A 230,686-nucleotide genomic window follows, 5' to 3' on the forward strand; every position below is an offset into this window, starting at 1 on the left:
CCGACACCGGCGCCCGGGGTCAGGGCGTGGGTGACGGTGGCGAAGTTGCCGAGGCCGTGGAAGATCGGCCGTCCTCTGTGGACCTCGATGCCGCGCATGATGTGCGGGTGGTGGGAGAACACCGCGTCGGCGCCGGCGTCGACCGCCGCGCGGGCGACCGGGCTCTCGTACATCGCGACCGCGACAGGGGTGTGGCCGACGCCCTTGTGCAGCGAGACGAGCACGACGTCGGCCTCGGCGCGCAGGCGGCGCACGTCGTCGGCCATCGCGTCCAGGCTGTCCGGGTCGGCGAAGGTGTAGATCTTCGGCGGGCCGCCCGGACTCGCGTGGTCGAGCTCGTAGTGGGTGAGGACGTGCACGTACGCGCAGCCGGGTTTGCGGGAGGTGGCCCAGGATTCGCGCGGGCCGACGCAGTTGTACGACAGGACGCCGATGCGCAGGCCGCCGCGCTCCACCATCGCCGGGCGCCGGGCCTCGGCCAGGTTGGCCCCGGCGCCGGCCGTCGCCATGCCCGCCTCGCGCGAGTAGGCGATGGTGTCGGCCAGACCCCCGTCCCCGGCGTCGAGGACGTGGTTGCCCGCGAGCGTGACGACCTCGAACCCGGCCCCGGCCACCGCTTTCAGCGCCGCGGGGTCCGCCGGTGGCGCGGGGACGTCGGTGCTGTGCTGGACCGCGGTGGTCGAATGCGGGACTTCGACGTGCCCGATCGCCAGGTCCATCGCCCGCAGCACCGGCGCGGCCGGGGCGAGAAAGAACTCCGGGTCGGGCTCGTCCAGGATGAGGTCGCCGACGGCGCCGACAGTGATCACGAGACACCCTCCTTTTCGGACAGATGGCGGGACAGGAAGGCGCGCAGCCGGTCGGTCCGCGGCCGGGTGAACAGCTCGGCCGGCGGGCCCTCCTCGACGATCCGGCCCGCTTCCATGAAAACGCACCGATCGGCCACCTCGCGCGCGAACGCCATCTCGTGGGTGACCACGACCATCGTGGTGCCCGCGGCGGCGAGGCCGCGGAGCACGGCCAGCACCTCGTCGACCAGCTCCGGGTCGAGGGCACTGGTCGGCTCGTCGAACAGCATGATCCGGGGCCGGACCAGGACGGCACGGGCGATGGCGACCCGCTGCTGCTGCCCGCCCGAGAGCTGCCGCGGGTAGTGGTCCTCCCGGCCGGCCAGGCCGATGCGCTCGAGCAGCTCCCGCGCCTCCCGCTCCACTGTGGACCGATCGCGGCCGTGGACGCGGATCGCCGCGTCGGTCACGTTGCGCAGCACGGTGAACTGCGGGAACAGGTTGAACTGCTGGAAGACCATGCTCATCCGGCGCCGCTGGGCGGCGATCCGGCGCTCGGTCAGCGGGCGCAGGCCGGCCGGCGAGCGGCGGTGGCCGAGCAGCTCGCCGTCGAGGTACATCGCGCCGCCGTCGATCGGCTCGAGCTGGTGGGCGCAGCGCACGAGCGTCGACTTGCCCGATCCCGACGGCCCGATCACCACCACCGCCTCCCCCTCGTGCACGTCGAGGCTGACCCCGGCCAGCGCGGTCACCGCGCCGAACTCCTTGCGGACGTCGCTGATCCGCAGCACCGGCGCGCTCATCGGGCGCTCCGGTGGCCGCGCGAGAACCGGCGTTCCAGCCGGCGTTGCCCGGCGGTCAGGAGGGTGACCACGACCAGGTACCAGAAGCAGGCCACCAGCAGCATCGGCACGATCTCGTAGGTGCGGTTGTAGATCACCTGCACCGAGTGCAGCAGGTCCGACATCGCGATCACCGACACGAGCGCGGTGCCCTTGAGCACGTTGATGAACTGGCTGCCCGCGGGCGGGATGATCACCCGCATCGCCTGCGGCAGCACGATCCTCAGCAGCGTCTGGCCCGGCGGGTAGCCCATCGCGCGGGCCGCGTCGCGCTGGCCGGGGTCGACCGACGACACCCCGGCGCGGAAGATTTCCGCCAGGTAGGCCGACTCCACGAGCGACAGGCCGATCACCGCGGCGGTCAGCGGCGTGATCACGGTGTTGGCGTCCCACGTCCCGAAGACCGGGCCGAAGGGGATCCCGACCGACAATTCGGGGAGCAGGTAGGCGAGGTTGAACCAGAAGATCAGCTGCACCAGCGGCGGGATGCCGCGGAAGAGCCCCACCCACAGCGTCGCCACCCACCGGGCGGGCCCGAACCCGCTCAGCTGCATCGCCGCGACCACGCCACCGGCCAGCGACCCGAGCACCATCGCGGCGACCGCGAGCAGCACCGTGGTGCCCAGGCCCGCCATGACGCTCTTCTCGAAGAGGTACTTCGCCACGACGTCCCACTGGAACCGGGAGTTGCCGGCCAGGAAGACGGCCAGCTGCGCGGCCAGCACCGCCAGCACGAGCACGAACAGCCAGCGCAGCGGGCGGAAGCGGCCGCGGGCCCCGGCGACGTCGTCGCGGGCCGGTGCCGTCTCCTCCACAGTGGACACAGCGGTCATTTCGCCGACGCCGCGTCGAACAGCGGCTGCGGGACCGTGACGTCGTCGAGGCCCCACTGCTTCATGATCCGGGCGTAGGTGCCGTTGCGGAACAGCTCCTCGAACGCCTTCTGCAGCACCGGGCCGAGCTTGCCGGACTTCGGCGTGTAGAGCGCGAGGTTGTCCTTCGTGGCGCCCTGCTCCTCGGTCTGGGTCACGTACTCGTACTGCCCCTTCTGCTGGGTGGTCACGTCGATCGCCGCGGCCTGCGTCATGCCGGCGGCTTCGGCGCGGCCGGACTTCGCGGCCAGCAGGGTGGCGTTCGTGTCGTCGAGCCCGACCACCTGCACGGCCGGGCGCCGCTGCTTCTCGCAGTACGCCGACAGCTTGGCGAGCTGGTCCTCCACGACGCTCGCGGTGACCACCGCGACGCGCTTGCCGCAGAGGTCGGCGGTCTGCTTGATGCCCGCGGCGGAGCCTTCGGGGATCACGTAGGAGGTGCGAGTGGTCATCCAGGTGACGGTGTCGAACTGTTTCTCGCGCTCGGCGGTGGCCTTGACCGGTCCGTTGAAGGCCTCGTAGCGGCCGCTGAGCATGCCCTGCAGCGCGGCCGGCAGACCGCTGACGATCGTGGTTTCCGTGCGCACGCCCAAGAGCTGGCCGAGCGCATGCTGGAAGTCGTGGTCGATGCCGGTCACCGTCTTGCCGTCCGGGCCGACGGTGCGGTACGGCGGGTGCGAGTCACCGGCGAAGCGGAGGACGCCGGAGTCCTTGACCGCCGGCGGCAGCTGGTCGTGCAGCGCCTGGTCGGCCGTGAGCGCCGCCGCCGAGGGGGCGGAGGCCGCGCCGTCGTCGACCGTGCACCCGGCCAGCGCGAGTCCCGCGGCGACCGCGGCGAGCGTGCTTCGACGCCATTGACGAAGTGAGAAACCCATGTCGGTTACTTCCTGCGGAAGGCAATAGGTTGCTGATCGGGTGCCGATCGTCGCATGATGTGTCGCGTGATTCAACCCCTCGCTGCACCCGGCCGCACCGCACTGACACCATGGAGTCCATGGACACCCGCAGTGGGCGCGCGATGACAGCGACGTCCTCGGGCCCGCTGCCCCGCGCACAGCAGGGCGCCGAACCCCAGCTGCTGCTGACGTCGCTGCTCGGCGACTTCTGGTACTGGCGCGACGAGCACATCCCCTCGGCGGCACTGGTGGAGCTGCTCGGCGAGTTCGACATCAGCCCGGCGAGCGCGCGGGCGGCGATCCGCCGCCTGGCCGCCCGCGGCCTGCTGACCGTCTCGCGCAGCGGCCGGACGACGGCGTACGGCATCCCCGCCCGCACGTCCGAGGTGATCATCGAGCGCACGCACCGGATGCTGACCTTCGGCACGACCGCGCCCGAGTGGGACGGGCGGTGGACCGTGGTCACCTTCTCCGTGCCGGAGCAGGAGCGCGGGCTGCGCACCGCGCTCCGGTCGCGGCTGCGGGTCCTGCGCTTCGCCGCGCTCTACGACGGGGTGTGGATCAGCCCGCACGACCTCGCCGGCCCGGCGCTGCAGGCCCTGGACGAACTCGGCCTCCGCAGCGCGACGGTCTTCCGCGCCACCGAGGTCCCCGGACCGGCCGCGGCGGTCGCGGCCTTCGACCTCGACCCGCTGGCCCGGGAGTACGGGCAGTTCGTCGAGCGCTACGAACAGGTGCTCACCGGTCTGGACGCCGGCCTGATCAGCCCGGCGCAGGCGTTGCGCACCCGCACCGAGCTGCGCGTGGACTGGCGCCGGTTCCCCGAGTCCGACCCCGACCTGCCCGCCGAACTGCTGCCCGCCGACTGGGCGCGCGACCGGGCGCAGAAGGTGTTCCTCCAGATCTACGACCGGCTCGGCCCGCTGGCCGAGCTCCGGTTCCGCCAGGTGCTGGCCGCCACCGACCCCGCGCTGGCCGAACTCGCGTCCCACCACGACTCGGTCAAGGTGGCCGCGTTGTTCGCCGGCCTCGGCGACCGCCACCCGGCGGGCGACACGCCGTTCGAGCAAGCGGCCGAGGCGCGCCGCCTGGACGACGCGCGGCACCGCTAAGGGCGGCACTTCCGGAGTCGCCCGCACGGGCACCTGGCCCGAAACTCGGCCGAAACTCTTTGCGGACCGGCGATCCGCCGTGTTGTCCTGCTGACGGTAAGCAACATCATCGACGCGTGCCGTGAAGGAGACCACCGATGGCAAGAAGTTCGCCGGGCCCGCGCAGCAGGTGGTGGCGGTCGCCCGCCACCCGGGCACTCGCCGGAGTGGCCACCGTGGCCGCCACGGCCGCCGTCCTGGTGTCGGCGCCGGGCGCCGACGCCGCGGCCGGCACCCTGGGCGCCGCGGCCGCGCAGTCCGGCCGGTACTTCGGCACCGCGATCGCCGCGGGCAAGCTCGGGAACTCGGCGTACACCACGATCGCCGCGCGCGAGTTCACCATGGTGACGCCCGAAAACGAGATGAAGCCCGACGCGACCGAGCCCAACCAGAACCAGTTCAACTTCTCCTCGGGCGACCAGATCTACAACTGGGCGGTGAGCCACGGCGCCCAGGTCCGCGGGCACACCCTGGCCTGGCACGCGCAGCAGCCGGGCTGGATGCAGAACATGGGCGGCAGTTCCCTCCGCAACGCGATGATCAACCACATCCAGAAGGTGATGGCGCACTACCAAGGCAAGCTCGCCTACTGGGACGTGGTCAACGAAGCCTTCAACGAAGACGGCAGCCGCCGTTCGTCGAACCTGCAGAGCACCGGCAACGACTGGATCGAGGTCGCGTTCAAGACCGCGCGCGCGGCCGACCCGTCGACCAAGCTCTGCTACAACGACTACAACATCGACAACTGGAGCTACGGCAAGACCCAGGGCGTGTACAACATGGTGCGGGACTTCAAGTCCCGCGGCGTGCCGATCGACTGCGTCGGCCTGCAGGCCCACTTCACCGGCGGCAGTTCCGTCCCGGGCAACCTCCAGACGACGATCTCCAGCTTCGCGGCGCTCGGCGTCGACGTCGCGCTCACCGAGGTCGACGTCACGAACGCGTCGACGTCGCAGTACGCGGCACTGACGCAGGCGTGCATGAACGTCGCGCGCTGCGTGGGTATCACCGTGTGGGGCGTGCGAGACAGCGATTCCTGGCGCTCCAGCGAAAGTCCCCTGCTGTTCGACGGCAACGGGAACAAGAAGGCCGCCTACAACTCGGTGCTCAACGTCCTGAATTCCGGCGGCGGGACGACCACGACCCCCACCACCACCCCGACCGGCCCCACGACCACCCCGACGGGCCCCACGACGACGCCGACCACACCGGGCGGCGGCAGTTGCACCGCGGCGCTGTCGGCCGGGCAGTCCTGGGGTGACCGGTACAACCTCAACGTCTCGGTGAGCGGGTCGAGTTCGTGGACGGTCACGATGAACGTGCCCAGCCCCGAGCGGATCAGCGCCACCTGGAACGTCAACGCGACGTGGCCCAGCAGCCAGGTCCTCGTCGCGACGCCCAACGGAAGCGGCAACAACTGGGGCGTCACCATCATGGCGAACGGGAACTGGAACTGGCCGAGCGTCAGCTGCAGCGCCTCCTGAGCCACGGCACACCGGTACCGGTCCGCTCGCGAACCGCCGTTCGCGAGCGGGCCGGTCAGGCCGTGGCGGCGTCGAAGAACCGCTCGAGCTCGCCCCGGGTGTCGGGTCCGGTCGGCTGGAACACGATCTCGGTGACGCCCCGGGCGGCGACCTCGGCCAGCCGCTCCCGGACCTCCTCGCGGGTGCCGGTCATCGTCACGTCCCGCAGCATCGCGTGGCCGCCGGCTCGCCAGGCGGCCTGGTCGGCCTCGCCGAGCTCCACGCAGTGCCCGCGGTGGACCGCGAGGTGGCGCTGCTCCGGCGGCGTCCGCTCGACCACCGCGAGCCACTCCGCGCCGCCGGGGAGTTCGCGCACGGCGGCGGGGCCGCCGAACTCGTACGCGCCGTGGTAGGCCAGTGCCCACCCGGGCCCGGCGGCCTGCCGCGCGTGCTCGGTGCCGGTCTGCTCCCCCTCGTCGAGCACGGTGCCCCAGACGAGGTAGGGCACCCACGGGTATTCGGTCGCGAACCCGGGCAGCTGCAGCGTCACGTACAGCCCGTCGCCGAGTTCCTTGGCCACCCGGTGCCCCTTCGGCCCCAGCGCCCCGATCAGGACCGGGACGTCGACGGGCCGGGCGGGAGCGTGGCCGTCGGGGTGCAGCATCCGCATCCGCGCCCCTTCCCACTCGACGACGTCGCCGCGCAGGAGCCCGCGGTACGCCCGGATGTAGGACTCCATGTAGGACCAGGTGATCGCGCGGTACCCCATGGCGCGGCGGCCGGTGAACCCGGTGCCGAAGGAGACCGCGACGCGGCCCGGCGCCAGCGCGGCGAGGGTGGCGGTCGCCGCGGCGTTCACCATCGGGTGCCGGAGGCTGGGCACCAGCACGCCGGGGCCGAGGCCGATCCGGTCGGTCCGCTCGGCGGCCAGCGCGAGGGTCATCCACACATCGGGGCTCTGCTGCGGGGTGTCGTAGACCCACGCCCGCGCGTAGCCCAGTTCTTCGGCCACGGCGATGTGGTCCGGGGAGTCCAGCGCGGTCGGGAAAGCGCAGGAGACGTCCATGCGGGCCCTCCGTTCACTCGTCGGGGTCAGGGCAGGCCCGCGTGCGGGACCTCGACCCGGACCGCGAGCAGCTGCGCTTCGCGGACCGGACGGCGTTCGTGCTCGGCGAAGGACGGCGCCGCGCACAGGAAGAGCGTCCGCCCGTCGTCGCCGCCGAGCATGCAGGCGAAGACCCCGGTGCCGGCGTCGATCTCGTCGAGGATCCGGCCGCCCTCTTCGACCCGCAGGACGCGGTTGTGGACGGCGTCCGCCACCCAGATCGCACCCTCGGCGTCGGCGCAGATGCCGTCGGGTGCCACCTCGAGGCGCTGCACCGCCTCGCCGACGTCCTCGGTCCGCGGGGGCTGCCCGAACTGCGCCCACACGCGCCGCCCGGTCAGCTCGCCGTCTTCGCCGATGTCGAAGGCGGTCAGGCGCCCGGCGAAGGTCTCGGCGACGACCAGCACGCCACCGGGCAGGATCACCATGCCGTTGGGGAAACCGAGGTCCTCGGCGGCGACAGCCACGCTGCCGTCCGGGTCGACGCGCGTGAGCGTGGTGTAGCGCAGCGGCGCGCCGCCCATGAGGTCGAAGCCGAAGTTGCCCACCCAGGCGCGGCCGCGGTCGTCGACGACCATGTCGTTGAGCACCCCGGACACCACGCCGGACAGGTCGGCGTGCTCCGTGAGCTTCCCCGGCTCGTCGCGCACGAGCAGCCGGTGGTCGCGCATGGACACCACGAGCAGGCGGCCGTCGGGCAGGAACCCGAGGCCCGAGGGCTGACCGGGGACCTCGGCGACGTCCTCGGCGCCACCGCGGTCGTCGATCGCCACGACCTTCTCGGTGTAGAAATCCGACACCCACAGCCGGCCGGCGTGCCACCTGGGGCACTCGAGGTAGGAGAAGCCCTCGGCGACGACGGTCGGCTGCTTGGACGCGGTGTGCCCCATCGCGGCTCTCCTCGGTCTCCGTCGACTAACTGAGCGCACAGTTACCATGACTCCGGCGCCGAGAGGTGTCAAGTGCGGAGGGGAGAGCGGGGATGTCAGGGAAAGAACGCCGCCGCGGCGGCGGCCGGCACCCGGCGGCGGCCGGGCTCACGACCAAGCTCGGGCCCGAAGCCGTCCCGGACGGGTTCTGGGGGGCGGACACCGCCCCGGTGGCCCGCGCGTTGCTGTCCTCGGCCGTGCAGTGCTTCGCCCGCACGGGTTTCCACGCCACCACGACCCGCGACATCACCGCCGTCATCGGCTTGAGTCCCGGTTCGCTCTACGTGCACTTCGCTTCCAAAGAGGCCGTGCTGTTCCACATCGCCCGGACCGGGCACGAGCGCGCGCTCGCGGCCCTGACCGCCCAGCCCGGTACCGGCGATCCCCGGGCGCACATCCGGCGGCTGGTGGCCGCGCACGTGTCGTGGCACGCCCGCCACCACACCGTGGCAAGGGTGTGCCAGTACGAACTGGCGGCGCTCGAGCCCGGGCACCTGGCGGAGGTCCTCGACCTCCGGCAGCGGTTCTCCGCGGTCGTGCGGACCACCGTGGAACGCGGCGCCCGCGAAGGCGTCTTCGACGTGCCCGACATCGACCGGGCGGTGCGCGCGATCCTGTCGCTCGGCATCGACCTGGTGCGCTGGTACCGCCTCGACGGCGCGGACTCGCCCGAGGCGCTCGGCGAGTCCTACGCCGAGCTGGCCGCCAGGATGCTGGGCACCCCGTCCTGACCTGCGGCGACGCACTACTCTTCGGGGGTATACACGCAAGGTATACGCCTCGGGTATAGTGATCGTCAGCCCCGGGGGTTCCGGGGTTCGAGGAGGGACGAGAGCATGTCGGTTCCCCACACCCTGCTCGCGTTGCTCGAACCCGGGCCGCGGCACGGCTACGACCTGAAACGGGCGTACGACGAGCAGTTCGGGCAGGATCGCCCGCTCGCCTACGGCCAGGTCTATTCGACGCTGTCCCGGCTGCTGCGCAACGGCATGGTCGAGGTGGCCGGCGTCGAGAGCGGCGAGGGGCCGGAGCGGAAGCGCTACACGATCACCGACGCGGGGGTCACCGACGTCGAGACGTGGCTGCGCACGCCGGAAAACCCGCAGCCGTACCTGCAGAACACCCTCTACACGAAGGTGGTGCTCGCGCTGCTGTCCGGGCGCAGCGCCACCGACGTGCTCGACGTCCAGCGCGCCGAGCACCTGCAGGCGATGCGCGCGCTCACCAAGCGCAAGAACGGGGGCGACCTCGCCGATCAGCTGATCTGCGACCACGCCCTCTTCCACCTCGAGGCGGACCTGCGGTGGCTGGAGCTCACCGCCGCGCGCCTCGGCGAACTCGAGAAGGCGGTGCGCGCATGACCGGGCCGGGAACACCGTTGCTCGTCGGCAACGGGCTGCACAAGTCGTTCGGCCCGACGCGGGCACTCGACGGGGCGGCGCTGTCCGTCTCGGCGGGGGAAGTGCTCGCGATCATGGGCGCGTCCGGTTCGGGCAAGTCGACGCTGCTGCACTGCCTCGCCGGCATCGTCCGGCCGGACGCGGGGACCATCGGCTACGCCGGCGCCGACCTCGTCGGGATGGACGACCGGAGCCGGAGCGCGTTGCGGCGCACCGAGTTCGGCTTCGTGTTCCAGTTCGGGCAGCTCATCCCCGAGCTGTCCTGCCTCGAAAACGTCGCGTTCCCGCTGCGGCTGACCGGGTCCAAGCGGAAGCAGGCCGAGGCCAAGGCGACCGAATGGCTCACCCGGCTGGAAGTCGACGATCTGGCGAAGCGCCGGCCCGGGGACGTGTCCGGCGGGCAGGCGCAGCGCGTGGCGGTGGCGCGGGCGCTGGTGACCGGGCCGAAGGTGGTCTTCGCGGACGAGCCGACCGGCGCGCTCGACTCGCTCAACGGCGAGAAGGTCATGCAGCTGCTCACCGAAGCCGCGCGGGAAACGCACGCCGCCGTGGTGCTGGTGACCCACGAACCGCGGGTCGCGGCCTACTCGGACCGCGAGGTCGTGGTCCGGGACGGGCGCACGGTCGACCGGGAGCTGGTCGCGTGATGCGGGATCTGGCGCTGGGCCTCCGGCTGGCCGTCGGGGGCGGCCGGATGTCCGGCGCGGCGCTGCTGCGCCTGGCGATGACCGCGTTCGGGATCGCGCTCGCGGTCGCCGTGCTGCTGCCCGCGGCCGCGGTGCACCACCTGGCCGACGCGCAAGCCGCCCGCGCGGCGGCGATCAAGCCGGTCACCGAGCCGCGCGCGGGCGTCGCCCCGCTGCTGACCTACAGCTGGTACCCGTCGGTCGGCGAGGACTTCGTCAAGCTCACCGCGGTCGCGGCGACCGGGCCGGGTTCGCCGGTGCCGCCGGGCATCGGCCACCTGCCCGCACCGGGCGAGCTGGTCGTGTCGCCGGAGCTCGCCGCGAAGCTGGCATCGCCCGGCGGCGAGTCGATGCGGGCCCAGCTGCCGGGGCACGTCGTCGGCCAGTTGTCGCGGGACGGCGTGGCCGACGCCGGGGACCTGAGCGCGTACTACGGGGTGCCCGCCGCGCAGATCCGGGCCGAAGGCGACCGGGGCGCCACCGTCTACGCGTTCGGCCGGCCCTACACCGGGCTCGGGGTGCCGGCGGTCATGCTGACCATCATCCTGCCGATCGCCGCGGTGCTGCTGCTGCCGTTGCTGATCTTCGTGACCACCGCGTCGCGGATGGGCGCGGCGCAGCGGGAACGCCGGCTCGCCGCGCTGCGGCTGCTCGGCCTGGACTCACGGCAGGTCAAGCGGGTCGCGGCGGCCGAATCACTGGTCGGAGCGGGGATCGGGCTCGCGGCCGGCGTCGGGTTCTTCGCCGTGCTGCGCACGTTCGTCGCCGACATCCTGCCGTTCGGGCTGCGGATCTTCCCGGAGGACTTCGTCCCGGCCTGGCCGCTGGTCGTGGTGATCGTGCTGCTGGTGCCCGGGCTCGCCGTCGGCTCGGCGATGTTCGGGCTGCGCCGCACGATCGTGGAACCGCTCGGCGTGGTCCGCCAGGGCAAGCCGGCGCGGCGGCGGATGTGGTGGCGCTGGGTGCTCACCGCGCTCGGCGCGCTGTTCCTGGCCGCGAGCCTGGCCTTCGACCGCGGGAACGGCGACACGGCCGGCGCGCTGGCCCTCGCGGTGGGCAGCGTGTTCCTGCTGGTGGGCGTCGCGGTCCTGCTGCCGTGGCTGGTCGAGCGGCTCGTGGAGCGGCTGCACGGCGGACCGCCGTCGTGGCAGCTCGCGATCCGGCGGCTGCAGCTGGACAGCGGAACCGCCAGCCGCGTCGTGTGCGGCCTGGTCGTCGTGCTGGCCGGCACGATCCTGATCCAGGGCGTGGTCACCTCGCTCACCGGCGGCATCCGGCAGCCGACCCCGCCGGCCGGCGCGGCCGCAGCTCCGGTGCGGGTGCAGACGACCGCCGCGCACGAGGCGGAGGTCGTCCGGCTGGCGGCGTCGGCGGCCGGGGTGACCGGGACGCACCCGGCCCGGACCATCCTGGTCGAGTCCGGGCCGGAGCGGACCTACGGCGTGGTCGGCGACTGCGTCGCGCTCGAGGTGGCAGCGGACGTCGGCGGCTGCGCCGACGGCGACGCGTTCTACGTCGTACCCGCGCGGGGCGCCACCGCCCCGGCCGGCAAGGTGCGGTTGCGAAGCTCGTTCCACGACAGCGAAGTGATCGGTCCTGAGTGGACAGTGCCGAGCACCCTCAAGGTCGTGCGGTCGGGCGACACGGCGCGAGCCGCGGAGGGCCAGCTGCTGCTCACCCCGGGCGCGCTCGGCGGGCTCGCGCTGCCGGAGTCGTCGGTCGCGGTCTACGTGTCGGGCACCGGCGACCCGCGGGCGCTGAACGACAACGTCGCGAGGGCGGTCAACTCGCTCGCCTGGAACGCCACGGTGAGCAAGAGCGACTACCTCGACGACTTCGCCGCCCGCGACCAGCGGATGGTGGAGAGCTTCCGCTCGGTGCTGATCACGGCGTCGCTGTTCGTGCTCGCGGTGGCGGCGATGAGCTTGCTGGTGCTGTCGATCGAGCAGATCAGCGAGCGGCGGCGGCCCCTCGCGGCGCTGTCCGCGGCCGGGGTACCGATCGGCGTGCTGGCCCGCGGATCGCTGTGGCAGACGGCGATCCCGGTGGTGATCGGCGTGGTGCTGGCGGTCGCGGCGGGCCTCGGGCTGACGGCGCCGATCCTGCGGCTGGCGGACCGCGAGATGATCATCGACGTCCCGGTGCTGCTCGCGCTGGCAGGCACGACGGTGGCGGCGGTGTTGCTGGTGACCGCGTTGACGTTGCCGTTGCTGCGCCAGGTGACCCGGTTGGACACGCTGCGTTCGGAATGACCACGGCCCCCGGCCACGGCGCAGGCCGGCTCCGCGACGTCAAGCTCCTGGTTCATCCCCTACGGAGAGAGCGGCCACGGCCGGCTTGACCGCTTCCACGGCGAATTCGCGGAACGAAGTGGGCGTGGTGTTCTCGGCGGTGCGCGGCGTGCCGCTGGTGATGCCGCGCTCACCGGCGAGGTCCATGTCCACCATGGACTGCGCCATCGCCTCGGAGACGCCGCGGTCGACGAGGAACCGCTTGACAGCAGCGCGTTCTCCGACCTGGTACCGGACAGGCCTGCCGAGCACGTCGCCGAGGATCTCGGCGATGTCGTGGTACGAAAGGTCTTCACCGCCGAGGACCTCGACGGACTCCTGCCCGGTCCAGGTGTGGTCGGCCAGGTACCGGGCGGCGAGCGCCGCGATGTCCTTCGTCGCGATCCACGGCATCCTGAAATCGGCCGGGAGGGTGCCCGGGATGGTTCCGGTGCCGATCGCCGCCACCTGGCGCAGGACGTTGTCCATGAAGGTCGGCAGCGCCAAGGCGCGCACGTGCGCGCCGGTGCTGCGGAACAGGTCCTCCATCGCGTGCGACGCGGAGATGTGCCCGGCGTAGATCTGCGACCCGCGCCCCAGCGAGGAAACGACCACGACCCGCGGGACCGCGTGGCGCACCACCGCGTCGGCTCCCGGGATCGAGGCGGTCACGTAGGCCTCGTACGGACTGTTCGCGGTCGCGGCCGCCGGCATCAGCCAGAACAACGCATCGGTGCCCGCGAGCGCCTGGTCCAGGACGTCGCGATCGCGGTGCGAGCCGACGACGATCTCGGCTCGCTCTCGCACCGCGGCAGGCAGCTTGCCCGGGTCCCGGACGACGAGGCGGACCGGCTCGCTCCGCCGCAGCAGCGCGTCGACGAGCTTGCTGCCGATCTGCCCGGTGGGGGCGGTGACCACGATCATGGATGATGACTCCGTTCGGCGAGGACCAGAAGTAAACTACACTGTACCGTATATTTTGAGGTGGACGCCATGGCCCGACGCGGCGAAGCGCTGCGCGAGCACATCCTCGACACGGCGAAGCTCGCGTTCCTGGACGACGGCTTCGAGCGGACCTCCATGGACGCGATCGCGGCGCGCGCGGAGACGTCGAAGCGTTCCCTGTACGCGCACTTCCCGACCAAGGACGCGCTGTTCCTCGCGGTCGTCGAACGCATCCGCGCCCTGTTCGGCGACCGGATGGGCACGCCCGCCGACTACGCGGAGCAGCCGGTGGAGGCGGCCGTGCGGTACTGCGGGCGCTTCGTGCAGCTGCTGGGCTGGTCCTCGGTCGGGAAGGTGCTCCGCCTCGGCATCGGCGAGGCGGACCGGCTGCCGGAACTGGCGGCCGGGCTCTTCGACGTCCTCTTCGGCGTCACCACCGGCAACCTGGCGGCACACCTGGTGACCGCGTCGGGACTCGCGGCCGACGAAGCCGAGGCCGTGGCGGACGAGCTGATCGGCCTCGCCGTCCACCCGCTGCTCCCCCGGGTGCTGTTCGGCGTCGATCCGCTCACCGACGAGCTCCCGGACCCGGCCCGGCTGGCGGCCGACGTCGACCTCGCCCGGATCCGGCGGCTCTTCCGGCTCCTCGTGCCACCGCCGGCACCAGGGGCCGCTCGGTAGCCTCGGCACGGCCCTGCACCGGTTTCGAGACAGAACGCTTCGTCCGCCGTACGTTCCGCAGCCGGCAGGACGCGGGCTGGCGGTCCCTGCTCGCGCAGCGGTGAGCACGTCCCGGCCGCCGAGGAAATGGCGTTGCCCGCGGATGACCTCACACCCGGGCGATCCGGCGACGCGGCAGCCGGCTCGAGCACCTCGTGAAGCCGGCCGAGCGCGTCCCTCAGCAGTTCGGCGGGACCCCCGGCCGGACGAGGACGGTCGGGGTCCGCGCCGCCTGGTCGCCCGCCGCCGGGCGGAGCGGGCACACCCGGACCACCGGCGGGCCCGCGTCGGCGCGGTTGCCGCTGTTGTCGAACGTGATCGGTCCGCCGGCCCCCACCACCGCCTGGCCGCTCGAGGAGAACCCGCTGATCGCGGTGTTGACCTGGCTGCGCTGCACCGGTTTCGCCGACGGAAGCGTCCGCAGCGCCGCCGAAACCGTCGTCACGGCGTCGTAGCCGTTGACCGCCCAGCCGTCGTCGAGGTGGGCCGCGTCGAAGCCGGCGCCGGTGAAGGCCGCTTCGAGGTCGCGGAACCCGGGGTTGTCGCCGCGGAAGCGGTCGGCGCCGGACACGAGCGTCGACACCAGCCGGATCCGGCCGTCGGCGAAGCTCGGCGATCGCAGCGCGCGCAGGCGGAGGTCCTCCAGCATCGCGGTGTCTTCCGGGGAGCGGACGCGGAGGCCGTCGGAAGTGCTGACGACGGTGACCGACGTGGCCGCGCACCGCCCGCCGAGGAACGCTTCGTCCAGGCTGAAGAGGAACCGGGCGAGGTCGCTGCCGCGCGCGATGTAAAGCACCTCGACGTCCTTCGCCGTTCCGCAGACCCGCTGGGCGGTCAACGGGACCGTGCTCGCTTCGTCGGCGTCGAACTTGACTTCGGTGATCTTGCCGCCGAAGCGGCGTTGCATCACGGGCAGCGCGGTGCACGGGTACGGGTCGGACCCGCCGGTGGGCACCATGATGAAGTCCGGCCGGCCGGGCAGCACCGCGGCGAGCTGCTCGATCTGCACGGCGTTCCGGTAGGCGACGCGGTAGAAGTAGTCCCGCCCGACGCCACGGGGGTAGGTGATGTCCGGGTCGCACGCGCGGAAGTCGGGCTGGTCGTCGCGGGACCCGTTCTGGTCGAACCCTTCGGCGGTGATCAGGTCGGCCACCATGGGGATCTTCGCCCCGGCCAGCAGGTCCGCCACCTCGGCCGATTTCTGCTGGCTCAGCCCCAGCCCGGCGACCGCCACGACGGCCGGATCGTCGGCCAGCTCCCGGGCCACCTCGACGGCCTCGTTGTCCGGCCCGTACGCGCCGACGTTCGCGACCACCAGCCGCATCGGGTGCAGGCACCCGGTGTCGTTGGCGTGCCGCTGCCCGGCGGCCATCCCTTCGAGCTCGTGCAGCGCGCGGCCGCCGGCGTTGCGGTCGGTCAGCGTCAGCAGGACGCCGACGGTCACCGCGGTGCCCTGGGGGTCGCACTTGTCCGCGGCGGCGCCGTTCTGCTGCTCGATCACGTGCAGCGCGGCGGCGAAGCGGTCGAGCCCGTAGTCGTACGAGCCGTCGCTGAGCCCGACGCACTCGCCGGCCGCCGACCACGCGGAGCCGTCGAACCAGCCGCAGGTGAACGCACGCCGCAGCGGCTGCTGGAAGACGAGGCCACCCGCGACCACGAGGGCGACGACGAGCGCGACGGCCACCCGCCACCAGTCCGTCCGGCGGTGCGGGAAGTCGCGGTCGGGATCGGGGAGCAGAATCCAGCGGTAGCGCGAGGCCACGGTCGGTCCTTTCGGGACAGGGGTCAGTACCAGCTGCCGTCGGCCGAGTAGCGGCCGGCCCGGTCGAGGAACGGCTCTTTGTCCGCCACCCCTTCGGTTTCGGCGAGCTGCAGGAAGCCGTGGGAGGCGAGCTTCCGCAGGGCCGCGATGTCTTCCGGGCGCGTCACGCACGGGTCGCGCTCCAGCGCGGGCACGATGCCGAACAGCGCGTCGGTGTGGCCCGCCGGCGTCGGCGGCCGGCCGAGGCCCTTCAGCTCCGCCAGGTCGGTCACCCGGGGGTCGGGCGTGAGGACGACGGCGTCGAACAGCTCCAGCCACTGCGCGGCCGGCAGTTCGGGCAGCAGAGCGGCCAGCTCCTCGGCGACTTTCGCGCGGCCGCCGAGCATCCGCTCGTGGTGCCACCGCCCCGCCCGGTCGTCGGGGTGGAGTTTTCCCCGCAGGGTCCGGAAGACACCTTCCCAGCCGGTCTGCGGGTCCGGGCGCACCGCCAGCGCCCGCAGGCCGAGGTAGCGGGCCAGCGGGTGGAGCCGGCGTTCGCCGTCGCCGCCGGGAGCAGCCCACAACGTCGGCGAGGTGTAGAGCGGCGAGCCGAGGCCGAAGGGCGGTGGCAGCAGGGGAACAAGTGCCCCGGCCTCCTGCCAGGTCCGGGCGGCCGACAGCGTGATCAGCGCCTCGACCGAGGCCTCGTCCGCCCTCCGCTGCGGATCGAGGCCGCGGACGAAGATCCGCAGCAGGTGCCGGTCGACCCGGACGTCTTCGTCGGGTTCACCGCCGGCCAGGAGCGCGCCGAGGTCATCCGCCAGCCCGGGGTTGTCCCCCAGCAGGCGCAGCACGAACTCGGTGGCGAAAGCGTGGCCGTGGGTGAGCCGGGCGGCCACGGTTCCGGTGCGCTCCGACGTCACCCAGTCGTGGCTGCGAGCCAGCTGCAGCACCTCCGCGGGCGTGAGGTCGGCCACCTCGACCCGCGCTCGCGGCCCGGCCACCGGCCCGGTCCCCGGCCACGGGGTGGCGCCGGCCGCGGCCGGTCCCGCGCTGGTCGTGACCACGGCCAGCGGATCGGGCAGCCGGTTCTGCGGGGTCGGCCGGCTGTCGGCGATCGCCTGGCGCACGCGCAGCAGCGAGCGGACGAACGTCACCGCCGACGGGACGTCGCCGTCGTCCAGCAGCAGGAGCATCTGCGGCACCCGCCCGCGAACGCGGGCGTGGCTGCGGCGCAGGTCCGCGAGGAACGCGGCGACCAGGACGTCGTCCACGCCGCGCCGGACGACCGGGTCCGCGCTCTTCGCCCGGGCACCGAGCTGGATCAGCGTCGCCTCGGCGTCGTTGGTGAAGTCCTGGTCCTGGTGCCCGAACCAGTCCACGGCGTCGCCCCAGGAAAACCGCGTCAGGCCGCGCCAGCGGTGCAGCCGGTTCAGCGCGCTCTCGGCGACTTCGGCCGCCAGCTTCGGAACCAGGTCGGACAAGCCCGGTACCTGGACGTGCACCAGCGCGAAAGAATCGTGCGCCAGCGCTTTCAGGAAACGGTCGAGCGCGGGCTTGCGCTTGTAGTCGTTGAGCCGTTCCCGCAACCGGGTGCGCTGATCGCCCGCGGGCAGCCCGGCGAAATCCGCGCTGAGGGCGAGCTGCGCGACCACAGAGCGCGGGAATGCCACCGGATAACCCGAAACCCCGACGCCCAGCCCGAGCATGACCGACGTCAGCAACGGCCGCAACGAGGTCCGGTCGCCGTCCAGCACCAGCGGCTGGACCAGCACGGACGCGGTGCGTTTCCGCCACGTCCGCGACGTCTCCTCGAGGATCGCGGTCCGCCCGGATCCGCCGCAGCCCGTCAGGACGACGACCGGCCGTGGGCCACCGGAATCGTGTTCGCCCCGCGGTTCGACCAGGCCGCCGATCAGCTCCAGAACCGATGCCCGGCCCACGAACATGTATCCCCCCAGTTGCCCTTCGCCGCTCCCCTGCGAAGACCGGCACCTTATCGTTTCCGATTCGGCGGGAAAACCGCGGAAAGTCACAAAATGCCGAAGGTCAGCCGAACGCCTCGACAATGACCCGAATGCCGCAGCGTGCCGCACGCGGAGTAACCGGTTCTGCCGGATGGACGCACGCGGCTCACGCCCGTCCGGGAGGTCGAAGCTGCTTCGGGTCCAAACAGGACGTGCTCGTCGCGCGCACGGTCGCCGTCCTCGACCGGGACGCCCCTTCCCCCAACCCGCATCCGCGGCTACCATTCCGGATCACTGGGAGCGCTCCCAGTCGTCTCGGGCGCGGCGAGGACGGAACACTTCACGGTCGTTCGAAGGAGAACGTGCATGCGAAGCAAAACCGTGGCCGCCGGTGCGGTCGCCGCCTTGGCGGTGAGCAGCGTCGTCGCCCTGACGACGTGGGCCGGCGCCGAAGCCGCCGGATCGGCCTTCTACGTCGACCCCGGGACCAACGCCGCCAAGTGGGTCGCCGCCAACTCCGGCGACTCGCGCGCCGCCGTGATCCGGGACCGGATCGCCGCCGTGCCCCAGGCGAGGTGGTTCACCACCACCAACACCTCGGCCGTGCGCGGTGAGGTGGACGCCTACACCGGGGCCGCGGCCGCCGCCGGGAAGATCCCCATCCTGGTCGTCTACGACATCCCCAACCGCGACTGCGGCGGCGCGAGCGGTGGCGGCGCGCCGTCCCACGACGCCTACCGGGCGTGGATCGACCAGGTCGCGGCCGGCCTGGCCGGCCGGCCCGCCGCCATCGTGCTCGAACCCGACGTGCTCGCGCTCATGACCAACTGCCAGAGCGGCGACCAGCAGAGCCAGACGACCGCGTCGATCGCGTACGCCGGCAAACGGCTCAAGGCCGGTTCCTCGCAGGCGAAGGTGTACTTCGACATCGGGCACTCCGCCTGGCTGTCCCCCGGTGACGCCGCCACCCGGCTGCGCGCCGCCGACATCTCGAACAGCGCCGACGGCATCGCCACCAACGTGTCCAACTACCGCGCGACCGGTGACGAAGTCGCCTACGACAAGGCGGTCCTCGGCCAGCTCGGCGACTCGCGGCTGAAGGCCGTGGTCGACACGAGCCGCAACGGCAACGGGCCGCAGGGCAGCGAGTGGTGCGACCCCGCCGGGCGCGCGATCGGCACGCCGAGCACCGACCAGACCGGCGACAGCGCCATCGCCGCGTTCCTCTGGGTCAAGCCGCCGGGCGAGGCCGACGGCTGCATCGCCACGGCCGGCCAGTTCGTGCCGCAGCGGGCCTACGACCTCGCCGTCGCGGCCGGCCCGGTCCCGACCACCACCCCCACGACACCCACCGGCACCACCACGCCGACCAGCACGACCCCGCAGCCCTCCGGTGGCTGCAAGGTCACGCACCGCGTGGTCAGCACCTGGTCGACCGGCTACACCGGCGAAGTGGTCGTCGAGAACCGCGGAACGCCGGTCGACCACTGGACGCTCACCTTCGCCGCCCCCGGGGTGACCGTCACCCAGGGCTGGAACGGCACCTGGACCGACACCGGCGACGTCGTGAAGGTCGACAACGCGGCCTGGAACGGCAGTCTCGGCACGGGCGCCACGGTCACGATCGGCTACAACGCGAACTACACCGGCAGCGCACCGCCCTTCCAGTCGGCGACCCTCAACGGGGCCTCCTGCTCCTGAACACCGAGGGCCGGCACGCCGAGCGGCTCCGGAAGCTTCCTTCCGGAGCCGCTCGGTGCGGTCGGTCCGGCCGACCGGCGCGTCACCGGGCGCAGGCGAAGCTCGACGCGTCGGCCGGGTCACCCGCGCGGTAGGCGGGCCAGGCCGGGTACGCGCAGAGGGGCCGGGTGCGGGCGTGGGCGAGGTCGGCCACCACCGGGTTCGCGGGCGGCGCCCCGCTGTCCACCCAGCGCTCGAGCGCGGACAGCGAGTCCCAGCCGGCGGCGAAGGCCGGAGTGCCGAAGTTCGCGTGGTTCGCACCGGGCACGACGTAGTAGCGCAGGAAGGCGTCGGTGGTCCGGGGACCGGCCACGGCCCGCACCCGCTCGTAGTAGTCGCTCGTCGAGTACGGGGAGACCAGCTCGTCCGCGGCGCCGTGCAAGAGGATCAGCTTGCCGCCGGCCCGGGCGAACGGCCGGAGGTCGGCGTCGTTGCGGTCCTGGATCGTGGACAGGGCGCTGATCCGGGCGAGCCACTCGCCGGGGTGCCGGGGGTCCACGTCGAGCGGGCCGGACCGCGGGTCCCGGGTCAGGAAGTACTTCACCCACTGGTCCCAGTACTGCATCCCGTAGCCGCTCGTGACCGGCATGGGGTCGGCGGGCGCGGTCGTGCCGAACCCGAGGAACGGGGTGCGCATGTCCGCGCCCGAGAGGAACGGGAAGCCGGGGTACGCGGTTTCGCCGCTGGCGACCCGGTACGGCCACCTGAACGGGGACGACATCGCGGTCACGGCGCCGATCTGGAGATCCGACAGGCAGGCCGGCCCGCTGTCGGCCCCTCCCGGGCACCGCAGCACGCGCGGGTCGAAGCGGCAGGCGGCCGGGTGCGAGACGATCCCGTCCCGCACGCCGTCCGAACCGTCGCACGCGGCCACGACGCTGGTGTAGAGGAGCGTTTGCTTCTCCGGGCCCGGGAACGCGCCCGGCCGCGCCAGGATCTGCGTCAGGTAACCGAGGTCGAGGACCTCGGCGAGGTTGTTCCAGGCGGGGAAGGCGGAAATCACCCCGTCGAACGCCGCCGGCCACCGCTGCGCGACGACGAGCGCCTCCCGGCCGCCGGTCGAGCCGCCGGCGAACAGGACTTCGGCCGGCTTCGCCGCGTACCCGTGCCGGATGAGGAACAGGCTCGCGTCGAGGGTCTTCTTGAGGGCGTCACCGGCGGCGAAGTTCCGCAACGCCTCGTCGTTGACGCCGAACGACCCGTCCAGCGACGGCGGGGCGGCCGGGTTCTGCTGGTGGCCCGAGTCGCTCGCGAACGTCGCGTAGCCCCGGGCCAGCGGGACCGGCTGGTCCGCGGGACCGAACGGCACGTTCGCCGTCAGGTCCGGGATGGTGCCGTCGTAGCCGCCACCGCCGAACATCAGCGCCTTGCGGTTCCAGCCGTCCGGCAGGTCGGCGCGCATCTTGATGGCGGGCGCGGCCGGGTCGACCGGGAAGAGGTCGGCGTCGACCTGGCAGAACCGGACGGTCCGGCCGCCGGCCACCGCGGTCTTGTCCGCCGCCGCGGTGACCCGGCCGCCGGTGGTCGGCAGGCTCATGGCCGACGCCGGGATCGCCAGCCCCGCCAGTTCCGCGCACGACGGCGTCGTCGATGCGGTCGCGGCGGCCGGGCCGGCCGCCGCGGCCGATGCCAGTACCACCACCAGCGCCGGTACGGTGAGCCGCCGGGTTTTCGTGACCGGTGTTCGCTTCACTCTGTCCTCGTCTCTCAGCGGTAGAGCTGCGCGCCCGGGACGGCGTGGGGGTCGGCCCGGACTTCGGCGGTGTTCGTCTCCGGCAGGAACCACGCGCTGGCGAAGGTGATCAGCCCCATCAGCGTGATGTAGGCGGCGACCGGCACGGTGCTCCCGGTCTTGGCGATCAGCGCGGTCATGAGGAACGGCGTGCCGCCGCTGACGATGATCGCGGAAAGCTGGTAGGCCAGCGACGCGCCCGAGTAGCGCACGTTGGGCGCGAAGAGCTCGCCGAGGAAGCTCGCGATCGGGCCGTAGGTGATGCACTGGAACGCGAAGCCGACGGCCACCGCGACGAAGATCAGCGGCAGCGAAGCGGTGTCGACGAGCCCGAAGTACGGGAACGCCCAGCCGGCGACCCCCAGCCCGCCGATCAGGATCAGCGGGCGCCGCCCCACCTTGTCCGAGAGGTGGCCGGACCAGGGGATGGCCACGAGCATCGCGACGGAGCTGATCAGCACGACCGTGAGCAGCGAGTCGCGCTGGAGCTTGAGCGTGCCGGTGCCGTAGCTCAGCAGCCCGGAAATGCTGACGTAGAACAGGCTGTTGGTGGCGGAGAGCAGCCCGCAGCCGAGCAGGATGGTGCCCCACTTGCTGCGCAGCACCTGGGCCAGCGGGGCCCGGACCACCGCGGCCTCCGGCTTGGCCACCTCCTGCTGCAGCCGGCGGAACTCCGGGGTGTCCTCGACCTTGGCGTGGATGTAGAGCACCACCGAGAACATCACGACGCTGAGCAGGAAGGGGATCCGCCAGCCCCAGCTGAGGAAGGCCGCGTCCGGCATCAGCCCGCTGGCCGCAACGAAGATCAGGTTCGAGAGGATCACGGCGACCGGAACGCTGGTCTGGCCGAAGGTTCCGGCGAAGCCCCGCCGTTTGGGACCGGCGGACTCGGTGAGCAGCAGCACGATGCCGCCCCACTGGCCACCGGTCGCGAGCCCCTGCACGAACCGCAGCACGACCAGCAGGGTCGGCGCCAGCGCGCCGACGGCCGACGCGGTGGGCAGGCAGCCGATCAGGAAGGTCGCGGCCCCCATGACCGCCAGGCAAGCGACGACGACCGGCTTGCGCCCGTACTTGTCCCCGAGGTGCCCGGCGAGCACGCCACCGATCGGCCGCGCCACGAAGCCCGCCCAGAACGTGCTGAAGGCGAGCAGGGTGCCCGTCAGCGCCGAGGAGTGCGGGAAGAACACCTTGGGGAACACCAGCGCGGCCGCGGTGCCGTAGAGGAAGAAGTCGTACCACTCGATCGAGCTGCCGATGAGCCCGGCCGCCAGCAGCTTGCGGAAGGCCCGGCGCCGGGTCGGGGACGAGCCGGTGTCGACCGCGCCGGGCTGTCCTTCGGGCTGGGTGAGCGGAATGGCCATGGACGCCGCCTTCGTTGGTGAGCGAGCCAGGTGATGGCGGTCATGTTAGGTCGCCGATACGCTCAGAATGAGGGGTGGATCATCCACTGCTGTCCCCGGACCAGTGGGTCTTTCGCCCACTCGCCGGCGATGAGGAGGGCACTGTGGCCAGCGAAGCGGAAGCGGGTTCGCTCGTGCGCCGGCAGCGTGAGCTGGCGTCGTTGTACGCCACCGTCAAGTCGCTGACGGCGCTGGGCGAGCTGGACGAGGTCCTCCAGTCGATCGTCCACCACGCGCACGACCTGATCGGCACGGACTTCACCTACCTCTCCCTGGTCGGCGCGGACGGCAGGCTGTCGGCCAAGGCGTCGGAGGGCACGGTCTCCCCCAGCTTCCTCGCCGCGGCCATCCCGGCCGGCGTGGGACTCGGCGGCAAGGTGCTGGCCTCGCGCAGCCCGCACTGGGTCCGCGACTACGCGGGCTCGACGCGCATCGAGCACGACCCGGACTTCGACCACCTCGTCACCGCCGAGAAGCTCGTGGCGCTGCTCGGGGTGCCGCTGGTGATCCGGGGCGAGGCGATCGGGGCGCTGTTCGCGGCCGACCGCTCCGAACGCGCTTTCCAGGCCGACGAAATCGCGCTCCTCAACGCGTTCGCCGACCACGCCGCGGTCGCCATCGACAACGCCCGCCTCTACGAAGCGAGCCGGACCGCGCTGCGGGAGGTGCGGGTCGCCTACCGGAAGATCGAACGGGCGCAGGCGATCCACGAAGCGCTGACCGGCGTGGTCCTGGGCGGCGGCAGCCCGGGCGAGGTCGCGCAGCTCCTCGCCGAGCAGCTGGGCGGGACCGTCACGCTCCTCGACCGGGCGCACGAAGCCGACTCGGCGGGCGCCGTCGAGGAAGCGCGGCGCTCGGGCCGCTGCGCGGTCGTGCCCGGCGCCGGCGGCACGACCTTGAGCGTGGCCGCGATCCAGGCGGGCGACAGCTACCTCGGGGCCCTGGCGTGGCGCCGGACCGCCGCGGACGGCGTCCCGGACGACACCGACCTGCGGACCCTGGAACGGGCCACGCACATCCTGGGGCTGCTCATCCTCAAGGAGCGGGCCGTGGCCGAGGCGAGCGAACGGCTGAGCGGGGAACTGCTGACCGAGCTGCTGGTCGGCGGGCCCGGGATCAGCCCGGCCCAGCGCGCCCGCACCCGCGCCCGCGGCATCGACGCCGACCGGCTGGACCTGGTGCTCGTCGCGGACTCCCCCGCCCTGCCGGCGAGCGATCTTTCGCGCCACCTGCACGACATCGCCCGTGAGCGCGGCGGCCTGGCCGGCGAGCACCTGGGCCGGGCCACGATGATCCTGCCCGGCGCCGACGCCGACCAGGCGGTCTCAGAAGTCCACAGTGGACTGCGCCGCGTGCTCGGCGGCCCCGTCATCGTCGTCGGCGAGCGGGCCGCCGACCACGACTGGGCCCGGGCCTTCTCCCTTGCCGGCCGCTGCGGCGCGGTGGTGCGCGCGATCGGGCACACCGATCTCGGCGCCACCACGCACCGCTTTTCGTTGTACGCCATGCTCTTCGACGCGGACCGGGCCGGCGAGCTCGACCGGTTCCTCGCCGGCTCGATCGGCGCGCTCCTGGAGTACGACCGGCACCGGGGCACCGACCTCGTCGGCACCCTCGGCGCCTTCTACCGCCACCGCGCCAACGTCGCGGCGACCGCCCGGGCGCTGCACCTGCACGTCAACACGCTGCTCAAGCGGCTGGACCGGGCGAGCACCGTCCTCGGCCTCGACTGGCGCACCGGCAACGACCTGGAGCTGCAGCTGGGACTGCGGCTGCACCAGCTCCGGCCGATCGCCACCGCCCCGGCGTGACGCGGCTCAGGCGATCCGCGCCGAATCGCGCAGGGCGAGCTTCGAGAGCTTGCCGGTGCCCGTCTTGGGCAGGGCGGCCAGGAAGACGAACTCGTCGGGCAGCCACCACTTGGCGACCATCGGCGCGATGTGCCGCAGGAGCTCCTCCGCCGTGGCGGTACTGCCGGCGCGCAGCGCGACGTACGCGACCGGGCGTTCCACCCACCGCGGGTCCGGGCGGGCGACCACCGCGACTTCGACGACGTCGGGGTGGGAGGCGATGGCGCCCTCCAGCTCCACCGAGGAGATCCACTCGCCGCCGGACTTGATCAGGTCCTTGATCCGGTCCACGAGCCGCAGGTAGCCGTCGGCGTCGATGGTCGCCAGGTCACCGGTGCGCAGCCAGCCGTCACGGGTGAAGCTTTCCCCGGCGGGCACCCGGAAGTACCCGCCCGCGACCCAGGGCCCGGCCACCTGCAGCTCGCCGACGGCCCGCCCGTCACGCGGCAGCTCCCGGCCGGTCTCGACGTCGACGATCCGCACGTTCACCAGCGGGAGCGGCTGGCCCTGGGCGGCGCGCACGGCGACCCGGTCGGCCTCGGGCGCGTCCCGGTGCTGGGTGCGCGTCCCGCCGATCACCCCGACGGGACTGATCTCCGTCATCCCCCAGGAATGGGTGATGGGCACGCCGACGGCGGCGCGGTAGGTCTCGGACAGCGCCGCGGGCACGGCGGAGCCGCCGCCGAGCAGGAACCGCGTGGCGCTCAGGTCGTGGGCACCCAGTCCGGGGGCCAGGCTCGTCCACACCGTGGGCACGGCGCCGGCGACCGTCACCCGCTCGGTTTCCATCAGCCGCAGCAGGTGCGCGGGCTCCGCCGACGATCCGGGCAGGACCAGGGAGGCGCCCGCCATCATCGCGCCGTAGGGCAGGCCCCAGGCGTTGGCGTGGAACATCGGCACGATCGGGAGCACGACGTCGCTCTCGCACAGGCCGACGAGACCGGCCGCGAGGGTCCCCAGGCAGTGCAGGACCGTGGACCGGTGGCTGTACAGCACGCCTTTGGGCGGCCCGGTCGTGCCCGAGGTGTAGCACAGCCCGGCGGCCAGGTTCTCGTCCGCGAGCGCGAAGGTGTCCTCGAACGAGCCCGTGAACGGCTCGGCCCCGGCGATCAGCTCGTCGTAGTCCAGGACGCGCGGATCCGCCGGGATCGCGGTGCCGGTGCCGTCCGGCAGCACCACCCAGTACCGCACCGAAGGCAGCCGGCCGGCGCTCGGCCAGATCCGCGGGAGCAGCCCGCGGTCGACGAAGACGACGTCGTCCTCGGCGTGGTTCACGATGTACTCGAGGTGCTCCGCGGAGAGCCGGATGTTGATCGAGTGCAGCACCCGCTTGGTGACCGGCGCGCCGAGGTAGACCTCCAGGTGGCGCCGGCTGTTGCCGGCGAACGTGCCGACCCGGGCACCGGCCGGGACACCGAGGGCGGCCAGTGCGGTGGCCAGGCGCCGGGCGTTGCCGCACACGTCGGCGTAGGTCAGCCGCTCGGTGCCGGCCGTGACGACGGTCTTGTGCGCGAAGAGCCGCTCGGCACGCTCCAGGATGTGGGCGATGGTGAGCGGCCGGGGCTGCATCAGCCCGTCCAGGGCACCGCTCGCCACCGGCACCTCGGAGCCTCCCGCGTCGGGAAATCGATCAGGCATGCGAGCCACGATAAGTTCGGCTCCGACCGGGAAGTGAGGTCGGAACCTTCCACTCGTCGGCCCGCTTCGGCGGCGGTTACCCACACCCCGGCGGCCGGGCCGTCGGCCCACACAATTGCCGATGTGTACGACTTATTTTGCCGCGTCCGGCCTCTTGACGGAACCCGGTCTTCCAGCTGTGATTAAACACTGCAGCGACCGCTCGCGAAATGTGTCAGACACATAGGCCAGGTTTGCTGCCTCGTCAGGTGTGACCTGTGGGTGCCACGATGAAGTGGAGTTCCTCATGACAGTTCGGGTGCGCGCCACCGGAGCCGGCCGCTCGTCCGGGCGCCGCGGGCGGTACGCGGGGCTGGCCGCCGGCGTCGCGGCCGTCCTCGCCGCGGTCACGGCGTGCGGGAACGGCGGGAGCGGGGCCCAGGGCGGGTTCGAGCCCGTACCGCAGACCGGCGGGAAGATCACCGTCTGGGTCGACTCGACACGGCTGCCCGCGGCCCAGCTCTACCAGCAGCAGCACCCCGCGGTGCAGCTGGAAATCGTCACTTACGACGGGGACGCCAACGGCTCGAACTACCTGCAGACCAAGGTGAGCCTGTTCAACCGCACCCGCAGCGGCTGGCCGGACGTGGTGTTCAGCTCGCAGAACAACGAGGCCACCTGGGCGGTGCCGGCCGGGTTCACGGCCCCGCTGGACAAGGGCCGGATCCCGGCCGCCACCCTGAGCGGCTGGAGCGCCGGCGCCAACGATCCCTGCACGGTCGACGGCACGCTCTACTGCCTGCGCAACGACCTCGCCCCGACCGTCCTCTGGTACAACGCGCCGCTGATGTCGTCGTGGGGTTACCAGGTGCCCAAGACCTGGGAGGAGTACCAGGCGCTGGGGCAGCGCGTCGCCACCGAGCACCCGGGCTACCTGGTGGGCACCGCGGGCGACAACTTCACCCCGGAGATCTACCTCTGGGCCGGCAAGTGCGGTGCCAACGAGATCACCGGCCCGAAGTCGGTCAAGGTCACCACGACCAGCCCGGCCTGCACCCGGATGGCGGCGCTGCTCGACACGCTCGTCCGGAACCGCACGATGGCCACCAGCAGCGTGTTCAGCTCCGACTTCGCCAAGAACGCCGCGGACAAGATCCTCCTGCTGCCCGGCCCGTCGTGGTTCGGCGGCTCGGTGTTCCAGGAGTCGTTCAAGACCCCGGCGGGGCAGATCGCCGCCGCGCCGCTGCCGCAGTGGGCCGCCGACCCGGCGCCCTCGGTCGGCAACGTCGGCGGTGGCACCTGGCTGCTGTCCGCGCACAGCGCCAACCTCAAGGACGCCACCGACTTCCTCACCTGGGTGACCACTTCGGACGAGTACCAGGGCGAGGTCTCGCCGGGGTACCCCGCCTACGCGCCGGTCGTCAAGACCTGGCTGGCGAAGCAGTCTTCGAGCAAGTACTACGCCGGCGACATCGCGGGCCCGCTGCGCGGGGCCGCGTCGCAGGTGTGGCCGGGCTGGGGCTACGGGCAGTTCAGCCAGGAGGCGATCTGGGCGGCGACCGTGACCCCGGGTCTGACCGCGGGCCGGACGATCGTCTCGATGCTGCCCGACTGGCAGGCCGCGATCACGGACCACGCGCGGTCCACCGGCTACGAGGTCGGCCCGTGACCACGGCTCCCCGGCCGGCCGGCACCCCTTCGCGGCGGCGGGGGTTCTGGCCGGGCCGGGCCGGGCACCTGTTCGTCGCCGCCTACGTCGTCCTGCTGATCGCCTTCGGCGTCATCCCCACCGGGTACGCGGTGTACTTCGCCTTCACCGACGCCGGAGACACCTTCGCCGGTTTCTCGAACTTCGCCGAAGCCGCCACCGACTTCCGGTACTACGGCGCCGTCGGGCACGTGGCGCTCTACCTGGTGTGCTGGCTGGTTTCCCTGGTGGTGTTCGTCGTCGGGCTGGCGTTGCTGCTGCACCGCCTGACCTGGAGCGGGGCCGGCAAAGCCGTGCGGTTCCTCTACTACATCCCGGGCGCGCTGGCCGGGGCCGCGAGCGTGCTGGTGTGGCTGTTCATGCTGGACCCGTCGGTGAGCCCGGTGAGCGCGCTGCTGCGCGTGGCCGGGTTCGGCACCTTCGGCCAGGTCGTCGCGCCGGGCCACCTCCCGGTCCTGTTCACGATCATCGCGTTCTGGACCGGGGCGGGCGGCTGGATCGTGGTGGTGTACGGCGCGCTGAACAACATCTCCCCCGAGCTGCTGGAGGCGGCCCGGATCGACGGCGCGGGCGCGTGGCAGACGGCCTGGCGCATCCAGATCCCGTTGCTGCGCAAGTGGATCGTCTACATGGTCATCCTGGCGTTCGCCGGCGGGACCCAGCTCTTCGTCGAGCCGCAGCTGCTGTCGCAGGCGAGTGTCGGCGTGGCGGGCCGCGACTACTCGCTCAACCAGCTCTCCTACGACTTCGCCTTCCAGAACGACAACGTGAACACCGCCGCGGCGATCTCGGTGGAGCTGCTGGTGGTCGGGCTGGTCGTCGCCGGCGTGTTCGTCGCGCGGTCGGGGTTCTTCGATGCCGATTGACGCCCGCCGCGCCCGGCGGCTGCCGAACCCGCTGCCGGCCCTGGTGCTCGGGCTGTTCCTGGTCTTCTTCGTGCTCCCCGTGGGGTGGCTCGTGCTCGCGGCCACGAAGACCGACGACCAGCTCGTGCACGGCGATCCCCTGTCCTTCGGCTCGTGGCACGCGCTGGCGGGCAACTGGACCGCGCTCACCTCCTTCCAGGACAACGCGATCTTCCGCTGGCTGGGCAACTCCGCGCTGTACTCGTTCGTCGCGCTCGCGATCACGTTGTGCGTGGCGATCCCGGCCGGCTACGCCCTCGCGATGACCGAGTTCCGCGGCCGGCGCACGCTGCTGGTCGCGACGCTGGTCGTGATGCTGATGCCGAACGCGACCCTCGTCGTGCCGTTGTTCCTCGAGGTGAACGCGGTGCGCCTGATCGGGTCGATGTGGTCGGTCGTCCTGCCCTACTCGTTCTACCCGTTCGGCGTGTACCTGACCTACATCTACTTCGGCACCGCGGTCCCCCGGGACCTGATCGCGGCGGCGCAGCTCGACGGCTGCTCGTCGTTCGGCGTGTTCCGCCACGTCGCCCTGCCGCTGGCCACGCCGATCGTCGCGCTCGTCGGCTTCTTCAGCTTCGTGGCCAACTGGACCAACTACTTCCTGCCCTACGTCCTGCTGCCGGAGAGCGACCAGTTCCCGGTCCAGGTGGGCCTGGGCACGCTGCTGAACTCGGTCCCCCAGTTCAACCCGACGGCCGGCACGGCGGCGGTGCACCGGCCGGAACTGGCGCTGGCCACCCTGCTGGCGATCACGCCGGTCCTCGTCGTTTTCCTTTTCTCCCAGCGGTTCCTGGTCGCCGGGATGCTGGCCGGCGCGACCAAGGAGTAGCCGATGCACCCCGCCATCACGGCTTCGGTCCCCCTGCTCGAACCACCGGGCTGGGCGATCGCCGAGCGCGAGCTGTTCGCCCTGCTCGACCGGGCGTGGCGCCGGTTCGCCCGCGACTTCACCGGCCCGGACGGGCGGCTGGCCTACGCCGGCGGGCTCACCACCCGCGACGGCGTCGACGACTTCTACGAAACCTTCTTCAACTGGCCCCAGCTCTACCTGCTCGGCGGCGCCGCCGACCTGCTCGCCGAGTCGGAGCGGCACTGGGCGGGCGTCACCCGGCAGCTGACCGCACTCGGCATGCTGCACGACGGGTACGAACGCGGCTACGACTGGTTCCACCAGGGCGAAAGCCTGCTCCTGCTGTACTTCCTGTGCATGGCCGCGCCCGAGCGGTGGCGGGCGCGCGCGCTGCGGTTCGCCGAGCTCTACGTCGACCCCGCCCACGGCAACTACGACCCCGTGCACCGCATCATCCGCCGGCCCCACAACGGCAGCGACCCGGCGCGGGAAGGCCTCTTCGACGGGGACTCGTACCCGTGGCTGCCCCGGGAAGCGGCGACGTACGGCTTCCCGCTGGAGTGGTTGCTGCCCCCGGACGCCGAGGAGCCGCCGCGGGAGCGCGACCCGCGGCTCGGCGAGCAGCTGCGGCGCCGGACGGGGACCGGCGACACGGCGGTCAACCTGGCCGCCGCCGGGCTCGTCTTCAACGCGTGGCTGCTGTCCGGCGAAGAGCGCTACCGCGACTGGCTCGCCGAATACGTCGGCGCCTGGCGGGACCGCGCGGCGGCCAACAACGGCATCCTGCCCGACAACGTCGCTCCCGACGGCACCGTGGGCGGCCTGCTCGACGGCCGCTGGTACGGCGGGCACTACGGCTGGTCCTGGCCGCACGGCTGGTACAGCGTCGGGCACGCCGCCGTCGTCGCCGCGCTGTCGGCCGCGCTTGCCACCGGCGACGACACCTTCACCGACCTGGTGCGCCCGGCGCTGGACGAACTCCTCGCCCACGCCAAGGTGCTGGCCTTCACCGAGGCGGACTCCAGCCTCGCCACCAAGTGGACCGTGCAGCTGCGGGAGGACGTCGACACCCCGACGCTGCACGTGCCCTACCGCCACGACGACCGGGGCTGGTTCGACTACAACCCGATGCTGATGGGTGTCCCGGTCGCGCTGTGGCACCACACGGCCGCGCCGGACGACCGCGCCCGCCTCGAACGGCTGCGCGCGGCCGGCGGCCACGACTGGCGGACCGTGCGGCCGTTCCGCAGCAAGGAGGAGGCCGGGCACGAAGAGCCGTGGCTCGCCTACCTCGCCGGGGACAACCCGGACTACCCGGAGCGGATCCTGGCCGCCGCCCAGGCCCAGGTGCGGCACCGGCTGGCCCGCATGGAGCGCCACCGCGGCCAGGCCGTGGCCGAAGCCGACATCCACCTGTGGCAGCAGTCCAACCCGGTGGTCACCGAGGCGCTGGTCCAGCTCACTTGGGGCGGTCCGCAGGTGGTCTACAACGGCGGGCTGCAGCAGGCCCGCGTCCGGTACTACGACGCGGAGGCGCGGCGCCCCGGCCTGCCCGGGTCGGTGGCGGCGCTGGTGTCCGGCATCGACCCCGAGGCGACCGTGGTCGAGCTGGTCAACCTCGACCCGGAGCTGCCCCGGTCGGTGCTCGTCCAGGCCGGGGCGTTCGCCGAACACCACATCCGCGCCGTCGCCTACAGCGTGTGCGACGACCCGTCCTGGATCGGCGGCCTCTACGACTACGGCCACCGCGAACCGGTCGTGACGACGGCGTCGCTCGACCTCGACGGTCCGTGGCTCCGGGTGGACCTGCCCCGCTCCACCCGGATCCACCTGACCCTGCGGCTCGTCCTGCGGGCCCGTACGCCGTCGTACGCGACCCCGTTCGACGAGCACGACGCGAGGTGATTCCGCGGGCCGTCAGGCCGCCGGGCCGGTCCACTGCTGGTTCGCCCCGCCGTTGCAGGTCCAGACGATCACGGCGGTTCCGTTGGCGGTCGCCGCGCCGGTCACGTCCAGGCACAGACCCGATTGCCCGTTCGTGATGGTGCCGTTGGCGTTCGACGTCCACTTCTGGCCGCTCCCGCCGGTGCAGTTCGCGATCACCGCGGCGGTGCCCGCGGCCGTGCCGCCGCCGGCGGTGTCCAGGCAGCGCTGCGAATCACCCGGATAGACGGTCAACCCCCCGGCGCCGGTCCGGGTCCACTGCTGGTTGGCCCCGCTGTGGCAGTCCCAGATCTGCAGCGAAGTGCCGGCGGTGGTCGACGAGCCCGGCACGTCCAGGCAGCGGTTCGCGGCCACCGCACGCAGCGCGGCGTCACCTCCGCCGCCACCGCTGTTCAGCACGTCGAGGACCGCGGTGTAGGCCTGCTTCTTGCCGTAGTTGCCGTCGAACAGCAGCGGCGTGTCGCCCGAGCGCCACGAGTACTTGTCCGTGACGCCCCAGACGGTGATGCCGGTGCAGCGGGCCACCGCCTTGCACGCCTGCGTGACCTGCCGGTACACGTTCGCCTGGCCGGACCCCGAACCGCCGACGTCCAGCTCGGTGATCTGCACGTCGACCCCGAGGTCGGCGAAGCGCTGCAGGTTCGCCTGGTAGCTGCTCAGGTTGGCGGTCGAGCCGAGGTGGCTCTGGAAGCCCACGCAATCGATCGGCACGCCACGGCTCTTGAAGTCCCGGACCATGGTGTAGATCCCGGTGCTCTTCGCGTTGACGCCGTCGGTGTTGTAGTCGTTGTAGCAGAGCTTGGCGTTCGGGTCGGCCGTGCGGGCGGCGCGGAACGCCTCCTCGATGTAGCCGTCACCGAGCTTCTGCTGGAACACCGACTGCCGGCGCGTGCCGTTCTCCTCGAACGCCTCGTTGACGACGTCCCACGCGTAGAGCTGGCCCTTCCAGTGGCCGGCCACCTGGCTGATGTGGTTCTGCATCGCCGACCGCAGGTTGCCCGCGTCCAGGCCGCTCACCCACCCGGCGAGCTGCCCGTGCCACACCAGCGTGTGCCCGCGGATCTTCATGCCCTTGCTCCGGCCTTGGCTGACGATCTGCTCGCCCGGGCCGAAGTTGAACTGGTTGCGGTTCGGCTCGACGGTGGCCCACTTCATCTCGTTTTCCGGCGTGACGCCGTTGTGCTCCGCCGCCCAAGTGTTCACGTAGGCCGCTTCGCCGAGGTGGCTCGTGGAGATCGCGGCGCCGAAGTACCGGCCGCTCTGCGCCGCCGCGGCGCCGAGCGTGCTCGCCGCGCCGGCGGTGCCGGGGACCAGCACCAGGGAAACCGCCGTGAGGCCGGCGGCGAGTGCGGCTCGCCACCGGGTCGGACTGGTGATCATCACAACCTCGTTCCTTCGTCGAAGGCGACTACCCGAGCGTCCACTGCTGGTTGCTGCCGCCGTTGCAGGTCCACAGCTCGACCAGCGCGCCGTTGGCCGTCGACGCGCTCGTCACGTCCAGGCACAACCCGGACTGCGCACCGGTGACCGTGCCGTTGGAGTTGACGGTCCACTGCTGGTTGGCCCCGCCGTTGCAGGACCAGGTCACCACCTTCGTGCCGGCGCTCGTCCCGTTGCCCGAGGCGTCCAGGCAGAGCGTCTGCCCGCCGACGGTGGCCGTCAGCTGGTTCGACGACGTGCGGGTCCAGCTCTGGTTCGCCTGGCCGCTGCAGCTGTAGATCTGGAGCTGGGTGCCGGGGGTGGTGGTGGATCCGGGGACGTCGAGGCACTTGCCGGCGCCGACCGCGTGCAGCGGCCCGGTGGTGGTACCGCTGCCGCCGGTGCCGTACCCGGCCGCGGTGATGTTGGCCTGCACGGCGTTTTCGGTGGCGTCGGACGGATAGCCCGAAGTCATCACGCCTTCGTAGAAGGTGCCCGCGGAGCCGATGCTGTTGTCGCCCCCGGTGCCGAGGATGATGGCGCCTTCCTTGCGCATCGGGTTGTACCCGGACACGTTGGGGCGGGGACCGTCGTAGAAGGTCGACAGGCCGCCGGACTGCGCGTTGCCGCCGCGGATGGCCCAGCGGTTGGGCCCGCCCTTGATGATCGCGGTCAGGTAGCGGTGGCTGATGGTGGGGTCGTTGGCGTTGTAGCGCTGGTTGACGCCGGAGAACAGGCCGTTCTCGAGGTCGGCCATGATCCACGGGCCGTTCCCGGCGCCGTAGCCCCAGACCTTGATGTTGCCGAAGTAGATGGCCTCCATCGTGCCGTTGCCGTTGTCCCGGCTGTTGCGCTCGGCGTTGCCGTAGTCGAAGCAGCAGCCGCCGTTGTAGTGCGTGCCGTCGAAGATCGCGTACATACCCTCCGGCTGGTCGCCGGTCGCGGTGCCGGTGGCGTTGTTGTTGCGGTACCCGGTGCCGGGCGCCACGAACACGCCGTACGCCTTCTGCCCGCCGACGGTGATCGGGGCGGCCGCCGCGTTGGCGAGGTTGTCGTACCCGCCGGCGGCCGGCCCCTGGAACCCGCCCGGTGGAGCTTGCGTGAGGTGGTTGCCGCGGCCGGACTGGTCGTAGATGACGGTGATCAGGCAGGTCGTCCCGACGCAGAAAGAATCCTGCGTCGCGGCGTTCGCGACACCGCCCGCGCTCAGCGGGCCGATGTCCCGCGTCGCGTTGTCTGACGCTCGCCGGACCTGGTACAGAGCCCCGCTGTACGCGCCGTACAGCGCCCGGGTGGTGGAATGCGCGGCCACGCACGGCGTGCCGCCGGCGGCGTAGAGGTCACACGGGCCCTGCGTGGCGGCCTGCGCCGGTACCGCCGGGCCGGACAGCGCCCCCGCGGCGAGCACCACCGCGGCTCCCGCGGTCTGAAGTGGTCTTCTCCATCGTGCTTTCATCGAACTCCTTTGTCCGGACGAAACACCGTCAGCTCCGGGCCCACTTCTGGGCGTCGCCGCCCGTGCAGGCCTGCAGGGTCACGGGAGCGCTGTTCCCGGTGCCTCCGCTCGGGGCGAGGCACAGTCCCGACGGGACACCGGTGATCGTGCCGTCGGCGTTCGCGGTCCACTGCTGGTTCGGGCCGCTCGTGCAGTCCCAGATGATCGCCCGGGTACCCGCCGACGTGCTCGCGCCTTCGGCGTCGAGGCACTTGGCTCCGTAAACCAGCAGCTGCTTCCCGGAGGTGAGCGTCCACTGCTGGTTGCCGCCACCGTTGCAGTCCCACAGCGCGACCTGGGTGCCGTTCGTCTGGGAGACGTTGGGGACGTCGAGGCAGCGGCCGGAGCCGGTGTTGCGCAGCACCGACGTCGACCCGCCACCCGAGCCGGTCACGGCCAGGTTGTCGAACTGGGCGGTCTCCCCCGTGCTCGTGCCGATCCCGGCCTGGCCGGCCGGGAAGGTGCCGTCGGTGACCGTGCCGAGCACGGCGCCGTCGAGGGATGCGGTGATGGTGCTGCCGGAGAAACCCAGGGACAGCTTGTGCCAGCGGTTCGTGCCCAGCGCCGTCGTCGTGCCGCTGCGCAGCGTCGTGACCTGCTGGCTGGTGTTGTTGCGCTGGATCGACCACGCACCGGTGTCGCTGATCCGCAGGTAGTACGCGTTCACCGCGCCCTGGTTGCCCGTGTCCTGCGAGCCGACCCGGCCGAGCAGCTGGACCGACCCGGACTTCTCCAGCAGCACGTCCGCGTTGACCGTGTAGGTGCTCCAGGCCACGTTGCCCAGCAGCGCGTAGGGATCGACGAACTTCTTCCAGGGGATCGTCTTCTGCGGCGCGGCCTGGCGCACGCACGTGCCGGAACGCCCGGCGCCGCAGGGCGACGTCTCGAACGCGCCCTCCATGTCCATCAGGTACTTGGCTTCCTTGCCGGTCGCGTACCCGTCGAAGTCGTCGCTGTAGGGCAGGTTCAGCGAACCCTGCGCCGGGCTGGTCGCGGTGCCCTTGCCCTGCCCGGTGGTGGTCGTGATCGTGTAGAGGTAACCGGGCTGCGCGGTGAGGGCGAACGCTCCCCCGGACGGCGTGATGTCGGCCGTGTGCTTGAAGAAGTCCGCGGGGTTGTTCGAGTTGAGGTTCGTGGCCCACACGTGCACCTGGCCGGTCGACAGCCCGCCGGTGACGTTGAGGTTCAGCGTCTGGGCCGAAGTGGCGTCCATCGTCTCGACGACCGTGCTGTAGTCACCGGTGCTCGGGGACCTCAGCGAGACGTAGCTGCCGTTGGCGCGGTTGCCGCCGAGGTACCCGCTGGCGGCGTCGAGGTACTTCCACCCGGGCGCGGTGAACTGCGTGGTGTGCGCCAGCGCCCAGGCGTCCTTGCCGACCGAGTAGTAGCCCGACCAGGGCTGGTTGGCGAGGATCAGCCCCACCGTCGGCCAGGGGATGTTCGGCGTGGTGGCGGCGATGAGGTCCCAGTTGAGGTAAGCGGTCATCTTGCCGTCGAGGTAGACGCGGTTGACGCCGCGGGCCAGCGGTTTGGCGCCGTCGTTGTAGTCCTGGGAGCCGTTCTCACTGGACCACAGCGTCTTCCCGGTGCCGGTGACGCCGGCCGGGACGCTGCACGACGTCTGCGCGCTGAGGTAACCGCACGTGTAGTGGGCGCTGAGCACGTCGGTCGCGTTGCGGTAGGCCGTGTTGGTCGAGATCGCGCTCGCGGGTCCCCAGTCTCCGGGCCACGAGTCGCCGGAGATGAGCTTGACGGCGCTGTACCCGTTGGCGTTGAGCGCGTTGCGGATCGTCACGGTCCAGTCGGCGCTCCACTGCTTCTCGTTCTGGACGGTCGTGAGGTAGTCGATCGTCAGCCCGTGCTGCTTGGCGCACCCGAGCCAGGAAAGGTAGTAGTCGGTCAGGTCGTTGGAGAAGAAGGTGCCGTTGCCGATCCAGCCCGCCGCGCCCCAGGGCAGGCCGACCAGCTTGACGGCGGGGTTGCGCGCCTTGGCCTGCTCCATGAGCCACCACTCGTAGCCGCGGTTGCAGTCCAGATCACCGCGGAAGTGCGCGTGGCTGGGTTCCGCCCCGCTGGTGGAGTTGGTGTCGCCGCCCATCTCCACCTTGAGGATCTGCAGCGCGGCGCCGTAACCCGGCTTGAAGAGGTAGTCGAGGATCTGGCCGCGCTGGGGCTCGGGGTAGTCGATCAGCAGGCGGCTGTTGCCACCCCCGCCGCTGACCGCGCCGACGCCGTCGAACGTGCGCCCGGCCGAGCCGCCGTCGATCGTGATCGAGGTGGCGGCCTCGGCCGGCGCGGCCGCGGCCACCACGCCGCCGGCCAGGACGACGGTGGCGACCACCATCCGCAGCAGGGTTCGGAACATGGCAGCTCTCGCTTCCGACGAAGGGCTCAGACGGCCGTGACGGTCCACTGGTTGTTGGTGCTGCCGTTCGGGGCCCACAGGACCACCGGTGAGCCGGCCGCGGTGCTGCCCGCGCCGTCGAGTGCGGTGCCGGTGCCCCGGTTGACGATCTGGTAGCGCCCGTTGCCGAGCGCGGCCAGCCGCCACTGCTGGTTGTCGCTCCCGGTCCAGGCCGCCTGCACGGCGTTGACGCCGTTGCCGGTCCGGCCGGCGCTGTCGGCGACCATGCCGTTGGTGCGGTTGACGATCCGGTGGTAGCCGGTGCCCAGGTCGGCCAGCTGCCAGTGCAGGTTGGTGGACCCGTCGTAGGACCACTGCTTGAGCACCGACCCGGCCACGACGGTCCCGCCGCTGTCGAGCACCAGACCGGTCGTGACGTTGGCGATCCGCACCCAGCCCGTGGGGACCGGGCCGGAGCCCAACGCCGGGATCTGGCCGGAGAAGGTCAGCTTCACCACGTACGCCGGAGCGCTGAACGGCGTCGACGGCAGCCGGACGTGCAGCCCGGAGCCGTCCTGGGTGCGGTCGGGCAGGTCGGTGTACGACCCCGCCGTGGCACCGAGCAGCTGCACGGACTTCAGCGAGCCGAGGTCGATCCGGCCCGCGCCGAGCGTGGTGATGTCCAGCGTGCCGCCCGGCCAGCCCATGACCGTGGCGTACAGGACGGTGTTGTCCTTGCCGCGGGTGAACCGGATGTCGCGATTGGTGCCCTCGCGGGGCGTCGTGAACGAGCCGCCGCCCATCTGCGTCGGGCCCTCGCCGTAGGCCGACCAGGCGCGGGTGGCGTAGATCGACTCCCCGAAGCGGGCGAGGTAGTCGCCGATGCCGAGCAGGATGCTCCGCTGTCCGGACGGGATGGTGCCGTCCGCCATCGGCGCGATGTTGAGCAGCATGGTGCCGTTCTTGCTGACGCGGTCGATCAGCGAATGCAGCATCGCCTTCATCGAGTAGTAGCCGATACCGGTCGTGTAGCACCAGCTGGAGCTGGAGATGCTGTCGTCGGTCAGCCAGTACGGGTTCTGGATGTCCCCCGGTCCGCCGCGTTCGAAGTCGAAGACCTCGCCCCGGTTGGTGAAGCCGTCCTTGTAGGTCGCGACGACGTCCTTGTTCCACGCGACGGCCTTGTTGTAGTAGTACGCGAGGAAGTCGAGTCTCCAGGACTCATCGACGCGGGAGAGGTTGAAGTCCTGCCAGAGCAGGTCCGGCTGGTAGCCGTCGACGACTTCGGCCAGCTTGTCGTACCAGAGCTGGTTTTCCGCCGCCGAGCCCAACTGGCCGTACAGCTTGCGCAGGCTCGCGTCCGACTGCGCCGGCACGTGGTCGTAGAAGCCGGTGAAGTGGTAGGCGTGGTGCAGCGACACCATGAACTTCAGGCCGCGGGCGCGGATCGCGTCGGCGTGCAGCCGCACGAGGTCCAGCCGCGGCCCCTTGGCGACGGAGTTCCATTCGTTGACGGCGCTGTTCCACATCGAGAAGCCGTCGTGGTGTTCGGCGACCGGCCCGGCGAACTTCGCGCCGGCGTCCGCGAACAGCTGCGCCCACTCCGCCGGGTCGAAGTTCCCGCCCGCGGACTTGAGCTTCGGCGCGAACTGCACCCAGTTGCCGGCCTTGTCGCGGGCCCCGTTGACGAAGTTGTGGTAGGGCCACGCCGACGGATCGCCGAACACGGCCTTGTGGTGGTTGTTCTCGCTCGACCCGCCGACGTACATGTTCCGCGGGTACCACTCGTTGCCGAAGGCGGGGACGCTGAAGGCGCCCCAGTGGAAGTAGATGCCGAACTTGGCGTCCTGGAACCACTCCGCCGCGGGCGGGTGCTGGTCGACCGACGACCACGTGGGCGTGTAGCTGCCCGGCCCGGCGGTGGCCGACGCGATCCCGCCGCGCAGGAGCCCGGCCGTCGCCGCGCCGCTCACGGTGATCAGGCCCAGCATGGCGCGGCGGCTGAACTCGGGCATGGCGGGAAGCCTCCTCGGCGCCGGATTGAGTTAGCGCTAACACGCTCTGTCTAGGCTCGGCCGATGCCGCTGGTCAAGCTTTACCCGGCGCCGAAACCGGGGAATGCGGCGAAATCCCAGCGTGCACCGCACCGGCCGGCGTGAAACTTTCATCCGCTGCGGCGGTTGCTTGTGAGCGTGAACATCGCGTGCCAGACTGCCCCTCGCCTGGCCTGGGGAGCGCGACCGGGCGCCAGTGCCCGACATGGCCGCCTCCACCCTACGGAAAGGGGCGACGATGCCCGTTCGACCGCGCCACCTGCTCACCGCCGCGGCCACCGCACTGGCCGTGGTCACCGTGCCGCCGGCCGTGGCCGCGCCCGGCAGCCCGGCGCTCACCCCGCCGCTGGGCTGGAACAGCTGGAACAGCTTCGGTTGCGGCGTCAGCGAAAGCGCGATCCGCCAAGCGGCCGACGCGATGGTCTCGTCCGGGATGAAGGACGCGGGCTACCAGTACGTCGTCGTCGACGACTGCTGGTTCGACCCGCAACGCGACGCCCAAGGCGCCCTGCGCGGGAGCCCGTCGAAGTTCCCCAGCGGCATGAAGGCCCTGGGCGACTACATCCACGGCCGGGGCCTGAAGTTCGGCATCTACCAGGTGCCGACCGACCGCACCTGCGCCCAGCGCACCGGCACCTACCCCGGTTCCACCGGCAGCGCCGGGCACGAGGTCCAGGACGCCACCACGTTCGCGGCGTGGGGCGTGGACTACCTGAAGTACGACTGGTGCTCCCCCGCCGGCACCCGCGACGAGCAGGTCGCCCGGTTCACGGTGATGCGCGACGCGCTGCGCGCCACCGGCCGCCCGATCGTCTACAGCATCAACCCCAACAGCTACCACGCGATCACCGGCGACAAGTACGACTGGGGCCAGGTCGCGGACCTCTGGCGCACCACCGAGGACCTGCTCGACATCTGGCAGAACGGGAACACGAACAGCTACCCGATGGGCGTGGGCAACGTCCTCGACGTCACCGCCCCGCTGGCCGCCCAGGCCGGCCCGGGCCACTGGAACGACCCGGACATGCTCGTGGTCGGGCGGCCCGGGCTGTCGCTGACCGAGTCCCGCGCCCACTTCGCGCTGTGGGCTCTGATGGCCGCGCCGCTGATGGCGGGCAACGACATCCGCACGATGCCGGCCGACATCAGCGCGGTGCTGCGGAACCCGCGGCTGCTGGCGGTCGACCAGGACCGGCTCGGCGCCGGCGGCCGCCGGGTGCGCGACGACGGCGCCGTCGAGGTGTTCGCCAAGCCCCTGGCCGACGGGTCGGTCGCGGTCGGGCTGCTCAACCGCGGGAGCGCCACCACCACCGTCAGCACGACCGCGGCGCAGGTCGGCCTCTCCGGCACGGCGTTCACCCGGACCGACCTGTGGACCGGCGCGACTTCGACGACCGGCGGGGCGATCACCGCGAGCGTGCCCGCGCACGGCGTCGCGGCGTACCGGGTGACCGGCGGTAGCCCGCTGGCCGCCACGACGTCCCGCCTGCGCGGCACGGGATCCGGCCGCTGCCTCGACGTCGACAACGCCTCGACGGCCGCCGGCGCGGGGACCCTGCTCTGGGACTGCCAGACCGCGGCGAACCAGCTGTGGACCACCTGGCCGACCGGCGAGGTCCGCGTGTACGGCGACAAGTGCCTCAGCGGCACCACCAGCGGGGCGCGGGCGACGAGCGCGCAGTGCACCGGGCAGGACGACCAGCAGTGGACGTTCGCCGCGGACGGCTCGATCCGCAACGTCCATTCCGGACTGTGCCTGGACGCCGAAGGCGCGGCGACCGCGAACGGGACGCACGCGATCCTGTGGTCCTGCAACGGCCAGCCGAACCAGCGCTGGAGCCGCACCTGATCAGGCCGGACGCCCGGGCCGTCCACCACGGCCCGGGCGTCCGGTTTCTCCCCCCGGCAGGCAGCCTCAGCGGTACCCGGCGGCGACGATGTTCGCCTGCACCGCGTTCTCCGTCGCGTCGGACGGGTAACCCGCGACCATCGCCCCTTCGTAGAACGTCCCCGCGCTGAGGTTGGCGCCCCCGCCCGGCTTGCAGCAGTCACCGCCGCTGCCCAGGACGATCGCGCCCTGCTTCTTCATCGGGCTGTACCCGCTCGGGAGGCCACCGTCCCACAGCGTCGTGAGGCCGCCGGACTGGGCGTCGCTGCCCTTGATGGCGAACCGGGACGTCCCGTTGTTCTTCAGCACCGCCGTGACGAACTTGCTGCCGAACGCCCGCTGGTTCGGGTTCCACGTCTGGCTCCCGCCCGGGTAGAGCCCCCACTCGAGGTCGGCCTGCACCCACGGGCCGGTCCCGGAACAGCCGCCGAACCAGCACTGCTTGCCGAAGTTGAGGGCGTCCATGGCACCGGCCGCGTCGGCCTTGCGGGTCGTTTCGCTGTTGCCGTAGTCGAAGCAGCAACCGCTGTTGACGTGGGTCCCGCTGGTCACCAGGTACATGCCCTCGGGCGCGCTGCCGGTGGGCACGCCGGTCAGGTGGCCGTCGCGCCAGTAGCTGTTGCCCGGGTTGATGTACAGCGAATACGCCTTGCTGCCGCCGACCGTCAGCGACTCCGTGGTCGCCTTCGCCGGGCTGCTCTGGCTGGACCCCGGCACCACGCTCGATCCCTGGTACCACAGGTCGTTCCCCCGCCCGGACTGGTCGTAGACCACCGTGATCACGCAGGAAGTGCCGCCGCAGAAGGAATCCTGGGCCGCGGCGTCGGCGGCGCCGCCCGCCGCCAGGGCGGCGACGTCGCGGGTGCCGTTGTCGGACGCGCGCCGGACCTGGTACAGCTTCCCGCCGTAGGACCGGTACAGCGCGCGCACCGTGCTGTGCGCGGCAACGCACGGTGTACCACCCGACGCGTAGATGTCGCACGGTCCCCCGCCGGCGGGCGGGGTGGATCCGGTGGTCCACCGCTGGTTGCTCTGCCCGTGGCACGTCCACAGGATGACCGCGGTGCCGTTGGCCGTCCCGGCGCCGTTCACGTCGACGCAGAGCCCGGACTGGACACCGGTGATCGTCCCGTCGGAGTTCTGCCGCCACTGCTGGTTCGCCCCGCCGGTGCAGGACCAGATGATCACCGCCGTCCCCGGCGCCGTCTGGTTGCCGTACGCGTCCACGCACCGGGTCCCGTTCAGCGCCCGCAGCTCGCCGGCGCCGGTGAACTCGAAGGCCTGGCTCGCCTGGCCGGTGCAGTCCCGGATCTCCAGCGCCGTTCCCGGCGTGTCGGCACCGCCCGTCACGGTCAGGCACCGGCCCGAGGCCGCGCTCGTGAGCGACGTCGATGCCGCGGCCGCCGGTACCGCGCCGGCCAGGGCGGCCGCCACGAGCACGGCCAGGACCAGGGCGGCCCGCACCGGGTTGACTCGAGTGGTCACGAATCCTCCTTCGGGCGCCGCGGCGCCGTTGTTAGCGCTAACACTTCGCGGATCAGCCGGTCATCCCGATATGCGCGCGACGAGCTCGGTGTCGAGCACCGCGCAGCGGGGCCCGCCCGAGCCGCCGAGCACGGCGAGCAGCTCGCCCGTCATCCGGGCGCCCATCTCTTCGATCGGCTGGCGGACGGTGGTGAGCGGCGGGTCCGTGCGCCGGCCGATCGGCAGGTCGTCGAACCCGATGACGGCCACGTCGCCGGGCACCCGGCGGCCCGCGCGGCGCAGGGCCCGCATCGCGCCGACCGCCATCATGTCCGAGGCGGCGAAGATGGCGTCGACGTTCGGACGGCGGTCCAGCAGGCGCGCGGTCGCGTGCTCGCCGGAGGCCTGGCCGAAGTCCCCGAACACCACCAGTCCCCGGTCGCCGTGGCCGGCGCCCGCCACCGCCTGCCGGTAGCCGAGCAGCCGGTCGACGCCGGCGGTCATGTCCTGCGGTCCGGCGATGGTCGCCACGGTGCGCCGGCCCGCGTCGAGGAAGCGCTGGGTGGCCCGCTGGGCGCCGCCGCGGTTGTCCACGTCGACGTAGGAGAAGCGGCCGGGTTCCCGGCCGCAGACCGGGCGGCCGCCGAACACCACCGGGATGCCGAGCCAGCCCAGGTCGAGCGGGCGGCGGCCGTGCATCCCGATGACCAGTGCGCCGTCGACGTGGCCGCCGTCGAGGTACCGGACCACCGGGGCCTGGTAGTTCTCCGTCGCCGGCACGGTGAGCAGCACGAGCTGCAGGCCGACCCCGCCCAGCGCCTTGCCGACCCCGGCCGCGATGCGGGCGAAGTAGGGATCGGCGAACAGCCGCGGGACCTCCTCGCACACCACCAGCGCGACCGAGCCGGTGGGCCCCGCCGCCGCCCGCGCGGCGCGGTGGCGGGCGTAGCCCAGTGCCGACATCGCCGACTCGACCTGCATGCGCGTTTTCGGCCGGACCCGGGAAAACCCGTTGAGCACGCGGGACGCGGTGGCGGTCGACACCCCGGCCGCCCGCGCGACGTCGGCCAGGGTCGGACGGAGTTCGGGTGACTCGACGGACGACACGTTCGCTCTCCCAAGACGTCGTTGTCTTCACGGGCTCGCTCGAGGATAACGCCGGTTCCGGGCCCCTTCAGGCGCGCTGGAGCCGGAACCGCTGGTTGGCGGCACCGGTGTACGTCCACTGGGAGACCCGCGCGCCGTCGGCGCCCGAGGCTTCCCAGACGTCCATCGCCAGGCCGCTCAGCCGGTTGACCAGGCTGACCACGCCGCCGCCCTGGTCGGTGACCCGCCACTGCTGCGCGGGGGCGCCGGAGTCGGCTTGCTGGCTGATGTCCGCGCCGGAGGCGGAACCGGCCACCTGGAGCACCAGGCCGCTGTGCCGGGCCCGGACGCGGTAGTAGCCGTCACCGGAGTCGAGGAAGTCGAACTGCTGGTTCGGCCCGCCGGTGGCCGCCCACTGCTGCAGCGGGGCGCCGGCGGCGGTGGAGACACCGCTGATGTCCAGGAGCTTGCCGCTGTGCCCGGCCGCCAGCGTGTAGTTCACCCCGACCTGCACCGGCGCCCCGGACGGCGGGGTCGACGAGTCGAACTGTGTGAAGAACTTCCACACCTCGCCCGAGGTCCAGGTCTGCCAGCCGCTGCAGGCGCACCCGTCGCGCGGGCCGGGGTCGTGACCGCCGTCGAACGCGGCCCAGACCACCGGGTAGCCGGCCCGGCAACCGGAGTAGGCGGTGACGATGTGCGTCCGGCTGCCGCTCGGTGGCTCCGGCGGGTTCTGCGCGGTGCACCCGTTGTTGCGGACGAACTGGTCGCGCAGGGAGCGCCCGGACGCGATGGGCAGGACGTTGTCCCCGATGCCGTGCATCCCGATGTACGCGACCGCCTGGGAACCGCCGCTGCACCCGCTGAGGTTCGCCCCGGAGTAGACGGCGACCGCGCGGAAGACCGCCGGCCGGGCGCAGGCGAGCGCGTAGCTCATGGCGCCGCCGTAGCTGAACCCGCCGGCGAAGACCTGCGAGGTGTCGACGCACAACGCCGCCTCGAGCTGCCTCAGCAGGTCGTCGACGAAGGTGACGTCCTGGCCGCCGGGGTTGGCCCAGCCGTTCCCGTTGCCCTGCGGCGCCACGAAGATCGTGGTGTTGCCCGCGCTGTCCGCGAGCCGCCGGAGGCCGTAGTAGGACCAGTTGTAGCCGTCGGTCCCGCCCGAGTCGACGTCGTTGGCCGTGCCGCCGCGCCAGTGCAGCCCGACGAACAGCCGGTACGGGTGGGAGTTGTCGTAGTTCGCCGGCACCCGCAGCAGGTAGCTGCGGTTCTGGCCGCCGCTGGAGATCGTGTGGCTGCCGCTCGCCAGCCCGGGGGCCTGACCGCAGCCCGCTGTGCCCGCCGCGGCCACCGGCGACGACGGCGCGGCAGCCTCGGCGGTCCCGGCCGTCGCCAGCAGCGCCCCGATCGCGACGGCCGCGAACAGCCGTCCGAACTTCGCCATCATGCGTTCCCTCCGGTCAGTTCCGAGTCCATTGCTGGGTGGTGGCGTGCGTGCAGGTCCCGAGCCGCACGGCGGTGCCGTTCGCGGTCGCGCCCGCGAGTTCCAGGCAGAGCCCCGACTGCGTCGCGGTGATCGAGCCGTCGGAGCCGATCCGCCACTTCTGGTTGGCCCCGCCGTGGCACGCCCAGATGATCGCGGCGGTGCCGGGCGTGGTCCCGGCGCCCTCGGCGTCCAGGCAGCGCAGCGTGCCGCCGGAATAGACGGTCAGCTCCCCGGCCGCCGTGGCCGTCCACGCCTGGTTCGCGCCGCCGTGGCAGTCCCAGACCTGCATCCGGGTGCCTGGGGTGGTCGACTGCCCCGGCACGTCCAGGCACCGGCCCGCGGCCACCGAACGCACCGGCGCGCCGGTGGCCGGGCTCCCGCCGCCGTCGAGCCCGAGGAAGGAGATGGCGTACGCGAGCATTCCCGCCTGCGGCAGGGTGTGGCCGGTACCCGCGATCGTGATGCCCTCGACGGGCGCCTGGGTGCCCGTGCCGCCGTAGCGGTTCCGGGTCCACGACGACTGAGGGTGGTCGGTGGACGACGGCGTCTGGCCCAGCCCGCGCAGCGCGGTCCACTGCTTGATCTCTTCGCCGAAGTTCGGGTACGCCAACGTGGTGTCCTGGTTGCCGTGCCACAGCTGCATCCGCGGGTAGGTGCCGGGGTAGCCGGGGTACATCGCGTGCGCCTGGTCGGCCCACTGCTGCGCGGACTTGACGACGTTCCCGCCCGCGCACTGGCTGTTCCAGAGCGAGCCGTCGGTGGTCGCGAAGCACCCGGCGGGCACGCCGGAGAACGCGGCACCGGCGGAGAAGACGTCGGGGTACTGCGCGGCGAGGACGTTCGTCATCATCGCGCCCGAGGAGAAGCCGCTGACCACGATCCGGCCCGGGTCCACGTCGTGGTGCTGGCGCGTCCAGGCGACCATCGCCATGATGCCGGTGGTGTCGCTGCCGCCGTCTCGGGTCAGGCCCGCTTTCGTGGACACGTCGAAGCAGTGGCCGTCCCGGGTCGCCTCCGGCACGACGATGAGGTAGCCGTAGCGGTCGGCCGCCGTCGCGTAGTCGTGCCCGTTGCCGGTGAAGATCGCGCTCGCCGACCCGCTGCAGTAGTGCACCAGCACGAGCAGGGCCGGCTTGGGCGCCACGGTGTCCGGCACGTACAGGTACATGCCGAGGTTGGTGGGGTTGGCACCGAACCCGGTGACGCGGGTCAGCGCGGCGGCCGCGGCCGGCGGGGCGACCGCGAACACCACCGCGAGCGGCAAGAGGAGGAGGAAGGCGAGCAGACGTTTCACCGCAGGCTCCATTGCTGGTTGGCCTGGCCCCCGCAGGACCAGAGGATGATCTTCGTGCCGTTGGCCGTGCCTTGGGCGTTCGCGTCGACGCACAGCCCGGACTGGACGCCGGTGATCGTGCCGTTGCCGTTGACGTTCCACTGCTGGTTCACCTGGTTGTGGCAGTCCCAGATGATCACCTGCGTGCCGTTGGCCGTGCCCTGGCCGGACGCATCCAGGCACTTGTTCCCGTAGACCACCAGCTGCTTCGTGCTGGAGTACGTCCACTGCTGGTTGGCGGCCTGGCCGCAGTCCCGCAGCTGCACCTGGGTCCCGTTGGCCGTCGAGGAGTTCGGTACCTCCACGCACCGGCCGGAGGGCGTCCCCACGATCTGCTTGCCCGACGGCGTCGTGCCGGGCTGACCGACGCCGGAGCCGGTGAAGTGGACCCAGTTGACGTTGAACAGGTAGGCGGCCCCGCTCTGGCCCGCGGGGTTGCGGGCCACGAAGTAGAGCTTTCCGGTGCCGGTGGGCGGGTTCGTCAGGCCGACCGCGAAGTCCTGCCAGGTCTGCCAGCCGCCGGTGCCGGTGATCGGCACCGAGGCGACCAGTGCGCCGTCCGGCGCGTTGCGGCGCACCTCGAGCGTTCCCCCGGACCCGCCCGAGGACGCCCGGACGTGGAGGCCGGTGGTGTTGTCCAGGGCCATCGGGTCGACCGACCACCAGTCGCCGTCCTGGACGAACGCCGCGCTGCTGCCGCCGCCCTGCGGGTCGGTGGCCGTTTCCACGGTGACGCCCGCGGTGTCCGTGCCCTTCCCGTCAGCGGTCCGGCCGGTGGCAGTGAAGAACTCGGCCTGCTTCATCTTCGGTTGCAGGACCACCTGCGAGCGGCCGGTGAGCGGACCGGCTCCCCCGGCGCCGCCCTTGTCGGTGTAGGACGCTTCGACGACGTAGAAGATGTTGTCGTTTTCGCTGTGCCCCGAGGAAAGCGTGGTCTGCACCCGGGCGGTGCAGCCGCGGTACTGGTCGAGCGGGTGCCCGTGCTCGTCGTGCCCGAGGTAGGCCTGGACGGTCACCTGCGAGCAGTCGATCGTCCCGTCCTCCGGATCGCTGACCGTGACGGCGAAGTCCACCGAGTCGCCCCAGTCGAACAGCCCGCCGGCCGGCGGGGTGGTGATGGTGACCGCCGGCGCCGTGTTGCCCGCGGTGACGGCGACGCTCGCGGTCCCGGTGACCCCGGCCGAGTTGGTCACGGTCAGCACGGCGGTGTAGGTGCCGGCGGTGTAGGTGTGGCTCGGGTTCGCCGCGGTGGACGTGGTGCCGTCGCCGAAGTTCCAGCTGTACCGCAACGCCGAGCCGCCCGGGTCGGTCGAACCGGCGCTGGAGAAGTTCACGGTGAGCGGGGCGGGCCCGTTGGTGCGGTCCGCGGCCGCCTTCGCGACCGGTGCGGCCGAGCCGCCGCCGAGGTAGTCGACCCGGACGATCGAGGCGTCGCTGTTCCCGCCGCCGTACCCGGTCCCCCACTCGACGACGTAGAGCGCGCCGTCCGGGCCGAACTCGAAGTCCATCGGCCGGTTGAACTTCACCGACGGCAGCAGCGGGTCGATCGAGGTGACGGTGGTGCCGCCGCTGTCGAGCTGGAAGGTGAACATCGAGCTGGTGTTCCACTCGGCGAAGACCGCGCGGCCGTCGAAGTCCACCGGCCACTTGCGGGTCGAGGCGAGGTTCGGGTCGAACCGGTAGACCGGCCCGGCCATCGGCGCGCCGCCGGACAGCTGCGGGAAGTGCGCCGGATCGGCGGTGTAGTGGTAGTACACCTGGGCCGGGATGGCCGGGGGCAGCTTCGTCAGCCCGGTGTTGTTGGGCGAGCTGTTGGTGGGGCCGCCGGCGCAGTCGAACTGCGCGCCCGACGCGCCGGTGGCGAAGTCGTACCGGTTGTAGGCCAGGTTCGGGCCGACGCAGAACGGCCAGCCGGCGTTGCCCGGCTTGCTGACGACGTCCCATTCGACGGTGTTCTGCGGGCCGCGGGCCGAGCTGGCGTTCGGCGCGTCCGGGCCGTAGTTGGCGACCAGGGGGTAGCCGGTCTTCGGGTCGAGGCCCATCCGGAACGGGTTGCGCTCACCCATCGTGTAGATCTCCGGGCGGGTGTTCGCCGTGCCGGGCGCGAACAGGTTGCCCGAGGGGATCGTGTACGTCCCGTTGGCTTCCGGGTGGATCCGCAGGACCTTGCCGGACAGGCTGTTCGTGTTGCCCGCGGTGCGTTCGGCGTCCCAGTACGCGCGCCCGGAGCGCTGGTCCAGCGGGCTGTAGCCGTCCGAGGCGAACGGGTTCGTGTTGTCCCCCAGCGACAACCAGAGGTTCCCGTTCTTCTTGTCGATGACCAGGCCGGCGCCGTGGTGGCAGCATTCGGCGCGCTGCACCGGCACGTCCAGCACGACCTTCTCGGTCGACTGGTCGATGGTGTCGCCGCTGACGGTGAACCGGCTCAGCCGATCGACGTTGCCGGCGTTGTTCGGCGAGTAGTAGACGTACACCCACTGGTTGGTGGCGAACCCCGGGTCGAGCGCGATGTTGAGGCCGCCGGACTCGTTGGCCGTGAAGACGTTCAGGTGCGTCGCGAGAACCGTGGTGCCGGTGGGCTTGACGACTTTCACGTCACCGAGCCGGTCGATGTAGAAGACCCGCCCGTCCGGGGCGACGTCGAGCGCCATCGGGTTGCCGGTCTCGGTGTGCAGCGTGACCTTCTGGAACTTCGAGTCCGGCGGCAGCGCCGCCGCGCCGGCCGGGGCACCGGGGGTCGCGAGCACCGGGGCCAGGGCGGCGGCCACTACCGCGGCCGCCGCCAGTGCGCCGCGGCGCAGCGCGGAAAATCCGGACATGGCTCTCCTCGAGGCGAAGGGGTGGCGAGGACGGTTCAGCGCAGGGACCACTGCTGGTTGGCCTGCCCGCCGCAGGACCACAGGATGATCTTCGTGCCGTTGGTCGTGCCGCGGCCGGACGCGTCCAGGCAGAGGTTCGACGGGACGCCGGTGATCGTGTTCGCGTTAACATTCCACTGCTGATTGGGCTGCCCGGTGCAGTCCCAGATGATCACCGGCGTGCCGTTGGCCGTCCCGCGGCCCGAGGCGTCCAAGCACTTGGACCCGTACACCGTCAGCTGCTTGCCCGCGGTGTAGGTCCACGTCTGGTTCGCCTGGCCCGCCACGCAGTCCCGCAGCTGCACCTGGGTCCCGTTCGCCGTCGAGGCGTTCGGCACCGCCACGCACCGGCCCGACTGCGCGCCCACGACCTGCTTGCCCGACGGCGGCGGCGTGGTGGTGACCGAGCAGTCCGCGGGGACCGCCCCGGCCGCGGTGCGGATGCCGCCCAGCAGCAAGTGCCGGAAGTTCGGTTCGCCGAAGCTTTCGGCGGTGTGGCCCATGCCGGTGTACCAGGACCGGCCGCCGTCGAAGTCGTGGCACCACGTCGTGGGGTGGTCCGCGCCCATCGTGGCGCCCGAGTAGCTGGATTCGTCCACAGTGGTCAGTACGTGGACGGCCGGGCGCGGGTTCGCCCGGAAGTCGTACCACTCGTCGAAATGGGTGTACTGGGCCGGCAGCCCCTGCGTGGACGGGTGGTTCGCGTCCTCGACCTTCACCAGCGCGTTCTGCTGCGCCGGGTGCTGCTTGAAGTAGGCACCGACCAGCTGGCCGTACCAGCCCCAGTCGTACCCGCTGTCGGAGGCAGCGTGGATACCGGCGAACCCGCCGCCGCGCTCGATGTACCGCCGGAAGGCGTCCTTCCCGGCTTGCGTGCCGACCGGGTCGCCGGTCGTGGACAGGAAGACCACGGCGGCGTACGGGGCCAGGCCGGCGTCGGTGAACACCGAGTCGTCCTCGGTGGCGTCGACCGCGAAGTCGTTCTGCTGCCCCAGTTGCCGGATCGCGGCGATCCCGGCCGGGATGGAGTCGTGCCGGAAGCCGGTGGTCTTCGAGAACACCAGGACCGTGAAACCCGCCGCGGGGGCGGCGGACACGGGCGGTACGACCCCCAGGAGCAACGCGGCGAGCAGGAAGGCCGCGCGCAGAGTACGAGACAGCGTCGTCACGGGTACTCCTCTTCAGGAGCGCAAGGAGCGCGCGGGGTGCGCGCTGCGAAGCCGTCCAGTTACCGACCGAACGGGCAAGAGCCAAGATAGGAGCCGCCGGCGGCAAAGGTCAATCCACCGTGAAAATTACTCACCTGCAACGGATCCCGTTCACCGCCGGACCCCGGGAGTCCACACCGGAATGAACTCATCGTGGACTTCCCCGGAGCCGCGCTCGGGGAATCCACGGTGAGTTCATCGGCCGAAGAGGCGGCGCTGGATTTCGCGGCGGTAGTCCTCCAGGGTGTTGTCGAGGTGGACGGCGACCGCGTCGGCCGCCGCGTCCGGGTCGCCGTCGCGGATCGCCCGGAAGATCGCGGCGTGCTCGTCGACCGCGCCCGCCGCGTGGCCGCCGACCGCGCCGGACATCCCGATGATGTTCGACTGGCGTTGCAGGCGGCGGGCTTCGCGCACGGCCGCCACGAGGAACTGGTTGTGCGACGCGGTGGCGATCCCGAGGTGGAAGTCGTCGTCGCCGCGGTCGAACAGCGCGGTCTGGCCGGTCAGGTGACCGTGGCGGCAGGTCTCGGCGGCGGCCTCGATCGCGCGCAGCTGCACCGGGGTGGCGTTGACCGCCGCCAGCCGGCCGGCGGCGGTCTCCTGGACCCGGCGGAACTCGAAGAGCATGTAGACGTGGTCGAGGTCGGCGGGCAGGAAGAACCCGCCCCAGCGGGAAGCGCCGAGCATGCCCTCGTCGTCGGAGACATACAGCCCACGTCCCTTGTGCGCGCGTACCCGGCCGATCGCCGAGAGGATCTTGACGGCCTCCCGCACCACGGTCCGGCTGGTTCCCATCCGCGCCGCCAGCTCGACCTCGGTCGGCATCCGGTCACCGGGCCGCAGCTCCAGCTCGGCGATGAGCCGCAGGATCTGCTCGGCCACCAGTTCGTAGCCGGGCCGGTACGGGGCCGGCGGCGCGGTTTCCTCATCACTGGTCACCCGATGAGTATGACTCACTGGGCGCCGGCCAGTGACTGTACCTCGCGACCCGGTTGCCGAGTCAACAACGGCGGAGCCGGGATGAAACTTACATGCGTTCTCGCAGGTGGAAAGTCGAGCGCCGCGACGCCCGTGCGCATCTTCCGGCGGGCCGGGGACCATGGCCCGACATGAGTCACACACATCCCCGTCCCCCGGGAGGTAGCCGCCATGCCGCCGCGCACCGGATCCGTGGCCGCCGCGCTCGCCGCCGCCCTCGTGGTGACCGCGCTCGCGGCGGCGCCCGCCCACGCCGCGACCGTCACCATCGCCGTGGCGCCGAGCGGTGACGACGCCAACCCCGGCACCCCCGCGCAGCCGGTCGCCACCCCGGCCAGGGCGCAGCAGCTGGCCCGCGCCCGGTCGGCGGACGACGACGTGGTCGTGCAGCTGGCCGGCGGCACGTACCGGCTCGCCGCCCCGCTGACGTTCACCAGCGCCGACTCCGGCCAGAACGGCCACACCGTCACCTGGCAGCCCGCGTCCGGCGAGCCGCCGATCCTCTCCGGCGGCTCGCCGGTCACCGGCTGGACGGTGCAGGACACGAGCCAGAACATCTGGGTGGCGGCCGTGCCGCCGGGCGCCGACTCGCGCCAGCTGTTCGTGGACGGCGCGCTGGCACCGCGTGCGTCGATCCCGATCTCGCGCGGCGACGTGCAGATCACGACGTCCGGCCTGACCATCGTCAACCCCGCGCTGAACTACCTCGCCACGCTGCCGGGGCAGAACCGGATCGAGGTGGAGAGCCAGAACTCCTTCACCGACCGGTACTCCCCCGTCGACCACGTCAGCGGCACGTCGATCGTCATGCAGCAACCGGCGTGGAACAACAACAACTGGGGCTACGACACCCTCGCCAAGCCCTTCGGCGGCGGCCAGCTGTACCTGGAGAACTCGTACTCGTTCCTCAAGACCACCGGCCAGTGGTACCTGGACCCGCAGGCTGGGCGGCTCTACTACAAAGCACCGGGCGGGTGGGTGCCCGGCGCCCACGACGTCGAGCTGCCGCGGCTGACGTCGCTGCTGCGGATCAGCGGCAGCTACGACAACCCGGTGCGGGGCCTCGCTTTCAAGGGACTGCACTTCGAGCACACGACGTGGCTCACACCGGGCACACCGGTCGGCTACGCCAACCAGCAGAGCGGCACGTTCCTGCCGGCCGCGGCGCCGATGCCGGGTGACTTCCTGAGCTCCTGCCAGTCGGGCTGCCCGCTGTTCGAGGGCGCCCGCAACGGCTGGGCGCAGGCCCCGGCCGCGGTCCAGGTCTCGGCCGCCACCGGGATCACGTTCAGCGGCAACACCTTCACCCACCTCGGGCAGGTGGCACTCGGCATCGGCAACGACGCGAACGCGCACGCGACCGGGGTCGGCCTCGGGGCGTCGTCGATCACCGTGGACCACAACACCTTCACCGAGGACTCCGGCGCGGGCATCGTCGTCGGCGGCGTGCGGCCGGACGCCCACCACCCGGCGAACCCGGCGATGACCAACCGCGACATCACGCTGTCGGGCAACACGGTGAGCCGGGTCGCGCTGGACTACCGGGAAATGGCCGGCATCCTGTCGACCTACGTCACGCACGCCGTGATCACGCACAACGACGTGGCGAACCTGACCTACGACGGGATCGACGTCGGCTGGGGCTGGGGCGCGAACGACCCGGGCGGCAGCCAGGACTACCGCAACCGGGGCCTGTACAGCTACCAGCCGGTGTACTCCACGCCGACGACCCTGCGCGACACCGTCGTCAGCTACAACCGGGTGCACGGCACGAAGAAGCTCATGCACGACGGCGGCAGCATCTACAACCTCTCGGCCGACCCGGGCAGCTCCATCGACCACAACCACGTCTACGACAACAACCACACGGTCGGCCTGTACCTGGACGAGGGTTCCCGCTACGTTTCCCTGTCGGCCAACGTGATCCAGGATTCCGGGGTCTGGGCCTTCACCAACGCCAGTGGCAGCAACAACACCAGCGACAGCACGTTCGGCGGCAATTGGTACAACGGCGGCGCGACCAACGTCGCCACCGGGCCGCCGCACAACAACGTGCTGAGCGGCAACGTCCAGGTGAGCGGCACCAACTGGCCGTCGGGCGCGCAGCAGGTCATCGCCGCCGCGGGCCCGGCCGGGACCGGACCGGCCGCGAGCCCCGTGCGCTCGGCCGGATCGGGCAAGTGCCTGGACGTCAACGGCGTGAGCACCACCCCCGGCGCCCAGGTGCAGATCTGGGACTGCCACGGCGGCACCAACCAGTCCTGGACCCGGACCACCGCGGGGGAACTGACCGTCTACGGCGGCGACAGCACCCGGTGCCTGGACGCCTCCGGGCAGGGCACCACCCCGGGCACCAAGGTCGTGGTCTGGACCTGCAACGGCGGCGCCAACCAGCGCTGGCAGGTCACGTCGGCGGGTGCCGTCACCGGTGTCCAATCCGGACTGTGCCTGGACGTGACCGACGGCGGTACCGCCAACGGCACCGCCGTCCGGCTCTGGACCTGCACCGGGCAGGCCGACCAGAAGTGGACCTTCGGCTGAACGAGCGAGGAGAACCATGAGAATCCGGCTCATCACGGCGGCGACGGCCCTGTTCCTGACCGCCTTGCTCCCGGGCACCCCGGCGGCCGCCGATTCCAACGGCGGGGTCCGGGTCATGCCGCTGGGCGACTCCATCACCGAAGGCACGCAAGTCCCCGGTGGCTACCGGATCGGGCTGTGGCAACGCCTGAGCGCGAGCGGCTACCGGGTCGACTTCACCGGCTCGCAGTACAACGGCCCGGCCGCACTCGGCGACCACGACCACGAGGGCCACCCGGGCTGGCGCATCGACCAGATCGACGCGAACGTCGTCACCTGGCTGCGGAACACCGGCTCGCACACGGTCCTGCTGCACATCGGCACCAACGACGTCCTGCAGAACTACGACGTCGGCCACGCGCCGGACCGGCTGTCCGGGCTGATCGACCACATCACCGCGACCGCACCGGACGCGGAGGTCTTCGTCGCGACGATCATCCCGCTCGCCAACTCCGGCCAGGAGTCCGCCGTCCGCGCGTTCAACTCCGCCATCCCCGGGATCGTGCAGCGCAACCGGAACGCGGGAAAGCACGTGCACCTGGTGGACCAGCACTCGGCGGTGACCACCGGCGACCTGATCGACGGCATCCACCCCACGGCCACCGGCTACGGCAAGATGGCCGCCACCTGGTTCGGCGCGCTGCAGTCCGTCCCCGGGAGCATCGGCACCCCGTCGGCACAGCGGATCGTCGGCGCGCAGTCGGGCCGGTGCGTCGACGCCGCGAGCGCGGCCGACGGCACCCAGGTCCGGCTGCAGGACTGCGGCGGGCAGGCCGGCCAGGCGTGGACCCGAGCGGGTCAGCAGCTGACCGTCGGCGGGACCAAGTGCCTCGACGCCTCCGGCCACGGGACGGCCAACGGCACCCCGGTGATCGTCTGGGACTGCCACGGCCAGGCCAACCAGCAGTGGACCGTCGCCGCGAACGGCACGATCACCGGGGTCCAGTCGGGTCTCTGCCTCGACGCGTACGGGCAGGGCACCGCCAACGGCACCCAGCTGGTCCTGTGGGCGTGCAGCGGGCAGCCGAACCAGCAGTGGACGCTGCGCTGAGGAGGGGAACGACATGGCCCGGGTGCTGGTCCTGACCGGCGACGCCGCCGAAGAGCTCGACTCGATGTACCCGATCTTCCGCCTGCGCGAAGGCGGCCACGAGGCGGTCGTGGCCGCCCCGACGACGCGCCCGGTGCACCTGGTGGTCCACGACTTCGAACCCGGGTGGGACGCCTACACCGAGAAACCGGGGCACCTGCTCCCGGTCGACCTGGCGTTCGCCGACGTGGACCCCGGCGACTTCGACGCGCTCGTGATCCCCGGCGGGCGGGCCCCGGAGTACCTGCGGACCGACCCGGAGGTGGCCCGGATCGTCCCGCACTTCTTCGAGCGCGAGCTCCCGGTCGGGACGATCTGCCACGGCGCGCAGGTCCCGGCGGCACTGGGCCTCCTGCGCGGCCGCACGACGGCCGCCTTCCCGCCGCTGCGGGTGGACGTCGAGCAGGCGGGCGCCACGTTCGCCGACGGCCCCGGCGTCGTCGACGGCGCGATGGTGTCCTGCCGCGGCTGGCCGGACCTGCCCGAGTGGTCCCGCGCCTTCCTCCGGGTGCTGGAAAACCGCCCGGCCCGGTGACCGTGGCCGGGCGCGCAGAAAATCTATGGTGACGGGAGTAGACATTCGGCGGCGGGCGCGTGTAATGTTCTCCACGTAGCAAGGGAAACAACGTCAAGCAGGCGCGGGAGAGAACGCAACTACCCGCGAAGATCAGCAGTTGTGCAGTGGCAAGACCGGTCAGGTGGCCGGAGCCGATCGGTGAACGGGGCTCCGGGCAGTGACCAGCGGCGTCAGCGTGCTGGGACCGATCAGTGAGAGGGTTCCCCGGCAGTGACGTCCGCAGCAGGTGAAGTGGCAGTACCCAGCAAGAAGAAGATCCAGGAAAGAAGGGAACGGAACCATCATTGGATCGCCCGCAGCGGCTTGGTAGCGCCGCGCGGGTGCCGCAGTCCCATCGAGTTCGGAGGTGGTGCTCGGTCACGAGTAAGCGATCCCCGCGCGATCCGGTGTTCCGCCGGACGCGGGTGCAGGAAGCCGGCCTTCACGGCGGTTGACAATGGTGAAACCCAACCCTTGAGGACCCCGGGTGCCGTTCGCGGCATCCGGGGTCCTTTGTGACGTGGAGGTGGAATGATTCCTGACCAAGAAGGGCCGGCTACGCCCAGCGGAGCCGACAAGTTCGATGATGAGCACTACCCCGCTTACACGATGGGCCGGGCCGCCGACATGCTCGGCACCACCCAAGGCTTCCTGCGCAGCCTCGATGAAGCCGGCCTGATCACCCCGCAACGCTCGGCCGGCGGGCATCGCCGCTACTCCCGGCACCAGCTGCGCCTGGCCGCCCGGGTGCGCGAGCTGGTCGACCAGGGCACCGCCATCGACGCCGCGTGCCGCATCGTCACCCTCGAAGACCAGCTCCACGAGGCCCGCGAGCTCAACCGGGCCCAGCGCGCCAACCCGGAAACCACCCCCGCCGACTGACGGCGCGCAACCACGGACCGAGGAGACCGCGACGGCGCGGTCTCCACCCGTGAGGGCCCGACCGTGCGATCGAGGGGCGGCCTGGGATTGCACGGTTGGCGGCACCTCACCGCGGTGAAGTGCTCGGGCGAGCACGGTCAGCACGACCAGCCCGGCAGCCACCAGCGCGCCGCGCTCACCAAGCCGCCGCACCCCCACCACCGCGAGCCGTCCCGGCACCTCGCCGCGGCAAGCTGCTCGGGGGCAAGCACGATCAGCCCAGCAACCACCAGCGCATCCCGGCTCACCCAGCCGCCGCACCCCCACCGCTGCGAGCTCGCCCGGCACCAGCACGGTCACCCCGGCAACCACCAGCGCCCCGCCGCCGGGAGCTGCCCCGAAACCATCAGCCCGGCAGCTCGACGACCACCAGCGCGCCCCGGCCATCCGGTGGATCCTCGAACCGCGCACCCCCGCCGTGGGCGGCCGCGGTGGCCGCGACGATCGCCAGGCCCAGCCCCGATCCCGGCAGTGCGCGGGCCGCCGGGGCGCGCCAGAAGCGGTCGAACGCCGGTTCGCGGTGTTCCGGAGCGACTCCAGGGCCTTCGTCGGCGACGGAGATCCGGCCCGGCGCCGAGCGGACCGTGACCACGGAGCCCGCGGGCGCGAACTTGATCGCGTTGTCCAGCAGGTTGAGGACCATCCGCTCCAGCGCGCCCGCGTCGCCGCGGACGGACCACTCGGCACTCTCGACGTCGAACGTGTGGTCCCGGGTGCGGCTCGACGCCCGGCGGACCGCCTGCCGGACGACGGTGGCCACGGCGACGTCGGCGCGCTCCAGTTCGCGCTCGTCGCGGGCGAGCACGACGAGTTCCGTGACGAGGTCGCCGAGCTCTTCCGCCTGCACCTGCAGCCGATCCACCGTCCGGGCGCGGTGGCCGTCCGCGAGCGGGCGGCCGGTGTGCTCGCTGCGGGCCAGCAGGTCGATGTTGGTGCGCAAGCTGGTCAACGGCGTGCGCAGCTCGTGCGCCGCGTCCGCCACCAGCGCCCGTTGACGGCGGCGGGACTCGGCGAGCGCGCCGGTCATCGCGGCGAACGCGCGGCCCAGCCTGCCGACCTCGTCGCGGCCGGACACCGCGACCGGGAGCTCGAGGTCGTGGGTCCGCGCGATCTCTTCGGCGGCGCCGGTCAGCCGGGCCATCGGCTCGAGGGTCCGGCGGGTGAGCAGCAGGCCCGCCGCGGCCGCGAGCGCCGCACCCAGCACCGACACCACGACCAGGACGGTGCGCAGCCCGGTCAAGGTGCTCTCGACCTCGGCCAGGCTGCGCGAGATGGCCACGACGTTCCCATCGCCGACCGGGCCGAGCAGCACCCGGACCGGCGCCCCGGACTGCGTGTAGCCGTCCCGCAGCGTCACCGTCCGCGTCGTCCGGTCCGCCGCGTCGAGGACGACCGAGTCCACGCCGGCGGGCGAGCACGTCGTCCCGTCCGCCTTGAGCAGCTGGACGCCTTCGAGGAACCGCTGCAGCGGGCGGCCCCGGTTCACCGCGCGGCACAGGTCGGCCCAGTCCGGCTTCGGCAGGCCGGGGTCCTGCGCGCCCGGCGGCGGCCAGCCGCCGAGCAGCGTCTCGTCCAGCTGCGCCCGCAGGTTGTGCTGCGTGGCCACGTACGTCACGGTGCTGATCGACGCGATCGCCAGTGCGACGATCGCCGCGGTGATCAGCGCGACGCGGTTGCGCAGCAGCATCCGGCGCTCGGCCCGGCGCTTCACGGCGCCCGCAGCACGAACCCGACACCGCGGACGGTGTGCAGCAGCCGGCTCGCCCCGCCCGCCTCGGTCTTGCGCCGCAGGTACCCGACGTAGACGTCGAGGTTGTTGGTGCGGCTCGGTTCCCGCCCCCACACCGCCTGGCGCAGCTGGTGCTTGGTCAGCACCCGGCCCGGGGCGTCCAGGAAGGCCGCCAGGAGGTCGAATTCGGTCGGCGTCAGCTCCAGCCGCTGCCCGCCGCGGGTCACCTCGCGGGTGTGCGGGTCGAGCTCCAGGTCCGCGAACCGGCGGGCCGCGGGCACCGACCGGCGGCCGCGGTTCTGCTTCAGCAGCGCCCGGACGCGGGCGAGCAGCTCCTCCAGGGCGAACGGCTTGACGAGGTAGTCGTCGGCCCCGGAGTCGAGACCGGTGACCCGGTCGCCGAGCGCGTCGCGCGCGGTGAGCATCAGCACCGGCAGCCGCTCGCCGGCCGCGCGGATGCGCCGGCACGTCTCGAGGCCGTCGACGCCGGGCATCATCACGTCGAGGATCACCAGGTCGGGCTTCCGGTCACCGGCGACCGCTTCGAGCGCCGTCGCCCCGCAGGTCGCCGTGCCGACGTCGTAGCCCTCGAACTCGAGGCTGCGCTGCAGGCTTTCCCGTACGTCGGGATCGTCGTCCACCACCAGTAGTCGCACCCGGCGGAGGCTACGCGGCCCGGCTGTGCGGGAGCTGTAGATCCACTTCTCATGATCTTCTCAGGGGAATTCCAGGCGCTTCTCACGATCGGTAGCCCACCGTATGGGCTACGTAACCGGTCACACAGCGTCGTGCTCGGCCGAGAACCAGCGAGAACGGAGGGCGCATGTCGGTCGGCGCGACCGGGGGTCTCCGGACCTCCCCCGAACACCGTGCCGCGACGGCGACGGTGGACATCGTCGTCCCGGTGTACAACGAGGAACGCGCACTGCCCGGTTGCGTGCGCGTGCTGCGCGAGTTCCTCCGCGACCACTTCCCGTTCGGCTGGACCATCGTGGTCGCCGACAACGCCAGCACGGATCGGACGCTCGAGGTCGCCGAGGCCCTCGCCCGCGAGCACGACTCCGTCCGCGTGCGCCACCTCGACCGCAAGGGCCGCGGCCTGGCCCTGCGCGAGACCTGGCGGGCCAGCACCGCCGACGTCGTCGTGTACATGGACGTCGACCTCTCCACCGGGCTCGACGCGCTGCTGCCGCTGGTGGCTCCCCTGGTCAACGGGCACTCCGACCTGGCCATCGGCTCGCGGCTGGCCCCCGGGGCGCGCACGGTGCGCGGGCCGAAGCGGGAGTTCGTCTCCCGCTGCTACAACGGGCTGATCCGGCTGAGCCACCGCGCCCGCTTCTCCGACGCGCAGTGCGGGTTCAAAGCCGCGCGCACCGACGTCGTCCGGCCGCTGCTGGACCACGTCGAGGACGACGCCTGGTTCTTCGACACCGAACTGCTGCTCCTGGCCGAGCACAACGGGGTGCGCGTGCACGAGGTCCCGGTCGACTGGGTCGAGGACACCGACAGCCGCGTCGACGTCGCCAAGACGGCGCTCGACGACATCCGCGGGCTGGTCCGCGTCGCCCGCGCGAAAGCGGCCGGCACCGCGCGGGTGCCGGACCTGCCCCGCCGGCCGGCCCCGCGCGCCGCGCACCCCGACGCGGTGCTGGGCGAGCCGGACGGCGGCCGGCTGTGGGAAGTCCTGTCGTTCGCGGTGATCGGCGTGCTCTCCACCGTCGCGTACCTCGCGCTGTACGGGCTCCTCCGGCTGTGGTGGCCGCTCCTGGCGGCGAACCTGGCCGCACTGGTGCTCACCACACTGTTCAACACCGAAGCCAACCGCCGCTTCACCTTCGCCGGCGCGGGCGTTCCCCGGCGCAAGGCGCACCTGCAGGGGCTCGTGGTGTTCGGGCTCTACTACGCGTTCACCTCGGCCGCGCTGCTCGCGCTGCACGGGTTCGACCCGTGGCCCGGACGCGCGCTGGAGCTGGTGGTGCTGTCCGGGGCCTCGGTGCTGGGAACCGCGGGCCGGTTCGTGCTCCTGCGCGGCTGGGTCTTCCGCAAGGACAACCGAAAGGAAGCAGCATGACAGTCGCCGCCGACCACGCGGCACCCGCCGGCCGCGTCGCGGTTCCCCGCCGGACGAGGTGGCGGGCCTGGGCGCTCGCCGGGATCTGCGTCGCCGCGGGTGCGCTCTACGCGTGGCGGATCGGCGCGGGCCAGCTGGGCAACACCTACTACTCGGCCGCCGTGAAGTCCATGACGGGCAGCGTCACGAACTTCCTGTTCGGCTCGTTCGACCCCTACGGCGTGTTCACTGTGGACAAACCGCCGATGTCGCTGTGGCCGCAAGCGCTTTCGGTGCTGGTGTTCGGCTTCCACGGCTGGGCCCTGCTGCTGCCCCAGGTGCTCGAGGGCGTCGCGGCGGTCTTCCTGCTGCACCGCGCGGTACGGCTCTGGGCGGGCGAGAACGTCGCGCTGCTGGCCGCGCTGATCCTGACGCTGACCCCGATCACCGTCGCGATCAACCGGGACAACAACCCGGACACGCTCCTCGTGCTGCTGCTCGTCGCGGCGGCCTACGCGTTCACGCGCTCGGTGCGGGCGGAGGCGAGCCGTACCCGGACGAAGTGGCTGCTGTGGTGCGCCTTCTTCATCGGCTGCGGGTTCGTCACCAAGATGATGCAGGCGTGGATCGTCGTCCCCGGTTTCGCGCTGGCGTACCTGGCCGGGACGACCGCGCCGGTCAAGCGGCGGATCCTCGACCTGCTCGGGGCGGGCGTCGTCCTGTTCGCGTCGTCGTTCTGGTGGGCGGCGCTGCACGACTGGTGGCCCGGGGCCAAGCCGTACATGGGCGGCAGCACCGACGGCACCGCCTGGAACCTGATCTTCGGCTACAACGGCTTCGGCCGGGTCTTCGGCAACGAAGGCAACCCCGGGGGCGGCGGACCGCGCCCGGACCTGCCCGAGGGGATCACCCCGCCGTCCGGGATGGGCGGCGCCGGCGGGATGTTCGGCGGCGACACCGGGCTCGGCCGCATGTTCGGCGCGTCGGTCGGCGGGCAGATCTCGTGGCTGCTGCCGCTGGCGCTGGTCGTCCTGGTGGTCGTCGGCGCTCAGGGTGTCTCGCGGCGGGCGGCGAAGCGGCCGGGCGACCCGGCGCTGCGGGCCGGCTGGTTCGCGTGGGGTGGGTGGCTGCTGGTGACCGCGCTGGTGTTCAGCTACGCGCAGGGCATCTGGCACCCGTACTACACGACGATGCTCGCCCCGGCGATCGCGGCGATCTCCGCGGCCGGGCTGGCGCGGTTCTGGCGTGCCTACCGGCGCGACGGGGCCGCGGAGTGGCTGCTGCTCCCCGCCGTGGTGGCGCTGACCGCGGCGTGGGCCTTCGTGCTGGCGAGCCGCGATCCTTCGTGGCAGGGCTGGACGCGCTGGGCGGTCCTGGTGGCCGGCGTGGTGGCGGTGGCCGGGCTGCTCGCGGCCCGGCTCGCCGAAGCCCGCCGCGCGGCGCTCTCGCGCGTGTCGCTCGTGCTCGGACTGGTCACCCTGCTGCTGGTCCCGGCCGTGTGGTCCACGGCGACCGCGGCGACCGGCGAGAACCTCGGCGTGATGCCCGCCGCGGGCCCGGGCGGCGGCTTCGGCGGGATGCGCCCGGGCGGCACCAGCGGCTTCCCGGGCGACCTGCCGCAGCTGCCCGGCGGGTTCCCGGGTGGCACCGGCGGTGACCGCGCGGAGCTGCCGGGCGGCGGCGGGTTCGGCGCCATGATGGGCGCACTGGACGGCAAGCTCACCGACGAGCAGCGCCGCGTCCTGGACTACGCGAAGCAGCACAGCGGCGGCGCGGAGATCGCCCTGGCCGTCGACGGCTCGGCGAGCACGGTGGCGGGCTTCATCATCGGCTCCGGCGAAACGGTCATCGGCATGGGCGGTTTCATGGGCAGCGACGACTCGCCCTCGGTCGGCCAGCTCCGGCAGTGGACGGCCGAGGGCAAGCTGAAGTTCGTCCTCGACGGATCCGGCGGTAGGCTGCCGGGCGTGAACGGCGGCGCCGGACAGCGGCGGCGGCAGTGGATCGAGCAGCAGTGCACCGCCGTCGACCCGGCGGCCTACGGCGGGCAGGCCGCCCGGCCGGACGACCAGGCCGGGCCGATGGGACTGGCGCAGACCCTCTACGAGTGCCACGCGTGAGCCACCCCACCGTGAAAGTTTCACGGTGGGGCGCCCCGGCGCCGGCCGGGACGGCCGCGGGTAACTCCCTGCCGCACAACGAAGTTCGCGCGCCACGTCGTGCCACGGCGGGTCGCCGGCGGCTTGACCCCGCTCCCCCGCCCGTCGACCATGCGGTCGGCACCGGGAAATCTCCCGGTGCCGGATCCCGTGGAGGCGTCCGTGCCGACTGTCCGGCGATGGCGGAAGCGACGAGCGGTCCTGGCGGCCGGCCTGGGTGCGTCCCTCGTGGCGGCGCTGCTCACGGACCGGGCGGCCGCGGCGGCCACCGGGCCGGCGCTGTCGGTCGACGCGTCCGCCGCCCGGCACGCGATCAGCCCCGACATCTACGGCCTGAACGGCGGTGATCCGGCGTTCAGCGCCGAAATCGGCCAGCCGGTGGCGCGCTGGGGCGGCAACGCGGCCAGCCGGTACAACTTCAAGAACCACACCTACAACACCGGCAGCGACTGGTACTTCGAGAACATCGTCGCCGACGAGGAACACTCCGTCGAGGGAATGGTGGGAGCCGCCCTCGGCCGCGGCCTCAAGCCGGTCGTCACGGTGCCCCTGAACGGGTGGGTGGCCAAGGATTCGCCGGCGGCCCACCCGTTCGCCTGCGGGTTCCCGGCCACCCGGTTCCCGCGCCAGGACGGCTTCGACCAGTGGGACGCCAACTGCGGCAACGGCAAGCTCGACGGGCAGAACCTCACCGCGGTGCCCACCGACAGCTCGATCGAAGCGGACGCGGCGTTCGACGGCGAGATGGTGTCGCACCTGGTGGACCGGTTCGGCCCGGCGGCCCGCGGTGGCGTGCCGATCTACGAGCTCGACAACGAGCCGGTGCTGTGGTCCAGCACCCATCGCGACGTGCACCCCGCGCCGGTCACCGACGACGAACTGGGCGGCAAGGGCACCGCGGCCGCCGCGGCGATCAAGGCCGCCGATCCCGGCGCGGCGGTCCTCGGCCCGTCCGGCTGGGGGTACTGCGAGTGGGTCGCCTCCGGCGTGGACGGCTGCGGGCCGGGTCCCGATTCGGCCGCGCACGGCGGGCTCAACCTGTCCCAGTGGTACCTGAAGACCATGAAGGACTACAGCGACGCCCACGGGGGCAAGCGCTTCCTCGACTACTTCGACCAGCACTTCTACCCGCAGATCAGCGGGGACGAGGATCCCGCGGCCAACGCGTTGCGGCTGCGGTCCACCCGGTCGCTGTGGGACCCGGCCTACGTCGAGGAGTCCTGGATCGGGCCCAGCGGGGTCAACGCGCCGCCGCTGCAGTTCATCCGCACGATGAAGTCGTGGATCGCGCGGTACAACCCCGGCACCAAGACCGCCATCACCGAGTACAACTGGGGTGCGCTCGACACCATCAACGGTGCCTTGGCGCAGGCCGACGTCCTGGGCATCTTCGGGCGTGAGGGCCTCGACCTCGCCACGATGTGGGGCGAGCCCGAGCCGACCGATCCGGCGGCGTTCGCGTTCCGGGTGTACCGCGACTACGACGGCGCGGGCGGCCGCTTCGGCGACGTCAGCGTGTCGGCGACCGCCGCCGATCAGGACCGGCTGGCGGTGTACGCGGCGCAGCGCTCCGCCGACCAGGCGCTGACCGTCGTGGTCGTCAACAAGACCGGCGACGACCTGACCTCCCCGCTCTCGGTGGCCGGGTTCGACGGCGCCGGTGCGGCGCAGCGGTTCACCTACGGCCCGGCCGATCCGGGGGCCATCGTGCGCGGCACCGATCTCCCGGTGGGCGATGGCCACGTGGACGCGACGTACCCGGCGAACTCCATCACCTTGCTGGTGCTGCCGGCGGCCGGCTGCTCGGCGAGCCTGCAGGTCAACGGCGACTGGGGCACCGGCCACGTCGCGACGGTGACGGTCACCGACGACCGCCGCACGGCGCTGACCGGGTGGCGGGTCGGCTGGACGTGGCCCGGCGGCCAGCGGGTCACCGGTTCGTGGAACACCACCCTGAAGCAGAGCGGCGCCTCCGTGGTCGCCGCGGACGCCGGGTGGAACGGCAGGCTCGGTGCGGGCGGCAGCACCACCTTCGGGTTCCAGGCGACCGGCGGGGCGGCGCTGCCGGTACTGACCTGCACCCCCGCCTGAGCGCACCGGCAGCCGTGTAACTTTCACGCCCCGGCGGACCCGGGACGGTGGCCGTGAGGTGGCAAAGCCGCCCGCCGGGGCCCGGGTGGGCCGGGGCGTGGATTGACAAACCTTCTCCGCCGCGACCACCCTGGCGCGGCGCATGTTAGCGATAACAATCGGTTCGCTCACGGGACTGCCGGTCGGGAGAACGTCATGATGAACAGAAGAAGGATCAGCCGCAGGATTCGCTTCCTCAGCGCGGTGCTCACCGCCGCGGCGACCGTGGTGGTGACGGTGACGCTGGGGGCGGGCGCGGCCGCGGCCGACGTCACCGGCGCGCTGCGCGGCGCCGGTTCGGGCCGCTGCCTGGATGTCGTGAACTCCAGCCAGGCGGACGGCGCCGCCCTGCAGATCTACGACTGCTCGGGCGGCGCGAACCAGCAGTGGACGTCGACGTCGAGCGGCCTGCTGACGGTGTACGGCGGCAAGTGCCTGGACGTGCCCGGCAGCGCGACGACCGCGGGTACCCGGGTGCAGATCTGGACCTGCCACGGCGGGGCCAACCAGCAGTGGCGGGTGAACTCCGACGGCACGATCGTCGGCGTGCAGTCCGGGCTCTGCCTGGACGTCACCGGCGCCGGCACGGCCAACGCCACCGCGGTGGCGATCTGGACGTGCAACGGCGGCAGCAACCAGAAGTGGACCGGCCTGTCGAGCACGCCCACGACGACGACCACCACCACGACCGGCGGCGGCAGCGGTTGCGCGCTTCCCTCGACGTACCGCTGGTCGTCGACGGGTGTGCTGGCCACGCCCAAGAACGGCTGGGTCTCGCTCAAGGACTTCACCAACGTCGTGTACAACGGCAAGCACCTCGTCTACGCGTCCAACGTCTCGGGTTCGTCGTACGGCTCGATGGCCTTCAGTCCCTTCACGAACTGGTCCGACATGGCCTCGGCCGGGCAGAACGGGATGAGCCAGGCCGCGGTGGCGCCCACGCTGTTCTACTTCGCGCCGAAGAACATCTGGGTGCTGGCCTACCAGTGGGGCGCCTGGCCCTTCATCTACCGCACGTCGAGCGACCCGACCAACCCCAACGGTTGGTCGTCACCGCAGCCGCTGTTCACGGGCAGCATCTCCGGCTCCGGCACCGGCCCGATCGACCAGACGCTGATCGCCGACGGCTCGAACATGTACCTGTTCTTCGCCGGTGACAACGGCAAGATCTACCGGGCGAGCATGCCGATCGGGAACTTCCCGGGCAGCTTCGGCGCTTCGTACACGACGGTGTTGAGCGACTCGACCAACAACCTGTTCGAGGCGGTCCAGGTCTACAAGGTCCAGGGCCAGAACCAGTACCTCATGATCGTCGAGGCGATCGGCGCGAACGGGCGCTACTTCCGCTCGTTCACGGCGAGCAGCCTGAGCGGTTCGTGGACACCGCAGGCCACCAGCGAGAGCAACCCGTTCGCGGGCAAGGCCAACAGCGGCGCGAGCTGGACCAACGACATCAGCCACGGCGACCTGGTCCGCACCAACCCGGACCAGACCATGACGGTCGACCCCTGCAACCTGCAGCTGCTCTACCAAGGCAAGTCCCCCACCGCCGGCGGCCCCTACGACCAGCTGCCGTGGCGGCCGGGAGTCCTGACGCTGCAGCGGTGATCGCCTCCGCCTGACCGGCCACCTGTGCCGGGAGGAACCCCAGCCACGCAACCGGCTGGGGTTCCTTCCTTCGGGCCACTGCGCGGCGAACGGGGTACTCTGGCGGTGCCCGGTACACCGGGCCGAGGGGAGCACAGCAATGGAAAAGAGCAAGAAAGTCGCGCGCAAGCAAGCGCTTTCCGCACCCGGATGGGTGCGGCGGTCCGGAACGGCACTCTCGTTGGCGGCCTTGGCCGGCTCGTGCGCGGTCGCCGTGGCAACGCCGGCCGTGGCCGCACCGATGCGTCCCACCGGCCAGTCGAGCGTCCAGACGACCTGCAGCACGTGCAACGGAACCCGCTACCAGAGCCTCCTGGACCCGGCCGTGTACCTGGTGATCGACGGCTTGCGGCACCACGTTCCCGACAGGGCACCTACTTGAACCTGTGGCGGACCTGGGACGGGCTGAACCGCTACGGTGACGGGATCGACGTCGGCGAACCGCTGTTGAGCGGCGCCTACCTCGCACGCGAGATCGAAACGGGCCGGGTGTACCTCGTGGGCCGCAGCAAGCGCTGGATCCCGGACATGGCGGTCTTCAACCTGTACCAGTTCGATCCGCAGAAGATCGTGGACAAGTACCGCAGTCAGCTTCCGGGCCAGGGTCCGGACATCCCGACCGCGAGGTAGCCGACCGGCCGGCTCGGGAATGCCGGGCTACGCTCGAATCGACAGTCACGGTCAGCGCGGATCCGAGGGAGCCACCGACGTGGTCGAGACGCCCGACATCGCCCGCCCGCCCGCCGAGCTCAGTGCGGCCCTCGCGGCCATCGGCAGTGCGACCGCCAGCGGTGAGCTCAGCCGCATGGGCATTCGCAGCGCCTTCATCCGGGGCCCGGTTTCGGTGACCCCCGGGGTGCGCGTGGCCGGTCCGGCGCTCACGCTGCAGTTCCTGCCGAAGCGCGAGGACCTCTACCCCGTCGACGAGTACGAAGAACCGGAAAAACAGCTGCACCGTCACGTCATGTACCACGCCCGGCCCGGCGACATGATCGTCGTCGACGCGCGCGGGGACATGAGCAGCGGGGTGTTCGGCGAGATGATGCTGACCTACTTCAAGGGCCGCGGCGGCGCCGGGGTCGTGGTCGATGGGTGCCTGCGCGACACCGGCGAGGCCAAGCAGCTCGGCCTCGGGTTGTGGATCCGGGGCGCCACCCCGAACTTCCACGCGCAGACCGGCATCGTCCCGGCCGCCGTCAACGTCCCGGTGGCGTGCGGTGGCACGCTCGTCGAGCCGGGCGACATCGTGGTCGCCGACGACGACGGGGCCGTCGTGGTGCCGGTCAAGCTCGCCCCGGCCCTGGTGGCCCACGCCCGGGAACACGCGGAATGGGAGGAGTTCTCCCGGATCCGGCTGGCCGAGGGCGGCGACCTGCGGCGCTACTACCCGCTGTCGGACGAGGCCCGGCCCGAGTACGAGAAGTGGCGGGCCGAGCGGGACCGCGCCTAGCTCCACAGCCGGTCGTGGCTCGACTCGGCGTCCCAGTGCGTCGTCTCGGCGAAGAACACCGGATCGCGCGGGTCGAGGTGGCGGCGCAGCAGTTCCTCGTTGAGGTCGCCGAACCCCAGGCCCGGCGTGTCCGGCACCGCGATGTGGCCGTCCCGGATGAGCGGCCCGGTGACGAGGTCGCTCCAGAACTCGACGTCGGCCGCGTGGTGTTCGAGGGCGAGGAAGTTCTCCGTGGCGGCGGCCAGGTGCACGCACGCCATCGTCGCGATCGGCGACGCCGCCAGGTGCAGCGCCATCGCGATCCCGCGTTCCTGCGCGTAGTCACCGAGCCGTTTGGTCTCCGCGATCCCGCCCGCCGTCGCCGGGTCCGGGTGCACGACGCGGATGGCGCCGGCGTCCAGCAGCGGCCGGAACCCGTCGACCAGGTAGATGTCCTCCCCCGTGCACGTCGGGACGGCGACGGCCGCGGTCAGCCGGCGCCACTGGTCGGTCAGCTGCCACGGGATCAGGTCCTCGATCCACGCCAGGGTGAACGGTTCCAGCGCACGGCCGATCCGGATGCACGAGTCGAGGGCGATGTGGCCGAAGTGGTCGGCGGCGAGCGCGACGTCGTAGCCGACGACCGAGCGCACGACGTCCACATAGGACGCCAGGTGGTCGGCGCCCTTCGCGGTGACCTGGATACCGGTGAACGGGTGCATCGTCGTGGCGTCCGCGCGGGCTCCCGGCGGCGCGATCAGCGCGCCCGGCACGTCCCACAGCAGGTCGGTGCCGACGTCCATCTTCAGCATCGTGAACCCGCGCCGCTTGCGCTCCAGCAGCCGGGCGCCCATCGCGTGCGGGTCCGGCAGCGACGGCGTGTCCGCGTAGCAGCGGATCTCGTCCCGGAACCGGCCGCCGAGCAACGCGTACGCGGGCACGCCGTACGCCTTGCCGGCCAGGTCCGTCAGCGCCATCTCCACGCCGGAGACCCCGCCGCCCTGGCGGCCGTGGAACCCGAACTGCTTGATCTTGCGGAAGATCTTGCCGACGTTGCACGGGTTTTCGCCGACGAGCCGGCTCTTCAGCATGAGCGCGTAGGTGGCGCTGGCCTGGTCGCGCACCTCCCCGTAGCCGGCCAGTCCCTGGTTGGTGTCGATCCGGACGATCGACGAGCGGAACGGCACGCCGGTCAGGGTGGCCACGCGCAGGTCGGTGATGCGCAGGTCGCTCGGCCGGGACGCCGTCGCGACGTGCTCCTCCGTGATGGCGCTCATCCCTTCACGGCCCCCGCGGTGAGGCCTTCGGTCAGGAACCGCTGCCCGAACCCGTACATGAGCACGACCGGGATGCTGACCAGCAGCGAGGCCGCGGCCAGCTGCCCCTGCGGCACGACGTCGCCGAAGATCATCGACTGCATCCCGACCGGGAGTGTCTTGTAGTCGTCCTTGGTAATGAACACGAAGGCGAACAGGAACTCGTTCCACGCGTTGGTGAGCGTGAACAGCGCGACCGCGAGCAGGCCCGGTTTGGCCAGCGGCAGCACGATCCGGCGGAACGCCCCGAACCGCGTGCAGCCGTCGACCAGGGCGGCCTCCTCGAGGTCGGCCGGGATCGACTTGAAGTAGCCGACGAGCAGCCACGTCGCGAACGGCAGGGTGAACGTGGGGTAGGCGAGCACGAGCGACCACAGCGAGTCGTTGAGCCCGATCCCGCTCATCAGCTGGTAGAGCGGGATGAACAGCAGCGCGCCCGGCATCACGTAGGTGAGCAGGATCGTCACCGTGAAGCTCTCCGAACCCCGGAACTTCAGGCGCGCCAGCGCGTAGCCGGCCAGCGCCGCGCAGACCAGTGCGATCGCGGTGGACGCCACCGACACCAGGATCGTGTTGACGTACCAGGTCCCGAACGCCCGGCCGGTGAACAGGTTGGTGAACTGCTCGGTGCTCCACGGCGTCGGCCAGAGGTCGTCGGTGCGCGCGACGATCTGGTCGTCGGACTTGAAGGCCGTGATCGTCATCCAGTACAGCGGGGCGAGCACGAAGCCCAGCAGCCCCACGAGCGCGATCCCGGAGCCGGCGCCGCCGGCCAGGCGCGCGGCGAGCCGGTTGCCCCGCGTCGCGAGCACGGAGACGACCCGGCCGACGGCGGCCGCGAGCACCACGAACACGCCCAGCACGAGCGCGGCCTTCCAGACGATGTGCGGCGACGCCCAGACCAGCAGGAGCACCGCGGCCGCGACGATCACCCACGGCAGCACCCGGCGCTGGGCGGGGCTCAGCCGCCGCTGCCCCAGGTCCGCGGCGCCCGGCTGGTCGCTGCGGCGCATCATCCGCACGAGGATCACCACCAGGACGGCGATGATCGGCAGCATCACCAGCGTGACCGCGGCGCCCGCGCCCAGCTGCAGCTGCTGGATGGCCTTCGAGTAGGCCACCATCACGTACGGCGCGGTGGCGTCCCCCGGCCCGCCCTGGGTCATCAGCCAGATCAGGTCGAAGTTGTTGAACGTCCAGATCGACGAGAGCAGCACCGTCACGATCATGACCGGACGCAGCCCGGGCAGCGTGATGTGGACGAAGCGCTGCCACGGCGAGGCGCCGTCCACCATCGCCGCCTCGTGCAGGCCGCTGTCGATCGCCTTGAGCCCGGCCAGGAACGTCACCGTGAAGAACGGGATGCCCTTCCAGACGTTGACCAGGATGACCGCCGGCATCGCGAGCGCGGGATCGGACAGCCACTCCGCGGGCCACTTGTCGACGAGCCCCATCGCGGCGAGGGCGGGCCCGATCCCGGAGTCGGTGAGCAGGACGTTGACGCTGCCGAAGATCGGGTCGAACAGCGACCGCCAGGTGAAGGCCGTGACGACCGTCGGGATCACCCACGGCAGCAGGATCAGCCCGGCGAGGACCGCCCGGCCGCGGCGCATGTGGTGCAGCATCAACGCGGCGATGAGCCCGAAGGTCACCTTGAAGATCTCGGCGTAGGCGGTGAAGACGAACGAGTTGAGCACGCCTTTGTGGAACAGGCCGTCGCCGATGAGCGCGGTGTAGTTGTCCAGCCCGACGAAGACCGTCCCCGCGCCGTGGCGTTCCGTGGCGCTGGTGAAGACCGAGCTGATGATCGGCACCAGGATCAGGCCGGCGACCAGCAGCAGCGTCGGCCCGATGAACACCGCGGCGAGGCGCCAGTCGCGCCCGAGCCGCCGCTGGGCCGGGGTGAGCGAAGACGACCCGCGCGGCGCCGGCCGGGCCGGCGCCGGCGGTGTCGTCTTCGGACGCAGGACGGTCATTGCCGGTAGCCCTGCTGTTCGAAGATCCGGACGATCCGGGTGTGGGTCGCGGCGACGGCGTCGGCCGGCCGGGTGCCCTGGATGACCGACTGCATCATGTCGGTGAGCAGGTAGGCGGCCAGGGTGGCCTGTTCACCGGGGCTCGGTGCCTGGGGGAACGCGTAGCCGGTCCTGGTCTTCACCGGGAGCTGTGCGCGGGTCTGCTCCCGCAGCGCGGGGAAGGCCGGGTCGCCGCCGGTGTAGTACGGGTCGGAGTCCCACACCTTCGTCCACGAGGGGTTGACCAGGCACGGTGCTTCCTTCGCGACCCCGAGCAGCGCGGTCCCGCCGACCATGAACTTCGCCACCAGCTTGGCCAGGTCGGGGTTCTTCGCCCCCTTGAACACGACGAACGAGTTGGACTCCCCGTACGCGAGCGGCTGGTCGATCGCCGGGCCGGTGGCACCGTTGAACACGTGGGTGTTGGCGTACACCGGGTTCTTCTTGGTCTTCGAGTCGGCGTAGACGCTGAACTGGTTGAGCGTGAGCCCCAGGATCTGGGCCAGCCAGTTCTCGTTGTTGCTCGAGTCGGTCCAGCTGCCGATCCCGGGCGGCAGCATCGGCTGGTACTTCGGGTTCGTGTAGATGTCGCCGATGAACGTGACGGCGGCGACGGTCTCCGGCGAGTTGAACACCACCTTCGTGCCGGTGTTGTCCGCGATCGCCCCGCCGTAGGTGTTGATGACGTTCTGGATGAAGCCGTTCGCGTCACCGGAGCGGTTCACCGTGAGCCCCCAGCCGAAGCGCCGCTTGCCGGGGTCGGAAACCGCCAGCGCGTTGTCGCGCAGCTCTTCCCACGTGTAGTGGGGTTTGAGCGGGAGCCCCTGCTCCTGGTACCAGTCCTTGCGCAGGTACATCCCGGACGCGATGAAGTGGTACGGGATCGCGAACCAGCGCCCGTCGACCACGCAGTAGTCGTTCGCCTCGGTCGCGGGTTCCCCGTAAAGCGCTTTCATCTCGGTGACCACGTCGGTGACGTCGGTGAGCGCGCCGAGGTTGTGGAGCTGGCCGACGAACCGCCGGTCGCTCATGAAGGCCAGGTCGCGGTTGGTGCCCGCCTTCACCTCGGCGTCCATCTTCGCGACCATGTCACCGGCGTCGCCGGAGACCAGGTCGTTGCGGACCGTGGTGCCGGTGGCCTGGGCGAACACCTGCAGCGACTTGTCCAGCGCCTTGTTGGCGGCGTCCGAGTACAGCTTCTGCGAGAGCATCCCCACCGACCCGCCGCGGAGCGCGGCCGCCTGGTCGAGCAGCGCCTTCGGCACCTGGACGTCGACCTGCGGCGGGGCGGCCGGGCCGCTCCCGCACCCGGCGAGCCCGAGCACGCCCAGCGCGCTCACCCCGAGGAAGGTGCGTCTCGACCAGTCCGTTTTCTCTTCCATGACCACTCCTCTCGCGTCCGATCGAGCGGACGCGTACCGACGGGGCGACGGTGCACCCGGCGGGGACAGCGAGGCGAGTGCCGCGCTGCGGGTCGTTCATGCGGCGAAGAACGCCGAACTGCTGATGCGTTGTCCTGCAACGGGTTCGGGCGGTGGGCCGATCAGTCCCGGGCGGACCGGTGGGATCGCGGGTGCTGCCATGCCTCGTCCGTCCTCGTCATCGGTTCCGGAACTCGGTCGTGCAGTGCGCCTAACGCCGCCGGGCGGCCCGCTTGCTTCGCTGCCCCTTCTCCGCGAGGAGCGTGGAGTAGTTGTTGCTCAGGTGCCGGCGCATCGCCTCGCGGGCGGCCGCCGGATCGCGCGCCACGAGCGCCTCGTAGATCTCCGTGTGCTGGGCGGTGGCGCGGCGCAGCCCGGCCGGCGCCTCGTTCGTGACGCGCCGGCTGGCCGTGCCGAGCCAGCGGGCGGAGTACATGATCCGGTCGAGGATGCGGTTGTCGGCCGCCCGGCAGATCTCCATGTGGAATTCGTGGTCGACCTCGAGGTAGGCCTCGGGATCCGTCTCGAGCGCCGACATGCGGCCGATCTCGGCCCCGAGCCGGGCCAGCGTCTCGTCGGTGATGCTGGCCGCGGCCATGGCGGCCAGCTCGGGCTCGAGCAGTGCGCGCATCTGGTGCAGTTCCTGCAGCAGCTCGTCGACGCTCTCCTCGGGCAGCCACTCGATCAGCAGCGGGCTCAGGTAGTCCCACTCCGCGCGGGGGCGCACGACGACGCGGCGGCCCTGCGCGACGTCGACGATGTCGAGCGAGGCGAGGATCTTGAGCGTCTCCCGCGCCACCACGCGGGACACCCCGAACTCACTCGAGATCTCGAGCTCCGAAGGGGCCCGGCCGTCCTCGATTCCGCCGCTGACGATCCGCCGGGTCAGGTGGGCCGCCACCTGCACCGGAAGGGTCCGGACCTTGACAGCGTCCGGAGACTCTTGTCTCCTTGGCATGTCATCAGCTTATCGGACAAGTTGGACTTCGCGACAGTCCGTTCTTCGGCACCACCCGGCGGCGGGAGAGCAATGCGGATCGTGAACGTCACGACGGCCGTGGTGGCCTACCACGGTCAGGCCACACTGCTGCGGATCGACACCGACGAGGGCCTCAGCGGGTTCGGCGAGGCCAATCCCGATGCCGGCGCGGGTGCCGTGGTCGGGATGATCGAGGCACTGACGCCGCTGCTGCTCGGCGAAGACCCGCGCAACGTCGAGCGGTGCTGGGAGAAACTACGGCGCAGCAAGGTCTTCGCGGGCGCCCAGAGCGGCGTGTTCGTGATCGCCCTGTCCGGGATCGAGCTCGCGCTGTGGGACCTGGCGGGCAAGGCCGCGGGCCAGCCGGTGTACCGGCTGCTCGGCGGGAAGTTCCGCGACCGGATCCGTCTCTACGCCGACTGCGGCGACGGCGACGACCCGGCGGGCTCGGTCGCCGGGTGCGTCGACCGGGCCCAGCGGATGGCCGCCGAAGGCTTCACGGCCCTCAAGTTCGACATCGACGACCTGCGCCACCCGGCCAAGTTCGACGCCTTCAACCACACGGTCAACGCCGCCGAGCTGCGCTCGATGGTCGAGCGCGTGGCCGCCGTCCGGGCGGCGATCGGCCCGGACGTCGACCTCGCCATCGACCTGCACGCCCGCTACGACGTGCCGAGCGCGTGCCGGATCTCGCGGGAGCTCGAGCCGTTCGACCTGATGTGGCTCGAGGAGCCGCTGCCGGCGGAGAACGTCGACGCGCTGGTGCGGGTGCGCGAACAGACCCGCACGCCGATCTGCGCGGGAGAAAACCTTTACCTGCGCTGGGGATTCCGCGAGCTGCTCGACCGCGGCGCGGTGGACGTGATCGAGCCGGACGTGCCGAAGTGCGGCGGCCTCGCCGAGGCCAAGAAGATCGCCAACCTCGCGGAGCTGCACTACATCCCCTTCGCGCCGCACCTGGTTTCGACGCCGCTGGGCACGATGGCCACGTCGCACCAGTGCGCGGCGATCCCGAACTTCTTCGTCCAGGAATGGCACGCCCTCGAGGAGCGCGCGGTGTGGGACAGCTACGTCCACGCCCCCGACGGGAGCGGCTCGATCGTCAAGGACGGCTACATCACGCTCCCCGACACCCCCGGCATCGGCGTGGAGCTCGACCTGGACGGCGTCCGGGCCCACGCCGTCGCGGGCTACGGGGTGTTCGAGTAGCGGCCCCGGCGAGGGGCGCCGCGCCGCTGCATCAGGATGCCCTTGGCCGGGCCGGTGACATCGGTCCGGCCGGGACACCGCGGCCGAACGCCGCCCGTTCCGGTCGGCTCGATCAGGCAGCTCTCCCGCGTGGCGTACCACCGCGAACCCGGCGCGTGATCGGGGTTTGGCCGCGCGGGCCGGATGGTAACCAGGCCCCATGTCGTCGCAGAACGGGCCGGCGCCCTTGCCGTTGGACGAGGAACTCGCCGCGGTGGCCGCGCGGGTGGCCGGGTTGCTGCTGCCGCGGGAAAGCGTGGAAGCGGTACTGGACCTGGTCGTGACCCTCGCCGTCCCGGCGGTTCCCGGGGTGGCCGGCGCGGGCGTCACCCTCGTGGACGACGCGGGCGGGTTCACCACGACCGCCGCTTCCGACGACGCGACGCGGGCGGCGGATGCCCTGCAGTACGAGCTGGGCGAAGGTCCGTGCCTCACGGCGCTGGCCGAAGGCACAACCGTGCGGGTCGACGACATCGCGATCGAACGCCGCTGGCGGCGGTGGTGCGCCGCCGCGGACGGCTCCGGCTTCCGGGCGGTGCTGTCGGTCCCCTTGCTGACGAACGACGACCGCCACGGCGCCATCAAGGTCTACGGCCGGCAGCCGGGCGCTTTCGGCGATACCGCGGAAGAGGTACTGGCGAAGTTCGCCGGCCAGGCCGCGACGCTCGTCGCCAACGCGCGGGCGCACGACCGGGCGGACCGGTTCAGCGACCTGTTCCTCGCCACCCTGCGGGAACGCGACACGATCAACCTCGCCAAGGGGGTGCTGGTGGAGCGCGACGGCGTCGACGAAGAAACCGCGTTCGGCACCCTGCTGGCGACGGCCCACGCCCGGGACCGGAGCCCGGCCGCCGCGGCGCGGGAGCTGCTCGACGCCGCACGCGACCGGCGAGCGGGAGCCGCCGGATGAAGTTCGTGTCCGATCACGAGCAGCGGCGGCTGGCCGGCGCGTGCTTCGCCCGATCAGGCCTGACCCTGGAACAGCTGTGGCTGCGCTACTTCGCCCTGGGCGGCCTCGCCAGCGCGCTCGACCTGGACGCCTACCTCCACGAGCTGCTCCAGCTCGCGCCGACGCAGCGGGACATGGTGGCGCACGCGGTCAACGAGCGCCTCGACGAGCTGACCGACCCGCCCCGCGCGCCCTACAGCCGGATCGAACGGCGGGCGACCCCGCGCCACGGCCCGCTTTCGGCCCTGGTGCGGCTGCTCGACGGGGCGCACCGCGCTCCCCCGGAACGGCTGCCCGCGCTCGTCGCCGACGCCGGCCGGGCGCTCGACGTCGAAATCGCCGTCTACCTCGCCGACTACGGCCAGCGGCTGCTCGTCCCGGCCACGGGCGGCGGCGCCCCGGCCCTCGACATCGAGACCACCACCGCGGGCGAGGCCTTCCGCCGCGCAGGCAGCCTCGTCACGCGCGAGGGCGGCCGGCCGAAGCTGTGGACCATCCTGCTCGACGGCGTCGAACGGCTCGGGGTGCTGGAAGTCGTCCCGACCGATGGCACCGATCCCGACGATCCGCTGCTGCGCGAGCAGTGCCGATGGCTGGCCGGGCTGCTCGGGCACCTGGTGACCGCGACGACCCAGTACGGCGACGGCCTCGACGTCCGGCGTCGGCGGCGGAACCGGGCCGTGCCCGCCGAGCTGCTGTGGCACAGCCTGCCGCCGCTCACCGGGGCCACGGAGGCCGTGACCGTGGGGGCGAGCGTGACCCCCGCCTACGACCTGCGGAGCGTCGGGTTCGACTACGCCTTGTCCGAGCGCACCGCCCAGCTGGCCCTGTTCGAGGCGCGCGCAGGCGAAGCGGGCAGCAGCGTGGCCGTGGTGGAAGCCCTGGCCGCCTACCGCGCGGCCCGGCTCGACGGCGCCGATCTGCCCGCGCAGCACCGGGCCCTGGACGACGTCGCCCCGGCGGACGGCTGCCTGACGGGCGTCCTGGCCGAAGTGGACCTGCGCAGCGGACGCCTGTCGTGGCTCGCCGCCGGCCACCCACCGCCCCTGATCGCCGGCGACGGCCGGGTCACCGAAGCCGCCGGCCCGGCCGGCCCCGCGTTCGGCACCGGCCCGGCGCCGGCGGTCGCGCACCACACCCTGGCACCGGACGACCTGGTCGTCCTCGTCTCCGAAGCCGCCCACCGCACCGTCACCGATCTGCTGCCCCGCAACACCGCGAGGCTTCCCCCGGAAACGGCGCGGGTGCTCACGCAAGCCCTCGGCGAAGGGCGCGAGGCGGGTGTGCTGCTCGCCCGGTGGACGCCGCCCCGGTGACGAAGCGGGGCCGCACCGGCACCGGCGCGCGGTGACCCTGGACGCGGCCCGACCAGGCGGGCACGCCGTCCTCGAGCACTCCGGAGTGGATGCCCACGACGCCGCGGTTCGTCGCGACGCCGGCCCGGTGATCGCGCGCAGCCGGCGCCGGGTCCGGCAGCTCCTCCGCCGGGTGAGCCGGGGCGTGCGCGGCTGCCTCGTGAGTACGCCGTGGCCGAACTCGGCGACGGGAGGACCGTGCGCTGCGGCACGACTTCCCGGACCTGCCCCGCCTCCGGTCCGAGCGGCCGGCTTTCGAGCTGCACCACCCGCACCTGCGGGAGCGGCTGCGGGCGGAGTGGCACCGCCGGCGCCACCACCGCGCCGGTCAGCCGGTTTGGCGCCGGTGTCCGGGGGTAAGCCCGCAGCGACGACCGAGAGGGGAACCCGCCCGTGAGCACGACGACCGCACAGCAGTCCCTGTGGCTGCACACCGTCCCGGACGCACCCGCGCACCCGCCGCTGTCCGGCCGCCACGAGGCCGAAGTCGCCGTCGTCGGGGGCGGTCTGGCCGGGCTCACCACCGCCCTGCTGCTCGCCCGCCGCGGCGCCGACGTCGTCGTGCTCGAAGCCGGCCGCGTCGGCGCGGGGGCGAGCGGCAACAACACCGCGAAGGTCACCGCCCTGCAGGCGACCCGCTACACCACCCTCGAACGGGAGCACAGCTCCGGCGTCGCCGCCGGCTACGCGGCCGCCGCCGCGGCGGGCGTGGAACTGGTGGCCGCGCTGGCCGAGGGGATCGACTGCGACCTGCACCGCGCGCCCGCCGCCACGTTCGCCCACACCGCCGGGGAAACCGCCGCCGTGCGCGCCGAAGCCGAGGCGGCCGAGCGCGCCGGGCTCCCCGTGGAGTGGACCGAACAGCTCGACGTGCCGTTCCCGACGTTCGGCGCGGTCCGCCTGGCCGGCCAGATCGTGCTGCACCCGGCGAAGTACGTCCGCGGCCTCGCCGACGCCTTCGTCGCCGCGGGCGGCCGGATCTTCGAGCACAGCCGGGTGCGGGACGTGTCCGTCACCGCCCCCTACCGGGCGCACACCGCGGACGGGACGCTCACCGCCCGGCAGGTGGTGATCGCCACCCACTACCCGATCCTGGACCGCGGCCTGTTCTTCGCCCGGCTCGAAGCCCAGCGCTCCTACTGCGTCGCGGCCCGGCTGTCCTCCGGCGCACCACCCGAAGACCTGGCGATCAGCGCCGGCAGCCCGGCCTGGTCGCTGAGCCGCCACGGCGACCACCTGATCGTGGGCGGCCAGAGCCACCCCGCCGGCGAACGCGGCGTGGACTTCGACCGTTACCAGGCCCTGGCGGACTTCGCGCACCGCCACTTCGACGTCGCCGAGATCACCCACCGCTGGTCGGCGCAGGACCCCCAGCCCTACGACCGCCTCCCGATGGCCGGCACCTACCTGCCCGGCGCGGCGAACCTGTGGGTCGCGACCGGGTTCGACAAGTGGGGCCTGGCGATGGGCACCGTCGCGGGCGAACTCCTGGCCGACCGGATCACCGGCGTCCCCCACCCGCACGCCGGCCTGTTCTCCCCGCACCGGGTCAGCCTGTCCGGCACCCCGGCCCTGCTGCAGCAGAACTTCGAGGTGGCGAAGGACCTCATCGGCGACCGCCTGGTCCCGCCCGACGCCGCCGACCCCGACGACATCCCCGTGGACACCGCGCGGGTGCTCCCCGACGGCCTGGGCAAGAAGGGCGTCTACCGGGACCGCGACGGCGTGACGCACGCCGTGTCCCTGCGCTGCACCCACCTCGGCTGCCTGCTGCGCTTCAACGGCGCCGAGCGCAGCTGGGACTGCTCCTGCCACGGCTCCCGCTTCGACGTCGACGGCACCGTCCTGGAGGGACCGGCGACCCGCCCGCTCCCCCGCCGCGATCCGGGGTGACCGGATTCCAGTGGTGAGGGCTGTGGGGTTTCGGCTCTGCTGCGCTGTTGTGACCGGCGCCGACCCTGGCACCGGCTCTGCGGCCACCGCGGTCAGCTCACCCGGCCACGACGGTTCCCAGCGGCATCCCGGCGCAGCCGCGCCGCCTCGGCGCCGATGTCCCCGAGCCGCTCGGCCAACCCCGCGTGAGCACGCCCCAGATGGCCCCGCACCGCCGCCAGTGGCGGCAGCAGGCTCGTCACGTCGTCCTCCCCCAGGGCCGCGCCGAGCCGGTCCGCGCTCTCCCGTCCCGCGGCGTCCAGGTCGTCCAGGGCGCTCACCTGCCCCGCCAGCTGCCGCAGCACCGAAGCGTTGCGCCGGGCCCACTCCGCCACCGCGCGATCCCCCGCGCGCCGGTCGCGTTCGGCGTCGACCCGGGCTTCGCCCGTCGCCTCCCCGGTCGCCGACGGCCGCAGCCGCAGGAACCGCCGCTCCGCGGCCTGGCGGCTCGCCACCCCCAGCGCCGGAGCCAGCACCGCCCAGCTCGCGCCCCCCGCGCGCGCCGCCGCGATCAGTTCCGGCTCCCAGCCGGCGAGCTGCTCCCGCGCCGATCGCAACGCGGCCAACGCGGCCAGCGCGTCCTCGGACGGCACGCCGCCGCGCCGGGCCGCGGTCACCACCTCCTGCACGCCCCGCACCACCCGGGCCGGGCCACCGTCCACCATTTGTCATCCCTTCGACGACTCGATACTTGTCATCCTTCCGACGACATGCTAGAACAGTCGTGCGTGTTGACACCAGTGCTGACGACCCCAGGAGGTGGAACCCATGTTGATGCGCACCGACCCGTTCCGCGAGTTCGACCGCTTCGCCCAGCAGGTCTTCGGCGGCCCCGGCACCTGGTCCAAGCCCGCCGCGATGCCGATGGACGCCTACCGCGCCGGGGACGAGTTCGTCGTCTGCTTCGACCTGCCCGGCGTCACTCCCGAGGCCATCGAACTCGACGTCGAGCGCAACGTCCTGACCGTCAAGGCCGAACGACGGCCCCACACCGGCGGCGACGACGTGCAGATGCAGGTCTCCGAACGACCCCTGGGCGTGTTCTCCCGCCAGCTGTTCCTCGGCGACACCCTGGACACCGACCGCATCGCCGCCGACTACGAAGCCGGGGTGCTGACCCTGCGCATCCCGATCGCCGAGAAGGCCAAGCCCCGGCGCATCGAAATCACCGGCACCACCGGCGACCGCAAGGAAATCCAGGCCTGACGACCACGCCCCGGGCCCGGACCGGCAACCCCGAGCCGGTCCGGGCCCGGGGCGCCGTCACGTTCCCGGGAAGGCACCTCCACCCGTGACCGCATCGCTGCACATCCCGACCGGCCACCCGCACCCCGCGCTCACCGCGCTGTGGACCCACCTCGCCGAAGTCACCGCCGCGCTCGGCATCGGCCCCGAATCCTGCACCGTCGACCACGACAGCCCGGTCTCCGCCTACGTCGCCCTCGACGAGCGGCTGCCCGGCTACCCCGGCCGCGACGTCGCGCTGCTGTGGGACGAGGTCCACGGCTGGGCCGCCGCCGTCGAAACCCACTCCGGCGAAGACCTGATCGTCCTGCGCTACCTCGGCGGGCCCACGATCGTTCCCCCGCCCGGAGATGTCGCCCGGTTCGTCCGGGCCCTGCACGAAGACGACCACCGCGTCGGCCGGCTCGACCCGCCCGCCATCCGCGCCGCCGCCGGGCTCGCCGAGCTCGACGCCGCCCTCCGGACGACGGCATGACCACCCGGGAACTGCCCCTGCCCACCAGTTTCGCGCTCACGGTGCGCGGCTACGACCGCGACCAGGTCGACGAGCACCTCGCCGACCTGCACGAGGACCTGCGGCTCACCACCCTCGACCGCGACGCCGCCCTCACCCAAGCGGAAACCCTCGCCCGGCAACTGGAAGCGGCGCGCGCGGAGAACGACGAGCTGCGCGCCCGGCTCGACCACCTCGTCCGCACCCCGGCGCACCCGGCCGCCGTGAGCGACCGCGTCCGCCGCCTGCTCGAACTCGCCCACGTCGAAGCCGACACCATCGTCGCCGCCGCGAGAGAACGCGCCGACGCCGTGCTGCGGCAAGCCCGGGCGGCCGAGCAGCGAGTGGCGAGCCGGCTGCGCGCGATCGACACCTACCTCGCCCACGCCGAACGCCACCTCAGAGAGGAACCCGCACCCCGCGCCGACCACCTCGCGGCCGCGTGAGTTCCGCGCCGGGAAAGATTCGCCGACGCAGTTGATTCGTGACCACCGCCGAGCGCCAGCCGACGTGATTTTTCTTCCACCTGAACGAAAACGGCCGCAACAACCGGCGCCGGAAATGATCGGCGTCCGAGTGTGGGTTTCACGACGAAGCCGCGCTCGTGGATATCGATTTTCGGAATGGGGAAACGAAAAACCCGCGTATTCTGGCCGCAACGGAAACGAGGGGGTGGGCCATGCGGACGCGGACCGGGCTGGTCGCGGGCGTCGCGGCGCTCGTGACCGCCGGCGGGCTGGCCGTCGCCGGGGCCGGGCACGGCTACCCCGCGCAGGACGTCCGGATGCGGTCCGGCTCCGCGTGGCTGGCTTCGGCGAACGTCGGGCAGGTGAGCCTGCTCGACGGGACGTCGGCCGAGGTCGCGGCGCAGGTCCAGGTCGGCGCGGCCGGGCACGCGCTCGACGTCGTCCAGCGGGACTCGACCGCCTACGCCGTCGACCGCACCGCCGGCAGTGTGCGCCGGGTCGACGGGGCGACGTTCGAACCCGCCGCGCCGGTCACACCGATCGACCAGGCGCGCGGCGGGCTGACCGCGTTCGCCGGCACCGACACTCTGTACACATTGGACACCCAGCGGGGACTGCTGGCCGGCAGCGATCCGCGCACCCTCGCCCCGCGTGGCGCCCCGCTTTCGCTGGCGGCGCGGCTGACCGCGGGCACCGCCGCCCTCGACGACGCCGACCGGCTGTGGACCGTCGACGACGCGACCGGTGACCTGACCTGGATCGCGGGCGGGGCCCGCACCACCCACCGCGGGCTGGTCCCGCCCGGCCGGACCGTCCTCACCGTCGCCGGCGGCGTGCCCGTGGTGGTCAGCCCCGGCGCACGGACCGCCACCAGCGTCTCGCCCCTGACCGGCGAGCCCACCGCCACGATCCCGCTCGACCTGCGCCCCGACGACGCCGTCCAGGTCAGCGGTTCCCCGCACCACGACCGGGTCTACGTCGTCGTCGCGCGCGGCCTGCTCGACATCTGCGACCTCGGCGCCGCGTCGTGCGACACCGTCGTCCCGCTCGACGCGGCGAACCGGCAGCTCGGCGCGGCCGTCGAGGCGGGCGACCGGCTGTTCGTCCCGGACTACTCCACCGGCCAGGTGACCATCGTCGACCTGACCCACCCGTCCGTGCTCGCCCGGTCGAAGGTGCTCACCCCGCCGGCGCCCTTCCAGCTGATCAACCGCGACGGGATCGTCTTCTTCAACGACCCCGCCACCGAACGCGCCGGCGTGATCCGCCTCGACGGCAGCGTCAAGCCGATCGCGAAGTACGACCCCGCGGACCCGCGCAAGGGGCTGCACGACGACCACCCGGCGCCGCCGGCTCCCCCGGCACCGAGCGGTCAGCAACCGCCCGCTCCGCCGGCACGAACCCCGCCGGAGACGACGCCGACCGGTGTCCCGGACCAGCCGACCGGGGTGCCCGCGGTCCCGCCCACCGGAGGCGAGCCCACGGCCGGCGCACCCCCGACCGGTCCGCCGGCCACCGCGCCGCGGCTGCGGATCACCGTGTCCAAGGCGGCCCCGCAGCCGGGCGAGGACGTCTCGCTCCGCGTCGACAACGCGGCGGGCGGCGCGCCGACCGCCGCGCGGTGGGACTTCGGGGACGGCGGCCAGGCGGACGGCCCGGCCGTGACGCACCGCTGGACCACCGAGAAGACCTACCAGGTGAGCGTGCGCGCGACCGCGGACGGGCAGGAAGCGGCGACGTCGGTCAGCGTGCAGGTCATGCCGCCGCCGTCGGTCACCGTGCCGGACGTCGTCGGCAAGCCGGAGGCGGCGGCGCGCGCCGCCCTCACCGCCGCGAACCTCGTGCCGGTGGTGACCCGCAGCGCGAGCACCACCGTCGCGGCCGGCGTCGTGCTCGGCCAGGCACCGGCGGCCGGTACGAGCGCGGCGCCGCACGCCCAGGTCACGATCACGGTTTCGAGCGGCAAGCCCGCGCCCGTCGACCTGATGGCCCGCGCGGCCGGCGCGGCCTGGACGACCGGCGCGGGCACCCTGCCGTTCAACGGCAACGACGGCGACGCCCGCGGTTTCGCGCTCACCCGCCACGGCCTGACCGAAGGCGGCTGCGGCCTGGAGGACGGCACCGCCCCGGACCCGTACCTGGAGACGCATCCGCAGTGGGTGGACAACGGCTTCATCAACGGCGTGTACGCGCTGCCCCGGCCGATCGTCGCGGGCGACCACTTCCGCTCGAAGATCGGCTTCGTCTGGTGCAACCCGGGCGAAGCAGGCGACGCGACCTTCGTCGTGTCCGTCATCGGTCCGGACGGCACGGTCACCGACGTCGCCCGGCTGCGCGACACCTCCGCGGACCAGGTGATGCACCAGCTCGACGTCGACCTCTCCGCCCACGCCGGGGCCACCAAGCTCCGGCTCCGGATCGAGGCGGGCGCCTCCGCCGGCCAGGACTGGGCGTCCTGGATCGGCCCGCGGATCGACAGCTGAGCACGGCGGTCAGGGAGTGCTCCCGGCCGGGCCCCGCTTGCCGATCCGGCCCCGGGGTTTCCCGTCCACCGACAGCTTGTCGCCGTTCTCCGCGGGGACGACGAAGGTGCCGTCCCCGGTCACCGTGGTCGCGCCGTGCGGGGTCGAAACGACCGTGCCCTCCGCCGCGTCCGAGTGGCCGCCGACGAACTGCCGCCGCTCGCGCTCCCCGCCCGTCTCGGTCACCCCGACGGTGTAGCGCGTCACCTCTTCGCCGGCCGGGACCTTGATCGCACTGTCCACAGTGGCCGTGACGGTGATGTCGAGCCCCGGCTTGAGCTGGCCGCCCAGTGCCGACCAGAAGTCCGAGTTGTCCCGGCCGTCGCCCGCGCCCACCTCGATCGAGGGCAGCGGCCGCACGGCCTGGTAGGCCCCGCGCAGGTAGCGGCTCTCCAGCTCCGAGTGCCGGAGGAACACCGCGAGCGCGTCACCCAGCAGCGAGTGCTCGTCGCGGATGTCGGACGTCCACGCGGTGACCAGGTACCGGCAGTCCACCCGCGGCAGCCTCGCGCGGCGGTACCGGGCGCCGTCGGCGGCGGTCACGGTTTCCACGCCGAACTCGCGGTCGCCGAGGTTGCGCCGCACGTCCCACAGGTACAGGTTCAGCGTGGGCCGGGACACCTTGGCCGCCCAGTCCTTGTCCGGAGCGGCGAACGCGACGTCGACCTCGCGCTTGGCGACCGGGCCGACGGTCGCGCGCAGGAACTCCTCCAGCGACTCGTCAAGCAGGTGCAGCATCGTCGTCCCCGTTCACCAGTGGGAAGTACGGGCCGAACTCCGCCTCCGTGCGCAGCCGGCCCAGCTTCTGGAATTCGCGCTTGAGGGCGAGGGCCACGCGGTCCATCGTCACCGCGGCGCCGTCCTCGGCGGCGAGGAACGCCGCGCCGAGCGCCGCGTTGCGGATGACCCCGCCGGTGACGCGGAACTGCCGGGCGAGGAAGTCGAAGTCGAGCCGCTCGCCCAGCGGCGCGCCCGCCGGGAAGGCCCGCTCCCAGATCAGCCTGCGCCGCCGCTCGTCCGGCGGCTCGAAGTCCACCGCCACCGAGATCCGCCGCAGGAACGCGTCGTCGATGTTGCGCTGCAGGTTGGTCGCGAGCACGACCAGCCCCTGGTAGGCCTCCAGCCGCTGCAGCAGGTACGCGACCTCGATGTTGGCGTACCGGTCGTGCGCGTCGGCGACCTCCGAGCGCTTGCCGAACAGCGCGTCGGCCTCGTCGAAGAACAGCACGAGGTCACCCGCGGACGCGGCACCGAAGATCCGCTCGAGGTTCTTTTCGGTCTCGCCGATGTACTTGCTCACCACCGAGGACAGGTCGACCTTGTACAGGTCGAGCCCGAGCCGGCCGGCCACGATCTCCGCGGCCATGGTCTTGCCGGTGCCGGACGGGCCGGCGAACAACGCGACGACCCCGGCCGAGGCCACCGGCGCGAAACCCCAATCGTCGTAGACGGTCCGGCGCAGCCGGAACCGGGAGACCAGCTCGTCGAGCTGCGCCGTCCGGTCGTCGGGCAGCACGAGGTCCTCGGGCCGCCGCCGGGGCCGGATGCGGACCGCGAGGCCGTCGAGGTGACCGCCGGCCAGCCGCCGCACGCCGGCGTCGAGCCGCGCGGGGTCGCCGCCCGCGGCCGCGCCGACCAGCCGGATCTGGTCGCGGCTCAGCAAGTACGCGGGTTCGGGCCGGATGCCGAACGCGGCCTGCCAGTCGGCCGCGTCCGCCGCGGCCGACTCGAGCCGCAGCTCCGTCCAGCACCGGGCCGGGAGGGTGTCCAGCGCCAGCTCGCCCGCCGAGCCGAGCACCCAGTCCAGGTGGGCGGCGCGGTCGACGCGGTCGGCGGCCGCGCGCGCGAGCGGGGCGGTCAGCTCCAGGAACACGGCACGGCCGGCCAGCCCGGCCTCGCGCACCACGGCGGCCCACTCAGCCTCGTTCGCGGGCAGGGGTGTCACGAGAAAGGGCTTGTGCGGCAGGGCTTTCCTGGCCGCCGCGAGCCGGCTGGCCGCGTCCGCGCCGGCGACCAGGAGCAGCCGCTTCGGGTCCGGGACCCCGTCTTCGCCCGACGCGGCCAGCCGGCGGGTGCCCGCGGGCAGCGCGGGATCGGCGGAGCCGTCCCCGTTCAGCGCCCACAGGACGCGGGCGCCGGGCCAGCACATCCGCGTGGCCCACGGGCCCTCGGTGCCGCACTCGGCGAGCTCGGCCCGGCGCAGCGGGGCGTCCGGAGCCAGTGTCCGCGCCCCGTCGTCGAGCAGCCGGCCCAGGCTCGCCAGCGTGAGCCGCGGCAGTTGGACATTGTCCTGAAAATAGGCCACCAACCGCATCCGGTGCGGTGAAGATTCCACCGCGGCGAGCAGGGCGAGCGTTTGCGCCGACAATTCATCCAGTTCCGCGTGCCGCACGATTCCGGCGAAGACGGACGGGCCGGCCAGGTATTCGGCGAATTGCCGACGAGCCGCCGCCAGCCCCGGTTCGAGCTGCCGCGCCAACGCCGCGGCCCGCTCCGCGGGCGGCCCCGAAATCCCCGGCAGCGCGCGCAGGATCCGGTCGACTTCGTCGGAAACCACGTAGAGACCGGCGAAATCGTGCGGGAGCAGCCCTTCACCCAGCCGGCACAACAGTGCTTCGCGCTGCAGCAGGATGTCGGCCACGAGCTGCCACGGCGGGGCTTCCTCCGGCACGTCACCCCCTGTCGGTCCGCTTCGAACCTAGCACCGGACTTCCCGGTTGCCGCAATTTCCGCCCCTTCGGGCGCCCGGAACGCCACCACGCGGCGGCCGGTCACCCTAGTATGGGGTGGTGGCGCGATTTACGGCCGAGCAGATTTACGGGTTCGCCCGCGAAGCCGGTTTTTCACCGGACCGCGCCGCGACGATGACCGCGATCGCCCTCGCGGAGTCCGGGGGCAGCAGCGGGGCGCACAACCCCCACGGGGAAGACAGCCGTGGCCTCTGGCAGATCAACGTGCGCTCCCACGCCGCGCTCGGCCGTGGCGACCTCTACGACCCGCTCACGAACGCGAAGGCGGCGTATGCGGTGTCCCACGGCGGAGCGGACATCTCGCCGTGGACCACGACCCACGGCGGGCTCTCCGCCCGCTACCTGCGCTACCGCGCCCAGGCCGAAGCGGCGGCGGTGGCCTACGGCGACGGCGACGGCCACGGCATGTGGACCGGCACGGCGGGCTACGGCGACCACGTCGGCGGCGGGTCGGCCGCGGGCGGCGGGAAGCCTTCGGCGGCCACGACCGGCGACGGCAGCGACGCCGTCGTCGTCGCCCACCCGGCGGACAACGGCGGCGCGGCCGCCACGGCCGGCGCCCGCGACGGTGAGGAGTACGGGATCCCGCTGGACGACCCCCCTCCCGCCGACGGCGTGCACACCGCCGCCGCGACGGCCGGGACGGGTGCGCGGGCCGGTCAGGAGTACGGCATCCCGCTCGGCGACGAGCCGCCGGCGACGACGAGCCCGCCGGCCGGCGACCGCCCCGCGGGAACCGGGGATCCGGGGAAGCTGCAACGGTTCCTCGACGTCGCCGTCGCCCAGACGGGCGACCACTACGTCTGGGGTGCGCGTGCCGGCATGAACGACCCCGATCCGACCGCCTTCGACTGCTCGGACCTGGTGCAGTGGGCCACCCACCAAGTGGGGGTCGAGCTGCCCCGGACCGCGTGGCAGCAGTACGAGTTCCTGCACAAGCAGGGGTACACGATCCCGGTGGAGCAGGCGATCCACACACCGGGCGCGCTGCTGTTCAGCTTCTCCTCCGATCCCGACAAGGGCCTGCCCGCGCACAACCACGTCGCGATCAGCCTCGGCAACGGCAAGACGATGGAGGCGAAGGGCACCCAGTACGGCGTCGGTTCGTGGGAGGCGAACACGAAGCGGTTCCAGTACGCCGTCGTCATCCCCGGCGTTTCGGACGGGCAGGCGGCCGCCCACCCGGCACCCGCGCCGGCCGCGCACGTCGTGGACGACTTCCAGCACCACCTCGACACCGATCCCGCCGCGCTGGACGCGGACCCCGCCGTGCTGACCGCCAGCCGGCACCTCACCGCCGCCGAGCCGGCGCCGCACGTCGCCGACGAGCACGTCGAACCGGCCGACACCGCGGAGCCGGAGCAGCTGAGCGGCACCCTGGACGACATCGACCACGACGGCGTCGACGACGCCTTGCACCACGCCGAGCAGTGGTCCGCCCACTTCGACGACCACCCGGCCGACCACCACGACGTGTCCGGGGCGCACTGATGAGCTCCGCCGCGGACACCGCCGACCTGCTCACCCTGCTCGACGCCGCTGCCGGCGAAACGCGCTCGGCCGGGCGCCCGGACCTCGCCGAGAAGCTGGTCGCCTGCAAGCACCGGCTGACCTCGGGCGCCTGGCACGTGCTCGTGGCGGGCGAGTTCAAGAAGGGCAAGAGCACGCTGGTCAACGCGCTGCTCGGCGTCGAGGTGTGCGGTGCCGACCCGGTGGCGTTCAGCGCGGTGCCCACGCTGGTGCGCCACGGTGGGCAGCCCGGCGCCGAGCTGGTGCCCGACACCGAGTCCGCGGCCCCGCGGCCGGTGGCCGTGCGTGCCGCCGCCGGGCACGGGCGCACCGGGGTGACCGAGGACGGCACCCGGTTGCGCGCGGTCGAAGTCGCGCTCCCCCGGCAGCTCCTCGCCGACGGGCTGGTGCTCGCCGACACCCCCGGGCTCGGCGGCGGGTTCGCCGCGGCCGCCGCGGCCGCCACCATGCGGGCCCTCGCGCTGGCCGACGGCGTGATCATGGTGACCGACGCGTCGCAGGAGCTCACCGCTACCGAGGTCGAGTTCCTCCGGCACGCCGTCGAAGCGTGCCCCACCCTGCTCATCGCGCTGACCAAGATCGACTTCTACCCGCACTGGCGGCGCATCCTCGACCTCGACCGCGAGCACCTGCGCACCGCCGGGATCGACGCCGAGGTCGTCGCGGTTTCGGCGCCCCTGCGCGAACTGGCCGTCACGACCGGGGATCCCGCGCTGAACGCGGAGTCCGGGTACCCCGTCCTGGCCGACCGGCTGCGCGCGTGGCGTGCCGCGGAACGGTCGGGCAAGTCCGCGCCGGCCGCCGCGGCCCTGGTCAGCGGCGCGCTGCGGCAGGTCGCCGACTCCCTCGCCGCCGAGCACACCACGCTGACGCGACCGGAGCGGCGGCCGGAGACCGAACGCCGGACCGAGCACGCCGAGCGGCGCGCGCGGGGGCTGGCGAGCCCGTCCTCGCGCTGGCTCAACACGATCACCGACCGGTTCGCCGACATCCAGGTGCGGCTGGAGAGCGACCTGGCCACCCGGACCCGCCAGCTGGAGGCCGAGGTGTCGAAGGTGATCCGCGAGAGCGACCCCACCCGCGAGTGGGCCGGGATCGTGCCCCGGGTCCACCGCCGCACCAACGAGGAGCTGACCGGCGCGCACGCGGCGCTGATCCGCTCGATCGACGAACTGGCCGAGGAGATCGGGGCCCTGTTCCACGCCACGGCCGAAGAGGTGGACGCGCTCGGCGACCGCGGCGCGGAGCCGGCCCGCGACGCCGAACTCGGCCTGCTCGGCGCCCGGGCGGGCAGCAAGCTGGAAGTCGGCATGCACGCCGCCCGCGGCTGGTCGCTGTCCAGCTCGGTGGTCACCACGCTGCTGGTCACGACGCTGCACCCCGGCTTGCTGATCGCCCTGCCGGTGACCGCGGTGCTCGGCAGCGTCTTCGCCGTCAAAGCCGTGCGCAGCTACCGGAACACGCGGCTCGACGCGGCCCGCACGGAGGCGGTGCGGGCCGCCGCGAACTACCTCAGCCAGGCCCGCGCCGATGCCCACCGCGCGTCGCTGGACCTGATCCGGCACAGCCGCAGCCGCATCCGCGACTTCTACCTCGACCAGGCCGCCGAACTGGTGTCGGCGGCCAAGCACGAGCAGGCGGCGGTGGCGAGGGCGGCGCGCACGGCCGACGGCGAGACGGCGGCCCGCGGCGCGGCGGCGAAGGCGGAACTCGACCGCGTCACCGCGCTCCTGGCCACCGCGGACCGGTTCGCCGGGAGCGCGCGGTGACGCCCGGGCTTCCCGCGCAGGCCCGGTCCCTGCTCACCGAAGCCGCGCACGCCTACCGGGGCCGGCCGGCCGAGGCCCGGCTGGGGCAGGCCGTCCGGCAGCTGTCCGGCCCGCTGCGCGTGGCGCTGGCGGGGCGCGTCAAGGCAGGCAAGTCGACACTGCTCAACGCGCTCGTCGGGGCCCGGGTGGCGGCCACCGACGCGGGCGAGTGCACGAAGGTCGTCACGTGGTACCGGCACGGTCCGCAGCCGGCCGCGACCGCGTTCCCGCGGACCGGGCAGCCGATCCCCCTGAAGGTCACCGGCACCGCCGGGCAGTGGCTCCTGGACCTGGCCGGCCTGCCCGCCGGCGACCTCGACCGGGTGGAGGTCACGCTGCCCTCGGCGTGGCTGGGCCGGATGGTCCTGGTGGACACGCCCGGGATGGGCTCGCTGACCGAGTCGGCCGGCCGGCGCACGCAGGACCTGCTCGGCGAGACCGGCTCGGTGGACGCCGTGCTGTACCTGCTGCGGCACCTGCATTCGTCCGATGTGGACTTCCTGGACACCTTCCACGAGGCCGGGTCCGGGGGCAGCACCCCGGTCAACGCGGTCGGCGTGCTGTCCCGCGCCGACGAGCTCGGCGGGGGCGATCCCGACGCACTGGGCCACGCCGCCCGGGTCGCCGCCGGCTACCGCGCCGATCCCCGGATCCACAGCCTGGTGCACACCGTGCTGCCGGTCGCCGGGCTCCTCGCCGAGACGGCGGCCACGCTGACCGGCGAGGAGTTCGCCACCCTGGCCGCGCTCGCGGCGGCCGGCGAGCCCACCACCCGCCCGCTGCTGCTTTCGACCCGGCGGTTCACGTCGGCGGTCCGCGGCCTGGACGTCACCCCGGAGGCCCGGCAGCGGCTGCTGGACCTGCTGGGGGTGTACGGCGTCCGGCTCGGCCTCGACCTGATCCGCGCCGGCACGTCCACTGTGGACGAACTGCGCACGGCGCTCGCGGACCGCAGCGGGCTCGCGGAGTTGCGCCGGCTCCTGCTGACCCAGTTCGCCGAACGCCGCGACGTCCTCAAGGCCGACGGCGCGCTCCGGCTGGTCGAGGCGGTCTGCCGCGAGGACCCGATCCCGGCCGCGCCCCGGCTGCGCCAGGCCGTCGAACGGCTGCGGGCCAACGCCCACGAGCTCACCGAACTCCGCCTGCTCACCGACCTGCGCCTGGGCGCGGTCCCCGGACCACCCGCGGCACTGGCGGCGATGGAACGGCTGCTGGGCGGCGGAGGCGCCGCGATCACGACGAGGCTGGGCGTGAGCCCGGACACCCCACCCGCGACGGCCCGCGCGGCGCTGACCGAGCAGCACACGCACTGGCGGCGGGTCGCCCAGAACCCGCTCACCGACCCGGCACTGGCCCGGGCCGCCCAGGTACTGCAACGCACGTGCGAAGGCCTCGACGTCGGTCCGCCACCACCCCCACCGCCGCGTCCGCAGCCGCCGGACGCCGAACGGACCGTGTCGCTGCGGGTCCCCCCGCGGCCGGGAACGCCGGGAGGTCAGCGCCGATGACCGAACCGACCCGCCAGGCCGCGCAGACCCGGCCGGCCCGGCGCCCCGAGCCCGCCCGGGAGCCGCCGGCGCGCGGACCGCGGCTGGCCGCGGCGGGGAACGCGGCGATCGGCCGGCTCCTCGGCGGCCCGGTGCCGGGCGGCGCCGAGGTCACCGCCGGCGGCAACGGCGCGGCATCGCGGGTGCTGGGGACGCAGGTCCGGCGGTGCGGGCCGAACCCGTGCTCCTGCACCGACGACGAGGAACCGGAACGCCAGGTCCGCCGGTCGGCCATCGAAACGCAAGTCCGGCGATGCGGCGCCGGCCCCTGCGGCTGCGACGAAGAACCCGGGTACCAAGTCCGCCGGTCGGCCGCCGCGCCGGCAGGGCCGTCACCCGCGTTCCTCGGCGCCTTGGACCGGGGCGGGCCCGGTAACACCCTGCCGGACGGGTTCCGCGCCGTCGCCGAGGATCGGTTCGGTGCGGACTTCGCCGACGTGCGGCTGCACACCGACGGCGCCGCGGCGGACGCCTCGGAAGTCATCAGCGCCCGGGCGTTCACCATCGGCGACGACGTTTACTTCGCCCGCGGCGAGTACCGGCCGGAGACCGTGCGCGGGCAGCGACTGCTGGCGCACGAGCTCACCCACGTCGTCCAGGGCGGCGGACCGCGCGCGGCCGGCTCGTGGCTGAGCCACCCCGCCGATCCCGCCGAACGAGCCGCCGAAGCCGCCGCCGACGCGTTCATGGCGGGCGGCACTGTGTCCACAGTGGACCCACCGGCCGCGGCCGTGCACCGCGACGGGCCACCGGCACCGGACACCGCCGCGGCGCCCGCGATCATCGCTGCGGTCCGGGGCGACGACGTCCCCGGAGTGGTCCGCTTGCTCGACGGGCACACCCGTCCCGAGCTCGCTGCCCTCCGCGGTACCGTCAACGCCGCGATCGGCACCCGGCTGGAGAGCTGGCTGTTCACCGGCGGCCCCGCGGCCGTACCGGACCCCGACGGCTTCGGCGCGGTCCCGCAGGGCCCCGCCCCCGAGGCCGAGCACGGGCTCCGGCTGCTGTGGCCGGCGCTCACGCTGGTCGAGCGGCTCCGGTTCTACGACGAAGGCTGGCGCGAGCTGGAACAGGCGCAGCTGGACGTGATCAAGGCGGCGAGCGCCGACGAGCGGGCCGTGGCCCGGACCGACACCGCGGCCCTCGCGCCGGTCTACGCGGCCATGGAACCCCAGGAAGAGTTCCAGGCGCGCTCGCTGATCGACCCGACACCGGAGGGCCGCTACGCCGCGGCGGAGCACCTGCTGCGCCGCGCCCCCGGCGTGTTCCACGACGAGGAAGACGCGGTCTTCGACTCGCTGATGGAGCTGTCCCCCGCCCAGCGCCGCCAGTTCTACACCGCGCACGAATCGGCCATCACCGACATGATGAGCGATTCGCGGGCCGGACTGCTGCGCAATCTCGCGTACGGCAGCGAGGCCGACGCGCTCATCGCGCGCTTGCGCGAGGCCACCGAGGGCCGCCGAGACGACCTGGCGGCCGTTCAGGACGTCGTCGACCGCGCGGTCAAGCTCTTCCAGGAACGCGCCACGCTGCGCGCGTCGGTGCGGGCCGGGTCGCTGCCGCCCGCCGACCGCGCGACGGTCGAAGCGCGGCTGCGGGAGCTCGACGACCTCGACAAGCTGCTGCGGTTCGACCGCGGCGGTGACGGCGCCCTCGACTCCGCGAGCTTCCTCGGCCGGCTGGCCGATGCCCGCGGCGACGCGGGCGCGTTCGCCGCCGACGCCCAGCGGCTCGGCCAGTTCGCGAGCCCCGCGGACGCGCGCCGGCAGGCGTTCGAAACCGCCAAGCAGCACATCCTCATGGCCGATGGCGACGTGGACACCATCCGCACCGCGCTCGTCCGGCTGCACGCCCCGCGCACCGCCGCGCCGGACCCCGGCGGCCCGGGTGCCGCCGAACAGGCCGAGGACGAGCGGCTCCGCCGGGAGCTGCTGGCCGACCCGGCGGTGGTCGCGGTCATCGACGGCCTCACGCCCTATCAGCGGATGCGGGTGAGCGACGCTGTCACCGCGGACGCGTTCGCCGAGACGCTGGGCCACCTCAACGACGCGGTGCAGGGTGGCCAATGGGGCCCGTTCTTCGTGGAGCTGGTGCGGATCGCGCGCAACCCCGGCTGGCGGGCGCGGTACCAGGCCACCGCGCCGGATCCGTTCGGCGTCTACGCTCAGGTCCACGGCGAGCAGCGCGAGATCATGGAGACGATCCTCGCCGACCCCGCGCGCATCCCGCTGCGCGCGCTCATGGCGTTCACCGGCGACGCGGACGTGCTGGCCACCGCCGCGTCCGAGCTCACCGACGAGCAACGCGGGCAGCTGCGCACCGGGTACCTGCTGGCCACCCAGCCGCCGATCGGGGCGCCCACCGAAGCCGAGGTCGCCGCGGTCACCGCGTACCGCGAGTTCGAGGGGCAGCTGCGCTCGTCCCAGACGACGTGGCGGATCTTCTTCGACGACGCCGGCTACCAGCGCGTCCTGTGGGCGATGCTCGGCAGCGACCCCACCCGCGACGAAATGGCCACCGGCGGGGGCCGGTTCCGCGCCGCGGAGCTGATGTACCAGCAGCAACAGGCGAAACTGGGCCTGGACCGCGGCGCGGCCGCCGGGTTCACCGAGGCCGACGAGACCATGGTGGCCGCCGGGCGCGAGTTCGCCGCCCGGTTCGAGCCGCTCCGCGCGGCCCGCACGTTGTCTACTGTGGACTTCGCCGCACTGGCGGCGCTGCACGACCGGTTCACCGGCCGGGCCGGCGAGTTCGAGCAAGCGAGCAACACCGTCGGCGAACTGGCGGGCGTGATCGCGGCGACGGTCGCGGGCGTCGTGGTGATCGCCGCGACCGGCGGCGCCGCGGCGCCGGGCGTGGTCGCGCTCGCCGCCGCGGCCGGCGCCGGTTCCCGCGTGGTCACCCGCGAGCTGATCGGCGGCGACTACTACACCGCTGCGTCCGTGGCCGGCGCGCGGGACGCGCTCCTCGGCGGGGTCGACGCCGCGTTGGCAGTGGTCGGCGCGTCCCTGGCCGCACGCGGCGCGCAGTTGCTGGGCGTCGGCGGGCACGCGCTGACCAGCGGAGCCGCCCGCGTCGCCGGCGCGGTCGCCGAGGAGGCGAGCGGCGCCGCGGTCGACGCCGGATCATCACTGGCGAAGCGGGTCGCGGCCGGCGCTGTGGAGTCCGCTTTGGACGGTGCGTTCTCCGGCGCGGTCAGCGAAGCCTTCGGCACCATGACCGACGAGGCGACCTGGCGCCGCGGCGTCTGGAACGGCCTGGTCCGGGTCGGCGAAGCCGCCTTGGCCGCCGGCTTGACCGGCCTGGCGACCGGCGGCCTGCTGGGCGCCGCGATGCCGGTGGCGGGCGCGGGCGCGGGTCGGCTCTGGAACGCCGTCGTCGGCCAGGGCATCGAACGGAAGCTCGCCGACGCCGGGGCCTCGGCACTGCTGGCGGACGCCCGCCGCGCGGCGCAGGCGGGACAGACCGCCGAAGTCGACCGGCTGGTGCAGCAGCTGGAAACCCACCTCACGCCCGAGGAAACGACGATGCTGCGGCGAGAACTCAACGCCGGACTGGGCGACGCGCTGGGCCCTGCGGAATCACGGCTGCTGACCGAGAGCGCGGGCGTCGAAGACGGCATCGCGCTGCTGCCGGAACAGCTCGAAGCCGAGTTCGACGTGGTGCGGCGCAGCGAACCGCGGCCCAGCACCACGGCCGGGTACGTGGACGAGATCGACCTCGGCAACGGGCACACCTGGCGCCGCCGCGAGGACGGCACATGGTGCCGGTTCAGCACGCGAAGCCTGTGCGGCACCACGATCCCCGGTGCTCCGGCGATGTCCTCGACCGCGCTCGGAAACGCCGCCGATCCGGCCCAGTTGCGCAGGATGCTCGATCAGCTGGACGACGAGCTCGACATCATTGCGAGCCACCCGGACGCGTCGGCCATGGCCGACGAGGCGACCGCCGTCCGACGATTGCTGGAAGCCGGCGACCTCCGTGGTGCGGCAGAACGGTTCTCACGGCTGCGGCGCCGCGTGGACATCTCGCTCAGCTCGGTGCCCGAAGGCGCTCTCGAACGTCCCTTCGGCGGGGCCGAAGAGGGCCGCATGGGCACTCGGACGCCAGCCGGGCCCAGCGGCGGCGGGCATGCCGTGCACCTCGACGTCAACGCCCCGCCCACCGCCGACCCGACGGGCAACCGGCTGCTCGCGCACGTCCGGGACGCATTGGAACGCTTCGACGACGAAGGCTTCACGGAGGCACAACGGGCGGCACTGCGCGACAACCCTCAGCTCCAAGCGGCGTATCGCGGCGCGCGGATCGACGAGTTCGCCAAGGCGGCCGTCGAGCAGGATCCCGAGCTGCAGCACGTGATCGTCACCGGACTGTACGAGCCGGGAGCCGACTTCTACGACTCGGTCACCGGCCGGTGGTACGACATCACGACCGCCGCGGCATGGAAGGACCACGTCACGAAGTACGGCGCGCATGGCAGCCGGCTTCCCACCGAACGCAAGTGACACCCCGCCCGGAAGGACCCGAGCCATGAGCCGACAGCGACCACGGGCACGGGCCGGTGCCGTCCCCGAGCCCGACCCGGCACCGCCGGCTCCGGTCCGCCTGATCGCGGGGCCGGGGAACGGGGCGCTCGGCCGGCTCTACCGGTCCGCCGCCGGGGAGGCACCGCCCGGCTTCGCCGAAGGCCTGCCCACCGGCGGGCACCCGATCCCGGCCGCGCAGCGCAGTTCCCTCGAAGCCGGGCTTGGGACCTCGCTGGCCGGCGTCCGCGTGCACACCGGCGCGGCCGCCGCCGGGCTGGCCGAGCAGGTGAACGCCCGGGCCTTCACCGTCGGGACGGACATCTACTTCGGGCGGGGGCGCTACGATCCCGGCTCCGCAGGCGGGTACCGGCTGCTGGCCCACGAGGTCGCGCACACCCTGCAGCAGCCCGCCGCCCCGGCGGCCAGCTCGCTGTCGGTCAGCACCCCGGACTCCCCAGCCGAACGTGAAGCCGAGCGGGTCGCCGGCCTGCTGGCCGACGGACGGGCCGCCGACGTCTACAGTGGACAGCAGGCGGCCGTGCACCGCTTCTCCGGCTTCGAACACGAGCAGCTCGGCAACGCGACCCACGCCGACATCGACCTCGGCGGTGGCGTGACCCTGACGTGGGGCGAGGTCGTCGCGCTCGCCGGTGACGAATACGGGTCCGTCGAGGAGCTGCAGGCCGCCGTCACCACTCCCGACGGCAAGGCACGGCTGCGGCACCGGCTCGAGCACGACGAGGTGCGCGGTCCCATCCCCGCCGGGCTGCCCAAGCCGACCGGTGACCAGGAGAGCAACAGCCGGTACATCGACCTCGCCATGCACAACATCGCGCACTTCGCCGGCGGCGGCACCGCGCTCGAAACGTGGCGCGGGCACCACGAGGCCGCGCTGGTGGCGGCGGTGCAAGCGGGCATCGACGGCAGCGAGCCGGGCTGGCAGACCGCCCAGCTGACCGAGGCGTTCGGCCAGCACTTCCTCACCGACTCCTTCTCCGCCGGTCACGTCCGGACGCCGCGCGCCGAAATCGTGGCCTGGTACCAGGACGACTTCACGCCGCGGGCGCTCGCCGCGGCGATCGCACAGGCGCGCGAAACCATCACGGACAAGCTCACCGATGACCTCGCCGAGCAAATGAACTCACCGGAGTTCGTGGTTCGCGCGGAATTCGACCTCGCTCTCCGTGCCTTGATCGAGGGCGGACTGCGCCTTTACGGCGCCATGATCGAGGAGTACTTCGGGCTCGGCATCTCCGGCGCGATCAGCGGCACCCTGCACGACCACGACAACGAGCGCGGGCTGTGGGTCGCCAGCGCTGCGCACCCGGGGCCGTGGCAGGCGTTCGGCGACAGCCGGCTGGCCTGCAGCCCCACCAGCCGCGACCAGGCCGAGCTCGCCGTGATCACCGCCCGCGAGCAGCTGGTGCGGGCCCGCGCGCTGGGCGAGATCCGGGCGCGGGGGCGGGGAAAGACCCCCGAGGACCCGCCGGGGGTCGTGCACTTCGCCTTCGACTCGGCGGTGCTGGACGCCGCCGCGGCGGCGTCCCTCGACCGTGCGGCGGATCACCTGACCGCGCACCCGGAGATCGTGCTGCGGGTCGTCGGCCACACCTGCCCGCTGGGCGCCGACCAGTACAACGACGCCCTCGGCGCCCGGCGCGCGGAAGCCGTCGCGGTGTATCTGATGAACCGCGGGGTCGCACCGCAGCAGCTCGCCACGACCTCGGCCGGGGAACACCAGCTCGTCACCGTCGAGCAGGCTCAGTACCCGGCAGACCGCCGGGCCGAGCTGCAGTACGTGGTCACCGGCGAAGAACCACCCGACCTGGTGTGGGCGCAGCAGAAGATCCTGGAGGAGTTCGGCACCCCACCGTACGCGGCGATCGAACGGTTCGTGCCGCGGGAGGTGCCCGGTATGAACGACCCGCAGGAGGACTGGCACTGGGGCACGCTCACCGACGTCATGGCGGCCGAAGTGGACACCTGGATCGCGCACTACGTCGCCGACGCGCGCAAGCAGTTCGCCGGCGCGCCCGAGCTCGCCGACCGGGTCATCCCGGTGCCGGACCTGGGGCTGCCCCTCCTGCCGGGCGCACCGCCGATCACCGTGACACCGGTCGTCCTGCACCCCCGGCCCGCGGCGCTCGCCCTGCTCGACGAGCTGATCGCGCACCCCACCGACTTCGTCGGCAAGCTGGTCGGCGTCCCGGCCGCGAACCGCTCGGTCCCGCCACCACCGCCGCTGGTCCAGTGCGTCCCGCCCGGCCCCTGACCCGGCTGGTCGTGAGTGTGAACAGCGTTCTAACCCTGTCTCACACTCACGACCGCCTCAGCCGGGGCGCACTGTCCACAACCCGGCGTCCACAGTGGACCCCTCGCGCCCCACCCCGGCGAGCACCAAACCGTCCGGAGTGGACACCACACCGTAGACGTACACCGGTGCCGGTGTGCCCGTGACGGTCCACGTGCGCCAGCTTCCGCTGCCGGAGCGGGTCCAGCAGCCGGTGGACGGCTGGTCTGCCGGACCGACCGATCCGCAGGCCAGTACCGTTCCGTCGGCTTCGCGGGTCAGCCCGAGCACCGTCGGCGAGCCGGCCGGGACCGACGTGTCCGGCGTCCACGCGATGCCGTCGGGGGACGTCCACAGCGCCGGGCCGCGGCGGGCGCCGGTCAGGGCCGACCCCGCCGCGAGGAACCGGCCGTCGGCCGTGCGGATCAGGCGGGTCACCGTCTGCGGTCCCGGCCCGGCGAGGCCGGTCGCCGGCAGCCGGTCCCACGACTTCCCGTCCGGGGAAGCGAAGATCGCGACGTCGCCGTCGGCCGTGTCGCTGCCTCGGTCGACGCCGGCCGCGTACAACCTCCCGTCGCCGCCTGCCGTCACCGCGGTCAGCTCCGTGACGCCGCCGCCCGGCACGAACGAGCCGCCCGCCGGCAGGAGCTGCCACTGCTCGCCAGTCGCCGACAGCCACACCGCCGGGCGCCGGGCGCGGCCGGTGCCCGCCCAGCCCACCGCGACCACGCCCGAACCCGAGGTCACGACGTCGGCGAGCGCCGCCTGGCCCTCCCCCGGCGGCGGGCTCACCGCGGCCGGCGCGCCACCGGGCCGGCGCAGCCAGGCCCGCGGCTGCTGACCGGCGGACAACCCCACCGCCACCAGCGTCCCGGACGGGAGCCGCGTCACCGCCCGCATGACGTCCGCGCCGTCCGGCGGGACGACCAGTTCGCCGGTCAACCGTAGGGTTTCCGCCGCGGTGGTGCCCGGGCCGCCGGGCGCCGGGAGCGCGGACGGCTTCGGGGCCGCGTCGCCCGCCGGGCGTGTGGCGAAGAACGCCACGGCCGCGACGACGCCCAGCACGAGAACCGTCACCAGCACCGCGACCAGCCGGCCGTGCCCCTTCGCCGGGACCGCGCCGTCCCGTCGTGTGCGCACCACTTCCCGGGGGCGGCCGGCCGCCGGCGGGACGAGCACCACCGGCACGAGAACGTCCGGCGCCCCGGTCAGCCCGGTGCGGACCAGGTCGACCGGCGCGCTCACCTCCGGCCGGCTCCGGACAGGCACCGGCGGCCGGGGCGGCGGCGCGGGCGGGCCGGCCACCCTGGGCGCCGCGGCGATCGCGGCCCCCAGGCTGACCGTGTACTTCGGATGGGCGTCGACGGCGACGCGGATACCCAGCTCCGCCGACAACAGGGTGCGCACCAACGGGATCCGGCTCGACCCGCCGACCAGCAGCACCGCGTGCAGGTCCGACGGGGCGACCCCCGCGCGGCGCACCACCTGACCGAACACCCCGACCGTGCCCTCCAGCCGCGACCGGATCAGATCCTCGAACTCGGCGCGCGTGATCAGCACCTGACGCGTGATTCCCGGCAGCACCACCGGAATCCGCACTTCGACGTCCGCCGAGAGGGCCTCCTTGGCCTCCACCACCGAAGCGAACAGCTGCGCCAGGGCCGCGACGGCCGCGCTGTCGCCCGGGTCGAGCCGGGCCGGGTCGACGCCGGCGTTCGCGCACACCCGGCGGAACAACGCGTGGTCGAAGTCGATCCCGCCGACCCGGTCGTCGCCGCCCGGCTCGCCGTGGATTTCCACGCTGTCGGCGGTCTTGCGGACCACGCTCGCGTCGAACGTACCGCCGCCGAAGTCGTAGATCGCGATCAGCGCGCCCGGTTCGACGCGCTCCTGCGCCGCGTACCAGGTCGCCGCGGCCACCGGCTCCGGCAGCAGCCCGACGTCGGTCAGCCCCGCCGCGCGCGATGCCTCCGCGAGCCGGCGCCGCCGGTAGCCGCCCCACTCGGCCGGGTGCGTCAGCACCACGTGACCCGGGGGTCCGCCCCGCTGTTCGGAAACCCGGTCGACGACCGTCCGCAGGATGCGCCCGGTCAGTTCGTGCACGGGGAACCGCCGGCCGCCGAGCAGGACCGGGACGTCGTCGCCCATGCGGCGCTTGAACTCCCGCGCCACCCGGTCCGGCTCGAGCACGCCCCGCCGGGCGGCCGCCTCGCCCACCAGCACCGCGCCGTCCTCGCGGAGGAACAGCACCGACGGCACCGCGTTGGCGCGGTCGCCGAGCGGAACGGTCTGCGCCCGCCCGTCGTCCCACAGCGCGGCCGCCGTATAGGTGGTCCCGACGTCGATACCGAGCGGATAGTTCACCCGGCCAACCGTACTGGCGCCGTCCGCACCGCCCGCGGCCGAGGTCAAATCGATATTCGGCGCACCAAACTTAGCCCGAATGGGCATGGACCTCCGGCGGAAATCGAGTAGCCTTCTGCTCCGGAACACCCGCGACCTGGGGGAGCAAATGACCTACAGCACTGACCTCGGGGAGCGGGTCGGCTGGGTTCAGCGGCGCTGCAACGATCTTGTCCGCAACGTCGAGCATTTCATCCACGGAAAGACGAACGTGGTGTGGAACGTCGTGATCGGTTTGCTCGCCGAGGGGCATATTCTTGTCGAAGATGTTCCCGGTGTCGCCAAAACTTCACTGGCGAAGGCCGTCGCCCATTCCATCAGCGGTTCCATGCACCGCATTCAGTTCACCCCCGACCTGCTGCCTTCGGATGTCACGGGCGTGCAGATCTACGACTCGGAAAAGCGTGAATTCCAGTTTCGCGAAGGCCCGGTGTTCGCCAACATCGTGCTCGGCGACGAGATCAACCGCGCCTCCCCCAAGACCCAGTCCGCGCTGCTGGAGGCGATGGCCGAACGCCAGGTGACCGTCGACCGCGTCGCCTACCCCCTGCCCCGCCCCAACTTCGTGATCGCCACCCAGAACCCGGTCGACCAGCAGGGCACCTACTCGCTGCCGGAGGCGCAGCTCGACCGGTTCATGATGCTGCTGCGGATCGGCTACCCCAGCCCGGAGCACGAGGTGCGGATCGTCGCCGACGCCGTCGCCCGCCGGCTGCCCGAGCAGCTGCGCGCGGTGACGACCGTCGAAGAGATGCAGCAGATGATCGACGTCGTGCGCGGGGTGTACGTGGCGCCGGCGCTGCAGGCGTTCATCGTCACCATCACCAACGCCACGCGCACCATCCCGCAGCTCAAGCTCGGCGCGAGCCCGCGTGCGAGCAACGCGCTGGCCGCGGCGTCGCAGGCGCGGGCCGCCGTCGACGGGCGGCCGTTCGTCACCGCCGACGATGTCAAGCAGATGGCGAAGGCGGTGCTGTGCCACCGGCTGATGCTGACGCCGGAGGCGGCGGTGCAGGAGTTCACCGCGGACGGCATCGTGGACCGCATCCTGGCCGCCGTGCCGGTGCCGCAGTCCCCGGCCGGTGTGTGACGCGCGATGCCCACCGGATCGGGATTCCTGCTCGCCGCCACCGCGGTCGTGCTGCTCGGGCTCGGCTGGCTCGCCGACTACCCGGAGCTGGTCGCCGTCGGTTTCGCCTGCCTGGCCGCGCTGCTGGCCGCGGCGGCGTGGATGCTGCTGCGCCCGGACCTCGCCGCGGTCCGCGACGTCCGCCCGCAACGGGTGTCGCCGGGCGAAGAAGCGTTCGGCGTGCTCACCCTGACCAACGAGGCGCGGCGGCGCAGCCCGCCGATCCTCGCCGGCGAGTCGGTCGCGGACACGCGGCTGCAGGTGCCGGTGCCGAGCCTGCGGCCGGGGCAGGAGTACACCGCGAACTACCCGCTGCCGACCGGGAAACGCGGCATCTACCAGGTCGGTCCCCTGACCATCGGGCACACCGACCCGCTGCGGCTGATGCAGGTCGGCAAGACGTACTCGACCTACTCGACGCTGCACGTCCACCCGAAGCTGCACCGGGTGGAGCCGGTGCCCACCGGGCAGACGCGCGACATGGACGGCCCGACGTCGAGCTACGCGCCGCAGGGCGGGGTGGCGTTCCACAGCCTGCGCGAGTACGTGCCGGGCGACGACTACCGGCTGATCCACTGGAAGTCCACCGCGCGGACCGGCGCGCTCATGGTGCGCCACAACGTCGTGCCGAACCAGCCGCGGTTGCTGGTGGTGCTCGACACCAGCCCGGCGGGCTACACCGACGACACCTTCGAGTACGCCGTCAGCGCGGCCGCCTCACTGGCCGTGGCGGCGATCCGCGGTGGGTTCCCCTTGGAGCTGCGCACCACGGCGGGCGGCGCGGTCGCCGGCGACGCGCGGGGCGAGGGCGTGCTCGCCGCGCTGGACCTGCTGGCCGCCGCGGAACGCTCCCCCGCCGACCCCGGCCTGGCCGCGCTCCCCACCATGGTGACGCTCGACGACAGCGTCTCCCTGGGCGTGGTGACCGGCGAGCCCGACCCGCGCACGCTGAGCGTGCTGCCCGTGGTCCGGCGGCACTTCCTGATGGCCAGCCTGATCCAGTTCTCCGAACGGCCCGAAGCCTGGTCCACCGGGCTGCCGGGGATCGTGACGCTGATGGCCCACAGCGTCGAGGAGTTCGTGCAGGCGTGGAACAAGCTGACGCGGACGTCATGACGGCCGGCCGGACCACGCCCGTGCGCATCCGCGAGGAGACCGATCCGCGGGGCGACACCGACGACGGCGGGCGGATCACCCAGACCGTGGAGGCCGCCAGGACGGCGCTCGCCGACGACGGCAGGCACCCGGCGCCACCCCGGTCGTCCGCCGTGGAACGGCTGCTGCGCGCGGCGGCCTACCCGCAGCTGGTCCTCGCCGCGGTCGCCGTGGCCACCACCGGCCTGCCCTACCTGTCCTACTTCAGCGGCCTGGGTTTCCTGATCGCCCTGCTCGTGGCCGCGGGCGGCGGCGTGCTGACTGCCGGGCTCGCCGGGGCACGCCGCCTGCGGGCGCTGCCCACGCTCCTGCTCTGCCTGGCGGCCTTCCTGCCGGTCGCCGTGTTCGCGGTCGGGTACACCACCCTGCGGCACGGCATCCCGACCTGGGACACCCTGCGCGGCCTCGGCGCCGGCCTGACGTCGGGCTGGGCGCGGATGCTCAGCGTCACCCTGCCCGCCGACGCCACCCCCGAGCTGGTGCTGACCCCGGCCCTGCTCACCTGGGCCGCCGCCACGGTGTCGGCGACGCTCGTGGTGCGGACCAGGTCCCTGCTCGCTCCGGCCGTCCCGCCGCTGCTCGTCTTCGGCGTCGCGCTGCTGTTCACCGCCGGCCGCCCGGTCGGCGGTTTCCTGCCCGTCGGCGCGTTCCTCGTCTCGGTGCTGACCTTGGTACTGGCCCGCGCGGGGGCGGCGGATCCGGCCGCGCACATCGCCGACACCCGGGCCGCGTGGGGCCGGTTCGCGTTCGGCCTGCCGGTCGTGCTGCTCGCGGCCGCCGCCGGCCTCGCCGGGATGCACTACCTGCCGCTCGCCACCGGCCAGCACCGGTTCGACCCGCGGACCGTGCTGCCGGTGCAGCTCGACATCGGGGACACGATCTCCCCGCTGGCCACGATCAAGAGCCAGCTGCGCGCGCCCGCGCACGACCTGTTCACGGTGCGCTTCGCCGGGGATCCGGCCGGGGTGGACCGCATCCGGACGTCGGCGCTCGACGACTACGACGGGGCGTTGTGGACCGCGCACGACCGGTTCCTGCTCGCCGGGAAGAGCCTGCCGGCCGGCGACAGCCTCGTCGCGCCGCGCCAGGTGTCGCTCACCGTGCGGGTCAGCGGGCTGCCCGGCCCGTACCTGCCCGAGGCCGGTGCGCCGATCCGCACGACGGCGCCGCGCGTGGGCTACAGCGCGAACTCCGGGGTGCTCGCCACCGACGCGCCGACGTTGTCCGGGCTCGGCTACGACCTCGTCGCCGAGGTCGGCAGCAAGGACGGGCTCGAGCACGCGGTCCCCGCCGCCGACGACGGCCACGACTCCGCGCTGCCCCCCGGCCTCCCGCCCGAGCTGCAGGAGCAGGCCGCGACGCTCGCCGGGGCCGTCGACGAGCCGTGGGCCAAGCTCATGGCCATGCAGGAACGCCTGCGCCGCCTGCCCTACAGCCTCGACGCGCGGCCCGGCCACTCCTACGACGCGCTGCGGCGGCTGTTCGGGTCCAACCCCGCCGACCAGGTCGGCTACGCCGAGCAGTTCGCCGCCGCGTTCGCCGTGCTGGCCCGCTCGCAGGGTTTTCCCACCCGGGTGGCGGTGGGCTACCTGCTGAGCCCGGCGCGCCTCAAGGACGGCACCTACACGGTCACCTCGGCCGACGCCCACGCCTGGCCGGAAGTGCACCTGGCCGGCTACGGCTGGGTGGCGTTCGACCCCACGGACCCGCAGCGGCACGGCGGGGTCGCGCCGAAGCAACCGGACACCCCGCCGGCCGGGAACACCGCGAACGACCGGCCCGACGACCACGGCAAGGCCTCGCAGGTCGGCGTCGACCCCGACCTGCCGAAGCTCGCCGGTGACCGGCTCAGCGTCCTCGACTGGGCGCTGATCGTCCTCATCGGACTCGGCGCGCTGGTGCTGCTGACGCCGATCGCCGTCGCCGCCGAGAAGGTCCGGCGGCGCCGGGCGCGCCGGACCGGCAGCCGCGCCGCGCGGATCACCGGCGCGTGGCAGGAAACCACCGACCGGCTGACCGAGAACGGCGTGCGCGTCTCGGCGTCGTCGACGGCGGGCGAAGTCGCGCACCAGGCCGGTCAGGTGCTCGGCGAACGCGCCGGCGCCGTCGCGCTGCTGGCGCCACTGGCCACCGCCGCGGTGTACAGCCCGGCGGAACCGGACGACACGACGGTCGCCGAAGCCTGGGGCCTGGATGCCCGGCTGCGCCGTGAGCTGCGTGGCACGCGCGGGCCGCTCGTGGCCCTGCGGGCCTGGTTCGACCCGCGCCCGCTGTTCGACCGGCGGCGCGACGCCCGCCGCCGCCGGCGGGCGCTGGAGAAGCTGACGAGGGGATGACGTGGTGATGGCAGGTGCCGGGTTCCTGCGGCGACGCTCGACGAAGGCCGGGCTGCTCGGCCTGGCCTCGGCGCTGGCGGTGGGCGGGATCGCCGCCGCCGGAGCCGGGCGCGGCTACCCGGAGCAGGACGTGCGGCTGCTGTCCGGCTCGGCCTGGCTGGCGTCGGCGAACGTCGGCCAGCTGACGCTGCTCGACGGGCCGTCGGCCGAGGTGTCCGCCCAGGTCCAGGTGGCGACGCCGGGGCACGCGCTCGACGTCGTCCAGCAGGGTTCCACCGCCTACGCGGTCGACCGCACGGCGGGCACCGTGCGGCGGGTCGACGGCGCCACCTACGACCCCACCCCGCCCGTCGCCCCGATCGACGCGGCCCGCGGCGGGCTCACCGCGTTCGCCGGCCGCACCACGCTGTACACATTGGACACCCAGCGCGGGCTGATCGCGGCCGCCGACCCGAACACCCTCGCCCCCCGCGGAGACCCGCTGCCGCTGGCGGCCAAGCTCGCCGCCGGCACGGCGGCGCTCGACGACGCCGACCGGCTCTGGACGCTCGACGACGCCACCGGCGACCTCAGCCGGATCGCCGACGGCAAGCGCACCACGCACCGGCAGTTCACGCGGCCGGGCCACAACCTGCTCACCGTCGCCAACGGCAACCCCGTCGTGGTCAACCCGGCCGAGCGCACCGCGACCGCGGTCGACGCCGCCAGTGGCGAAACCACCGGCACGATCCCGCTCGACCTGCGTCCCGACGACGCCCTGCAGATCAGCGGCTCGCCGCACGGCGACCGCCTCTACGTCGTCGCCTCCCGCGGCGTCCTCGACATCTGCGACCTCGCCGCCGCCACGTGCGACACGACGGTCCCGCTCGACGCCGCCACCCGGCGGCTCGGTGCCGCGGTCGAGGCGGGCGAGCGCCTGTTCGTCCCGGACTACACCACCGGCCAGGTCTACATCGTCGACCTCGCCCACCCCGCGGTGATCGCGAAGACCCAGGTGCTCACCCCGCCGACGACGTTCCAGCTGCTCACCCGCGACGGCATCGTCTTCTTCAACGACCCCGCGACCGAGCGCGCCGGCGTCATCCACCTGGACGGCACGGTGCGGGACGTCGCGAAGTACGACCCGAAGAACCCGGACAAGGGCGTGCACAGCGACACCGGCCAGACGCCCGTGCCGCAGCCGCCGACCGGCCAGCAGCCGCCGGCACCGCCGACCACGCCGGGCAGCACCGACACCCCGCCGAGTGGCACGCGGGTTCCGCCGAACGGCCAGGTCACCCCCACCGACGGCCAGGTGCCGCCGCCGGACGGGGTCCCGCCCACCGACGGTCAGTTCCCGCCCGGCACGAACGACCCGGGGCCGCCGACCGACCCCGGTGTCCCGCCGAGCAGCACTCCGCCGGAGCCACCGGTCCTCCGGATCACCCTGAGCAAGAGCAGCCCGATGGCCGGCGAGGACGTCACTGCCAAGGTCGCCGACCAGCACGGCACTGCTCCGGCCACGGCGCGGTGGGACTTCGGGGACAGCACGCAGGGGGACGGCGCGCTCGTCGTCCACCACTGGGCGACCGCCCGGACGTACCAGGTCAGCGTCCAGGCCACCATGCCCGACGGGCAGCAGGCCACCACTTCGGTGAGCCTCACGGTGAGCGAAATCCCGAAGGCCAGGCTGACGGTGAACATCTCGGGCAGCGGGACCGTGACCGGTGGCGGGATCAGCTGTCCCTCGACCTGCACCGTGACCGTCGACAAAGGACAGTCGATCACCCTGGCGGCCCGCCCGGGCCGGGACTTCGCGTTCTCGGGCTGGGGCGGCGCCTGCTCGGGTGCCGGCGCGTGCACGGTGACCGTGGACGCCGACAAGGCGGTGAGCGCCACCTTCACCAGCACGCTGCCCCCGCCGTCCCCGGAGGACTGCGTGAGCCACGACCCGAACCGGCTGACCATCACGGGGAACGACGCCACCGGTTACACCTTGGTCGACAGCGGCAGCCACCTGATGGCCACGCTGGACACCCGGCAGGACGCGGACAACGCCCTCTCGGTCGCCCGGGGGTACACCCAGCACTGCTTCGACAGCCGCGGCGACTCGCGGTCGGACTGGCTGATGGAGTACTGGAAGGGCGGTGCCGGGGTCGCCGGCCCGGTGTCGAACGAGGACTGCTTGTCCTACAACCCCTCGAACCTGAGCATCGCCGAAGTCAACGACGCGAACGGGCAGTGGTGGTCCCTGCGCGACGGCGGCATGTGGATGGAGGCGTTCAAGGCGCAGGGCGACGCCGTCCGCGCCATGCTGGTCGCCCGGCAGCACAGCAGGCAGTGCTTCATCGGCCGGAACAACCGGCGCCCCGACCACCGGGGCCACATCCTCGAGTACTGGCGCTGACCGTGGCCGGTGCGCTGAAGGTCACGTTCACCCCGGAGCGGCTCACGCTCGGTCCGGGCGAGTCCGCCGAGCTCGAGGTGACCATCCAGAACGCGAGCCGCGTCGTGGAGCACTTCGCGACGACGGTCGTGGGGCTGCCGCGGGAAGACCTGTCGTCGGCCGAGCCGGCCGTGATGAAGCTGCGGCCGCTGGAGACGGGCACCGTCCGGCTCCAGGTGAGCGTGCCCGACCACGGCGGCATGGTCGCCGGGGCGTACGCGCTGGGTGTGCTGGTGCGCTCGCCGTACCAGCGGGAGGTCTCGCGGTGCGAAGAGCTGCCGCTCGACGTGCGGCCGGCCCCCGCGCTGGTGCTGGGCGTGCAGCCGGAGATCGTCACCGGCGGCAAGAGCGGGCTCTACGTGCTGAACCTGGCCAACGAGGGCAACACCCCGCTGGCGGTGGCCCTGGCCGGGCGGGACCAGGAGAACCGGGTCGGCTTCGAGTTCCGGCCGCGCGAGGTGTACCTCGAACCGGGGACGTCGGCGGGTGCCGAACTGACGGTGCGCGCGGACCCGCCGCTCACCGGCCAGGAGGCGCGGCGCGCGCTGACCCTGCGTGCGCACGCGGGGGAGGCCGAGGCGGAGCGGCCGGTGACCTTCCTGCAGCGGCCGCGGGTCGCGGGCGGCCTGCTGCGGGTCGCGACCGTCGCGGCCGGGGTGGCCGTCCTGGCCGGCGCCGCGCTCGGCGGCGCGCTGCTCATCCGCAGCGGCAAGGAAACGCCGGCGGCGCAGGTCGCGCCGCTGAGCCAGCCGGCCGTTCCCGGGGCCCCGTCCGCGCCGGGCGGCAGTACGCCGCCGTCGCCGTCCTCGCCGTCGGGTTCTTCGGCCGCGCCGCCGCCGTCCAGCCCGCCGGCGCAGTCTTCGCAGCCCCCGCCGTCTTCGGCGGCGAGCACCGCGACACCGGCCGGCGCGCGCCTGGTGGACTTCAGCCGCCTGCCGGACGGCTCACCACCGGGCAACCGGATCATTTCCGGCGACCTCTACCAGGCCAAGGGTGTCAAGCTGTCCGCCGACACGCAGGTCGCGCCGCCGGGCTGCGAAGACGCGACCGCGGTCGCGCTCCGCACGGCGGGTTCGTTCGGCAGCTTCCTGACCAGTTCCGGCCAGGCGGGCGCCGACGTGTGCAACACCGACCCGGTCCGCGTCGACTTCACGGCCCCGGCGCACTGGGTCCGCGTGACGTTCACCGGCTCCCCGGCGACGACGAGCTACACGCTGACGGCCCAGCTCGACGACGGCTCGACCCAGCAGGTCGCGGCGACGGTGCAGGCGGGCAACGTGGCCTTCGAGGCACCGGCGGGCACGTCGGTCGCCTCGGTCACCTTCGGCCACACGAACCCCGACCGGACCGCGAAGGAGTTCACCGCGATCAAGGCCCTTTCCTACACCCCGGCCCAGTGACGGCCGTGCGTCGCGGACCTCGGCGGCGTCCCTACCGCAGTGCGCCCCGGATTCCGCCTTCGACGGTGTCGCCGACGAGCCAGTCGGTGAGCAGGTACGCGCCGGCGCCGACGACGAAGCCGATGGCGGTACCCACGCCGGGCGCCACCGAGCCGGCGACGGCACCCGTGGCGGCCGCGGCGAGCAGGCCGCTGATCGCTCCGCCGACCGCCGCCCGGCCGCCGCGAGCGGCGTAGTCCGTGCCGGTGTGGGACCGATCGTCCAGGAGCATCCGGCCCAGTTCGACGACGGGAGCGGCCACCGCGCCGCCCAGCGCACCGGCCCCACTGCGCCCGAAGACCACCAGCAGGCGACCGGAGTTCGCGCCCAGCGCGCCCGCGATGCCCTGGGCCGCGGCGGTTTCCACCCCCGCGCCGACCGCGCCACCCGCGGTTCCGGCGATTCCGGCACCGGCCAGGTCGGAGCCGCTCGGCAGCTCGCCGGTGCGCACCAGCACGACACCGCCTTCCACGACCACCGCGACGACGCCGGCGCCGAACCCGGCGGCGAGCGGGTGCCCGCTGAAGGTTCCCTGACGGCGCAACGATTCCGCCATCGTCGCCGCGTCGGCGATGGGCACCACGACCACGTTGCCGGGCGGGATCTGCTGCCCCGGCGGGACGATCGTGGCCGGGCCCCGGTAGCCGCCGGGCACCGCGAGCACGCTGTCCAGTGGGCGGAACAAGGTGCCCGGCGGGAGATCCCCGCCCTGCACCACGATCGCCGTGTACCCTCCGCGCGGACCGCCGCCGGCCAGGTTCGTGCCGAACTGCGCCGGGGTCGGCTCTCCGGCGAAGAAGTAGGTGCCCGGCCGGCCGCTCGGGTCGGTCAGGTTGCGGTAGCCGGCGGACGGATCGAGTCCGACTCCCCCGCCGGCCAGCTCGATGCCCGGCAGGTTGGCCGAGGGCGTGAGGTGGACGGCACCGCGCTGGGCCACCATCGCCGTCTCCTCCGCCGTCATCGCACGGAGGAACGGGTAATAGCGGCCGAGCAGCTGCGGGGCCAGCGACGGTGTCGGCACGGCGCCGGCCGCCGGCGTGGTGCCGGCCGGGTCGAGTTCGGCGATCACGACGGCGGCGACCCCGTGCCGGGTCAGCAGGGTGCCGAGCTGGCGCGAAGTGAACGTCGGCGGTGCGGAAGCGCCCCCGGCGGTACGCGGGTCAGTGGCCGGCGAAGCGATCCGGGCCGCGTCGCCGCCGGCCACCTGCAGCAGTCCGGTGGGCGCGCCGCCGTCGGCCAGCCACACCTGCCCGGACCGCACGCGCCGGTCCCGTTCGACCTGCAGTTCGGTGTAGCGGGCCTCGCCGGCCCCGGCATCGGCCGAGTTCGACCCGCCGCGCTCGAGCCGGCGCAACTCGTCGAAGAGCGCTTGGTTGGTCAAGTTCGCCGCGGGCACGGCGCCGGGCGACGCTCCGCCGTCCGGCTCCCGACGGACCGCGAGCGCCCCACCCGGCGCCGGCGCTGCGGCTCCCGCCACGCTGACGGCCTGCCCCGCGGCCACCCGCCGCCCCGTCTCGGCGGCCTCGCGCTCGTCGTGTTCGTGCGGATCGCTCACCCGCACGCCGCGCGAAACCTCGGCGCCGCCCGTGGACTCCGGCTGCCGCTGGACGGTGTGGGTCAGCTCGTGCGCCAGCGTCTCCCGCCCGGCCCTGGACCCGGGATCGTAGGCGCCTTCGCCGAAGAACACGTCCTGGCCGACCGTGAACGCCCGCGCGCTCAGCTGCGCCGCCAGCGTGGCCGCGGTGCTGTCCCGGTGGACGCGCACGTCCGGGAGGTCCCGGCCGAATCCCGCCGCCATGTCGGCACGCACCCCCGCCGGCAGCGGCGCGCCCAGCCCGAGCCGCGATCGGATCCGGTCGGCCAGCCCGGTTCCGGGCGGCGCGCCGGTCCGCTCGCCGGCCAGCAGCCGCACCACCATCCCGTTGCCGCCCGCCGCCTGCAGGTCGAGCAGCCCCCGAGTCGCGGGTGAAGCGCTCGTCGCCGGCTTCGCCACCGCCGGCTCGGCGGTCTCCACCTTCGAAGCAGGCTCACGCTGTCGCCTCGCCGTCAATTCCACCACCACCTGACACGTCCCGGCCCGCCTGCTGGATCCGTTCCACCCGCACCGGACGCACGGCCTACAGCAGCAGCGCCAGCAGCCAGACCGCGCCGACCGCCAGCAGCGGTACCGCGATCAGCAGCACGAGCTTCCACCACGACCGCCGCCGGGGCGGGGCGGGCGCCACCGCCGGAGGTCTCGGCATCCAGCGGGCCGGGGACGCCGCGCCGGGCCACAGCTCCTCGCCGCACGTCTCGCAGCGCTTGCGGTGCGGTGGGTTGATCCAGCCGCAGCGGCCGCAGTGCGGACCCGGCACCGTCACCCGGCGGGGGCCCGGGTGACCGTACGACGTCGGGTGCGTGCCCGTCGGCGGTGGCGGCCGACCGGCGGGCGGAGGCCCGGTCCCCTGGTCCGTCGGCTTGTAGACGACCTTGCGCGGCTCCTGCTCGGCGACCGCCGGGCGCTCCAGCAGCAACGGGTAACCGCAGTGCGGGCACAGTTTCGCGCCCTGCGGTGGCAGCGGGCGGCCGCACTCCGGGCAACCCGGCTGGGGGCCGGGCCTCATCCGGCACCGCCGGCCGACCGGACCCGCAGGTCCACGCGCACCCCGATCGGCAACTCCTCGGCCAGGAAGGCCAGCAGCTGCTGCTCGGTCAGCCCGCCGGTGTGGTCGAGCCGGACCACCACGACGTCGGTGGCCGCCGGCACGGTGTCGGCGGGGGCGAAGATGCCGCCCGGGTCGATCACCTCGACCCGGCTGCCGGTGAGCGCCTCCAGCAGCGTCTCCACGCCGTGGCGGGTGCCGCGCCACACGAGCGCCTGCCCCACGGCGCGGATCAGGCGCCGCTGCGCCTCCCGGACCTCGGCGTCGCCCACGCGGGTCGCGTCGATCTCCACGCCGAGCCAGGAAGCCAGGTACACCAGCATCTCCGGGGACGCGAGCCCGACGTCGAGTTCGTGCTCGAGGTCGGAGATCTGGTCACGCAGGGAGTCCGCGATCTCCTCGAACCCCCGGACGAACCCGGCGATCACCCGGTCCCGCCCCATCACGGCGGGCAGCTGCGCGAGCAGCCAGCCGCCGGTCATTGCCGCACCACCACCCGGTGGGACACCGACAGGAACAGCTCGTCCGGGTTGAGCCGGACGCGCTGGCCCGCTTCCTCGGGCTGCCGCCTGCCGCGCAGGTCGGCCAGGAACAGGTGCACGGTCTCGGCCCGCGCCACCCCGGCGACGCCTTGCAGCACCGAGAAGACGTCGCCGATGGACAGGTCGGTGTCGAACGGCCAGCCGCGCCCGGCCGGGCCGCCGGTCACCGGGTTGACGTAGGCGTACAGCGCCGATTCGGCGTCGGCGCGGACCTTCTCCGGCTGCACCGTCGGCGCCGCGTGCACCTCGGCGACGACGGTGATGCCCTGGTACGACGGCTCGTCGATGCGGGCCTGCGTGGTCAGCAGCCGGCGGGCGTCGAGGTACACCTTGATCCGGTCGGACAGCTCGCGCGGCAGGGCGAGGTCGGCCAGGCGCAGCGCCTCGGGGGCGACGTCCACCCGCGGCACCACCAGCAGCCGGGCGGGCTCGCCCGACTTCGCCGGCGGCAGGCACCGGGCGCGGGCGACGCCGGGCGCCGCTTCGAGCGTCAACCGTTCGAAGTCCTTCGCCGTCACCGCCCGGTGGCCGCCGCGCAGGTAGAGCGGGCCGCGGATCTTGGCGTTGTCGACGGTCTCGGCGTCGACGCCGCCGGTGGCGGGCTCGAGGTTGCGGACCGAGTCGACCGAAGGGATGGCGCTGAGCGGGATGATCAGCTTGCCGGCCCCGACGTTGCCCCGCCGTCCGCCGCCGTAGCGGTAGCCGGTGACCCACAGCTGGGAGCCCTCTTCCGGGACCGCGCCGTAGTGGCGGACCCGCCCGTCGCGGCCCGTCACGCTCGGCCCGAAGCGGATCTCGCCGGTCGCGCCGGCCCAGGTGAACACCCGGTCGTCCGGGCTCGCGTCGGTGAAGTCGGCCACCTCCGCCCAGGTGCGCACCTCCGGCTCGCTGCCGTTGTCCCGGCGGGCGAGGACCTCCTGCACGGTCTCCCCGCCCCGCCGGGGCAGGACCGGGGCCCGCCGGACGACGAACGCCTGCCCCGGCTCCCCGGTGCTGGTGCCGATCAGCTCGCGCGGCGCCGGCTCGGCGTGGTGGGCCGCCACCTCGCCACCGAGGCCGGTGGCGTGGATCCCGTGCAGCATCGGGGACGTGTCGTAGGTCCGCCCGTCTTCGAGCGGTTCGACGAGCGTGCAGCGCAGCCAGTGCGCGCGGACCGGGCCGATGGCGAGCTGCTCGTGGTCACCCGCCAGCAGCAGAGTGACCGCGCCGGAGGTGTTGAAGCCGTCGCTGGTGTCGGACAGGACCCGGGCGTCGCGCCACCCGCGGCCGTCCCAGCTCTGCCACCGCCGCGGCGGGTTGCGCGGGTCGATCCCCCGGCCCGCCGCCCCGCTGACCTCGACCTCCAGCTCGATCAGGTTGCGGGCCAGTGAGTTTTCGAAGCCGAGGTACAGCGCGTCCGCCACGGTCAGCGAGCCGAACACCGCGATGGACTCCACGCCGAGCTCCTCGGTGTGGTCGGTGAACCGGCCCTCGGTGCGGGTGAGGCAGGCCTGCAGCACCGGCGCCACCAGCTGCAGGTCGCGGTCGGTCATGAAGACGATCTGGTCGGCGTCCGGGCCGGTCTCGGTGCCGACCTGGGAGCCGGCCGGGACGCGGATCGCCTGTTCCGGCGGCGCCGCCAGGGTGAACAGGAGGTCGGCCCGCGCGGGCGAGGCCGACGCCAGCTCGATGCCGACCAGCTCCAGGAACTTCACGTAGAGCCGGTCGGGCACCTGGTTGAGCCGGTAGAGGATCATCTCGGTCATCCAGGCGAACAGCTCGATCAGCGCGACGCCGGGGTCGGAGACGTTGTGGTCCGTCCACTCGGGACAGTGGCGGGCGATGCGCCGCTTGGCTTCGTCCACGATGTCCTGGAAGCGGCGGTCGTCGAGGTGGGGCGCGGGCAGGCTCATGGCGCCGCCTCCTCCTGGGGGATCACGTAGAACGGGAACACGAGGTTCCGGTGGTCGTTCGTCGCCCGGATCCGGTAACCGATGTCGATCGACACGCGCGCGCCGTCCGCTTCGGCGGTGGCGCTCACCGTGAGCGGTTCGATCCGGGGTTCCCAGCGGGCGACGGCTTCCCGCACGCTCTGCTCGATCCGGCCCAGGGTGTCGAAGTTCACCGGCGCGAACAGGTTCTCCCACATCGCGCAGCCGAAGTCCGGGCGCATCACCCGTTCCCCCGGCGCGGTGGACAGGATCAGCCGAAGCGCCGCGTCGATCTCCTCGCCGCCGCCGACCAGCCGCACGCCGCCGCCCGGCGTGAGCTGCCCGGGAAACGCCCAGCCGCGGCCGATCAGGTCCGCCCGTTCCGCCATCGCTCAGCCCACCAGCACGTTCGCCGAACCGGGCCCGATCGCCGACGTCGGCGCGTCGACGGGGTCGTTGCACGTCCGCACCCGGTCGCCGGTGCGGGCCATGCCCTTGCCGTTGCACAGCACGGTCGCCGAGCCGGTCAGCACCGTGCCGGTGTTGGCGGGCGGGCGCGAGAACGACGTGCCCGGCGGTGGCAGGTGCGGTGGCAGGTTCTGCGCGCCGCTGTTCACCGTCGCGGCCGGGAGCCCGTTGACGAGGACGTCGGCGGACAGCCCGGTCACCAGCTTTCCGGCGAACGGCATCGGGGTCGGGGTGGGCACCGGGCCGCCCGGCGAGGGCGTGAGCACGATGTGCGTGTCGGTGCCGGTCACCGGATCACCTTGCCTCGCTGCGGGTTCTCCCATCGTCGCCTTCCTAGTTGAGCTTGATCGGCTTGCCGGACACGGTCACCGCGCCGGTGGCGGTGATCTCCACCTGCGGACCGTCCAGCACGAGCTTCTGGCCGGCCTTGATCTCGATGCGGTCGGCGGTGAGGACGAGCTTGCGCTCGCCGGTCAGCTTCGACTCGGTCTGCTCCAGGTGCAGCAGGCAGCCGGAGTCGCCCAGCTTCAGCTCGATCGAGCTGGCCGGCTCGTCGGTCAGCACCAGCCGGTGGTCCTTGCGGCTGGCGAGGATCCGCCGCTCCACCTTCCCGCCGCGCGACACCGCGGCCTCCGGCGGCGCGTCCTTGCGGCTCCACAGGCCGCCGAGCACCAGGGGCCGCGCCTTGTCGTCGTTCTCGAAGCCGATCAGGACCTCGTCCCCGACCTCGGGCAGCCACTGCACGCCCCGCTTCGCGCCGGCCCCGGGCGCGACCACGCGGGCCCAGGTGCTCTCGTCGTCGGTCAGGGTCGGGAACCGCACCTTCACCCGCGCCTGGCCCGCCTTGTCGTCGTTGTTGGTCACCACCGCGACGACCAGGCTGCCCCAGCCGCGGCCACCGCCGCCGCCGAGCAGGTCGGCCAGCCCGTCGGACTCCTGGCCGCCGCAGACGAACCGCGTCACGTACGGGCGCCCGGTGCCGTAGACGTGCTCGACGCTGGTGACCCGGTACCGGCCGGCCAGGCGGCGGCCCACCCGGTCGAGCTGGACCTCGGTGCCGGCACCCAGCCACGGATTGCCCGTCGCCTCGCCGCGCAGGACCACCTGACCGCCGGAAGCCTTGCGCAGCAACGCTTCCGCCCGCGCGTCCGCTTCGGGTTTGCTCGCCGCCGGGAACTGCCCCGCCCGCCGCGTGACCGCGCCGAAACCCCGGCGCGCGGCGGCGGCCATCTCCGCGACCGCGGGCGCGTCCGACCCCGGGTCCGGGGTACTGGCCCGGCCGGTGACGGCCCGCTTGTCCACCGGGTCCCATGCGGTGACGACGACCTCGTCGCAGGCGTCCACGGAGGCGAAGCGCACCCGGAAGTCGTGGAGGTTGTCCCCCCACACCAGCACCGGCGGCCGGCGCCGCCCGGCGGGCTTGCGCTTGAAGTGGAACTTGCGTTCGGTGATCCAGAAGTCGTAGCCGATCCGGTCGGCGATGCGCCGCAGGAACGCGTAGTCGGTTTCGCCGTGCTGCAGCGTGTGCTCGCGGATCTCGCTGGTGCCGTCGACGTCGGCGTCGAGGCCGTACTCCCCGGCGATCCGGCGGGCGACATCGGCGTCGGTCATGTTGGTGAACGCCCGCGACTTGCCGCCGCGCGCCAGGCGGTGGGTCAGGTCCAGCCCGGTCACCACGAGCTCGTGCCGTCCGCCCGCGCCGGCCTCGACGGAGATGGCGGTGACCTCGCCGGAGGTGACGACCACCGGCTCGCCCTCCGCGCGGAACGCGATGTCGATCGCCGTGCCGAGCCGGAACCGGTCCTCGTCGAACAGCTCGAAGTGCTGGTCGTCGAAGCGCAGCAGGAACGTGTCGGGCAGCTGCACGGACTCTTCGACCTGCACCAGCGTGAGCCGCCCGTACAGCTCGGTGCGCAGCGGCGAGCCGTCGACGGTGACGAGCACGCCGTCGAGGCGGCGTTCCTCAGTCACGGTGGCGCACCTCGAGCTCGGGCACCGCCAGCGAAACGCCGTCGGGCAGCCGCAGGGGGTCCAGGATGCCGTTGGCCTCGGCGATGACCCGCCACCGGGTCGGGTCGCCGTAGTGCGCGGCGGCGACCCGGTCGAGCGTCTCCCCGGGCAGCAGCCGGTGGACGGTGTGCAGCGACGGCGTGGCCGACGTCGGGTTCTGCAGCGGCAGCTCGGCTTCGTCCTTCCACTGCTTCAGTGAAACGTCGGCCTTGGCGCGCAACGGCGTGCCACTGCCGGCGAAGTAGGTGAACCGCACCTGCAGGCGTTCGACCACGGCTTTGAAGGAGTAGGTGGCGCCCCAGTGGAATTCGACCCACGGCGGGCGGGCGGAGTTGCGCCCGCGGTCGGAGCCGGCGAGCTTCGGGTCGACCTTCATCAGGCCCAGCAGCCGGTCGGTGTGCTCGGTGACCGGGTCGCCGGTGCGCGTGGTGTCGAAGGTCAGGCTCATCGTCAGCGTCGCCGACTGCCCGGCCTGGAACCGCAGCTGCGGCGCGTTCTTGCCCTTGGCTTCCTTCGCGCTCCAGGTGTTGGACTTGGCGATGGTGAGCTCGGCGGGGTTGAACATGCAGTCGATCCGCCCGCCGCCTTCGATCTGCAGGTACGCCTTGACCGGAGCGGACATCAGAACACCCCCGTGTACCGGCCGCCGCGGCGTTCGAGCTGGCGCAGGACGCGCGCTTCGATGGCCTCGGCGATCCGGTCGAGATCGACGCCCGCGCCCGGCGGTCCACTCGCGACGGTCACCGCCGCGCGGTTCGCCGTCTCGGCAACGGGTCCGGCCGCTTCGCCGGCCGTGTCCCGGGCCTCTCCCGCCGCGACTTGCGCGGCGGCGCCGAAGTACTGGGTGACCGGCTGGCGGGCCTGAGCGACCTCGTCGGCCACCGCGGCCTTCGCGGCCTGCGTCGCGACGTCCACGACCCCGCCCGCACCGGCCCCGCCGACGGGCAGGCGGTCCACGACCCCGGCGGAGACGGCCCGATCGGCCGTGCTCCGGACGGCTTCACCGGCCGAACGGGCGGCCCGTTCGTCCTCGTCGGCCGCCCCCTCGGGCAGCCCGAGCAGGAACCGCGGCCGCCCGACCGGGCGGCGGGCGTGCGCGAGTTCGTGCGCGAGCACGCCGAGCGCGGCAGGCCGGGAGCCGGGCGGCGTGCTCAGGTGCACGGTGCTGCCGGTGGTGGCCCCGAGTGCCCCGGCGGCGGCGAGCGCCGCCCGGGTGCGCGGCCCGGTGGTGTAGCGCACGGGAGAGTTCCCGGCCAAGCGGTGGACGAGCGGCCGGAGGACAGCGGGGAACGACCGAGGAGTTTCCAGCGGCTGCCGGGCGACGGCGGCCCGCCACCGGCGTTCGGCGGTCCGCGGTTCCCGCACCGGGCCATCGGCGGCGGAACCCGGCGGCGCGGCTGCCCTCCGGACGAGCCGCCTGCCTGCCGAAGAGTTCGTGTGGGGCGAGATCGTTCCCGCGGAGGCCCTTCCGGCTGAACGCCCACTTGCCGGCACCACTCGTCGGGTGGGGTCCGCGCCGGCCGGAACCGGCCCGAGCGAGGTCGCTCGCCCGGAGGCCGATTCGGCCGCGCTCGCCCCGGACCGAGCGCCGGTCGCACCCGGGTTCTTTCCGGCCAGGCGCGCCCCGGCCGGGATTCCGACGGCCACGCCGATTCCGGGCAAACCCGCGCGGACCGGGATCCCGACAGCCGAAGTCACGCCGGCCGGGCCCGGCGCAGCCGAGTCCATTCCGATCAGGCCCGCGCCAACCGGGCTCCCGCTGGCCGAACTCCCACCGGCCGGACCGGATGCGGCCGAGTTCATTCCGGTCGGGCTCGCGCCTAGCGGGATCCCGCCGGTCAGACCGAGTGCAGCCGAGCCCGATCCGGCCAGGCCCGGACCGGCCGAACTCCCACCGGCCAAGCCGATTCCGGCCAAGCCCGCGCCGGCCGAGCGCCGCCTCACCGAAGCTCGCACGGCCAGGCCCGCACCGGCCCAGCCTGCCACTCCCCCAGTCGTGCCGGTCGGGCCCGCACCGGCCGCGGTTGCTCTTCCCCAAGCCGTGCTGGTCGGGCCCGCACCGGCCGCGGTTGCCGTTCCCCCAATCGTTCCGGCCAAGCCGGCCAGGCGCCCCATTGCCGGATCCGTCTTCGCCGAAGCCACTCCGGCCAGACCACCCCCGGCTAGAATCCCCCGCCTCGAAGCCGTCCCAGTCGGCCCGGCACCGACCGAAGGCCCCGCAGCCAGCGAGGCGGGCCGGGCAACCCGACCCGCCACGGCGAGCGGCGTCTTGCGCACGACCGCCGGCGTTCCCCGGCCGGCAGCAGCCCGGCTCGTGAGCGCGATCGTCCGTGGCACCAGCGGTTTCGACGCCGGCCGAGCCGTGGTCACGGCCGGGTCGGAACTCGACCTGGCCACCATCCACCGGGCGACCACGCGCCACCAAGGCGGCCGCACCGCGAGACCGGACACCGCACCGCCCGGCCGCTGTCCCGTGCGCGCGCGGCGCGGGAACAGCCGGCGAGTCACCCGCGAAAGCCGGCCGAGAGCCGTGGCGCCGAGGCTACTTCTCCGGTTTGAAGCCACAGTGGCACACCTCCAGCTCCTCGACGGCGAGATCGCGGGAGGACGCCGCCAGCCGCGGGCCCGTCCACTTCACCGGGTACGCCTCGACGAAGCTCCAGCGGCGCACGGTCTTGCCCGTGGTGTCCAGGAGCTTCACCGAGCCGCCGAGGCGCTCGAGCCGGTTGTCCGCCTTGGCGAACCCGTCACCGGAGCACTTCGCGAACCACTCGAACAGGTTGTCCGATTCGGTGATCCCGCGTTTGAGCACGAGGTTCGGCCACTTCATCCGGCCCGGCAGCTTGTGCGTGTAGTGGTTCTGGCCGCCTTCGGCCAGCTCCTCCGTGTCGATCTGCACCGACAGCCCCGAGACCTCGGTGAACGCCCCGATCGTCAGGCCGTCCACCAGGAACACGAACCGGCCGGTGAACGGCGGGTCAGGCGTGCGTGCCGTCCCGGTCACCCTCCACCCCCTGCCAGAACCGCTCGTTCAATCCGCCGACCTCGGTGAGCAACCTGATCCGGTCGCCGTGTTCGAGGTCGAGCAGCTGGTCAAGGCCCCAGTGCAGGTGGTAGGCCAGGTAGGCGACCTCCCGCCAGAGCTCGTCGACGGCGTAGCGCGCTAGTCCACCGCCAGCACCTCCTGCGGGAAAGGGCTGCCCGGCTCCAGCGTGTCCAGGATGGTCGCGTCGCCGAAGTTGATGATCCGGTAGAAGTCCTGCAGGTACTGGTAGTCGCCGACGAACAGCTTCTCCACCACCTTCGGCGTCACCTGGCCGACGTCGCCCAGCTCGGTGATCACCTTCGCCAGGACGATCACCGTCGCGTAGGCCTCGTTCTCCTTGACCCGGGGGTCGCGCAGCGGCTCGATCTCGTCGCGCGCGCAGGCCAGCCGCATGACGCCGGTGCGGTGCAGCGAACCTTCGTCGTCCACGTAGCCCTTGGGCAGCGTGAACGCGTATTCGGTGTGCAGGCTCACGCGCGGACCAGGCCTTCGTGGGTGATGACGACCTTCTCGGTCGCGACGTCGTTGGCGCCGGCGTCGAAGTCCGCGCCGGTCCACTTGGACGGCCACCCGTCGGTGAAGTTCCACCGGGCGACCTCTTCCATCTTGGAGTTCTTCGCGACGATCGACCCGTGCCGCCGGGCCTTGTCGATGTCGCCGTCGATCACCTCCTTGCGCCACTCCCACAGCGAGTGCGAGCTGTCGATCCGGCGTTCCAGGGTGATGTCGGACCACTTCATCGCGCCCGGCTGCTTGCGGATGATCATCCGGCCGTCCTTGGTGACTTCCTTGTACTCGATCGTCTCGGTCTCCGACTCGATCCCGGAGACCTTGCGGAAACTCCCCATTTCGACACTGTCGATCTCCAGCACGAAGACCGACGTCGTCGCGAGATCCGGCACTTGCTACTCCTTCCGGGAGCTACTCCGACGTGCGCTATTCCGACGTCGTGGCGCCGCCCTGCCACTGGCTGATCCGGAACACGACGAACTCGGCCGGCTTCACCGGGGCGAGCCCGACGTCGACGACCAGCTTCCCCTCGCCCACCGAGGTCTCCGGGTTGTTGGACTCGTCGCACAGGATGTAGAAAGCCTGGTCGGGCGTGGCGCCGACCAGGGCGCCCTGCATCCAGAGGCCGTGCAGGAACGCGGCGACGGTGCGCCGGACCCGCGCCCACAGGTCGCTGTCGTTCGGTTCGAACACGACCCACTGCGTTCCGCGCCGGATGCTCTCCTCGATGAAGATGAACAGCCGCCGCACGTTGACGTAGCGCCAGCTCTGGTCGGTCGCCGCCAAGGTGCGCGCACCCCAGATCCGGATCCCGTTGGCGCCGAAGGACCGGATGCAGTTGACCTGCGCGGGGTTGAGCAGGTCCTGCTCGCCGTCGGTGACGTCGTTCTCGAGCCGCGCGACGCCGCGGCAGACCTCGTTCGCCGGCGCCTTCCACACGCCGCGGCTCCCGTCCGTGCGGGCCCAGACACCGGCCACGTGCCCGCTCGGCGGCACGGTGAGGAAGCGGTCGCCGTTCGTCGAACCCGGGCGGGTGAGCGGGTTCGGCACCACCAGGTGCGGGTAGTACGCGACGCCGAACGCGCTGTCCTTGCCCAGTGCCGAGCGCCATTCCAGCGCGCGCTGCGCGTCGAGGCCGGGCGGCGCGTCGAGGATCGCCATCTTCGTCCGGCTGCGCTCGCACCAGTCCACCAGCCGGCCCTGGGCGGCCAGGTAGAGCTCGTCGTCGAACGAACCGTCGTCGCGGGTCGCGAGGGTGATCAGGTCGGGGACGGCCACCATGCTCACCGTGTCGGCGACCGCGAGCCCGTTGTACCCGGTGCGGGCCGCCTCGGATCCTTCGAACTCCTGCGGCGAAACGCTCGCCGCGACCGGGGCGGCGGGTTCGATCGGGTACCGGCCCGGTGCCGGCAGCCGGTCGGTCAGCGCCGTGCCGGGGACGTTGTGCACCTCGACCCGGATGAGCTTGGAGCGCCCGTTGACCAGCTTCTCCACGCCGCGCTGGCCGCGGCCGAGGCCGACCGCCGGGTAGTCCTCCCTGACCTGCCCGTCTTCCACGACCTTCAGGGTGAACTCGCCCACGGCGGGTTCCTCGCCCTCCGCCGGCGGTGCGGGCGGCTCGATGACGACCTCGCAGCGCGAGCCCGGCTCGAGGGCCTCGACCGTGAGGGTTTCGATCTCCTGCTTGCCACCGGTCACCAGGACGCGCCGGGGCCGGCCCGCCGAGCCGTCCGGGGCCGGGATGCGCACGATGTAGCAGGTGGTGCCGCCGTTCTCGAAAAAGCCCTTCACCGCGTGCGGCAGCAGGATGCCGGGCGCGAACCCGCCGTAGATCCGCTCGTACTGCGGCCAGCTCGTCACCAGCTGCGGTTTCACGCCTTCCGCGTCGGCCGGATCACCGGCCTCGGCGTGGTAGGCAGCGGTGAACCCGACGAAAGCCGCGACCGAGGTGCCGACCCCCTGCAGTGGCATCGACCCGCTCGGGCGTTCCTCGATGTAGACCCCTGGGGCGCCGTAGGTCGCCGCCATGTTCGACTCCTAGGTTCGGACGTGCATTTCTCGCCGAATCATTCGGCGCTCCGTCAGATATTCGCGCGAACGTGCCTGATGCCGTGCCACCCTCCCCTGCGCGTTTCTCCGTACAAGGGGTAAACATTGCCCACACCGCAATTCAACGTCAAGCCCCTCGACGGGTTCGTCGCCGGACGGCAACCGCTCGGCCGGCACCGCACCCCGCACCGGCGAATTCCCCTTTGACCGCCCGAAGGGGCAGCGAAGATCAACGGCGCCCGCCGGATCTTGTTCGGCCGTCCGCCGCAGCAATGCATGACCCGAACGCCCCAGCGCGCCACCCGGCCCGAAATCCGGACGAGGTCGCCCGACAATTCTCGGCGAAAAGCCGATGCCGTTTCGCCAAAATGCTCCGGCGAGCGCGGAGTCCGTCACTGATCGAGCCCGTGCGGACACGGCGCCCGGTACGGGATTTCGTCGGAAACGTATTGGTGCCAACGTTCCGAGGTGAGGATGTCAGCACCTGCGCTGATAAAGCAGGACGCCTCCGGCGCAGTCGCTGCGCCGGAGGCGTCCTCTGGTTCGTCGTGCCGGTGGTGGCGCTCAGCCGCGCAGGGCGCTGCCCGCCTGCCAGGCGCTCCAGCTGATGGCCCAGTCCCCGTGTCCGTTGTTGATCGACAGCTGCGGGCCGCCCGAGTTGGTGATCTCGACGACGTCGCCGACGTTGAAGGTGTCGAAGAACCACTTGGCGTTCTCGGTGTTCATGTTGAGGCAGCCGTTGGAGACGTTGTCGCTGCCCTGCACACCCACCGTCTTCAGGTTCTCGTGCAGGTATTCACCGTCGTTGGAGATCCGGACGTTCCAGTTCTCCGGCGCCTTGTAGTAGCCGGGGTCGCCCTCGCACACGCCGTAGCTGCAGGAGTCCATGATCTTGTGGTCCTCCTTCGACAGCACGGTGTGCGTGCCGTTGAAGGTCGGTGTCGGGCCCCGCGGCGGGGTGTCGGCGGTCTTGCCCATGCTGATCGGCGCGGTTTTCACCAGCTGCCCGTTGTGGAACGCCTTGATCTGGTGCGTCTTGCCGTCCGCCTTGGCGATCCAGGAGTCGTGCACCTTGTAGGTGGCCGAGACGTCCTGGCCGCCGTACACGCCGCCGCCGATCGGCGTGCCGAAGGTCGTGGTCTCGAGCTTCACCGTCGAGCCGGCCTTCCAGTAGTCCTTGGGCCGGAAGTGCACTTCGCGTTTGCCCACCCAGTACCAGCCGCCGTCCTGGGCCGGGGACGACGTCACCTTGAACGACTTCTCCACCGCGGCCTTGTCGGTGATGTCGTGGTCGAACTTCAGGCCGATGACCAGGCCGACGCCGAAATCGCCGGACGACGGCTGGAAGAGCGACGGCGTGGCGACCCCGGCCGGCTTGAGCGTGTGCACTTCCCCGTGCTGCTCGGTCGCCGCGCCCGCCTGGTTCACCGCGGTGGCGGCCACCTGGTACGTGGCCCCGTACCGGAGGTGGTCCTTGCTGGTCCACGTCGTCTTGTCCGGCGAGAGGTCGCCCTCGACGGCGTTGCCGGTCTGCGGGTTCGTGACCGCGACCGCCTGCAACGTGCCCCCCGACGCCTTGACGACGATCGGGTCCTTCGGGCTCAGCTGGTCTCCGGCACCGGGCACGAACGCCACCGTCGCGGCCGGTACGCCGGGTACCGCCGCCGTCCCTGACGCACCGACGGCTCCGGCCGCTTGCGCGGTCCCCGCGGTCTCGGTCTGTCCACTACACGCAGCCAACAGCAGGGCCACCACGCCGAGCCCGGCGATACGGATCACTCTCACGTCCCATCAGACGTTCCAACCCACCCGAAGTTGGGTAACGATCCGATCTCCCGCGTGACGAACCGGTGCCGGCTCAGTCCTCGAGGCCGGCGTGCTCGAGGTCGAGCAGCCGCTGGATGCGGCGGCGGGTGCCGTCGGTGATCTCGCCCGCCTCGAACAGGCGGGTCAGCTCGGCCGCCTCGACGTCGATCAGCTCGCGCCGCAGGGCCCGGTAGTCGATGCCGCGCACCCAGTCGTCCTCACCGGTGTCGCCCCGGATGTGGTCGAGGCGCGCCTGCCAGCCCGCGCGGAGCTGGTCGACCGCGAACGCCGGCGCGGACTCGGTCTCGGCGAGGTGGTCCAGGTGCGACAGGCCGGCTTCGGCGAGCTTGCGGCGGGCGGCGGAGTACTCGGTGCGCAGATCGGCCGGGTCCAGCGCGATCCCCGCCCGGCGGACCAGCGGGGCGAGCGTGAAGCCCTGGACCACGAGCGTCAGCACGATCACCGCCGTCGTCAGCAGCAGGACGAGGTCCCGCGCGGGCAACGCCGAACCGTCCAACGTGGCCACCGGCAGGGACAGCGCCGCCGCCAGCGGCACCACGCCGCGCGCGCCCGCCCACGAGACGACCGCGGGGACCTGCCAGGAGATCCGGCCGGCCTCGCGCCGTTGCCGCACGGCCGAAAGCACGAACACCAGCAGCAGCCGCGCCAGGACGAGCGTCGCCGCGATGGCCACGGCCTGCAGCAGCCACCACGCGCCGTCGCCGGCCACCCGCCGCACCAGCGCGGGCAGCTGGAGTCCGATGAGGCCGAACACGACGCTCTCCAGCAGGAACACCACGGTCTGGTAGACCGCGCCGACCTGCAGCCGGATCCGCGCGGTCGTCAGCCGTTCGGCTTGGGTCCCGAGGATCACACTGGCCACGACCACCGCGGTGACGCCCGACCCGCCGACCGACTCCGCGACGAGGTACCCCGCGTACGGCGTGACCAGCGAAATCACCGTCTCCAGCACCGGGTCCTCGGTCCGGCGCCGGATCAGGAACGCGCCGAGCGCCGTGAGCACGCCGACCGCCAGGCCACCGCCCGCGAGCAGCCCGAACTCCCCCAGCGTCCGGCTCCACGACGCGGCCCCGCCCGCGACGGCCAGGAACAACGCCACCCGGAACAGCAGCAGGCTGGTCGCGTCGTTGAACAGGCTCTCCGCCTGGATCAGCGCCTGGACCCGGGGCGGCAGCGCCAGCCGCCGCGCCAGGGCCGTCACCGCGACCGGGTCGGTGCTCGCCAGCACCGCGCCCAGCACGAACGCCATCCCCACCGGCAACGGCGTGACCGCGACCGCCGTGCCGATCACCGCCGCGGCCGAGAGCAGCACCAGCCCGACCGACAGGACCGCGACCGGCCGCCCGACCGCGCGCAGGTCCCGCCACGGCAGCTCCTCCCCCGCCGCGAACAGCAGCGGCGGGAGCACGACGAGGCTGATCACGTCCGGGGTCACCTGCACGACCGGCACCCCGGGCAGCAGCCCCACGGCGACGCCGGCGACGACCAGCAGCGAGGGCGCCGGAACCCGCAGCCGCCGGGCGAAGGTGGCGACCACGGTCGCGACGACCACGAGGAACAGTACGGTTTCCACACCACGCATCAGCCGGTCCTCCAGATCCGATCCGGATGCCGACCAGACTTCCCGGCGCGCCGGGATCAGGCTACGCGACACACCTCGACGACCGGGTGCGGTCACCGGGTTCGGGCCCCGCGGCACCTCCGCGCGGCTAGCCTGGCGCGGTGACGATCGAGCTGGTCCTGCTGCCGCGGGTGGCCTGCCGCGGCCGGGAAATCACCAGCCCCCGCCTCGGCGGGCTGCTCGCCCTGCTCGCCGAGGAGCTGCGCACCGGCGCGAGCACTTCCCGCCTGATCGACGGGCTCTGGCCGGACGAGCGACCGGAACACCCCGCCAAGGCGCTCCAGGTGCTCGTGTCCCGCGCGCGGGCCCGGCTCGGCGCCGACGTCGTCGAAGCCACGCCGACGGGCTACCGGCTCACCCTGGCCGAGCACCGGGTGGACGCCGGCGCGGTGCTGCTCAGCGCCGCCGCGTGCGCGCGGCTTTCCCGCGAAGGCGACCACGAAGCCGCACTCGCCCACGCCGAAGCGGGCCTCGCCCTTTGGACACCGCCCGCGCACGACTCCGGCGGCACCGATCCCCTGAGCGCGCTGCGGACGGCCCGCGCCTCGACGAGCCGGTGGCTGGTCCGGGCCCGCGCGCTGTGCCGGTCACGGCTGGGCCGGGCCGGCGAGGCGGTCGACGAGCTCGCCGGGCTGGTGGCCGAACGACCGCGCGACGAAGAGCTGCTCGTGGAACTGCTCCGCAGCGAAGCCGCGACGGCCGGGCCCGCTGCCGCGCTGGCCCGGTACGAGGACTACCGGCGCACCGTGCGCGAGGAGCTCGGCAGCGACCCCGGACCGGCGCTGCGCGAGCTGCACCGGCAGCTGCTGCGGGGTGAGGCGCCCGCGGTCCGCCACGGTGTCGCGCACGAGCCGAACCCGCTGCTCGGCCGCGACACCGACCTGGCCGCCGTCGCCGGGCTGCTGCGGACCTCCCGGGTCACCTCGATCGTCGGCGCGGGCGGGTTGGGCAAGACCCGGCTCGCGCACGCCGTCAGCCGCCGGGCCGACCAGCGGATCGTGCACTTCGTGCCGCTCGCCGGCGTCACGCACGACGACGACGTCGCCGCCGAAGTCGCCTCGGCGGTCGGGGGCGCCGACGCCGCCGGGCCACCGGGCAGCCGCCCGCCCGCACCCCGTGACGCCGTGACCGGCATCCTCGACGCGCTCGGCGCCGGGCCGGCCCTGCTCGTGCTCGACAACTGCGAACACGTCGTCCGCGGCGCCGCCGACCTGGTCCGGGCGCTGGTCGCGCTCAGCGCGGACCTGCGGGTGCTCACGACCGGCCGGACGCCCCTGGACCTCTCCTCGGAGTCGGTCCACCCCCTGCCGGAGCTGAGCCCGGCGACCGCCGCCGAACTGTTCCGGCAGCGGGCCCGCGCCGTCCGGCCGGACGTCGAGCTTCCGGACGAGGCCGTCCGGCAGCTGTGCGCGCACCTCGACGGCCTGCCGCTCGCCATCGAGCTGGCCGCGGCGCGCAGCAGGGTCATGTCGGTCCCCGAGATCGCCCGGCACCTCGACGACCGGTTCGCCCTGCTGCGCGGCGGCGCCCGCGACGCCCCACCGCGGCACCGCACGCTGCAGGCCGTCATCGACTGGAGCTGGAACCTCCTCGACCAGCGGGGAGAAGCAGCCATGCGAGCCCTGTCGGTCTTCCCCGGCGGCTTCACCACCGGCGCCGCCCGGCACCTGCTCGGCGACGCCACGGTCGAGCTGCTCGACCAGCTCGCCGGCCACTCGCTGCTCAAGGTGCTGGACACCCCGGCGGGCACGCGGTTCCGGATGCTGGAGACCGTCCGCGAGTTCAGCGCCGCCCGCCGCGAGGAAGCCGGGGAGACCGAGCAGGCCACCACCGGCTTCCTGGCCTGGGCGGTGGAGTTCTCCCTGGCCCACCACGACGCGCTGTTCGGTGCCGACCTCGTCCCGGCCATGCGGCGGGCCGGCGCCGAGCAGGACAACCTGGTGCACGCGCTGCGGTACGGGATCGACCACGAGGACGGCGCGACCGTGGCGGCGACGGCCGCCGTGCTGGGCGGGCTGTGGACGTTCGAGTCGAACTTCGGCCGCATGGCCGCGCTCGTGGCGGACACCGCCTGGCTCCTTTCGCACTTCCGCCCCGAGCCCGGCCTCGTGGCCGCGACCCGCGCGACGCTGGTGCTGAGCGCGGTGAACAGCTTCCTGTTGCAGGGTCCCCGCCCCGCTCGCGCCCTGGTCGCCCTCCGGCGGCTCCCGCCCGCCGCACCCGGCACCCTCGTGCACGCCGCCGAGCAGGTGATCGGCGCGGCGGCCGCGGCGGGCTTCGAGCCGTTGTTCGCCTTGTGCGCCAACAACGATCCGCTCGTCGCCGGGCTGGCCGAAGGCGTCGCCAGCTACGCGTGGTCGGCGCTCGACGCCCCGGACCGCGCCCTGGCCGCGGCCGGACGCATGGTCGCCGTGTTCGACGGCCGCGAGTCGCCGTGGCTGCGCGCCGTCGCCCACGCCCGGGTCGGCGAGCTGTGCCTGGAGCTGGAACGCGGGCAGGACGCGCGGCGGTCGCTCGGCACGGTGCTCGCCGTGCTCGACGAGACCGGTACCTGGCCAGGCGCGGCCCGGATCCGGGGCGCGCTGGTGCTGGCCAACCTGCAGATCGGCGCGATCGACGAGGCGGAGCACTGGCTCGAGCAAGCCATGCTGAACGGCGGCAGCGAGGTGGCCGGTGCGTCCATGGTGGACGTCGGTGCCCGCGCGGAAATCCTGCTGGCCCGCGGCGACACCGACCCGGGCCTGCGCCTGTGGCGCCGGACCGCCGAACGCCAGCGCTCCACGATGGACACCGGCCCCGGCGCCGACGGCTGGGCGTGGGAGACGCAGGCCGTCGCCGTCGTCGCCCACGCCCACCACCGGCGGCTCGACCTCGTCACCGAGATCACCGGCGACCTCCCGCGCGTGCTGCCCGGCCTGCTCGCGGACCCCGCGATGTCGGTCCCGGTCTGCGGGGCCCTCCTGCTGGCGCTGGCCCTGACCGACCTCGACCGCGCGGAGACGGCCGGCGAGCGGTCCGCGGCCGTGCGCCTGATCGCCCTCGCCGAGCGCTTCCGGTACGTGCGGGGCTTCCACCCCACGATGTCCTCGGCCCGCATCCGCGCCGTGGCCGAACGGGCCGACGAGCCGGCGTACGCCGACGCGCGGTCGGCATACGCCGGCCTCGGCCGGGAAGAGCTCCGAGCGGCGGCCATCGCGGCGGTGGCGCTCAGGCCGCCGGATCGCGCCTGAACAACGCCCGCGCCCAGACGTACCCGGCCAGCGTGAAGCCGGCGCACCACGCGACCGCGAGCCACGCGCTCCCGCCGACCGGCGTGGCGAGCGTGAGCCCGCGGAGGGTGTCGATGATCGGCGTGAACGGCTCGTTGCGGGCGAACCAGCGCACGGCCCCCGACATCGTGTCCGTTGGCACGAACGCGCTGCTGAGGAACGGCAGCACCTGCACGAAGAGGATGAACAGGTTCGCGCCCTCGGCGTTCTTCGCCGCCAGCCCGACGGCGACGGCGAGCCAGGTGAGCGCGAACGCCAGCAGCAGCACCATTCCCAGCGTCGCGAGCCAGCCGCCGAAGCCCGCCGCGGGCCGGAACCCGAACGCCAGCGCCACCCCGACGACGAGCACCGCGCTGACCATCGTGCGCAGCACCGCGCCCAGGACGTGCCCGGTCAGCACCGACACCCGCGCGATCGCCATCGTCCGGAACCGCGCGATGATCCCCTCGGTCATGTCCCGGTTCACCGCCAGCGCCGTCATCGAAGCCCCGTACCCGACGGTCATCAGCAGGATTCCCGGCACCAGGTAGTCGACGTACGCGCCACCGCCCGGCCGGGTGGCGAACCCGGCGTTCAGCGCACCGCCGAAGACCCCGACGAACAGCAGCAGGAGCAGCACCGGCATGCCCAGCGACATGATCATCATCCCGGGGTACCGGCGCAGGTGCTTCAGGTTGCGCCGCAGCATGGTCGCCGAATCGCGCACCGCGTAGCTCATCGGGCGGCCTCCTTTTCGGTGGTGAGGGCGAAGAAGACGTCGTCGAGGTCCGGGGTGTGCACCGACAGGCTGCCGACGGCCACCCCCGCGCCGTCCAGCCGGTCGAGCAGGCCGCGCAGCGAGCGGACGCCGCCGTCGCCGGGCACCGAGAGCGTGCCCGCGGACTCGTCGCGCGTGCCCTCTCCGAGCGCCCGCGCGGCCGCTTCGAGGCTTTCGGCGTCGGCGAACTGCAGCCGGACGTGCCCGCCGGGGACCCGCCGCTTGAGCTCGTCCGGCGTGCCTTCGGCGACCACCTTCCCGTGGTCGAGCACCGCGACGCGGCCGGCCAGTTCGTCGGCCTCGTCCAGGTACTGCGTCGTCAGGAAGACGGTGACACCGCCCGCGACGAGGTCCCGGATGATCCGCCACACGGTCTGCCGGCTGCGCGGGTCGAGCCCGGTGGTCGGCTCGTCGAGGAACAGGACACGCGGCGCGCCGGTGAGCGTCATCGCCAGGTCGAGCCGCCGCCGCATCCCGCCGGAGTAGGCCGACACGAGCTTGCCCGCGGAGTCGCCGAGGTCGAACCGCTCGAGCAGCTCGGCGGCCTTCCGCCGCCCTTCGGCGCGGCCGAGGTGGTGCAGGTCGGCCATCAGCAGCAGGTTCTCTTCGCCGGTCAGCAGGTTGTCGACCGCCGAGAACTGCCCGGTGACCCCGATCGCGGCGCGGACCCCGTCCGGCTCGCCGGCCACGTCGTGCCCCGCGACCGAGGCCTGCCCGCCGTCGGCGCGGATCAGGGTGGACAGGATCCGCACGGCGGTGGTCTTGCCCGCACCGTTGGGCCCGAGCAGGGCGAAGATCGTGCCCGCGGCGACCCGCAGGTCGATGCCGTCGAGCACGACCTGGTCGCCGAAGGACTTGCGCAGCCCGCTGGCCGCTATCGCCGGGGTGGTCACGGTTCTCCTCTCGTCCGCCCGCGGCCTCGGCGGCCACGGCTGGGAAGAGGATGCGGAGCCCCGGTTTCAGGCCGGTTTCAGGTCGCTTTCCGGCCGAGCGACCCCTGAGGGACGAGCCCGTTCAGAGCACTGGACAAGACCCCACTATTCAGCGTTACTATGTACCGGTACTCAGCAAGACTGAGTAGCACGAGGAGGCGGTTCATGGGCAAGCAGATGACGGAGATGCTCAAAGGCGTACTGGAAGGCTTCGTCCTCGCGATCCTGGCCGGCCGGTCCGCGTACGGCTACGAGATCACCGCGTGGTTGCGGGAGCAGGGCTTCTCCGACATCGCCGAAGGCACCGTCTACGCGCTGCTGATCAGGGTCGAGCAACGCGGGCTCGTCGACGTCGAGAAGGTCCCGTCCGAAAAGGGGCCGCCGCGCAAGGTGTTCTCGCTCAACGCACGGGGTCGGCAGCACCTCGACGAGTTCTGGAAGAACTGGGGCTTCCTCTCCGAACGCCTCGAACAGCTCCACCGAGGAGGGAAATGACCATGTCCGACACGGAAGACGGCGGCTTCGTCTCGAAGTTCCTCACGCTGGTGATCGGCGACAAGCGGCGCTGGCGGCAGTACAAAGCGCGCGTCAAGCAGCTCCCGCCGAACTACCGCACGGCGGTCGAGGGGATCGAGCGGTACCTCATGCACTTCGGCTCGCTGGACAGCGACAACGCGGCCTCGCTGTTCGAGGACGTCGCCGACCTGTTCGAGCGGGCCGCGGCCGACGGTACGCCGATCCGCGAGATCGTCGGAGCCGATCCCGTCGAGTTCGTGGACGAGCTGATCCGCAACTACGCGAAGAGCGGCTACGTCGCCCGCGAGCGGCAACGCCTGATCAGCGCCATCGACCAGGCCGCCGGCGACGAAGGGGCCGTCCGATGACCGCGATCCGGGTGCGGGGGCTGGAAAAGTCGTACCGGGACCTGCACGTCCTGCGCGGCGTCGACTTCGACGTGGCGCGGGGCGGCATCTTCGCCCTGCTCGGCTCCAACGGCGCCGGCAAGACCACCGCCATCCGCATCCTGTGCACCCTGCTCAAGCCCGACGCGGGAACGGCGACCGTCGCCGGGTTCGACGTCGTCACGCAAGCCGACGACGTGCGCGCGGCCATCAGCCTCACCGGGCAGTTCGCCGCCGTCGACGAAATCCTCAGCGGGCGCGAAAACCTCGTGCTCGTCGCCCGGCTGCGGCACCTGAAGCGACCGGGCCGGATCGCGGACGACCTGCTCGCGCGGTTCTCGCTGACCGACGCGGGCGCGCGGAAGGTGGCGACGTACTCCGGTGGCATGCGCCGGCGCCTCGACATCGCGATGAGCCTCATCGGGGATCCGCCGGTGATCTTCCTGGACGAGCCGACCACCGGGCTCGACCCCGAGGCCCGCCTCGAAGTGTGGGCCGCGGTGAAGGACCTCGCCGCGCGCGGTACGACCGTGCTGCTCACCACGCAGTACCTGGACGAGGCCGAGCAGCTCGCCGACCGGATCGCGATCCTGCACGAGGGCCGGATCATCGTGAACGGCACCCTCGCCGAGCTCAAGCAGCTGCTCCCGCCCGCCAAAGTCGAATACGTCGAGAAGCAGCCGACCCTCGAGGACGTCTTCCTCGCCGTCGTCGGCTCGCGCACACGTGCTGACCTCGCTGGTCGCCAACCTGATCTCGGTGGTGATCGTCGTGGGCGTCGCGATGCTGATGGGGTTCCGTTCCGGAGCGGGCGTGCCGGCGTGGCTCGCGGTCGCCGGCATCCTGCTCCTGTTCACCCTGGCGCTGACCTGGATCGCGGTGATCGCCGGTCTCTCCGCGAAGACGGCGGAAGGCGGGAGCGCGTTCTCCTACCCGCTGATCTTCCTGCCGTTCCTCAGCTCGGCCTTCGTCCCCACCGCGACGATGCCCGGCCCGGTGCGCGCCTTCGCCGAGCACCAGCCGGTGACGTCGATCGTCAACACCCTCCGGGGGCTGTTCACCGGGCAGCCGGTCGGCGGCGACATCTGGATCGCCCTCGCCTGGTGCGCCGGCATCCTCGTCGTCGCGTACGTGTTCGCCACGGCCGTGTACCGGCGCAAGATCTCCTAGTCACGCGGGCACCGGGGACCAGGGGCGTTGACGCGACCCTGACGATCCGGCCGGGGACGTTTACGCGTTCCCTACGCGAGCGCCCGGATCTTGATGTTTTCCCTACGCCGCTCCCCCGCCCCAGGAGGGACGCTGCGGTACGTGCCGGCACCTACTTCATGGCTCAAACGGCTGGTACTCGGGCGGCCGTTCCGCAGCGACACCCTCGGCGAGACCCTGCTGCCCAAGTGGCTCGCCCTGCCGATCTTCGCCAGCGACCCGCTCTCCTCGGTGGCGTACGCGACCCAGGAGATCCTGCTGATCCTGTCGATCGGCGGCCTGGCGTACCTGACGCTGGCGCCGTGGATCGGGCTGGCGGTCGCGGTCCTGCTCACCGTCGTGGTGATCTCCTACCGCCAGGTCGTGCGGGCCTACCCCAGCGGCGGCGGCTCGTACGAGGTCGCCTCGCGCAACCTCGGCAGCTCGGCGGGACTCGTCGTGGCCGGCGCGCTGATGGTCGACTACATCATGACCGTCGCCGTGTCGGTCGCGTCCGGCGTCGACAACATCATCTCCGCGGTGCCCGAGCTCAACGACTACCGCATCGCCTTGAACCTGGGCTTCGTCCTGGTGCTGATGGCGATGAACCTGCGCGGCATCCGCGAGTCCGGCCGCGCCTTCGCCATCCCGACCTACCTGTTCATCGGCGGGGTCATGCTGATGATCGCGCTCGGCCTCGGCCAGGCCGCCGCCGGGCACCCGCCGGTCGCCGAGAGCGCCGGCTACGACGTCCGCCCCGAACAGGCCGGGTTGACCGGCCTGGCGCTGGTGTTCCTGCTGCTGCGGTCGTTCTCCTCCGGCTGCACCGCGCTCACCGGCGTCGAGGCGATCTCCAACGGTGTGCCCGCGTTCCGCAAACCCAAGAGCGCCAACGCCGCCAAGACGATGACCGCGATGGGCGCGACCGCGGTCGCCATGTTCGGCGGCATCACCGCGCTCGCCATGATCAGCCACGTCCGGATCGCCGAAAACACGTGCGACCTCACCGGGTTCCGCGGCGACTGCACCACCGACCCGCAGCGCACCGTGATCAGCCAGATCGCCGCGGCGGTGTTCGGCGGCGACCACTCTCTCCTGTTCTACTTCCTGCAGGCCGCGACCGCGCTGATCCTGATCCTCGCCGCCAACACCGCGTTCAACGGCTTCCCGTTGCTGGCCTCGATCCTCGCCCAGGACCGATACCTGCCCCGCCAGCTGCACACCCGCGGCGACCGGCTCGCGTTCTCCAACGGCATCATCGCACTGGCCCTCGTCGCCGGGATCCTGATCTTCGCCTTCGACGGCTCCACCACCCGCCTCATCCAGCTCTACATCCTCGGCGTGTTCACCTCCTTCACCCTCTGCCAGGCCGGCATGGTCCGCCACTGGAACCGGGTGCTCGCCGACACCACCGACACCCGCGAGCGGCGAGCGGCCCAGCGCTCCCGGCTGATCAACGCGCTCGGCGCGGTGCTCACCGCCATCGTCCTGGTCGTCGTCATGATCACGAAGTTCACCCACGGCGCCTACCTGGTCGTCATCGCCATCCCGGTGCTGTACGTCCTCATGCGCGCCATCCACCGGCACTACACGCACGTCCGCGAGGAGCTGGCGGCCGACGACGAATTCGAGCTGCTCCCCAGCCGCGTCCACGCGATCGTGCTCGTGTCCACATTGCACAAACCGAGCCAGCGCGCCGTCGCGTTCGCCCGCGCCACTCGCCCGGACACCCTGACCGCGATCACCGTCAACGTCGACGACACCGACACCCGTTCCCTGCAACGCGACTGGGAGAAGCGAGGGATCAAGATCCCGCTCAAGGTCCTGGAGTCGCCGTACCGCGAGATCACCCGTCCGGTGGTCCAGTACGTGAAGAGCCTCCGCCGGTCCAGCCCCCGCGACGTCGTCAGCGTCTACATCCCCGAGTACGTCGTCGGCCGCTGGTGGGAGAACATCCTCCACAACCAGAGCTCACTACGCCTCAAGGGCCGGCTGCTGTTCGAGCCCGGCGTCATGGTCACGAGCGTCCCCTGGCAGCTGAGCTCCACCCACCGCCGCGACCTCCAGCGCGTCCGGCCGCTGCCCGGGGACATCCGCCGCGGCGTCACGGCCCAGCGAGGCCCGGGCTGAGCGGCGCGGCCGTACCGGGCACCTCTCACGTCACCTTGATGACGACCTTGCCCGCCGGGTGGCCGTTCTCGACGGTGGCCAGTGCGGCCGGGGCGTCGGACAGCGGGTGGACCGCGGTGATCACCGGCGCGAGGACGCCGTCGAGCGCCAGCCGGGCGGAGCGCGCCAGGTTCTCGCGGTCGAGGCGGCGCTCGACGAACCGGCCACCCAGCTCGGGCACGGACTGGTCCCCCACGGCGATGACGGTCCGGGGATCGCGCGCCAGCGGGGCGACCGTCCGCAGCGACGTGCCTCCGACCAGGTCGACGATCCCGTCGAAGCCGTCCGGAGCCAGCCCGCGGGCCGCGGTGACGACGTCCTCGGCGGTGTAGTCGACGAACCGCACCCCGACGGCTTCGGCGTGCTCGCGCTTGGCGGCACTGCCGGTGCCGACCACGCGCAGCCCGCGCGCCGCGGCCAGGCGGGCGACGGCGAGGCCGACCCCGCCGCCGACGCCGTTGACCAGGATCGTGGCGCCGGCCGGGAGGCCGAGCTGGTCGAGCACGTCCACCGCGGTCGTCCCCGCCACCGGCAGCGTCGCCGCCACGGTCGCGGACAGCCCCGCCGGGATGCGCGCGGTGTTCGCCGCGGACAGCACCGTCGTCTCGGCGTACGTGCCGCCACCGGTGAGCGCGAAGCCGAACACCGCGTCCCCGACCTCGAGCCCGTCGACGTCTTCGCCGAGGGCGAGCACGGTTCCCGCGGCTTCCATGCCCAGCACGCGGGGGAACGGGCGCCCGCCGTCCAGCCCGGGAACCAGCCCCGCCCGCAGGAGGTGGTCGAGGGGGTTCACGCCGGCGACGTCGACCCGGACCAGCACCTCACCGGGACCCGGGACGGGATCGGGCCGCTCGAACGACACCTGCACCTCGGGCCCGCCGAACTCGCTGAAACCCCACGCCTGCCCCATTTTCCGCCCCTTCCGGGTGACCGGCCCCGGCGGTTCCGGAGCCCTGCGGCCATCCTCGTCTCTGACACCGGTGTCAGGGGCAACCGGCTGAGGCGCGGGTCACAGCGAGACGGCCGGGGAGGTCTACGCGTCGCGCGGCGGAGCCAGTTCCCACGCGGCCGCGGTGCTCCCGCCGGGTTCGATCCCGTACCGGCGGACTCGATCCGCCTCCGCCGCGCGGCCGGCCCGGCGCAGCAGACCGGCCAGCAGCTCCATCCCGCGCGGCTCCTGCGGGCTCAGCCTCCACGGGTCGGCCGTCCCCTCGATCCACCCGCGGAGCACGTTCTCGGCCTCGTCGACGCGACCGAGCCGCTCGAGCAGGTCGGCCAGGTGCCCGCAGGCCGTCTCCACGCCGTTCCGCATCTGGGTCCGCAACGGCCCTTCGGCCTCTTCCAGGCGACCGAGGCAGGCCAGCGCTTCCACCAGCAACGGCACCGCGAGGGCACTGAGTTCGGCACTACGCCGGTACCAGCGGACGGCTTCGTCGACCCTCGTGCTCTCCACCAGCATGTCGGCGAGGTACCACATGGCCGCCGGATCGCCGGCCTGCGCATGGGAACGCAGCAGCGTTTCGGCCTCCTCTTCGCGGCCGCGGTCGCGCAGCCGCACCGACAGCATCGACACCGCGAGCGGCTGGCCGGCCGCCACCAGCCGCCGGAGGCAGGTGACGGCTTCCTCTTCGTGGCCCTGTCTCTTCGCGAGGTCGAACTCGTGCCACAGGGCGTCGACGCTCCCGGCCGCCGCGGGTTGCGCGTGCTGATCGGGTTCCTCCTCGGCCCAGCTGAGGTAGGGCGAGGCGTCGAACGGCCGCGGATCGCGGTCCAGGTCGCCGCTCCGCTGCTTCCAGGCGGACGCCTCCGCGGTGGCGCCGCGCAGGTCGCACAGCACCGCGAGCAGCCGCATCGCGGCCACGTCACCGGACTCGGCCGCGGGCCCGGCACATCCGGCGGCCAGCCGGTACAGGCCCCGCTGGAGGGCTTCGGCGGCCAGGCGCGAACGGTCGTCGACCGCGGTGGCGTGATCGGCGAGCGCGGTCCACAGACTGGCCGGAGGTCGCTTGCGAGCCCGGGCCTCGCGGGTGTGGTGGTCCAGGAAGTCGTGCAGGACGTAGCCGTCCGGTGGCCCGATGCCCGGGCGCTGCCGCGTGGGGGTCAAGGCGGCGATGCCGTGGTGCGGGCGAGCCGCCTCCGCCAGCGCATCGGTCAGCCAGTCGCCGCCGGCCACCCGGTCCCGGTCGTCGAGGTACCCCACGACGGCGGCGCGCAGGACGTCCGCGGTGAGCGGGCTTTCCTGCCCCAGCCGCCGGGCGTCCATCGCCGCCGTGATGAGCGCTTGCGCGTGCGGGCTGTGCAGGCCGCCGAGGTAGTCCCGGAGCAACCGCGGTCCCCCGGAGAGCACCTGGGTGACCGCCAGCTGCCGCTCGCCGGTGCGCACGGCCAGCGCGAGCCGCGGGTCACGCTCGGCGCACCGCGCCAGTTCCGCTCGCTCCCGGTCGCTGGCGCCGGCGAAGCTGTCGGCGACGCGGACCATCCGGACCTGCGGCAGGTTGACGAGGTTTTGCACCTGCGGCGTGTCGGCCAAGAGCTTCCAGTGCGCGGTCCACACGTCGGCGACCACCAGCACGGGACCGGGACCGGACAGCACCTCGACCAGCCCCTCCGCGACCGCCTCGACGTGCGGCCGGTCCAGGAACCGGCGCTGGACGTCGTTGAGCCACAGCACCCGCCGCGGCGGAACCCCGCCGGCCAGAAGCTCCACCAGCTGGTTCGGCCCGGCCGGCACCACGACCGGCCAGGACCGCAGGTGCCCCGCGGCCCGCAGCGCTTCGTAGGCCGCGCGGGTCTTCCCGGACGCCGACTTCCCGACCAGCACCAGCATCAGGCTGGTTTCGGACGCATCCCTCAGCAGGCCGCGGATTTCGTCGTCGTGCCGGCGCACGACGTAGCAAGGCGGACCATCGGGTGTCGCCGAATCCACCGTGATCGACTCGTGCACCCCGAGCTGCCGAGCACTCCACCCGGAGATCGGCCGCTCCACCACGGACCGCGGCGCGGGCCGGGCCCCCGCGTGGTGGATGTGAACGTCACCGTGGACGTCCCGCGCCTGCACGACCGGACCGTGCGCGACGCCGATTTCGTTGCTGCCCCAGGCGTCGGTCATCACCTCAACCTACCCCCGGGCGACACGCCGGGCCGGGACGTCCTCGCCTTGACTCGGAGCACCACTCGTCAGGCGGGCCTGCTGGTCAGTTCCGCGGCGCCGAAGGACACGTCGAAGCGATCGCACCAGATGCTCACGCTCGTGTAGCCGCTCAGGTCGGTGCCCGCCGGCAGGGCGTAGTTCTGGTTTCCCTTGTTCCCCTTGAGCTCGCCGGCGTCGAGGTGCTTGCCGTCGTCGAAGACGTCCCAGCCGTCCTTGCCCGGTCGCACCGGCGCGTCGGTGAGCCAGACGTGCACGTCCGGGCCGCTGCTGGTGGCGAGGTTTTCCAGGCGCAGCAGGAGCGCCCCGTCGGCCGCGCGCAGGACCCGGACCGTCCCGGTGGTCCGGTGCTCGTGGCTGATCAGCGTGCCGGTCGCGACCTCGACCGGCTCAACCGGTTGCGCGGCCGTCGATTCCGCCACCGGCGCAGCAGGCTGCGACACCGGCGCGGCGGCCGGAAGGCTTTCCTGCACCGTTTCGTCCACCCACAGCCGCCACGGCTGAAACCAGTAGAGGCCCGCCGCGACCGCGACCGTGCTCACCACCAGAGCGCCGATCAGCCAGGGCCGGGTGGGCCGGCGGGTCGAGGCGTTCATCTCGTTCTCCTCCGTCGTCCGCGATGCCTCATTCAACGGGACGCATCACCCGGCTGCGTCCCGGTCCGCGGTTACCGATCCCTTACACCGCGACGTCGTCGCGGTGGCCCAGCTCACCTCCGGCTCGGCGTGGTGCGCCCACCCGCGGCGAGGGGCGTCGCTGCGAACCGGTGCAGGGCGTCGAGCGCGGCCGGGGCGAGGGTGTCCGCGTGGCCGGCGTCGTGCAGCAGGTGGTCCACTCCGGACAGTGGCACCCGGCCCGGTCCGCCGGCGTGCGCCCGGCGCAGGGCGGCAGCCAGGGCATCCGTTGTGGCACAAGGGACCTGGCCGTCGTTCGTGCCGCAGGTCAGCAGCACCCGGGTCCCCGGCCGCAAAGCCGCCGCGGTGTCCGGTGGGTAGATGGCGTCGTCGCTCTCCACGAACCGGCCGCTCGCTCCTTGGAAAGCCGCGAAGAGCTGGGCAACGGCGGGCGGCAGGTCGGTCGTGTCGACCGGCCGGTGTTCGCGCAGGGCGGTGACGGCAGCGTCGATCGCCGCGTCGATCGCGCGCTGCTGGTCCGCGGTGAGCCGGCCCTGCCGGACCGCCTCGGCGGTCTGAGCGTGCAGTTGCAGCGCGACCAGGTCCAGCAGGCGGATCGCCTGCGGCTGCAGCAGCGCCAGGCCGGCCGGGCGCGGGTGGACGGTGCCGCCGAGCAGCAGCGCCGTCATCGCGCCCTCGCTGTGCCCGGCGACCATCAGCGCGCGCGGGTCGGTCTCCGGCTGGTCGCGCAACACCTCGTAGGCGGCCTTCGCCTGACGGACGAACGCCGGGTAGTCGAGTTCGGCCGGGTGGTCGCGGTAGGCGCCGAGCCCGGTGCGGCCGGTGCCGTACTTGTCGAACCGCAACGTGGCGACCCGGTCGCCGGCGAGCGCGGCGGCCACCTGCGCCAGGGTGTTCGGGGCCGTGTGCGGTGGCTGGTTGCCGTCTCGGTCGGTGGGTCCGCTGCCGGGCAGCAGAAGCGCGGCCCGCAGCCGTTGCCCGGCGCGGTGCGCGGGAACGTGCAGGGTGCCGTAGGTCGCCGTCCCGTCGACGGTGAAGACGACCTCGCGGTCGGCGGCCGGCACGAGGCCGGGCGTCGCCTGAGCCGGGGTGGCGGTCACGACGGCCAGCGCCACGACGGCCACGGTGAAGTGGGAGAACATCGGTTCGTTTCCGTTCAGCGCAGCGCGTTCTCGACCAGCGTGACGGTCTCGCGTGGGTTGTCGACCTGGAGGACCAGGCGGGCGTAGCGCTCGTCGGCGAGTTCGATCACGACCGCCTTCGCCGCGTCCTTGACGTCCCAGAAGACCTTCTCGCCGTCGAGGTGGAACGTGCCCGCCGTGATCACGCCGGGCACGTGCGCGCCCGGCGCGCGGATCCCCTTGGGATCGGCGGCGATGCCGGGATCCGCGGTCGCGCCGCGGACGTTGGCCAGCGGGATGGTCAGGCTGCTCTTGAAGGCCCAGAGCTTGTCGAGACCCTCGATCACGACAACGAGGTCGTCGCCGTCGATGTGGACCAGTGCCATGGCTGTTTCCTTGTCAGTCGAGCGGATCCAAGCGTCGGGTCAGCGCGGTGCCGACCCCGTCGGGGTTGCCGCGCAGGAGGATGCCCAGCGCGGCCGCCGTGAGGGCGGCGGCCAGTGCGTCGGAAATACCGAGCGCGCCGGCGATCGCCTGGTCGATGGCGGCCAGCGCCGCCGCCACCTCGGCGGCGACTTCCTCGTCGGCCGGGGCCCGGTCGACCGCCGCGAGCAGCAGCAGGCCGAGGTCGGCCGAGGTGACGAGCCGCAGCGCGGTCGCGGCATCGGGTGCCGCGGCGAGCGCGTCGGCCAGCGGGCGGACGTCGTCGGCGAGGTGGCGGCGAAGCGCGATCAGGTAGAGGCCGCGCTTGCTGCCGAACGTCTTGTACAGGCTGTTGCGGTGCACGCCGAGGTGGGTGACGAGATCGTCGACGGACACCCCGTCGTACGCGCGGCCGCCGAACAACTCCACGGCGGCGCGCACCACCTCGTCCTCGTCGAACGTCCTTCGCCTGCCCATGCCAGGACGATAGCCTTTTGAGGAACGATCAGTCAAGAACGATCGTTCCTCAAAAAATCGGATCCTGGGGCCACCGCGAGCCAGGTGGCGGGCTCATGGATTGATGGATTGATAGAGTCATCAATCCAGGAGGTGCTCATGCCCGCGAGATCCCGCACGACGGAGCCGCTGTACCGGATCAAGGCCGACCTGTTCAAGTGCCTCGCGCACCCGACCCGCATCCAGGTGCTGGAGGTGCTGGCCGCGGCCGGTGCCGAGGGCGCGCCGGTGACGCAGCTGCTCGACGTGACCGGCTGCGAAGCTTCCCAGCTGTCCCAGCACCTCGCGGTCCTGCGCCGCACCCGCGTCGTCACCTCGTCGCGGACCGGCAACGCCGTCGACTACTGGCTCGCCGAACCGCTGGTGGCCGAGCTCCTGGTCGTCGCCCGCGCGTTCCTCCTGGCCGGCTTGCGGCCCGGCTCCGACCAGCTGCGGGCCGCGCGCGAGCTGCCGCCGCTGCCCGGCGCGAGTCCCCAGGCCGTGCTCGACGCGATCACGGTCCACGCGTGAAGACCCGCGACCTGCTGCCGGGCCCCGGCGACTTCGACCTGCGGCCGCCGGTGGTGCGCGCGGACCTGCTCGCCGGGATCACGGTCGGGGTCGTCGCCCTGCCGCTGGCACTGGCGTTCGGGGTCAGCTCGGGCGCGGGACCGGCGGCGGGACTGGTCACGGCCGTCGTGGCGGGGATCGTGGCCGCGGTGTTCGGCGGCTCGCCGGTCCAGGTGTCCGGGCCGACCGGGGCGATGGCGGTGGTCCTGGCCCCGATCGTCGCGGCGCACGGCCCGTCCTCGGTCGCCCTGGTCGCCATCCTCGGCGGCCTGGTCGTGCTCGTCGCGGGAGCCGCGCGGCTGGGCCGGCTGGTCGGTTACCTGCCCTGGCCGGTCGTCGAGGGCTTCACGCTCGGGATCGCCTGCATCATCTTCCTGCAGCAGGTCCCCGCGGCCGTCGGCACGACCGCGCCACCGGGGCAGAACCCGTTCCTGGCCGCGGCCGGCGCGGTCGCGCACGCCGTGACCGGTGGCGGCGCCGGCTGGACGGCGGCGACCGTGGTGGCCGTCGCGGTGATCATGCTGGTGCTGCCCAAGCTGCACCGCGGGATACCGGCGTCCCTGCTCGCGGTCGCGGCGGCGACCGTCGCCGCCGAGCTCGCCCACGCGCCCCTCCCGCGGATCGGCACCCTGCCCGGCAGCCTGCACCCCGCCTTGCCGTCGTTCACCCTCGGCGCCGTCGGCGACCTCACCGGCGCGGTCGTCGCGGTGGCCGCGCTGGCGGCGATCGAGTCACTGCTCTCCGCACGCGTCGCCGTGACGATGACACGCGGTGGCCCGCCGGTCGGCCCGACCCGCCCGGACCGCGAGCTCGTCGGCCAGGGCATCGCCTCGATCGCCAGCGGCCTCTTCGGTGGCATGCCCGCCACCGGCGCGATCGCCCGCACCGCGGTCAACGTCCGTTCGGGCGCGCGGACCCGGCTCGCGGCCATCACCCACGCCCTGGTGATCCTCGCCGTCGTCTACGCCGCCACCGGGCTCGTCTCCCGCATCCCGCTGGCCGCGCTGGCCGGCGTCCTCATGGTCACCAGCCTGCGCATGGTGCCGCTCGGCACGATCCGCGAAGTGGTCCACGCGAGCCGGTCCAGCGCGGCCACCTTCGCCGTGACCGCGCTGGTGACCGTCGCGGCGGACCTCATCCTCGCCGTGGAGATCGGCTTGCTCGTGGCCGCCTTCTTCGCCTTGCGCCACCTCGCCGGCGCCGCGCACGCCCGCCGCGACCCGCTTCCCGGTCCCGCCACCGCCGGCGACGAGCACATCGCCGTGTTCGGTTTCGAGGGCGCGATGTTCTGGGGCGCTTCCGAACGCCTCGTCACCGAAATCGCCGACACGACCGGCGACGTCCTCGTCGTCATCCTGCGGCTGTCCCGCCTGCACCTGCTCGACGCGAGCGGCGCGAAAGCACTCGGTGAAGCGATCGAGGAGCTCGAAAGCCGCGGCATCACCGTGCTGGTCAAGGGAATCCGGCCGCATCACCGGCACCTGCTGACCGCCACCGGCGCGCTCGGCAAGCTCCGGCACGAAACCCACCTGTTCACCGACCTCGCCGACGCGGCGGCCCACGCCCGGTCCCACGTGCGACGCACCCGAGCCGGCGACCACGCGTCACCCTGAAACTTGGCAGTCGGCCCTCGCGATACCGCCATTCGGCGGTAGTTCGAAGTCCAACATGTCTGATTGGATCCACCCCAGAGCGTTTTACAACGTTGTAAAAGTGAAGGGGATCTCGCCGATGAGAAGAGCCGCTTCCGTCCTCCTCGCCCTGCTGGTGGCACTGGGCGTGGCGTCGGGAACGCCGCCGGCAGGCGCCGCCGAGCCCGTGCACGGCTTGAAGGCCGAATACTTCACGATGTCGGCGCCCGGGGCGCGGGACTTCGCGAACCTGGCCGGCACCGCGCTGGACGGCGAGGTCGACCACCCGGACCTGACCTCGATCTTCGGGCTGGTCGCCGGGCGCACCGAGCACACGACCGCGCGGTGGACCGGGCAGCTCGCCGTGCCGCAGACCGGCGACTACACGTTCTACGCCATCGGCGACAACGGGTTCCGGCTGCTCATCGACGGTGCTCCGGTGATCGACCACTGGGTCGGCGACTGGGACTCCGAGCAGACCAGCGCGCCGGTCACGCTGACCGCCGGCAAGCAGTACGACTTCAAGCTGGAGATGTTCCAGGACACCGGCGGCGCGAACATGTTCCTGCGCTGGTCGAGCGCGGCCACCGCGAAGCAGATCGTGCCGCTGTCGGCGTTCACGCCGCCGGCCGGCTACGCGGTCGTGCCGCGCACGGCGGACATCTCCCGGGACGGTCGCACGCTCACGGCCGACTTCGACGGCCGCGTCTCGGGTACGAACGACCTGAAGGACCACCTGCGGATCGAGGTCGACGCGACGCCGATGCCGATCTCGTTCATCACGACGACCCGCACCCGGGCCACGATCCAGCTGGCCGAGCGGGTCCTGAAGGGCCAGCGGGTCACGATCTACTACGACGGCGCTGGTGCCCTCGCGGTGAACGGCACGAAGGTCGGCAAGACCGGCCGCACCGTCGCGAACGCGTCGGCGGAACGGCTCCGGACGCCGTGGGGCGAGAACGTCGACACGCGCCACCCGTTGCCGGAATACCCGCGGCCCCAGCTCGAGCGCGACAAGTGGGTCAACCTCAACGGCCCGTGGGAGTTCTCGGCCGCCAAGGAGGGCCAGCAGCCGGTGTTCGGCAAGCGGCTGCCCGAAAAGGTGGTCGTGCCCTACCCGATCGAGTCGCAGCTCTCCGGGCTCGAACGGCACGAGGACCACATGTTCTACCGCCGCACGGTCAGCGTCCCGCGCGACTGGAAGATCGGCGGCGGGCAGCGCCTCAAGCTCAACTTCGGCGCGGTCGACTACCAGGCCAAGGTCTGGGTGAACGGCAAGCTCGTCGCCGAGCACACCGGCGGTTACACGGCGTTCAGCGCGGACATCACCGACGTGCTCAAGCGCGGCGACGAGCAGGAGATCGTCGTCGCCGTCACCGACACGACCGGCCCGTACCAGCCCAAGGGCAAGCAGTCCCCCAACCCCGGCGGCATCTTCTACACCCCGTCGTCGGGCATCTGGCAGACGGTGTGGCTGGAACCGGTGGCGGACAAGGGCATCGACGAGATCAAGACGACTCCCGACCTGACCACCAACTCACTGGCCCTCAACGTCAAGTCCGCGGGCACCGCCACCGTCACGGCGGTCGCCAAGGACGCACGCGGCCGGCCGGTCGGCACGGTCACCGGACCGGCGAACACGAACCTGAAGCTGGCGGTGCCGAACCCGCACCTGTGGACGCCGGACGACCCGTACCTGTACCAGCTGGAGATCGAGCTGGGCGGGGACAAGGTCAAGAGCTACTTCGGCATGCGGTCCACCGGCATCACCAACGTCGGCGGCACGCCGAAGCTGACGCTCAACGGCAAGCCGATCTTCAACCTGATGCAGCTGGACCAGGGCTTCTACCCGGACGGCCTGAACACCGCGCCGAGTGACGAAGCCCTCGTGTTCGACCTGAAGGCGCAGAAGGACCTCGGCTTCAACGCCGTCCGCAAGCACATCAAGGTCGAGCCCGCCCGCTGGTACTACCACGCGGACCAGCTCGGACTGCTGGTGTGGCAGGACTTCGTGTCCGTCGAGGACGGCAACAACCCGGCGGCGCAGCAGGCGTGGCTCAGCCAGGGCCTGGAAGAGATGCACCAGCTGCAGAACTACCCGTCCGTCTACGCCTGGGTCGTCTTCAACGAGGGCTGGGGCGAGTGGGACAAGACCGCCACGGGCCGGATCGCCGACCAGGTCAAGGCCACCGACCCGAGCCGGATCGTCAACGCACACAGCGGGGTGAACTGCTGCGCCTCCAAGGGCGACTCGGGCCGCGGCGACGTCATCGACCACCACGACTACAACAACACCGACCCGGCCCGCTCGGACGGCACGCGCGTCGCGATGGATGGCGAGCACGGCGGCTTCACGCTGCGCACGCCGGGTCACCAGTGGCCGGGTGCGCCGATCGCGATCTACAGCGGCGTGGCGGACAAGGCGGCGCTGACGGCGAAGTACGTCGACAACACCCGCACGTTCTACCTCGGGCAGGCCAGGGCCGAGCTGTCGGCCTCGGTCTACACGCAGGTCACCGACCTGGAAGGCGAGCTCAACGGGCTGTGGACCTACGACCGCAAGCGCATCAAGGTCGACCCCGGTCCGGTCCGCGAGATCAACCGGCGCGTGATCGAGGCCGGGGCCGACGCCGGCAAGCCCTACCCGTACGCGGGGAAGGGCTCGTGGCACCTCGACGAGCGAGGAGGAACGACCGCGAAGGACTCCAGCGGCGGCAACAACTCCCTGACGCTCACCCCGGCCGGGGCGGCGTTCAAGGACGGCGCGCTCCAGTTCACCGGCGGCTCCGCCGACACCTACGGCCCGGTCGTCGACACGACCGGTGACTACACCGTGTCCGCGAAGGTGCGGCTCGACCAGCTGCCCGGCAACTACGCGACCGCGGTCAGCCAGGACGGCCGGGACCGGGAGAGCCCGTTCTACCTGCAGTACGGCCAGGGCGCGTTCGCGTTCAGCACCCCCGGCGGCAACCGGGCCCGGTACGAGGTCGTGCCGGAGATCGGCCGCTGGTACGAGCTGACGGGTGTCCGGGCCGGCAACGAGATCCGGCTCTACGTGGACGGCGTGAAGGTCGCGACGGCCCCGGCCGGACCAGCGCTCGTCAGCACCGGCGCGTTCACGATCGGGCGCGCCAAGTACGACGGCCGCAACGTCGACTTCTGGAGCGGCGCGGTCGACGACGTCGCGGTGGCCGGCAAGGCGCTGACGGACGCGGAGGTCGCCCAGCTCTCCTGATGCCGTCCGCGTGCCGGGAAACCGGCACACCTGCGGGGCGGGTGCCGCACAGCGGATCGCGGCACCCGCGCCGGCGGGCGGTGGTGCTCGGCCGTTCAGAGCCGGCCGAGCTCGGCCGGTTGTTCCCGGGCTTTGCCCAGTGGCCAGAAGCTCACCTCGTCCAACCGGCCCGACGCGGTCCGGAACTTGAAGCCGCGGCTGAACGGGCCGCGAACCGGTCGCACGCCGATCACTTCGGCGCGGGCGATCCGGATCGCCACGAGGGAACAGACACGCAGCTCGGCCTGATCGCGGCTGACCAGCAGGCCGGCGAACGGCCACGTGCCGGTGATGCCGTTGATCCGGGCGCCGCCCCGCAGGACGAGGTCGTAGTCCTCGTCCTGCCGTGCGGTGATCCGGTGTGCGTACTCCGGGCCGGCGGCGGGACCTGGCCGGCACCTCCGGTTTTCTCCCGCCGCCGGCTCTCGAGGAACACCGCCGTCACCAAAAGCGCGCAGATCGCCAGCAGGACGATCCCCATTTCCGCTCGAGGGCTCATCGGCGGTTCTCCGGCATCACCGGCGAAGTATCTCAGCCGAACAGGTGCGCCGGCCGTCGACAGCGGCGGGTCGCGCGACCCACAGGCACCTGACCGGCCACGCCGGCCAGGTGCCTGTGCCGTGTCCGGTCAGCCGTCGGATTCCGCCGACGGGAGGTAGGCGCCCGGGACCTGGTCCGGGGTGAACACCTGGTTCTCCCCCGGGTACGGCAGCTGCCAGCCGTGCGTCTGGTACCACGTGAAGTGGTTCATCTGCGCCGGGTTGGCGTAGTCGGCGACCGCGTTCGGGCCGGTCAGCCGCTGGTGCGTCGTCCACTCCTGCCACCGCGCCGCCACCTGCGCCTTGTCCGCCGGCACCGCCGACGACGGGACCGGGGCCGCCGCGGGGTCCGGTGGGGCGGGGGTGTCCGCGCCGCAGGACGGCTGGGTCGCCAGGCCGGCCGTGAGCGAGGTGCGGTTCGGCACCGCGGTGAACGGCGTGTAGTCCGGCTTCCGCGTGAAGGCCGCGCTCATCGGCGTCGCCGCGCTGTCCTTCTGGTTCATCGGCCTGACCCCGAGGATCTGCTCGATCGTCCGGATCATCGTGATCTGCGAGTAGTAGTGGCTGTCGACGACCCCGTGCTGGGCGTACGGGCTGATGATCTGCACCGGCGCGCGGTGCCCGTCGACGTGGTCGAGTCCGGCCTGGGAGTCGTCCTCGACGACGAAGATCGCCGAGTCCTTCCAGTACGGGCTGTGCGAGATCGTGTCGACGATCCTGCCGACCGCGAGGTCGTTGTCGGCGACCTGGGCGGCCGCGTTCGGCGGGCCGCCGGTGTGGTCGCTCGACAGCCAGAACATGTTCAGGTTGGCCGGCCCGTTCTTCTCGAAGTCGTTCTTCCAGATCTGGTACCGGTAGACGTCCGGCACCGCGGTGTCGAACTTCGGGAACCCGGGCACCGAAACGTCGTTCAGCGACGGGATCGGCGACGACGACACCAGCGGGTAGGCGCTGGGCTCACCGGTGGCCGCCATGTTCTTGCTGTCGCAGTACAGGTTCTGCCAGCTCGCGCCGGCCGGCTTGGTCAGGAACTGCTGGAACTCACCGAAGTCCCGCACCGACTTCCCGGCCGCCTGCGCGCCGGTCCAGAGGAACCCGGAGCTCTGGTGCCCGAGGGCGTCGTCCTCGGTGTCGTAGCTGCGCAGGTACTCCCCCGCCGACGACTCGGTGTACTCCGGGTTGTCGGCCTGCATCAGCCAGTTGTGGCCCTCGGCGGAGTTGGTGCCGATGTCGTAGGTGTTGTCGTACAAGCCGAACTGCCGTGCCAGCGCGTGCTGGTTCGGCGTCACGTTCTCGCCGAACTGCGTGACCGACGGGTCGCCGTTGCCGCGCGCGTCGTCGCCGAAGACCTGGTCGTAGGTCCGGTTCTCCTTGACCAGCAGGAAGACGTGCTTGATCGTCGACGGATCGCCGAGCCGCGCCGGGACCGGGACCGCCTTCCGGTGGCCGTCGTCGTGGGCCACCTGGACCGAGTTGTCCGTCCAGCCGTTCTGCTCGAAGACCTGACCGGTGTACCCGCGGATCGCGCGGTCGTCCGGCAGCCGGAACCGCTGCACGCTCGACGTCGTGTCGTGGGTGCCGTGCCCGGCGGCCGTGGTGGGACGGCGGGCGTCGATGCCGCGCGTGTTGGAGACGACGACGTCCTTGCCGACCGTCGTGATCGCCGTCGGGAAGTAGTCCGTCGGCAGCAGGCCGACGTAGCTCACCGGCTCCTGCGCCCGCTGGAAGCGGTAGACGGCGACCGCGTCGGCCCGGCCGAGCGTCACGAGCAGGTGCCCGTCGTCGGTGAGGGTCACCCCGTCCGGCTCGTACCCGACCGAAGCCTGCGGCCACGGCTGGGTCGCGATGGTCTGGACGACCTTGTCGCGGCCGGTGTCGATGACGGAGACGGTGTTGCTCCCGGTGTTGGTGACGAACAGGGCGCCGTTCTTGGCGTACACCGCGGTCGGGTGCAGGCCGACGTCGATGCTCTTCGGCGTGGCGGCCGCGTTCGCCAGGTCGATGACGCTGACCGTGCCGCTGGTCGTCGCGCCGGTGAACCCGCTCGCGGGCACCTGGGTGTTGTACGAGTTCAGCGTCGGCTCGCCCGGCCGCGCCGGGTGGCCGCCTTCGTTGCTGACGTACAGCTTGGTCCCGACGCGGACCAGGTCACGCGGCGCGTTGCCGACGGCCCAGCTCTGCTTGAGCGCGCCGGTCGCCGCGTCGAGGGCGACGACGCGGTTCTGGCCGTTGACGGCGGAGTACACAGTGGACCCGTCGGGCGCGAACACCGCCTGCGCCACCAGCGCGTGCTTCGGGCCGTCGGCCGGGATCTTGACCGGCGCCGGGGTGGCGACCGTGCCGTCCGGGTTCACCGTGAACCGGGTGTAGCCGTCGGTCTGCGCCAGCCACAGCGCCTTGCCGTCCGGGGAGTACGACGGCCCTTCCTGGCCGACGTCGTTGCCCGGGATGCGCAGGTTCGCCGTCGCGGAGTTGCCGACGAGCTGCTGCACCTTCCAGCTCTTCAGGTCGACGATCGTGAGCGCGATCCCGCCGTCGGTGGTCAGCGCGGCGAGGTGGGCGCCGTCGGGGCTGACGGAGGACGCCATGATCTTGCCGTTGTTCACGACCAGCCGGTCGCCGATCGGCTTGAGGTACTGGTCGGCGGAGACGACCTGGCCGTTCTCGGTGACCTGGCCGACCTGGTCCTCGCCGAACTGCTGCGTCGACGCGACACCGACGCCGGTGCCGGTCGCGACGAGCACGAGCGTGGCGGAACCGGCTGTCACGTAGCGGAACCGGTGACCGCCGAGGTGCCCGAGAAGGCGCGCCTTCCCGACACGCCGTCTGCGGCGAGTTACCTGCATCGGGTTATCCCTTCGTGGAGGAAAGCAGCTCGACGTTCCCGTCGAACTGCCACAGGGGGTTGGGCTGGTCCCCCGCGGGGGTCCGCACCTGGAAGTAGCCGTTCACTTCCTTCGGTCCGTCGCCGTCGGCGACGTACCGCCCGTCCGAGGTGATGTCCAGCTGGTAGACGGCCTGCCCGGTCGCCGCGACGCCCGGCAGGTGCCAGGAGACGACGCACCGCCAGTCGTTGCCGGGCCCGTCGGGCTCGACCAGGCCGTCGCCCTTGGTGCACGCGGCCGTGGCCCCCAGCTCCGCTTCGGTGACGTCGGGCCGGTTGAGCTGCCCGGCCTGCAGGCGGTAGAGGTGGCCGAACGCCGTGGCGAGCGACGCCTGCACCTTGTCCTGGTCGATCCCGGACCCGGTGGCCGGGGTGGCCACGGCGATGATCCCGGCCGTGACGGCGAGGAGCGCGGCCAGCGGCACGGCGCCGGCGACGAGCGCCCGGCGCCCCGAGCCGTCGTGGGCGAGGCCGGTGAAGTCGCGGCGCGCGAAGAGCAGGTAGGCCAGCGCGGCCGCCAGTACCGCCCAGGCCAGGCTCACCCCGATCCCGATCAGGAGCGGGCCGAGCTGGGCCGGGCCGGTGAACAGCCCGTTCCACGCGATGAACGCGTAACTGGGCAGCGCGAGGCGGACGGCGACGGGCAGCGGGAGCAACTGGGCCAAGGCCATCGCGAGGGCGACGACGGCGGGCAGCAGCAGGCCCATCGGCGACCGTCCCCACAGGACGGACCCGAGCCACCCGACCGCGGCCAGTGCCAGCGTCGGGGCGAGCACGCACAACCACGCCAGCAAGACCTGCACCGCGGCCTCCCCCGGCGCGAGCAGGTGGCCGTCGAAGCCCACCAGAGCCCGGTTCCCGGTCGCGACGAGCCCGCCGGCCGTGCTGGACACGGCCATCCCGGCGACGAGCACGACGATGACGGTGAGGCTGGCAAGCGCTTTCGCGACGAAGATCCGCCGGGCGGACCGGACCGCCACCAGCAGGTGCCGCCAGGTGCCGAGCCGGTCTTCGGCGGCGAACACGTCACCGGCGACCACCGACGTCAGGAGCGGAAGGGCGTAGGTGCCCGCGAACCCGAGCATCACCAGCGGCCCGGCCCACCCCGTGGCGTTCATCCAACGGCCGAAGAGGGTGTCGACGGGCAGCGAACTCTGCTCGCTCACCGCGGCCACGAACAACGCGGGCGCGATCCAGCAAGCGAGGGCCAGCAGGCGGATCCGCCAGGTCGAGAACAGCTTGACCAGTTCGAAGCGGTAGCCGCGCGACAGCGGGACCGGCCTGGTGGCGGTGTCCGGGGACTCGGCGACGGTCGTGGTCATCGGCCGGCCTCCTGTTCGGTGAGGGCGAGGAACGCGGCTTCCAGCGGGGACACCACCGGGGCGAGCTCACGCACCGCGATGCCGTCCTTCACGAGCCGCGGCACCAGTTCGTCGAGCGCGGGCACCAGGGCACGCACCACGAGCACCTCGGTGTCCCGCCGGCCTCCGGTGTCTTCGGCGAGGCGGATCCCGGGCGTGCCGGCGATCGCCCGGCGGGCGGCGCCGGGGTCGGAGGTGCGCAGCCGGTAGTCGAGCTCGCGGTTCTCGGCGGACAGCTTGCCGAGCGGGCCGGTGAACACGACGCGTCCGGCGGCGAGGATGGTGACCTCGGAGCACAGGGCTTCGAGGTCGTCCATCCGGTGGCTGGACAGCACCACGGTCGTGCCGCCGGCCGCGAGCCGGTCCAGGACGCCGTGCACGTGCCGCTTGCCGACCGGGTCGAGGCCGTTGGCCGGCTCGTCGAGCACCAGGAGCCGCGGTTCGGTGAGCAGGGCGGCGGCGAGGCCGAGCCGTTGCCGCATGCCGAGGGAGAAGCCGCGCACGCGGTCGTCGACGACGTCGGTGAGGCCGACCTGCTCGAGCACGTCGGCGATCCCCGCCGTCCGGCCGTCACGCCCGCGCAGCGCCGCCAGCGCGGCGAGGTTCTGCCGCGCGGTGAGCGAGGGGTAAAGGCCGGGACCGTCGACGAAACCCGCGACACCACCGGGCGCGGCGAGCGCGCGCCCGATCGGCGTACCGAGGACCTCGAGCCGGCCTTCGTCGGCGACGGCCAGGCCCAGCAACAGCCCGAGCAACGTCGTCTTCCCCGCGCCGTTGGGCCCCACCAGCCCGTGGATCTGCCCCGGCGCCACGTCCAGATCGACGCCGTCCAGCGCGACGACGTCGCCGAAGTACTTCGTGATTCCGCGCGCTCGGACCGCGACGGGTGTGCTCATGGCTTCCCTTGCCTTCTTTCCTGGCTCGCGCCAGAAACTTAGGCAGGACAAATGACTTCGGCGGGCGCGCGAGGTGAACACGGACCGAACGAAAACCGTCCGGCGGTCACCCCGTCGGTGAAATGTCCGAGTTAAAGCCGGGACTTGCGCCGAGTTAACCGTTTCCTTGCCTCGGGCATCAATTTTGCGTGGGGCCCGTCCCCGGTGCGGAGCTCACGGTGACAGCCGGAGGCATCCGCTCACCGCGGTTCGCAGCCCGCCTCCTGGCGTGCGGACAACCCGTTCGCCACGAACGACAGCTTCTCCGGCTTGGCGACGATCCGCAGGCCGGCGATCCGGCCGTTTTCGATCTCCAGCGCCACCACGGCCAGCAGCGTCCCGCCGGCTGCCGCGAGTATCGCCGTGCCCGCGTTGACCTCGGCGAACCCGAACCTGACCGGCACCGCGATCCGCCGGAAGGCCGCGATGAGGAACCGCGCCACCTGGTCCCGGCCCGCGACGGGGCGGGGCGCGGTGGCGACCCGGCGGACACCGTCGGCCCAGAGCGTGACGTCCCGCGCCAAGATCGCTTCGAGAGCACCCGGTTCCCCGGCTCTGATCGCGGCGAGGAACTGCCCGGCCAGCCGCACGCGCTCGCCGCGATCCGGCTGGCGGGGCGGCCGCCGGCTCGCCAGCTGCCGCGTGGTGCGGTGGTAGAGCTGACGGCAGTTGCCCGGGGACAGCTCCAGGATCTCCGCGATGGTCCGGTACCGGTACCCGAAAGCGGTGCGCAGCACGAACACCGCGCGCTCGTGCGGCGTCCGGCGTTCGAGCAGGACCAGCAGGGCGAGGGAGACCGAGTCCCGCTGCTCGGCCGTGGACAGCGGGCCGAGCGCGTCGGTCAGGACCGGCGCCGGCAGCCACGGACCGCGGTAGTGCTCGCGGCTGGCTCGCGCGGCGTGCAGCCGGGCGAGGCAGAGCCGGGTGACGACCGCCGTCTGCGATTCCCGCGAGTGCGCGAGCGCCCCGGAGCCCGGCCGTTTCCAGCGCCGGTAGGCGTCGTCGACGGCGTCCTCGGCCTCGTCCGCAACCCCCAGCAGCCGATAGGCCAGGCCGAACAGCTGCTGTCGTCCCGCTCCGAGCTCCGCGGCTGGGGTCACCTCGCGAGTATGGCGCACCGATCAGGTTTTCGCGCCGCGCCCGTCTGTACGTGTGAGATCGACTCAAGAGAGGCTGGCACGATGCGGAAACTGATCTTCGGCATGAACGCGACCCTGGACGGCTACACCGCCGCGACCGGCGCCGACATCGGCTGGAGCGGGCCGCCGAGCGACGAGCTGTTCCAGTGGTGGCTCGACCAGGAGCTGGCCAACGAGCTGTCGCTGTACGGGCGCAAGCTGTGGGAGGAGATGAGCTCCTACTGGCCGACCGGCGACCAGCGGCCGGACGCGACCCCGGCGCAGATCGAGTTCGCGCGGAACTGGCGGGACACGCCGAAGGTGGTGTTCTCCTCGACGATCGACAAGGTCGACTGGAACACCCGCCTGGTCACCGGCGACGCGGTCGCCGAGATCACCCGGCTCAAGGCCGGGGACGGCGGCCCGATGGCCATCGCCGGCGCCACGCTCGCCGGGGCCGCGGTGCGGGCCGGACTGGTCGACGAGTACGCCCTGGTCACCCACCCGGTCCTGGTGGGCGGCGGCACGCCGTTCTTCGCGGCGCTGGACAGCTGGGTGAACCTGAACCTCGTGGAGACGCGGACGTTCCCCGGCGGCGTGGTGCTGACCCGGTACGAGACGAGGCGATGAGAGGGACCCGGGTGATCACAGTGTCGGAGGCAGGCCCAGCCACGGTTTGCCGGCGACGTCGAACCCGGTGAGCTCGGCGATCTTCCCGTCGACGACGCGCAGGACCGCGACGGCGAACAGCCGGTGTTCGGAGTCGCCGGGGGTGCGGAGGTAGAGCGCGGCGGCCGGCATGCGGTTGACCGTCGTGGTCATGCCGCGCCAGTCGTCGTGGCCGCGCTGGAAGAGCCCACCGGAGACCCAGCCGTCCACCGCGTCCTCGGCCGTCGTGGTCGCGGTGTCCGGCTCGGGCAGCATCGCGAAGCGCAGGTCGTCGCGCAGCAGGGACGTGAGCCCGTCGAGGTCGTTGCGCACATGGGCGTCGATGTAGGACTTCACCACGCCGCGCTCGTCGTCCGACAGCTCGTGGGTGGCGGGGCTCCGCCAGTCGAGGCGGCGGCCGGGCAGCTGCGCCCGCATCGTCACGCGCGCCCGCTGCAGCGCACTGGTCACCGACGCGACGGTCAGCTCGAGCGCACCGGCGGCCGTCGACGCCGGCCACCCGAGGACATCGCGCAGGATGAGCACCGCCCGCTGCCGCGGCGGCAGGTGCTGGACGGCGACGATGAACGCCAGCTCGATCGTCTCCCGCGCCACCACCGATTCCTGCGGGTCCTCCGGAAGCATCCGGTCGGGGTACGGCTGCAGGTACAGCAGCTCGGAGCCGGCGTCCGAGAGACCGGACGGCACGGGCGTGCGGTCGTTGCGCTTGTCCAGGAAGTCGAGGCAGACGTTCGTCGCGATCCGGTGCAGCCAGGTCCGCAGCGCCGCGTGCCCCTTGAACGTCTCCCGCTTGTTCCACGCTCGCAGGAACGTCTCCTGCGTCATGTCCTGGGCGTCCTCGTAGTTCGCGAGCATCCGGTAGCAGTGCACCTGCAGCGCCCGCCGATGCCGCTCCGTGACGAGCGCGAACCGCGCCGCGTCACCTGCGCGGGCCGCCGCGATGAACGTGGCCTCGTCGGCGTCCAGCGGTCCAGCGTCGGTCATGGTCATCGATCCTTCCACCGGTGCGAGGGGGCTGCCAGAACTGACGACGCGGCGGCGGATTTCTGATCGGTGGAGCCGCAATCCCAGCCGGGTCACGGTCGAGCGAACCGGTCACACCGCGGCTAGAGCAGAGCGCCGCCCGAGACCTCGATGCGTTCCGCCGTGATCCAGCGCATCTCCTCCGACGCCAGCGCCGCGATCGCGTCGCCGATCTCCGCCGGCTGCCCGACCCGGCCGAGGGCTGTCCCCGCCGCGAGGGTTTCCCGCAGGCCGGGGTCGTCGCGCATGGCACCGCCGTTGAAGTCCGTCGCGCTGGGCCCCGGGGCCACCGCGTTGACGCGGATGCCACGCGGGCCGAGTTCGGCCGCCAGGCTGCGGGACAACGCCTCCACCGCAGCCTTCGACGCCGCGTAGACCGAGGTCCCCGGGCTGACGTGGCGGGTGAGCGACGTCGACACGTTGACGACGCGGGCGCCGTCGGCGAGGTGCGGCGCGAGCGCCTGGACGAGGAAGAACGTCCCGCGGAAGTTGGTGCCCACCACCGCGTCGAAGTCCGCCGGCGTGACGTCGGCCAGCGCCCCGAAGAGCCCGATACCGGCGTTGTTCACCAGGACGTCGAGCGTGTCGGCGCCCCATCGGCCGCGCAGCTCGTCGAGGAGATCCTCGGTGAACGCGCCGAAGGAGGCGACGTCCTCGAGGTCCAGCCGGACGGCCACGGCGTCGCCGCCCGCGGCCTGGATCTGCCGCACGGTCCCCGCGCCGGCGTCGGCTCCGCCGCGGCAGGCCACGACGACGTTCAGGCCGTGGCGGGCCAGCGCGAGCGCCGTGCTGCGGCCGAGGCCCCGGTTGGCGCCGGTCACGAGGGCGGTTCGCGGTCCCATCACTCGGTTCCTCCCACGAAGTCGACGCGGACGAGCGGGCTGCCGGCCAGCCATTCCGCCAGTGGCCGGACGGGCTGCGGGATGCCCGCGGGGTTGGCCGGCTGGTTGAGGTCGGCGATGATCGAGGTGAACACCGCCTCGCGCTCCCCCGCGTCCCGGACCGGCGTACCGATCGCGGCGAGGTCGGCGCGCACGCCGTGCTTGAGGTGGAACGTGAACGCCGGGTTCTTGACGATGTTCGCGTACCAGCCGCGCTTCGCGGGCGTGGTGCTGAGGTAGATCCGCCCGTCCGCCCGGTAGAACCACACCTCGATGCGGCGGCGCCGTCCGGTCCGGGCGCCGGTGGTGGTGATGTCGATGGTGCGCTCCCACGCCGACGACGCGGGCGTGATCGCCAGCGCTCGTTCGATCTCGGTCTTCATGACCCTCCTGTAAGTAAGTGCTTATTTACTTATACACTGAGGACACCACCAGCGCCACGGAGACGGAGACCACATGCCCCCGCGCGACGGCCGAGCGACGAAGGCCCGCATCCTCGAGGCCGCCGTCACCGAGTTCGCCGGGCACGGACTGGCCGGCGGGCGGGTCGAGCGGATCGCCCGCGAGGCCGGGACCAACGTCCGGATGATCTACGCCTACTTCGGCAACAAGGACGGGCTCTTCGACGCCGCGCTGACCAGCGCGATCCAGTCGATGGCCGCCAAGGTCCCCCTCCGCCCGGACGACCTGGCCGGCTGGGCCGGCGACCTGTTCGACTTCCACGGGCGCGAACCCGCCCCGCTGCGCATCAACGTCTGGGCGCAGCTGGAGCGCCCCGAAGCCGCGTCCGAGCCACTGGAGACCTACCTCGCGAAGACCACGGCACTGGCCGGCGCCACGGCCGCGGCGCCGCTCACCGCGGTGGACCTGCTCGTCTTCATCTACGCGATCACCCAGGCGTGGCAGCTGACCCCGACCGGCCTGCTCGAATCCGACGGCTCCGGCGCACGCGACCCCCGGCGGATCGCCGCACACCGCGAAGCGGTCGTGACGGCGGTGACCCGGCTGGTCAAGGCGTGATCGCCGGGTCGACGCGGGCCGGGCACCGGGAAGCACCGGCAGGTCGGCAAACCCCGCTCACGGCGGGGACAGCCACCTGGACGTAGCGCATCACTCGTCGCCCACCAGAGCGATTGCGCGCGGCTCGGGAACCCCCAGCATCAGCAGGCTCGTGATCGTCGCCGCCCGGGCACCGACATTCCCGTTCGACACGGCGCTGTCCGCGACGGCGAACACGACGCCGTACGCGATCTGGCTCAGGATGTCCGCCGGCAGGTGCCGCGCGAACACGTCGCTGCCCTGGCCCCGTCGCACGAGGTCGGCGAGGAGCTCGTCGACCGGCCCGAGCAGGCCGTGGATCGCCTCGCCGTACTCGCCGCGGCGCAGCGCCAGCAGTACTCGGTACCGGTGCGCCACCGGCCAGACGCGGGCGATGAATTCGACCCACGCCGCGTCCGCGCCGGCGGTGTCGACTTCGGCGAGCACGGCTGTCATCTCGGCGACGGCCCGTTCCGTGAGCGTCCGGACCAGGTCGAGCCGCGAGGGGAAGTGGCCGTAGACAGTGCGACGGACGACGCCGGCCGCGGCGGCGATGTCGCCCATCCCGGCGTCGGGGTTCTCCCCCAGCACCTCGAGGGCGACGTCGAGGATGCGGTCGCGCGTCTCGTTCATCGAGCGCGCACGGGAGGACTCGGTGGGCACGAAACCATCATTGCACACTGGTGTGCAGTGGCGTAGGTTGCACACCAGTGTGCAACGAAGGTTGCGCCACCCTTCGGAGCTCAGGAGAACGCAATGACCTCGACCCCCGTCCGCCCGTTCACCGTGTCGATCCCGGATTCGGCGATCGACGACCTGAAGCAGCGGCTGGCCCGGACCCGATGGCCGGATCCGGAAACGGTGGGCGACTGGTCGCAAGGGGTTCGCGTGGAGAACGCCCGATCCCTGGTCGACCACTGGCAGCACGGCTACGACTGGCGGCGCTTCGAGTCCGAGCTGAACCGCCTCCCCCAATTCCTGACCGAGATCGACGGGCTGGACATCCACTTCATCCACGTCAAGTCCGAACACCCCCACGCGATGCCGTTGCTGCTCACGCACGGGTGGCCGGGCTCGATCGTCGAGTTCCTGAAGCTGATCGGCCCGCTGACCGACCCGGTTTCGTTCGGTGGGGACGCCGCCGATTCGTTCGACGTCGTCATCCCGTCGCTCCCCGGGTTCGGGTTCTCCCAGAAGCCCACGAAGACCGGGTGGACCGTATCGCGCATCGCCGGCGCGTGGGCGGAGCTGATGAAGCGTCTCGGCTACCCGAGGTGGGCCGCGCAAGGCGGCGATTGGGGTGCCGTCGTCACCACCGCCCTCGGGGCCGCGCAACCCGAAGGGCTGCTCGGAATTCACCTGAACACCCAATACGCCTTTCCCGCCCGGATACCCGACGCGTTGTCGCCCGAACAGCGCTACGCCGTGGAGACCCTCGCCCGCTACACCGGCGATCTCGGCGGGTCGAACCACCTTCAGGGCACGAAGCCGGAGACCGTCGGATTCGCGCTGGCCGACTCCCCCGCCGGCCAGGCAGCGTGGATCTACGAGAAGTTCCAGTCCAAGACCGACAACCACGGGCTCGCCGAGGACGTCCTCGGCATCGACGACATGCTCGACGCGATTTCCCTCTACTGGTTCACCAACAGCGCGGCGTCGTCCGGCCGCATCTACTGGGAGAACAAATCCCTCACTTTCGCCGGCCCGAAGCTGACGCTCCCGGTTGCGGTGACGGTCTTCCCGAAGGACGTACCGCGCCTGCCGCGAAGCTGGATCGAAGAGACCTACAGCAATCTGATCCACTACGGCGAGGCCGACGCGGGCGGGCACTTCGCGGCCTTGGAACAGCCCGAGATCCTGGTCGGCGAAATCCGCGCCGGCCTGCGCACCCTTCGTTCTTGACACCAACGCCGGGAACGGCGACGGCCTCGCGTGGTGAACCTCAGCTCCGTTCGCGGTAGAGGACGAGGTGCTCGTGGTAGAGCACGCCGTCCCGGACGTCGCCGGTCGCGGTGAAGCCGGTGTCGTCGACGTAGTCGATGTGGTTGCCCGTGACCGTGTAGCTACCGGTGTAGGCACTCTTCCTGCTGCCGCGCGCTTCGTCGTAGCGGCCGTCCGGCCGCAGTTCCTGGCGGATGTGGCCGTCGGCGGTCACCCACATCCCGGCGAAGGGGGCTCGTTCGTTGTCCATGTTCCCAGCGTCGCCGATCCTCCGCGGGCGAACCAGGCCGTGGTTCTCCCAGGATCACGGCCCACCTGTCTGTCCACAGTGGATACCGGACGTCCGCTCGACTTCGGCGTTCGGCACGGATCCCTTGACCGGCGTCGCCAAGTCCTGCTACCTGACGCCGTAACGCGCTCTCTCCGCGAAGGCACCGCTGCCTGCTCGCTAGGTCCGGTTCGCGGCCTGCTTGACGGTCCTGATCACCGGTGCGGTCTCGATGTGCGTGATCGCGGGCAGCTCCGCCACCCGGGTGGTCAGGTACCGGTACAGCTCTTGCTGGTCCGCGCACACGACGCTCGCGCACAGGTTCGTCGGCCCGGTCGTGGCGGCGGCGAAAGCGATCTCCGGGTGCCCGGCCAGCGCCGTACCCACCTCCTCCAGGTAGGACGGCGCGACCGAGAGCCACAGCAGCGTGCGCGGGCCGACGCCGAACAGGCTGCCGTCGACGTCGATGTCCAGGTACAGCACCCCGCGTTCACGAAGCTCGGTCATCCGGCGCCGGACCGTCGTCGGCGACCAGCCGGTCAGCGCGGCCAGCTGCTCGAACTCCGTCCGGCCGTCGGTGGCCAGCGCGGCCAGGAGCTTGCGGTCCCCGTCGTCGAGCCGCACCGGTCCCGGCCGGTGCGGCACCGGGGGCGGGCGCAGCCGTTCGATCGCCTTCTCGTCCAGCGATCCGAGCTTGGCGACCAGGCTGTCCGGGCCGCCGTAGAACGCGTGCAGCACCGAGTGCGCGCTCACGCCCTCCACCCGTGCGGTGCGGGGAAGCTTGGCCAGCAGCAGCGCCTCGCTGTCGGCCGCGCTTTCGGTGCGGACCGTGCAGGTGATCTCGGTGCCGCCGGACGTGATGCTCACCCAGGACGTGTCCGGACGCCGGGCCAGCGCCTCGGCGACCGGGACCGACGCGGCCGGCGCGCACCGCACCCGCAGGAACCACAGCACCGCGCCCAGCGCCGCCGGATCGACCCCGCCGAGCACCCGCACCGCCCCGGCCGCCCGCAACCGGGCGTACCGGCGGGCGATGGTGCGATCCGACACGCCGAGCACCTCGGCGATCGTGCTGAACGGGGCTCGGCCGTTGACCTGCAGGGCGTGCACGAGCCGGCGATCCAGCTCGTCGTAGTCGGATTTCACCGACCAGAGCGTAATCAGCGTCGGATACCGACGCAATCACGCCGGTCTCTGGCGCCCCGGCACCGGCCGGCGGAGCGTTGCCCTCGTCCTGATCGGCACAACCAGGAGAGAATCCATGGACACCGAGGTGCTCGTCGTCGGCGCCGGCCCGACCGGCCTGACACTGGCCAACGAACTGCGGGTGGCGGGGGTGCCGGCCGTGCTGGCCGACAAGCTGCCGCAGCGAAGCACGTTGTCGAAGGCGGGCGGCGTGCAATCCCGCACCCAGGAGGCATTCGACCAGCGCGGCCTGCTGGACCCGTTGCTGGCGACCGGAAACCACCCGGCGGGCATCGCCCACTTCGCCGGGATCACGCTGCCGCTCACCCGCGACCGGCACCGCCACCCGTGGCGGTCCATCCCGCAGGTGGTGATCGAGGGTTTCCTCGAGGAACACCTTGCCGCGCACGGCATCCCCGTGCGCCGCGGCCACGAGCTGACCGGCCTCGCCCAGGACGGGGACGGCGTCACCGCGACCTTCGCCGGCGGCGGTGTCCTCCGCTGCCGGTACCTGGTCGCCGCCGACGGCGGCCGCAGCACGGTGCGGTCGCTGCTGGGGGCCGAGTTCCCGGGCAGGCCGGGCACGGTGACCACGGTCGCCGCCGACGTGCGGCTGAGCGGCGACCTCCCGGCGATGACGCACGCCCAGGGCGAAGCCGGACACTGGGTGGCGGTGTTCCCGCTCGGCACCGACCCGCAGGGCAGGCCGCTGCGCCGGCTCTCGATGGGCGGGCCGGGCCGGTCGGTACCCCGGGACGTCCCGGTCACGGCGGACGAAATCCGCGCGGGGCTGCGCGCCGTCTTCGGCTCCCGGGTGGAACTGCGCGAAGTGCGTTACGCCCGCCGCATCACCAACGCGGCCCGGCAGGCCGCGCGCTACCGGCACGGACGGGTGTTCCTGGCCGGCGACGCCGCGCACGTCCACCTCCCGATCGGCGCGCAAGGCATGAACACCGGGATCCAGGACGCGCTCAACCTCGGGTGGAAACTGGGTGCCGCGGTGCACGGCTGGGCGCCGGAGCACCTGCTCGACACCTACCACGCCGAACGCCACCCGGTCGCGGCCGCCGTGCTGCGCAACGTCCAGGCGCAGAGCCTGCTGATGGACCAGCAGGGCACCCGCGACCCGGACCTGCTGGCCGTCAAGGACCTGTTCGCGGCCCTGACCCACCTGCCGGCCGTGCAGCACCACCTTGACGACACGTTGTCCGGCATGGGCATCCGCTACCCGATGCCGGGCGACGACCACCCGCTCGTCGGCCTGCCCGCACCGGACCTGGACCTCGGCGCGGCCCGGTCGCACGAACTGCTGCGCTCCGGGCGCGGCCTCCTGATCGACCCGGACGGCGGGTTCGTGGAGGTCGCCGCCCGCCGGCCGGACCGGGTCGGCCGCGCGGGCCGCGACAGCGGCGCCGAGCCGATGCTCATCCGCCCGGACGGCTACGTCTGCTGGGCAGGCGACCCGGACAACCTCGAACCGGCACTCGAGCACTGGTTCGGCGAGCCGCGCACACCGGCCCGGTGCGCCCACGCGGGCAGTGCGGGAAAGGAGAAGCGCATTCACGGACAGTGATCGCGCGTGTAACGAGGCTCGCGGCCGGAGCGACTAGTCACCACGTCCGCATCGAAGTCGAGCGGTTCCGGGCAGCGGGAATCCGTGGAGGTGGTGGTGGCCGAGCCGCGCGCCGGCGGGGAGGCCGGGTCGACGTCCAACGCCGTCACCGGCGCGGTCGACGGAATCGTCTTCCAGGCACACGACATCGGCTCCGTGACCATCAACCAGTCGGTCGGCCCACGCCGGCACCACCGCGCTGCCTCGGTCGACGACCGGCTGGCCGGGGTGCGGGCCAAGGTGTTCGCGCAGTGGCAGCACGAAGTCGGCAACCGCGGCCTGCGCCAGCCACGTCCCGTGCGGCTGCGCTGGCGCTCGGCCGACCGGCCGATCGAGGTATCCGGCCCGTGGGAACCAGTGCGCGGAGCCTTGGGCCACGACGTCACCGACTCGCTTCCGGCGGCCCACGAACTGGTCGAGGCGTTCCGTGCCGGCTCCCGCCAGCAGCTGGTCGTGCTGGGCGCACCCGGTGCGGGCAAGACCACCCTCGCGATCCTCTACACGCTCGCCGCCGCGGCGCACCGGGATCACCCGGTGCCTTTCCTGCTCTCGATCGCCGGATGGCGGCCGCGGAACCCCGGCGACGCGACCGGCGAACCGATCGAGACGTGGGTGGCCAGGAGGATCTCCGACGACCACCCCGAACTCGCGATCGGAGCCGACGGGCTTCGGCGGCTGTGGGCGGGCAAGCGGCTGCTGCCGGTGCTCGACGGCCTGGACGAGCTGCCCGAGTCGATGCTCGCGCACGCGCTGGCCGACCTGGACCGCTCGGCCGGCGCCGGCCTGGACACGGTGCTGACCTGCCGCACCATCGAGTACGAACGCGGCTTCGCCGGCGGAAACGCGCTTTCCCACGCGGCAGTCGTGGACATCGAACCGGTCACCGTCGACGACGCCGCCGTCTACCTCACCCAGCGCGAACCCGCCCGGTCCCGGCGCTGGGACGCGGCCGTGGAGCTGATGCGCCGGGAGCCGGACGGCCCGCTCGCCGCCGCGCTGTCCACGCCGTTGATGATCAGTCTCGCCCGTCAGGCCTACCGGGATCCCGCCAGCGACCCCGCGGAGCTGACCCGGTTCGCCACGCCCGCCGCCGCGGGCCAGCACCTGCTCGCCCAGTTCCTGCCCTCGATGTACCCCCGCGAACGTGAGCGCCTCCGCAGTACGCGGTGGCTGAGCTTCCTGGCTCACCACCTCCGGGATCGCGTCGGAGTCCCCGACTACGAGTGGTGGCGGCTTTCGCGTTCGGTGCCGACCGCGGTGATCGCGACCACGATCGTCGCGATCGGCACCGCGCTGGGCGCGCTGCTCACCCCGACTTTGGCACTCGTCCTCGGCTCCTCCCAGAGCTTCACGCAGCTCCTGCTCCCGGGCGTGGTCATCGGCTTGGTCGTCGGTGTCGTGGCCGCGCCGCGCTCGGCCCCCACGGCGACGGCAGACGGGCGGGTGACCGGTCCTCGTCTGCTGAGCGCGGTCGGGTCCGGGGTCGCCCGGGACACCAAGACCGTGCTGACGGCGACGGCCGCGATCAGCGCCACTGCACTCGGGATCGGCTACCTGGTCGCCAAACCGGCGGCGGTCGTCACCGTCTTCGCCGTGGTGGGCTGGTTGCGCGAGCTCTGGGCGGGCCGCTCGAACGCGGGCGGTCCGACGCTGTCGATCATCGTCGTCGTGCTCGGCGTGATCACGGTGACCAACGCGCTCGGGGCTCTCCACGGTGGTTTGCCGCGCCGCAGCGCACCGCGGTTGCGGCTGCTGGCGCCGAGCCTGGCCGTCGGTCTCGCGATCGGCATGACCGTCGCGCTCCCCTTCCTGGCGCTGGGCCTGGCCAGCTCGATCCGCGCGGGGACGGGGTTCGGCCTTTGGGCGCTCGTCGCCGGCTCCGTCGGTGTCCCGATCGGACTGGCACGCTGGCTCGCCACGCCCGCCGAACACCAGGAGTCGAGTTCGCCCCAGAACCTGCTGCGCTGGGATCGGCGAGCGCTCCTCATCACCGTCGCCGCCACCGCCGTGTTCGGTGCGGGCGCGACCGCGCTGGCCTCGCTGACGTTCCCGGCGAAGGACCAGCCGCCGCTGCTGCCGATCAGCCTGGTGGTCGGGGTCGTCATCGGCGGCGTCGTGCTGATCGGCTCGGGCGCCGCGTGGCTGACCTACACCGTGGCCCGCGGGTGGCTGGCCGTGACGGGGCGGCTTCCGTGGCGGCTGAACCGATTTCTGGCCAACGCGCACGCCGTGGGCGTGCTGCGCCAGACCGGCCCGGCCTACCAGCTCCGCCACGACCTGCTCACCGACCACCTCGCCGACCAGTGGCGCCCCGCGCAGGCCACGGCCGGTGCACGCGCGCCGCATCGCCCGGTTCGGCGGCGGTGGCGGAAACTGCCGTCGTTGGCCGTCCCGATCACTTCGATCGCCCTGCTGGCGGGACTCATCCCGGCCATCTACGCCGCGAACGCGCCACACCTCATGGACGGGCCGGTCACGGACGGCCGCGGGATGGTCCTCAGCCTGGACGGCCGCACCTTGGCCGCCTTCGATTCTCGAGGTGACTGGCCGACCGTCCGGCTGTGGGACGTGCGCAGCGGCCGCCTCAAGGCCACCCTCGCAACCGATCCCTCGGTGCGCGTCATCGCGGGGATCGGTCTCAACGCGGACGGCACCGAGCTCACCCTGATCACCGGCGACGCCGGCGAAGGCCCGCTGACGGGCTCGGTGTGGCGATGGCGGACCGACCAGGACCTGCAGGCCCGGCGGCTGCCGGGAGCGGCGGCTCAGCAGGCCGATTCCACCGTGGTCGTTTCGGCTTTCAGCCCGGACGGGAACACCGTCGCGATCGGCAGGCGCGACGGAACCGTGCAGTTGTGGGATCTGGCCGGGGATCGCGGCGTGGGGCAGCGCATCCAGCCGTACGGGCCGGCGACGCCTGCCGTCCGCAACCTCGCCTACAGCGTCGACGGCCGCTCGCTGGCGATCCTGCTCGACGACGGCTCGGTCGCCGCGATCGACGTGACGACCCGCACGGTGACTCGGACGCTTCCCGCCGGCACGATTCCCCCGGCTGACGACGACAGCTTGCAGCTGTTCGGCATCGGCAACGACGCTCACACGGTCGCGGCCGTGGACGGCAACGGCGTGGCCGCGCTGTGGAACCTCGACAGCGGTGTGCTGCTGCGGCAGTTCGGCACGGGGCGGACCGGGTTCACGTCAGTCGCTCTGAGCTCGGACGGTTCGACGGTGGCGATCGGCGACGACGACGGCACGATCGAGCTGCGCGACCTGGCCACCGGCGACGTCACCGGAACACTCTGGCCCGCGGACAGCGGGGTGAGGGCCTACTACTGGAGGCCGGATCACCTGGTGTTCGGTCCGGCCGACCGGTCTCTGGCCGCTGCGTCGACGGGCGACTTCGCGCAGGTGTGGGACACCCCGATGGCTCCGGCCCGGTGACCGGGCCCACGCGGGCGTACGCGCCCCGCCGGGCGGGTTCGACCGCGCGTCGGGGTGTCACAGCCCGTACTGCTTCTCGATGTCCTTGCCGTGCGGCTGCCACCAGTCCTTCTCCACGCTGCCGCCCTTCGGCACGGCCGGGTTGCAGTGGTAGGTCGTGACCCAGTTCCCGCCGCCTTGCCCGTCCGGTTTCCAGTACGAGGTCATGTCGTACTGGACGCCGTCGTCCTTCACGTTCTTGTCGTACTGGACGGACTTGCGGTTGCCGTCGTAGCTTTCGCGGTCCGCCTTGGCGCTGTCGTAATCCGACTGCGCCTTGTCCCGGTCGGCCTTCGCGTCCTTGAACTGCTGGTTGAGCTGCTTGCCTTCCTCCATGATCGCCGGCTTGTCCTCCGCCGAGGCGTTCTTGTAGGCGGCTTTCTTCGCGTTGAGCTCCGCCTCGAGCTCGTCGACCTTTTCCTGGCGCGCGTCGAGATCGCTCTTCTTCGCGTTCACGTTCTGGTCGATCGAGCCGGGGTTCTTGCCGTCCGTGCCGTGCTTGGCGTACTGGGGGTCGTTGCTGTACTTGGCGACTTCCTTGGAGAAGTAGTCCTTGTGCCACTTGTCGTTGACGTTGTCCGGGAACTTCGTCCCCGAGCCGCCCGTGTACTTCATGCCGAAGCTCTGGTTGCCCTGCTGGTGCTTGCCCTGGTGGGAGTCGACCTGCACCTCGGTGCCGTCGTGCTTGCCGAACGAATGCGTGTCGGAACTGCCGGAACCGCCGGAACCGCTGGCCTGCGTGTCGTCGGTGTTCTTGCCCTTGCCGTTCTTGCCGCCGCCGCCGCGCGGGATGTTCCCCGCGTTGTCGCCGCCGCCCGGCTGGTCGTTCGTCTTGTTCTTGCCGCCCTTCTTCCCGCAGGCGAGGCCGAGCAGGTCGCGGTCCGCCAGCGGGTTGTCGACGTAGGCGGCCGGGTTGGGGCCGGGCCCGAGCCCGAGCGGGTCCTGGCTCAGGTACCGGCCGGTCGACGGGTCGTAGTAGCGGAAGACGTTGTAGTGCAACCCCGATTCGGCGTCGGCGTACTGCCCGGGGAACCGGAGCGGGGTGGCCGCCGCGCCGGTCTCGCGGCCCCACAGGCCCGCGTTCCCGCGCCAGACCGGCGCTCCCGCCGCGTCGACGAGCTCGGCCGGCCTGCCGACCAGGTCGGTGACGATCGCGAAGAACCGGTCCTGCAGCGTCGCCGCGCGCTCGACCTGGACGACCGGCCGGTCGTCGCCGGGGTGGTACTCCCAGACGGTGACGTGCCGGGTCTGCGCCGCGTCCACGTGGACCTGCTCCACCAGCAGCGCGCCGCTCCAGGTGAACTCGCAGGACTCGGCGACCACGCGGGCACCGGTGGCCGAGGTGACCACGCGCTGCTTGGCGATCCGGCGGCCGATCGGGTCGTACCGGTACCACCACTGGTCACCCTCGGGGGTCGTGACCGAGAGCAGGCGGTCCTGGCCGTCCCACCGGTACCGCCAGACCCGGCCGCCCTCGTTCCGCGCGATCACCCGGCCCTGCGGGTCGTGGTCGAAGGTGACGGCGCCGGCGGCGACCAGCCGGTTGTCCACGTACCGGCGCGGCCCCGCGCTCGGCACCTGGCCGGGCTCCCTGGACTCCACGACGTTCCCGGCGGGGTCGTAGCGGTAGGCCTGGCTGCCGGCCACGCCGTGCACCTCGGCCACCCGGCCGGTGGCGTCGAGCACGAGCCGGGTCGGCCCGGCCAGGTCGTCGTCGATCCCCGCGAGCAGCCCGTCCGGCCGGTAGCTGAACCGGCGGTGCCGCGGTGGTGCCCCCACGGGCTGGACCGACTGGCCGACGAGGTTCTCGTCGACGTCGAACGCCTGCGTGAGCGCGACACCGCCGTCGACGGTGCGCGCGACCTCCCGGCCGCCCGCATCGTGCTCGAAGCGCACGGTGTGCCCGGCGACGACGAGCGATTCGGGCCGCCCGGCGGCGTCGAAGGTCCACACACTGTCCACTCCGGACGGAGTGCGCCGCCGCACGGTGCCGTCGGTCTCGTGGACGTGCGTCAGCGTCCGGCCGTCGACCGACTCGCTCAGCACGTTGCCTTCGCCGTCGTAGGTGACGCGCAGTTCGACGTCGCCCATGACCGCGGCGGTCAGCCGGCCGACCGCGTCGTAGGCGAACCGGGTCGTGCCGGCCGGGGATCGGCGTTCGACGACGTTGCCGAGCACGTCGTGGCCGTATTCGGTCTCCTCGCCCGCCCCGTTCGCCGACCGGACGAGCCGGCCCGCCGGGTCGTAGCCGAAGCGGAGCGTGCGGCCGTCGAAGTCCGTCTCCTCGACCAGCCGCCCGGCCGGGTCGTAGCGGTAGGTCCAGCTCTGCCCGAGCGGGTTGGTGACCGTGCTGGGCCGCAGCTCGGTGTCGTAGGTGTAGCTCGTCCGGGCGCCCGACGCGTCGATCGTCGCGGTGACCAGGTCGAACGGGCCGTACTCGGTCCGTTCGGCCAGCCCGGCGCCGTTGACGTGCTCGACCTCGTTGCCCTCCGCGTCGTAACCGCGGGTCTCGCGCACGCCGGAAGGCCGCACGCGCAGCCGTTCGTGCCCGTCGGGGGTCCAGCCGAGCACGACGGGCTGCCCGGACCGGTTGAGCACCGACCGGGGCCGCCCGAACACGTCGCGGTCCACCGGCGGTGGCTCTTCGTCCCCGCGCGTCCAGGCGGCCTGCTCGGAGGTCAGCGGCTTCGCGATGCCGAGGGTCTCGGTGAACGGGTCCGGCGCCTCGTCACGCGGGTAGAACCGGGAGAGCACGACGCCGTCGTCCGCGGTGGTCTCGATCGTCAGCCCGGCGGCGTCCTGCGTGACCCGCAGGACCGAGCCGTCCGGCCGGGTCACCGACCGGAGGGCACCCCGCTCGTCGTAGGCGAACGACGTCGTGTGCCCGAGCGGGTCGGTGCGGGACAGCAGGCGGTCGTCGCGGTCCCAGTCGGACGTGGTGACCTGGCCCAGCGGGCCGACCTCGCGGACGAGCTGGTTGACCTCGTTGAAGTGGTACTCACCGGAGTGGCCGAGGGAGTCGGTGAAGGTCGTGACCCGCCGCTGGGTGTCGTAGGCGAACGCGGCGTCGTAGAAGCCGCGGTCGCCGATGGTGCGGACGCAGCGGCCGGCGGTGTCGTAGACGTAGCGGAACCAGGTGCCGTTGCGGTCCTGCCAGCCGGTGACGCGGCCCGCGCCGTCGTAGTCGTAGACCTGCGGCCGGCCGGAGGCGTTGAACTCCTGGGTCAGGCGGCCGAGCGCGTCGTAGCCGAAGCGCCGCACCAGGACCCGGGCCTGGCCGGCCGGGTCGGTCACGTGGACGGCGGTGACCCGGCCACCTTCGGTCTCCAGTTCCACGCGGTACCCGGCGGAGTGCCGCAGGGTCCGCGGTGCGCCGAGGGCGTCGTAGCCGAACTCGACCCGGGCGCCGTCGGCGTCGGTGACCGACCGGAGGACGAGCTCGGCGGATCCGCGTCCCGGCAACGCGGCGAACCGGAGTTCCCGGCCCCGCAGCGGATCGGCCTGGGTGTAGCTGCCGTCGGCGTGCCGGGTCAGCGGGCGCCGCGGCCCGTCCAGGGGAAGCACCGGCGCGCCCGGCGCGGCGAGCGGGTAGACCAGGGTGGTGCCGTCCGCCGCGAAACACCGGACGTGCTCGCGCCCCACCGCCAGCCGCTGGTCCACAGTGGACACCCAGGTGGGGCCGAACCACCGCCCGGCGCGGTAGGAGGAGACGTGCAGCCGCTCCAGCACCAGCGGGGACGGCAGCTCCAGGTCGAGCTGGTCGATCACGACGTTGCCGCGCGCGATGTCCACCGGGTCGGTCTTGCACACCCAGGTGTCCTTGCCCCCGCCGCCGCTGTCGCCACCCTTCCCGGCGCCGCCCTTCGCCGGCGGCGAGTCGCCCGGGGCCTTGTTCCCGTTGCCGGGCGAGTGATCACCCGACGTCGAGGTGCCGTCGTCCTTGCCCCCGCCGCCGCCCTGGGAGGAGTGGTCTCCGGACGACGAGCCGCCGCCCTTGCCACCCGAGTGGTCACCGGCGGTCGTGGTGGAGTCGCCGTCCTTGCCGCCCTTGCCGTCCTTGACGTCGGGGGACTTCGGGTTGCCGTCGATCTTCCCCGGCTTGCCCGGCGGGCCGACCTTCCCGCCCTTGATGTTCTTCAGCCCCTTGGCGGCGTCCTCGAACAGGGTGCCGGCCTTCTTCAGCAGCGGTACCAGGGCTTTGAGCGCCTTGACGAGCTTGGTCGTGAGGCTCGCGATCTTCGACGCCGTCTTCGCGACGGCGGCGACGACCTGCGGCACCACCCAGGTCAACCCGATGCCGAGGGTGAACACCACCTGCAGCGCCCACGAAATCAGGTGCCCGACGAGTTCGGCGATGATGTCGCGCACCAGCGTGCGGACGGCGCCCACGACCTCGCCGGCGGTCTTGACCCCGCTTCCGGCGCCTTCGCAGCCCTTCTGCGCGGCGGCCAGCAGCCCGGACGTGTCTTCGGCACGCTTGCGGTAGTTGTCGGCGGCGGGACCTTGCCAGCCGACGAGGTCGGCCTTGACGGCGTTCGTCAGCTCGGTCGAGACGTCTTCGAGCTCTTTGGCGATGTTGTTCCAGGTCTGCGACTGCGCCGCGATCTCGTCGGCGTTCCCGGTGAGGGCGTTGAGCGCCTCCTTGAGCGGGCCGACGTGCTCGATCAGCCACCCGACCCCGGCGGCGAAGATCGCGCCGAAGGGATCCATCACCGCGGTCAGCGCGTCCAGCGCGGTGCCGACGGCGCCCATCGCCACCGAGGCCCAGTCACCGCTTTCGATGGCGTCCTTCAGGCCGATGGCGTCTTCGAGCAGCGGCACACCGGAGTACGACTTCGTCGAATCCTGCGCCTGCGCGACCAACGGGTTACCCACAGTTATCGACTCCCCCGCCAAAACCCAGCATCCACTTGATCTTAGTGACGCGCCGCGACGCGGGTCGGGAGAGCGCCGCGGCTTGCCCGTTCGACTCCTCCGGGCTTCCCCAACGGGTCGTGGACCAGTCGACTTCGTCGGGCACGACGCCGAGGGGTGGTGGCACGCCGGCGCGAGGCGTTGGCCGCTGTCCCCGCTGCGGCTACTTCGCCCAGGCAGGGCACCCGGCCGGGGTGGGTTCGTACCTGAACCCTCGTCCGCGGACAGCGACGGGTGGGCGAGGCACCGGGTGACCCGCACCGCCCAGCGGGTGGACCAGGCGCAGTCCCGCTCGAGTCGGTGCCCTTCTGCGACCACGACATCCGTGCGACGATCACGGTCGTGAACCCGCAGCAGTTCCGCGCCGTCATCGCCACCGGTCCGCGCGACCGCGCGGTCATCGCTGTGCCGTTCGACCCGGACAAGACGTGGGGTGCCAAGGCCGACCACCCCGTGGGCGGCACGATCGAGGGGAAGCGGGTTCGCGGGAGACTGTCGCCGACCGCCGACGGATGGTTGTTGACCGTCACGCCGATGTGGCTGCGCGACACGGGCGTCACCATCGGCACCGAGGTGACCGTCGAGCTGGCCCCGGAAGGTCCCCAGCGCGAAGACCTCGCCGACGACGTCGCCGCCGCACTGGACGGCAACCCCGCCGCCGCTGCCTTCTTCGACACGCTGGCGCAGTTCTACCGCAAGGCCTACCTCCGCTGGATCGACGCGACCACCCGCCGTCCGGAGCTCCGCGCGGCGCGGATCGCCGAGGTGATCGACCTCCTTGCGGCGCGGGTGAAACAGCGACCACGCTCGTGACGGCGACTCCGCGTCGAGCCCCGGGGTCGGACGGCGTGGGCACCGGCGGTGCGAGGCCGCCACGACGAACTCGTCGAAACCGGCCGCCGTGGTGGCGGCCCAGCGCCGCGAAGGTCTTGCGCCGTCAGCGGATCGCCGCCTGGATGCGGGCGGCGCTCGCCTGGGCGCCGGGGAGGTTCGGCGTGCAGAACTCCGTGACCATCGCCAGGAGCCGCCCCGAGGCCGCGTCCTCCGAAGCTGTCACGTCCGGGCTGGACCCGACCGTGATCCGGCGGGTGCCCGTCTCGTCGCTCATGCTCCACGTGTTGTACCCGGGCACGTCCCCGGCGTGCCCCCAGACATCGGGAGCGCCGGGACCGCACGGCCCCACGAGGGAAATGCGCATCAGCCCCAGCCCGTAGCCGATCCGCCCGCCCGTGTCCGGCCACGGGACCGTGGTCTTCATCTGCGCGAGCAGGCCGGGCGGCAGCAGCTCGCCGCCGAACAGCGCGTGGAAGAAGCGGTTCAGGTCGGTCGCGCTCGAAATGATGTTCCCGGCGCCGAAGTAGCGGCTGAGGTTGTAAGCGGTGACGTCGGTGAGCCCGTGCGGGGCCGGGTAGAGCTGCTCGTAGCCGTGCATGGCCGGGTCCGGCACGAGCGGGAAGTCCCTCGGCAGGAAGGTGTCGGCCAGGTGCAGCGGACCGGTGATCCAGTCGGCGAGAACCTGTTCGAACCGGCGGCCGGTGAGCTTTTCGACCAGCAGGGCCAGGACGTTGTAGCCGGTGTTGGAGTACGACCAGCTCGTGCCCGGCGGGAACAGCAGCGGCTGCACGGTGCTGTCGTGGACCGCCTCGACCTCGTCGAAGTGCACGAAGCGTTCGGTGTCCAGCTCCGGCAGGGTCAGCCAGGTGAACTGCGGGGCCAGGTCCCGGGGCAGGCCGCTGGTGTGCTGCAGCAGCTGGCGGACCGTGATCGGCTCCGGGTAGGGCAGCAGGCCGGGCAGGTACTTCGAGATCGGCTCGTCCAGCCCCAGCCGGCCCTTCGCGGCGAGCTTCAGCACCAGGGTCGCCGTGAACGTCTTGGACACGCTGCCGATGCGGAACCGCCCGGCGGTGTCGGGCTTCGCCCCGGTGACGATGTCACCGGATCCGGCCCGCCCCCGCCAGCGGCCGTCCGGATCCGCCGCGATCGCGATGATCCCCACGTTCCCCGCCCGCACGGCCGCGTCCAGTGCGACCTGACGTGGATCGGTTCTCGCGGCGGCGGTACCGGTTCCGGCGAGCAGGAGCACGGCGCAAGCAGCGGATACGATCGATCGACGCATGGTTCCCCCCGGAGTTGTGCGGTCCGCAAGACCGTAGCGCAGTCCGGCCGGCGCGTGCGGTCACATTCAGGTGCGGCACCGCGAGCGCGGTCCGGCCCGGGCCCTACTTCCCGACCGACTGCATGCAGTAGGTGGTCACCGCGAAGGAGCCCCGCATGCTCCAGGAAGCCGCCTGGTCCGAGCCGGGGAAGTCCTTGCAGATCTCCTGGACGGTCTTCGACAGACCGTCCATCTTGGTCAGTCCGTCCACCTGACCGAGCACCTTCGCCGCTCCCTTCTCGCAGGGGGCGAGGTGGAGCTCGTCATTGGCGCCGGCCGCCATGCACTCGCCGACTGCGGGCTTCCGGTTGTCCGGGTTCTTCAGGTCTTCCAGGCACAGGATCTTCGACGACAGGCTGCCCTGCCGCTTCCACTCCATCGAGGCGGCCGCGGACGGGACCTTGGCGCAGGCCGCGGTCGTGAGCCCGCCCAGCGCCCCGCCGTCCTCGACACCGGCGACCTTGTAGCTCGCCTCCGGTCCGCAAGGGACCTTTTCGGCGTGGGCGGCATCGGAGAGGTCCCCCTTGACGCAGTCACCCACCAGCGGCACGCCCTTGCCCGGGTTCTTCGTGTCCTCCAGACAGAGCAACGTGCCCTTCGAGGACTCGACACCTTCCCAGTACGCGACGGTCGCCGTCGGGAACTGGTCACAGCCGCCGCCGAGGGTCAGTGCCAGCCGGGACTGGTCCGGGACCTTGCCGACGATCTTGTAGGTGGCCTCCGGACCACAGGCCACCGAGGTCACGCTGTCGGCGTTGTCCGTGTTGCCCTTGAGGCAGTCGCCGACGTCGTTGCTCTTGGCCGTGGACGAGGTCAGCCCGGCTACGACCACGACCAGGAGAAACACGACGGGAACACCGATCCGCAACGCGAGTTTGAGGCCACCGCGCTTCTTGATCGGCGAGCCGACCGGTGGAAGCACCGGGTACGGCGCGGGCGGATACGGCGGCAGGGTGGCCCCCGGGGCCGGCGGCCGGAAGGGATTCGCTTCCGGCGCGGGCTGCTGCGGTCTGTCTTCGGGCATCGTCATGGAAGGTCTCCCCCAGGCCTGAGCATGATTTGCGACGGATCCTATCCGGCGGCCGGTTCGTCACCCCGAGCTCGGCTCGGCGGGGCACCCCGACTCACGACGCCGTCGCCTTCAGTGCCGCCTCGATCGCCCGCGTCAGCGTTTCCAGGTACCGGTCGTCGATCGGGCGCTTGAGCACCAGCAGCCGGAAGGCGAGCGGTGCGATCAGCAGGTCGGTGCCCAGCTCGAGTTCCAGGCCGGGTGGGAGTTCGCCGCGGTCGATCGCGGCCTGCAGGATCGCGCGCGCCGCCGCCCGGCGCGGCTCGGCCACGCCGGTCTGCAGCACCTCGGCGAGGGTCGCGTCGTGCTCGGCTTCGGCCAGCAGCCCGGCGCCGATCCGGGTGATGAGCGGGTTGTCCAGCTGGGCGCGGAAAGTGGCGAACAGCTCGCGCAGGTCGGTGCGCAGGGCGCCGGTGTCCGGAGCGGGCGGCAGCGCGTCGGCGACCTTGTCCCGGATCAGCTCGGCGAGCATCGCCTGCTTCGATCGCCAGCGCCGGTACAGCGCGGCCTTGCCGACGCCGGCGCGCCGGGCGACCGCGTCCATCGACGTCCGCGCGTACCCCGTCTCGGCCAGCTCGGCGAACGCCGCCTCGGTGATCGCGTCCGTCACCTGCCGCCGCAGCACCGCCCCACCGCTCACCGGCCGGGCGCTCTCTTCACTGGTGGACATGCCCCCACTCTAGCGAACGGAACGGTGGCGTTCCATTCGCACCCGTGCTACAACGGAACGAGACCGTTCCGTTCGCATTGACCCGGAGGCATCCGATGAAGTTCCTCTTCGACGACGAGTCGTTCTCCTTCGAAACCCTGCGCGCCACCGGTTACATCGCCTACGCCGGCGCCGACCTCGGCGAAGTCCTCGTCACCTGCCGCCGGATCCCCGAGGCAGACGAAGACGCCTGGTCCACCCAGTGGGCCGCGACCGCCGCGCGGATCGAGGGCATCGGCCGCGACGCACTGGCCGCCGGGCACCGGGTCAGCGCGCGGGAGGCGCTGCTGCGGGCGTCCAACTACTACCGCGCCGCCGACTTCTACCGCCGCGACGACCCCGAGCACGACCCCGAGTCGGCGCGGCTGGCGAAAGCCGCCCAGCGGACGTTCGCCGACGCCGCCCCGCTGCTGGACACCCCGGCCCGCGCCCTGGCCATCCCGTACGAGGACACGACCCTGCCCGCGTACCTCTTCCTCGTCGACGACTCCGGCGCCCCGCGCCCGACGGTGCTGTTCCACGGCGGGTTCGACTCCATCCTGGAGGAGAGCTACTTCGCCATCGCCGTGGGCGCGTTGCGGCGCGGCTACAACGTCCTCGCCTTCGACGGCCCCGGCCAGGGCGCCCCGCTCCGCGGCGGCCTGCGGTTCCGGCCCGACTGGGAAGCCGTGGTCACCCCCGCCGTCGACCTCGCCCGCAGCCTGCCCGAAGTGGACAGCGACAAGATCGCGCTGATCGGCATGAGCATGGGCGGCTACCTCGCCGCCCGGGCGGCCGCCTACGAGCACCGGCTCGCCGCGTGCGTGCTCTACGACGGGATCTACGACCTGCACGAGCCCTTCGCCGCGGTCGCCGCGCAAGCCGCGTCGACCCCGGGCGGGCTCGACGCGGTGACCGCGCGGAACACCGGAGCGCGCTGGGTCGTCCGCAACGGCAAGTGGACCTTCGGGTTGCCGACCTTCGACGAGGTCGTCGAGGCGACCAAGGCCTACACCATGGCCGGCCTCACCGACCGCATCACCTGCCCCACCCTGGTCCTCGACGCCGAAAACGACCAGTTCTTCCGCGGCCAGCCCCAGCGCGTGCTCGACGAACTGACCTGCGAGAAGGAACTGATCCTCTTCCGCGAAGACGAAGGCGCGGGCGAACACTGCCACGAAGGCGCGCTGTTCCTGTTCCACCAGCGCACCTTCGACTGGCTCGACACCGTCCTCGACCGCTGAACGCCCGCCGGGACCCTGCGGCTCGAGCCGGTCGCCGACGTTCACCGCTCGCGGTTCACCACCCGCAGGATCAGCCACTGGTCGAACCACGCTCCCGCGGTCGTCACCACGAGCATCGCCAAGCCGATGACCAGGTGCCGGTGGCTGTGCAGCGGCGCGGCTTCGTCGGTCAGCTTCGCCAGCCCGAACTGCAGTCCCAAACGCAGGGCGAAGAGCACAGCGACGAGGACCAGCGCCTGCTTGGAGCGCCAGACCGCGCGCAGGTACCGGCGGCGCCGGGACAGCAGCGTGAACCACAGCGTCAGGTGTACCGCGACGAGCACCAGCGGCAGCACAGCGACCCAGCTGTACCGGTCGCTGAACTGCAGGCTCAGGTCGTTGCTCGCCACCAGCAGCCCGACGAGCGCGAAGTACCAGCCCGGCAAGCCTTCGATCTTTCCGCCGTCCGGTCGGATCGCGGCTTCCGGCATCGGCGTGGGTGCGATTCGGTCGTCCATCCCCGAAGCCTGGCGCGGATCGGCGCGGCCGCGATCAGCCGCCGGGACGAGATCACGCCCGGTGTCTCCTACCCGGGTACGAGTTTCACCGCGCCCACGATCGGGCACGATCGGCAGATGACCTTCACCGGCCGGCCGGGCATCCCGTGGACCGGCCGCCGCGGCCCGCTGGTGGCCGAGGCGGCCGTGCTCGGCGCGCTCGTGGTGGTCGACGCGGTGCTCGCCGCCCGCGCCGGTCCGGGCACCGGCGGGCTCACCACCGTCGCCATCGAGTTCGCGCCGGGCATCGGCCCGGTGGTGGCCGTGCTGGCCGTGCTGCGCCGCCGGTTCCCCGACCGGCTCGCCGGCCTCGCCACCGCCGTCTTCGGGCTTTCACTGCTGGGCACGGCGGTTTCCGCGGCGCTCGGCGCGGCGGGAGCGCGGCTGCCGCCCCAGCCCGGTGCGGCCGAAGTCCTCGCGCTGGCGCTGGTGGTCGGCGCGTGCTGCCACCGCCTCTCGCCGAAAGCGGCCACCCTGCAAGCGGTTCTCGGCGGCTGCGCCGCGACGCTCGCGCCGATCCTGCGCTACGGCAACGAAAACCCGGCCGGGCTCTACGCGACCGGGGCCGCGGTGGTCTGGGGCGGCGCGCTGGCCGGCGGGCTGGTCCTGCGCGACGCCGACGTCCGCCACCGCGCCGCGGTCCTGGAGCTGCGCAACACCGAACGGCTGCGGCTGGCCCGGGAGCTGCACGATCTCGTCGCCCACCAGGTCACCGGCATCGTCGTGCGCGTCCAGGCCGCGCACCGGGTCGCCGAACGCACCGGCGGCGACACCGCGACCTTCGCCGAGCTGGAAACCGCCGGGGTGACGGCGCTCTCCGCGATGCGCCGGCTGGTCGGCGCGCTGCGCACCGGCGACGAAGCCTTCTTCGTCCCGCCGGCCGACCTGACCACCGCCGTCGACCGCGCGGTGCCCGACGACGAGCGCGTCCACCTCGACGTCAGCCCCGATCTCGCCGCGCTCCCGGTCGCGCCCGAGGTCGTCACCACCGCGCACCGGTTGCTCACCGAGTCACTCACCAACGTCCGCCGCCACGCGCCCGAGGCCACCGAAGTACGGGTGCTCGTCCGCCACGAGCCGCCCGGCGCGCTGCGCGTCGAGGTCGTCAACGACGGCGCCGGGCGCCCCGCCCGCCGGGGTGGCTACGGGCTGCTCGGGATGGCGGAGCGGGTGGCGGCGGTGGGCGGTACGGTGCACGCGGGACCGGCGGCGGGCCGGCGCTGGCGAGTCACCGCGCGGCTGCCGCTCGAGCCGGGCTGAGGCGAGGGGAGACCGGGGTGCCGACGCGAGTGCTGATCGCCGACGACCAGGCGATGGTCCGCGCGGGGTTCCGGCTCATCCTCGAGGGCGAGCCGGACATCGAGGTCGTCGGCGAGGCCGCCGACGGCGACCAGGCCGTGCGCCTGGCCCGGGAGCTGCGCCCGGACGTGACCCTGATGGACATCCGGATGCCTGGCGTGGACGGGCTGCGGGCCACGGAACTGCTGGCCGGCGCGGGAGTCCCGGAGCCGCTGCACGTCGTGATGGTCACGACGTTCGGGCTGGACGAGAACGTGCACGCGGCGCTGCGGGCCGGCGCCTGCGGGTTCCTGCTCAAGGACGCGGGGCCCAACCTGCTCGTCGAAGCCGTGCACGCGGCCGCGCACGGTGAAGCGCTCGTCTCCCCCGCGATCACGACGCGGCTGTTGGAACACTTCGCGCGCCGAGGCCCGGGACGGGCGGGCGCCCCGGAAACCCCGCTCACCCCACGGGAACTCGACGTCGTGCGGGCCGTGGCGCGCGGCCGGACCAACGAAGAGATCTGCGCCTCACTCGTGGTGTCGATGCCCACGGTCAAGACCCACATCGGCGCGGCCAAGCGCAAGCTCGGGGCCCGCAACCGCACCGAAATCGCCATCTGGGCCTGGGAAAGCGGCCTGGTCCGCTGACCGCGGGACGCGCACGACCACGGTGCGCGCCACGATGTCGCCGAACCGCTGCCGCCGCCGGTTCACCAGCATCACCACGGTCCCGGCCAGCCCCCAGGCGAACCCGTCGACGACCATCAGCAGCTCGCGGACGACGAACGCCCCCAGCGACGGGTGCCCGCCCTCGGCGGTGACGACCCGCAGGCGCAGCCAGCGCATCGCCGGCGTCTGCCCGCCGTGGCGGTACGGCCACCACGCGCCGACGAACCACAGGCCGGCGAAGTCCAGGGCCAGCATCGTGTAGAGCACGACCTTCAAGAAGGTCAGCAGGCCCGGGCCGTGCGGGCGGAACAGCCAGACCACCGCGATCGCGAGCAGCAGCAGGGGCAGGAAGACGAGCGCCTCGTCCAGCAGGAACTGCGCGAGGCGGCGCCCGACGACGCCCAGCCCCGGCCGGGAACCGGTCATGCGGCCATGATCTCGGGCCCGGCGCCCGTTCGCGCGCGGACCCGCCGGGCGGAAGGGGACGTTCACGGCGTCTGATGCGCTGAGGGGGACTTTGCTGTCATCACATGCCGGACCCGGGCCTCATACCGGGGGCCGAGGCGGGCCCGGCCGGATCGTCCTCCGGGCTGATCACCGGCGGGCGGCGCCGGGCCAGGCTCGGGCGCACCCACCCGCCGACGGAAGGAAACCCGGTGCGCCTCTCCCGGACAGGACTGGTGGCCGCGACGGCCGCCCTCTTCGCGGCGGCGGTACCCGCTGCCGCCGCCGATCCGCTCGCGCCGTACACGGCGCAGCAGCTGAGCTGGGGCGATTGCCCGTTCAAGCCGGGGGCCGGTGAGCCGGCCGCGCAGTGCGCGCGGGTCACGGTCCCGCGGGACTGGGCCGACCCGGCCGCCGGGCCGGAGCTCGAGGTCTCGATCAGCCGGGTCGCGGCCACCGGCGAGCGGCGCGGCGCGATCCTGCTGAACCCCGGCGGCCCGGGCGGCCAGGGGACGCCGCTCGTGGGGTCGCTGGCCGCGCTGGAGCCGTCGGTCGGCGCGGTCTACGACTTCGTCGGCATGGATCCGCGCGGCACCGGGCACGCGGGCACCGACGACCACGGCTTCCAGTGCCGGGTACCGGTGGGGCGGCTGCCGTCGGGGCCGCTCGACGCCCGCGACCGGTCCGCGGCGAGCATCGCGGACCACCAGCGGACGCCGCGCGCCGTCGCCGAGGCCTGCCAGAGCGACGCGCTCGCGCCGTTCGTCACGACCTGGCAGACCGCGCACGACATGGACCTGGTCCGCGCCCTGCTCGGGGACGAGAAGCTCAACTACCTCGGCTACTCCTACGGCACCTGGCTCGGCGCCAAGTACGCCTCGTTGTTCCCCGGGCGCACCGGCAAGGTCGTGCTCGACTCCAGCGTCGACTTCGAAGGCAGGCTGCAGGCCGACTTCGAGGCGTTCCCCGTCATCGACCAGCGGCAGTTCGACGAGGTCTACCTGCCGTGGCTGGCGCGCACCTTCCCCGGGCAGCTGGGCGGGACCGCCGCCGAGGTCGAGGCGAAGTGGGAGCGCGTCCGCGCCTACTACGGCACGCACGGCCTCGCCCCCGACACGTTCGACGGTGTCTTCGTCGGCAACGGCAGCCCGGTCCGGTGGCTCCTCGGTGCCCTGGTCTTCCTCCTGGGCGCGCAGGCGCTCGACGGCGGGACGGTCCCCGACCCGGCGGCCCTCGCGAGCGATCTCGACGCGGTGTCGCGGACGACGTTCGGCGTCCCGCCGGCGGAGCTGACGACCGATCGTGTCGTCGCCGCGGCACCGAAGCTGGCTCCCGACTACACCCAGGCTCCCGGGACCCGCTACGCCGTCGCGTGCGGTGACCAACCCACCCGCTCCGCGGCCTGGTACCGGCGGCTCAGCGACCGGCAAGGCCCGCGCTACCCGCTGTTCGGCTGGGCCTACGGCCTCGGTGAGACATGCGGTCACTGGTTCGACCTCCCGCGGCACGAACTGCCTGAAGTGCCCGCCGAAGTGGCCTCGGACATCCTTGTCGTGCAGGGCGAATTCGACCCGCAGACCGGCTACGAGCAGGCGGTGTCGGGGGCCCGCGCGGCCGGTGTCCCGCTGGTGTCGGTGGACGACTCGCCGTTCCACGGCCAGTACGCGCTGGCGGGCAACCCGTGCGTCGACGGCCTCGTGAACGTGTTCCTGGTCAAGAACTCCCGCCCGCGCGCCACGACCTGCCCGGGCGTCCCGCTGCCCGGCGAGGACCGGGTGTACCCGGTGGCCGGGCCCGTGCGAGGCGGAGCCGCCGGCGTCCAGACGCGACTTCCCGACGGCGCGGCGAAGGTGCGGGCCGAGGTCCAGGCCGAGATCAGCGCCCTGAACCGGCAGCGCTGAGCGCCCGGCGGGTTCTCGTGCGGGTGATGCCGCGGCGGCGTGGCGTGGGTAAGGTACCGGGGCCGGACGGTCGTGGGTGATCGGCCCGGCCGGCACTTGAGCCCCCAGGTGCGCCCGCCCCGGGCGGTGGCACCCGGCCGCCGAGCCTCCGCAGAAAGCAGACCCATGTCCCGACCAGGTGACGGAGCGCTCGGCAGTTCCGAGCCGCCGGTCACGACCGACTCGGATCTGCGGGCGCTGTTCGGCCAGTCGCCGGCGGTCTTCGCGTCCCTGTCCGGTCCGGACCACGTGCTGGAGGCCGCGAACCCCGCGTTCTTCGACGCGGTGGCCCGCTCCGGCGCGTCGTCGCTGGGCGTTCCGCTCCACCGGGTGCTGCCGGAACTCGCCGGCCAGGGCTTCCTCGCGCTGCTGGACGGGGTCTACCGGACGGGAGAGCCAGCCACCGGGCGGGACGCGCGGGTGGTGCTGGGGCTCGGCGCGGACGCACGGGAAGCCTTCTACGACTTCACCTACGAGCCCCGCCGGGACGCGTCCGGCGCCGTGGCGGGCGTGCGCCTCATCGGCGTCGAAACCACGCAGGTCAAACACGCGCAGCGGCTCACCGCCGAGCACCGCGTCCTGCTCGAGCAGATCGCCCGCCAGGCGCCGCTGGAGCAGATCCTCGACGGGATGGCCCGGGCGATCGAAGAGCTCGCGCCGGACGTGCTGGTGTCGGTCCTGCTCGCCGACCCCGACGGCCGGCACCTGCGCCACGGCGCGGCACCCAGCCTGCCGGACTTCTACAACGAGGCCATCGACGGCATCGCCACCGGCGAAGGGGTCGGCTCGTGCGGCACCGCCGCGCACCGGCGCCGGCCGGTCATCGTCACCGACATCGCGAGCGATCCGTTCTGGGACGACTTCCGCGACCTCGCCGGCCGCGCCGGCGTCGCCGCGTGCTGGTCGACGCCGATCCTGGGCCGCGACGGCCGGCTGCTGGGCACGTTCGCGATGTACCACCGCACGCCGCGCTCTCCCCAGGAGACCGATTTGGCGCTGACCCGGCTCTTCGCCGGCACGGCCGCGCTGGCGATCGAACGCCACCACGTCGAGCTGGCCCGGCAGGCCGCCGAAGCCAAGGAACGGGCAGCCCGGCAGGACCTCTCGTTCCTGCTGTCGGCGAGCACCGCGCTCTCGGCCGACCTCGACCACGTGCAGGCCCTGCAGCGGCTGGCGCAGCTGTGCGTACCCGCGCTCGCGCCGCTGTGCGCGGTCGACATCATCGAGGACGGCCGGTTGCGCCGCGTCGGCGGCGCCGGCGCGAACGCCCACGACACCGGCCTCCTGGACGCCCACCGGCCGGCCCTGCGCAGCGACAGCGCACTGGGCCGGGTGCTCGCCTCCGGCCTGACCGAGGTGGCCCGGCAGCCGCCCCTGACCCCCGGTCCGTGGCCCGAGCTGGGCGTCACCGGCTACCTGTGCGTCCCGCTCACCGAACGCGGCCAGACCTTCGGCGTCCTCACGCTGCTCAGCACCGGCGAAGCCGGGTTCGACGGGCACACCGTGTCCCTCGCCGAAGAGGTCGCCCGGCGCGCCGCGTCCGCCGCCCGCAACGCGCGCCAGTACCGCCAGCGCGTCACGCTCGCCCGCGACCTGCAGGCCGGCCTGCTGCTGCCGGACCTGCCCGCGGTCCCCGGGGCCGAGTTCGCGACCTTCTACCACCCCGCGGGCGAGGGCCTGGAGATCGGCGGCGACTTCTACGACGTCTTCCCGCTCGACGACCGGACGTGGGCGTTCATGCTCGGCGACGTCTGCGGCCGGGGCGCCACGGCCGCGACCACCACCGCGCTGGTCCGCCACACCGCCCGCGCGGTCGCGCCGCTGCTGGGCGACCCCGTCGCGATCGTCCGGGCCGTCGACCGCGCCCTGAGCAACCGCCCCGACGCCCACGGCACCGACTTCGTCACCATGGTCTACGGCCACCTGACCCCGCGCGACGACGGCCTCGCCGTCGACCTGCTCCGCGCGGGCCACAACCTGCCGGTGGTGCTCGACGCCGCCCACCGCACGCACGAGCTCGACATCCCCGGGAAGCTCCTCGGCCTGGGCGGCGAGCCGCGTCTCGAGCCGCGGCAACTCCTCCTGCGGCCGGCCGAAAGCCTCGTGCTGCTCACCGACGGGTTCGTCGAAACCCGCAACCCGCGCGGCGAACAGTTCGGCGACGACCGGCTGCTGAGCGCGATCGGGTCCGCGCCTGCCCGGCCGGGCGCCCAGGACGTCCTGGACGCCGTCACCGCGGCGGTTCGCGCTTTCGCGCAGGACGAAAGCGGAACCGACGACCAGGCGGCCCTCGTCATCACGGCCAAGCCGGGCGCCGCCGGTGAGCGCCCGCGATTGGGCCGCCCGGATTCGGGGTACCTGCGCAGTCCGCGCCCACCGACCACCTAGGACGAGCATGCCCGAGCCGACCCCGTCCGAGCCCGTGCCGGCCGAGCTGCGCGCGCTGGCCGCCGACGCCGAAGCGCTCGCGGCCCGGACCGCGGAGGTGGCCGCCCGCCTGAAGACGGCCCCCGACGGCAATCTGCAGCGCCTCGCCCGGCCCATCGCGAAGGCGACCCACGACCTGAGCGACTACACCGACGAGGTCGCCCGGACCGCCGAGAACCTGGCCCGGGTCCGGGTGTCCCGGGACCCCGGCCTGTGCGACGTTCCGTGGGGCGTCTGCCAGGTCCACGGCACCACGGTGCGCGCGAGCGGAGACCGCGCCCGGTGCACCACTCCCGGCTGCGCCCGCGAGTGGGACTACGACCGGCTCCACACGCCGTGCGGCGAGCCGGCGGTCGCGGTCGTCACCGACGAGGACGGCGCGGCAGGCAAGATGTGCGCCGCCCACACACGCGACGCCGCGGACCGGCTCGCCGGCTGCACGGTCTCCTACCTGGAGCACCGGACCTCGAGCGGCTGACGCACGTCCGGTCGTACTACGCGCGGTCGGCCCGGACCACGAGCGTCCGCGCCACCAGGTCGCCGATCCGCTGCCGTCGCTCGGTCGCCACGATGCTGACCACGGCCACGAGTCCCAGCAGCAGCCCGTCGACCGTGAGGAGCACCCACCGGATCAGGTAGGCGCGCGCCTTGGGCTGCCCGCCGCGCAGGGTCTGCACCCGCAGGCCCATCACCAGCATCCCCGGCGTGCTCCCGCCCCGGCGCACCGGAACCCAGATCTGGATGACGATGTCGCAGGCGTAGGTGACCGCGAGGAACGCGATCGCCGGTCCCCACAGGATGAGCGTGGGTGGCACGTAACCCCACCGCACCAACGGAATGGCGACCAGACCCGCGCCGAGCGCGGCGAAAACCCCTACGCCGACGGCAAGAGCCCAGTCCAGTACCGCTTGGACCAGCCGGCGCCCGGCCATCCCCCACCGCTGCGCCGGCTCACCCGGGCGGCCGGCGGCAGGCGGTTCCGGAGCCGATCCCGGTGAAGTGGTCGTCGCGCTGACAGCACACTCGGCGAGTCTCGCACACCGGTCAAGCATCGCCGTCAGCCGAGCAAACCGCGTTGCCACGCCCAAATCGCGATCTCCGTGCGGTTGCGGAGCCCGAGCTTGCGCTGCACGCTCGCCAGGTGCGTCTTGACCGTCGACAGCGAGACGCGCAGGTAGTCGGCGATCTCCGCGTTGGTCCGGCCCCGCGCGACCGCGAGCACGACGTCGGACTCCCGGTCGGTCAGGAGAGCCGGCGTCCCTTCCGCGCGCCGCCGGGCTCTTTCGGTGAACCGGGCCAGCAGGCGCACCGTCACCGACGGCGAGACCATCGCCTCGCCGTTGGCCGCGGCGCGCACCGCGTCGGCCAGCGCCCGCGGCCCGGCGTCCTTGAGCAGGAACCCGCAGGCGCCGCCGAGCAAGGCGGCGTAGACGTTCTCGTCGGCGTCGTAGGTCGTCACCACCACGACCCGCAGCGGGTCGGCGACGCCCGGTCCGGCGAGCAGCTCGGTCGCCCGCAGACCGTCCACTTCGGGCATCCGGATGTCCATCAGCGTCACGTCGGGCCGCAACCGCCGCGCCAGCCGGACCGCGGTCTCGCCGTCGGCGGCCTCGGCGATCACCTCGATGTCCGGCGCGGCGTCGAGCACCAGCCGGAAACCGGTGCGCACCAGCACCTGGTCGTCGGCCACCAGCACCCGGATGGTCATCAGATCCCCCGCGGCAACGTGTCGAAGGGAGCATCTTCCCCGCCGAGCGGCAAGCGGGCCGCGACCCGCCACCGCGAGTCCGCCTCGGGCCCCGCGGTCAGCGTGCCGCCCAGCATGGCCAGCCGCTCGGTCATGCCGATGATCCCGAACCCGCCGGGCGAGGGCAGCGGAGTCGCGGGCACACCGTCGTTCCGGATCTCCAGCGCCAGCTCGTCGGCCTCGACGCGGGCGGAGACGGCCACTTCGGTCACCGCCGGCGCGTGCCGCCGGACGTTGGTCAGCGCCTCGGTCACGACGCGGTGGATCGTCGTGGCCAGCTGGGCCGGCACCGGTAGCTGGTCCAGCTCCTCGGCGACGTCCGCCCGCGCGAAGGAGCCGGCAGCCGCGCGCACCGCGTCACCGAGGACAGCACCGGCGGGCGGCGGCACGCCTTCGGTGTCCCGCAACATGCCCACGAGCCGGCGCGCGGCGGCCAGCGCCGCGCTCCCGGCCTCCTCGATCTCGCGGTAGACCGCGGCGTGGTCGTCCTCATCGGCCTTCGCCTCGGTGATCGCGCGGGCGGCCTGCACGCGGACGACGATGCCGCTGACGTGGTGGGACACCAGGTCGTGCAATTCCCTGGCCAGCTGCAGCCGTTCCTGACCGCGCACCCGCTCCAGCGCGTCCCGCTCCCGGCCGTCCGCCGCCCGCAGGATGAGCCCGACCCCGAGGCAGGCACCCCAGTACGCCGCGGCCGCCACAGCCAGCAACGCCGCCGGCACGTCCGATCCGTAGCGCAGCAACGGCGCCGCGATCATCACGACGCCCAGCGCCGGTGCCAGTACGGCCGCGCGCTTCGGCTCGAGCTTGCGGCCGGCCGAGGCGGCGAGCACCCCGATCGCGACGATTTCGGCGATCGGCGGCTGGCTCCGCGCACCGGTGACGATCGGCACGACGGTGCCGAGCACCGACAGCGCGGCGACGGCGCTCCCCAGGACGCCGATGTGGCGGGGGAAGCGCCGTCGCAGCACGACCAGTACCGGGACAGCCGTGCCCGTCGACACCAGCCCGCTCAGCGGGGCGGCCCAGCCGCCTCCGCCCCCGGGCACGCGCAGGGCCAGCAGCGCGTCGGCGACCATCGCCGCGGCGAGCACCACGATCTCGGTGCCGAGCATGCCGCGCCGGGCCCGGGCCCCCGTTCCGCGCATGACTGTCATGATCCACCGGCCGGGCTCAGCCCGCGCGCCGGGCTCCGGCGATGTAGCGGTTGGCCGGTGGCAGGTAGCTGAGCACGGTCGCGACGACCGCGACCCCGCAGCTGACGTAGCCCGCCCACGACGGTTCCGTGGTCAGCAGTGAGGCGGCCTGGAGCAAGGTGAACACGGTGAGCGTGACGCGGGCCCAGTTCCGTCCCGCCTTCAGCTTGAACGACAGCCACAGGTAGCCGAGCGCGATGACCACGGCGATGGCGACCGGGACGACCTGCGCGACCAGGGTGAGCCGGTCGAGCTGCTCCGGCGTCATCGACGGGTTGCTGCGGCGCAGCGCCGCCGCGATTTCGTCGCGCGCGCTCAGGACGAGCAGCCCGCCGGCGATCGCGGAGACCGTGGACACGAGGAAGCCGAAGAAGGCGGCGATGATCGTGCCGGGCGGGTTCGCCCGGACCGTTTCGGTAGTCATACCGGGAAGTTAGGACCCGCCGCGGCCCGGCACCCGCTGAGTCGCGCCCGTCTCGTACTTTCGGCCGAGGGAGAATCGCGGGGGTGTCGATCCCGGCCGGCCCCGTTCGCCCGTGGCCGGCCGCGCGCTCATCGGCCCGCGGCGTTCCGGCCATCCGTGGCCGGCGCGCACCGCGCACGTCGGTGGGGAACGAGGGCCGCCCGTCGGGGAGTTGCGGCTGCCCGGCGGAATCAGGTGAAGATGATCTGACCACCGGCGGCCTGGTCGTAGAACTCCCCGACGGTGATGATGCCCTGCACCTGATCGATCAGGTCGTCCTTCTCGAGGCCGAACAGGTCGACCGAGGCCTTGCAGGCGTAGAGCCCGGCACCGGTGTCGGAGATCATCTCGATGAACTCCGGGATGGACGGGATGTCCAGCTTCTCCATCTTGTGCGCCATGTACTGGGTCATCACCGACGAGACGCCGGGGAAACCGCCGGCCCAGGTGGCCAGGTGCAGCCCGGGGTTGCCGACGGTGGCCAGCTTGATGTGCTCGTGGCGGGCCTTGTGGATCGCGTCCAGGCCGAAGAACGTGAAGAACAGGTTGGCTTCGATGCCTTCGGCGCGGGCGCCGTTGGCCATGATCAGCCCGGGGTAGATGGCTTCCAGGGAGCCTTTGGAGATGATGAGGGAGATCTTTTCGATCTTGTCGGTCATGGTGTGCCGCCTTGTCAGATGCAGCCGCGGGGCTTGGGGATGCCGGCGATCTTCGCCGCGATCTTGGCCGGGCCCTTCGGGAACAGCTGGTACAGCTGTTTGACGGTGACGCCGGAGGTGCGGCCCAGCGCGCGGACGGTCGGCCCGGTGCCCTTTTCCGCGTACTCGTGGCGCATGTGCTTGATGACCTGCCAGTGCTGGTCGGTGAGCACGATGCCGGCTTCGCGGGCGATCTCGGGAGCCATCTCTTCGGTCCACGTGTCCGGGTCGGTGAAGAAGCCGTCTTCGGTCACCGGCACCGGGGTGCCGGCGTAGGTCGCGGTGGGCATGTCGGTGTCCTCCTCGGGTTCTCAGTGGTCGGCAGGGGCGGGAAAGTGCTTGCCCGCGAGCGGCATCGACGTCGACACGCCGGGGATGTCGCGGCCGGGCAGGAGACTGTGCCAGTACAGCCAGGAGAACATCAGCTTGCCCAGGTGGTTCAGCCGCGACTCCTTCAGCAACGGCAGCCCCACCGCTGCCGGGAAGTGCCCGGTAAGCGGCTCGGTGTCGTAGTTGAAGTCGATGAGCATCGCCTTGTGGAAACCGCTTTCGATGAAGCAGTTCGTGTGCCCGTCGAAGCCCGCGTCCAGCTCCTCCCCGGCGAGGAACCGGGCGACGTTGCGCGCGAGCACCTCGCCCTCGAAGTGGGTGACCGAACCGGCCTTCGACGTCGGGAGCGCCGCGGCGTCGCCGATGACGAAGATGTTCGGGCGGGCCTTCGACTGCAGGGTGTGCGGGTCGGCGGGGACGAACCCGAACTCGTCGCCCAGTCCCGGCGTGTGCTCCACATAGGACGCTCCGCCGTGCAGGGGCACGACGACCGCCAGGTCGAAGGCGACCTCCCGGCCGTCGTAGGAGATCAGGCGCTTTCCGGTGCCGTCGACCTCGCCGGTGTTGAACTCGGTCACCAGCTCGATGTTCTTCTCCGCCAGGAGCCCGGCCAGGGTCCGGGAGGCGACGGGCTTGGTGAACGCGCCGTCCAAGGGGGTGACGTAGGTCAGCTGGACCTGGTCGCGGACACCGCGTTCGGTGAAGTACCAGTCGGCGAGGAAGCAGAACTCGAGCGGGGCCACCGGGCATTTGATCGGCAAATCCACCACGTTCACCACGAGCCGTCCCGCGGTGAACCCGGCCAGCGCGGACTCCAGGGCCACGGCTCCCTCGTAGTCGTAGAAGGAGTGCACCGTGTCGCGCCGGCCGGCACCGGTCAGCCCCTCGGTCTCCTCGGGCATCAAGCGCGCGCCGGTGGCGACCACCAGGACGTCGTAGGGCAGCGCCGTGCCGTCCCGCAGGTGGACCTGGTCGCTCTCGGCGTCCACCCGGTCGACGGCGGCGCGGCGGTAGTGGATGCCGTCGCGCAGCTGCCGGGGACGGGATCGCACGAGGTCTTCCGGAGCGGTGAGGCCGAAGGGCACGAACAGCAGCCCGGGCTGGTAGACGTGGTCGTCGTCGTGGTCGACGACGGTGATGTCCGCGCCGTCGCCCAGGTCGCGGCGCAGCCGGTTGGCCGACAGCGTGCCGCCGGTGCCGCCGCCGAGGATCACGATGCGTTTGGTCACCGCTTCAGTTTTCCGGCGGCGGACCGGCGCCCCGTAGGGTCTTCGGTCACCCGCCCGAGCGACCAAGGGTTGCAGTGGTCAGGCTCCGGGCAAGCTGTCGAGGGCGGCGCGGATGCGCTTGCCGGCTTCTTCGGCGACCGGGCGAAGTTCCTCCCGTTCGGGCACCTCGATCATCACGCGCGGGTCGAGCGCCTGGACCAGGCTGCGTTCGTCGCCGTCGGCGCGGACGACGACGTTGCAGGGCAGCAGCAGCCCGATCATGCTGTCGGCTTCCAGGGCGCGGTGCGCCAGCGGCGGGTTGCACGCGCCGAGGATCACGTACGGTTCCATGTCCGCGTCGAGCTTCTCGCGCATCGTCGCCCGGACGTCGATCTCGGTCAGCACCCCGAACCCCTGCTCCTTCAACGCGGCACGCACTTCGGCCACGGCCTTCTCGTAGGGCAGGTCCAAGGTGACGCTCAGGTCGTACTTCACAGCGATCATTCCTTTCGTGACGGCTCAACCACCGTGCAAGGCGGCTGGCGCGAACCTGGCCGCGGCCGCGACCGCGGCGGCGACCACGAGGATCAAGGAGGCGAACGTCCGCCGGACGGTCCGCGCGGGGAGCCGGTTGCCGGCCTTCCCGGCCAGCAGCGACGCCGGCAGCGCCACCCCGGCGAACACCGCGGCGATGCCGTAGGGCAGGTCGGGCACCGTGGGTGGCGTGCGCGGCCAGCCCGCCCACCGAGGTGAGCACGATGACCACCAGCGAGGTCGCGACGGCTTCCGGTGCGGTGAGGCCCAGCAGCATGGTCAGGGCCGGGACGATGACGAACCCGCCGCCGACCCCGAACAGGCCGGTCAGCACTCCGACGACCGCGCCGGCGGCCAGGGCCTTGGGCACGCAGCTGCGCCAGTTCACCCCGCCCGCGCCGGTCCGGCAGGCGCCGTCCCGCGCCGGCGCGGCGGTGAGCATCCGTACCGCGACCACGGCCATCAGGACGGCGAACGCGACCAGCAGCCACCGGTCGGGCAGCAGCTTGCCGAGCGCGGTGCCGCCGAACGCGGCCGGGACGCTCGCCGCGGCGAAGACGAGCGCGACCGGCCAGCGGATCACCTTCGAGCGCCGGCGGGCCACCAGGCCACCGGCCGCGGACACCGCCACGACCAGCAGCGACGTCGGGATGGCCGCGCCGAGCGGCAGCCCGACCCCGTAGACCAGCGCGGGGATGGCGAGGATGGAGCCGCCCGCGCCGAGCAGGCCCAGGGCCGCGCCGATGACCAGGCCGAACGCCGCCGCCGGCAGGAGCGTCATGAGCTCAGCCCACCGCCAGGGGCAGCCCCGCCCGCGCGGCCCGGTCGAACTCGTCGTCCACCGCGACGACCCGGCGTCCGGCCGCGGCGAGGACCGAGGCCGCGATCGAGGCGCGGTAGCCGGCCTGGCAGTGCACCCACACCTCCCCGGCCGGGACTTCGCCGAGGCGGCCGAGCAGAGCGTGCAGCGGGATGTGCACGGCGTCGTCGAGGTGGCTGTGCGCCCACTCCAGGTCGCGCCGGACGTCGAGGACCGTCACCGGCCGGTGATGCCGGACCACGGCCAGTTCCCCGAAGTCCGCACGCGGGAACGACCCGAGCGGGACCTCGCCCGACCACGCTGCGGGCGTGCCGGTGGCGGCGGCTTCGACGTGGTCGACACCGATCCGGACCAGCTCGCGCTGTGCGTCGGCGACCTGCTCGGCGGTGTCGCCGAGCAGCGACAAGGGAGTCCCCCACGGGATGAGCCAGCCCAGGTAGGTCGCGAAACTGCCGTCGGCACCGAAGTCGAGCGTGCCCGCCACGTGGCCGGCGGCGAATGCCGTGCGCGACCGCAGGTCCACCACCCACTCCCCCGCCTCGATGCGCGAGCGCAGCTCGGCCGGGTCGGCCGTCCCGGGTGTGGCCAGGTCGGGGGCGCCGGGGCCGGCCGAGTTCGCCGGGCCCATGTGGGCGTAGTAGGCCGGGTAGGCGTCGAGACCGGCGAGCAGTCCGTCGACGTAGTCGCGCTCCTGCTGGGTGAGCACCGGGTTGACCTGCTTCTCCCGGCCGATCGTCGACCGGTCGGCCGCGGACTGGGTGGCCGAGCAGAAGCTGCCGAAGCCGTGCGTGGGGTGGATTTCGGCGTCGTCCGGGAGGATCTCGGCCAGCCGGTGCGCCGAGGCGTACTGGCGCTTGACCAGCTCGCCGGTATGGGCGGGGCCGAGCAGGTCGGGCCGGCCGGTGGAGCCGTACAGCAGCGAACCGCCGGTGAACACCGCGGGAGCTCGCCCCGGCACCTCCAGCACGTAGGACAGGTGCGTGAACGTGTGCCCCGGGGTCGCCGGGGCGCGCACGCGCATGTGCGGCCCGATCTCGACCACGTCGCCGTCGTCGATCGGCGTGCGCTCGAAGGACACCGGATCCGCGGCGTTGACGTGGTAGGCGGCACCGGTCACGCGGGCCAGCGCGAGACCCCCGGTCACGTAGTCGTTGTGGATGTGGGTCTCGAACACGTCGGTGATCCGCAACCCGCGCACCTGGGCCAGATCCAGCACCCGGTCGATGTCGCGCTGCGGGTCGACCACGAACGCGGTCTCGCCGTCCTCGACGAGGTAGCTGCGGTCGCCGAGGCTCGGGGTGTCGATGGCGATGATCTCGATCATGAGTCCTCACCCCGCACCGGGCCCAAAGCGGCGACGAGTTCGTCGGCCATGCCGACCGGGAGGAACTGAGCCAGCCGCCGCCCGTCTCCCACGATCCCGAGCGCGCCGTACCCGGCGCCCGTCAGCGCGGCCGCGGCCACCACGACCTCTCGCAGCACCTGCGACAGCTCCGGCCCGCGCCCCACCCGCATCACGGCGTCGAGCAGGCCCGGTACGCGGTCCGACACGTCCGGTGGTCGCCGGTACTCTTCAGTGCCCATGGGACTCCCGGCCCGTCCTGGCCCTCGCGGCCCGGGCGACGAGGCGGTCTTGCGCGGTACGGCGGTGCATCGAGCTCCCTTCGCGGACAGCATCGTGCCGGCCGGTCGGGTGGGCTAGGGACTCCCGGCCGGGTACTGGAGGACGGAGCCCCTTCCGGAGACGACTTCGTCCGCTGCCCGGGCCCGGGGCCGCACCTGCGGTTTCCTCGCCGCGAGAGCCGCTCTCACTGAAAGTCATTTCACCCTGCACGCTCCGCTCCGGCGGATTTTCACCACAATGTGCCGAGAGGTGCGCGCGCTCGAAGAATTCCGGCGATTTCAGGAGAAAGCGGCCGAGTCGGAAAATGACGATCGACGATCATCGTGACCTCGTCGAAAAAGACTCCGATGCTCCGATCGAGTGGTCCTGGCCCGACTCGCGCACGGACAGTTCCGCCGAACCGGTCTCGTATTAGAGTTGAAAAATCAAGGACCCGCCGTCGCGCTGCGGAAGTGCACGTACACCCGCGTCGGAGAATGCGCGGGTTGCGAAAACCGGGAAAGCTGAGTGGTACGCGATGACGAAAACGATCACGGCGGTGGAACTGCCGGCGAACTGGCAACGAGCCGTCAACCAGGTACTGAGCGAGCTCGCCGGAGCCGTGCTCGATGCGGCCGGTCTGAACAGCGCCGGCCTGACCCCGGTTTTCGACCGGCTGGTCGCGGGGGCGCGGAGCTGCGCCGGCTCGGGCTCGGCCGCGCTGACGTTGTGCGTTCCCCAGCCGGGCTGGCTGCGGATCGCCGCCGCGTCCGGGGACGGCGCCGAATGGGCCGGGCGGCTCATCCCGCTCGAGGGTTCGGTCTCGGCCCTGTCCCGGGCCCAACGCGAGGCCATCCGGGTCGCCGACACGGCGACGGACGCGAGGACCGTCCAATCGGCCCGCAAGGCAAGCATCGGACCCAGCATGGTCGTGCCCCTCTACACCGAAACCGGCGAGTGGGACGGCACCCTGCTGGCCGGCCGGCCGCTGGGGGCGGACCAGTTCACCGATGACGATCTCCGGTTCTTCGCCGAGTACGCCGGACAGACGTGGCGGGCCATCACGGCCGCGGCGGCGAACGCCGCCCGGATCGCCGACCGCTACACCGCCGCCCACGACCGGCTCACCACCGTCCTCCAGGAGGTCACCACGCACGACCTGGCGGCGCTGCAGGCGGCGACCGAGCAACTGCACGCACAGCTTCCGCCCGAGCACTGGCCGCGGCTGGCGCTGCTCAGCACGGCGATCACCACCGCCCGCGACCACCTCGCCGGCGCCATCGAAGCCGACGACACCGACCGCAGGGACGAAACCGGCCCGCTGCTCGCCCACCTGCTCCGCACCTGCACCACCGTGGCCGGGCCGCTCGAACTCGCCCAGCAGTTCACCGTCCACGATCCGCTGCCGGGCGAGCTCCCGGCCAAGACGATCGACCTGATCGGCCGCTGGCTCGCCATCGCCCTGCTGCTCGCCGACCACCTCGGACTCACCCGCGCGGTCGACATCGCCACCCGCACCACGTCCGAACGGCAGCTCGCACTGACCGTCAGCTACCAGGGCCGTCCCCCGAGCGCCGACCACGAAGCGGCCACCCTCGCCGCGCTCCAGACCGTCACCGACGAACTCGGCGGTCTCCACCGCATCGACACCCCCGCCACCCGGACCGTCCGGCTGACATGGATCTCCGACCCCCTCAGCTGACCCGTCCCACTCCCGGCAGGAACCACGGGTGGCGCTGCCGCATCGTCGGACCGGCCGTTCCGCGCGACCTGGGACGGAGTCCGCCTCAGCACGCGAGAGTTCACCCGCCGAGCCGCCGGCGCTTGGATCCGCGCCGCGGACGCCGGGGTCATCGACGCGGCCGAACTCGTCCGGCTGCTGAGCCACCTGCCCGGGGACCCGCCACGGCCAGGCACCCGGCCCGGTTCCCGAGCGCGGCGGTGACGTCAGCGTGGCGTGGCGTGGCGCAGCAGACCGGCCGGCGCCGAACTCCCCGGCGGCCTGCGGTGCGCCGTCGACGAGGATCAGAAAGCTGTTCACGGCTTGCGGAGCGGCCAAAGCACGGCGTGGTAGACACTCCCATTTTCGGTTGTTCTACTGGAAAGCCCTACGACTGCGTCGTCGTTCATGCCGTTCGCGTCGGCGAATTCACCGTCGGCCAAGGGTGCGAGCCGGGTGATCCGACCACCGGGGCTCCACAGAGCGGTGCGACCGAGGACGTCACCGCGGTCATTGATCGCCTGGGGATAATCGATCTCGGGCAGGCCGGTGATGCGGCCACTGCTGTCCCAGCGGACCGTGACGGTGGTGCCGTCCGAGGTCGACGAGGTGCCCAGCACCTCACCTTTCGCGTTGATCGCCACGGCCTGGCTGTGAGCGCCTCCGAGCGTGCCGAGGTCGGTGACATGTCCCTGACGGTCCCACTTCAGCGCCCGGCTGCGGCCCGCTGAGTCCTGTCCGTAGCCGACTGCGATGCCCGAATCGTTGATCGCCTGAGGAGAGCTCCAGCCACCGCCGAGGGTGTCGAGCTGCATAACGTGGCCGTCGCGATCCCAGCGCAGGGGAACGTTGCCGACATCTCCCACGATTTCGCCTGCGTTGTTGATTGCCCGGGCTTGGCTGCCGAAATACACACCCGGCGGCAGCGGAAGAAGGGTTGCGGTTCCGTCGCGATTCCAGCGGACCGCGCGGTAGTCGGCCGAGAAGTCGTAGGCCTCGCCGATCACGGTATCGCCGTCGTTGACGGCGACCGATCTGCTGTAGTCGAATCCCGTCACGGCAGCCAGCTTTGCGATCCGGCCGCGGCTGTCCCACTTCACGGCTTGCCGGAAGTAACCCGGGTCGGGAAACGCGTCGCCCACGACAGTGCCTCGGTCGTTGATCCCTTTCGGGTCACTCCGGTCCATTCCGGGCAACGTACCCAAGCCGGTGATCCGGTGTTTCCTGTCCCAGCTCGCGGCCTGTTCGGCGCCGTCCGCCGGGATCGCCACACCCATCACGACCCCGCGGTCGTTGATCGTGTAAGCATCGCTGAACGTTCCGCCCGGCAGAACGCCGAGGTCGATCGGGGCGCGCGAGGTTTCCGCGGCGTGCGCGGGCGAAACGCCGATGAGGGCTTGAGTACCCAACGCGGCGGCGACCGACATGAGCGCGACTCGTCCTGGTCGATGGCTCGGGCTGACGGACATCGGGCCCCCTCGTGCTGATCGGTTTGCGACCCGACGATTCCCGCGGAGCCCAGCGGCGGGAAGGGGCAATCCGCCTCAGCCTCGTCGACCTTAGGACCTAGCGTGCGGTCTCCGCGCGTGAGACGGCGTGGAGCAGCGGATCGACGCGGCCACAGCTTGCTTGCCACCTGCGCCGAGCGGTGCCGGCGTGGTGGCCGGCCGCAGGTCGCGGCGGAACCACCGGACGACGGGTGCTTCCGCGGTCATCAGCGGTCACCGCCTCAGCGAGCCGGGCGCTTCGCCGGTTCGCAACAACCGATCGCGCACGGCGCCCCGTTGACCGTGCACCCCGCCGACGGAAACGACGACAACTTGCGCGGCTCCGCCCCGTGCGTGTGCTCACGGACCAGCTCCACCACCAGCTCCGCGAACCGCGGGTCGCTGCCCGCCGTCGCCGCCCGAGCGAACGCCATACCGTGCTCCGCCGCACGCTCCGCCGCTTCGTTGTCCAGGTCCCAGATCACCTCGAGGTGATCCGAGACAAACCCGATCGGCGAAACCACCACCCCGCTCACCCCCCGGGCGTGCAACGCGTCGATGTGATCGACGATGTCCGGCTCCAGCCACGGCACCTGCGGCGGCCCCGACCGCGACTGCCACACCACGTCGTACTCGACGACCCCCGCCTCCGCCGCCACCAACCGCGCCGCCTCCGCGACCTGACGGGAGTACCGGTGACCACCTTCCCCAGGCGGCCCGGACGCCTTGTCCGCACTGTCAGGCACCGAGTGCGCGGTGAACACCGTGCGGACACCCCGAACGTCACCCAGTGACGCGTGCGCCGCGCGCACCCCGTCCGCGACCGCCGACACGAACAGCGGATGATCGAAGAACTGCCGCAGCTTCACCAGCTCAGGCGCCCCCGCACCGACCGCCGCACGGGCACGCTCGATGTCCTCGTCGTACTGCCGGCACGCCGAATACCCGCCGTACGCGCTCGTCGGGAACACCAGGACCCGCTTCGCACCCGCCGCCGTCAGCTCGGCGAGGGTGTCCTCGACCATCGGGTGCCAATTGCGGTTGCCGAAGTGCACCGGAAGGTCGATTCCCTCAGCCGACAGCCGCTTTTCGACCGCGGCCATCGCATCGCGGTTCAGCTCGTTGATCGGCGAGACACCACCGAAGTGCTGGTAGTGCTCGGCCACCTCGAGCAGCCGCTCCCGCGGCACACCCCGGCCCCTGGTCACGTTCTCGAGGAACGGCATGACCTCCTCGGGCCCCTCCGGACCACCGAACGAAAGCCACAGCAACGCGTCGAACCGCGGCTCGGTCACTGGTGCACCACCTTCTCCACGATGCTTCACGCTCCCACCGGCTCGGGTACTCCGAAGTGGACCGGAACACCGGCCGAATAGAGCGCGCTGACCGGCGCGACTTCGGGGACGGGCAACCCGGCCGAGGCGATCAGATCCTCGTGCATCGAGATCACCTCCACACTCCGGAACGTCCATCGGGGGTGGACGTTGGGGATGCGCCAGGTCCGGCCCGCGAACCGGGTGTGCAAGGCCCAGCGATCGGTCAGGAAGCGGTCGAGTCCGTTCTGCCGCACCGGCTCGCCGACGCGCACCACCACCTCGGCGGCCGCGGCCGACCGCCGGTGCCGGCTGCGGTACCCGATCACGTCGCCGTCACGCTCGAGCAGCATCCGCGACCACCGGTACGGGACACCGAGCCCGAACCGGGCCGCCAGCACGGGAATCAGGCGGGCCGTGTCGAGGGACCGGAAAACGACTCCGCGATGCCCATCGCGGTCGACGGAGTACAGCCGGACGTTCGTTTCGAGGAAATCACCGAAGTACGGGACCGGCGGCGAGCCGAGCACTCCGACCCTCGTCATGCGGAACGGCACGAGACCGACGTAGGTGCGTCCCGCCCGGCAGTCGGGGCGGGTGCCCGGGGGCAGCAGCGGTGCGACCACCGCGGGCTCCACCGGCCAGTGCAAAAAGGTCAGATCGCGCCACACCTGGCTGAACAAGACCGCGCGCAGGCGGTGCGGGCTGACCGGCGTCACCGGCTCCGGCAGTCCGCTCACGCTGCGGTGGCCTTCGTCGTACGGCCCGCGCATCACCAGGCTTCCGCCGGCTTCCTCGGAAGCCACGGATCGACGTGGCGCACCGGCACCGGTCATCGTCAGCACCTCCGATGGCGAGCCTGCGATTCACTAGCGATTCAACATCACTATAGGCGACCGGGTGCCGCCCCGGCCCAACGGTCCTCCTCGCGACCCAGCCACTCGGAAATCAAGTAGCAGCCGCGAGACTCTGAGACCCTGTCCAAACTCGAATGAAACCGCTTCCGCTACGACCAACAGTTATGCATCGGATTTGCATCGCATCTGCCTACCGTCACGGAGGTGCCGCCAACCGGGCGATTTCACCTGGAAAACGCCCATCCGCGACCACGGCGCCGCCCGATCGGCGCTCGCAGCGAACCGGCGCGCCCGGCCGGGCGCGGTTACGTTCGACCACGTTGACACCGAGACCGCCGAACTCGAGGAGGCACCATGACGGACACCCTGGAGGTCGGGACCGCGGTGGCGGTCCCGGCTGACACCACCTTCAAGTGGTTCACCGACTTCAGCCACTACCCGAGGTTCATGCGCTCGGTCGAGCAGGTGTTCCCCGTCGAGGGCCACCCCGGCCGCTTCCGGTTCGTGTACACGCTGGCCGGGATCCCGCGCCGGTACAGCATCGACGTCACCGCCGACCCGGAGAGCCGGACCTTGGACTGGGTGAGCGTGACCGGCCCTCGGCACCGGGGACACGCGGTCGTGACCCCGGATGGTCCCGACGCCGCCACCGTCACGCTGGAACTCGACCTCGAGCTCGATTCGCTCACCGACCGCATCGCCCAGGCCCTCGGCCTCATCGCCACCCGCGCCAAAGCGGACCTCCGGCGCTTCGCGCACTTCACCGAGAGCGTCCACAACGCGGCCGATCCCGCGGAGGCCGAAGAGATCGCCGACGGCGGCGCCTCCCACCGGACACCCCTGCAATGGCTTTTCGATGCGGTCTTCCCCACCGACGAGAGGTCGAGCTGACCGAGCACCGGCGGGCAAGCGCAGTCATCCCACCCGATCGAGGAACCAGCTGTGCCGCAGCCGGAGTGCGCGCTCCGTGCTGGCCAGCACTGCGCCGACGCTGAGCAACGTGTTGAGCCACGCCGGAAGCGCCACGGGTGAGACGAAGGTCCCGAAGCGCTGCGCGACCGGCGGGATCTTGAAAGCGACCTCGACGAGCTGAGGGATGAGCAGCAGCACCGAGGTCACCAGCAGCGCGGCCGACGTCACACCGATGACTCGGCTCGCCACGGGATGACTGCGGGCGAAGTGCTCCCGCCGCCCTTCGGCCGAGGCGCGATCAGGGACCAGCCGGCGTTCTTCCCCCACGTCGGTGACGTAGTGGCAGCGCTTCAGCCCGAACGGCGAATCGGCGACTTCGATCGTGCCGCCCGGAACGGGAAAGGCCGCGGGAAGCTTGGATTCGGCGTGCTGCCGTCGGTCGAGGTAGAGGTCGGCCGTGCCTTTGCCGTTTTCGGAGAAGAAGCGGCGGTGATGGCGGACGTCGACGGTGTATACCTGCCGGCCGAGGTCGATCGAGTACAGCGAGCGCGCGAAGGGCTGCCACCAGCGGAACGGCCGCAGTTCCCGTCCGGTGCCGGGCTTGATCCGCTTGGCCGCGCGACGTCGGAGCCACTCACCCATGGTCAGATCCCCAGCACACGGGGGACGAGGAAGTAGATCTCGAAGGCCTCGTACGCCGCGCCGATGACGAACAGCGCGAGTGCCGGCAGCCAGAGCGGAGCGAGCAGGTGCAAGCCTCGCCGGTATCCCTGCCGATGGGTGTCGGCCTCGACAGTGGCCGGCCGGAGCCAGGACCGGCCGAGGAGGTACGCGCCGAACATCACGAGCACGTAAGCCTGGAACTCGATGAGCAGCGTGAGCGAATGCGGGATCAGGGTCAGCCCGGTCGTCCGGTCGACCGGAGCGAGCGTGATGCCCAAGTCGATCGTCTTGACCGCGAAGACCGCGAGCCCCGCGAAGGGGACGACCAGCGACGGCAAGGTGATCAACAGCAACGCGGTCGGGAACACGTTGACCAGGAAGATGACGACGGCGAACAGCCAGCCGTTGCCGACGACCGCGCCGACGAGCGCGCCCTGCGCCCCGTCGGCGAACGACGCGGTTCGCGCGGCGTGCAGGTCCGGGAAGAGCATGCCCAGCGCCATGCCGAGCAGGAGCACTCCGTAGACCAGGAGGTTGACGAGAAGGTACGCGCGGCGGTCGGCGCGGATGATCCGGAACGGCCTTCGGAGGCGGTCCATGGGATGTCACGTCCACTTCGTTTGTCGAGCCAGAAGCCACTAACACACTGTGTTAGTGATGGTCGGCCGCGACTGTAACACAGCGTGCTAGTACAGTGTGTTGGAGGAGGTGGCGCCGTGGCGCAGGAGACCGGCAGCCGGGACAGGATCATCCAGGCGGCACTGGCGATGTTCGCGGAGGATCCCGGGGCGAAACTCAGCGTCCGGGCGGTGGCGGCGTGGGCCGGGGTGAGCACCGGCTCACTCAGGTACCACTTCCCGACGCAGCGGGTCCTGCAGGACACCGTCCTCGCCGTCATCTACGACGCGATCCTCCCCGGAGACCTGATCCACGACCGGTCCGCACCGGCCGCGGAACGACTGCTCGGCTGCCTCCGCCAAGTGCTCGCCGCCGCCGGCGTGGGTGAACAAGCGCGAGCGGGCTGGAGCGAGATCTTCAAGACCTACATCGAGCCCGAACCGACCGAGGAAAACCGCGCCGCCTACTTCGCCATCGACCAGGAAGCGCATCGCCGTGTCGAGTACTGGCTGACCGTGCTCAGCGACGAAGGCGCCCTCGCCGCGGGCGACAACGCCCGGCGGGCTCGATACCTCGTCACCGTCCTCAACGGACTCTCGATCGCACGAGCCCTTCCGTCGGGCGAATCAATCCTGACCACCGAGACGGAGATCCTGCAGGAGGCGGTCGACCACGTCCTCGGCCAGCGCCCCACCGGGTGATGCACCGGCACCCACTGCCACGCCGCGCCCATCCGGGTGCCGGCGCATCGCCCGACCGACCCGGCTCGCCCGCTGGGCCGAAGGCTTGCCGCTCAAACCTTCCAGCTCCGTCGGCCGACATCCGACGACTGGCGCTGGAGTCATCGATGCACCACGAGGAGCAGAACGTCCGCGAGGCAGCCGGCATCGCGCTTCAGGGGACCTACCCAGACCACGACCCAGCGTTCGTCGCCTTGGCGGACAGCGCACGAGATCCGCCGCCGGAGCGCCGTGCGTGTAGCCCTGCTTGCGCGACAAGGGACCGCCGGCCTGGATCCGGTCGGCGGCGTAGGCGATCGCCCGGTCGAGCGCCGCCCAGCCCGCGCCGAGCCCGAACGCGGCGACCATCAGCCGGGTGTGCCCGAACACCAGCTGGGCCTGCAGCAGCCCTCGGCCTTCGGTCCCGCCGACGAGCGCGTCCGGGGTGACCGCGACGTCGTCGAGGAACAGCGCGGCGGTGTTGCTCAGCCGGATGCCGTGCTTGTCCTCCGGTTTGGCCCGCGTGAACCCGGGCGCGTCGCGCTCGACGACGAACCAGCTCGGTCCGCCCGGCGCGTTCGCCAGCACGCTGTAGGCGTCGGCGATGCCGCCGTTGCTGATCCACTGCTTGCGGCCGGTGATCCGGTACCCGGTGGTGCGGCCGTCCTCGACGACCGGGACGGCGACGGTCTTGAGGGCCCCGAGGTCACTGCCGGCCTCGGGTTCCGTTGCCCCGTAGGCGAACAGCAGCCCCTCGGCGGCCATGCGGCCCAGCCACGTCTTCTTCTGGTCCGGGGTCGCGCCGACGGCGATCGGGTCACTGCCCAGCGCGGTGGCGAGCACGCTGGTCGCGACGCCGAGGTCGATCCCGGCCATGCGCTCGCAGACGCGGCACACGTCGAGGCTGCCCGCCCCCATCCCGCCGTGGTCGTCCGGGACGAACAGCAGGTGGATCCCGAGATCGTCGCCGCACATGCGGCGGACCACCGCCTCCGGGCATTCGTCGTCGCGGTCGAGCCGCAACAGCAGCTCGGTGGTCAGGTTCCGGTCGGCGAACTCCCCGATCGCCGAAAGGATCATCGACAGCGTTTCGGCGTCCAGACCGCTCAACTCGGCATCAGTCATGGCTCGGCCCGCGATCTCGCGCGCTGGGCAGGCGTTCCGGCATCGCGGGTCCTCCTCTCCATCGAGACGGACGTGCGCGAACCTTCAGCCTCGGACCGACCCGCCGGTAGGACAGGGGCCGAACGTCACCACCCGGAGCGCCTATTGGCACCCCGGGTTGGCCTGGATCACCGCGGTGTCCAGGAATCCGCGTCCGAGTGCGGGAACACGTTCGCCCCGACGGCCCAACGGTCCGCTCGCGGGAGGCCTGCTCCCGGTAGCGCGCGGAGGGAGGCCGACCGGACGGAAACCGGATCACCTGCGAACACGCTTCCGCCACCGAAGCCGGCCGGCGCCCTCGGCGTCGCCGCGATCATCCGGTTCCACCGCGGCGAAGCGGCCGAGGCGCACCGGCCGGTCGACGGGGGCGCTCTTCGCACAACGCCACTTCATCCGCGGGTCGTGGCGAAGGTGCCGGCCACCCAGTCGGCGATGTAGGTGCTCACGTGCGGGAGGTGGTCGAGCCCGATGTGCTCGGTCGCGCCCTCGTCCGGGGTGAACACGCGCAGTTCGCGCCGGGGCGAGTTGACCGCCTGCGCGTAGGAGCGGTGCGCGTACTCGAGCGGGATCTGGCGGTCCTGCTCGCCGTGGGCGATGAGGAACGGCACCGTGATCTTCTCGACGACGCCGTCGAGGTGGACGTCGTCGGCGAAGGTGATGAACGTGTCGAGGTCGTCGTGGCCCCACACCCACAGGACGTGCTCCCAGTAGTGCGGCACCGGGCGTTCGCCCTCGCGTTCGAGGCGGCGGCGTTGCACCGCGCCCCAGTCGTGGTTGGCGCCCCAGGCGACGCACAACGCGAACCGCTTCTCGAAGGCCGCGGCCCGCGGGGCGTAGTAGCCGCCGAGGGACCAGCCTACGATCCCGATCCGCGCCGGGTCGACGTCGTCGCGCTGTTCGAGCCAGTCCACCGCGGCGCCGGCCCACACCTCGCTGTCGATCCGGGCAGTGATCCCCTGGAGCCGCAACGCTTCGCCGGTGCCTGGCTGGTCGAGCATGAGGCACGAGATGCCGCGGGCGGCCAGCTCCGCCCAGTGCGCCGATCCGTACATGTGCTCCTTGGTCGAGTCCAGGCCGTTGACCAGCACCACGACCGGCGCCGGACCGGCGCTCGTGGCCGCGCTGAAGTACGCGGGCAAAGTCGTTCCCTCGTAGGGGATCTCCACCCGGGAGACGCGCGGGTCGCGCAGGTCGAAGGCCTTCTGCGCCAGGGCCAGGACGCGGCGGTAGGTGGGCAGCCGGTCGGGGTTCGAGTGGGCGAGCATGCGCTCGGCCTGGCAGAGGTAGTTGGCGGCGCGGAAGTACAGCTGCCCGGCGGTGCGCTCGTGCCCGGCTTTCTCCGCGGCTTCGGCCTGGGTGACGAGCTGGTCGGTCAAGGCCGTCCAAGCACGCAGGAAGTCCGGGGTCCCGGCGTCGGAGCCCCGCGCGGCGGCTTCGCGGATCGGGCGGCAGGCGCGGTCGATCTCGTCGATCAGGCCACCGGAGTTCAGCGCGGCGACCACGCCGAGGTTCCAGACGTAGTTACCGGGGAAGTACTCGAACACGATCAGGTCCTTTCAGGCTGGAGCCGGTTCCGGGGCCGTCGCCGCGCCGGGCGCACCGGCGGCAGCACCCCACCGGGCACGACGGTGTTGCGGATCGTCCCGACGCCTTCGACGGTCATCTCGACGACGTCGCCGGGCTGCAGCGGCGGTGGTTGCTCCTCGCCGCGCCGCCCCCACAGCTCGGCCAGGCACCCGCCGTTGCCGCAGGTCCCGGAACCCAGGACGTCCCCGGCCCGTAGCCGGGTGCCGCGACCGGCGTAGGCGACGAGTTCTTCGAACGGCCAGCCCATGTTGGACAACAGGTCCTGGCCCACTTCGACGTCGTTGACCGCGACCCGCATGGCCAGCGCGAGAAAGCCGTCCGCGTCCCGGTACGGCTCCAGCTCGTCCGCGGTCACGAGCCACGGCCCGAGCGTCGTGGCGGAGTCCTTGCCCTTGGCCGGGCCGAGGTTGACCCGCATCTCGCGGCGTTGCAGGTCGCGGGCCGACCAGTCGTTCATGATCGTGTACCCGAAGATCGCGTCCGGCCCCAGCACGGCAGCGACCTCCAGCTCGAAGTCGAACGACCGCGAGCCCGGCGGGACCGGCACGTCGTCGTGCGCGCCGACCAGAGCGGCGGGATTGGTGAAGTAGAACGTCGGCGCCTCGTACCATTCCGGCGGCACGGAACCCGGCGCGACCATGCCCTCGACGTGTTCCTCGAACGCGACGAAGTCGCGGATGCTCGGTGGCTCGAGCGGCGGCAGCAGCCGCACCTCGGCCAGGGGCACGGCCGGCCAGCCGAGCGCGGCCGCCCCGGCTTCGAGGGCGGCGGGCAGGCCGCCGCGGGCCAGGTCGAGGGTGGTGACCCCGGCCGCGAAGGCGTGGACGCCGTCGCCGGAGACGACGCCCGCGCGCACGGTTCCGCCGTGCTCGTAGGTGGCGAGGCGCATCAGACCGGCGGGGCCACGAACAGGCCCTTGTCGGGGTCGTTGAAGGAGCGCGAGGCGACGAACTCGTTCATCGCGTTGGCCGTCCCCCACTGGTCGGACACCTCGGGCCGGGTGAAGTCGTAGAGGTGCGGGTGCCAGGTGTCCTCGTCGATCAGCTCGAGTTCGGTGGTGTACTCGACGGTGTTGCCGTGCGGGTCGAGGAAGTAGCTGAAGGTGTTGTTGCCGGCCAGGTGCCGCCCGGGCCCCCAGATCTTCTCGACCCCGGCGCGCAGCAGCTTCCCGGTACCGCGCAGGTACTCGTCGATCCCCCGCATCTCGAACGACGCGTGGTGCAGCGACGGGTGCGGGCCGCGGGCGATGGCGAGGCTGTGGTGCCAGGCGTTGATGCGCAGGAACCACATCATCCCGCCCAGCCGCGGGTGCGTCAGGGTGTCGGACAGCCGGAAGCCGAGGTGGCGCTCGTAGAACTGCCGCGTGCCTTCGGGGTCGGCGGAGTTGATCACGGCGTGGGACAGCCGGACCGGGATCGCCTCGCCGGCTTCGATCTTCCGGTGGGCGCGGACCGCGACGTCGGCGCTGATCTCGATGGTGCGGCCTTCGTTGTCGAAGAACCGGAACCCGTAACCGCCACCGGGGGTGTGCAGCGAACGCGGCTCGTGGACCAGGGTGACGCCGGCGGTCGCCAGGCGGGCGGCCAGGGTGTCGACGTCGGCCGCGGTGGCCACGCCGAAGGCGATCAGGTCGATGCGCTTGTCCGCCGCCTGGCGCAGCCGCACGATGTAGTGCTCGGGCGAGCCTTCCGCGGCGAGGAAGGCGATCCCGGTGTCGGTGTGCTCGGTGGTCAGGCCCCACGCGCCGGCGTAGAAGTCCTGCTGGCGGGCGAGGTCGGGCACGGCGAGGTCGACGTGCCGCAGGTGGGTGATCAGGCCGTCGGTCATGGCGTTCCTCCGTAAGGGGTCAGGCGGGCTGGGCGACGAGGGCGGAGATGCGGCCCATCAGGCCGGGAACGTCGCCCTGTTCGTGGTCGAGGAGCCACTGGCAAAGCTGGTTCGACGCCTCGACCACGGCCGTCGCCCGGGCCACCCGGCGTTCGGCGAAAGCGCGCCACAGCGTGTCGTCCAGGGTTTCGGCGCCGAGCAGGAGCTCACCGAGGACAGCCGCGTCCTCGAGCGCTTGAGCGCCCCCCTGGGCCAGAGTCGGCGGGCAGGCGTGGGCGGCGTCGCCGATCAGCACGACGCGGCCGCGGTGCCACGGCGCGGGCAGCACGTGGGTCTCGAACCGGGTGTAGTTGACGCGGGAGGGGTCGTCGAGCGTGGCGAGGATGTCGTCCCACGGCCCGTGGTAGGCCGAGGCGAGTTCGCGCATGACGGCGAGCCGCTCCGGCGGGCTCAGGGAACTGCGGTCCCGCGCTTCTTCGACGACGTAGGCGTAGAGCGAGTTCTCCCCGGTCGGGCAGTAGCCCGCGATGTAGCTGGGACCGCCGTAGAAGAGGTCGGTGCGGGTGACCGACGCCGGGCGAGGACCGAAGGCGCGCCAGATGCCCATCCCGGTCGAGCGGGTCGCCAGGTCGATGCCCAGCAGCCGCCGGATCGTCGAGCGGACGCCGTCGGCCCCGACGACCAGGTCGTAGCGGCCGGTCGAGCCGTCCGTGAAGGTGGCCTCGACGTGGCTTCCACCCTGCCGCAGCTCGGTGGTCGTGAGCCCGAACCGGATCTTCGCGCCGGTCGCGGCCGCGCGGTCGTGCAGGATCCGGGCGAGGTCGGGACGCGGCATGCCCAGGGCGGCGGGCAGGTCCGGGCCGCCGGTGCGGGCGTCCGGGAGTTCGGCCAGCAGGGTGCCGGCGGGATCGGGCGCGCGCAGTCCCAGGCCGTCGAACCCGTACCCCTTCGCCCGGACCTCCTCCCACACGCCGAGGGCGCGCAGCTCGCGCAAGGCGTTTCCCTGCAACGTGATCCCCGACCCGAGGGCGGCGACGCCGGGCTCGGCTTCCACGAGGTCGACCGCGACTCCCCCGTTCGCGAGGTGGATCGCGGTGGCGGTGCCGGCGAGTCCGCTGCCGACGACGAGGACGGTGGTGACGGCGGGCATGGCGGTCCTCACTTGACGGCGATCGGCGCGACCGGGGCGCCGACGGCGCCGGTCACGGGCAGCGGGTCGGCGGTCAGCCAGAACTCGTACGTCCCGTCGGCGGCGCAGTCGGCCGCGAGGGCGTCGAGGTCCCACATCTCGCCGAGGAACAAACCGATGTGCGGAATGGCGACCTGGTGCAGCGGCTGGAAGGCGTCGTCGAACTCGTTGGGCCGGACCTCGAAGCCCCAGGTGTCGGTGGCGATGGCGGCGATTTCCGTGCGGTGCAGCCAATCCGCCGTGGTGAACGACAGGCCCGGAGCCGGGCCGCCCGCGTAGTCGCCCCAGCCTTCGCGCCGGGCGCGGGCGAGCCGGCCGGTCCGCACCAGGAGCAGGTCACCGCGGCCGACGCGCGCGGTCGCGCCGTGGGCGGCGATGGTGGCTTCGAGGTGGCCGGTGGTGATCGCGAACCCGTCCGGCAGCTCGCCGTCGTCGCCGATCACCCGGCCGACGTCGAGGAGCACGCCGCGGCCGGCGATCCGGCCCGATGCGGTCTCGATCCCGGTGACCCGGTCGCCTTCGCTGGTCACGACGTCTCCGGCGCGCCGGCCGTTCCAGGCGATGCCGTGGTCGAAGATGTGGCCGAGACCGTCCCATTGCGTCGAGGCCTGCAAAGGCATGAAGACGACGTCGTCGGCGCCGCCCAGCCCGTGCGGGAAACCTTGCCCGCGCTCGGCGTCCAGGCCGGTGTCGAGCATGGTGTGGATCGGGTTGGTGCGCCTTCGCCAGCCCTTCTGCGGGCCGTCCGCGGCGAAGCGCTGCGCCAGCGAGAAGCTCGCCCCGCGCCGGACGAGCGCGGCGCCTTCCCGGCGTTTGGCCTCGTCCAGGAAGTTCAGCGTGCCCAGCACGTCGTCGTCGCCCCAGCGGCTCCAGTTGGAGCAGCGCTGGGCGGCTGCTGCGATCGCGCCCTCGGGATCGGTTCGGTCCACCCCTTCACTGTCGGGGCCGGACGCGGTATCAGGGAAGAACAGATCGGTGATGCGGAGTATCGACAGCGTTGATACCGTGACCCGCTGTGAACCTGGCTCGGCTGGACCTGAACCTGTTGGTGGCGCTCGACGCGCTGCTGCAGGAGCGCAGCGTGACGCGCGCGGCGGCGCGGATGGGCCTCGGCCAGCCCGCGGTGTCGGCCCAGCTGGCCCGGCTGCGCCGGCACTTCCACGACGACCTGCTCACCCGGTCGGGGAACCAGTACCGGCTCACCCCGCTGGCCGTCCAGCTCAAGGAACGCGTGCGCGTGGCCCTGTCCGGAGCCGAGCGGGTGTTCGCCGCCGAGCCCGACTTCGACCCGGCCTCCTCGGCGCGCGAGTTCTCGATGCTCATGAGCGACTACGGGGTGGCCGTGCTCGGCCCCGGCATCGCGGCCCGCCTCGCCGAGGAAGCACCGGGCACCCGGCTGCGGTTCCCCGCGAACACGCCCAGGATGGTCGACGCGGCCGCGCAGGAGCTGGTCCACACCGACCTGCTGGTGATCCCGCACGGGTTCGTCGACGACCTGCCGCACCAGGACCTCTACCGCGACGAATGGGTGTGCCTGGTGGCCGCGGGCAACACCACCGTCGAAGACTCCCTGACCGTCCGGCAGCTGGAGACCATGCCGTGGGTCGTGACCTACCACGGGCCGACGGCGTCCACCCCGGCCGCGCGGCAGATGCGCATGCTCGGCATCGAACCGCACATCCAGGTGGTCACCGAGACGTTCCTGACCGTGCCCGGGCTCATCGCGGGCTCCGGCCGCGTGGCGCTGGTGCAGCGCCGGCTCGCCGACGGGATCCCGGCCGAGCTCGGCGTGCGGGCGCTCCCCTGCCCCTTCGACGCGACCCCGCTCGTCGAAGCGATGTGGTGGCACCCGATGTACGACGACGACCCCGAGCACCGCTACCTGCGCGACGTCGTCCAGCGCGCCGTCGCCGCGATGATCGGCATCACCCCGGCTGATACCGCCCTTCGGGAGAAGTGATTTCCGCTCCGGCGCCGCGTTCCCGACACTTTGCGCAAGCGATGCCGATCAGCGGAGACCGGCCGCCCGCAGGCCGGAGGCGCCATGTCCGAACACCTCGCGAGTTCCCGCCCGGCCACGGCCCCCTCGACGGGCGGCCGCCGGCCGGGAACGGCTCAGCTGCTGATCCTGTTGTCCGCCAGCTGCTTGTCCGTGCTCGGCGCCGTGCTCATCGCACCGGTACTGCCTCAGCTGAAGGACGCTTTCGCCGGCGTACCCGGCGCCGACGTCCTCGCGGCGGTGGTGCTCACGGTTCCCGCGCTGCTGATCGGGCTCACCGCGCCGTTCGCGGGCCTGATCGTCGACAAGGTCGATCGCAAACGGCTGCTGCTGATCGCCTTGGTGTGCTACGCGATCACCGGCACCGCCCCGCTGTACCTGCCTTCCCTGCCGGCGATCCTGATCAGCCGCGTCGTGGTCGGCGTGTGCGAGGCGGCGATCATGACCTGTGCCACGACGCTGATCGGTGACTACTGGTCCGGGGCGCGCCGCAGCCGCTACCTGAGCCTGCAGACGCTCGTCGCGTCGTTGTCCGCGACGGTGTTCCTGGCTTTGGGCGGTGCGTTGGGCGCGCGCAGCTGGCGGACGCCGTTCTGGGTGTACGCGGTCGCGCTCGTGCTGGTCCCGCTGACCGCGAAACTCATCTGGCGGCCGGACACCAAGGCCGCCGCGGGACGGCGTCTGGCGCCGCTGCCGTGGCGTGCCTTGCTGACGCCGTATCTGGTCACCTTCATCGGCGGCATCGTTTTCTACACCCTGATCGTGGAACTGTCCTTTGTGCTCACCGAAGCCGGGCTCGGGTCGACGGCGGCGATCGGCGGCATCAGCGCCCTGATGTCGGTGGCCACCGCCGCCGGGTGCGTCGTCTTCGCCCGGCTGTCCCACCGGACGCCGCGCACGCTGCTACCGGTGGCGTTCGGGCTGTCGGCGATCGGCTTCGCTCTCGTGTTCGCGACCGGTTCGGTCCCGGTGATCTCGGCCGGTGCCGCCGTCGCCGGGTTCGGCACCGGCATGCTCCTGCCCACGCTGCTGACGTGGGCCGTGAACGGGCTGGAGTTCGAGCAGCGCGGCCGGGGTACCGGCGGGTGGACCGCGGCGCTGTTCATCGGCGAGTTCCTCTGCCCCCTGCTGATCGCCGCGATCGGCGCGGGCGCCGGCGGCCTGCGTCCGGCCATCGGCGTGCTCGGTCTGGCCGCCGCGGCCATGGCCGCGCTCTGCGTGGTCGCCACCCGGCGGCACAACCCCCGGCTCGACCTGACGGCCGGCTGACCGGCCTCGCCCGGCCACCACCTTCGCACCGGTCATCCCACCACCACTGCGCGCGCTCACCCGGGCCGGCCGAGCCGTCGACGCGTACGCCACCCGCCGGTCACCGGCGGCCCCCGCCCTCGGTGCGCAGGGTCGACGCGAAAGCCGGAACCGCGTACGGACCGGGGCGGCGCGGGCCGTTCGGCCTTCAGCACGATGCCGGTGCCCTCGCGGTAGCGGACGTGGATCTCCGGCGGGGCCCGCCTCAGCGAGCGGCCGTTGCCGGCGGAGACGCGCACGACGTCGACGGTCGCGTTCCGCCACCCGGTGGCCGCGACCGCGCGGGCCCGGCCCCACCAGCCCACCGCGGCCAAGACCGCGAACAGCGTCCCGAGCGAGCCGGCCACGAGCAGGACGTAGCCGAGGTTGACGAGGAACCGGCTCTTGTTCTCTTCCACCAGGGTGCGCACGCGATCCGGCGGTCGTGGTCGTGGTCGGTCGTGGACCACGATGACCCGCTCGCCGACGAAGTTGGAGTTCTTCGAGTCGCGGACGATCTTCGCGGTCCGCGCGCCGGTGGCGAGGAGCTCGTCGGCGGCCTCGTCGAGCAGGACCAGAGCCGCGGCCCCCGCCCTTGCCAGTGCCATCCAGACGAGGACGAACGCCGCCGCGCGACCCGCCACCCGGCGCAGCCGCCCGGTTTCGGCCGCGAAGCCGATCCGGCGGTCGTGGTCGGTCGGCAGCGGCAGCCAGCCCCCGAACCCGTCCTCGCTCGCGGCAGCGCGGTTCCGGACCGGCCCCCGCAGGCGCCAGGCCACGCCACCGGCCGCCGGGAGGGCGAACCACAACCACTGCCGCTTGACGAAACCGCCGAAGGGGTCCTTCAGCCGAGCTTAGAAGCCTTGAGCAGCACCGATGCTGCGAGAAACGGCACCGGACGGCCGTGCCAGGCGTGCAAGTGAGCAGGCCAGGTCCGGCGGTTCTGGCGGCGCGCCAGCGGGCCGGGTCGTCGATCACCCCGGTGCCGCCGGCTGCAGATCTGCCAACCACCCCGGCCGGGCCTACTGTTGTCTGCCAGCAACCTGGCGACGACCTGGGTCGACGCTCGATCACCGTCGACACCCGCACCGGAGGAGCACCGCATGGACGAAAGACTGCTTGACGAGCGGGACGCCGCGCGGAGAGTGGACGACGTCACCGCCGCCTTGGACCGGCTGGCCAGCACCTTCGCGGAAGAAGAGGAACTGCTGGTGGTCCTGCAACGGGTGTGCCGGCAGGTCATGCACGCCGTGCCGGACGCGGAGATCGCCAGCATCACGCTGCTGCGCGAAGGCGCTCCGTACACCGCGACTGCGACCGGTGACACCGCGCACCACGTCGATCAGGCCCAGTACGACGCCGGGCGAGGCCCCTGCCTGGAGGCCGCCCGGACCGGCGAGCTCCAACGGGTGACGGTGACCGAGGCGGCCGAACAGTGGCCCGAGTTCGCGGCGGCGGCAAGCAGATCCGCGGTCGTCGCCTACCTGTCCGCCCCGCTGTTCGTCGACCACCAGTACCACGGTTCGCTCAACCTGTACGACACCGGCGGCAACAGCTTCGGCGCACTCGACGCGGCGCTGCTGGACTTGTACACCTCCGCCGCCGAGTCCGCGCTGCGCAGCACCCGCCGCCACCAAGCCGCCCGCGAAACCATGGGACAGCTCCGCACCGCCCTGACCTCTCGCGCGGTGATCGACCAGGCGAAGGGCATCCTCATGGCCCTGCACAGCATCAAGTCCGACGACGCTTTCGAACTGCTCGTCAAAGCATCGCAGGAGCAGAACCGGAAACTGCGGGAAGTCGCCCAGAACTTCGTGGCCGAAGCCACGAGCCGGCCGTGACCCCACCGGAACGCCGGATCAACGCGACGAAGGCGCCGGCTCGCTGCTGAACCGACGCCGTCGCCAAATCCCCGCCAAGCACGGGCAGGAACTCACAGCGACGCTTACCCGGTTCCCCGGTCCGCTGAACGTGAACCCCGCTCGACAGGGAACGTGCGGCCTGCACCCACGTTCACAGGTGGTCGGTGTAGAAGGTGGCCAGCCGGTCGACGGCGGCGTCGACGTACTCGGGTACGTCGTACATCTCGTAGTGGCGGGCGTCCTTGATCACCGTGCGGTCGACGGGATTGGGTGCCAGGTCCCAGAGGCGCTTGCCGGACTCGTCGAAGCCGGTCCCGTCGAGGTTCTCGGCGAGGATGAGCTGCAGCGGCTGGGTCATGAGCCGGTCGACCAGGTGGAAGGCGTCGAACCCGATGAGCGGCGAGTCGCCCCGGGTGAGGCGGCGGTTCGTCGAGTGCTCGTTCCGGCCGCGCTCGGTGCGGTAGTACCGGAGCGCCTGGAGCAGGTCGACGTCGGTCACCCCGGCCGCCTCGGCCTCGGCCACCGTGTCGGGCAGCCACTTCTCACGGGTCAGCCGGCCGGTGCGGGCCTCCTGGATGCGGGCGTCGGCCAGGGAGTCGAGCGCGGCAGCCGGCCCATCGGCCTGGAAGCCGCGGAACGAGGCACCGATCTCACCGGGGCCGACCACGCCGACCGCCTTGATCCGGTGGTCGGTGCGGGCGGTGTGGACCGCGTACCCGCCACCGGCGCAGATGCCGAGGACGCCGATGCGGTGCGGGTCGATGCCGGGAATCGTGGCGAGCGCGTCGATCGCGAAGGAGATGTCTTCACCGCGCCGGTACGGGTCTTCGAGGTCGCGGGGCTCGCCACCGCTTTGCCCCTGGTGAGCGGGGTCGAAGACGAGCGCCGCGATGCCCCGGGCCGCGAGCCGGGACGCGTAGTTCGCGCCGATCTGCTCCTTGACACTGCTGCCGGGCGTCGAAAGCACCACCGCGCGGACTGGCTGGGCATCGTCGGGCCGGTACAGGTCGGCGGCGAGTTCGATCGGGCGGCGCGGGATGGAGATGTGCTCGAGCATGGATCGGCCGCCTTTGGACGCTGAACCATCGCCTGCTCACCGTCGTACTGGACGCCTGCGCCGCCGACCTGGCCGAACTCGGGCTCGAGACCAAGGAGTTCTTCGTGCTCGCGGAGGCGGAGACGTCGCCGTACCCGGCCGAACTGGCGGCAACGCTGGTGATCTCGAAGGCCAGCATGACGGCCTACGTCCGCAATCTCTGCGCCAAGGGATTCCTGCGCCGAGAGATCGACGACACGGACCTGCGCCGCCATCGGCTCGTCCTGACGCCCGAGGGCACGGCGGCGCGCGACCGCGCCCTGGCAGCCCTCGCGGCCGAGTTCGACCGCCGGCTGGCCAAGGTCACCTCACGCGACCGTTCGGAGCTGCACCGCATCCTGACGTCCCTGGTCGAGCTCGGCTAGAGCCACCCGTCCGGCTGCCCGACAGTGAGCTCCAAGGAGACGCCGTGGCGTACATCGAGGTCGGTACCGGTGCTTCTTGGTACGCCTCCAGCCCCGTGGTCCCACCTGGCTGACCGACCTCCGCGGAGATCTGGCCGCGATCGACGTGCCGGCGTTGATCCTGCATGGCACCGCCGACCGGATCCTGCCGATCGACACCACCGCCCGCGAGTTCCACAAGCGGGTCCCGCGGGCCGAGCCCTTGCCGGCCCGGTCTCCGGCTAGCCGGAGACCGGTGGCCAGCTCCGCAGGGCGGCGTCGGCGACCAGCTGGAGGATGTCGCGCTCCGCGCCGCCGGCGGCCTGCACCGCGATGCCGTTCCCGACCGTTATGACGTACTTCGCCAGGACTGCCGGGTCGGTGTCCGGCGGCAGGTCGCCCTCGTCGACCGCGCGCCGGAACCGATCCGTCAGCTTGGTGCCGACCTCCGCTCCCCAGGCTGCCAGCACGTCGCGGATCACCCGCCCGTCCTCGCCCCCGATCAGGGAGGCCCGGAGGCTGAGACACCCGGTCGGGTAGCCCGGCAGGGTGGCGCTCCGGACCGCGCCGCGCAGGAAAACCGTGGCCACCTGCTGGGCGGTCGGCTCCGCCAGCGCCTCGGCACCGTACGACGCCGGGCCTTCGCTGTAGCGCTTCAGAGCTTTCCGGAACAACTCCTCCTTGTTGCCGAAGGCCGCGTACATGCTCGTGCGGTTGATCCCCATGGCCTCGGTCAGGTCGGTGAGGCTCGTGCCCTCGTAACCGTTCTCCCAGAACACCCGCATCGCGTTCTCGAGCGCTTCGTCGGCGTCGAAGCCCCGGGGCCGACCCATCTGCGCGGTCCGTCGACCGTTCACGTGACCCACCTTACCAGTTACTTACCGATCGGTACAGAAATCGACAAGGAGGTTCTCGTCATGAGCGAGTTGACCGGCAAAACTGCCCTGATCACCGGTTCCACCACCGGCATCGGCCGGGCGACGGCCTACGCACTGGCCGCGCGCGGCGCCAACGTCGTGGTGACCGGCCGCGACGCCCAGCGCGGGCAGGAGGTCGTCCAGAAGATCCAGGCCGAGGGCGGCTCGGCCCGCTTCGCCGCCGCCGACCTGACCAACCCGGACGACGTGGCCCGGCTGGCCCGGGAAGCCGGCGAGGTGGACGTGCTGGTGAACAACGCCGGGGTCGGCAGCTTCGGTCCCAGCGCCGACATCACCGGCGAACAGTACGACGCGATGCTCGACGCCAACGTGCGCGCGGTCTACCAGCTGACCACCGCCCTGGCTCCGAAGATGGCCGAGCGCGGCAGCGGCAGCGTGATCAACGTCAGCAGCGGCGCCGCCGTGATCGGGGACGTCAACAACGCGGTCTACGCGGCCACGAAGGCAGCAGTGAGCTCCTTGACCCGCGCGTGGGCCGCCGAGTACGGCCCGTCCGGCGTCCGCGTCAACGCGGTCGCCCCCGGCCCATCAGAACGAGCAATCATTACGACAAACGGCACCGCATGAGGCGTACGCTCGGCGGCTCGGGAGCCCGCATCATCGCTGTTCCAGCGCGAGGCGCTCTGGGAAATGGTGGCCGGGAATGGTTGCGAACACTTCCCGATCCTTGTTGTCAGGGATATTCAACGAACGTTGTCCACTCCAGGAATGTTTCAGCGGACGACGGGCACGTGCGCGCTGATGCGGCACTGTCCGACTCGGGAAGCAGCGTCAGCGGATGCGCGGGCCGGCGGCCGTGGAGAAGCGGAACTCGATGGCGACCGGCACCGTCTCGAGGTCGAGCGCTTGCCGGAGCCGGGGCAGGCCCTCGGTGTCCAGGCGCTCAAGGATCTCCGTGGGGTCGCCGTCCTGCTCCACCGACACGACCAGCGCCAACGTCGGGTCCTCGCGGGTTCCGGCCAGCGTCGCCCGTGCCTGGTGCACCCCCGGGTACGTTCGCAGTTCCTCGGTGAAGGGAGCCACCGCGGCGTCGGCGGCCAGCTCGGTGCGGCCGCGGTCCGGGTCGGCCTCGAGGCGCCACGTCTGCGTCCGCGGGCGGCGCGCCAGCTGGGCGAGCAGCCAGCGCAGCACCAGCAGCCCGAGGATCGCGGCCGCCGCGGCGGCGACGTAGAGCACCCACGTGGGCGGCGTCGCCGTGCCCGGGACCAGCGGCGCCGCCGGGTCGACGACGGTCAGCCGGCGGAAGTGGGTTGCGACCGCGAACGCGCCTGCGGCCAGCAGCACCAGCCCGGCCAGGCCGAGCAGCACGCGGTTGAGCCGGGCGGGACGGTTCAGGTTCGTCATGACGCCTTCTTCCGGGGAGCGCGAACCCGCACCGACACGGCCGGCCGGGTGGCCGGGCCGATCTGGTCGAGCCGGTGGCCGACCGCCGCGCGAACGGCGTCGGCGAGGCCGTCCGGCCGGGTCCGGGCCGTCTTGACCCGTACCTTCACCCGGCGGGCGCCGACCTTGACCGCGGCACCGGACACACCGTCGACGCTCGCCGCGGCGGCACGCAGCGTCGAGCGGTAGCTTCCGCGGGCGGCACCCGCGTCGAAGGGGCCGCCCAGCGGCAGCACGGTCAGGGCCCCCGGCAGAACCGCGCCGAGCACCAGGACCAGGCCGAGCAACGCGACGACACCCCCGGCGACGGCCGGCACGGCGTCCGTCCACCGCAGGTCGTGCAGGGCGGACGCCACCGAGCCGAAGCTGATCCACGGGCGCTCGCCGACGATCGTCTGGATCGCCACCACGGCGACGAGCACGCACGCGGCCAGCACCACCACCGCGGTCAGGACGGCCGGGACGCTCCGGCGAGGACGGCGTTTCATTCGACCCTCCGCACTGGGCCCGCCGCGGTGTGCAGGGCGGTGACCGTGAGGTCGACCCGCGTCACCGTGAGCCCGGTCAGCGCCTCCACCCGCTCCACCAGGTGCTCGCGCGCCCGTTCGGTGGTGCGCGCGACCGAGGCGGGGTAGACGATCGAGATGCGCACGTCGAGCGTGACGGTCCCGTCGCCGACCTGGGCGCTCACCTTCGCGGAGTGGTCGAGGTCCTCGCCGCTCAGGCTCACGCCGAGGATCCGGCCGGCCGCGCCGCCGACGTCGTCGACCTCGAGCACGGCGCAGGCGGCCAGCCGTTCGATCGCCTGCGCCGAGATGGTCAGCACGCCGCGCTCGGCGACCGGCAGGGTGGTGGTCACGCCTCAGCCCCGATCGCGGCCGGAGAGCTGCGACAGGTCGAGCTTGCCGTCGAGGAAGCGGCCGACCAGGAAGCCGATCGCCCCCAGCACGGCGACCGCGGCGAACGCGCCGAAGCCGCCGAACGCGACGGCCAGCCCCAGGACGAGGCCGGTGAGCAGGCCGAGCTGCGTGGCTTTCACAAGACCCTCTCCTTCAGTTGCGCTTGGTGCGGTTCGCCGGCCGGCTCGGCCAGGTCCGCGATCACGACGTGCACCGGCCGCCCGGCGACCGCGGCGGCGGCACGCACGGCCGCGGCGACGTCCCCGGCCACCAGCGGGTAGCCCGTGGTGACCGCGATCGTGACGTCTTCGTCGCGGACGCGCACGCCCGCGATCCGCCGCGGCGGGTCGAGCGTGGCGATCTCGCCGAACCGCCCGCCGTGCAGCCCGGTCACTCCGGGCACGACCCGCACCGCGGCCGCGATCCTGGCGGCGTCGGGTTCGGGCTTCACTGCACCCGGCCGGTTTCGGCGGTCTCGCCCTCTCCCCCGTCTTCGGACGGCAGGTGCAGGTCGCCGACGTTGATGTTCACCTCGACCACCTCCAGGCCGGTCATCTGCTCGACGGCGGTGATCACGTTGCGGCGCACCGAACGCGACAGGTCGGCGATGGACACGCCGTACTCGACGACGATCTGCAGGTCGACGGCCGCCTGCTTCTCGCCGACCTCGACCGACACGCCCTGCCCGGCCGAAGCCGTCGCACCCGGGATGCGTTCGCGGATCGCGGAGAACGCCCGTGCGGCGCCGCCACCGAGGGCGTGCACGCCGGCAATCTCGCGCGTGGCCAGGCCGGCGATCTTCTGCACGACGACGTCCGCGATCGACGTGCTGCCCTCGGTGGTCACCAGCGCGCCGTCCCCGCCGTTCTTGGCGGAACCGGCCGACGCCTGCTGGGCAGGCACCTTGGTGGCGGTGGCGTTCGTCATGTCGTCTCCTTCGTTCGTCGGGAAGCGTGGTGTTCGCGTCGAGGCCACTTGATTGTTGTTCCCTAGTGGACGGACAACGCGGTGGGAAGATCGTCACGACCCGATCGTGTGACCCCCATCTCCCGTGTACGAGTGCCGGAAGAGGCGCGGGGCGAAGTCGTGGAGGTTGTCGCGCCAGGTCTGCCACGTGCGCGCGCCGGGGGCGAATTCCGAGTAGCGGTAACGGATTCCGTACGCGTCGAAGACCGCGCGCGTGGCGACGTTGTTGGCGTGGGCGATGTCGTCCGGGTTGCCGCAGTAGATGCGGTGCAGCCCGGTGCGGGCGTTGAGCCTCGGGTCGCGCAGCAGGTCGGCGTGTTCGGTGGTGAGGGCTTCGAGTACGCCGGGGAAGTACCCGGAGCTGAAGTCGCCGATCGAGCCGAACGCTCCGGGACGGCTGAGGAGCACGTTCCACGTCTGCAGCCCGCCGAGGGACAGCCCGGCCAGCGCCCGGCCGCCGGGCTCGCGCCGGACGCGGTAGGCGCGTTGGACCGCGGGGACCAGGTTGTCGAGCAGTTCGGCCGGGAAGCTGTCGTCGCCCGGCAGGCCGGTGGCGCCGGGCACGTTGCCGTCGGGGAACACGACGACCATCGGCCGGATGCGCCCCGCCGCGAGGAGGTTGTCGAGGATGACCGGGGCCCGGCCGGGTTCCACCCAGTCGAGGTGGTCGCCGCCCCCGCCGTGCACGAGGTAGAGCGCCGGGAGTTCGCGGTGGTCGCCGGGTGGTGTCCACACGGTGGCTTCCCGCCGGGTACCGGTGACGGTGCTGGCGTAGCCGAGGGTGCGCACACGGCCGTGCGGGACGGCGTGCTCGACCAGGAACCCCGTGCCGGGTCCGGGCACCAGGAACAGCGACAGCGCGGGGCTGGAGTGCACGGCGGTGGGGTTCGCCGGGTCCTTCCTCGTCGACGCCGTCGACGAGGAAGCTGTACTGGTAGTAGCTCGGCGTCAGCGGTCCGGTGGTGAGCTGCCGGACGCCGTCCGCGCCGCGGGTGAGGGACTGTTCGGTGTAGTCGAACGAGCGGCCCCAGCCGCCGCGGACGGTGACCGCGGTGGCGTCCGGCGCGCTCAGCCGGAACGTCACCGTGCGGTCCGGGTGGACGACGGGGTCGTGGGCGGCCGCGGAGGCCGGGAACGACCGCAGCAGCAGGGGCGCGGCGGCGCCGGCGGCGAGGACGGTGCGGCGGGCGAGGGCGGACACGGGGCCTCCGGTTCAGAGCAGGCGGTAGAGGTCGTAGCGGACCTGGCCGGCGGTGCGCTCGGCGCGGCCGAGCAGGACGCTGGTGGTGAGCCACCGGAACCGCGGGTCGGCCGCGGTGGCGCGCAGGGCGAGGCGGAAGTAGTAGCCGGCGGGGTCGACGTCCTCGCCGCGGGCCAGCGCGGCCAGGACCGCCGGCGGTCCGGTGCGGACGCCGGTGCTGGTCAGCCCGACGAGCGAGGACGACAGTTCGAGCGTGTACCGGGCTTCGACGAACACGGTGCCGTCGGGCAGCACGCGCTGCCAGTCCGCTCCGCCGGACCGGACGCGTCCGGCCAGCGCGGGCCCGTCGACCGTGCCACCGGTGATCGGTACCGTGCGGTGGTGGCCGTCCGGGCCCGGGCCGAAGTCCAGCGGAGGCGCCAGGTCGACGGTCACCGTGGCGAGGTTTTCCAGCTCCGGCTGGGGAAACAGCATCAGGCGACCTGGCGGATCGGCAGCACGAGCACCGCGCCGAGCAGCCCGGCGACGGCGCCGAACACGAACAGCGCCGCGAAGTTCTGCGGGGCCTCCGGTGTCGCGCCGATCGCGAGCACCGCCGGGGCGACCGCGGGCACCAGGGAGCTGGGCAAGGTGTTCGCGATGTTCATCAAGCCCAGGTCCTTCGCCGGGTTGGCCGGGTCCGGCACGAGCTGCGTCACCAGCGCGATGTCCACGCTGAGGTACACGCCCTGCCCAAGACCGACGACGCCGACCGCGGCCAGGAACGCCGGGAACGAGTGGGCGAACGCGGCCAGCAGCAGGCCCGCGGCGAAGATCAGCGCGGCGGCCACCACGAACGGCTTGCGGCGGCGGACCCGGTCGGACAGCTTGCCGGCGATCGGCGCGAACACGACGGCCGCCGCCGTCAAGACCGCGGTGGACAGGAAGACCGCGCCGGCCACCCGGTCCGGCGGGAAGTGCAGCACCAGGATGAGGTAGAAGGTCTGGTACGCCTGGATCGCCGCCACGCCGAGGAAGACCAGCAGGCGGCTCGCCCACGCCCACGCGAAGTCCGGACGGCGGCGCGGGTTCACCCAGAACGTCCGCAGCAGCTCGCCCGCGTCGAACGGCGGGCGTTCCGCGATCGGCGTGTCGGTGAGGAAACCGAACAGCAGCAGGGTTCCCGCGATCGCGACCGCGGCGGGCAGGAGGATCATCGCGCCGAGGTCCGGGGCGACCAGCTGCGCGCCGAAGAGGCCGGTGACCGCGCCGAGGGGCAGGCTCAGGCCGAGCACCGCGGACGCGGGCCCGCGCCGGTGCGGCTCCAGCTGGTCGGCCAGCACCGCGGTGCAGGCCACCGTCACCGCGCTGAACCCCACGAACGTGGCGACGGCCGACAGTGTCAGCAGCGGCGTGCTGTTCGCGACGAGCATCACCACGGCGCCGGCGGCGAACAGTGCCGCGCCGAGCAGGAGGAACGGCCGGCGGCGGCCCAGGCGGCCGGTCGTGCGGTCGCTGAGGCGGCCGAGCAGCGGGAACGCCACCAGCGACGCCAGCGCGCCGACGCCGGTGACCACGGAGACCGTGGTGGTCGCGCGGGCCGCGTCGAGCTCGGTGGCCTTCAGCGACAGGGTCAGCACGGCCGGCACCAGGTTGGCCATCGCCGCGCCGACCGCCGCGAGGCCGAGGAAGAACAGGAAGCCCCGGCGGGGCACCGCCGAGCCCGGTCCGGCCGGGGTGGTTTCGAGGGAAGCACGCATCGTTGGGCACCTTTCGCCACGGTTGCCCGGAAGGATGACCAGCGGCTTCGGGTACGGTCACCGGTTGTGCCAGCCAATGGAAAGCGCGGCCGTCGTCCGGCGCACGGCGAGCCGGTCGTCGACCGGGCGCTGGCGCTGCTGGCCGCCTTCGACGCCGAGCACCGCACCCTGTCGCTGGCCGAACTGAGCCGCCGCTGCGAGATGCCGCCCAGCTCCGCGCTGCGGCTGGCGAACCGGCTGCGGGAGTGGGGCGCCCTCGAGCGCGACGACGCCGGCCGCTTCTGCGTCGGCCTGCGCCTGCTCGAAGTGGCCACCCTCGCCCCGCGCGGGCACGGCCTGCGACAGGTCGCGCTCCCGTTCATGAACGACCTCGCCGAGGTCACCCACCAGCACGTCCAGCTCGCCGTCCGCGACGGCAGGCAGGCGCTGCTGGTCGAACGGCTCTCCGGGCACCAGGCCGCCCCGGTCGACTACCGCACCGGCGGCCGGCTGCCGCTGCACTCCACCGGCGTCGGACTGGCGCTGCTGGCGTTCGCGCCACGCGAGGTCCAGGAGGAACTGCTGGCCAAGCCGGTCTACAGCGAACCGGACAACCGGCTGATCCCGGCCGACAAGCTGCGCCGCACGCTGGCCGAGGTCCGGCGGGAACGGCTCGCGATCTTCCGCCGCCAGGACGAGACGGAGTCGATCGTGTCGGTCGCCGCGCCGATCTTCGGCCGCGACGACGTTCTCGCCGGCGTCCTCGGCGTGCTCGTGCCGAAGAAGGTCGCCCGGCCGCGGCACCTCGGCCTGGCCGTCCAGACGGCCGCGCGGGGCATCTCGCGGGAGCTGGGCGCTCGCTGAATTGCCATTGAACGGCACACCGATGGGTTCTGCCCCGGCCGCCGGTCAGGATCGGCGGCATGTTCCCCTACCAGGACCCGGGTCGGCCCGTCGCGACGCGCGTCCGCGACCTGCTCGGCCGGATGACGCTGCCGGAGAAGGCCGGGCTGCTCTTCCACGCTCCGGTCGCCGTCACCCCTGACGGCGGTTTCGTCGAGGAGCCGGCCGGCCCGCTGCCCACCGCACCGACAACGGAAGTGGTGCGGGACGAGCACGTCCGTTGCCTGTCGCTGATGGCGCCGGTCCCGGCGGGCCTGCTCGCCCGCTGGCACAACGAGGTTCAGCGGCTCGCGGCCGGCAGCCGGCTGGGCATCCCGGCGCTGGTGTCGTCCGACCCGCGGCACTCGGCGAACGAGAACCCGCTGACGTCGGTCCCGTCGGGCGGCTGTTCCCGCTGGCCCGAACCGCTCGGTTTCGGCGCGCTGGCCGACGAAGCCGTCGTGCGCGCGTTCGCCGGGGTGGTGCGCGCCGAGTACACGGCGGTCGGGATCCGGCTGGCCCTGCACCCGATGGCCGACCTGGCCAGCGAACCGCGCTGGTGCCGCACCTCGGGAACGTTCGGCGCCGACCCGGCGCTGGTGGCCCGGCTGTCGGCCGCGTACGTCGAAGGCCTGCAGGGCAGCGAGCTGGGGCCGGATTCGGTCGCGGCCATGGTCAAGCACTGGCCGGGCGCGGGTCCGCAGGCCGGGGGCGAGGACGCGCACTTCGCCTCCGGCAAGGACCAGATCTACCCGGACGGGCGCTACGAGGAGCACCGAGCCGTCTTCCGCCCGGCGTTGCGCGCCGGTGCGGCCGCGGTCATGCCCTACTACGGGCGCCCGGTCGGCGTCCCGGGGCTCGCCGGCGTCGGGTTCGCCTTCGACCGCGAGGTGATCGCCGGGCAGCTGCGCCGCGACGAGGGCTTCGACGGCCTGGTGTGCACCGACTTCGGGCTGCTCACCGACGCGCGGCTGCCGGACGGCTCGGTCTGGCCCGCCCGCGCGTGGGGCGCCGAGCACCTCGACGTCGCCGATCGGGTGCTGCGCCTGCTCGACGCGGGCGTCGACCAGTTCGGCGGCGAGTGGTGCCCGGACGTCGTGGTGGGACTGGTGGAGTCGGGCCGGGTCCCGGAGGCGCGGATCGACGAGTCCGCCGGACGCGTCCTGGCGCTGATGTTCCGGCTCGGGTTGTTCGAGAACCCCTACGTCGACGAAGACCACGCGGTGGCCACCGTGGGCCGGGCCGACTTCGCCGCCGCCGGGGCCGACGCGCAACGCCGGTCGATGGTCCTGTTCGCCGGGACGCTGCCGCTGGCACCGGGAATCCGGTTGTACGCGGAAGGAGTCGACCCGGGAGTCGCCGGCCGCTATGCGTCCATAGTGGACAAGGTCGCCGATGCGGACGCGGCGCTGGTGCGGATCGGCACGCCGTACGAGCCGCGGTCGCGCCTGCCCGAAGCGTTCTTCCACCAAGGGCGGCTCGACCTGCGCGAGGAGCACCGCGAGCACCTGCTGGCGCTGGCAGCGGCGGTGCCCACGGTCGTGGCCGTCTTCCTCGACCGGGCCGCGGTCATTCCGGAGCTCACCGGCGCCGCGGCGCTGCTGGCCGACTTCGGCGCGGCCGACGACGCCGTCCTCGACGTCGTGTTCGGCCACGCCACCGCCGAGGGGCGGCTGCCGATCGAGCTGCCGTCGTCGATGGCCGCGGTGGAAGCGCACCCGGAGGACCGGCCGGGCGGCACCGCGGACCCGCTGTTCCCGATCGGGCACACCGCCCGCGTTGCCGAGAGGCAGGCCTGATGCCCGTCCATCCGCTGCTGGTGGCGAAATTCCCGCTGCTGGAAGGGTTCCCGTCGTTCGGCGCGCTGCTCGCCGACCCGGCGTTCGCCGAGTTCGAGCGTCCGCCGGTACCCGACGACCCGCCTGCGGTGTCCACAACGGACGTTCAGGTGCCCGGGCCGCACGGTCCGGTGCCGGTGCGGATCTACCGGACCGGCACCGGCGACGGTTCGCCGTGCCTGGTGTGGCTGCACGGCGGCGCGTTCCGGATGGGCGACCTGGACATGCGGGAAGCCGACCGGGTGGCCCGCGAGCTGGCGCACCGGGCCGGGATCGTGGTGGTGAGCGTCGACTACCGGCTCGCCGTCGGCCGGGTCCGCTACCCGGTGCCGCACGACGACGTCGTGGCGGCCCTGCGGTGGGTGCGCGACCACGCGGCCGACCTGGGCGTCGGCCGGATCAGCGCGGGCGGCGCGAGCGCGGGCGGCAACCTGTCGGCGGGCGCGGCCCTGCGCCTGCGCGACGACGACGGCTGGCTGCCCGCGGCGCTGGCACTGGTCTACCCGGTGCTGCACCCGCAGCTGCCGCCCGCGCCGGCGTCGCTGGCGGCGCGGATGGCCGAGATCCCGAAGATCCTGCACTTCCCGCCGGCGGCGGTGCGGGAGACGACCGAGAACTACCTGGGCGGGCCGGTGAGCCTCGCGGACGGCTACGCGATGCCGGGCTTGGCCGTCCTGGAGGGGTTGTGCCCGACGCTGGTGCTGACCGCGGAGTACGACGACCTGCGCGTGTCCGGGCAGGTGTTCGCCGGGCAGCTGGCGGAGGCCGGCGTCGACGTGCGGCACGTGGTGGTGCCGTCGATGCTGCACGGGTTCCTGAACCTGCCGCCCGCGATCGACGAGGTGGGCCGGGCGGTGGACCTGATCATCGAGACCGTGTGAACGGGTCCGTTCAGGTCCGGGGAGGTCAGGGTCCCGGCGAAGTCACCCGGCCGGGGGCGCGTCGTGGCGGAGGTACGCCAGTACCGCTGTCACCCGGTGGTGGAGTCCCGGTTGTTCCCCCAGCCCCAGCTTCGCGAACGTCGAGTTGACGTGTTTCTCGATGGTCGATTCGGCCAGCACCAGCGCCTCCGCGATGGCTCGGTTGTTGCAGCCCTGGGCCATCAGGCGCAGAACGTCTTTTTCGCGCGGGGTGAGCTGGGCCAGCGGTGACGTCACCGTGCGCGTGTGGCTGTGCATGAGGACTTCGACGATGCGCGGGTCGATCACCGAACCGCCCGTGGTGACTTCGTGGAGGGCCCTGACCAGTTCGTCCAGGTCGCCGACGCGCTCCTTGAGCAGGTAGGCCAGCCCGTCCGTGCCGTGCTGGAACAGGGCGAACGCGTAGTGCTCGTTGGCGTGCTGGGAAAGCACCACCACGCCGATGCCCGGATGCCTCGTGCGGATGCTGTGCGCCGCCGTGATGCCCTCGAGGTGGTGGCCCGGCGGCATGCGGATGTCGGCGATCACCGCGTCCGGCCGCTCGTGGTCGACGGCCGTCAGCAACTCCTCGGCCGTGCCGACCGTGGCCAGCACCGTCACCTCGCCGGAATCCTCGAGCAGCCGGCGGGCGCCCTCGCGAACCAGGTAGTGGTCGTCCGCGATGAGGATTCGCAGGCGCTCACGCGTTGACATCGTGGACGACCTCCCGGGCCGGCAGCCGAGCACGCACAGTGGTACCTCCGGTGGTGGCGGGCGTGACCTCGAGCTCCCCGCCGACGGCCGCGACCCGGTCCCGCAGCCCGATCAGGCCGGTGCCTTCGCGGTGGCCCGGTGGCAGACCGGCCCCGTCGTCGGTGACCTCGACCAGCAGCGACCCGCCGGGCAGCGAGAAGCGCACCGTCGCCCGTGACGCCCCGGCGTGCTTGAGCACATTCGTCAGCGCCTCGGAAACCAGGAAGAACACCGCCTCCTCGATGTCGACCGGCAACCGCGTGGACTCCAACGGCGGCTCCGTCGTGACGGTGACCGGGATCGGGGCGCGGCGGGCGCGCGACCGCACCGCGGCGACCACACCCTGGTCGGTGAGCTCGGCCGGGTGGATGCCGTGGGCCAGTTTCCGCAGGCCCTCGATCGCGCGATTGGCGTCGTCTTGAACTTCGTTCAGCATCACGTCGGCTTGCTCGGCGCGGCCCACCAGCTTGTTGCGGGCCAGCCGCAGCTTCGCGACCAGGGCGACCAGCTCCTGCTGCACGCCGTCGTGCAGGTCCCGCTCGATCCGGCGGCGTTCGCTGTCCTGGGCGTGCACGATGCGGGTCCGCGACGCGGCCAGCTCGGCCGCCTGGCACTGGATCTGCGCCACCCGCGCGGCCAGTTCGAACGACAGGCGCACCGCGTACGCCGCGACGAGAGCGATCACGGCCAACGCGGCGGGCAGCAGTGTTCCCAGCTGCGTGCCGATCACGCCGGCGATCCCGACGGCCCAGAGCCCGAGGAGGAGCCAGAGCATCCCGTACCGGGTCGTCCAGCGCACGCCCAGGTTGATCCCCAGCAGCCGGTACCGCACGATCGCCACCAGCAGGGCGGTCGCCACGACCGCGAGGGCCAGCAACGCCGCGCCCGTGACCAGCGGATCGGGCGGCCGCAGGGAGATGTCCCACTTCCGCAGGAGCACCAGCGGCGCCGTGCTCACCCCGGCGATCAGCGCGCCCATCCCGAGCAGCCGGCGCCACGACCGCTGCCGGGTGACGGGAAGCCGCGCGTACCGGATCGCCTGCAACACCGCGGCCACCAGCAAGAGCAGCCAGATCGCCAGCTGGAGCTGCGCCACCGGCGGTGGCCGGCCCGTGAAGTAGTTGAGCAGGTACAGCGGGGGCAGCGCCCAGAACGCGCGCAGCGCGACCCGTTCGTGGGGGTACCGGTAGCGCCCGTCCGGCACCAGCGCGACCAGGCTCACCACCAGCACCACCACAACGCACTGCATGACGCCGACGCACTGGACGTAGATCTGCGCCCACCAGGGCAGCAGCCACAGCGACGCCCTGGCGTCGTCCGGGAACAACCGGAGCGCGCCGTTGGTCACGGCACCGGTCATCGCCACCACCGTGCCGGTGACCAGCACCCTGCGCGCCAGCGGATGGGCCGGTGCGCGCCACCACACCACCACCCCGGTCACGAAGAACGGCAGTGTCAGCGCGAAGACGATCGGGACGTTGCGCATCCCCGGCGCGGTCAGGACGAGCACGGCCGCGACGAGCGCGCTCGCGGCGCCCACCGCGGCCAGCGCCCACATCCCCGCCGCCCGCTCCCCCTCGTGCGTCACCGCCCCATCATCCCGCCCGTTCCCCGCCGTGGCCATCCCGTTTCCCGCGCCCGCACCTGGAGGTAAACCTCCATTCGGAAGCGGAGCCAGCCGGGTGTTCCCCGCGCACGCACGACGCCACGGTAGGGAGACCGACGGGGGATGCAGGGGGTGAATTCGACGTGATTTCCGCCACGCCCCGGCACGCCCCCCTCGATGATCACTCGAATGGCGGTGTCACCCGATAATCTGCGGACGGGACACTCAATCGCGATAGCCGCAGCCAGGGGGAGAGCGTGCTATATCATGCGCCGAGTCGGCCTTCTCGGGATTCACGATGGATATCTTTCACCTCTCCTCGTCGATGAAATCGGGTATCGGCAGGGAAAGGGGGTATCGATCCGAATACAGCTCGACGAGATCGACCAAACTCAAGGAATTGTCGCAATTCACACGCGATGACGCAGTGACTCGCCGGCCTGCCCGCCGGGGTTGATCGGCTGCCTCAGCTCGTCATTCGACGACCAGCCGGCCCGCGAAATCCGCGCTGCCGCACCATCTTGCCGACCGCAGCAGGCCGTCTTGCCCGCGCATCGCCGCGCACCTGCGTCATCGGCCTCTCGACATGGCCGACACCAGGCTGCATCGTCAATTTTTCCGGGGGAGATAATGACGGACGACAACGCGCTGATCCGCCTCCTTGGCTCCTTGGAAGTGGCCCGCGTCGAAAACATCACCGCTGCCAAGCTTCGGCAGGTTCTCGCACTGCTGGCCGTGAATGCGAACACGGTGGTGAGCACGGAACAACTGATCGACGAATTGTGGACGGACGAGCCGCCCCGCACGGTGCGGACGGTTCTGCAGACCTACATCTACCAACTGCGCAAGCTGTTCGCCGAAGCCGCGGCGAACGGAATCGGCGCCGACCTGCTCGTCACGCGACCGGGCGGGTACGTCCTCGACCTGCCGCGTGAAGACATCGACGTCTTCCGGTTCCGGAACCTCGTGGACCGCGGCAAGGAAGCGCTCGCGCGCGACGAGCCGGGACGAGCGGGCGATCTGCTGCGGGAGGCGCTCGACCTGTGGCGCGGCCCGGTGTTCACCGACGTCGACCTCGGGCCGAGCCTGCGGGGTCTCGCGGCCTACCTGGACGAATTGCGCCTGGAGGCCCTGACCCTGCGCATCGAGGCCGACTTCGGCAGCAACCGGCACCGGGAGATCGTCGGCGAGCTGCGGTACCTCGTGGCCCACCACGAGCTGCACGAGTCCTTCTACGTCCTGCTCATGCGCGCACTGCACGGATCGGGGCGGCGGGCCGACGCACTGAGCGTTTTCGGGCAATTGCGCCGCGTGCTCGACGACGAATTGGGCATCGAGCCTTCGCTCGAGGCCAGGCAGGTCCAGACGGAGATCCTGACCAGCGCCTGCAACACGCATTGACCTGCGGTCGAGGCGTGCTTGTGACGCTGGCGGCACCCGACGAACACGACGAGGAACAGGGGAGAATTCATGGCTGAGCGCGCACGACCGGTCGCCCTGGTCACCGGGGCGACGAGCGGAATCGGCCTCGAAGTGGCGACTGCTCTCGCACGGCGCGACATGGCGGTGTTCCTGTGCTCACGCACGCCGGACGCGGTCGAAGGCACCGTGAAGGACCTGCGGGGCCAAGGCCGCACCGTCGACGGCGTCCCGGCCGATGTGCGGTCTCCGGAGGAGATCCGCCGGCTCGTGGAGCGGGCCGTGGCGCACTTCGGGCCGATCGACGTCCTGGTGAACAACGCCGGACGGCCCGGCGGCGGGGCGACCGCCGAGATCACCGACGAACTGTGGTGTGACGTCGTGGAGACGAACCTGAACAGTGTTTTCCGCGTCACCAAGGAAGTTCTCACCACCGGCGGCATGCTCGAACGCGGGCGCGGACGGATCGTCAACATCGCGTCGACCGGCGGGAAGCAGGGCGTGGTGCACGCGGCGCCCTACTCGGCCTCGAAGCACGGCGTGGTCGGGTTCACCAAGGCGCTCGGGCTGGAACTCGCCCGCAGCGGCATCACGGTCAACGCGGTCTGCCCGGGCTTCGTCGAGACGCCGATGGCCGAACGGGTGCGCGAGCACTACGCGGACATCTGGGGTGTCGACGAGTCCGAGGCGCACGACCGGATCACCAGCCGGGTGCCGCTCGGGCGTTACGTCGAGCCGAGCGAGGTGGCCGCGATGGTCGAGTACCTGATCTCACCGGGCGCCGCCTCGGTCACCGCGCAGGCGCTCAACGTCTGCGGCGGGCTCGGCAACTACTGATCCCGGCGAGGAGGACCGATGCTTTCGGAGCAGGACCTGATCGGGGTCTGGCGGCTCACCGCGCACTACTACCACCACGAAGACGGCTCCCGCTCCGAAGGCCCGCTCGGGAAGGGCGCGGACGGGGTGCTGATCTACGACGCCACCGGCTGGATGGGGGTCGGCATGATGCGCACGGAGTCCGTGACCGCCACCGCGGACGCCGGCGCGGGACCGCCGCCGTCGTTCTACCTGGGCTACACCGGGCGGTGGCGGGTCGCGGGCGACGAGGTCGTGCACGAGGTCGCCGTCGGCTCCCACCCGCGGGTGGTCGGCACGGACCAGGTGCGTGAGGCCCGCCTGCACGACGGCGGGCTCAGCCTCCGCCGTCCGGTTTCCCCCGGCTCGACGCGGTACATCGTCATGGACTGGTGCCGCGCCGGGGAATGACCGGCGCACGAGACGACACCGGCGGGCACGGATTTCCGTGCCCGCCGGTGTTCGTGTACGCGGCCCCTCACTCCACGGACGGGAGCACGCCGGGCGCGGGGTGCGGCGGGAGGACCCGGCCCTGGAGGTGGGCGAACGCCCCGGCGTGGCTGAGGGTGGCGCGCCCGTTGGCGCCCAGGTTCTCGCGCAGATAGGCCCGCGCGTCGGCCAGTGTGCTGTGCTCCCCCAGCTGCGCGCGGGCGGCCTCGGGGTCGATCGCGACGGTGTGCGTCGCGGTGGCTTCCACCCCGCGCCCGACGCGGCGGAACGTCCAGTGGCCGCTGTGGCCGAGCAGCATCGCCGGCGGCACGAGCTGGGTGTAGGCGATGCTCTCCCCGGGGTGGCAGACGCGGATCGACCGGGTGGTGTGCGCGGTCCCGTCCGCGGTGATCGTGTCCATCTCCATGTGCTGGACCCCGGCCGCGTCCTCGGTCAGCTCGACGCGGGCCACGTGGGGCAGCCGGTCGGGCCACAGATCACTGCGGTGGACGAACTCGTAGACGTCCGCCAGCTCGCCGTCCAGCACGACGGTGTCGGAGAAGGTGTCGATCACCTCGTCGACCGGGTGGCCGAGCTCGGTGATGCGGCCCAGCGCCGCGAGCTCCTCGGTGCTGTTGCGGTCCACCGCGGCGACGAGGGTGTCGCGGGCGCTCGCGTCGGTCACCGAAAACCGGTGGTCGAGCACGACTTCGGTGCCCCCGTAGCCGTGCGGCTGGAACGACCACGTCCCGCTCATCGCCGCGACCGGGGGCCGGCTGTGTTCCTGGCGGAACTCGATGCGCCGCGCCACCGGGTCGAGGTCGCGGCGGGAGATCCACGCCGCCACCTCGCCGGCGACGACGGCCCAGAGCCGGAACCGCTCCGCGCGCTCGTCGCGCTCCAGGTGGTGCACGTGGACGGTCGGCCCGAACACCACCGGCCACCGGGAGACGTCCGCGACCACCCGGTAGACGTCGTCCGGCGGGGCCGCGATCACGCGTGTGTGCGTCGTGTGCTCCACGGTCACACCGCCGCGAGCCGGCGGTTGACGAGTGCGAGCAGCTCTTCGGGGGTCTCGACCTCGAGGATCTGCTCGTCCGGGATCACCACGCCGTAGTCCAGCTTGAGCCGCGCGGCGGTCTCGATGAGGGCGAGCGAGTCATAGCCCAGATCGTCGAACGGCGTCCGTGCGGCGTGCTCGAGCCGGGCGACTTCTTCGCCCGAGCAAGCGGCCAGGATGGCGCAGAGGTTGTCCAGGCTCATCGCGTTGGTCATGATCAGCTCCTGTTCTCGGGGGTGCGGAGGACGACGGCCGAGTTGAAGCCCCAGCGGCCGCGGGCGAGGACGAGGGCGGTGTCGACGTCGACTTCCCGCGGGGTGTCGAGCACCAGGTCGATGCCGTACTCCTCGGGCACGGCGCCGGTGGCGAAGGTGGGCGGGACGACGTTTTCGCGAAGGCTCATCACCGCGGCGGCCACGTCGAGCATGCCGCCGCCGGAGAACAGCCGGCCGGTGAGCGCTTTCGGGGCGGTGACCGGGACACCGCGCGGGCCGAACACCTCGCGCAGCACCCCGGCTTCGGCCCGGTCGAGTGCGGGAACCCCGGCGGCGTCCGCGAACACGACGTCGACCTCGTCCGGGCGGACCCCGGCGTCGGCCAGCGCGAGCTCGGCGGCGCGCCGCAGCCCGGGCGGGCGCCCGGTGCCGGGAGCGGGGTCGAAGGTGTTGGCGTAGCCCGCGATCCGGGCGAGGCCGGGAACGCCGCGGGCGCTCGCCGCATCGGGGTCTTCGACGATGACGACGGCGCCGCCCTCGCCGGGCACGTAGCCGGCCGCGTGCTCGTCGAACGGCCGATACGCGCCAGGGCCGCTGCACACCCGGCCGCTGGACAGGTGCGAGACCCAGCCCCACGGGTCGACCGCGGAGTCGACACCGCCGCTGACCACCAAGGGGATTCCGGACCGGACGGTCCGCCGGGCCTGGCCCAGCGCGTCGAGACCGCCCGCCTGCTCGGCGACCAGGGCGAAACCCGGACCGCGCATTCCGTGCCGGATCGAAATCTGCCCGGTGTTCACCGCGTAGAACCACGCGAAGGACTCGTAGGCGCTCACGTGTTCCGGGCTCTGCGCCCACAGCTTCCGGAATTCGCGGTGGGTGAACTCGAAGCCGCCCGAGGCGTTCGCCGTGACGACGCCCATCTCGTAGTCGGTCAGCCCCGCCGGGTCCACCTTCGCGTCGTCGAGGGCCCACTGGGCGGCGACGAGCGCGAACTGCGTCGAGATGTCGGTCTGGCGCATCAGCCGGCCGGGCAGGTGCTCGGCCGGGTCGAGACCGTCGACGAGCCCCGCCCACCGCGGGAGGTCGCCGGGGACGTCGAACCGGTCCAGCTCCCGGATGCCGCTGCGGCCGGTGAGCGTCGCCTCCCAGAACGCGGGCGTTCCGGCACCGTTCGGGGCCACCACCCCGAGGCCGGTGATCACACTCATGCCGCTCCCTTCTCCCGGGCGAGCACCATCGCGCTCTGGAACCCGCCGAAACCGCTGCCGACGGTCAGCACCGTGTCGATGGTGTGCTCGCGCGCGACCTTCGGGACGTAGTCCAGATCGCATTCCGGATCGGTGACCTCCAGGTTCGCCGTCGGCGGCACGACCTGGTTCTCGATGGCCAGCAGGGACGCGGCGATCTCGACCGAGCCGATGGCGCCGAGCGAATGGCCGATCATCGACTTGATCGAGCTGACCGGCGTCCGGTACGCGTGTTCGCCGAGGCTGCGCTTGAACGCCGCGGTCTCGTGGCGGTCGTTCTGCTTGGTCCCGGAGCCGTGCGCGTTGATGTAGTCGGTCGCGGCCGGGTCGAGCCGCGCCTGGTCGAAGCTCGCGCGGATCGCCTCGGTCATCTCCCGGCCGTCGGCCTTGAGCCCCGTCATGTGGTAGGCGTTGCAGCGCGTCGCGTACCCGGCGACCTCGGCGTAGATCCGCGCCCCGCGGCGGAGCGCCGCGTCGCGCTCTTCCAGCACGAAGACCGCGGCGCCTTCCGCGAGCACGAAACCGTTGCGGGTGCCGTCGAAGGGGCGCGACGCGGTACGGGGCTCGTCGTTGTAGGTGGTCGTCGCCTTGATCGCGTCGAAGCTGGCGACCACGATCGGGGTGATCGGGGTGTCCGACGCGCCGGCGACCATGACGTCGGCGCTGCCTTCGCGGATCAGCGCCGACGCGTGCCCCACCGCGTCGATACCCGACGTGCAGCCGTTCGACACCATGCCGACCGGGCCCTCCGCGCCGGTCGCCCAGGCGATTTCCGCCGGCATGATGCTGGGGATCAGGTAATCGAACATGTGCGGGGAAAGGTGCTCGGTGTCCATCACCTCGCGCCGCCCCGAATCGGAGAGCACCAGGTATTCCTGCTCCAGGCTCGTGGCGGCGGCGACGGCGCTGCCGAGGCTCACCCCGACCCGGCCCGGTTCCC

189 protein-coding genes and 4 pseudogenes (2 of these 193 only partly in view) are annotated in these 230,686 nt (G+C 72.5%); 78 read left to right on the plus strand and 115 right to left on the minus strand.

Annotated features, from left to right (window positions below):
* The 4 genes in view from AB5J73_RS40660 to AB5J73_RS40675 are tightly spaced (each overlapping or abutting the next) and all read right to left on the minus strand, a layout consistent with a single transcriptional unit that may run on beyond the window.
* Positions 1-809: the 5' portion of a CapA family protein gene (locus AB5J73_RS40660; RefSeq protein ID WP_370964324.1), read on the minus strand. 331 nt of this gene lie to the left of the window's left edge; the window shows 809 of its 1,140 coding nt (coding positions 1-809); the start codon lies at positions 807-809; its stop codon lies beyond the left edge, outside the window.
* On the minus strand, positions 806-1,591 hold the full coding sequence (locus AB5J73_RS40665; protein WP_370964325.1) for an amino acid ABC transporter ATP-binding protein: 786 nt from the start codon (positions 1,589-1,591) through the stop codon (positions 806-808). Before AB5J73_RS40665 ends, AB5J73_RS40660 begins: the two co-directional genes overlap by 4 nt.
* Positions 1,588-2,463, minus strand: a complete 876-nt coding sequence (locus tag AB5J73_RS40670; RefSeq protein WP_370964326.1) for an amino acid ABC transporter permease — start codon at positions 2,461-2,463, stop codon at positions 1,588-1,590. Before AB5J73_RS40670 ends, AB5J73_RS40665 begins: the two co-directional genes overlap by 4 nt.
* Entirely contained in the window at positions 2,460-3,377 is a 918-nt protein-coding gene (locus AB5J73_RS40675) for a transporter substrate-binding domain-containing protein (RefSeq protein WP_370964327.1), read from the minus strand. The genes AB5J73_RS40670 and AB5J73_RS40675 overlap by 4 nt, the downstream gene beginning before the upstream one ends.
* Positions 3,378-3,496: 119 nt before the next feature.
* Here AB5J73_RS40675 and AB5J73_RS40680 point away from each other — a divergent pair, with 119 nt between their 5' ends.
* Both AB5J73_RS40680 and AB5J73_RS40685 read left to right on the plus strand, forming a co-directional pair.
* Complete coding sequence (locus tag AB5J73_RS40680) at positions 3,497-4,510, plus strand: PaaX family transcriptional regulator C-terminal domain-containing protein (RefSeq protein WP_370964328.1); 1,014 nt, start codon at positions 3,497-3,499, stop codon at positions 4,508-4,510.
* Between the two features lie 137 nt (positions 4,511-4,647).
* Complete coding sequence (locus tag AB5J73_RS40685) at positions 4,648-6,033, plus strand: endo-1,4-beta-xylanase (RefSeq protein ID WP_370964329.1); 1,386 nt, start codon at positions 4,648-4,650, stop codon at positions 6,031-6,033.
* A gap of 55 nt (positions 6,034-6,088) precedes the next feature.
* On the opposite strand, the gene AB5J73_RS40690 is transcribed toward AB5J73_RS40685, so the two are convergent.
* Both AB5J73_RS40690 and AB5J73_RS40695 read right to left on the minus strand, forming a co-directional pair.
* The gene (locus tag AB5J73_RS40690) at positions 6,089-7,078 is read right to left on the minus strand and encodes an LLM class flavin-dependent oxidoreductase (RefSeq protein WP_370964330.1); all 990 of its coding nucleotides are present in this window, start codon (positions 7,076-7,078) and stop codon (positions 6,089-6,091) included.
* A 26-nt stretch (positions 7,079-7,104) separates the two neighbouring features.
* Complete coding sequence (locus tag AB5J73_RS40695; RefSeq protein ID WP_370964331.1) at positions 7,105-8,007, minus strand: SMP-30/gluconolactonase/LRE family protein; 903 nt, start codon at positions 8,005-8,007, stop codon at positions 7,105-7,107.
* A gap of 92 nt (positions 8,008-8,099) precedes the next feature.
* Here AB5J73_RS40695 and AB5J73_RS40700 point away from each other — a divergent pair, with 92 nt between their 5' ends.
* The 4 genes from AB5J73_RS40700 to AB5J73_RS40715 all read left to right on the plus strand — a co-directional run bounded on the left by AB5J73_RS40700 (position 8,100) and on the right by AB5J73_RS40715 (position 12,384).
* On the plus strand, positions 8,100-8,777 hold the full coding sequence (locus tag AB5J73_RS40700; protein WP_370964332.1) for a TetR/AcrR family transcriptional regulator: 678 nt from the start codon (positions 8,100-8,102) through the stop codon (positions 8,775-8,777).
* A 105-nt stretch (positions 8,778-8,882) separates the two neighbouring features.
* Complete coding sequence (locus tag AB5J73_RS40705; protein ID WP_370964333.1) at positions 8,883-9,407, plus strand: PadR family transcriptional regulator; 525 nt, start codon at positions 8,883-8,885, stop codon at positions 9,405-9,407.
* Positions 9,404-10,093, plus strand: coding sequence for an ABC transporter ATP-binding protein (locus AB5J73_RS40710; RefSeq protein WP_370964334.1), 690 nt, complete (start codon positions 9,404-9,406; stop codon positions 10,091-10,093). Before AB5J73_RS40705 ends, AB5J73_RS40710 begins: the two co-directional genes overlap by 4 nt.
* A complete protein-coding gene (locus AB5J73_RS40715) occupies positions 10,093-12,384 on the plus strand; it encodes an FtsX-like permease family protein (RefSeq protein WP_370973475.1) in 2,292 nt (763 codons plus the stop codon). The genes AB5J73_RS40710 and AB5J73_RS40715 overlap by 1 nt, the downstream gene beginning before the upstream one ends.
* Before the next feature lie 39 nt (positions 12,385-12,423).
* On the opposite strand, the gene AB5J73_RS40720 is transcribed toward AB5J73_RS40715, so the two are convergent.
* Entirely contained in the window at positions 12,424-13,326 is a 903-nt protein-coding gene (locus tag AB5J73_RS40720; RefSeq protein ID WP_370964335.1) for an NmrA family NAD(P)-binding protein, read from the minus strand.
* Positions 13,327-13,395: 69 nt separating this feature from the next.
* Here AB5J73_RS40720 and AB5J73_RS40725 point away from each other — a divergent pair, with 69 nt between their 5' ends.
* Entirely contained in the window at positions 13,396-14,028 is a 633-nt protein-coding gene (locus AB5J73_RS40725) for a TetR/AcrR family transcriptional regulator (protein ID WP_370964336.1), read from the plus strand.
* A gap of 217 nt (positions 14,029-14,245) precedes the next feature.
* On the opposite strand, the gene AB5J73_RS40730 is transcribed toward AB5J73_RS40725, so the two are convergent.
* Together AB5J73_RS40730 and AB5J73_RS40735 are read right to left on the minus strand one after the other, a co-directional pair.
* A complete protein-coding gene (locus AB5J73_RS40730) occupies positions 14,246-15,829 on the minus strand; it encodes an ABC transporter substrate-binding protein (protein ID WP_370964337.1) in 1,584 nt (527 codons plus the stop codon).
* 23 nt (positions 15,830-15,852) lie between these two features.
* On the minus strand, positions 15,853-17,757 hold the full coding sequence (locus AB5J73_RS40735) for a hypothetical protein (RefSeq protein ID WP_370964338.1): 1,905 nt from the start codon (positions 17,755-17,757) through the stop codon (positions 15,853-15,855).
* A 399-nt stretch (positions 17,758-18,156) separates the two neighbouring features.
* On the opposite strand from AB5J73_RS40735, the gene AB5J73_RS40740 reads away from it, so the two are divergent.
* Positions 18,157-19,476 carry a glycoside hydrolase family 6 protein gene (locus AB5J73_RS40740; RefSeq protein ID WP_370973477.1) on the plus strand — a complete coding sequence of 440 codons (1,320 nt, stop codon included), beginning with the start codon at positions 18,157-18,159 and terminating at the stop codon, positions 19,474-19,476.
* 82 nt (positions 19,477-19,558) lie between these two features.
* Here AB5J73_RS40740 and AB5J73_RS40745 read toward each other — a convergent pair whose 3' ends face one another.
* Both AB5J73_RS40745 and AB5J73_RS40750 read right to left on the minus strand, forming a co-directional pair.
* Positions 19,559-21,052, minus strand: a complete 1,494-nt coding sequence (locus AB5J73_RS40745) for a tannase/feruloyl esterase family alpha/beta hydrolase (RefSeq protein ID WP_370973479.1) — start codon at positions 21,050-21,052, stop codon at positions 19,559-19,561.
* 170 nt (positions 21,053-21,222) lie between these two features.
* Positions 21,223-22,611: an MFS transporter gene (locus tag AB5J73_RS40750; protein WP_370964339.1), complete on the minus strand. Its 1,389-nt coding sequence runs from the start codon at positions 22,609-22,611 to the stop codon at positions 21,223-21,225.
* 143 nt (positions 22,612-22,754) lie between these two features.
* Here AB5J73_RS40750 and AB5J73_RS40755 point away from each other — a divergent pair, with 143 nt between their 5' ends.
* Complete coding sequence (locus AB5J73_RS40755) at positions 22,755-24,461, plus strand: helix-turn-helix domain-containing protein (RefSeq protein ID WP_370964340.1); 1,707 nt, start codon at positions 22,755-22,757, stop codon at positions 24,459-24,461.
* A gap of 6 nt (positions 24,462-24,467) precedes the next feature.
* Here the strand turns inward: AB5J73_RS40755 and AB5J73_RS40760 are convergent, their stop codons facing one another.
* A complete protein-coding gene (locus AB5J73_RS40760; protein ID WP_370973481.1) occupies positions 24,468-26,081 on the minus strand; it encodes a long-chain fatty acid--CoA ligase in 1,614 nt (537 codons plus the stop codon).
* A 343-nt stretch (positions 26,082-26,424) separates the two neighbouring features.
* On the opposite strand from AB5J73_RS40760, the gene AB5J73_RS40765 reads away from it, so the two are divergent.
* From AB5J73_RS40765 to AB5J73_RS40780, 4 genes are read left to right on the plus strand one after another with little or no spacing between them, the layout of a single operon-like run.
* Positions 26,425-27,786: an ABC transporter substrate-binding protein gene (locus AB5J73_RS40765; RefSeq protein ID WP_370964341.1), complete on the plus strand. Its 1,362-nt coding sequence runs from the start codon at positions 26,425-26,427 to the stop codon at positions 27,784-27,786.
* Entirely contained in the window at positions 27,783-28,691 is a 909-nt protein-coding gene (locus AB5J73_RS40770; protein WP_370964342.1) for a carbohydrate ABC transporter permease, read from the plus strand. Before AB5J73_RS40765 ends, AB5J73_RS40770 begins: the two co-directional genes overlap by 4 nt.
* Positions 28,681-29,562 (plus strand): carbohydrate ABC transporter permease, encoded by an 882-nt coding sequence (locus tag AB5J73_RS40775; protein ID WP_370964343.1) that lies wholly within the window; start codon positions 28,681-28,683, stop codon positions 29,560-29,562. The genes AB5J73_RS40770 and AB5J73_RS40775 overlap by 11 nt, the downstream gene beginning before the upstream one ends.
* Positions 29,563-29,565: 3 nt before the next feature.
* Positions 29,566-31,488 (plus strand): hypothetical protein, encoded by a 1,923-nt coding sequence (locus tag AB5J73_RS40780; RefSeq protein ID WP_370964344.1) that lies wholly within the window; start codon positions 29,566-29,568, stop codon positions 31,486-31,488.
* Positions 31,489-31,500: 12 nt separating this feature from the next.
* On the opposite strand, the gene AB5J73_RS40785 is transcribed toward AB5J73_RS40780, so the two are convergent.
* The 4 genes from AB5J73_RS40785 to AB5J73_RS40800 are packed head-to-tail and all read right to left on the minus strand — an operon-like array spanning position 31,501 to position 38,800.
* Positions 31,501-32,907: an endo-1,4-beta-xylanase gene (locus AB5J73_RS40785; protein ID WP_370964345.1), complete on the minus strand. Its 1,407-nt coding sequence runs from the start codon at positions 32,905-32,907 to the stop codon at positions 31,501-31,503.
* Positions 32,908-32,935: 28 nt separating this feature from the next.
* A complete protein-coding gene (locus AB5J73_RS40790) occupies positions 32,936-34,402 on the minus strand; it encodes an arabinofuranosidase catalytic domain-containing protein (protein WP_370964346.1) in 1,467 nt (488 codons plus the stop codon).
* A 28-nt stretch (positions 34,403-34,430) separates the two neighbouring features.
* Positions 34,431-36,806 carry a ricin-type beta-trefoil lectin domain protein gene (locus tag AB5J73_RS40795; protein WP_370964347.1) on the minus strand — a complete coding sequence of 792 codons (2,376 nt, stop codon included), beginning with the start codon at positions 36,804-36,806 and terminating at the stop codon, positions 34,431-34,433.
* 26 nt (positions 36,807-36,832) lie between these two features.
* Complete coding sequence (locus AB5J73_RS40800) at positions 36,833-38,800, minus strand: alpha-L-fucosidase (RefSeq protein ID WP_370964348.1); 1,968 nt, start codon at positions 38,798-38,800, stop codon at positions 36,833-36,835.
* Between the two features lie 277 nt (positions 38,801-39,077).
* Between AB5J73_RS40800 and AB5J73_RS40805 the strand changes: the two genes are divergently transcribed.
* Positions 39,078-40,688, plus strand: a complete 1,611-nt coding sequence (locus AB5J73_RS40805) for a ricin-type beta-trefoil lectin domain protein (protein WP_370964349.1) — start codon at positions 39,078-39,080, stop codon at positions 40,686-40,688.
* Between the two features lie 66 nt (positions 40,689-40,754).
* Here AB5J73_RS40805 and AB5J73_RS40810 read toward each other — a convergent pair whose 3' ends face one another.
* The 7 genes from AB5J73_RS40810 to AB5J73_RS40840 all read right to left on the minus strand — a co-directional run bounded on the left by AB5J73_RS40810 (position 40,755) and on the right by AB5J73_RS40840 (position 51,101).
* The gene (locus AB5J73_RS40810) at positions 40,755-42,212 is read right to left on the minus strand and encodes an arabinofuranosidase catalytic domain-containing protein (protein ID WP_370964350.1); all 1,458 of its coding nucleotides are present in this window, start codon (positions 42,210-42,212) and stop codon (positions 40,755-40,757) included.
* A gap of 60 nt (positions 42,213-42,272) precedes the next feature.
* Positions 42,273-43,298: a LacI family DNA-binding transcriptional regulator gene (locus AB5J73_RS40815; protein ID WP_370964351.1), complete on the minus strand. Its 1,026-nt coding sequence runs from the start codon at positions 43,296-43,298 to the stop codon at positions 42,273-42,275.
* A gap of 67 nt (positions 43,299-43,365) precedes the next feature.
* On the minus strand, positions 43,366-44,721 hold the full coding sequence (locus AB5J73_RS40820) for an RICIN domain-containing protein (protein ID WP_370973483.1): 1,356 nt from the start codon (positions 44,719-44,721) through the stop codon (positions 43,366-43,368).
* A 16-nt stretch (positions 44,722-44,737) separates the two neighbouring features.
* Positions 44,738-46,057: a PHB depolymerase family esterase gene (locus AB5J73_RS40825; protein WP_370964352.1), complete on the minus strand. Its 1,320-nt coding sequence runs from the start codon at positions 46,055-46,057 to the stop codon at positions 44,738-44,740.
* Positions 46,054-48,915, minus strand: coding sequence for a PQQ-dependent sugar dehydrogenase (locus AB5J73_RS40830; RefSeq protein WP_370964353.1), 2,862 nt, complete (start codon positions 48,913-48,915; stop codon positions 46,054-46,056). The genes AB5J73_RS40825 and AB5J73_RS40830 overlap by 4 nt, the downstream gene beginning before the upstream one ends.
* Before the next feature lie 35 nt (positions 48,916-48,950).
* A complete protein-coding gene (locus AB5J73_RS40835) occupies positions 48,951-50,123 on the minus strand; it encodes a ThuA domain-containing protein (RefSeq protein ID WP_370964354.1) in 1,173 nt (390 codons plus the stop codon).
* Between the two features lie 234 nt (positions 50,124-50,357).
* Complete coding sequence (locus AB5J73_RS40840; RefSeq protein ID WP_370964355.1) at positions 50,358-51,101, minus strand: FadR/GntR family transcriptional regulator; 744 nt, start codon at positions 51,099-51,101, stop codon at positions 50,358-50,360.
* Between the two features lie 210 nt (positions 51,102-51,311).
* Here AB5J73_RS40840 and AB5J73_RS40845 point away from each other — a divergent pair, with 210 nt between their 5' ends.
* From AB5J73_RS40845 to AB5J73_RS40860, 4 genes are all read left to right on the plus strand, one after another.
* Positions 51,312-53,681: an RICIN domain-containing protein gene (locus AB5J73_RS40845; protein ID WP_370964356.1), complete on the plus strand. Its 2,370-nt coding sequence runs from the start codon at positions 51,312-51,314 to the stop codon at positions 53,679-53,681.
* Between the two features lie 16 nt (positions 53,682-53,697).
* Positions 53,698-54,771: a ricin-type beta-trefoil lectin domain protein gene (locus tag AB5J73_RS40850; RefSeq protein WP_370964357.1), complete on the plus strand. Its 1,074-nt coding sequence runs from the start codon at positions 53,698-53,700 to the stop codon at positions 54,769-54,771.
* A gap of 13 nt (positions 54,772-54,784) precedes the next feature.
* Positions 54,785-55,345 carry a DJ-1/PfpI family protein gene (locus AB5J73_RS40855; protein ID WP_370964358.1) on the plus strand — a complete coding sequence of 187 codons (561 nt, stop codon included), beginning with the start codon at positions 54,785-54,787 and terminating at the stop codon, positions 55,343-55,345.
* 552 nt (positions 55,346-55,897) lie between these two features.
* Entirely contained in the window at positions 55,898-56,248 is a 351-nt protein-coding gene (locus AB5J73_RS40860; RefSeq protein ID WP_370964359.1) for a MerR family transcriptional regulator, read from the plus strand.
* Positions 56,249-56,633: 385 nt separating this feature from the next.
* Here AB5J73_RS40860 and AB5J73_RS40865 read toward each other — a convergent pair whose 3' ends face one another.
* The gene (locus AB5J73_RS40865) at positions 56,634-57,998 is read right to left on the minus strand and encodes a sensor histidine kinase (protein ID WP_370964360.1); all 1,365 of its coding nucleotides are present in this window, start codon (positions 57,996-57,998) and stop codon (positions 56,634-56,636) included.
* Complete coding sequence (locus AB5J73_RS40870; protein WP_370964361.1) at positions 57,995-58,672, minus strand: response regulator transcription factor; 678 nt, start codon at positions 58,670-58,672, stop codon at positions 57,995-57,997. Before AB5J73_RS40870 ends, AB5J73_RS40865 begins: the two co-directional genes overlap by 4 nt.
* A 167-nt stretch (positions 58,673-58,839) precedes the next feature.
* Between AB5J73_RS40870 and AB5J73_RS40875 the strand changes: the two genes are divergently transcribed.
* The 7 genes from AB5J73_RS40875 (at position 58,840) to AB5J73_RS40905 (ending at position 67,452) form a co-directional block, all read left to right on the plus strand.
* Positions 58,840-60,087 (plus strand): glycosyltransferase, encoded by a 1,248-nt coding sequence (locus AB5J73_RS40875; protein WP_370964362.1) that lies wholly within the window; start codon positions 58,840-58,842, stop codon positions 60,085-60,087.
* Positions 60,084-62,186, plus strand: a complete 2,103-nt coding sequence (locus AB5J73_RS40880; RefSeq protein ID WP_370964363.1) for an ArnT family glycosyltransferase — start codon at positions 60,084-60,086, stop codon at positions 62,184-62,186. The genes AB5J73_RS40875 and AB5J73_RS40880 overlap by 4 nt, the downstream gene beginning before the upstream one ends.
* A 201-nt stretch (positions 62,187-62,387) precedes the next feature.
* Complete coding sequence (locus tag AB5J73_RS40885) at positions 62,388-64,316, plus strand: glycoside hydrolase family 44 protein (protein WP_370964364.1); 1,929 nt, start codon at positions 62,388-62,390, stop codon at positions 64,314-64,316.
* 198 nt (positions 64,317-64,514) lie between these two features.
* Positions 64,515-65,963, plus strand: coding sequence for a non-reducing end alpha-L-arabinofuranosidase family hydrolase (locus tag AB5J73_RS40890; protein ID WP_370973485.1), 1,449 nt, complete (start codon positions 64,515-64,517; stop codon positions 65,961-65,963).
* 139 nt (positions 65,964-66,102) lie between these two features.
* On the plus strand, positions 66,103-66,384 hold the full coding sequence (locus AB5J73_RS40895) for a hypothetical protein (protein WP_370964365.1): 282 nt from the start codon (positions 66,103-66,105) through the stop codon (positions 66,382-66,384).
* Positions 66,381-66,632: a hypothetical protein gene (locus tag AB5J73_RS40900; RefSeq protein WP_370964366.1), complete on the plus strand. Its 252-nt coding sequence runs from the start codon at positions 66,381-66,383 to the stop codon at positions 66,630-66,632. The genes AB5J73_RS40895 and AB5J73_RS40900 overlap by 4 nt, the downstream gene beginning before the upstream one ends.
* Before the next feature lie 79 nt (positions 66,633-66,711).
* Complete coding sequence (locus tag AB5J73_RS40905; RefSeq protein ID WP_370964367.1) at positions 66,712-67,452, plus strand: ribonuclease activity regulator RraA; 741 nt, start codon at positions 66,712-66,714, stop codon at positions 67,450-67,452.
* Here AB5J73_RS40905 and AB5J73_RS40910 read toward each other — a convergent pair.
* From AB5J73_RS40910 to AB5J73_RS40925, 4 genes are all read right to left on the minus strand, one after another.
* Entirely contained in the window at positions 67,449-68,708 is a 1,260-nt protein-coding gene (locus tag AB5J73_RS40910; protein WP_370964368.1) for a mandelate racemase/muconate lactonizing enzyme family protein, read from the minus strand. The two genes, AB5J73_RS40905 and AB5J73_RS40910, sit on opposite strands and share 4 nt — an antisense overlap.
* Entirely contained in the window at positions 68,705-70,723 is a 2,019-nt protein-coding gene (locus tag AB5J73_RS40915) for an ABC transporter permease subunit (protein ID WP_370964369.1), read from the minus strand. The genes AB5J73_RS40910 and AB5J73_RS40915 overlap by 4 nt, the downstream gene beginning before the upstream one ends.
* Positions 70,720-72,144, minus strand: a complete 1,425-nt coding sequence (locus tag AB5J73_RS40920) for an ABC transporter substrate-binding protein (protein WP_370964370.1) — start codon at positions 72,142-72,144, stop codon at positions 70,720-70,722. The genes AB5J73_RS40915 and AB5J73_RS40920 overlap by 4 nt, the downstream gene beginning before the upstream one ends.
* Positions 72,145-72,394: 250 nt before the next feature.
* Positions 72,395-73,141, minus strand: a complete 747-nt coding sequence (locus AB5J73_RS40925) for a FadR/GntR family transcriptional regulator (protein ID WP_370964371.1) — start codon at positions 73,139-73,141, stop codon at positions 72,395-72,397.
* Positions 73,142-73,213: 72 nt separating this feature from the next.
* On the opposite strand from AB5J73_RS40925, the gene AB5J73_RS40930 reads away from it, so the two are divergent.
* The 4 genes from AB5J73_RS40930 (at position 73,214) to AB5J73_RS40945 (ending at position 78,607) form a co-directional block, all read left to right on the plus strand.
* Positions 73,214-74,371, plus strand: a complete 1,158-nt coding sequence (locus AB5J73_RS40930; protein ID WP_370964372.1) for a mandelate racemase/muconate lactonizing enzyme family protein — start codon at positions 73,214-73,216, stop codon at positions 74,369-74,371.
* A gap of 199 nt (positions 74,372-74,570) precedes the next feature.
* A complete protein-coding gene (locus AB5J73_RS40935) occupies positions 74,571-75,320 on the plus strand; it encodes a GAF and ANTAR domain-containing protein (RefSeq protein WP_370964373.1) in 750 nt (249 codons plus the stop codon).
* Positions 75,317-76,675 (plus strand): SpoIIE family protein phosphatase, encoded by a 1,359-nt coding sequence (locus AB5J73_RS40940; RefSeq protein ID WP_370964374.1) that lies wholly within the window; start codon positions 75,317-75,319, stop codon positions 76,673-76,675. The genes AB5J73_RS40935 and AB5J73_RS40940 overlap by 4 nt, the downstream gene beginning before the upstream one ends.
* 432 nt (positions 76,676-77,107) lie before the next feature.
* Complete coding sequence (locus AB5J73_RS40945) at positions 77,108-78,607, plus strand: FAD-dependent oxidoreductase (protein WP_370964375.1); 1,500 nt, start codon at positions 77,108-77,110, stop codon at positions 78,605-78,607.
* A gap of 92 nt (positions 78,608-78,699) precedes the next feature.
* On the opposite strand, the gene AB5J73_RS40950 is transcribed toward AB5J73_RS40945, so the two are convergent.
* Positions 78,700-79,311: an HSP18 transcriptional regulator gene (locus tag AB5J73_RS40950; protein ID WP_370964376.1), complete on the minus strand. Its 612-nt coding sequence runs from the start codon at positions 79,309-79,311 to the stop codon at positions 78,700-78,702.
* Between the two features lie 103 nt (positions 79,312-79,414).
* Here AB5J73_RS40950 and AB5J73_RS40955 point away from each other — a divergent pair, with 103 nt between their 5' ends.
* From AB5J73_RS40955 to AB5J73_RS40970, 4 genes are all read left to right on the plus strand, one after another.
* Positions 79,415-79,852, plus strand: coding sequence for an Hsp20/alpha crystallin family protein (locus AB5J73_RS40955; protein ID WP_370964377.1), 438 nt, complete (start codon positions 79,415-79,417; stop codon positions 79,850-79,852).
* Between the two features lie 85 nt (positions 79,853-79,937).
* On the plus strand, positions 79,938-80,366 hold the full coding sequence (locus AB5J73_RS40960; protein ID WP_370964378.1) for a DUF6292 family protein: 429 nt from the start codon (positions 79,938-79,940) through the stop codon (positions 80,364-80,366).
* Positions 80,363-80,830: a DivIVA domain-containing protein gene (locus tag AB5J73_RS40965; RefSeq protein ID WP_370964379.1), complete on the plus strand. Its 468-nt coding sequence runs from the start codon at positions 80,363-80,365 to the stop codon at positions 80,828-80,830. Before AB5J73_RS40960 ends, AB5J73_RS40965 begins: the two co-directional genes overlap by 4 nt.
* A 233-nt stretch (positions 80,831-81,063) precedes the next feature.
* On the plus strand, positions 81,064-83,334 hold the full coding sequence (locus tag AB5J73_RS40970) for a PASTA domain-containing protein (protein ID WP_370964380.1): 2,271 nt from the start codon (positions 81,064-81,066) through the stop codon (positions 83,332-83,334).
* A 9-nt stretch (positions 83,335-83,343) separates the two neighbouring features.
* Here AB5J73_RS40970 and AB5J73_RS40975 read toward each other — a convergent pair whose 3' ends face one another.
* Positions 83,344-84,111, minus strand: coding sequence for a DUF4255 domain-containing protein (locus tag AB5J73_RS40975; RefSeq protein WP_370964381.1), 768 nt, complete (start codon positions 84,109-84,111; stop codon positions 83,344-83,346).
* On the minus strand, positions 84,095-85,687 hold the full coding sequence (locus AB5J73_RS40980) for an ATP-binding protein (protein ID WP_370973487.1): 1,593 nt from the start codon (positions 85,685-85,687) through the stop codon (positions 84,095-84,097). The genes AB5J73_RS40975 and AB5J73_RS40980 overlap by 17 nt, the downstream gene beginning before the upstream one ends.
* 475 nt (positions 85,688-86,162) lie before the next feature.
* Between AB5J73_RS40980 and AB5J73_RS40985 the strand changes: the two genes are divergently transcribed.
* The 5 genes from AB5J73_RS40985 to AB5J73_RS41005 are packed head-to-tail and all read left to right on the plus strand — an operon-like array spanning position 86,163 to position 97,809.
* On the plus strand, positions 86,163-87,614 hold the full coding sequence (locus AB5J73_RS40985) for an NlpC/P60 family protein (RefSeq protein ID WP_370964382.1): 1,452 nt from the start codon (positions 86,163-86,165) through the stop codon (positions 87,612-87,614).
* On the plus strand, positions 87,614-89,422 hold the full coding sequence (locus tag AB5J73_RS40990) for a dynamin family protein (RefSeq protein WP_370964383.1): 1,809 nt from the start codon (positions 87,614-87,616) through the stop codon (positions 89,420-89,422). Before AB5J73_RS40985 ends, AB5J73_RS40990 begins: the two co-directional genes overlap by 1 nt.
* Positions 89,419-90,969 (plus strand): GTPase, encoded by a 1,551-nt coding sequence (locus tag AB5J73_RS40995; RefSeq protein ID WP_370964384.1) that lies wholly within the window; start codon positions 89,419-89,421, stop codon positions 90,967-90,969. The genes AB5J73_RS40990 and AB5J73_RS40995 overlap by 4 nt, the downstream gene beginning before the upstream one ends.
* The gene (locus AB5J73_RS41000) at positions 90,966-95,516 is read left to right on the plus strand and encodes a DUF4157 domain-containing protein (RefSeq protein WP_370964385.1); all 4,551 of its coding nucleotides are present in this window, start codon (positions 90,966-90,968) and stop codon (positions 95,514-95,516) included. The genes AB5J73_RS40995 and AB5J73_RS41000 overlap by 4 nt, the downstream gene beginning before the upstream one ends.
* A 25-nt stretch (positions 95,517-95,541) precedes the next feature.
* Positions 95,542-97,809, plus strand: coding sequence for a DUF4157 domain-containing protein (locus tag AB5J73_RS41005; RefSeq protein ID WP_370964386.1), 2,268 nt, complete (start codon positions 95,542-95,544; stop codon positions 97,807-97,809).
* Positions 97,810-97,866: 57 nt separating this feature from the next.
* Here AB5J73_RS41005 and AB5J73_RS41010 read toward each other — a convergent pair whose 3' ends face one another.
* Complete coding sequence (locus AB5J73_RS41010; RefSeq protein WP_370964387.1) at positions 97,867-100,191, minus strand: Hsp70 family protein; 2,325 nt, start codon at positions 100,189-100,191, stop codon at positions 97,867-97,869.
* 148 nt (positions 100,192-100,339) lie between these two features.
* Between AB5J73_RS41010 and AB5J73_RS41015 the strand changes: the two genes are divergently transcribed.
* From AB5J73_RS41015 to AB5J73_RS41035, 5 genes are read left to right on the plus strand one after another with little or no spacing between them, the layout of a single operon-like run.
* Positions 100,340-101,320 carry an AAA family ATPase gene (locus AB5J73_RS41015; protein WP_370964388.1) on the plus strand — a complete coding sequence of 327 codons (981 nt, stop codon included), beginning with the start codon at positions 100,340-100,342 and terminating at the stop codon, positions 101,318-101,320.
* A gap of 6 nt (positions 101,321-101,326) precedes the next feature.
* Positions 101,327-102,475: a DUF58 domain-containing protein gene (locus tag AB5J73_RS41020; protein WP_370964389.1), complete on the plus strand. Its 1,149-nt coding sequence runs from the start codon at positions 101,327-101,329 to the stop codon at positions 102,473-102,475.
* On the plus strand, positions 102,448-104,850 hold the full coding sequence (locus tag AB5J73_RS41025; RefSeq protein ID WP_370964390.1) for a transglutaminaseTgpA domain-containing protein: 2,403 nt from the start codon (positions 102,448-102,450) through the stop codon (positions 104,848-104,850). The genes AB5J73_RS41020 and AB5J73_RS41025 overlap by 28 nt, the downstream gene beginning before the upstream one ends.
* 7 nt (positions 104,851-104,857) lie before the next feature.
* A complete protein-coding gene (locus AB5J73_RS41030) occupies positions 104,858-107,236 on the plus strand; it encodes a PKD domain-containing protein (RefSeq protein WP_370973489.1) in 2,379 nt (792 codons plus the stop codon).
* A 2-nt stretch (positions 107,237-107,238) separates the two neighbouring features.
* Entirely contained in the window at positions 107,239-108,675 is a 1,437-nt protein-coding gene (locus AB5J73_RS41035; protein WP_370964391.1) for a hypothetical protein, read from the plus strand.
* Between the two features lie 31 nt (positions 108,676-108,706).
* Here AB5J73_RS41035 and AB5J73_RS41040 read toward each other — a convergent pair whose 3' ends face one another.
* The 16 genes and pseudogenes from AB5J73_RS41040 to AB5J73_RS41115 form a co-directional block, all read right to left on the minus strand.
* Positions 108,707-110,728, minus strand: a complete 2,022-nt coding sequence (locus AB5J73_RS41040; protein WP_370964392.1) for a DUF4157 domain-containing protein — start codon at positions 110,726-110,728, stop codon at positions 108,707-108,709.
* A 103-nt stretch (positions 110,729-110,831) separates the two neighbouring features.
* Positions 110,832-111,317, minus strand: coding sequence for a zinc-ribbon domain-containing protein (locus AB5J73_RS41045; protein ID WP_370964393.1), 486 nt, complete (start codon positions 111,315-111,317; stop codon positions 110,832-110,834).
* Positions 111,314-111,838: a phage tail protein gene (locus tag AB5J73_RS41050; protein WP_370964394.1), complete on the minus strand. Its 525-nt coding sequence runs from the start codon at positions 111,836-111,838 to the stop codon at positions 111,314-111,316. Before AB5J73_RS41050 ends, AB5J73_RS41045 begins: the two co-directional genes overlap by 4 nt.
* Entirely contained in the window at positions 111,835-113,790 is a 1,956-nt protein-coding gene (locus AB5J73_RS41055; protein WP_370964395.1) for a putative baseplate assembly protein, read from the minus strand. The genes AB5J73_RS41050 and AB5J73_RS41055 overlap by 4 nt, the downstream gene beginning before the upstream one ends.
* Complete coding sequence (locus AB5J73_RS41060) at positions 113,787-114,197, minus strand: GPW/gp25 family protein (protein ID WP_370964396.1); 411 nt, start codon at positions 114,195-114,197, stop codon at positions 113,787-113,789. Before AB5J73_RS41060 ends, AB5J73_RS41055 begins: the two co-directional genes overlap by 4 nt.
* Before the next feature lie 3 nt (positions 114,198-114,200).
* Positions 114,201-114,566 carry a PAAR domain-containing protein gene (locus AB5J73_RS41065; protein ID WP_370964397.1) on the minus strand — a complete coding sequence of 122 codons (366 nt, stop codon included), beginning with the start codon at positions 114,564-114,566 and terminating at the stop codon, positions 114,201-114,203.
* A gap of 43 nt (positions 114,567-114,609) precedes the next feature.
* Positions 114,610-116,247: a VgrG-related protein gene (locus tag AB5J73_RS41070; protein ID WP_370964398.1), complete on the minus strand. Its 1,638-nt coding sequence runs from the start codon at positions 116,245-116,247 to the stop codon at positions 114,610-114,612.
* Positions 116,240-116,908 (minus strand): peptidoglycan-binding protein, encoded by a 669-nt coding sequence (locus AB5J73_RS41075; protein WP_370964399.1) that lies wholly within the window; start codon positions 116,906-116,908, stop codon positions 116,240-116,242. The genes AB5J73_RS41070 and AB5J73_RS41075 overlap by 8 nt, the downstream gene beginning before the upstream one ends.
* The gene (locus AB5J73_RS41080) at positions 116,908-117,525 is read right to left on the minus strand and encodes a DUF4157 domain-containing protein (RefSeq protein WP_370964400.1); all 618 of its coding nucleotides are present in this window, start codon (positions 117,523-117,525) and stop codon (positions 116,908-116,910) included. Before AB5J73_RS41080 ends, AB5J73_RS41075 begins: the two co-directional genes overlap by 1 nt.
* Before the next feature lie 1,303 nt (positions 117,526-118,828).
* On the minus strand, positions 118,829-119,290 hold the full coding sequence (locus AB5J73_RS41085; protein WP_370964401.1) for a phage tail protein: 462 nt from the start codon (positions 119,288-119,290) through the stop codon (positions 118,829-118,831).
* A pseudogene (locus AB5J73_RS41090) lies at positions 119,265-119,429 on the minus strand (DUF6760 family protein); the annotation flags it as partial. The pseudogene AB5J73_RS41090 and the gene AB5J73_RS41085, both read right to left, overlap by 26 nt.
* A gap of 20 nt (positions 119,430-119,449) precedes the next feature.
* Entirely contained in the window at positions 119,450-119,806 is a 357-nt protein-coding gene (locus AB5J73_RS41095; RefSeq protein WP_370964402.1) for a hypothetical protein, read from the minus strand.
* Positions 119,803-120,234 carry a phage tail protein gene (locus AB5J73_RS41100; protein WP_370964403.1) on the minus strand — a complete coding sequence of 144 codons (432 nt, stop codon included), beginning with the start codon at positions 120,232-120,234 and terminating at the stop codon, positions 119,803-119,805. Before AB5J73_RS41100 ends, AB5J73_RS41095 begins: the two co-directional genes overlap by 4 nt.
* A gap of 34 nt (positions 120,235-120,268) precedes the next feature.
* Complete coding sequence (locus tag AB5J73_RS41105) at positions 120,269-121,870, minus strand: phage tail sheath family protein (protein WP_370964404.1); 1,602 nt, start codon at positions 121,868-121,870, stop codon at positions 120,269-120,271.
* A 585-nt stretch (positions 121,871-122,455) separates the two neighbouring features.
* Positions 122,456-123,670, minus strand: a complete 1,215-nt coding sequence (locus AB5J73_RS41110; protein WP_370964405.1) for an Ig-like domain-containing protein — start codon at positions 123,668-123,670, stop codon at positions 122,456-122,458.
* 79 nt (positions 123,671-123,749) lie between these two features.
* Entirely contained in the window at positions 123,750-125,300 is a 1,551-nt protein-coding gene (locus AB5J73_RS41115; protein ID WP_370964406.1) for a Na+/H+ antiporter, read from the minus strand.
* A 140-nt stretch (positions 125,301-125,440) separates the two neighbouring features.
* Here AB5J73_RS41115 and AB5J73_RS41120 point away from each other — a divergent pair, with 140 nt between their 5' ends.
* A complete protein-coding gene (locus tag AB5J73_RS41120; protein WP_370964407.1) occupies positions 125,441-128,569 on the plus strand; it encodes a BTAD domain-containing putative transcriptional regulator in 3,129 nt (1,042 codons plus the stop codon).
* Here AB5J73_RS41120 and AB5J73_RS41125 read toward each other — a convergent pair.
* Both AB5J73_RS41125 and AB5J73_RS41130 read right to left on the minus strand, forming a co-directional pair.
* On the minus strand, positions 128,547-129,326 hold the full coding sequence (locus AB5J73_RS41125) for an ABC transporter permease (RefSeq protein WP_370964408.1): 780 nt from the start codon (positions 129,324-129,326) through the stop codon (positions 128,547-128,549). The two genes, AB5J73_RS41120 and AB5J73_RS41125, sit on opposite strands and share 23 nt — an antisense overlap.
* The gene (locus AB5J73_RS41130; protein ID WP_370964409.1) at positions 129,323-130,258 is read right to left on the minus strand and encodes an ATP-binding cassette domain-containing protein; all 936 of its coding nucleotides are present in this window, start codon (positions 130,256-130,258) and stop codon (positions 129,323-129,325) included. The genes AB5J73_RS41125 and AB5J73_RS41130 overlap by 4 nt, the downstream gene beginning before the upstream one ends.
* Before the next feature lie 204 nt (positions 130,259-130,462).
* Here AB5J73_RS41130 and AB5J73_RS41135 point away from each other — a divergent pair, with 204 nt between their 5' ends.
* The 5 genes and pseudogenes from AB5J73_RS41135 (at position 130,463) to AB5J73_RS41155 (ending at position 134,517) form a co-directional block, all read left to right on the plus strand.
* The gene (locus AB5J73_RS41135) at positions 130,463-130,792 is read left to right on the plus strand and encodes a PadR family transcriptional regulator (protein WP_370964410.1); all 330 of its coding nucleotides are present in this window, start codon (positions 130,463-130,465) and stop codon (positions 130,790-130,792) included.
* Positions 130,793-130,794: 2 nt separating this feature from the next.
* On the plus strand, positions 130,795-131,181 hold the full coding sequence (locus tag AB5J73_RS41140; RefSeq protein WP_370964411.1) for a DUF1048 domain-containing protein: 387 nt from the start codon (positions 130,795-130,797) through the stop codon (positions 131,179-131,181).
* A pseudogene (locus AB5J73_RS41145) lies at positions 131,178-131,918 on the plus strand (ABC transporter ATP-binding protein); the annotation flags it as partial. The gene AB5J73_RS41140 and the pseudogene AB5J73_RS41145, both read left to right, overlap by 4 nt.
* Before the next feature lies 1 nt (position 131,919).
* Positions 131,920-132,369: pseudogene (locus tag AB5J73_RS41150) on the plus strand (ABC transporter permease); the annotation flags it as partial.
* Between the two features lie 141 nt (positions 132,370-132,510).
* A complete protein-coding gene (locus tag AB5J73_RS41155) occupies positions 132,511-134,517 on the plus strand; it encodes an APC family permease (RefSeq protein WP_370964412.1) in 2,007 nt (668 codons plus the stop codon).
* Between the two features lie 25 nt (positions 134,518-134,542).
* On the opposite strand, the gene AB5J73_RS41160 is transcribed toward AB5J73_RS41155, so the two are convergent.
* The 6 genes from AB5J73_RS41160 to AB5J73_RS41185 form a co-directional block, all read right to left on the minus strand.
* Positions 134,543-135,466 (minus strand): NADP-dependent oxidoreductase, encoded by a 924-nt coding sequence (locus AB5J73_RS41160; protein WP_370964413.1) that lies wholly within the window; start codon positions 135,464-135,466, stop codon positions 134,543-134,545.
* Between the two features lie 123 nt (positions 135,467-135,589).
* Complete coding sequence (locus tag AB5J73_RS41165) at positions 135,590-137,665, minus strand: hypothetical protein (RefSeq protein ID WP_370964414.1); 2,076 nt, start codon at positions 137,663-137,665, stop codon at positions 135,590-135,592.
* Positions 137,666-137,733: 68 nt separating this feature from the next.
* Positions 137,734-138,300 carry a DM13 domain-containing protein gene (locus tag AB5J73_RS41170; protein ID WP_370964415.1) on the minus strand — a complete coding sequence of 189 codons (567 nt, stop codon included), beginning with the start codon at positions 138,298-138,300 and terminating at the stop codon, positions 137,734-137,736.
* 113 nt (positions 138,301-138,413) lie between these two features.
* Complete coding sequence (locus tag AB5J73_RS41175) at positions 138,414-139,481, minus strand: alpha/beta hydrolase (RefSeq protein WP_370964416.1); 1,068 nt, start codon at positions 139,479-139,481, stop codon at positions 138,414-138,416.
* A 14-nt stretch (positions 139,482-139,495) separates the two neighbouring features.
* Positions 139,496-139,846 (minus strand): hypothetical protein, encoded by a 351-nt coding sequence (locus AB5J73_RS41180; RefSeq protein ID WP_370964417.1) that lies wholly within the window; start codon positions 139,844-139,846, stop codon positions 139,496-139,498.
* Positions 139,847-139,859: 13 nt separating this feature from the next.
* On the minus strand, positions 139,860-140,360 hold the full coding sequence (locus AB5J73_RS41185) for a TetR/AcrR family transcriptional regulator (RefSeq protein WP_370964418.1): 501 nt from the start codon (positions 140,358-140,360) through the stop codon (positions 139,860-139,862).
* Between the two features lie 138 nt (positions 140,361-140,498).
* Between AB5J73_RS41185 and AB5J73_RS41190 the strand changes: the two genes are divergently transcribed.
* From AB5J73_RS41190 to AB5J73_RS41200, 3 genes are all read left to right on the plus strand, one after another.
* Positions 140,499-140,909 (plus strand): ArsR/SmtB family transcription factor, encoded by a 411-nt coding sequence (locus AB5J73_RS41190; protein WP_370964419.1) that lies wholly within the window; start codon positions 140,499-140,501, stop codon positions 140,907-140,909.
* Positions 140,906-142,561, plus strand: a complete 1,656-nt coding sequence (locus tag AB5J73_RS41195) for a SulP family inorganic anion transporter (RefSeq protein ID WP_370964420.1) — start codon at positions 140,906-140,908, stop codon at positions 142,559-142,561. Before AB5J73_RS41190 ends, AB5J73_RS41195 begins: the two co-directional genes overlap by 4 nt.
* Positions 142,562-142,679: 118 nt before the next feature.
* A complete protein-coding gene (locus AB5J73_RS41200) occupies positions 142,680-145,814 on the plus strand; it encodes a LamG-like jellyroll fold domain-containing protein (protein ID WP_370964421.1) in 3,135 nt (1,044 codons plus the stop codon).
* Positions 145,815-145,909: 95 nt separating this feature from the next.
* Here the strand turns inward: AB5J73_RS41200 and AB5J73_RS41205 are convergent, their stop codons facing one another.
* From AB5J73_RS41205 to AB5J73_RS41225, 5 genes are all read right to left on the minus strand, one after another.
* A complete protein-coding gene (locus AB5J73_RS41205) occupies positions 145,910-146,074 on the minus strand; it encodes a hypothetical protein (RefSeq protein WP_370964422.1) in 165 nt (54 codons plus the stop codon).
* A 407-nt stretch (positions 146,075-146,481) separates the two neighbouring features.
* Complete coding sequence (locus AB5J73_RS41210) at positions 146,482-149,238, minus strand: alkaline phosphatase family protein (RefSeq protein WP_370964423.1); 2,757 nt, start codon at positions 149,236-149,238, stop codon at positions 146,482-146,484.
* Positions 149,239-149,242: 4 nt separating this feature from the next.
* Positions 149,243-150,598, minus strand: coding sequence for an ABC transporter permease (locus AB5J73_RS41215; protein ID WP_370964424.1), 1,356 nt, complete (start codon positions 150,596-150,598; stop codon positions 149,243-149,245).
* Positions 150,595-151,533, minus strand: a complete 939-nt coding sequence (locus AB5J73_RS41220) for an ABC transporter ATP-binding protein (RefSeq protein WP_370964425.1) — start codon at positions 151,531-151,533, stop codon at positions 150,595-150,597. Before AB5J73_RS41220 ends, AB5J73_RS41215 begins: the two co-directional genes overlap by 4 nt.
* A 239-nt stretch (positions 151,534-151,772) precedes the next feature.
* Positions 151,773-152,672, minus strand: coding sequence for a sigma factor-like helix-turn-helix DNA-binding protein (locus tag AB5J73_RS41225; protein WP_370964426.1), 900 nt, complete (start codon positions 152,670-152,672; stop codon positions 151,773-151,775).
* Between the two features lie 81 nt (positions 152,673-152,753).
* Between AB5J73_RS41225 and AB5J73_RS41230 the strand changes: the two genes are divergently transcribed.
* Positions 152,754-153,320, plus strand: coding sequence for a dihydrofolate reductase family protein (locus AB5J73_RS41230; RefSeq protein WP_370964427.1), 567 nt, complete (start codon positions 152,754-152,756; stop codon positions 153,318-153,320).
* Positions 153,321-153,335: 15 nt separating this feature from the next.
* Here the strand turns inward: AB5J73_RS41230 and AB5J73_RS41235 are convergent, their stop codons facing one another.
* The 3 genes from AB5J73_RS41235 to AB5J73_RS41245 all read right to left on the minus strand — a co-directional run bounded on the left by AB5J73_RS41235 (position 153,336) and on the right by AB5J73_RS41245 (position 155,646).
* Positions 153,336-154,343: an RNA polymerase subunit sigma-70 gene (locus AB5J73_RS41235; RefSeq protein WP_370964428.1), complete on the minus strand. Its 1,008-nt coding sequence runs from the start codon at positions 154,341-154,343 to the stop codon at positions 153,336-153,338.
* 122 nt (positions 154,344-154,465) lie between these two features.
* Positions 154,466-155,224, minus strand: a complete 759-nt coding sequence (locus AB5J73_RS41240; RefSeq protein WP_370964429.1) for an SDR family NAD(P)-dependent oxidoreductase — start codon at positions 155,222-155,224, stop codon at positions 154,466-154,468.
* On the minus strand, positions 155,224-155,646 hold the full coding sequence (locus tag AB5J73_RS41245) for a nitroreductase/quinone reductase family protein (protein ID WP_370964430.1): 423 nt from the start codon (positions 155,644-155,646) through the stop codon (positions 155,224-155,226). The genes AB5J73_RS41240 and AB5J73_RS41245 overlap by 1 nt, the downstream gene beginning before the upstream one ends.
* Positions 155,647-155,719: 73 nt before the next feature.
* On the opposite strand from AB5J73_RS41245, the gene AB5J73_RS41250 reads away from it, so the two are divergent.
* Positions 155,720-156,283 carry a TetR family transcriptional regulator gene (locus tag AB5J73_RS41250; protein ID WP_370964431.1) on the plus strand — a complete coding sequence of 188 codons (564 nt, stop codon included), beginning with the start codon at positions 155,720-155,722 and terminating at the stop codon, positions 156,281-156,283.
* A 90-nt stretch (positions 156,284-156,373) separates the two neighbouring features.
* Here the strand turns inward: AB5J73_RS41250 and AB5J73_RS41255 are convergent, their stop codons facing one another.
* Positions 156,374-156,964: a TetR/AcrR family transcriptional regulator gene (locus AB5J73_RS41255; protein ID WP_370964432.1), complete on the minus strand. Its 591-nt coding sequence runs from the start codon at positions 156,962-156,964 to the stop codon at positions 156,374-156,376.
* Positions 156,965-157,057: 93 nt separating this feature from the next.
* Between AB5J73_RS41255 and AB5J73_RS41260 the strand changes: the two genes are divergently transcribed.
* Complete coding sequence (locus AB5J73_RS41260; protein WP_370964433.1) at positions 157,058-158,203, plus strand: epoxide hydrolase family protein; 1,146 nt, start codon at positions 157,058-157,060, stop codon at positions 158,201-158,203.
* Between the two features lie 40 nt (positions 158,204-158,243).
* On the opposite strand, the gene AB5J73_RS41265 is transcribed toward AB5J73_RS41260, so the two are convergent.
* Together AB5J73_RS41265 and AB5J73_RS41270 are read right to left on the minus strand one after the other, a co-directional pair.
* On the minus strand, positions 158,244-158,492 hold the full coding sequence (locus AB5J73_RS41265) for an Atu4866 domain-containing protein (RefSeq protein ID WP_370964434.1): 249 nt from the start codon (positions 158,490-158,492) through the stop codon (positions 158,244-158,246).
* 198 nt (positions 158,493-158,690) lie between these two features.
* Positions 158,691-159,656 (minus strand): Lrp/AsnC family transcriptional regulator, encoded by a 966-nt coding sequence (locus AB5J73_RS41270; protein WP_370964435.1) that lies wholly within the window; start codon positions 159,654-159,656, stop codon positions 158,691-158,693.
* Between the two features lie 115 nt (positions 159,657-159,771).
* On the opposite strand from AB5J73_RS41270, the gene AB5J73_RS41275 reads away from it, so the two are divergent.
* Positions 159,772-161,268: an FAD-dependent monooxygenase gene (locus AB5J73_RS41275; protein ID WP_370964436.1), complete on the plus strand. Its 1,497-nt coding sequence runs from the start codon at positions 159,772-159,774 to the stop codon at positions 161,266-161,268.
* 96 nt (positions 161,269-161,364) lie between these two features.
* Entirely contained in the window at positions 161,365-164,748 is a 3,384-nt protein-coding gene (locus tag AB5J73_RS41280; RefSeq protein ID WP_370964437.1) for a hypothetical protein, read from the plus strand.
* A gap of 57 nt (positions 164,749-164,805) precedes the next feature.
* On the opposite strand, the gene AB5J73_RS41285 is transcribed toward AB5J73_RS41280, so the two are convergent.
* Positions 164,806-169,662, minus strand: coding sequence for an RHS repeat-associated core domain-containing protein (locus AB5J73_RS41285; protein ID WP_370964438.1), 4,857 nt, complete (start codon positions 169,660-169,662; stop codon positions 164,806-164,808).
* Between the two features lie 381 nt (positions 169,663-170,043).
* On the opposite strand from AB5J73_RS41285, the gene AB5J73_RS41290 reads away from it, so the two are divergent.
* The gene (locus tag AB5J73_RS41290) at positions 170,044-170,514 is read left to right on the plus strand and encodes a YdeI/OmpD-associated family protein (protein ID WP_370964439.1); all 471 of its coding nucleotides are present in this window, start codon (positions 170,044-170,046) and stop codon (positions 170,512-170,514) included.
* 124 nt (positions 170,515-170,638) lie between these two features.
* On the opposite strand, the gene AB5J73_RS41295 is transcribed toward AB5J73_RS41290, so the two are convergent.
* The 3 genes from AB5J73_RS41295 to AB5J73_RS41305 form a co-directional block, all read right to left on the minus strand.
* Positions 170,639-171,817 carry a serine hydrolase domain-containing protein gene (locus AB5J73_RS41295; protein WP_370964440.1) on the minus strand — a complete coding sequence of 393 codons (1,179 nt, stop codon included), beginning with the start codon at positions 171,815-171,817 and terminating at the stop codon, positions 170,639-170,641.
* Between the two features lie 103 nt (positions 171,818-171,920).
* The gene (locus tag AB5J73_RS41300) at positions 171,921-172,880 is read right to left on the minus strand and encodes a hypothetical protein (protein WP_370964441.1); all 960 of its coding nucleotides are present in this window, start codon (positions 172,878-172,880) and stop codon (positions 171,921-171,923) included.
* A gap of 100 nt (positions 172,881-172,980) precedes the next feature.
* Positions 172,981-173,595 carry a TetR/AcrR family transcriptional regulator gene (locus AB5J73_RS41305; RefSeq protein ID WP_370964442.1) on the minus strand — a complete coding sequence of 205 codons (615 nt, stop codon included), beginning with the start codon at positions 173,593-173,595 and terminating at the stop codon, positions 172,981-172,983.
* 95 nt (positions 173,596-173,690) lie between these two features.
* On the opposite strand from AB5J73_RS41305, the gene AB5J73_RS41310 reads away from it, so the two are divergent.
* The gene (locus AB5J73_RS41310) at positions 173,691-174,857 is read left to right on the plus strand and encodes an alpha/beta hydrolase family protein (RefSeq protein ID WP_370964443.1); all 1,167 of its coding nucleotides are present in this window, start codon (positions 173,691-173,693) and stop codon (positions 174,855-174,857) included.
* A 41-nt stretch (positions 174,858-174,898) separates the two neighbouring features.
* Here AB5J73_RS41310 and AB5J73_RS41315 read toward each other — a convergent pair whose 3' ends face one another.
* Positions 174,899-175,354: a hypothetical protein gene (locus AB5J73_RS41315; protein ID WP_370964444.1), complete on the minus strand. Its 456-nt coding sequence runs from the start codon at positions 175,352-175,354 to the stop codon at positions 174,899-174,901.
* Positions 175,355-175,471: 117 nt separating this feature from the next.
* Between AB5J73_RS41315 and AB5J73_RS41320 the strand changes: the two genes are divergently transcribed.
* Positions 175,472-176,653 carry a sensor histidine kinase gene (locus AB5J73_RS41320; protein ID WP_370964445.1) on the plus strand — a complete coding sequence of 394 codons (1,182 nt, stop codon included), beginning with the start codon at positions 175,472-175,474 and terminating at the stop codon, positions 176,651-176,653.
* A 17-nt stretch (positions 176,654-176,670) separates the two neighbouring features.
* Positions 176,671-177,321 carry a response regulator gene (locus tag AB5J73_RS41325; protein WP_370964446.1) on the plus strand — a complete coding sequence of 217 codons (651 nt, stop codon included), beginning with the start codon at positions 176,671-176,673 and terminating at the stop codon, positions 177,319-177,321.
* Here AB5J73_RS41325 and AB5J73_RS41330 read toward each other — a convergent pair.
* A complete protein-coding gene (locus AB5J73_RS41330) occupies positions 177,202-177,768 on the minus strand; it encodes an RDD family protein (RefSeq protein WP_370964447.1) in 567 nt (188 codons plus the stop codon). The genes AB5J73_RS41325 and AB5J73_RS41330 overlap by 120 nt on opposite strands.
* Positions 177,769-177,998: 230 nt before the next feature.
* Between AB5J73_RS41330 and AB5J73_RS41335 the strand changes: the two genes are divergently transcribed.
* From AB5J73_RS41335 to AB5J73_RS41345, 3 genes are all read left to right on the plus strand, one after another.
* The gene (locus AB5J73_RS41335; protein ID WP_370964448.1) at positions 177,999-179,687 is read left to right on the plus strand and encodes an alpha/beta fold hydrolase; all 1,689 of its coding nucleotides are present in this window, start codon (positions 177,999-178,001) and stop codon (positions 179,685-179,687) included.
* A gap of 165 nt (positions 179,688-179,852) precedes the next feature.
* Complete coding sequence (locus AB5J73_RS41340; RefSeq protein WP_370964449.1) at positions 179,853-182,114, plus strand: SpoIIE family protein phosphatase; 2,262 nt, start codon at positions 179,853-179,855, stop codon at positions 182,112-182,114.
* 7 nt (positions 182,115-182,121) lie between these two features.
* Positions 182,122-182,631, plus strand: a complete 510-nt coding sequence (locus AB5J73_RS41345) for a hypothetical protein (RefSeq protein WP_370964450.1) — start codon at positions 182,122-182,124, stop codon at positions 182,629-182,631.
* A gap of 16 nt (positions 182,632-182,647) precedes the next feature.
* Here the strand turns inward: AB5J73_RS41345 and AB5J73_RS41350 are convergent, their stop codons facing one another.
* The 12 genes and pseudogenes from AB5J73_RS41350 to AB5J73_RS41405 form a co-directional block, all read right to left on the minus strand.
* On the minus strand, positions 182,648-183,205 hold the full coding sequence (locus AB5J73_RS41350) for an RDD family protein (RefSeq protein ID WP_370973491.1): 558 nt from the start codon (positions 183,203-183,205) through the stop codon (positions 182,648-182,650).
* A gap of 5 nt (positions 183,206-183,210) precedes the next feature.
* Positions 183,211-183,861 (minus strand): response regulator, encoded by a 651-nt coding sequence (locus AB5J73_RS41355; RefSeq protein ID WP_370964451.1) that lies wholly within the window; start codon positions 183,859-183,861, stop codon positions 183,211-183,213.
* Positions 183,861-185,048 (minus strand): sensor histidine kinase, encoded by a 1,188-nt coding sequence (locus AB5J73_RS41360; RefSeq protein WP_370964452.1) that lies wholly within the window; start codon positions 185,046-185,048, stop codon positions 183,861-183,863. Before AB5J73_RS41360 ends, AB5J73_RS41355 begins: the two co-directional genes overlap by 1 nt.
* Positions 185,049-185,073: 25 nt before the next feature.
* A complete protein-coding gene (locus tag AB5J73_RS41365) occupies positions 185,074-185,520 on the minus strand; it encodes a hypothetical protein (protein WP_370964453.1) in 447 nt (148 codons plus the stop codon).
* Between the two features lie 230 nt (positions 185,521-185,750).
* Entirely contained in the window at positions 185,751-186,218 is a 468-nt protein-coding gene (locus tag AB5J73_RS41370; RefSeq protein ID WP_370964454.1) for a DsrE/DsrF/DrsH-like family protein, read from the minus strand.
* Positions 186,219-186,232: 14 nt separating this feature from the next.
* A complete protein-coding gene (locus AB5J73_RS41375) occupies positions 186,233-186,547 on the minus strand; it encodes a TusE/DsrC/DsvC family sulfur relay protein (RefSeq protein ID WP_370964455.1) in 315 nt (104 codons plus the stop codon).
* A gap of 21 nt (positions 186,548-186,568) precedes the next feature.
* Positions 186,569-187,816 (minus strand): NAD(P)/FAD-dependent oxidoreductase, encoded by a 1,248-nt coding sequence (locus tag AB5J73_RS41380; protein ID WP_370964456.1) that lies wholly within the window; start codon positions 187,814-187,816, stop codon positions 186,569-186,571.
* 78 nt (positions 187,817-187,894) lie between these two features.
* Positions 187,895-188,299, minus strand: a complete 405-nt coding sequence (locus AB5J73_RS41385; protein ID WP_370964457.1) for a DUF302 domain-containing protein — start codon at positions 188,297-188,299, stop codon at positions 187,895-187,897.
* A 15-nt stretch (positions 188,300-188,314) separates the two neighbouring features.
* The gene (locus AB5J73_RS41390) at positions 188,315-188,509 is read right to left on the minus strand and encodes a hypothetical protein (RefSeq protein WP_370964458.1); all 195 of its coding nucleotides are present in this window, start codon (positions 188,507-188,509) and stop codon (positions 188,315-188,317) included.
* 55 nt (positions 188,510-188,564) lie between these two features.
* Positions 188,565-189,110: pseudogene (locus AB5J73_RS41395) on the minus strand (sulfite exporter TauE/SafE family protein); the annotation flags it as partial.
* 4 nt (positions 189,111-189,114) lie between these two features.
* A complete protein-coding gene (locus AB5J73_RS41400) occupies positions 189,115-190,473 on the minus strand; it encodes a rhodanese-like domain-containing protein (RefSeq protein ID WP_370964459.1) in 1,359 nt (452 codons plus the stop codon).
* On the minus strand, positions 190,470-190,733 hold the full coding sequence (locus tag AB5J73_RS41405) for a hypothetical protein (RefSeq protein ID WP_370964460.1): 264 nt from the start codon (positions 190,731-190,733) through the stop codon (positions 190,470-190,472). Before AB5J73_RS41405 ends, AB5J73_RS41400 begins: the two co-directional genes overlap by 4 nt.
* 557 nt (positions 190,734-191,290) lie before the next feature.
* Between AB5J73_RS41405 and AB5J73_RS41410 the strand changes: the two genes are divergently transcribed.
* Complete coding sequence (locus AB5J73_RS41410) at positions 191,291-192,454, plus strand: GAF domain-containing protein (RefSeq protein ID WP_370964461.1); 1,164 nt, start codon at positions 191,291-191,293, stop codon at positions 192,452-192,454.
* A gap of 335 nt (positions 192,455-192,789) precedes the next feature.
* Here AB5J73_RS41410 and AB5J73_RS41415 read toward each other — a convergent pair whose 3' ends face one another.
* From AB5J73_RS41415 to AB5J73_RS41425, 3 genes are all read right to left on the minus strand, one after another.
* Positions 192,790-193,899 (minus strand): hypothetical protein, encoded by a 1,110-nt coding sequence (locus tag AB5J73_RS41415; RefSeq protein WP_370964462.1) that lies wholly within the window; start codon positions 193,897-193,899, stop codon positions 192,790-192,792.
* A 302-nt stretch (positions 193,900-194,201) separates the two neighbouring features.
* On the minus strand, positions 194,202-195,254 hold the full coding sequence (locus tag AB5J73_RS41420) for a ferrochelatase (protein ID WP_370964463.1): 1,053 nt from the start codon (positions 195,252-195,254) through the stop codon (positions 194,202-194,204).
* 26 nt (positions 195,255-195,280) lie between these two features.
* Complete coding sequence (locus tag AB5J73_RS41425; RefSeq protein ID WP_370964464.1) at positions 195,281-196,078, minus strand: YqjF family protein; 798 nt, start codon at positions 196,076-196,078, stop codon at positions 195,281-195,283.
* Between the two features lie 405 nt (positions 196,079-196,483).
* Between AB5J73_RS41425 and AB5J73_RS41430 the strand changes: the two genes are divergently transcribed.
* On the plus strand, positions 196,484-197,020 hold the full coding sequence (locus AB5J73_RS41430) for an SRPBCC family protein (RefSeq protein WP_370964465.1): 537 nt from the start codon (positions 196,484-196,486) through the stop codon (positions 197,018-197,020).
* 24 nt (positions 197,021-197,044) lie between these two features.
* Here the strand turns inward: AB5J73_RS41430 and AB5J73_RS41435 are convergent, their stop codons facing one another.
* Positions 197,045-197,683, minus strand: a complete 639-nt coding sequence (locus tag AB5J73_RS41435) for a hypothetical protein (protein ID WP_370964466.1) — start codon at positions 197,681-197,683, stop codon at positions 197,045-197,047.
* Between the two features lie 2 nt (positions 197,684-197,685).
* Positions 197,686-198,303, minus strand: coding sequence for a stage II sporulation protein M (locus tag AB5J73_RS41440; protein WP_370964467.1), 618 nt, complete (start codon positions 198,301-198,303; stop codon positions 197,686-197,688).
* Positions 198,304-198,420: 117 nt separating this feature from the next.
* Between AB5J73_RS41440 and AB5J73_RS41445 the strand changes: the two genes are divergently transcribed.
* Positions 198,421-199,023, plus strand: a complete 603-nt coding sequence (locus AB5J73_RS41445; protein ID WP_370964468.1) for a TetR/AcrR family transcriptional regulator — start codon at positions 198,421-198,423, stop codon at positions 199,021-199,023.
* Here the strand turns inward: AB5J73_RS41445 and AB5J73_RS41450 are convergent.
* From AB5J73_RS41450 to AB5J73_RS41475, 6 genes are all read right to left on the minus strand, one after another.
* On the minus strand, positions 198,949-200,166 hold the full coding sequence (locus tag AB5J73_RS41450) for an acyl-CoA dehydrogenase family protein (RefSeq protein WP_370964469.1): 1,218 nt from the start codon (positions 200,164-200,166) through the stop codon (positions 198,949-198,951). The genes AB5J73_RS41445 and AB5J73_RS41450 overlap by 75 nt on opposite strands.
* Positions 200,167-200,594: 428 nt before the next feature.
* Positions 200,595-201,749, minus strand: coding sequence for an alpha/beta hydrolase family protein (locus tag AB5J73_RS41455; protein WP_370964470.1), 1,155 nt, complete (start codon positions 201,747-201,749; stop codon positions 200,595-200,597).
* Between the two features lie 2 nt (positions 201,750-201,751).
* Positions 201,752-202,681, minus strand: coding sequence for a fumarylacetoacetate hydrolase family protein (locus AB5J73_RS41460; RefSeq protein ID WP_370964471.1), 930 nt, complete (start codon positions 202,679-202,681; stop codon positions 201,752-201,754).
* The gene (locus tag AB5J73_RS41465) at positions 202,681-203,619 is read right to left on the minus strand and encodes a VOC family protein (RefSeq protein WP_370964472.1); all 939 of its coding nucleotides are present in this window, start codon (positions 203,617-203,619) and stop codon (positions 202,681-202,683) included. The genes AB5J73_RS41460 and AB5J73_RS41465 overlap by 1 nt, the downstream gene beginning before the upstream one ends.
* Positions 203,620-203,638: 19 nt before the next feature.
* Positions 203,639-204,769 (minus strand): FAD-dependent oxidoreductase, encoded by a 1,131-nt coding sequence (locus AB5J73_RS41470; RefSeq protein ID WP_370964473.1) that lies wholly within the window; start codon positions 204,767-204,769, stop codon positions 203,639-203,641.
* Positions 204,770-204,777: 8 nt separating this feature from the next.
* Entirely contained in the window at positions 204,778-205,737 is a 960-nt protein-coding gene (locus tag AB5J73_RS41475) for a cyclase family protein (protein WP_370964474.1), read from the minus strand.
* Positions 205,738-205,823: 86 nt separating this feature from the next.
* Between AB5J73_RS41475 and AB5J73_RS41480 the strand changes: the two genes are divergently transcribed.
* The gene (locus tag AB5J73_RS41480; protein ID WP_370964475.1) at positions 205,824-206,768 is read left to right on the plus strand and encodes a LysR family transcriptional regulator; all 945 of its coding nucleotides are present in this window, start codon (positions 205,824-205,826) and stop codon (positions 206,766-206,768) included.
* Between the two features lie 84 nt (positions 206,769-206,852).
* Positions 206,853-208,076 (plus strand): MFS transporter, encoded by a 1,224-nt coding sequence (locus AB5J73_RS41485; protein ID WP_370964476.1) that lies wholly within the window; start codon positions 206,853-206,855, stop codon positions 208,074-208,076.
* A gap of 56 nt (positions 208,077-208,132) precedes the next feature.
* Here AB5J73_RS41485 and AB5J73_RS41490 read toward each other — a convergent pair whose 3' ends face one another.
* Positions 208,133-208,903 carry a hypothetical protein gene (locus AB5J73_RS41490; RefSeq protein WP_370964477.1) on the minus strand — a complete coding sequence of 257 codons (771 nt, stop codon included), beginning with the start codon at positions 208,901-208,903 and terminating at the stop codon, positions 208,133-208,135.
* Between the two features lie 294 nt (positions 208,904-209,197).
* Between AB5J73_RS41490 and AB5J73_RS41495 the strand changes: the two genes are divergently transcribed.
* Positions 209,198-209,935: an ANTAR domain-containing protein gene (locus AB5J73_RS41495; protein ID WP_370964478.1), complete on the plus strand. Its 738-nt coding sequence runs from the start codon at positions 209,198-209,200 to the stop codon at positions 209,933-209,935.
* A gap of 172 nt (positions 209,936-210,107) precedes the next feature.
* On the opposite strand, the gene AB5J73_RS41500 is transcribed toward AB5J73_RS41495, so the two are convergent.
* Entirely contained in the window at positions 210,108-211,013 is a 906-nt protein-coding gene (locus AB5J73_RS41500) for an alpha/beta hydrolase (protein ID WP_370964479.1), read from the minus strand.
* Between the two features lie 104 nt (positions 211,014-211,117).
* Here AB5J73_RS41500 and AB5J73_RS41505 point away from each other — a divergent pair, with 104 nt between their 5' ends.
* On the plus strand, positions 211,118-211,417 hold the full coding sequence (locus AB5J73_RS41505) for a MarR family winged helix-turn-helix transcriptional regulator (RefSeq protein ID WP_370964480.1): 300 nt from the start codon (positions 211,118-211,120) through the stop codon (positions 211,415-211,417).
* Positions 211,418-211,677: 260 nt separating this feature from the next.
* On the opposite strand, the gene AB5J73_RS41510 is transcribed toward AB5J73_RS41505, so the two are convergent.
* Positions 211,678-212,268 (minus strand): TetR/AcrR family transcriptional regulator, encoded by a 591-nt coding sequence (locus AB5J73_RS41510; RefSeq protein WP_370964481.1) that lies wholly within the window; start codon positions 212,266-212,268, stop codon positions 211,678-211,680.
* 84 nt (positions 212,269-212,352) lie between these two features.
* On the opposite strand from AB5J73_RS41510, the gene AB5J73_RS41515 reads away from it, so the two are divergent.
* Complete coding sequence (locus AB5J73_RS41515; RefSeq protein WP_370964482.1) at positions 212,353-212,940, plus strand: SDR family NAD(P)-dependent oxidoreductase; 588 nt, start codon at positions 212,353-212,355, stop codon at positions 212,938-212,940.
* 204 nt (positions 212,941-213,144) lie between these two features.
* On the opposite strand, the gene amaP is transcribed toward AB5J73_RS41515, so the two are convergent.
* The 9 genes from amaP to AB5J73_RS41560 form a co-directional block, all read right to left on the minus strand.
* Positions 213,145-213,717 carry an alkaline shock response membrane anchor protein AmaP gene (gene amaP / locus AB5J73_RS41520; RefSeq protein ID WP_370964483.1) on the minus strand — a complete coding sequence of 191 codons (573 nt, stop codon included), beginning with the start codon at positions 213,715-213,717 and terminating at the stop codon, positions 213,145-213,147.
* Positions 213,714-214,244 carry a DUF6286 domain-containing protein gene (locus AB5J73_RS41525; RefSeq protein WP_370964484.1) on the minus strand — a complete coding sequence of 177 codons (531 nt, stop codon included), beginning with the start codon at positions 214,242-214,244 and terminating at the stop codon, positions 213,714-213,716. Before AB5J73_RS41525 ends, amaP begins: the two co-directional genes overlap by 4 nt.
* Entirely contained in the window at positions 214,241-214,615 is a 375-nt protein-coding gene (locus AB5J73_RS41530; RefSeq protein ID WP_370964485.1) for an Asp23/Gls24 family envelope stress response protein, read from the minus strand. Before AB5J73_RS41530 ends, AB5J73_RS41525 begins: the two co-directional genes overlap by 4 nt.
* A gap of 3 nt (positions 214,616-214,618) precedes the next feature.
* Entirely contained in the window at positions 214,619-214,795 is a 177-nt protein-coding gene (locus AB5J73_RS41535; protein WP_370964486.1) for a hypothetical protein, read from the minus strand.
* Positions 214,792-215,106, minus strand: coding sequence for a hypothetical protein (locus AB5J73_RS41540; RefSeq protein WP_370964487.1), 315 nt, complete (start codon positions 215,104-215,106; stop codon positions 214,792-214,794). The genes AB5J73_RS41535 and AB5J73_RS41540 overlap by 4 nt, the downstream gene beginning before the upstream one ends.
* Positions 215,103-215,582, minus strand: coding sequence for an Asp23/Gls24 family envelope stress response protein (locus tag AB5J73_RS41545; RefSeq protein ID WP_370964488.1), 480 nt, complete (start codon positions 215,580-215,582; stop codon positions 215,103-215,105). The genes AB5J73_RS41540 and AB5J73_RS41545 overlap by 4 nt, the downstream gene beginning before the upstream one ends.
* A 93-nt stretch (positions 215,583-215,675) precedes the next feature.
* Positions 215,676-216,497 carry an alpha/beta hydrolase gene (locus AB5J73_RS41550; protein ID WP_370964489.1) on the minus strand — a complete coding sequence of 274 codons (822 nt, stop codon included), beginning with the start codon at positions 216,495-216,497 and terminating at the stop codon, positions 215,676-215,678.
* A gap of 337 nt (positions 216,498-216,834) precedes the next feature.
* Positions 216,835-217,296 carry a DUF3237 domain-containing protein gene (locus AB5J73_RS41555; RefSeq protein ID WP_370964490.1) on the minus strand — a complete coding sequence of 154 codons (462 nt, stop codon included), beginning with the start codon at positions 217,294-217,296 and terminating at the stop codon, positions 216,835-216,837.
* A complete protein-coding gene (locus AB5J73_RS41560) occupies positions 217,296-218,561 on the minus strand; it encodes an MFS transporter (protein WP_370964491.1) in 1,266 nt (421 codons plus the stop codon). Before AB5J73_RS41560 ends, AB5J73_RS41555 begins: the two co-directional genes overlap by 1 nt.
* Before the next feature lie 66 nt (positions 218,562-218,627).
* On the opposite strand from AB5J73_RS41560, the gene AB5J73_RS41565 reads away from it, so the two are divergent.
* Genes AB5J73_RS41565 through AB5J73_RS41575 form a run of 3 tightly spaced genes read left to right on the plus strand, consistent with a single transcriptional unit; the run spans position 218,628 to position 222,141 of the window.
* Positions 218,628-219,404 carry an IclR family transcriptional regulator gene (locus AB5J73_RS41565; protein ID WP_370964492.1) on the plus strand — a complete coding sequence of 259 codons (777 nt, stop codon included), beginning with the start codon at positions 218,628-218,630 and terminating at the stop codon, positions 219,402-219,404.
* 59 nt (positions 219,405-219,463) lie between these two features.
* On the plus strand, positions 219,464-221,221 hold the full coding sequence (locus AB5J73_RS41570; RefSeq protein ID WP_370964493.1) for a glycoside hydrolase family 3 protein: 1,758 nt from the start codon (positions 219,464-219,466) through the stop codon (positions 221,219-221,221).
* Complete coding sequence (locus AB5J73_RS41575) at positions 221,221-222,141, plus strand: alpha/beta hydrolase (protein WP_370964494.1); 921 nt, start codon at positions 221,221-221,223, stop codon at positions 222,139-222,141. Before AB5J73_RS41570 ends, AB5J73_RS41575 begins: the two co-directional genes overlap by 1 nt.
* 42 nt (positions 222,142-222,183) lie before the next feature.
* Here AB5J73_RS41575 and AB5J73_RS41580 read toward each other — a convergent pair whose 3' ends face one another.
* Positions 222,184-222,873 (minus strand): response regulator, encoded by a 690-nt coding sequence (locus AB5J73_RS41580; RefSeq protein WP_370964495.1) that lies wholly within the window; start codon positions 222,871-222,873, stop codon positions 222,184-222,186.
* Positions 222,860-224,500 carry a sensor histidine kinase gene (locus AB5J73_RS41585; RefSeq protein WP_370964496.1) on the minus strand — a complete coding sequence of 547 codons (1,641 nt, stop codon included), beginning with the start codon at positions 224,498-224,500 and terminating at the stop codon, positions 222,860-222,862. The genes AB5J73_RS41580 and AB5J73_RS41585 overlap by 14 nt, the downstream gene beginning before the upstream one ends.
* Before the next feature lie 648 nt (positions 224,501-225,148).
* Between AB5J73_RS41585 and AB5J73_RS41590 the strand changes: the two genes are divergently transcribed.
* The 3 genes from AB5J73_RS41590 (at position 225,149) to AB5J73_RS41600 (ending at position 227,203) form a co-directional block, all read left to right on the plus strand.
* A complete protein-coding gene (locus AB5J73_RS41590; RefSeq protein WP_370964497.1) occupies positions 225,149-225,919 on the plus strand; it encodes a BTAD domain-containing putative transcriptional regulator in 771 nt (256 codons plus the stop codon).
* Between the two features lie 69 nt (positions 225,920-225,988).
* Positions 225,989-226,774: an SDR family NAD(P)-dependent oxidoreductase gene (locus AB5J73_RS41595; protein WP_370964498.1), complete on the plus strand. Its 786-nt coding sequence runs from the start codon at positions 225,989-225,991 to the stop codon at positions 226,772-226,774.
* Positions 226,775-226,792: 18 nt separating this feature from the next.
* Complete coding sequence (locus tag AB5J73_RS41600) at positions 226,793-227,203, plus strand: lipocalin-like domain-containing protein (RefSeq protein WP_370964499.1); 411 nt, start codon at positions 226,793-226,795, stop codon at positions 227,201-227,203.
* A gap of 67 nt (positions 227,204-227,270) precedes the next feature.
* Here AB5J73_RS41600 and AB5J73_RS41605 read toward each other — a convergent pair whose 3' ends face one another.
* The 4 genes in view from AB5J73_RS41605 to AB5J73_RS41620 are tightly spaced (at most 2 nt apart) and all read right to left on the minus strand, a layout consistent with a single transcriptional unit that may run on beyond the window.
* Entirely contained in the window at positions 227,271-228,242 is a 972-nt protein-coding gene (locus tag AB5J73_RS41605; protein ID WP_370964501.1) for an aromatase/cyclase, read from the minus strand.
* A gap of 2 nt (positions 228,243-228,244) precedes the next feature.
* Positions 228,245-228,496: an acyl carrier protein gene (locus tag AB5J73_RS41610; protein WP_370964503.1), complete on the minus strand. Its 252-nt coding sequence runs from the start codon at positions 228,494-228,496 to the stop codon at positions 228,245-228,247.
* A gap of 2 nt (positions 228,497-228,498) precedes the next feature.
* Positions 228,499-229,707, minus strand: coding sequence for a ketosynthase chain-length factor (locus tag AB5J73_RS41615; protein WP_370964505.1), 1,209 nt, complete (start codon positions 229,705-229,707; stop codon positions 228,499-228,501).
* Positions 229,704-230,686 carry the 3' portion of a beta-ketoacyl synthase gene (locus AB5J73_RS41620; RefSeq protein WP_370964507.1) on the minus strand. The gene runs 283 nt beyond the window's last position, so only the last 983 of its 1,266 coding nucleotides appear in the window; its start codon lies beyond the right edge, outside the window — the gene reads right to left on this strand; the stop codon is at positions 229,704-229,706. Before AB5J73_RS41620 ends, AB5J73_RS41615 begins: the two co-directional genes overlap by 4 nt.

The organism is Amycolatopsis sp. cg9 (assembly GCF_041346945.1).
In the GTDB taxonomy this organism is placed as follows: Bacteria; Actinomycetota; Actinomycetes; order Mycobacteriales; family Pseudonocardiaceae; genus Amycolatopsis.

Excerpts from the sequence above, each read along its gene's own strand:
- AB5J73_RS40665 (WP_370964325.1), bottom strand. The coding sequence starts at position 1,591 with ATGAGCGCGCCGGTGCTGCGGATCAGCGACGTCCGCAAGGAGTTCGGC.
- AB5J73_RS40670 (WP_370964326.1), bottom strand. The coding sequence starts at position 2,463 with ATGACCGCTGTGTCCACTGTGGAGGAGACGGCACCGGCCCGCGACGAC.
- AB5J73_RS40675 (WP_370964327.1), bottom strand. The coding sequence starts at position 3,377 with ATGGGTTTCTCACTTCGTCAATGGCGTCGAAGCACGCTCGCCGCGGTC.
- AB5J73_RS40680 (WP_370964328.1), top strand. The coding sequence starts at position 3,497 with ATGGACACCCGCAGTGGGCGCGCGATGACAGCGACGTCCTCGGGCCCG.
- AB5J73_RS40685 (WP_370964329.1), top strand. The coding sequence starts at position 4,648 with ATGGCAAGAAGTTCGCCGGGCCCGCGCAGCAGGTGGTGGCGGTCGCCC.
- AB5J73_RS40690 (WP_370964330.1), bottom strand. The coding sequence starts at position 7,078 with ATGGACGTCTCCTGCGCTTTCCCGACCGCGCTGGACTCCCCGGACCAC.
- AB5J73_RS40695 (WP_370964331.1), bottom strand. The coding sequence starts at position 8,007 with ATGGGGCACACCGCGTCCAAGCAGCCGACCGTCGTCGCCGAGGGCTTC.
- AB5J73_RS40700 (WP_370964332.1), top strand. The coding sequence starts at position 8,100 with ATGTCAGGGAAAGAACGCCGCCGCGGCGGCGGCCGGCACCCGGCGGCG.
- AB5J73_RS40705 (WP_370964333.1), top strand. The coding sequence starts at position 8,883 with ATGTCGGTTCCCCACACCCTGCTCGCGTTGCTCGAACCCGGGCCGCGG.
- AB5J73_RS40710 (WP_370964334.1), top strand. The coding sequence starts at position 9,404 with ATGACCGGGCCGGGAACACCGTTGCTCGTCGGCAACGGGCTGCACAAG.
- AB5J73_RS40715 (WP_370973475.1), top strand. The coding sequence starts at position 10,093 with ATGCGGGATCTGGCGCTGGGCCTCCGGCTGGCCGTCGGGGGCGGCCGG.
- AB5J73_RS40720 (WP_370964335.1), bottom strand. The coding sequence starts at position 13,326 with ATGATCGTGGTCACCGCCCCCACCGGGCAGATCGGCAGCAAGCTCGTC.
- AB5J73_RS40725 (WP_370964336.1), top strand. The coding sequence starts at position 13,396 with ATGGCCCGACGCGGCGAAGCGCTGCGCGAGCACATCCTCGACACGGCG.
- AB5J73_RS40735 (WP_370964338.1), bottom strand. The coding sequence starts at position 17,757 with ATGTTCGTGGGCCGGGCATCGGTTCTGGAGCTGATCGGCGGCCTGGTC.
- AB5J73_RS40745 (WP_370973479.1), bottom strand. The coding sequence starts at position 21,052 with ATGAGCCTGCCGACCACCGGCGGCCGGGTCACCGCGGCGGCGGACAAG.
- AB5J73_RS40750 (WP_370964339.1), bottom strand. The coding sequence starts at position 22,611 with ATGGCCATTCCGCTCACCCAGCCCGAAGGACAGCCCGGCGCGGTCGAC.
- AB5J73_RS40765 (WP_370964341.1), top strand. The coding sequence starts at position 26,425 with ATGACAGTTCGGGTGCGCGCCACCGGAGCCGGCCGCTCGTCCGGGCGC.
- AB5J73_RS40775 (WP_370964343.1), top strand. The coding sequence starts at position 28,681 with ATGCCGATTGACGCCCGCCGCGCCCGGCGGCTGCCGAACCCGCTGCCG.
- AB5J73_RS40780 (WP_370964344.1), top strand. The coding sequence starts at position 29,566 with ATGCACCCCGCCATCACGGCTTCGGTCCCCCTGCTCGAACCACCGGGC.
- AB5J73_RS40785 (WP_370964345.1), bottom strand. The coding sequence starts at position 32,907 with ATGATCACCAGTCCGACCCGGTGGCGAGCCGCACTCGCCGCCGGCCTC.
- AB5J73_RS40790 (WP_370964346.1), bottom strand. The coding sequence starts at position 34,402 with ATGAAAGCACGATGGAGAAGACCACTTCAGACCGCGGGAGCCGCGGTG.
- AB5J73_RS40795 (WP_370964347.1), bottom strand. The coding sequence starts at position 36,806 with ATGTTCCGAACCCTGCTGCGGATGGTGGTCGCCACCGTCGTCCTGGCC.
- AB5J73_RS40800 (WP_370964348.1), bottom strand. The coding sequence starts at position 38,800 with ATGCCCGAGTTCAGCCGCCGCGCCATGCTGGGCCTGATCACCGTGAGC.
- AB5J73_RS40805 (WP_370964349.1), top strand. The coding sequence starts at position 39,078 with ATGCCCGTTCGACCGCGCCACCTGCTCACCGCCGCGGCCACCGCACTG.
- AB5J73_RS40820 (WP_370973483.1), bottom strand. The coding sequence starts at position 44,721 with ATGGCGAAGTTCGGACGGCTGTTCGCGGCCGTCGCGATCGGGGCGCTG.
- AB5J73_RS40830 (WP_370964353.1), bottom strand. The coding sequence starts at position 48,915 with ATGTCCGGATTTTCCGCGCTGCGCCGCGGCGCACTGGCGGCGGCCGCG.
- AB5J73_RS40845 (WP_370964356.1), top strand. The coding sequence starts at position 51,312 with ATGCCGCCGCGCACCGGATCCGTGGCCGCCGCGCTCGCCGCCGCCCTC.
- AB5J73_RS40850 (WP_370964357.1), top strand. The coding sequence starts at position 53,698 with ATGAGAATCCGGCTCATCACGGCGGCGACGGCCCTGTTCCTGACCGCC.
- AB5J73_RS40855 (WP_370964358.1), top strand. The coding sequence starts at position 54,785 with ATGGCCCGGGTGCTGGTCCTGACCGGCGACGCCGCCGAAGAGCTCGAC.
- AB5J73_RS40860 (WP_370964359.1), top strand. The coding sequence starts at position 55,898 with ATGATTCCTGACCAAGAAGGGCCGGCTACGCCCAGCGGAGCCGACAAG.
- AB5J73_RS40875 (WP_370964362.1), top strand. The coding sequence starts at position 58,840 with ATGTCGGTCGGCGCGACCGGGGGTCTCCGGACCTCCCCCGAACACCGT.
- AB5J73_RS40880 (WP_370964363.1), top strand. The coding sequence starts at position 60,084 with ATGACAGTCGCCGCCGACCACGCGGCACCCGCCGGCCGCGTCGCGGTT.
- AB5J73_RS40890 (WP_370973485.1), top strand. The coding sequence starts at position 64,515 with ATGAACAGAAGAAGGATCAGCCGCAGGATTCGCTTCCTCAGCGCGGTG.
- AB5J73_RS40895 (WP_370964365.1), top strand. The coding sequence starts at position 66,103 with ATGGAAAAGAGCAAGAAAGTCGCGCGCAAGCAAGCGCTTTCCGCACCC.
- AB5J73_RS40910 (WP_370964368.1), bottom strand. The coding sequence starts at position 68,708 with ATGAGCGCCATCACGGAGGAGCACGTCGCGACGGCGTCCCGGCCGAGC.
- AB5J73_RS40915 (WP_370964369.1), bottom strand. The coding sequence starts at position 70,723 with ATGACCGTCCTGCGTCCGAAGACGACACCGCCGGCGCCGGCCCGGCCG.
- AB5J73_RS40920 (WP_370964370.1), bottom strand. The coding sequence starts at position 72,144 with ATGGAAGAGAAAACGGACTGGTCGAGACGCACCTTCCTCGGGGTGAGC.
- AB5J73_RS40925 (WP_370964371.1), bottom strand. The coding sequence starts at position 73,141 with ATGCCAAGGAGACAAGAGTCTCCGGACGCTGTCAAGGTCCGGACCCTT.
- AB5J73_RS40930 (WP_370964372.1), top strand. The coding sequence starts at position 73,214 with ATGCGGATCGTGAACGTCACGACGGCCGTGGTGGCCTACCACGGTCAG.
- AB5J73_RS40935 (WP_370964373.1), top strand. The coding sequence starts at position 74,571 with ATGTCGTCGCAGAACGGGCCGGCGCCCTTGCCGTTGGACGAGGAACTC.
- AB5J73_RS40940 (WP_370964374.1), top strand. The coding sequence starts at position 75,317 with ATGAAGTTCGTGTCCGATCACGAGCAGCGGCGGCTGGCCGGCGCGTGC.
- AB5J73_RS40950 (WP_370964376.1), bottom strand. The coding sequence starts at position 79,311 with ATGGTGGACGGTGGCCCGGCCCGGGTGGTGCGGGGCGTGCAGGAGGTG.
- AB5J73_RS40955 (WP_370964377.1), top strand. The coding sequence starts at position 79,415 with ATGTTGATGCGCACCGACCCGTTCCGCGAGTTCGACCGCTTCGCCCAG.
- AB5J73_RS40965 (WP_370964379.1), top strand. The coding sequence starts at position 80,363 with ATGACCACCCGGGAACTGCCCCTGCCCACCAGTTTCGCGCTCACGGTG.
- AB5J73_RS40970 (WP_370964380.1), top strand. The coding sequence starts at position 81,064 with ATGCGGACGCGGACCGGGCTGGTCGCGGGCGTCGCGGCGCTCGTGACC.
- AB5J73_RS40975 (WP_370964381.1), bottom strand. The coding sequence starts at position 84,111 with ATGCTGCACCTGCTTGACGAGTCGCTGGAGGAGTTCCTGCGCGCGACC.
- AB5J73_RS40980 (WP_370973487.1), bottom strand. The coding sequence starts at position 85,687 with ATGCGGTTGGTGGCCTATTTTCAGGACAATGTCCAACTGCCGCGGCTC.
- AB5J73_RS40990 (WP_370964383.1), top strand. The coding sequence starts at position 87,614 with ATGAGCTCCGCCGCGGACACCGCCGACCTGCTCACCCTGCTCGACGCC.
- AB5J73_RS41000 (WP_370964385.1), top strand. The coding sequence starts at position 90,966 with ATGACCGAACCGACCCGCCAGGCCGCGCAGACCCGGCCGGCCCGGCGC.
- AB5J73_RS41005 (WP_370964386.1), top strand. The coding sequence starts at position 95,542 with ATGAGCCGACAGCGACCACGGGCACGGGCCGGTGCCGTCCCCGAGCCC.
- AB5J73_RS41015 (WP_370964388.1), top strand. The coding sequence starts at position 100,340 with ATGACCTACAGCACTGACCTCGGGGAGCGGGTCGGCTGGGTTCAGCGG.
- AB5J73_RS41020 (WP_370964389.1), top strand. The coding sequence starts at position 101,327 with ATGCCCACCGGATCGGGATTCCTGCTCGCCGCCACCGCGGTCGTGCTG.
- AB5J73_RS41030 (WP_370973489.1), top strand. The coding sequence starts at position 104,858 with ATGGCAGGTGCCGGGTTCCTGCGGCGACGCTCGACGAAGGCCGGGCTG.
- AB5J73_RS41045 (WP_370964393.1), bottom strand. The coding sequence starts at position 111,317 with ATGAGGCCCGGCCCCCAGCCGGGTTGCCCGGAGTGCGGCCGCCCGCTG.
- AB5J73_RS41050 (WP_370964394.1), bottom strand. The coding sequence starts at position 111,838 with ATGACCGGCGGCTGGCTGCTCGCGCAGCTGCCCGCCGTGATGGGGCGG.
- AB5J73_RS41055 (WP_370964395.1), bottom strand. The coding sequence starts at position 113,790 with ATGAGCCTGCCCGCGCCCCACCTCGACGACCGCCGCTTCCAGGACATC.
- AB5J73_RS41060 (WP_370964396.1), bottom strand. The coding sequence starts at position 114,197 with ATGGCGGAACGGGCGGACCTGATCGGCCGCGGCTGGGCGTTTCCCGGG.
- AB5J73_RS41075 (WP_370964399.1), bottom strand. The coding sequence starts at position 116,908 with ATGTCCGCTCCGGTCAAGGCGTACCTGCAGATCGAAGGCGGCGGGCGG.
- AB5J73_RS41105 (WP_370964404.1), bottom strand. The coding sequence starts at position 121,870 with ATGGCGGCGACCTACGGCGCCCCAGGGGTCTACATCGAGGAACGCCCG.
- AB5J73_RS41115 (WP_370964406.1), bottom strand. The coding sequence starts at position 125,300 with ATGCGTGGTGTGGAAACCGTACTGTTCCTCGTGGTCGTCGCGACCGTG.
- AB5J73_RS41125 (WP_370964408.1), bottom strand. The coding sequence starts at position 129,326 with ATGAGCTACGCGGTGCGCGATTCGGCGACCATGCTGCGGCGCAACCTG.
- AB5J73_RS41135 (WP_370964410.1), top strand. The coding sequence starts at position 130,463 with ATGGGCAAGCAGATGACGGAGATGCTCAAAGGCGTACTGGAAGGCTTC.
- AB5J73_RS41140 (WP_370964411.1), top strand. The coding sequence starts at position 130,795 with ATGTCCGACACGGAAGACGGCGGCTTCGTCTCGAAGTTCCTCACGCTG.
- AB5J73_RS41160 (WP_370964413.1), bottom strand. The coding sequence starts at position 135,466 with ATGGGGCAGGCGTGGGGTTTCAGCGAGTTCGGCGGGCCCGAGGTGCAG.
- AB5J73_RS41165 (WP_370964414.1), bottom strand. The coding sequence starts at position 137,665 with ATGACCGACGCCTGGGGCAGCAACGAAATCGGCGTCGCGCACGGTCCG.
- AB5J73_RS41170 (WP_370964415.1), bottom strand. The coding sequence starts at position 138,300 with ATGAACGCCTCGACCCGCCGGCCCACCCGGCCCTGGCTGATCGGCGCT.
- AB5J73_RS41175 (WP_370964416.1), bottom strand. The coding sequence starts at position 139,481 with ATGTTCTCCCACTTCACCGTGGCCGTCGTGGCGCTGGCCGTCGTGACC.
- AB5J73_RS41180 (WP_370964417.1), bottom strand. The coding sequence starts at position 139,846 with ATGGCACTGGTCCACATCGACGGCGACGACCTCGTTGTCGTGATCGAG.
- AB5J73_RS41185 (WP_370964418.1), bottom strand. The coding sequence starts at position 140,360 with ATGGGCAGGCGAAGGACGTTCGACGAGGACGAGGTGGTGCGCGCCGCC.
- AB5J73_RS41190 (WP_370964419.1), top strand. The coding sequence starts at position 140,499 with ATGCCCGCGAGATCCCGCACGACGGAGCCGCTGTACCGGATCAAGGCC.
- AB5J73_RS41200 (WP_370964421.1), top strand. The coding sequence starts at position 142,680 with ATGAGAAGAGCCGCTTCCGTCCTCCTCGCCCTGCTGGTGGCACTGGGC.
- AB5J73_RS41210 (WP_370964423.1), bottom strand. The coding sequence starts at position 149,238 with ATGCAGGTAACTCGCCGCAGACGGCGTGTCGGGAAGGCGCGCCTTCTC.
- AB5J73_RS41215 (WP_370964424.1), bottom strand. The coding sequence starts at position 150,598 with ATGACCACGACCGTCGCCGAGTCCCCGGACACCGCCACCAGGCCGGTC.
- AB5J73_RS41220 (WP_370964425.1), bottom strand. The coding sequence starts at position 151,533 with ATGAGCACACCCGTCGCGGTCCGAGCGCGCGGAATCACGAAGTACTTC.
- AB5J73_RS41230 (WP_370964427.1), top strand. The coding sequence starts at position 152,754 with ATGCGGAAACTGATCTTCGGCATGAACGCGACCCTGGACGGCTACACC.
- AB5J73_RS41235 (WP_370964428.1), bottom strand. The coding sequence starts at position 154,343 with ATGACCGACGCTGGACCGCTGGACGCCGACGAGGCCACGTTCATCGCG.
- AB5J73_RS41240 (WP_370964429.1), bottom strand. The coding sequence starts at position 155,224 with ATGGGACCGCGAACCGCCCTCGTGACCGGCGCCAACCGGGGCCTCGGC.
- AB5J73_RS41245 (WP_370964430.1), bottom strand. The coding sequence starts at position 155,646 with ATGAAGACCGAGATCGAACGAGCGCTGGCGATCACGCCCGCGTCGTCG.
- AB5J73_RS41250 (WP_370964431.1), top strand. The coding sequence starts at position 155,720 with ATGCCCCCGCGCGACGGCCGAGCGACGAAGGCCCGCATCCTCGAGGCC.
- AB5J73_RS41260 (WP_370964433.1), top strand. The coding sequence starts at position 157,058 with ATGACCTCGACCCCCGTCCGCCCGTTCACCGTGTCGATCCCGGATTCG.
- AB5J73_RS41265 (WP_370964434.1), bottom strand. The coding sequence starts at position 158,492 with ATGGACAACGAACGAGCCCCCTTCGCCGGGATGTGGGTGACCGCCGAC.
- AB5J73_RS41275 (WP_370964436.1), top strand. The coding sequence starts at position 159,772 with ATGGACACCGAGGTGCTCGTCGTCGGCGCCGGCCCGACCGGCCTGACA.
- AB5J73_RS41295 (WP_370964440.1), bottom strand. The coding sequence starts at position 171,817 with ATGCGTCGATCGATCGTATCCGCTGCTTGCGCCGTGCTCCTGCTCGCC.
- AB5J73_RS41300 (WP_370964441.1), bottom strand. The coding sequence starts at position 172,880 with ATGCCCGAAGACAGACCGCAGCAGCCCGCGCCGGAAGCGAATCCCTTC.
- AB5J73_RS41305 (WP_370964442.1), bottom strand. The coding sequence starts at position 173,595 with ATGTCCACCAGTGAAGAGAGCGCCCGGCCGGTGAGCGGTGGGGCGGTG.
- AB5J73_RS41310 (WP_370964443.1), top strand. The coding sequence starts at position 173,691 with ATGAAGTTCCTCTTCGACGACGAGTCGTTCTCCTTCGAAACCCTGCGC.
- AB5J73_RS41315 (WP_370964444.1), bottom strand. The coding sequence starts at position 175,354 with ATGGACGACCGAATCGCACCCACGCCGATGCCGGAAGCCGCGATCCGA.
- AB5J73_RS41320 (WP_370964445.1), top strand. The coding sequence starts at position 175,472 with ATGACCTTCACCGGCCGGCCGGGCATCCCGTGGACCGGCCGCCGCGGC.
- AB5J73_RS41330 (WP_370964447.1), bottom strand. The coding sequence starts at position 177,768 with ATGACCGGTTCCCGGCCGGGGCTGGGCGTCGTCGGGCGCCGCCTCGCG.
- AB5J73_RS41340 (WP_370964449.1), top strand. The coding sequence starts at position 179,853 with ATGTCCCGACCAGGTGACGGAGCGCTCGGCAGTTCCGAGCCGCCGGTC.
- AB5J73_RS41345 (WP_370964450.1), top strand. The coding sequence starts at position 182,122 with ATGCCCGAGCCGACCCCGTCCGAGCCCGTGCCGGCCGAGCTGCGCGCG.
- AB5J73_RS41350 (WP_370973491.1), bottom strand. The coding sequence starts at position 183,205 with ATGCTTGACCGGTGTGCGAGACTCGCCGAGTGTGCTGTCAGCGCGACG.
- AB5J73_RS41355 (WP_370964451.1), bottom strand. The coding sequence starts at position 183,861 with ATGACCATCCGGGTGCTGGTGGCCGACGACCAGGTGCTGGTGCGCACC.
- AB5J73_RS41360 (WP_370964452.1), bottom strand. The coding sequence starts at position 185,048 with ATGCGCGGAACGGGGGCCCGGGCCCGGCGCGGCATGCTCGGCACCGAG.
- AB5J73_RS41365 (WP_370964453.1), bottom strand. The coding sequence starts at position 185,520 with ATGACTACCGAAACGGTCCGGGCGAACCCGCCCGGCACGATCATCGCC.
- AB5J73_RS41370 (WP_370964454.1), bottom strand. The coding sequence starts at position 186,218 with ATGACCGACAAGATCGAAAAGATCTCCCTCATCATCTCCAAAGGCTCC.
- AB5J73_RS41375 (WP_370964455.1), bottom strand. The coding sequence starts at position 186,547 with ATGCCCACCGCGACCTACGCCGGCACCCCGGTGCCGGTGACCGAAGAC.
- AB5J73_RS41385 (WP_370964457.1), bottom strand. The coding sequence starts at position 188,299 with ATGATCGCTGTGAAGTACGACCTGAGCGTCACCTTGGACCTGCCCTAC.
- AB5J73_RS41400 (WP_370964459.1), bottom strand. The coding sequence starts at position 190,473 with ATGATCGAGATCATCGCCATCGACACCCCGAGCCTCGGCGACCGCAGC.
- AB5J73_RS41405 (WP_370964460.1), bottom strand. The coding sequence starts at position 190,733 with ATGGGCACTGAAGAGTACCGGCGACCACCGGACGTGTCGGACCGCGTA.
- AB5J73_RS41410 (WP_370964461.1), top strand. The coding sequence starts at position 191,291 with ATGACGAAAACGATCACGGCGGTGGAACTGCCGGCGAACTGGCAACGA.
- AB5J73_RS41415 (WP_370964462.1), bottom strand. The coding sequence starts at position 193,899 with ATGTCGGTCGCCGCCGCGTTGGGTACTCAAGCCCTCATCGGCGTTTCG.
- AB5J73_RS41430 (WP_370964465.1), top strand. The coding sequence starts at position 196,484 with ATGACGGACACCCTGGAGGTCGGGACCGCGGTGGCGGTCCCGGCTGAC.
- AB5J73_RS41435 (WP_370964466.1), bottom strand. The coding sequence starts at position 197,683 with ATGGGTGAGTGGCTCCGACGTCGCGCGGCCAAGCGGATCAAGCCCGGC.
- AB5J73_RS41440 (WP_370964467.1), bottom strand. The coding sequence starts at position 198,303 with ATGGACCGCCTCCGAAGGCCGTTCCGGATCATCCGCGCCGACCGCCGC.
- AB5J73_RS41450 (WP_370964469.1), bottom strand. The coding sequence starts at position 200,166 with ATGACTGATGCCGAGTTGAGCGGTCTGGACGCCGAAACGCTGTCGATG.
- AB5J73_RS41460 (WP_370964471.1), bottom strand. The coding sequence starts at position 202,681 with ATGCGCCTCGCCACCTACGAGCACGGCGGAACCGTGCGCGCGGGCGTC.
- AB5J73_RS41465 (WP_370964472.1), bottom strand. The coding sequence starts at position 203,619 with ATGACCGACGGCCTGATCACCCACCTGCGGCACGTCGACCTCGCCGTG.
- AB5J73_RS41470 (WP_370964473.1), bottom strand. The coding sequence starts at position 204,769 with ATGCCCGCCGTCACCACCGTCCTCGTCGTCGGCAGCGGACTCGCCGGC.
- AB5J73_RS41485 (WP_370964476.1), top strand. The coding sequence starts at position 206,853 with ATGTCCGAACACCTCGCGAGTTCCCGCCCGGCCACGGCCCCCTCGACG.
- AB5J73_RS41495 (WP_370964478.1), top strand. The coding sequence starts at position 209,198 with ATGGACGAAAGACTGCTTGACGAGCGGGACGCCGCGCGGAGAGTGGAC.
- AB5J73_RS41500 (WP_370964479.1), bottom strand. The coding sequence starts at position 211,013 with ATGCTCGAGCACATCTCCATCCCGCGCCGCCCGATCGAACTCGCCGCC.
- AB5J73_RS41510 (WP_370964481.1), bottom strand. The coding sequence starts at position 212,268 with ATGGGTCGGCCCCGGGGCTTCGACGCCGACGAAGCGCTCGAGAACGCG.
- AB5J73_RS41515 (WP_370964482.1), top strand. The coding sequence starts at position 212,353 with ATGAGCGAGTTGACCGGCAAAACTGCCCTGATCACCGGTTCCACCACC.
- amaP (WP_370964483.1), bottom strand. The coding sequence starts at position 213,717 with ATGACGAACCTGAACCGTCCCGCCCGGCTCAACCGCGTGCTGCTCGGC.
- AB5J73_RS41525 (WP_370964484.1), bottom strand. The coding sequence starts at position 214,244 with ATGAAACGCCGTCCTCGCCGGAGCGTCCCGGCCGTCCTGACCGCGGTG.
- AB5J73_RS41545 (WP_370964488.1), bottom strand. The coding sequence starts at position 215,582 with ATGACGAACGCCACCGCCACCAAGGTGCCTGCCCAGCAGGCGTCGGCC.
- AB5J73_RS41555 (WP_370964490.1), bottom strand. The coding sequence starts at position 217,296 with ATGCTGTTTCCCCAGCCGGAGCTGGAAAACCTCGCCACGGTGACCGTC.
- AB5J73_RS41560 (WP_370964491.1), bottom strand. The coding sequence starts at position 218,561 with ATGCGTGCTTCCCTCGAAACCACCCCGGCCGGACCGGGCTCGGCGGTG.
- AB5J73_RS41570 (WP_370964493.1), top strand. The coding sequence starts at position 219,464 with ATGTTCCCCTACCAGGACCCGGGTCGGCCCGTCGCGACGCGCGTCCGC.
- AB5J73_RS41575 (WP_370964494.1), top strand. The coding sequence starts at position 221,221 with ATGCCCGTCCATCCGCTGCTGGTGGCGAAATTCCCGCTGCTGGAAGGG.
- AB5J73_RS41580 (WP_370964495.1), bottom strand. The coding sequence starts at position 222,873 with ATGTCAACGCGTGAGCGCCTGCGAATCCTCATCGCGGACGACCACTAC.
- AB5J73_RS41590 (WP_370964497.1), top strand. The coding sequence starts at position 225,149 with ATGACGGACGACAACGCGCTGATCCGCCTCCTTGGCTCCTTGGAAGTG.
- AB5J73_RS41595 (WP_370964498.1), top strand. The coding sequence starts at position 225,989 with ATGGCTGAGCGCGCACGACCGGTCGCCCTGGTCACCGGGGCGACGAGC.
- AB5J73_RS41600 (WP_370964499.1), top strand. The coding sequence starts at position 226,793 with ATGCTTTCGGAGCAGGACCTGATCGGGGTCTGGCGGCTCACCGCGCAC.
- AB5J73_RS41610 (WP_370964503.1), bottom strand. The coding sequence starts at position 228,496 with ATGACCAACGCGATGAGCCTGGACAACCTCTGCGCCATCCTGGCCGCT.
- AB5J73_RS41615 (WP_370964505.1), bottom strand. The coding sequence starts at position 229,707 with ATGAGTGTGATCACCGGCCTCGGGGTGGTGGCCCCGAACGGTGCCGGA.